This window comes from Cohnella rhizoplanae (genome assembly GCF_948329515.1).
Lineage (GTDB): Bacteria > Bacillota > Bacilli > Paenibacillales > Paenibacillaceae > Cohnella > Cohnella rhizoplanae.
The window spans coordinates 54,735-246,382 of the sequence record NZ_CAOJCN010000009.1; the positions used below are offsets into that span (position 1 = coordinate 54,735).

Here is a 191,648-nt window from a genome sequence, read left to right on the forward strand (position 1 = left end):
GGACCCCCGAATGTGCTTCCCATCGACAGCACTTTGCCGCATGGTCTCGCTCACCGCCGAATGTGCTTCCCATCGACAGCACTTTGCCGCATGGTCTCGCTCACCGCCAATTGTGCTTCCCATCGACAGCACTTTGTCGCTTGGTGCCGCTCACCGCCGAATGTGCTTTTCGTCGACAGACTTTGACTATCACTTTCATCCCGCTTTTGGTTTCTTCGTGCAAAATATTCGGGTCTTATCAACTTTATTAGATGCCCGACAACCTCATGATTCTACCTCCTGGCGAGCGTTCCAACGTAATAAGTCCTTTTTGCTCCAAAGACAGCGTTGACTTGCTTATAGACTGGTAGCTGGCCTGCAACTGTTCGACGAGTTCTCCGATTTTAACGCTATTGCATTGTTCTCTCGCATAGTGAAGAATCGCCCTCTCGTAGACGTTCAGTCTCGGACCGGGCGTCGTCGATAGGAAGCCCCAGGCCGACAAGGCGGCGAGCAGTGTCTGTTGGCAGCGGCGCGGCTTCTCCAGCATGTCGTCGCGCGAGAAGCGGAGCAAATGCCAGCCGTCGATGAGGAGATGGTTCTGCCGCTCCAGGTTGTCGGCGTACTTCCAGCGGCTGACGTCCCGCAGATGGGTGCCGAAGGCATCGGCTTCCATCAGCAACCCCCGCGACCGCCTGACCGGCTGCAGGAAGCCGAAGTCGCTGAAACGCACGCCGTCCTTCAAATCGACGAGCTCCATCTCGGGAATAAGACCGTCCAAGCTCCCCCTCACTTGCCACCAGACGTTATGGGCGAGCAGCTTTTCATTAAAGCGATCCAGCAGCAGCCTGCGCTTCCGCTCGCCCGCGCTCTGCTTGATCGCTCTGTCCATCATGGCGTCATAGGCGCGCTCGAACGCGGCATCCATGGTCATAGGCCGGGCCTCTCCTCCGCCCAAAGTAAACAGGCCGCCCGCCGGATATGTTCCGACGAACGGCCTGTGCTTCAGGACCAATGAAAATCTTATTTATAAAATACACTGTGCCGGCCGATCAGGCAAGCACAAATTTCTAAAGCTCCGTTCGCAGCTTCGCGAGCGCCGCCTCGAAGTCCGCCGGCAGCGGAGCGAGGACCGAGAGCGGCTCGCCGGTCCACGGATGCGGCCAGATCAGCCGTTCGCCGTGCAGCGCCTGCCTGGAGATGACCGTCCGTTTGCCGCCGTATAGGCCGTCTCCCGCAAGCGGATGGCCGATCGCCGCGAGATGAACGCGAATCTGATGCGTACGCCCTGTCTCCAGTCGCAAGCGAACCAGCGTGTAGCCTTCGAAGCGCTCCGCCACTTCATAATGCGTCACAGCGGCATCGCCAGTCTCGCTAACCCTGCGACGCGTGGAGTGGTGCCGATCCTGGCCGATCGGCAGATTGATCGTGCCGCGTTCCTGCGGGAGCCTGCCCTCCGCCAGCGCGAGGTAGATGCGCTCGATCGACTTCTCGCGCATCGCCTTATCGTATTGGTAGTGGGTGAATTCGTTTTTGGCGTACAATACGGGCCCCGTGGTCTCCTTGTCGATGCGGTGAATATGCCGGATCCGGACGTCCTGACCCGACATCTCGTAATATGCGGCGACGCCGTGCGCCAACGTCCCCCGCTGCCCGCGCTCGCTGGGGTGAACCTCGTAGCCGGAGGGCTTGTTCACGACGAGCGTGAAGTCGTCCTCGTACAGCACGTTGAGTTCCATCCAGTCCGGAGGAAAGTCTCTCGTCTCCCGCGGGAACAGCGCCAGCCGCAGCGAGGAACCCTGAAGCATGATCCCGTGCGTCTGCGCGAGCTTCGCTACGAGCTTCGGCGCGAGCGGCGTAAACTTCATGATCTGCTGCAGCGGGGCGCCCGCTAGCTCGCCAGGCAGCCTGAGCTCCATCCACTCGGCTTTGCGACGGCCCAGCTTGAGCAAGGGTTCGGCGATACCGCCGGGCAGGGCCGAGCGCGTCTCGCGACGTTCGCCTCGCCCAGGGCCGGACCTGCCGGTTGCCCCTGGACCGACTCCCCCAGCATTCGTCCTCCTGGGATCCGGCGCGCCGCCTCTGCCGCTGACCGGACGCGACGACCCCGGCGCGCCTCTGCCGCCGGCCGAACGCGGCTGCGCCCTTCCGCCTGCGGATACGCCCGCGCGCCCCTGCTCCGCACCGCCACGCCCCGCTCGGCCGGACTGGCCCTGCCCCGGGACGCCTCGGCCCCGCTGCTGCTTCGGGTCGCCGGCGGAGCGCGAACCCGGACCGCCCCTGCGCTCTCCCTGCTGCTGTCCCTTTTGTTGCTTGGGCTTGCCTTGCCGATTGCGTCCGGCTCCGTTCATGCGCTTCAACTCCGACTCTCTTTGTTCTTCTTCGGTCAATATAAGTGAACGGCCACGTGATGTCAATTTCGGCATCGCCCGCCAATGCTCGGCTTCTCTCGGCAAGTATCCGGCAAGGCCGGGACGGCATGTTTTTGTCGCTTTCGGTCGGAACGGATTACAATTTGATTACAGGCGGCGCATTCGATGGATACGGACAAATAGCGTCAATTTACACCCGTTTCCAGCTTGGGACCTTCGTGGTATTTTTGAATTCGGGGACCTGTCCCCGATATCATCGCCAAGGAGGCGGGGCGCAATGAGCGCGAACGAAGAACTGCAGGACCAAGAGGTATTGGAAGCGCATACGGAAGAGCTTGGCGAGGAGACTTCCGCGGAGAATACCGGGATCGTCGCCGTCGACGAGGAAGCGGACGAGGCCGAAGTCGAAGCGGCTCCCGCTGTCGAAGACGCCGTGCTGGCCGACGACTGGGTCGCTTCTGACGAGGCGCCTGCAGCGCAATCGATCGAGACGGAAGAGGATGCCGATACGGAAGCCGCTGCGCAAGCCGACGACGATGCGGACGAGGACGAACAAGACGCGCCGCAGGCCGAGTTGGCCGACGAAGAGGACGCTGACTAATACGCGATAAAACGACCGCAGCGGGACGTGCGCACACGTCCCGCTGCGTTTTTCCCTAAATGCTCCTCTTCATCGGCTTCGATAATAGGCGAGCAGCGCCCATCTGCGCTCGCGCCGCTTCATATAACGCGGCAGCGTGCGATATACGCCGATGCAATCCCGGTATGCCTGCTTGGAGGCTGCGCGGTCTCCCAGCCTGTCATAGATCCTGCCGAGCAGATAATAAGCCTCGCACGATGAAGAATGCGCGTCCTGAAACTCCCTGAGATAAGCCAGCGCCTTCTCGTCATCCCGGCCGGCCCAGGCATCCCCCAGAAGCAGATACGGCATCCCGAACTTTACCCTTGGATTGATCCCCAGCGCGGTCCGCATATGCCGGTCCCCTTCTTCAAGCCACCCGAGCGCCAGCTCGCACTGCCCCAGCTCGCTCCAATATTCCGCCGAGTTCTCCATCCGCTCTTCCATGCCGGCCAGCAGGCCCCGCGCCTCCTCGTATTTGCGCATCCCGATCAGCTCGTGGGCGAGCTCCGACTTCGAAGGCGTGTCATGCGGATTGACCAGCAATTGCCGCCTGAGCCTGTTCACGCGGCCGCGCCGCCGAAATGGTTTCATCAGGCTTGGCGTTATGCCGAGAAACCGCCGATCGAGCAGATATAAAATAACCAGCAATACGATCAAGGCCAAAAACGGATTGCCGAGCAGCCAGGAAAGCAGCACGAACAAAAAGAATAATTTCAACTGTATCGACCTCCCGACGTTAACCGACCGCTGCCGCTGCCTCCACTGCGGAGGCAGCGGCTCTCTCCGTACGATCATACCATACAGAAGGAAAATAAAGGGAGTGGATGCAGCAGATTACCGTATCTTAAGTCCGGTCTACGCCCGGGGCTTAGTCCTGCTCGTCGCCTGCGCCTGCATCGGATCGTCCGGCCAATAATGCTTAGGGTAGCGGCCCTTCAGGTCCTTGCGGACCTCGAAGTACGCATCCCGCCAGAAGCTGGCCAGGTCCCGCGTTACTTGGACGGGCCGCTGCGCCGGCGACAGCAGATGCAGGGTGAGCGGCGCCCGCCCGCCGCCGATCCGCGGGGTCTCCGGCAAGCCGAACAGCTCCTGCAGTCTCACGTGCAGCGCAGGCGCGGCGGGATCGCCATAGTCTACGGGCAGCCTGGAGCCGCTCGGCACCCCCACGTGCGTCGGCGCGTCCGCGTCCAACCTGCGCCGGCTCTCCCAGTCAAGCATCGAGGCCAGCGCATCCGCCATGTTCAGCCGATGCAGGTCCCCGCGCGTGCGCATGCCGCCCGCGAAGGGGGCCAGCCACTCTTCCAACCCGGCCAGCAGCGCCTCGTCGGACATATCCGGCCAGGATGCCGGGTCGTTAAAATGCAAGAAACGCACTCGCTCGAGCCACTGGCGCGACGCTTTGCTCCACGGGAGCAGCCCCAGCCCCTCGCGCCGAACGCCCTCCAGCAGCGCCGCCGTGACGGCAGCGGGATCCGGGTCGGACCAAGGGCCTTCGCGAAGCGTCAGCGCGCCCAGATATACCGTCCTGCGGGCTCTGACCGCGCCAGCCGCAGCATCCCAAGCGACGACGCGCCGCTCGCCGACCGAGTCGGCGAAGTGCCGCTCGAGATCGTCGGCGCGCAATGGCGCAGCCAGTCGGATCCGGCTCTCGGCGCCTTGATCGTCCAACTCCGCCGCCACGATCCAGGCCTCGCCGGCGAGCGGCTGTCCCTCAGGCACATAGGCGCCTCTGCCGCCCGACAGCGTGAACTTGCCGCCGCCCCGCAGCCGGCCGATGCGGTCCGGGTAGGCGAACGCCAGCAGCAAGCCGCTGTCGTAAGCTGCCTCCTGCGCATGGCGCCCTCCGCCGGCTCCATGCACGAGGGGCGCGGCGCCGCGAACCTCGCCGGCCCCCGCCTTCGTTATCGCGGTGCCCGCTAGCCTCGACTCGCGCCCGATCTCGCCCAGCTGCCGCTCGAGCTGGCGCGCCTCGGCAAGCAGCCGCTCCCTGCGCGCGGCGTCGATGCGCCCGTCTCCGCCTGCCAGCGCGGCGAGCCGCGAAGACAGGTCCGCGTCGCGCGCCGCTTCGCCGCCCTGCAGCGGATCCCGGTCGCCGAGCAGCGCCGCGAGCCTGCACGCATCGGCCGCGAGGCCGAGCGCTTGCGAGCGCAGCATCATATGCGCGAGGCGCGGATGCGCGCCGAACCGGGCCATCGCATGCCCGTGCGGCGTCGGCGCACCGTCGGGTCCCAGCGCGCCGAGCGCCGCGAGCAGCTCGCGCGCTTGCGCGTACGCGGCCGCGGGCGGCGCGTCGAGCCAGTCCAGCTCCGCCGGATCGGATACGCCCCACGCGGCCAGCTCGAGCGCGAGCGGCGCGAGATCCGCCTCGCGGATCTCCGGCGTCCCCGCCGGCGCCAGCCGCCGGTGCTCCTCCTCGGTCCACAGCCGGTAGCATACGCCCGGCGCGACGCGGCCCGCCCGGCCCCGGCGCTGATCGGCCGACGAGACGGGTATGCGCGCCGTCTCGAGCCGCGACATGCCGGTCCGCGGCGAGAAGCGCGGCGTCCGCATGAGTCCCGCGTCCACGACGATGCGCACGCCTTCGACGGTGAGGCTCGACTCGGCCACGGGCGTCGCGAGCACGACCTTGCGGCGTCCCGGGCCTGCCGGCGCCAGCGCCCGGTCCTGCTCCCCTGGCGGCATGCTGCCGTGCAGCGCCGCGATCTCCACGGCGTCCCCCTGCAGCCTCGCGGACAATGCCGCGGCCGTACGCCGAATCTCCGCGTATCCCGGCAGAAAGACGAGCGCGTCTCCCGCATGCCTGTCAAGCGCCGCCGCCGTCGTCTCGGCGGCCAGCCGTTCGATCGGCGCGTCCGAGCGGCGGTCCAGGTAAACCGTCTCCACCGGATACACGATGCCTGCGCTCTCGATGACGGGTGCGCCGCCGAGCAGCGCGGCGACCGGCTCGGCCTCGAGCGTCGCCGACATGACGAGCAGCCGGAGATCGTCGCGGAACAGGTTCTTGGCCTGCAGGCAGAGCGCGAGCCCGAGATCGCCGTTCAGATTACGCTCGTGATATTCGTCGAAAATAACGAGCCCGACCTCCGCGAGCGATGGATCCTGCTGGAGCATACGGGTAAGCACGCCCTCCGTCACGACCTCCACCACCGTGCGAGGTCCCGCCTTCGTGTCCATCCGGACCCGGTAACCGATCGTCTGGCCCGCGCGTTCGCCTAGACCGGACGCCATATATTCGGCGGCGCTGCGGGCGGCGATCCGTCTTGGCTCGAGCATGACGATCTTGCGCCCCGCGAGCCAAGGCTCGTCCATTAAGGCTACCGGCACCCGCGTCGTCTTGCCCGCGCCCGGCGCCGCGACCAGCACGGCGCATCCGCGATCCCGCAGCGCGGCCTTCAGGTCCGGGATCGTCTTGTCCACCGGCAAAGCCGACATGCGCTTATCCTCCTCCGCGCATCGATATGCGCTCCTGCATTCTGTATCCAACAGTATAGCACGACGCATCGCGGCTGCAGGCGAGGAAACGCTGAAAATCGAACCGGAGTTCCACTTATTTCCACTTGCGCAACTTCGCTTGTCCGGGCATCGTCTAATTCTATATCACGTTCCGGAAAGGAGACTCACCATGAAAATCCGATTGACCGCCGTCGCCATGATCCTAACCGCAGCGCTGGCCGCCGCAGGCTGCTCCAATTCCAATAACAACGACGCCTCGCCATCGGCATCCGCGTCTCTGACGCCTGGGGCATCTGCATCTGCGTCTGCATCCGCATCTGCGTCCTCTACCGCCTCCGAGCCGAGCCCGACGGCATCCACGCCGTCTTCCTCCGGCTCCGCCTCCGCGACTTCGGAGCCGTCTTCGTCCGCGCCTGCCGCTAGCGAAGACGCCGATGCGCCCGGCATTCTGATCAGCCTGCCGTCGGGGAACGAATATAAGCCGTTCATGAAGATCGGTAAGGAAAACGCGAAAAAGATCATCGAGTTGCTGGACGGCGCGGACTGGGAAAAGAAAGAAAGCATCCCCATGTCGTCCTCTCCGACGTGCAAGCTGGCCGAGTTGTCGGGCGACAAACAGACGGACGTCTATTATGTCTGGACCGGGAACGCCGACGCTTACGAGCTCGTGAAGGAGACCGGAAGCGGCTACGCCAAGCTCTCCAAGAAAGACAGCGCGGCGCTGGCCAAGCTGCTCCCTCTGCCGGCAGCCTAAGCTGGCAGCACATCTCCAGGATAGGACCTGGCCCGACCCGATTGGTCGGCTTGGTCCTTTTTTTCGTTTGGGGAAAAGCATCTGCCGCGTTACAATAGGAGAAGTCGGAAGGAGGAATGGACATGCGCACGATCGTCAGTCTATTCGGGTTCGATCCCGAGCAGGAACGGCGGATCCGGGAAGCCGCGCCCGGCTGCAACGTCATATTCGGCAGGCCCGGTGAGCTCGACGCCTCCCTGCTCGAGGAAGCGGAGGTGCTCTGCGGATGGTGGAAAGCGGCCTGGAAGGACAACGCCGGCGCCCAGCTGAAGTGGGTGCAGACGGGCTCTGCGGGCGTCGACAATCTGCCGCTGCGCGATCTGGAATCGCGCGGCATCGTCCTCACGACCGCGAGCGGCGTGCATCCGGTGCCCATGACGGAGACGGTGTTCGCGATGCTGCTCGCGTTCACCCGCAACCTGCACCATGCGGTGCGCAATCAACAGAACGCCCGGTGGGAACGGGCGACCGACTACCGCGAGCTTCGCGGCCGCATGCTGACCATCGTGGGCGCAGGCGAGATCGGCACGGAGGTCGCACGCATCGCGCAGGCATTCGGCATGCGCACGGCGGGCGTGCGGCGAAGCGGCCGTCCCGCGCCGCACGTGGACGCCATGTACCCGGCTGACAGACTGGACGAAGCGCTCGCGGAGAGCGACATCGTCGTGAACGTGCTGCCGCACACGCCGGAGACGGTCGGACTGTTCGACGCCGGGCGGTTCGCCGCGATGAGGCCGTCCGCGATCTTCATCAATATCGGCCGCGGCACGGCGGTCGATACGGACGCCCTGACGGACGCCCTCCGCAACGGCGTGATCGCGGGCGCGGGACTCGACGTCTGCGAGCCGGAGCCGCTTCCCTCGGACCATCCGCTGTGGCAAATGGACAACGTCATGATTACGCCGCATATCGGCGGCGCTACGGATCGATACAAGGCGCGCATGACGGACTTGTTCGTCGAAAATTTGCAAGCGTATCTATCGACCGGGAAGCCCGCGCGCAATATCGTGGATTACGAGAAGAGTTATTAACATCGGCTCGCCCGCAAAAAAACGCCCGCCTCTCCGCTTAACGCGGAGGGCGGGCGTTCTCATTTTACGGATCAGGTCAAGGAGAAATCGTCCAGGTAGAACGTGCCGTCCAGTCCCGTGACGTACAGATACACGCGAACCTTGGCCGTATTGGCCGGAGCGGTGTAGGCGCCGCCATGCACGTTGACGAAGCCGCTCGTCGTCGTGTTGTTGTACGTGGCCGCGGTGCTCTCGGAGAGGACGGTGCCGGCGCTGTTCAGGAACTGCACCTTGAAGTCGAGGCGCGTACCCGTGTTGGATGTAATGTTGACGTAACCGTCCAGCGTATAAGCGCTGCCCGCGGTCGCGTTCACGTCTTGGTAAATGGCGAACCATGGACCGGTCGTACCGTCCACGCGCAGCGAGGTGCTGCCGGAGCGCTTGACCGAAGTGTCGCTATAGCAGTAATAATCCTGCTCGCAGGTCCAGGTCGCCGGTTTGCCGCTGCCGTTGCCGGTCTCGAAGCCGGGGTTGACCAGCAGGTTCGAGCCGCCCGCTGCATTGGTCGTCACGCTCAGCGCGCTGCTCGCCGCCGAGACATTGCCCGCCGCGTCCTTGGCTTTGACCGTGAAGCTGTACGCCGTGCTTGCCGAGAGGCCCGTCGCCGTATACGTCGTCGCGCCCGTCGTGGAGCCGGCCAGCGTCGTGCCGCGATAGATGTCGTAGCCCGTCACGGCTACGTTATCGGTGGACGCGGTCCAGGAGAGACTCACGCTCGTCGATGTCTTGGACGGGGAAGTCAGTCCCGTCGGCGCACTCGGCGCCGTCGTGTCGGCCGGGGCGTCGGTGTAATCGCAGTGCTTGGCTGTACCGGAGATCGGGTCGCCGAACACCGCGTTGCTGCAGGCTACGCTGCCGGTAAAGGTGCCGGTGTTGAAGCTCGTGCCGGCGCCGTAGCGTACCAGCTTGGTACCGGTGAAGGTGCAGGTGCCGTTCTCGTTGGCGCAGAAGGTCCAGGTCGGGCCGGCTGCGTCGGTCGTCACGCTCAGCGCGCTGCTCGCCGCGGACACGTTGCCCGCCGCGTCCTTCGCCTTGACCGTGAAGCTGTACGCCGTGCTTGCCGTGAGGCCCGTCGCCGTGTACGTCGTCGCGCCCGTCGTGGAGCCGGCCAGCGTCGTGCCGCGATAGATGTCGTAGCCCGTCACGCCCACGTTATCGGTGGACGCGGTCCAGGAGAGACTCACGCTCGTCGATGTCTTGGACGGGGAAGTCAGTCCCGTCGGCGCGCTCGGCGCCGTCGTGTCCGCTGCGGCGTCGGTCGTCACGCTGAGGGCGCTGCTCGCCGCGGAGACGTTGCCCGCCGCATCCTTCGCCTTGACCGTGAAGCTGTACGCCGTGCTTGCCGTGAGGCCCGTCGCCGTGTACGTCGTCGCGCCCGTCGTGGAGCCGGCCAGCGTCGTGCCGCGATAGATGTCGTAGCCCGTCACGCCCACGTTATCGGTGGACGCGGTCCAGGAGAGGCTCACGCTCGTCGATGTCTTGGACGGGGAAGTCAGTCCCGTCGGCGCGCTCGGCGCCGTCGTGTCCGCGCCGCCGCCCGAGCCGGACGTCAGCGAGAAATCGTCGAAGTACAGCGTGCCGCGATGGTCAGTCAAATAGATGTAAATGCGCGCCTTGGAGGTATTCGCCGGCGCGGTATACGTGCCGTGCATATTCGCGAAGCCGGTCGTCGTAGACCCTGCGGCGTACGAAGCGGCCGTATTGTCGGCCAGAACGGTGTTCGAGCTGTTCAGGAACTGCACCTTCACGCTCGCCGCCGTCGTCGTATTGGACGCGATATTGATATAGCCGTCGAACGTATAGGCGGTGCCCGCCGTCGCGTTCACGTCCTGATAGACGCCATGCCATGGACCGGTCGTGCTGGTTTCCTTGAGCGAGGCGTTGCCGGTCCGCTTCACCGAGGTGTCGCGGGAGGCGTACAGGCTCTGTTCATACGTCCAGCTGGCCGGCTGCCCGCCTCCGTCCGATTCGAAGCCCGGATTCGCCAGCAGGTTCGCAGGAATCGGAGGCAGCGTCGTGACGCTGACGGCCGAGCTCGCCGCAGAGACGTTGCCCTTCGCATCGCGTGCCTTCACCGTATAGGAATAAGCGGTAGAAGCCGTCAGGCCGGTATCGGTAAAGGTCGTGGAGGTCCCGCTCGTGGAGCCTGCCAGCGTGCCGCCCCGATAGACATCATAAGCGGTAACGCCCACGTTGTCGGTGGAGGCCGTCCAAGAGAGCGTGACCGTGATATCCGTCTTGGACGGCGACGTCAGTCCCGTCGGCGCCGTCGGCGCCTGCGTATCAGGCGCGGAGGTCGTCACGCTGAGCGCGCTGCTCGCCGCGGAGACGTTGCCGGCGGCATCCTTCGCCTTGACCGTGAAGCTGTACGCCGTGCTTGCCGTCAGCCCGGTCGCCGTGTAGGAAGTCGCGCCGGCGCCCGTCGTCGAGCCGATCAGCATGCCTCCGCGGTAGACATCGTAGCCCGCTACGCCGACATTGTCGGTCGAGGCGCTCCACGTCAGGTTGACCGTATTCTCCGTCTTGGAAGGCGACGCCAGGTTCGTCGGCGCGCTCGGCGCCGTCGTGTCCGGCGTCGTGCTGCCTTGGCGAACGGCCTTCACCGCGATATCCCGCGTGAACGAAGGAACGCTCAGCGTCACGGTGCCGCCGGAAGCGGCCGCCGTCGTCGTGGAGACGTTCGTACCCGTCACCGTGTTGAAATACGTAATGTCGTAGGTGCCGTTGTTCATGCCCGTCAGGGAGACGGACAGTCCGCTCACCGTGCGCGGGCTGCCGACCGTATAGTTGGACTGGGTATCGTTCACCCAGAGCAGCGCGCGGTCGGCGTTTTTGTAGCCGCCGGCCTTGGTCGAGTTGGCCTGCGCGCCAAGATCCGTGAACGGCATCCCGATCAGGTACTGCTCCTCCGGCTGCACGAAGTTCGCCAGCGCGGTATGCAGCGACTTGATGTTCGCGGGTACGTTGAAGCCGGTGTTGCCCGCGAATTCCCACCACAGGTTGCCGCCGGCCGCGCCTGCCCGGAAGATCGGCGCCCACAGGCCGTCATGCACGTATCGCTGCACCGCGGCGTCGTTCGGATCTTCCCCGCCGCCGTTGATGCCGGCTTCTCCTACGAACGCCGGACGTCCGCCGAAGTCGGCTATGAAGTGCTTGAGCTCCGCTTCCCACTTGTCGATGACGTTGGATGCGCCGTCGTACTGGTGGTAGTTGGTGGCGTTCATCGTCGTCAGCGTCTCCCAGGTCGTCTGGTTGAACTCGTCGTGATCCTTCCAGGCGAAGCTGGTCGTCGTCGGGTGGTTGTAGAAGTCGAGGCTCTTCCAATAGTTGTCCACGGACGCATGCCAATTCGCGCGCGTCGTCGCGTCCGTATCTACGCGGTTGTCCGACTCGTTCCAGTATTCGAGCATGCCGAGCGCGCGGCTGTAGCCCCAGCGGGCGAACACGTAGCGCAGCAGCTTCTTCTGGTAGGCGATCGCGGTCGGATTCGTCCAGAAGTCGGTATTGTTCTCCGACCAGCTGGACGGTCCGCCGTTCGCCGTGTTGTAGGCGTTTTGCGGCCAGTCGTAATAGAAGTCGCCGAAGCTGTTCATCGTGAGCATGACATAGATGCCGTTGGCGGCAGCCGTATCCATCAGCGTGTCCAGCCGCGCCTGATTTTCGAGCTGGTACTTGCCGACGCCGTCATAGGACATCGTGATGCCGTTTTGGGTCGTGACCGTCGGTCCCCATTCCGGCGCGTAGTTGCCCCACCAGACGCTGTACCAGACGCGCATGATGTTCATCTTGGCGTTCTTGTACTCGGGCATGGCGGCCAGAATCTCGCTCGGCGCGCCCCACGCGTAGTTCGTGCCGATCAGCGTGAGCTGCTTGCCGTAGCTGTCGACGAACCGGCTGCCGCTCACGCCCATGAAGCCGCGGTTGGCACCGGGCCCGCCTGCCGTGAACGTATAGGTGGACGATGTGCCCGTGCCGCTGCCGTCCGTGACCTTCAAGTAGACGCTGTAGCTCCCCGTCTGCCGGGGCGCGTAGCGGACCGCCCACTTGGGCGACGAGTTGGAGTTGTAAAATCCGGGTACGACCTCCGTCTGTCCGCCCGGCGTCGTGAAGTAGGCGCGGACGTCCACCTCGTCGGGATTGAACGGATTGGCATAAGACGAACTAAGATCGAATTTGATTTCCAGCTTGTCGTACTGCGCCGGAGTCGTCGTATTCAAGGTTACGTTGGAAAAGGAAGTCGCGGCCGAGGCTTGGCCGGGCGCGAGCGAGATGCCGCCGAAGGTGACGGCCAGCGTCAGAAGCGCGATGAAGCAGACTTTCCAGGCTTTAGCGTAATTCACTTGTCATGTTCCTCCTTAACGTGCGTATGGGTGCCGTGCAAGCTATGCCTGTCTGTTATTCGTTCACGCCTTCAAAAATCTGTAAGCGCTTCCTCCTTTCGCGGCGGCGTTAACGTACGAACGGCGCGTCATGCCGGCGCCCCAGGCTGCCCGGCGCTTCGGCGTCCACCGCCATGGCTCCATTTTTCACTTCGCGGCCGTTTCCGGCAACCCTACGAACTCCATTTTTGACCCGTCAAATCCGTCATTTTAAAGCAATATCCAGGTTTAAAATCGCAGGAAAGGAAAAAAAGAGCCGTCCCTGCGGGACGGCAGCTGCATAGAACCAAATCTTCGGCAGATTCCGGCACGTTTATATCGGCTTGACGCCTTCGACAGCAAGCATGTACATGGTCAGCGATTCGCCCTCTTCCGCGCACCAGCGTCTATATTCCGACTCCGCCGCGCGCCATTCCTCCGCCGTGCCGTAACCGTCCCGCGCCATCTGCGGTCCGCGGCTGGCAGCCGTGTCCGCCCACAGGGCGGCACGGGCGTAGAAGTCATGATCCTCTCGGCGCATAATTTCGTGCTGGTCATGGCTCTTAATGTCTTGAAGGCCCGCGGCGCGCATTAGGGCAGGCAGTCGATCTGCGATCGCATTGTCCAGCCCCGCGTCGCTGCGCCACTTTAGATAGGCCTCGTAGAACCGCTTCATGCCGGCGGGCGGACTTGGCGACCACCGGATCTTCTCGTGATTGTAGTCGGCGATCAGCACCGTGCCTCCCTTTGCGGCGCATCCCGCAAGGCTCCGCAGCGCCCGCTCCGGGTCGGCCAGCCAGACGAGCAAACGCGAAGCGGCGACGATGTCGTACGTCTCTTCGGGGAGGAGCCCATACACGTCCGCGACCTCGAATGTCAGACTTGGCGTACCTCCGTGCCTCGCGCGCGCTTCTTCGATCAGCGAGGCGCTGCTGTCGATGCCTGACGCCAGACCTTCCGGGCCTACGGCCGCGGCGATGCCGCTCGCGATGGCGCCCGTCCCGCATCCGGCGTCGAGCACGCGCAGGCCCGGTCTCAGCATGCCGGCGAGCCTCGGGAAGGAAACGTCTAAAGTGCGGGCGTTCAGTACGTCTTTGAGCTTGCCGTTCAGCTCGGTTTTATTTCCGACGCCGGCGTTCTCGTTTGTCATGGCAACTGCCTCTTTTCCTGGGAAATACGTTTATCTATCTAGTTTAGCAGGGTTATCTTATTGTTAAAAATAGATGATAGTTATGACTTCTATAGTTTTCATATATAGTTAGACAAGAAAATTATTTTCTTATATAATCTTGATGTGAAGTAATTAATTTTCTTGCGAATCCAGGAGGCGCCTCGGCATGGGAATTCTGCAAGCCATCGAAGATCGGCTGGACACGCTGCATCCCAAGGAGCGCGAGCTGGCCGAGAAGCTGCTCGCCCAACCTCAGGAAGCGGTCGGCATGACGATCTCGAAGCTCGCCGAATGGACGGGCGCGAGCTCCGCCACCGTGTCCCGCTTCTGCCGCGCGATGCAGTTCCAGAGTTTCGCCGACTTCAAGATGAAGCTGGCGGCGGAGCTCGCGAGCCAGCCTGCGGCAGGCCAATATCAGGACATCGTAGCCGGCAATTCTCTGTCGGATATCGTGTCGGCGATCACGGCGAATCATGTACGCTCGCTGACGGATACGACCAACCTGCTCGATCTGCAGCAGCTGCGCTCCGCGATCTCGGCGCTTCACGGCGCCGGCCGGATCGATCTATACGGCGTCGCGACGTCCGGGCTCGTAGCGGAAGACTTTTTTCACAAGCTGATCCGGATCGGCAAGGCCGCAGCCGTCTTTTCCGACCACCATATGCAGTTGACCTCCGCAGCCTCGCTCACCGGGCGGGACGTCGCGGTCGGCATCTCGTATTCGGGAGAGACGCTGGAAATTATCGACGCCCTGCGCTATGCGGCGGAGCGGGGCGCCACGACCATATCCATCACGCGCTTCGGCCAATCCACGCTATCCTCGCACGCCTCCATCCGCCTGTTCACCTCCTCCTCGGAGGCGGGCATGCGGCGCGGCGACATGGCGTCCCGGATCGCCCAGCTTCACGTGGTGGACGTGCTGTTCACGGGACTCGTGAGCGAGCACTTCGACGAGTATGTGCCGAGGCTGGAGCGCTCGTTCCAGACCGTGCGCCAATATACAGGCAAAAGGGAGAGGAATCCGTCATGAATCTGTTGGTATTCGAGGATAACCAAAAACTTAACGAAGCAGGCGCGAACATCATCGTCAGTCTGGTGCAGACGAATCCGCGGGCGGTGCTGGGCCTTGCGACCGGCGGGACGCCGGTAGGCATTTACGAGCAGGTCGTCAGCGATTATAAGCAAGGGCTCGTGAGCTTCCGCAACGTCACCAGCTACAATCTGGACGAGTATGTCGGTCTGCCCGAGGACCACCCGGAGAGCTACCATGCTTATATGCGCCAGCATTTGTTCGATCATATCGACCTCCCTTCGGCCAGCGCGCATCTGCCTAACGGCAACGCCGCCGATCCCGCTGCCGAGTGCTCCGCTTACGACGAGATGATCGAGCGCTCGGGACAGATCGATCTGCAGCTGCTCGGAATCGGACATAACGGCCACATCGGCTTCAACGAGCCGGATACGGACCTCGTTCGGGGCACCCATGTCGTGACGCTGGCGGAGGAGACCCTCAAGGCTAACGCCCGCTTTTTCGACTCGATCGACGACGTGCCCAAGCAGGCGATCACGATGGGCATCGGCAGTATCCTGAAGGCGAAGTCGATCCTGCTCGTCGTCCGCGGCGCGGACAAGGCCGAGATCGTGAAGCGGGCGCTCACCGGCCCGATCACGACGGACGTGCCGGCTTCGCTGCTGCAGACGCATCCGCGGCTGACGGTGCTGCTCGACCGCGAGGCCGCGAGGCTGCTGCCATGAGCGGCCGCGAAGGGCAGAGCCGCCGCGGCACGCTAATCGCGGACGCGCGAATCGTCACGCCGGGCGGCGTCCTGGACGGCGGCTGGATCTGGCTCCGCGGCGGCGAGATCGCCGCAATCGGCGGAGCGTCGGATCCGATGCCGTCCGCCGCGTCGGACGCCGAGCGGGTCGACGGCGGGGGCGGCTGGGCGATTCCCGGCTTCGTCGACGTCCACGTGCACGGCGGCGCCGGCCACGACTTCATGGACGCGGACGATTCGCTGGCGGGCATCGCCGAGATCGCGCGGTTCCACGCGCGGCACGGGACGACCGGCATGCTCGCGACCTCGCTTACGGCCTCGCGCGAGGAGCTGACGGCCATGATCGACCGCGCGAGCCGCTATATGGCGGGCGACATGCCATACGCGCAAGTGCTCGGCGTGCATCTCGAAGGTCCGTTCGTCAGCCTCAAGTGGAAAGGCGCGCAAAATCCCGACTACATCGGGCCGCCGCAGCTCGCGTGGCTGGACGAATGGGTCGGCCGCTATCCCGGCGTGCTGAAGCTGCAGACGCTGGCGCCGGAGCTGCCGGGGGCGCTCGATTATATCGAGCGCCTGGCATCGTACGGCATCGTGCCGTCGGCAGGTCACACCGACGCGACCTACGAGCAGATCGTCGCCGCCGCCGACCGCGGCCTGAGGCATGCCGTGCACACGTACAACGCGATGACGCCGCTGCACCACCGCAATCCCGGCACCGTAGGCGCGGTCCTCTCAGACGACCGGATCAGCGCCGAAGTCATCGCGGACGGCCATCATGTCCATCATGCCGCGATCAAGGTACTGACCCGCGCCAAGGGATCGGCCAAGGTCATCCTCGTCACCGACGCGATGGCGGCGGCCGGCATGCCCGACGGCGAAGGCTACGACCTGGGCGGCCTGCCCGTCGTCTTGACCTGCGGCGTCGCCCGTCTCAAGGACGGCGGCAACCTCGCAGGGAGTACGCTGACCATGATCGGCGCGTTCCGCCATATGGTGCGCGAGGTCGGCATCGACGTTCCGTCCGCCAGCGCGATGGCCAGCGGCAATGCCGCACGGCAGCTCGGGCTCGGCGGCGTCACCGGCTCGCTCGAAGCCGGCAAGAGCGCCGACGTGCTCCTGCTGGACGACGCGCTCGAGCTTCGCGGCGTCTGGGCGCGCGGCAGGCTGCAGGATTAATTGCCCGATGTTCCCGAACCCCGCTGCCGCGGGGTTATTTACGTTAAGAAGCAGTCGCTGCCCTCTTTCGTAATCTGGTAGTAGTGATAACGTTCCGTTCCTTTTCCGACAGATTCGATGAGCCTTTTAGCCATAAGCCCACGCAAGTGCTTACGCACGGATGTTTGACCTAGATTGAGATAATCGCAAGCGTCGCTTATGGTAAACGCCTTTGCCAGCCGAAGCGCAAATCGAAGCAATTCGCGCTCCACCACATGAAGAGACTGGAATTGGCTGCGCCCAAGAGGCGTCGCTTGATCGCCAATAATTTCATACAACGATCTTCGACACGCTTCAGGCTTTTTCTCCAGCTCGTCGCGGCTGAACGGTATATAAATTAACTTTTTAGAGGCAAAGGTTCTAATTCGGCTTTGCTCGAAGTCATGTCGCTCCCTTGTGATCAGCTCCACGTGGGGCACGTAACCTTCGCATTCATATACATGCCTCATCGGTTTGTGGAATGCATCGGCGTACAGCTTCACTCCGGTTTGCGACGTAATCTCGTATTCCAGCTCAATTCCTTCGAGAGACTTGAGCACCGGAAGTAGAAGATTAGAGAGTAACAGGCGCGTACCATGCAAATTTCTATCTAGCATCTCGCGCCGCATCCCCCGCGCTTCGCCCCGCTGCTTTTCAATAAATCGATTGATGTGCTCCATACGATCCATTCGTTTACTCTCCTTGTAACCATCGCCTCGTAGGTACGCAAAAACGCCGCCCGCTCCGAAGGAGACGAACGGCGTGTGCTTCACGCTTCATATACCGCAATTGTACGATGGACAACGAGGTTTTGTCCAACTCCTCTTTCGAGCAACGCTTTTCTCGCTTACAACGCGATTTTCAGCCAGTTTGACTGCTACAGCCGCGCTTTTCTCGCTTACAGCAGCAGCCCTCCGTTCCAGCAGCGTTTATCTCGCTTACTGCACAGACATTTCAATTTCACCCTCTGTAGCCGCGCATCTGTCGCTTACAACGAAAAATGTTCGCCGTCAATTCTGGCATGAACAACTTACTTCGGAGGAGTCTCCAGGGGATTAGACAGATCGTTCTTCATCTGGAACGGCGGCACCGGCCGCCGACCGCCGTATCCCGTAAGCCTCCACCCTCCGCCCCACCCACCATGTCGCGGCGACGAAGAGCAGGGCGTAGATCGCTTCTTCCGGATGACGCAGGAAGCGGGCGGGATCGTGTCCGATGAAGGAGATGAGAAATACCATGACGGCCTTGCCCAACAGGATCGCGACCGCGAACGAGCGGAACCGCATGCGCGCCAGCGCGGCGGCGATGTTGATGACGACAAAAGGGCCGACGGGGAACAAGCTCAGCAGAAATACGTAGCTGAACGCATTGCGGCGCACCCAGCGCATCCCCTTGCTCACGCGGGGACGCTCCGCCCATCGCTGCCAATACGGACGGTCCGCGATCTTGCGGATGACGGCGAACGTGACCAGGCATCCGAGCACGATTCCGATCCACGAATAGAGGAAGCCCAGCCATAGTCCGTACACCGCCGCGTTGACGCCCACGATGAGAATGGTCGGCAGCGGGGGGATGAAAGACTTCAAGAAGGTGAGCAAAATGCCCGGCAAAGGGCCGAATGAGCGATATTGGTCGAGAAATGCGAGCAGGTCCTCTTCCTTGAGCTCCTGCAGCTGATGAATGATGTTCAACGATTCCACGCTCCCGTGCATAAGCCCGCCGCGCCGTGCGCGGCGCCTCGCTCCAGCGAACTGCCGCCAACGCATACCGGTCTGCGCTCAGGCGCGACGCAGACTGCCTGTCGTACCCCGCGACGCCCGACCGCTAGCCGGCATCCGCCGCGCCCCGGCATCCCGTCGCACGCTTCAGATCGACGGCATCACGTTGCCGCCGCTGACCGGCACGTAGGCGCCCGTGATGAAGCTCGCGAGATCCGACGCCAGGAACGCGACCACGTTGGCGATCTCCTGATCGGTGCCGCGCCGCTTGAGCGGGACCGTGCTCTCGTAAGACTCGCTGCGCTCCGTACCGTTAATCCGGTCCTGCTCGCTAATCGTCCAGCCCGGCGCGACCTGATTGACGGTGATCTGATGCTCGCCGACCTCTTTGGCCAGCACGCGGTACACGCCGTCCATCCCCCGCTTGCCCGCGACGTACGCGGACTGCGTCGGGAAATTCTGCATCGAGCACTCCGTGTTGATGCCGACCATACGTCCGCCGCGCCGCGCGATCATGTCCGGCACGAACGCCTTGGCCAGATGCACGCTCTGCAGCACGCAGGACTCGAATTGGCCGACGTAGTCCTCGACGGCCTGCTCCAGCACGCTGGTCCATTGATACTGGATTACGGCGTTAGCCACGACGATGTCGACGGCTCCGAGTCCGGCGCTTACCGTCTCCTTCATCGATAGCACCTCGTCCAGCTTGGTCACGTCCGCCTGTACGGTCAGCGCGCGCACGCCCATGCTCTCGAGCTCGGACCTCAGCTCATCCGCCTTGGCGGCGTTGCCCCGGTAGTGAATCGCGACGTTCGCGCCGCACGCCGCCAACGTGCGGGCCATGACCCGGCCCAGCTGGCCGGTTGCGCCGGTGATCAGCGCGGTCTTGCCGGATAGGTCAATTTTCATCGTCCTGCACCTCCTGTACGCCTTTTGCCCGGATAAAGTCGATCTCTAGAAATCGGGTGACCTCGTTCTCCCAACGCTCGGCGACAAAGCCCGCATGCGCGGGATGCGCATTGTAGGCGTCATAATCCGCCTGCGTCGCGAATTCCATAGAGAAGCCGTATGTATAATCGTTTTTGGGACTGACTTGCTCGAATGCCTCGAAGTTTCGCACGACCGGAATGGAGGTAAGTATAGCCCAACCGTCCTTCAGGAACCGATCCGCCTCCGCAGACCCCTTCCCATGCTTGAGATCGAAGATGACCTGATGACGGATGACCGTATCGTTAGGCTGGCTCATCGCAATATCCCCTTCTCGTTATCCAATTTATTAGCGCTAGACAGCCTTTTTATTATAACAAAAATGAGAAGGATCAAAACAGTCCGCACTTTATCCGAAATCCGCAACCGGAACCGTCTTGGAATCGTCAAATAATGTGGAATTTCTTTCTTTACTCTTGGGGCGTTTGCCCTAAAATAGAAAGGGTTGCCCTGATTCTAATTCATTCTAATGCGGAGGATCATATGAACACGCCTGATCAAAAGCGAGCCTGGATGCGCAAAACCCTAAAATATGCGGGGATCGCCCTGTGCGCCCTCGTCGTCATCGTCGGAAGCTACGCCGGATACCTGGTCTACAAAGCCAATCATGCCATCAACCTGATGTCGGGCGACGAGCCTGCCCCTTCTCCGTCCCCCTCCTCGTCGGCCTCCGGAGCATCCGGCGAACAGCAGCCGGACGCGGACTACGCGAGCGACAATACTTTAATGAAAAAGCCGGTGACCTTCCTGCTGGCCGGCATCGACCGACGGGAGGGCAGCGGCGGCACGCTCAACACGGACGTACTGATGCTCGGCAGCCTGAATCCGGTGACGAAGTCAGCGAGTCTCATCTCCCTGCCCCGGGACCTGCAGCTCAAGCCCGAAGACCTAAGCTCGCACAAGGCCAATTATTACTATGCATACTTCTACAATAAAGACAAAGAAACGGCGATGGAGAACACGAAGGAATTCTACAGCGACCTGTTCGACTTCCCCATCGATTATATGATCATGATCAATTTCGACGGCCTTCGCAAGCTCGTCGACGCGGTCGGCGGCGTGGACGTCGACGTAGATATGGATATGCGATACGTCGACAACGCCGACGGCACGAACATCGACCTGAAAAAGGGCTATCAGCATCTCGACGGCGCCAAGGCGCTCGACTTCGTTCGCTACCGCAAGTCCAACCGCGGTACCGGGGAATCCTCGGACATCGCCCGCAACGCGCGCCAGCAGCAAGTGCTCAGCCAGCTGACCGACAAACTCGCCTCGTTCCAGGGCATGCTGCAGTGGGGCAAGATCCTCGACCTGCTCGGCAAAAACGTGCAGACCGACATTCCCGAGTCCTTCCTCCGCGACTACATCTACAACGCGAAGGACATGAAGCCCGACACGCTGAACGTGCTGCCGCTCGAGAGCCGCTGGGAGAGCCCCTACGTCATCGTGAAGGAAGACGATCTCGAGCAAGCGCTCGACGCGCTGCGCGCAGAGGCAGGCATCCATGAGCCTAGCGATCTGAAGTTAGCCGACGTCGTCGGACTCGACCCGTCGCCCGATCCGCAAGACGCCAGATAATCCGGGCGCAAGGCCTCACCGGCCGAACCAGACCATCACCAGCACCGCGTTCAACACGAGCAGCGCAGGAATGCCCGCCGTGAAGGAGCGGTGCTTTGTCTTGTGGCGGAAAAAGCGCATGCCGAGCAGCATGCCCAGCGCGCCGCCGATCGTCGCGATCAGGAACAGCCGCTTCTCCGGCACGCGCCGCTCCTTGTGCATCGCCTTCGTCTTGTCGTAGCCCATGATGATAAAGGCGATCAAATTGACCGCGAGCAGATAATAAAAAACGATCATGTCCAAGTTCCTCCCGCTTGCTACTCTCTGAGCGCGTCCCGCAGCCGGCTCGACATCGTGCCGCCGGATGCCGCCGTCGCCGCGGCCTTGCGGGCGCGAGCCAGCTCTTCCTTGAGCTTGGCATGGTCCGCGCGGAGCGCCTGAAGTTCCGCCTCTGCCGGATCGGCGCCGAACGGCTCTCCGTTCGCGTAGTACTCGGACGGCTTGTACGCGCGGAAAGCGATCTCGACCTCGGCTACGCCTTGACCGCGGATATGCGCGTCGAGACTGCGGGCGACGGCGTCCCGCGTCTCGCGGCCGCGCTCGAACCATGCGACCTCGACGAAAGGATACGAAGGCGCGATCCGGCCTCCGGCCACGCAGGTCGTATGGAGCACCTCCATCATCAGATCGCTCGTCTCGCAGCCGATGATGGCGGACAGCTCTTCTTCCAGGGAAACGCCGATCGCTTGGACCAGTTCGGCCGACAAGCCTCTAAAGTACAAATGGGGCATCGTATGCATCGCTCCTCGCTCTATCCATGATCTCTATTATAGTCCGTAATGCGCATGCAGGGCGAATCGGGCCAGCGGCGTATTGCCGAACGGAGGACGATGCGTTACAATCGGAGCTAATCTCAACCATTGGAGGTGTTCCCGGATGGGAATGTCAGGTTCTAAAAAAACGAGGCGCAAAGCCGTGCGGGAGGGCAAGCTGAATCCCGAGGCGCTGCGAAGCGAATGGATCCGCAAGCCGTATACGCAAGTCAAACCGAACACGAAGGCCGATCAGCGCCGCTCCTTCTGCCGCAAGCCGGGCACAAGCGAGGGCGCTGATCCTTTTTTTATTGCCGCGGCTTCAGGGGCAGATGGGTTCTCGGCGCGGACAGCTTGCGGCCGCCGGCCAGCCGAATCCAGGTCGCGTAGCGCGCGCCTTCTCCTTGCAGCTCGATGACCCTCGCTCCCCGCTTGAATCCTAACCTCCCATACGTATGGTAGCCCGTCGCTCTTCCGTAAGTCAGCCGAATGCCATAAAGGTCGCCTTCGAAGTCGTTGATGTGATCATGCCCGCAAAAGGTGCCGAGCACGCCGCCCGCCTCGGCGAGCGCCGCGAACAGGCCCGAGTTGAGCTTGGGACAGGAGATGCTCTCGAATCTGCGTCCGTCGCAGCGGCGCGTCCGCCAGACTTCCCGGTATTCGGGCAGCGGAATATGGAAAAAGACGAGCGAGGGCGTTGTCGGCCCGTCTTGCGGCTGACGCAAGGCCGCGGCGCGCTCCCTGAACCAGTCGATCTGATCCTCGCGTATCCAGTCGTACCCGGGTATCCGATCCAGCGCCGAATAGCTCCCCGAGTCCAGAAAATAGAGAACGAGCTTGGTCCCGCCGCCTGCCCCTGTCACGGTAAGCGCATAATTGCCGACGCCATGAATCGCTTCCGGCCCCGCGCTGGCCAGACATCCCGGCTGCCCGGCGAGCGTCTCCATGAGCCGGTCCCTCGACACGCCGCCTTCGCTGTCGTGGTTGCCGAAGACCGCCGCCCACGGCGTCCCGCTCCCGGCTACCGCAGATACGGCCTGCGCGGCCGAAGCATAAGCGTCCCGGCAGCCCAGGCTGAAGACGAGATCGCCCGTGAAGACGACCAAGTCCGGCTTTTCTTCGCTGAGGACCCGCTCCATCAGCCGCTGTGTCCTGAGATCCTCCGCTTCGCCGTTCTGCCAGTGCAGATCGGTGAATTGCACGATTTTGAACGTCCCGTCCTTGCGGAATCGAAGCTTGCTGTCCATATCCGGCCGCCTTCCCCTTGCCGATCGCGCTGCCTTCCGTCGCCTAATCGATATATATTCCCCAAGCGCAGGAAAACGACCTCCGCGGCCGCCGGGCGACCGCAAAGATCGTTTTGTCTGTCATACCGTCGCTTGCCTTATTGCTGACTCGCTTCGATCGCCTGGCCGAGATCCGCCAGAATATCGACGATCGATTCCGTGCCGATCGACAGGCGGATCAGGTTCGGATTGACGCCGCTCGCGAACTGCTGCTCTTCGGTCAGCTGCTGATGCGTCGTGCTGGCCGGATGGATGATGAGCGACTTGGAATCGCCGACGTTGGCCAGATGAGACAGGAGCTTGACGCTCGAGATGAGCTTCTTGCCCGCTTCGGCGCCGCCCTTGATGCCGAACGTGAGGATCGCGCCTTGTCCCTTGGGCAGGTACTTCTTGGCGAGCTCGTACGATTCATGGCTCGGCAGGCCGGTATAGCTGACCCACTCGACATGCGGGTGGTTCTCCAGATAACGGGCCACCTCGAGCGCATTGGAGCTGTGGCGTTCCATGCGCAGATGCAGCGTCTCGAGGCCCTGCAGCAGCAGGAACGAGTTGAACGGCGAGATCGCCGCGCCCATGTCGCGCATGAGCTGCACGCGCGCCTTGATGATATAGGCGATCGGTCCGACCGCATCGGCGTAGACCACGCCGTGATAGCTCGGATCGGGCGTCGTGAGCCCCGGGAACTTGCCGCTGGCCGCCCAGTCGAACTTGCCGCCGTCGACGATGACGCCGCCGATCGAAGTGCCGTGGCCGCCGATGAACTTCGTCGCGGAGTGCACGACGATATCCGCGCCCCATTCGATCGGACGCAGCAGATACGGGCTCGGGAACGTATTGTCCACGATGAGCGGGATGCCGTTCTCGTGCGCGATCTTGGCGACCGCTTCGATGTCGAGCACGTCGCCCTTCGGGTTGCCGATCGTCTCGGCGTAGAGCGCCTTGGTCTTGTCCGTGATCGCCGCCCGGAAGTTCTCGGGATCGGAGCCGTCGACGAACTTAACGTTGATGCCCAGCTTGGGCAGCGTCGTGGAGAACAGGTTATAAGTGCCGCCGTAGAGCGTGGAGGCCGATACGACTTCGTCGCCCACGCCCGCGATGTTCAGGATCGAATAAGTAATGGCCGCCTGGCCGGAAGCCGTCGCGAGTGCGGCCGCGCCGCCTTCGAGCGCCGCGATGCGGTTCTCGAACACGTCCGACGTCGGATTCATGAGACGCGTATAGATATTGCCGAATTCCTTCAGCGCGAACAAGTTGGCCGCGTGCTCCGCGTCGCGGAAGCCGTAGGACGAAGTCTGATAGATCGGCACTGCGCGCGATAGGGTCGTCGGATCGATCTGTTGGCCGGCATGGACGGCCAGCGTTTCGGGTTGGTAGTTTTGCTCTGACATCGTGCTTGCTCACGCTCCTCGAGAATTGGTAAGTTTCGACAAACTATCAATTCGAGTTTTGTCGCCCAATTCCTGCAAGCGTCTTATAATTCCTAGTAATTTTATTGGAATCCAATGCGATTGGACGGTCCGCCCCAGTCGGTACCGTTCAGCCAATCCCGCTTGCGTCCCTTGTCGAGATCGCTGCGCAGGCCGAGCACCAGCTGCTCCAGGTCGATGCGATCCTCGTAGCGCTTCTGGAGCGCGGCGGACACGTACAGCTCGTTCAGTTGGGCGAACGAGAACCCTTGGGAGTGCTCCGCCGCATGGATGGCCTGCTCCTCTCCGGCCAACTCCGCCAGCCCCTTGCGACGCAGATATGCCAGGCGCATCGCCTCGTCCGGCAGCTTCACCTCGTAAGCGCGGTCGAACCGGCCGGCCCGGTTGATCAATGCAGGGTCGATCTTCTGCGGATAATTGGTCGTGCCGATGAGGAACACGCCCTCCTTGGCCGTTGCTCCGTCCAGAATGTTCAAGAAGAACGAACGGCACGAATCCGGCATCGAATCGATATCCTCGATGACGAGCACGGCGGGCGCCTGCTTGACGGCGGCGGCGAATACCTCGCGGATCGATTCGCTGTTCGTATATTCGGTAATCTGCCAGTAGGAGACGGGCGACTCCACGCTGCCGGCGATCGACTTGACGAGCGTCGTCTTGCCGTTGCCCGGCTTGCCGTATAGCAGAATACCTCGCTTGTAGGGAATCTGGTATTGTTCAAAAAAGGTCCGGTCCCCGCCGAAAAACTCGTCGACGGAGCGGAAAATCTGCTGCTTGAGCGTCTCGTCCATCATGACCTCTTCCCGGGTCAGCGCCTGGGAGATCGGCTCGCGGCAATGCTGGAGACCCTCGCGCGTGTCGGTGTACACGTGCATCTTGCGTTCCTCCGAGCGCCGCAGCTGCATCGCCTGAAGACAGGCGCTCAACTGCTCGTCGTCGGGCGCGAAGATTAAGTCCTCGGTCGCCAGCAGACCCAAGTGGACGAGCATCGGCATGCGGACCAGCGCCACGCGATATTCCGGATAAGCGAACAGGTTGTTGCGGATCGAGGGCCGCATCCGGTAGTTGGCCTCGCCGAGGCTGGGCTCGAATGATATTTTCCTGGATTCGACCAGATCGAAGACGGAGGCAACATGGATGAGCCCCGGATAATCCGACTCGATGTCCTCGGCCAATCCGTCCCATACATCCCCCTGGTCGGCCTGATCGTAGCGCTTGAACTCGCATCCGAAACGGTCCGAGAGCAGGCCGGAGATTCTCGCGACGGTCCTCGCGTAGTCGAAGTAGCGCTCCGTCCCTTCCTGAGCCCTATAATCGTAAGAAGCGACGAATGCCGGGGTCTTAACGGCGGTCGGTCCTGTCTGCATGCCAAATTCCTCCTTGGAAAGTCCGAATGATCGTTCGCGGCGTCGAAAAGTAGCAAAAAACCGCAGGCGTCCGCCCGCGGCTTTTCAAGGCGCGCATGATCGTAACTTCGATGACCGAAGCGTGCGGGCTGTATACGGCCTTGTAGGTATTCTTTTCATTTCATGCGGCAGCGTTACAGGGGTCTGGGGTTAGACGGCTCGATCGCCGCCAGCTCGCGCATCTCCGCAAGCTTGGCCCAGGGATCGCCTTCGCCCAGATAAGTCAGCGACAGCGGTCCCGCGTAGCCCGCCCGTCTGGCGATTTCTACGCATCTTCTGAAGTCCATCGAGTCCAGCTGTCCGCCGCCGTCCTCTCTCGCCTTGGCATGCACCGTCTCGGCCGATGGCAGGATCTCCTCGAGCTGGCGGTACTTGTCGTCCTTGAAGTTGCCGAAGTCCGCCGTGAGCCCGACTTGGCCGCCCGTCTCTCTCAGCATGCGGAGGACTTGGCCTGCGCTGCCGAGCAGCGAGCCGAGATTCTCCGTGACGACCCGGATGCCCGCGTGCTCGGCATAGGCGGACAGCAGCCTGAGCGTGTCCGCCGCGCGGGCAAAAGCGGCTTCATCGTCCGGGCTTGCCGACCCGGCGCCGATGCGCACCCGCCTGAAGCCCGCCTCAGCCGCCGCGTCGATCCAGTGGCGATACAACTGCATCTCCGCGTCGCGCCGGCGCTCGTCCGCCGTGCCGGGATCGCCGAAGTCGAGCAGCAGCGAATTCAGTTCTACGCCCGCGAGTCCCGCGAGGCGCCTGAGCTCGGCGAGTCCCGCCGCAGATCGATCCTTAAGATGCGGATACGCCAGCTCTATGCCGGCATAACCTTCCGCGCCCAGTTTGCCGATCAGCTCCGCTAGGCCGAGCCGTTCGGGATGATCGTCCGTTTGCGTCGTAAATGCCGAAGCTTCCGAATCCCATTCCACGTACGACAGCGGCCCCATCCATCTTTCGAAAGACCAGCTGTTGACATGATGCTGCAAGGTTATCGCCCCCTCCGCCGAGCATGGATGAACCGCTTACCCCTATTTAAACCAGGCAAATGCATTCCAAACAAAATCGGCGCATGATGCGCGCTCAGTCGGCCTGGCGCCCGGTTGCGAGCGGAACCGCCTCTACGGCCCGGTTCCTGCCGGACTGCTTGGCCTCGTAGAGCGCGCCGTCCGCAAGCGCGACGAGCCGCTGCTCGTCCCAGGCAGCGTCAGGCGACAGACTGGCGAAGCCCAAGCTTAACGTGACGATGCGCTCCGGCGAGTCCATATGCGGAATGCCGAGCCCGCAGACAGCGGCCCGGATCCGCTCGGCCACCTCGCCCGCCTCCTCGGCATCGGCGCCGGGCAGGATCGCCGCGAATTCCTCTCCGCCGTACCGGGCGACGGTATCTCCGTCGTGGCGCAGGCATTCGCCCGCCGCCGCGGCCACACGAATCAGACATTCGTCTCCAGTCTGGTGGCCGTAGGCGTCATTGTACTTTTTAAAATAGTCGATATCGAACAGGATCAGCGCCACCCGCCCACGCTCCGAGGCTGCCGCGGCCCACGCCGACTTCAGCGCCTGATCGAAGCGGCGACGGTTCGCGATGCCCGTCAAGCCGTCGAGCAGAGAGAGCTTGCGAAGCAGGTCGTTGGCCTCCTTCAGCTTCTCCTCGGCGAGCTTGCGCTCGGTGATATCGGTGGAAACGCTCATGTAGCCGATCGCCTCCCCGTCCGAGTCGAGCACGTGGGACACAATGACGCTGGCTACGAAGGCGGTGCCGTCCCGGCGCTGGATCGTCCATTCGTGTTCTTCCGGGCGTCCGTACATCATCCGGTGCACGAACGCGGACATCGCCTCCATGCTACGGTCGCCCTTAGGGGGCGTCGCGGCGCCGCGGGGCTTGTCCGAGGCACGCGCGGCGCCGGCCGGCGCCGGCGGCAAGTGAAGTCCGACGACGTCGTCCGCCTTGTAGCCGAGCAGCTTCTCCGCTCCTCGATTGAACAGCGTGACGCGGCCGGTCAGATCGGCCGCGACGATCGCCACTTCGGAAGCGGACTGAAGGATCGACTGCTGCAGCATATGGAGCTGCCGGTATCGGCGCTCGCTCGATCTGAGCTCCAGCTGCAGGCGGTTGGCGGTCGAGAAATAAGACGTCAAGCCGGCGACGAACGTACCGCCTACGATCATGATCAGAAAAAACGGAGGCAAAACTTCCAGTGCCTGCTCGCCGAGCAGTACAGCGAAAGTAACCGCCGTGCATAGCATGCAGAGCGCGGTCGAGTAGAGCCAGAACCGCGCGCCGTTCCTGGGCAGCGCCCGCGACAGCGCGCCGCTGCCTACGGCGAGGACGAGCGCCGAACCCGCGCCGATCAGCGAAGCGTCGTTGACGCCCCCGAACATGACGAGGCGGCCCAGCATCACGATCGCCGCCGTAATCAGCGAAGCGAGCGGTCCGCCGAAGGCCGCCGAGCATATGATCATGAGCTGCCTGAAGTCGAGCAGCGTGTCTCCGTCCAGCCGCACGCTGAAGTACATCAGCACCAGGGCGAACGCCCCGTAGGAGACGGCCCCGCTTACGACGATCCGTCTAGGGGCGATCCCTTGACCGTCATGCTTGCCGAACAACGCGTTAAAGAAAAATAAAAAGGCGGTCAGCAATGCGAAATTCGCGATGAGTGTGTTAATCATGGCAGCGCTCCTCGCGCGTGATAGCGGTATAAATCGCTTGGCCGGACAATTTCCGGGGAAATATTAGTAAATTCGCAGAACGAACAGGAGAATCGCGAAAAAATGCGCGATCGTACCGCCGAGCACGAACAGGTGCCAGATGGCATGATGGTAAGGAAAGCCGCGCCACACGTAGAATAATGCGCCTACCGTATACAGCAGTCCGCCGCCGATGAGCAGCCGCATGCCGCCTGTCGACAGCGCCTCGGTCAACGGTCCCCATGCGAACACGATCATCCAGCCCATCAGGATATAGACCAGCGTGGACAGATACAGAAACTTTTTCGTAAAGAAAGCCTTGAAAATGACGCCGCCCACGGCCAGCCCCCATACGAGGCCGAAGAGCGTCCAGCCGAGCGGACTGCGGAGCAAGGTCAATAAAATCGGCGTATAGGTGCCGGCGATGAACAAATAGATGCAGGAGTGATCGAAGGTCTCGAACAGATCCTTCAGCTTGCCTTCCTGAAGCGCGTGCACAAGCGTCGACGCGGTATATAGGAGCAGCATCGTCGTGCCGTAGACCGCAAAGGTCGCCACGTGCCACGCCGTGCCGTACAGACTGGCGTATACGATCAGAATCGTGAGCGCGGATACGCTCAGCACGGCGCCCAGGCCATGCGTAATGGCGTTGGCCACTTCTTCTCTGCGGGTGTATACATAGGTGTTTGCCATATTCGAGATCTCCTTCCGAATGCGGACTGGCTCCTATTATTTTAACACCGGCATCTGGAAAAACGAAACCGGCGGCACAACGGAGACGGGACTAAGGCGATAGCGGAGGCTGTACGGTAGGCGGTGCGGAGCCGTAAGCGCTTACTCGCTTCTATCCCCTTCGGTCTGCTATCACCATATGCCGACACGCGCCCAAGGGTGAGCGACGGATGCGGGAAAATGGCGGCGCGCGTGAGTAAACGAAGGGCAACAGGGGTACAAAAAGGGGTAGGTTCAAACGCAGCAAGCTCGATCGAATCGATCAAGAATCGGTCAATGGGAGGGAATCGAATTGGAGACGCGCAGTTTCGGCAAAACGGACATGAAGGTGTCGGTGCTCGGCTTCGGCAGCGCCGAGATCGGCATGGATAGTTCCAAGGCAAGCGAACAAGAGGTCGACACGCTGCTGAATACGCTGCTCGACGAAGGCGTCAACGTGCTCGACTCTGCCATCAGCTACAAGGGCAGCGAGAGCCTCATCGGCAAGTATGTCTCGGGCCGCAGGAGCGAGTATTACGTATTCAGCAAGCTTGGCGAGGGCGAGTCCGTAGGGTTGCCCTACCCCGAATGGGATGCGCGCAACGTGCGGCCAAGCATCGAGCGTACGCTGCGCAATCTGAAGACGGATTATGTCGATCTGATGCTGATCCACAGCTGCTCCGAGGCCGTGCTCCGGCAGGGAGAGCTGATCGAAGCGCTGCGAGAGCTGAAGCGCGAGGGGCTGACGAGGTACATCGGCTATAGTGGCGACAGCACGAATGCGCTCTATGCGGTGAACACGGGCGTATTCGACGCGCTGGAGACGTCGATCAACATCGCCGATCAGGAGGCGCTCCAGCTCACGGTGAGCGAGGCGGCCAAGCGCGACATGGGCATCATCGCCAAGCGTCCGATCGCGAACGCCGTCTGGGTCAGGCAGGGCCTCGAGAACGCGCCGGATCCGTACGTGGAGCGGCTGCAGAAGCTGAATTACCCATTCCTGCAAAACGACTCGGACGCCATCGCCGAGAAGGCGCTGCGCTTCGTCCTCTCGGTCCCTTACATCGATACTGCGATCGTAGGCACGACTAATATCGACCACTTCCGACAGAACATCGGATATGCGGCGAAGGGCAAACTCCCCGACCGCGAGATTCTCGACATCCGCAACCGCTGGCTGGAGGTTCAGGAGCCGGCGTGGGCCGGATTGACGTAACCGAGTTCACAGCGAATATTGAAGTAAGCGCGTGCGTTCCCTATAATTAAAGCATTCGAGACAAAGACGAAGAACGTCCCGCCTGCATGCCCTCCGGGGAGTGCCGACGGGGCGTTTTTTAATGGATGCGGGAGGTCGGGAACGATGGGATTCGAGCGGGCGCACGAGGCTTTTATCGCGGCGCATTTGTCAAAGAGAACGGGCGAGCGGAAAGGAAGGTTGGAACGCGGGCACCGGGAGGCGGAGAAGCTGTTCTGTAAAAACGTATGGTGGAAGCTGCGCGGCAACTTTGAAGGCTTGCATCCTGAGTATGAAGTACGGGATTGGCGCGGCTTGTCCTATTTCTGCGACTTCGTGTGGATCGGGCCGGCAGTGAAGCTCGTCATCGAGATCAAGGGCTTCGGGCCGCACGTCCGCGACATGGACAGGCAGAAGTATTGCAACGAGCTGAATCGCGAGACGTTCCTGACCGCGATGGGTTATCAGGTCGTTTGCTTCGCATACGACGATGTCGTCGCGAGGCCGGAGCTGTGCGTGACGCTGCTGCGTCTGCTGCTCAGCCGCTACCAAGCCGAAGCAAATCCGCATGGACTAACTACGCTGATTGAACGGGAAATCATACGCCTGGCCGCTCTGCTGGCGCGTCCGCTTCGTCCGCTCGATATCGAAAATTACCTTCGCATCAACCATCGTACCGCAGTCCGTGCTATGACGGCTTTATGCGCCCGAGGGCTATTCTCAGCCGAACGGGGACCGGACGGCAATCGCATCGTGCGATACGAACCGAACGAGTCGGCGTGGAGACACCTGTAATGTGCGATGTACCAACATGCATTCTATGATGCCGCTTCGGCACAGGAGGATGAGGAACAAGCGTTGATGAATTTTGTCGGAGAATTTTGTCGGAGAATTTTGTCGGTGAATTTGCGGAGAAATAAGTGTAAAAGTGCAGTTATTTACGTGGGGAGAGGCACGAATGGCGATGTTAGTTGTAAAAGTACAGTTAATATGGTGCGGAAGTAATTAAAAAAGCGTCTCTGGTCGAATTAAATGTATATATGCAGCTAATGGAATCGCACGCACGGTCGCATGAGTAATAAATGTATTTATGCAGTTAATCGCTCACGGCGCCCGGCGCCCGGCGTTCGACATGATGGGCTGCAGGACTTTGTACCGCGACTCGGCGCGGAGGATAAGGCAACGGAATCGCGAGGGCGCAGAGGCTCGCGGATTCGCGAAGGCGCGGGGGGGGGCGCGATGGCGCGGAGGTTCGCGGAATCGTGGGCGCGGTCGCGCGGCGCGGGAGATTGCGAGGCTCGCGGAGGTTCGCGGCACAGAAGGCATGAGCAAAAAAACGCGCCGGAGGCGTATCCTCCGGCGCGCTTCGTTCGATTGATTAATAGAGATGGCAGGCGACGAAGTGGCCCGGCTTGACTTCCTTGAACTCGGGCATCGTCTGGGCGCATACGTCCATCGCGTGCGGGCAGCGCGTGCGGAACGGGCAGCCGCTCGGCGGATTCAGCGGGCTCGGAATCTCGCCCTTCAGAATGATGCGCTCGCGCGACTTCTGCTGCTCGGGATCGGGCAGCGGGATCGCGGACAGCAGCGACTGCGTATACGGGTGCAGCGGGTTGGCGTTGAGCTCGTCGGAGTCGGCGACCTCGACCAGCTTGCCCAGGTACATGACGCCGATGCGGTCCGAGATATGCTTGACCATCGCCAGATCGTGCGCGATGAACAGATACGTCAGGTCGCGCTCGCGCTGCAGCTTCTTGAACAGGTTGACGACCTGGGCCTGCACCGATACGTCGAGCGCGGAGATCGGCTCGTCGGCGACGATGAACTTGGGCTCGATGGCAAGCGCGCGCGCGATGCCGATCCGCTGGCGCTGCCCGCCGGAGAATTCGTGCGGGAACCGGTTGGCATGCTCTTCGTTCAGGCCGACGGCGTCCAGCAGCTCGGCGACGCGTTCGGTCCGCTTGCGGCCGCTGGCTAGGCCGTGGATCTCGAGGCCTTCGCCGATGATCTTGCCGACGGTCATCCGCGGATTGAGCGATGCGTACGGGTCCTGGAATACCATCTGCATTTCCTTGGTGAACTTCATCCGTTCGGACTTCGTGAGCCTGCTCACGTCGCGGCCGTCGAACTTGATGCTGCCCGACGTCGGCTCGTACAGCTGCATGATCGTGCGTCCCGCCGTGGACTTGCCGCAGCCGGACTCGCCGACCAGGCCGAACGTCTCGCCGCGGCGCACGTTGAAGTTCAGGCCGTCGACGGCCTTCAGCACGCGTCCGCCGGACAGATTGAAATGCTTGCGCAGATCCGTCAACTCTAAAATAGGCGCATCAGACATGTGCGGCACCCCCTGTCTCGATCGGCCTGTCTACCTTGGGGGCGTCCGGATGATTCAGCCAGCACTTCGCCGTGTGCGCCGGGCCGTCGATCTCGAACTGAGGCGGGTCGTTTTCCAGGCACAGCTTCATGGCGTACGGGCAGCGGGCCGCGAACGCGCAGCCCTTGGGAGGCGCGTACAGGTCCGGAGGCGTGCCGGGAATCGACGACAGATCGCTGTTCCTGTCGCTGTCGAGTCGAGGCACCGACTTCAGCAGTCCCCAGGTATAAGGATGACGAGGATTATAAAAGATATCGTGCAGGCTGCCTTGCTCGGCTACCTGCCCTGCGTACATGACGATGACGCGCTGCGCGAGCTCGGCCACGACGCCGAGATCGTGCGTAATCAGAATAATGGACGTCCCGGTCTTCTCTTGCACGTCGCGCATGACGTCCATGATCTGCGCCTGGATCGTCACGTCGAGCGCCGTCGTCGGCTCGTCCGCGATCAGCAGCTTCGGATGGCAGGCCAGCGCGATCGCGATCATGACGCGCTGCCGCATGCCGCCCGACAGCTCATGCGGATATTGATGAATGCGGCCTTCCGGATTGGACATGCCGACGAGCTTGAGCAACTCGACCGCGCGGGCGAGCGCCACCTTCTTCGACAGCTTCTCGTGCTTGCGGATCCCCTCGGCGATCTGCATGCCCACGGTCATCGTCGGATTGAGCGAGGTCATGGGATCCTGGAAGATCATGCCCATCTCCGCGCCGCGAACCTTGCGCATCTGCGCTTCGCTCAGCTTAGTGATGTCCGTCTTGCCTTCGTACAGAATGGAGCCTTCCTTGATATAGCTGGGAGGGGTCGGGGTCAGACGCATGAGCGTCTGGGCCGTGACGGACTTGCCGCTGCCCGACTCTCCGACGATCGCGAGCACTTCGCCTTTATCCAGTGTAAAGGAGACGCCGCGAACCGCTTGTACCTCGCCCGCATGCATCTTGAACGATACGCGCAGGTTGTTCACTTCCAATAGAGGCGTGCTCATCGGACTCTCCTCCTTATTTTCTCATCTTAGGATCGAGTGCGTCCCGCAGGCCGTCCCCGAGCAGGTTGAAGCTAAGCAGAATCAAGCTGAATACGATCGTCGGGAACACGAGACGATGCGGATGGTAACGCATATATGCCGCGCCGTCGCTCAGCAGGTTGCCCAGCGAAGCCAGCGGCGGCTTGATGCCGAGGCCGATGAAGCTCAGGAAGGCTTCGGCGAAGATGGCGGTCGGCACGACGAACGTAATCTGAACGACGATAACGCCCAGCGCGTTCGGAATCAGATGCTTCAGGATAATGCGGAACGGCTTGGCGCCCAGCGCTCTGGCTGCCAATACGAATTCTTGCTCCTTGAGCACGAGCATCTGCCCGCGCACGAGTCTGGCCATGGAGACCCAGCCTGTGATCGCATAGGCCAATATGATCGTCGATACGCCCGGCCCGAGCACCATCAGCAGCAGGATGGAGAGCAGCAGGTACGGGATCGAGTAGATAACTTCGATGAAGCGCTGCATGAAGTTGTCGACCTTGCCGCCGAAGTAAGCGGAGATGCCGCCGTACAGCACGCCGATCACGAGGTCGAGCAGCGCGGCCATGATGCCGATGAACAGAGAAATGCGGGCGCCCCACCAAACGCGCGTCCACAAATCGCGGCCGAAATCGTCCGTGCCGAAATAGTGATCGGCCGAAGGGCGAAGATTGACGGCGCTGGCGTTCTGCGTCTCATAGTCGTAGCCGCTGACGAGAGGCACGATGAGGGCGAGCAGCGTGACGACGATCATTACGAAAAGTCCGGCCATGGCCAGCTTGTTTTTCTTAAGACGCCTCCAGGCGTCCTGCCAGTAACTGACGGAAGGGCGAAGGATCGCTTCTCTGTCGCCTGACTTGACCGCCGGCTCGAATTGGCTCTTGGCGATGTTGTCCATTGTCTATCTCCCCTTCCCTAACCGAATCCGCGGATCGACCAGGCCGTACGCGATATCCGTGATGAACATGACGAAGATCAGGATGGCCGCATAGAAAATCGCCAGCCCCGCGATCATCGTATAGTCCGTCGTCAGGATCGACTGCACGAACTGATGGCCGAGTCCCGGCACCGAGAAGATCGTCTCGACGACGAGCGTGCCGGTGACGACGTTGGCCGCGATCGGACCGAGAATGGTGACGACCGGAAGAATGGCGTTGCGGATCATGTGATTCCATACGATGCCGTTGCCGCGGATGCCCTTGGACTTGGCGGTCTTAATATAATCCTGGCTGGCGACGTCCAGCATCGAAGCCCGCATCATGCGCGCGAGGATGGCGATGGTGCCGAACGATAGCGCCAGCGCGGGCAGCACGCGATGCTCGGGACCGTTCCACAGTCCGGGCGGCAGTATCCCCCACTTAACGCCGACAAAGTATGAGAGCAGCGGCCCGATAACGAACGAAGGTACGGAGATTCCGATAATGGCGATAAGCATCGCGGAGTAGTCCCCGGCCTTGTTGTGCTTCAGCGCCGCGAAAATGCCAAGTAATAAGCCGATGATGATGGCGAAAATCAAAGATTCGACACCCAATTCGAGCGATGCCGGGAAGTTGTGCTTGATGATCTCGACGACGTCGCGCGTCGGGTATTGATAGGAGACGCCGAGGTCCCCTTGAACCACTTGGCCCATGTACTTCAGGTACTGCTGCCAGACGGGTTTGTCCAGGCCGTATTGCTCCCGCAAAATCTGCAGATTCTCGGGCGACAGCTTCGATGCGTTCTCGCCGAACGGATTGCCCGGCAACAGCTTCATCAGGAAAAACGTGACGGTAACGACGACCCACAGCGTAATAATCATGTACATGAATCTGCGCAAGGTATACTTCAGCATGGAAAACCCTCCCTTCTCGGAATTTACAAGCGTCAAGCACATGAAGGAAGCCGTCCAAGACGGCCTCCCTCATGGTTTGGCGGTGACTGTACCGGGTGCGTTATTAAAGCTGCAAGCTCGACGCTTGTATTATTCTTCGAAGTGAGCCCACTTCAGTTCGAAATCGGGACCGTAAGGCGGCAGGATCAGATCCTTGAGCTTCGGGTTGATGACGAACGGCGAGGAACGGAAGTAAAGCGGCGTGACGGCTGCTTCGCTGAGCAGAATCTTCTCGGCTTGCGCCATCTCTTCAGCGCGCTTGGCGTTGTCCGTCTCGAGTTGAGCGGCCTTCACCAGCTTGTCGTACTCGGCGTTCGACCAGTCTTGCGTGTTGAACGAGCCGCCGGTCAGGAACATGTCCAGCCAGGTCATCGGATCGTTGTAGTCCGCGCCCCACAGGGAGCTGACGATCTGATAGTTCTTGGACAGCTCGCGGTCCAGACGGTTCGCGTGCGGCAGCGGTTCGGTCGTTACGTCTACGCCCAGGTTCGTTTTCCATTGGGAAACGAGGTACTCGAGCATTTTCTTGCCGGTCTCCGTGTCGTCGCCGATGATGGAGAGCTTAGGCAGCGTAGCGCCGGATTCCTTGAGGCCTTCGGCCAGCAGTTCCTTCGCCTTGGCTGCGTCGAACGCGGCTTCGGTGTCGCCTACGACGGTGCGGAAGTCCTTGCCGTTGCCGTCTTGGTTGCCGGCGGGTACGAAGCCGGTCGAAGGCACGGAGCCGTTCTTCAGCACGAGGTTGGCTACGCCGGCGCGGTCGATCGCCATCGTGAACGCTTGGCGAACCTTGACGTTGGCGAATGCGGGAACCTTCGTCGCTTGGAAGTTCAGGTAACCCGTGACGAGCTCCTTCTTCATTTGCAGGTCGGGCTTGCCGTCGTAAGCGAGCATCTGGTCGCCCTTGACGTCCGCGTAGTCTGTCGCGCCCGTCTCGTACAGGTTCAGGCCGGTCGCCGTATCCTTGACGATGTTCAGGGTAACTTTATTCAGCTTGACGTTGGCGGCATCCCAGTACTTGTCGTTCTTTTCAAGCACGAGCTGCTGCTCGTGGTCCCACTTGGTCAGCTTGAACGGACCGGCGCCGAGCACCTTGTCCGCGTCCGCGCCGCTCTTGTCGCCTTGAGCGGATACGAACTTCTCGTTCTGCGGGTAGAAGTTCAGGAACGCCAGCTGGGCCGTAAAGAACGGAACCGGGTGGTCCAGCGTGATCTCCAGCGTCGTGTCGTCCTTGGCGACGACGCCGAGCTTGTCCTGCGCGGCCTTGACGGCTGCGTCGTCCTTGGCGGTCAGGATGTCGTTGCCGCCCTTGATCCAAGCGAGCATGAACGCATAGGTTGCCTTGGTCTTCGGATCGAGCGTGCGCTTGTAGGAGTATACGAAATCCTTGGCGGTCAGCGGATCGCCGTTCGCCCAGGTCAGACCGGACTTCAGCTTGACCGTGTAGACCAGGCCGTCCTCGGAGATCGTCGGCATGCCGTCGGCGAGCGCCGGCTGCGGCTGCAATTCTTTATCCAAACGGTACAGGCCTTCGCTGATGGCGCCGAGAATCGTGAACGATGCGGCGCTCTCCGCGATCGATACGTCCAGTGCCGGCGGGTCTGCACGGTAATTCATCACGAGTTCGGTCTTGCCGGAGGAGCTGGATGGTGCGCTTGCGCTCGCGGACGAGCTGGCGCCGGAGCTTGCGCTTGGGCTGCTTGCGTTGTTGTTATTGTTGTTGCCGCAAGCAACCAACGAAGCGCCGAGCAGCGTCAACGTAAGAATACCTGACACAATCTTCCTTGTCTTCATGTACTGGCCTCCCCAGATTTTTGATCGAGCAGATTTCGCATGAACTTTTTCCAGTTTTCTAGCGGATGCTCTCTCTCCTAGGCGATTATAAAGCAAGATTCTGAAGAAATCTATGATTATTTGCACATTTTTTAATCAAACGTTGAAATAACTTTTAAACGATTTAGCGTATAAAAGCGGCTATTCTTTAACGCGGTCTTACTTTACCAATGGAAAGCAGTAAATGTAAGCGAGTTCAATTGTTACTTATCCACAAAACAATCGTTTAAAATAATCCTTCGTGTCACACATATGTTAGATTACAAATAATAGATGTAACTGGAAATTAAAAAGGGTCCTCGCGACGGTGAGATTCAATTAAATCCATCTTTAATTTCCATGCCCGCTCGCTCAGATTCACCCGATACAGTTCAGGATTCAGCTTGCGCTTGTATTGCGGCCAGAACAAATCGAGCTGCCGGTCGTGATAGGACCGAATCTCCTCGAGCGACGGCAGTCGTCCCGCCAGTTCCCCGTTCACGATTACGGGCGTCAGCAAAGGCACCGCATCGTAGTTGTCGATGTATTTGCGAATGTACGGGTGCACCGGATCGAACAGCATGATCCGTTTGCCCTGACGAATGTCATCCTCGTCCTTGAGCGCGATGTAATCTCCCTCGGCCTTCCCCGTCTCCCGGCTGACAATGCGGTATACGTCCTTTAGACCCGGCGTTGTCACCTTCTCGGGATTGGCAGAGATCTTGATCACGGGCTGATAGACGCCGCCCCTCGAGATGGCGACCATCTTGTACACGCCGCCGAGCGAGGGCTGATCCGCCGCCGTGATCAGCTTGGTGCCGACGCCCCACACGTCGATGCGCGCGCGCTGGCTCTTCAGGTTGTCGATGATATTCTCGTCCAGATCGTTGGAGGCGGTGATCTTCACATCCATCAAGCCGGCCTCGTCCAGCATCTGTCGCGCCTGCTGCGACAAATACGCAAGGTCCCCGCTATCCAGCCGGATGCCGACCATCCGCTTGCCGGCGGCCGCCAGCGACCGCCCGATCCGGATGGCATTCGGCACGCCGCTCCGCAGCGTATCGTATGTGTCGACGAGCAGCGTCACCTGATCGGGGAGGGCCTCGGCGTATTTGCGGAAGGCCTCCTCCTCGGTATCGAACGCCTGAACCCAGGCATGCGCGTGCGTGCCCTTGGACGGAATGCCGAACATCATGCCGGCGCGCATGTTGGAGGTCGCATGGAAGCCCGCCACGTACGCCGCCCTCGCGCCCCACACGGCGGCGTCCGCTTCCTGCGCGCGGCGCGTGCCGAACTCCAGCAGCAGATCGTCCGGCGCGACCTGCCGGATGCGCGACGCCTTCGTCGCGATCAGCGTCTGATAGTTCAGGAAGTTCAGCATCGCCGTCTCGATCAGGTGGGCTTCGAACAGGCGCGCCTCGATCCGGATGAGCGGCTCGTTAGGGAACACCAGCGTTCCTTCGGGAATCGCATGCAAATGGCCCGTGAAGCGAAAATCGCGGAGCGCCTCGAGAAATCCCGGCGCGTAATTCTCTTCCTGGCTTCGCAAGTAATCGAGCTCGGCGTCGCCGAACCGCAGCGCTTCAATATAATGCACGATCCGCTCCAAGCCTGCGCATACCGCGTATCCGTTGCCGAACGGCAGCTTGCGGAAGTACACCTCGAATACCGCCCGCTCGTTCAGCGTCCCCTGTACCCAGTGAGCGTACATCATATTGATCTGATACTTGTCCGTATGGAGCGTGAGGCCTTCCCCGTACATCGCGCTTCCTCCTTCGGGCAGGGATCGGAGCCGCATGACCGGCGGCTTGCGCCCGGCGTTCCGTCCGATCTGCCTGTATTATGCGTGCTCTCCTGAATGTTCATGCAGCGGAAATGCATGCGTGCCGAATCAACTCGAAAAGCCGGGCGACCGCGCCCGGCTTCACTTTTTTCTAATCGCCTAGCGCGCCCGCCTCTCGGCGGACGATCGATCTAATCATACCCTGAACGTGCCGCATCGAATCTTAAGTCGCCGCTTGGCCGATCGCGAACCGCTCGATCTCAGCCAACCCGCTCCGGTCTCTCGCGCTGTAGAAGACGATAGGCCCGGCATATCGTCCCCCGAGCTCGCGCCGCAGCGCCTCCCGCTCCTCGGGCAGCAGCCCGTCGGCGAAGCTCCGGACGAGCATCGTCCGTTCCGCGAGCCCATTCCTGGCTATGCCAGCCAGCAACCGATCGTCCGCCGCATGCAGCTTATCCTTGAAGACGATGAGGAGACGGTCGAACGACCGGAACGGGAATAGTCGAAAAAACGTCTCCGCCGGATGCGCGGCCGTCCCATAGCCGGGCGAGTCGACGAAGACGGCTTCTCCGCACGCGTGGACCAGCGCGGCGTCCGGATCATGCGCCCAGGAGGTCGCGTCCGTCCGCTGGCCGACGACGGGCCTCGGCACGCAGCCGCGGCCCGTCAGCAGATCGAGCAGGGCCGACTTGCCCGCGCCGGGCTGCCCGAGGATCGCGACCTTGCGCGTGCGCGGGATGACGGCGAGCTCCGACGCGAGCCGCCGCAGATTGCGCTCGAGCACCGAAGGCTCGCCGGCGGCGCCGCTCCTCTCGCGCCGCGCCCGGGCGCTCACGGCTGCTGCCCGATTCCGAGCTCCCGCTCCAGGATTCCCTGCGCCAGCGCGTGACAGTCGTTCAGGTAGGACCTGCCCGCCGCGAGCGTCACGCCGAACCCGGCGGCCGCCGCGATCGCCTGGCCGACGATCGGGACGAACCGGCCGACCGCCGTGGACGCGCTCTTGCCCGCGAACTTCTTCAGGAGCAGCATGATGCCCTCCTTGGTCCCGTAGTCGAGCACCCGCTTGCCGAGCGGCAGCAGTGACGGGATTAGCTTGTTCACCTTCTCGTCCGTGAGCCCGTAGGAGGCCCGGATCTCGGCGAACATCTTGTACATGATCGACATGTCGACCCCGACGTTAACGCCGGGCACGGGGTTGAGGCCGTTGGCCGCGGCGAGTCCTGCATACTTGTACACGGACTTCTCGCAAGCCTCCTTCTTCGCTTCGAGATGCACGAGGCTGAACGCCTTGGCCGACCGCGCATACTTCTCGCGGAGCGCCGGCTCCAACGCTGCCTTGATCCCGTCGACCAGCTCGCTTAAGCCTTCGCGGGTCCGGCAGCTGACGAAGTACACCTGCTCGGGCGCGCCGATCTGGCGCTCCACGTCTGCGACGATCTCCGCCTGAAGCTCCTCCGTCGTGCGGCCGTCCTCCCATAGATCGTCCAGCTTGTTGCGGACGAACAGGCAAATTCTTCCCTTCTCCCGCAACTCCTTGAAGAAGGCGGTGTCCGCCTCGTGGAACTTGCCCGCGAATACGCACAGGAACAGATCCAGCTCCTCCGGCCGGAACCGGTCCATCCATTCGTTCGGCGGAAACCGGGACGTCCCGTACCCGGGCAGATCCACGAGCAGCAGCTCCTCGTGGGCGATGATCTGCGCCTCAACCGTCGTGTCCGTCGTCACTCCCGTACGCGCGACCGGCTGTCCGACGATCTGATTGATGAGCGACGACTTGCCGGAGCCCGGCTGCCCGAATAGGGCGATCCGGAGCTTGGCTTCCTGCTCTTCTTCGATATCCTGCCGCAGCTTGGCCGCGTCCTCTCTAAGTCCCATCGCAGCTCCCCCTCGCCATTTGCGCCTAACGAATATTTTTACCGTAGAAAATCTCGTCCATCTCGACCTTCAGACGCTCCGCGATCTCCTGCTGCTCGGCCTCGCTCAGCTTGTCCTTGGTGTAGCCGAATAGGTAGTTGTTGAGGTCGAACTCGCGCAGCTTGCACTTCGTATGGAAGATATGCTCCTGGTACACGTTGACGTCAATCATATCATACGCTTCGATGACGGCATCGGGAATGTAATTCTGGATCGAATTGATGTCGTGGTCGATGAACAGCTTGTGTCCGTTGATGTCCCGCGTGAACCCGCGCACCCGGTAGTCGATCGTCATGATGTCCGTGTCGAACGAGTGGATGAGGTAATTCAGCGCCTTGAGCGGAGAGATCTCCCCGCAGGTCGAGACGTCGATATCCGCGCGGAACGTGCTCAGTCCCTCGCTCGGATGATATTCCGGGTACGTGTGCACGGTAATGTGGCTCTTGTCGAGCTGCAACGCGACATTGGCCGGCATCGGGCCGGGCGACTCCTCGTACGACTCCGTCGGCACCTCCACGATCGGTCCCTCCGAGACGAGCAGCGTCACGCTCGCGCCCTGCGGCACGTAGTCCTGCTTGGCCGTGTTCAGCACGTGCGCGCCGATGATCTCCGCCACCGCGTTCAGGATCTTGGTCAGCCGCTCGGAGTTGTACTGCTCGTCGATGTAGGCGATGTACGCCTCGCGCTCTTCCTTGGTCTTGGTGTAGCAGATGTCGTACATATTGAAGCTCAGCGTCTTCGTCAGGTTGTTGAACCCGTGAAGCGTGATCCGCTGTTCGTTGGTTAGCGTCGTCATGTCGTCCCCTCGCTTCTGATCGGAATCGTGTCCTTATTATGGCTGAGGCTCGCGGTCCCCAATCCTCTCCTCTCTTTACCCCGAATGCGGCATTGCGGAGCACGGACGACGCAGGGCTTGGTGCACGAGCGGACGAAGACGGTCGAGGGGAATAAAAAAGACCCGCGGTCGGCGGGACTTGGGAGGACCTGTGCGGGACTATTCGCCGGGTCTGTGCTGCGGATTGGACTCCACCACCTGCAGGGAGCGGGTCAGCTCCTGCAGAATATCGGATTGAAGCTGCGTATTCATGTATAGCGCCTTGATATAGGCCTGCCCTGCTTGCGTGGACGTGTATTTGGGCTTCAGATGATTAAGGGTGAGCACGATGATGTCCGTCGTGCACTTCTCGCAGTTGCACTTCAGCGGGTAGTTGGGCAGAATATGTTCCTCGAAGAAGCTCACGACGATCGGTTCCATCGCGTTGAATATAGATGAAGCTTTCGCAAATTCCATCGCGTCCAAAACTCCCCGGGTGCCTTTTTACCTCCCAGCATACCATAGCGCGGCGCACGCGTCATTAAGCCGCAAGTCCAATAGTTGGCGCGGGATCGGCCGTTAAGCGGGACTGTCCCGTGGGTAAAGGACTACAACACCGACTAAAGGAGTGCTGCCCGATGTCCGAATATACAGATTCCGCTGCTGAACTGCCTCAATTCGATCCGGGGACGCCGGAGATCACGCCGCCGACTTCCCCCGAGATCTCGCCGGTCGTGCCGAATCCCGATATCGTGCAGAACCCGCAGCCCGAGGTCAAGCCCGACGCCATCCCGCCGGAGGTCAAACCGGACGCGGTGCCGCCGGAGACCCCGCCGGGTCAGCCCAAGTGACCGATGGGTTGATGCAGCCACGGCGGCGATGCCGAGTTGGAACCGCACAATTTTTGTGCGGTTCTTGCGTATGCGCGCTTGTCCGAAAGCAAGTTTTAAACCCTTGAATTAGTTTGTGATTTATTTCACTTTACCCATTGCATTCTGCGCCGGAGTGGCGTATATTGGATTCAACAAGACATTGTGATTTAAATCACAAGAACATGGCGCGTGGGTTGTATCTTCGAATATGAAGCATCGGATATCGATCCCGTCCATTTCGACCATCATTCCGGTCGTCTATGTGAAATAAATCACAAGTCTCATCCCCAAGGAGGGCTTCTCATGAAAATCATCGTCATCGGATGCACGCACGCCGGCACGGCCGCCACCATTCAAATGGCCAAACGTTACCCTGACGCCGAGATTACCGTATACGAACGCAACGACAACATCTCGTTTCTCTCGTGCGGGATCGCGCTTCATGTAGGCGGCGTCGTGCGGAATGCCGAGGAGTTGTTTTACGCTCACCCCGACACGCTCGCCGAACTAGGCGTCAACACCAAGATGCGCCATGACGTGCTCGCCGTGGATACGGTGTACAAGACGGTTACCGTCCGCAATCTGGAGACCGAGGAGATGCTCGTAGACACGTATGACAAACTCGTCGTCACGACAGGCTCGTGGCCGATTATCCCCAAGATGGAAGGCATCGGGCTGGATCGGGTGTTACTGTGCAAAAACTACGCGCACGCTCAGACGATCATCGAGAAAGCGAAGGATGCCAAACGGATTACCGTCGTAGGCGCAGGGTATATCGGGGTTGAGCTCGTGGAGGCGTTCCATCAGCTGGGCAAACACGTGACGCTTATCGACAATACGCCGCGCGTCATGTTCAAATATCTCGACCAGGCGTTCACCGACGTCGTCGAAGCCGACATGCAGGAACGCGGCGTGCAGCTCGCGCTCGGTCAGGCCGTCACCGCCCTCGAAGGCGAGGAAGGCAAGGTCGCACGGGTCGTCACGACCGCAGGCGCGTACGAATCGGATCTCGTCATCCTTTGCATCGGATTCCGTCCGAATACGGGGCTGCTCCAAGGCCAGGTCATGATGCTCCCGAACGGCGCGATCGTCGTCGACGAGTACATGCGCACGAGCTGCCCGGACGTATATGCGGCGGGCGACAGCTGCGCGATCCGCTACAACCCGACCGGCAAGGCCGCTTATATCCCCCTCGCGACCAACGCCGTCCGCATGGGCACGCTCGTCGCGATGAACATCATGGAACCGCGCGTGAAATATATGGGAACTCAGGGTACTTCGGGCATTCGGCTGTTCGACCTCAACATCGCTTCGACCGGCATGACCGAGCAAGCCGCGATCGATGCCGGACTGCGGGTACGCACGACGACGGTCAGCGACAACTATCGTCCCGAGTTCATGCCGACTTACGAGCGAGCGCTGGTGAAGCTCGTCTACGAAGCCGAGGGCGGACGACTCCTCGGCGCGCAAGTGCTGTCGAAGGCGGATCTCACGCAGTCGGCCAACACGCTGTCGGTATGCATCCAGAACCGGATGACCGTCGAAGAACTCGGCTTCGTCGACTTCTTCTTCCAGCCGCATTACAACAAACCTTGGAACCTGCTGAACCAAGCCGGCCTGCAGGCTGCGGCGGAACTGGAAGCGGCAAAGGCCCAGGCTGGCGAAAAGGCCGGTGCGTAATAGGGACCCCGTAAACGGGTGGAATGGGGGAAACGGGAGACGGCGGAACACGCGCTGGTGGGCTTCGCCCTCTCGTAGTGAAGGCGAGCGCGTCAGACTGCACACTCCAAGGCCCATCGCCTCTCGTATTGAAGGCGATCCCGCCAGACGCATCACTCCAAGGCCCATCGCCACTCGTATTGAAGGCGATCCCGCCCGTCCGCACGCGCCGAGGTCCATCGCCTCTCGTAGTGAAGGCGATCGCGCCCGTCCGCACGCGCCGAGGTCCATCGCCTCTCCTAGTGAAGGCGATCGCGCCCGTCCGCACACGCCGAGGCTCATCGCCTCTCCTAGTGAAGGCGATCGCATCCGACCGCACGCTCCGAGGCTCATCGCCTCTCCTAGTGAAGGCGATTGCGCCCGACTGCACACGCCAGGGCAATCGCCTCTCCTAGTGAAGGCGATCCCGCCCGGATGCACGCGCCCGGCGAGCAAAAAAAGGCTTGGCAAGCGACCGCCGCCCTCTCGGGGCAGCGAATTCGCGAGCCAAGCCTTTTTCTATACGGCGGCCACGCCATTCAGTCGGCGACGGCTCCGCAGCATTTCTTGAACTTCTTGCCGCTGCCGCACGGGCAAGGATCGTTGCGTCCGATCTTGCGCCCGGTCTGGATCGAGATGACGTCCGCGTGGTGCGACCGCTGCGGCATCGCCAGCACGTTGGACGGGATCCCGGCGCCGCTCGCAGCGGCGGACGGGGCCAGCTCGTCCGGACGGTGCCCCTTCAGCACCCACTGCCTCGTGCCGTCGTTCAGCCGCGCGAGCAGGCCGGCGACCTCGTTGACCGTCTGCGCATCCTCGATCGAGAATTCAAATTGCAGAATCTCGAACGCCGCGCTCATCGACTTGCCGTCTTTGAATACATCGGCGCAGATCTCGGTGACGACGTCGGCCTCCTGCTTGTCCACCGCATACTCGCGCGAGAGGTACGCGGCCAGTTCCTGGTGCGCCTGGGACCGCTCGACGAACTCCGGCTCTCCCGCCCGCAGCAGCTCGGCCTTGGTGAACGCGCGATAGTCCAGGTCGTCCCGCGATCGTTGGACGCGGAGCAACGCCTGCGGGTCTTCGACGTCGAGATTCGAGTACAATCCGTCGTCGTCGACGTCGTACATGGCGCCGAAGTCCAACGCGTCGACCAGCACCTCCAAGACGTCGCGCTCGTCTGCCGAAACCGCTCCCGTCAGTGCGGTCAGCCGCGCCTCCAGCTCTTGTTCCGGCAGTACGCCGTAGTAATATAGAAGTCCCTGCGCGAGCTTGATGTTCTCGGTATTGCGCTTGATGCGCGAAGGCGTACCGTCCAGGCCCTCGAGCCCGGCGAACCGCTCGACCAGCTCGGCCGGCATGACGAGCGACTTGTTGCCGTCGACTTGACCGGGAAAGGCGATCCCGCGCTCTCTCAAGTAGTAAGCGACCGGTCCCGAATGCGGCGGATCCGCCAGCAAGCCGCCGCTCTTCACCAGCTTGCGGATCAAGGACCACCGCTCTTCGTCCCACAAGGCGGTGGACGCCGCGGCATAATCGGCCAACACCGGTACGAGCCCGTCGATCAACGCGCTTTTCTTTTTTTCTCGCGTCCAATCGTTTATCTGGAGGAGCGCCGCGATTCTCTGCAGCATCTCCAAGGTCAGCGGCGACAACGCATCCTTGAGCGACAGCGGCCAGACTAGGGCCGGCCATTCGCCTTCGAGGTTCTTGTGATCTGCCATGATCATCCTACTTCCGTTGATCCTTCGTCCTGCGAAGGGCATGCCTTCATTATGCGATCAAACCTGCGCCGCTGACAAGCCTCGCCGGACGCGTATCGGTCCATTTTTTGAAAATAAAGCAAAGCCCGCACGGCTAAGTGCGGGCTCGCGGGCCGGGCGGCAGGAAAAGCGATCAAACGCCCGTGCGCTTCTTCTGGTTGTTCGGCTTTTTCTTGATCTGGCTCTGCATTTGCTTGACGTCGGTCGAAAAGCCGCTGTGCTGTCCGTTACCTTGGGACGCAGCCTGCTTCTTCTGCGCGAGACGCTGCTTCATCGCATCGCCCAGGCTGATTTTCTTCTGCTCCGGCTTGTCCGCGGCCGCGGACGGGCTTGGTTCGTTCGGTTGTGTCACTCTTATCGCACCCCACTTCGCAATCGCGCTCCAGCTGGTACCATTATAACCCCGCCGCGCAAAAAGGACCACGCCCCAATCGAGGCGCGGCCGCTTTTTTCCAGACTAAAACCGTTGGCCCGTCGGCGGCGGCGCCCCGTCTTCCGCGATGATGCGCGGAAGCTCGCGGTCGATCGCCTGATTGCGGATCGCGCTGTCCGCGACGCTGTCCGTCGCCGGCGAACTGGCCACGACGTCGTCGGTCAGTCCGTTGTCGTGACCGATCAACAGCAGGAATCGCCCCTTGTCGACCTCGGGCGCGTACTCCATCGCCTCGCCGTTCGACAGCCCGATCTCCTCGAGGCGTCCCGACAATGCGCTATCCCCGCCAGCCTTGAAGATCCGTTTGACCTTGCCCATGAGCGAATCCGAGCCGGTTCCCGCGCCCTCCACCTCGATCAGGTCCGCCGCCTGTCCCAGGTTGCCGAGGCTCCAGGACTCCTCTCGGTCCGCGACGACCGTCAGATCGTGGTCGGAATGCCCTCTTATTTTCAGAGACTGAATCGCATCGATCACTTCCTTGCTCGTGTCGAATACGCCGTATACGGTCATCGCCATCGCCCATACCTCCGTTTGCTATCGTTGGATATTCAACTTTACCCCTCGCGGGCCGGGATTAATCCTGATGGAGTTCGTCATCCTACGGGTACTTAATAATGATCCGACAGCATAGAAGATCGAGGAGGAATGACGTACATGAGAGCGGTAACCTTCCAAGGCAGCAAAGACATCCAGGTCAAAGAAGTCGAGGATCCGAGGCTCCAGCGCAAAGACGACATCATCGTGCGAATCACTTCCACGGCGATCTGCGGCTCCGATCTCCATATCTATCTCGGCGGCATGCCGACGCATAAGGACTTCGTCATCGGCCATGAACCGATGGGCATCGTGGAGGAAGTCGGCCCCGAAGTGACCCGCGTCAAAAAAGGCGATCGCGTCGTCATCCCCTTCAACGTATCGTGCGGCAAATGCTACTTCTGCGAGCACGACATGGAGAGCCAGTGCGACAACTCCAATCCCCATCCGCCGCTCAAAGAAATCGACTCGGGCGGCTATCTCGGCTATACCGAACGCTATGGCAATTACCCCGGCGGCCAGGCCGAATATCTGCATGTTCCCTACGGCAACTTCATGCCGCTCGTCATTCCGGAGTCGTGCGAGATGCCGGACGAGGCGCTGCTCTTCTTGTCCGACGTCCTGCCGACCGCCTATTGGAGCGTCGAGAATGCGGGCGTGAAGCCCGGCGATACCGTGACCGTGCTCGGATGCGGACCCGTCGGCCTGATGGTCCAGAAGTTTGCCGCCATGAAGGGGGCCATGCGCATCATCGCGGTCGACAATGTCCCCTACCGCCTCGAGCACGCGCGCAGGATGAACAACGTCGAGACGATCAACTTCGAGGACCATGACGAGGTCGCCCTGCATATCCGGGAGATCACGGGTGGCGGCACGGACATCGTCATCGACTGCGTCGGCATGGACGGCAAGAAAAACGCGTTCGAGAAAATCGGCCAGAAGCTGAAGCTGCAAGGCGGCACGCTGAGCGCTATCGATATCGCGATGGACGCGGTCCGCAAGTTCGGCACGATCCAGCTGACGGGCGTGTACGGCGCGTTGTATAACATGTTCCCGCTGGGCCACATGTTCGAGCGGAACCTCACGGTGAAAATGGGACAGGCGCCGGCCATCCACTACATGCCGAAGCTGTTCGACATGATCGTGAACGGCGAGTTCGATCCTACCGAGATCGTCACTCACCGGCTGCCGCTTGACCGGGCGAGCGACGCGTACAAGATCTTCAACGACAAGGAAGACGGATGCATTAAGGTCGTGCTGAAGCCTTAAAAACTGAATCGGAGTTGCGCCAGCCCTTCGCCTTCGCGGCGGAGGGCTGTTCCGCGTCACGTAACGTCACCTTGTGCACCGAGTTACCTCGAATTCCAAGGTAGCTCTGCACAGAACCCATCTTCCGCCTCGCGTTACCTCGAATTCCAGCGTATCACCGCTTATGGAGACGACGGCGCTACGGCGTCGCAACGGTCGCCGCTCTGCTATAATAGTTCGAATAAGATTGATTAGAGCAGAGCGTTATCGAAAGGAGCCGCATTCGCCATGTCTATCGCCACGCAACGCGAGGCCGAGGATCTCGTCTATCGCTCGTACCTGCGCGCCGCGCCGCATCTGCCGGCCGCGGGCGACGAGCAAGTCCGCAGTCCGCATCTCACACGCCGATTGCTCGACCTAATGGGCGCGCCGGACCGGGAGCAACGCTGCATACTCGTGACGGGCAGCAAAGGCAAAGGCTCGACCTCCCGCATGATCTCCTCGCTGCTTAGCCATTTGGGGTACAAGGTCGGCCTGTTCACTTCCCCCCATCTGGTCGATTACCGGGAGCGGATCCGCGTCGACGGACGCGCGATCGGCGAAGCGGACTTCGTGCGGCTGGCGCGGCGGGTAGAGCCCGCGTGGGCGGAGATCGAGTGCGGACTGGGCGCGTCGACGTACCAGGGGCCGGTCGGCGTGTCGCTCGCGATCGCGGTCGGTTGGTTCGCGGAGCAAGGCACCGACATCAATGTCGTGGAATGCGGCCGGGGCGGCCGGTACGACGATACGAACGCGCTCGCGAACGACTGGGCCGTCGTCACGCCTGTGCTGGAGGAGCATGTGCGGGAGCTTGGGCCGGGCATCGGCGATATCGTGCGGCACAAGCTGGGCATCGTGAAGTCGGCGTCGACGCGTGTCTATGTGGGCAAGCAGCGGGACGACGTGCGCGAGATCGTAAAGGCAGAGCTGGAGTCGATAGGCGCCAAATGGCGCGATTCAGCCGGCGACTCGCGTCATCCCGCACGCTTCGAGGACGAGACGTTCGCCGCCGAGCGCGTCGCGATGACCGCGCGCGGCACGGCGTTCGACGTCCGCACGGCGCATACGCGGTATGCGGATCTGAACTTGCCGCTGCTCGGCGAGTTTCAGGCCGACAACGCCGCTCTCGCGGTTCAGGCGTGCGAGGACATCGCGGGCGCGGCGCTCGATCCGGCGACGGTTGCCGGATGCTTCGCTCGCCTCCAGTGGCCGGGCCGCTGCGAGATCGTGAGCCGCGCCCCGCTCACCGTCGTCGACGGCGCGATCCATCGCGACTCGGCGGCTTATCTGGTGCGCGTCGTCGGGTCGCTCGGACTCGGCGCGGACGCGCGGATCGCCGCCATCGTCGGCGTGCCGAAGGACAAGGATTACGCCGGCGTCATCGAGACGCTCGCCGCCGTCGCCAGCCGCGTGCTCGTCACGCGCCCCGACGTGAGCCATCTCGCATTCCCGGATGACGCGCTTGAGATTGCGCGGAGATACTGCCCGGCCGGGAGCGCCGCCTTCCCGCTGCTCGCGGACGCGCTGGACGCCCTGCATGCCGCCGGCCCCTCCCCCGACTGTATCCTCATCGTCGGCACGCAGACGCTGATCGGCAATGCCAAGCGGCTGTACGGGCAGGGGCTGGAGGATATCGGCAAGTAGATTATCATTCCCCTGCATAATCCCCCCTCCCTAACGCCATGATAATCCACGGTCCACAAATATACGTTCGGGAGGAACACCCTACATGAACAGCTTCAATCTTTCCAGCCAAATCAACCAATGCGAACACTTGATCCAGCAGCTTGTGAGCCAAACGCAGCAAGCGAGCCAAATGTACCAACAAATGCAGCAGCAAGAACAGCAAAACGCGGCGCGCCTCGAAGAGCTGGCGCAGCGCGAGCACAAGGCTGTGCAAATGATCCAACAAGCGCTGCACGGCCACCAAACGGCGATTCAGCAGCTCCAACAAGTCGGCCAAATCTGCCGCCAGCTGGAGCAAACGGTCAACATGCAGCTTTCGCAAAACGCGATTCAATCGCAGCAATCGAACTCGCAATTCGGCGGCGGATTCAATTCCTTCCCGCAGCAGCAACAGCACATCTCGCCGATGAACGGCATGAACAGAAACTTCCAATAAAGAACGGTCGCCATTTACGAAAAAGGCCGCCCGACGCCGGTGATTTCACCGGTCGACGGACGGCCTTTTTCGCAGTTACGCAGTGAGGTCAAATCAGGTTATACCCGCTCGAACCGCAGCCCGATCGCGTCCCGGTACAGCGCGGCCAGCTCGGCTTCGCTCTCCGGATGCTGCCTGTAGTGGTCGCCGAGCATCACCTTGTGATTCAGCTCGATGACGAGCGGGCCGTGCTGCGCGGTATCCAGGATGTCCACGGAGCAGAAGACCATGTCGAGCGCCGCCGCCGCCCGCACGGCGAGCGGCGACAGACGCTCGCGAACCGCAGGCGCCACCTCGACGGACCGCGCGCCCTCCGCGAGGTTGTGCTTCCAAGAGCCGGCGCGCCGCTTGCCCACCCAGACGCGCGCCTCTCCGGCGAGCACGACGATCCGGTACTCGAGCTCCGCCTCGAGATAGGGAGAGATTGCCGCATGCCGCTCGACCGCATAGATCGCGTCGAGCGCCTGCTGGAGCTCTTCCGGACTGCGCGCGCGATAGACGTGCCTGCCCTGCGCGCCGTCGTCGGGCTTCGCGACGGCATCGCCGCCGAAACGGCTCAGCGCGTCCATCGCGCGGGCCATCGCGGCGTCGGCGCCGCTGCCGAACCGGTAGCCGGGATGCGCGAGGAACGCATGCTCGACGCACGGCACGCCCGCGGCGCGGAGCGCGTCCGAGGCCGCGGACTTGCTGAGCGCCAGCGCCGACGCGGAGCTCGGATTAAGCCCGAGCTCCGCGTCGGTCATCAGGAAGCTCGCGCGCCCCTTGCGCGCGCGGTAGGTCAGATCCGGCGTGATCGTCTCGAACGAGACGCCGTCCGCCGCGGCCGCGCGCTGGATCAGCTTGAGGTAGGGGCGGGTCGTAATTGCCGTCTCCGCAGCTCTCGGCAGATCCCCCCGCTCGTTAGCGGCGACCCTGTCGCCCAGCACGCCGGCCGCCTCTCCTTTCAGGGCAGCCAACCATGGATGCCCTTCCGGGAACTGCGCCTCCAGCGCCTGCCGCAGCCATGTGCGCTCCACGCCGTTCATACGGGGCAGTAGCGCTTCAAAATCCCGCCGGTCTTTGTCGCGAATCGCCGCACTGCCGCCCTTGTACAACAGCTGAATCTCAGGCCTTAGATACGGAACCCCGTCCGCGCCGCGCAAGTACATTTCCGCCGCCGGCCTTCGGACGGAACGCTCCCTCCGGTATATCCATTCCCCATGGGCGACGTCGATTAACATCAGTTGAAACGCCCATGGCGAACCGGCGTCGCGGCGAACCCAAATGTCGGTCTCGGACGTCAGCACATCCCCAGGTCGCAGCCGGGTCAGCGCGCCCTTTTCAGCCAGATGTAACTCCCATTCTCCTGCCAACCGTTCGTATAGCATCGCTTGATCCTGCAACCGCAGCAGCACGTCGATATCGTCATGCGCCCGCGTCTGCTGACCGAGATGCAAATCCAACGCCCACCCTCCGGCGATCCCCCAGTCACCGGGCCAATCCGCGAAAATCCGATGCATCTCCTCAACGCCCAGCGGCGCCCACCAATATCCCTCTCCCGCCATCTGCCCTTCACCTGTCCGTTTTCATGATTCTTCTATTGTAACGAATGCCTTAGAGGATGCGAAGCTGAACCTGCGTATGACACGCAGCCACGAGCACCCCGCTCCACATTCAGCCAACTTTCAGTCGGGCTTAAATGGCGCTTAAGGTTGCAGGCGCATAATGAACCTTATCCTCCGGAGCATACCTAGCGATTCTAATAAATGGAGGAGCGTGCGCAAATGGCTCAGCAGAAGTGGATCAAATGGGTCGTCGGCCTGTCGGGAGTCGCCCTGTTCACTGGATTCGTCGGGCTGATCTCGGCCCAGGGAGAGACGCCGCCGGAGGCGCCCGCCGATACGACGACCGGTTCGTTCGCCCAAAACGACGACCAGGTCACGAATCAATGGCAAAGTCAGACGGACGCCGGTCAACCAGGGGGCTTCGGTAGACGTGGCGCTATCAGATCGGGCGATACGGGCAGCGACAGCGGAACGAGCGGTCAGAGCGAGACCGGCGGGCAAGGCAGCATGAGAACGCATGCATCATAATCGCGAGGAGGCGGCAGCCATGGCGTACGACAGCTTTCTGGCGATGAATACGACGATCGTCACGCAGGGCCTGCCCGAGCGGTGGAGCAAGCAGGCGAGAAGCTGGTTCGCGTTCGCCGAGGCGCAGCTGAGCCGTTTCCTGCCGGACAGCGAGCTGTCGCGGCTGAACCGCGCGGACGGCGGGACGTTCCTCGCGACGCCGCTGCTCTATCAAGCGCTCGAGGAAGCGGACCGCTATTATAGGGAGACGGGCGGACTCTTTAGCCCGTATCTGGGACGCGTGCTGGAACGGCTGGGATACGACGTCAGCTTCGAGCAGATGATGGAGCGGGCGGTAAATGGGGAGAGAGACCGGAGTGCTGCGGGCCGGAAAAGGAGTCGAGGTGCGGGTGGCGGTGCGGATGGCGATGTGGATGGCGGTGCAGGTGACAGTTCAGGGGCAGCTGTCGGCGATCCCAGGGTCCACGGCCTGAACGGCCACCCCGCGTACGCGGACGGCAGCCCCGCAGCCGAGTTCGATCCGCGAACTCGCGCGATCCGCCTCAATCCCGGGCTGTCGGTGGATCTGGGCGGCATCGCCAAGGGCTGGACGGCCCGGCATCTTGCGAAGTTGGCCCGGCAGGACGGCGTACGCACCGGAGCCGTCAGCGCGGGAGGCGACCTCGTTGTCTGGGGCTGCCCGACGGACGGTTGGCGGATCGGCATCGCGGATCCCTGGCGCCCCGAGCGGGACCTCGCTGCGCTGACGCTCCGCAAGGGAGCGGGCATCGCGACGAGCAGCGCGGTGAAGCGCGGCTGGACGAGCCGCGACGGCGTCGCCAGGCATCACATCGTCGATCCGCGCACGGGCATCCCCGCGCAGGCCGATCTGGCGCAGGCGACCGTGATCGCGCCGGACGCGGTCATGGCCGAAGCCTATGCCAAGTGCGTGCTCGTGCTCGGTTCCGATCAGGGTCCGGCCTGGCTCGAGCGCGCCAATCCCCGATGCGCGACGATCGGCGTCCGATACGACGGCTCTCTCGTCTACGGCGGAGAACTGGAACCGTACTTGATGGAGGAGCGTGTTTTGCATGAACGAATGGGCTGATTGGCTATCCGTATGGACGACGACCCGCGCGGCCGGCATTACCTGTTATCTGCTGCTGTTCGTCTCGACGGCCGCAGGCATACTAACCAGTCTGAAGCGATTCGGCCCCCGGCTTCGGGCGGCGGTGCTCATTACCCACCAATCGTGCGGCTGGTTCGGCTTCTTGTTCGCGGCGCTGCACGGCAGCGTGTTGCTGTTCGACCAATACGTCGTGTACACCCCGACCGAGCTTCTGATCCCTTTTACCGCTCGCTCGCATCCCGTGCTGACGGGACTCGGCACGCTGAGTTTTTATATAACGCTCGCCCTGCTCGCCTCGTCCGACATGATGAAGCGTCTTGGCAAAAAGACATGGCGCGCCATCCATTTCCTAGCGTTTCCGGGCTTCGCCATGGGGCTGGTCCACGGACTGTTGCTCGGCACCGATGCGCAGGAGACATGGATGATGTGGATGTACCTGGCCACCGCCGGCGCGATCGTCGCGCTCACCGCGTACAGGATCGCCACGCCCAGCCGGACCGACGCCTCAAAAGCGAGGGCTAACGCTGCGGCTTAAACGTCAAAAAGGCATGCTGCCGTTCCTCTTTATCGGCAGCACCCGGCTCGCATGAACGGCTCGGGCTGGCCGTCCCGTTTTGCTAATAATTGCAGCGCAACTGTCCGCCTATTGACCGCGTGTCGCATGTGCTGTCGTACGACAGTACATCGTTTACCATGGGGGTTGTCGGCTCGCATGTGCTGCCGTATGACAGTACATCGGTTACCCCGGGGCATGTCGGCTCGCATGTGCTGTCGTAAAACAGTACATCGGTTACCAAGGAGGTTGCCGGCTTGCATGTGCTGTCGTACGACAGTACATCGGTTGCTTGAGGGTTATCGCTCGTATGTTTGCGGGTGTCGAATCGCACCCGCTTGCTCGCAAAAAAAGGAATGTCCCGCTTCGGCCGCAGGCCGCGCAAGACATTCCTTTTTTCATTTTCCTATCCGCGGCTCCGCGATATTACGGACGACGCGTATCCGTCGGCTGCGTCTTCAGCGAGAACGGACGCGGCCCTTGGTGCTGCCTGGGCTGCTGCCCGGATGGCTGGCGTCCGCCGCCGGCAGGCGCCTGGCTTGAGCGGCCCTGCGCGGCAGCGCCGCCGCGCCCGGACGGCGCTTGGCTCCGGCTAGGGCTGCTGCCCGGACGGCTCTCGCCCCGCGTCGCGTCGGAACGTCCGCCGCGGCTCGCCTCCGTACGGACGCCGCCTGGCCCGCGGCCCGCGTCCTGCCCGCGACCCGCGCCGCCGGCATCCTGCCTGCCGCCCGCCGGACGGCCGCCGCCTTGGCGTCCGCGTCCGCCGCCGCGCTGCTGCTCGGCTTCGTCCTTGGGCTCGGCCGGCGCGGAGCCCATCGGATACGGATGCCCCTTGATCTCGGGAATCTTCTTGCCGATGAGCTTCTGGATATCCCGCAGGTACGGGAGCTCCTCTTCCTCGCAGAGCGAGATCGCGATGCCGCTCAAGCCTGCGCGGCCGGTACGGCCGATCCGGTGAACGTACGTCTCCGGCTCGTTGGGCAGATTGAAGTTGATGACATACGGCAGCTCGTCGATGTCGATGCCCCGCGCCGCGATATCGGTCGCGACCAGTATGCGGGTCGTGCCGTTCTTGAAGCCGGCGAGCGCGCTCTGCCGGGCGTTCTGCGACTTGTTGCCGTGGATGGCGGCAGACGAGATGCCGGACTTCGCCAGATGGCGGACGACGCGGTCGGCCCCGTGCTTGGTGCGGGTGAACACGAGAGCGGACGTGATCTTCTTGTCCAGCAGCAGATCGTGAAGCAGGTTCTGCTTGTTCGCCTTGTCCACCAGGTAGACGCACTGCTCGATCCGCTCGGCAGTGGAAGATACCGGCGTGACCTCGACCTTGGCGGGGTTGACGAGAATCGTCTGCACCATCTTGGTGATCTCCGTCGGCATCGTCGCCGAGAATAGCAGCGTCTGGCGCTTCTGCGGCACCTTGGCGATGATGCGCTTCACGTCGTGCACGAAGCCCATGTCGAGCATCCGGTCCGCCTCGTCGAGCACGAGGATCTGGACGTGGGACAGATCGATGAACCCCTGATTCATCAGATCGATGAGTCGTCCCGGCGTGGCGATGACGATATCCGTGCCGCGCGCGAGCGATTCCTCCTGGGGCTTCTGGGAGACGCCGCCGAAGATGACGAGGGCGCGCAGGTCGACATGCCGCCCGTAAGCGCGCACGTTGTCGTAGATCTGGATCGCCAGCTCGCGCGTCGGCGTCAGCACGAGACTGCGGATCGGCCGGCGCTTGCCCGGCGGCTTCTGCTGGTCGCTGAGCAGCTGGATCATCGGCAGCGAGAACGCAGCCGTCTTGCCGGTGCCCGTCTGCGCGCAGCCGAACAGGTCTCTGCCGGCGAGCACGACTGGAATGGCTTGCTCTTGGATCGGCGTCGGACTCGTATAGTTCTCTTCGCTCAGCGCTTTGAGGAGCGCCGGCTTAAGCTTAAGGTCGGTAAAGTTCATGTATTCTCCTTTATGTTAGAGCGTACTTGCGATGGCCATATCCAATCATTATACCCTATGGCGGACGCCGATTGAAAGGCGAAAGGCCGCTACAGGCGTAATAATTCGCAAAAAAAGGCAATTCTTGCGTAAGCGAACATTGCTTCTGCTACTATTAAAGGCAGGTACGATGCAAGCGTCGGAAGGAGATGCGAATATGGAAAACGAATGGCGGGATCCGGCAACCGGAAGATTCAAGGTCGTGACGCTCTGCGGGTCCACGCGCTTTAAAACCGAATTCGAGAGTCTCAATGCGGAGCTGACCCTTCAGGGTCATGTCGTGATCTCGGTCGGCGTCTTCGTCCACGCGGGCGGCGAAGCGATTACCGACGACCAGAAGAGACAACTGGACCGCATTCATTTGCAAAAAATCGACATGTGCGACGAGGTATTCGTCGTCAATCCCGGCGGGTACATCGGCTCGAGCACCGCCGGCGAGATCGCTTACGCGCGCCAGAGAGGCACCCCGATTCGCTATCTGGAGCCGCCTGCATCCGCCTGACCGCCGAATCGTCCGAAGGAGGAGTCAAGAATGAATTGGATCGTGAATGCGGAAACGCCCGAAGGTCTCTATCTCCGGCAAGCGGACCCCGTACTGGCCAAACTCATCGAGCGAATCGGAGAAATCCGGCTGACGGCGAGCGACAGTCCTTATGAATCGCTCATCGGCTCGATCGTCTCGCAGATGCTCTCCGCCAAAGTCGCGGCCGTGATCAGGCAGCGCCTGTCGACGCTGAACGGCGGACCGCTCACGCCGGCTGCGGCGCTAGCGCTGGACGACGACGCCATGCGGGGCGCCGGCCTGTCCTACGCCAAGATCCGCTCGATCAAGGACGTGTCCGCGCGCACGCTGTCCGGCGAACTGGACTACGAGGCGCTCTCCGTCATGCCCGAGCCGGAGGCGGTCGCACACCTCGCGAAGGCGAAGGGGATCGGCAGATGGACCGCCGAGATGTTCCTGATCTTCTCGCTGGGCAGACCGGACGTGCTCTCGTTAGGAGACGCGGGCCTGCAGCGCGCAGCCCAGTGGCTGTACAGCCTCGCGGATCCGAGCGAAGCGCCCGGCTGCCTGGAGCGGCACGCGGTCAAGTGGCGTCCGTACCGCAGCATCGCGTGTCTCTATTTGTGGAGAGCGATCGACGACGGTTACGTCGACGGCCGGACGAGGCTCTAACGCGGAGGATCGGGTAATGGAATAGAGCAGCGTTGACGGACAAGGAGGCTGCGGCCATGAAACCGTTCGATTACTCGCTCGACTACGCCAATCTCGATCTGCGCGCCCATCCCGAATGGTATGCGGTCGGCCGCGGCGAGCAAGGCGTGCTGCTCGTCGAACCGTACAAAAGCGAAATTTTGCCCCATTGGCGGTTCAAGACGCCGGAGATCGCCGCGGCCTCCGCGGAGCGGATCTACGCCATGTTCTTAGACTACAAGACCGATGACGACTTCGTCGGGATGGACATGGCCCGCAAGTTTCTGCAGATGGGCTTCACCCGGGCCCGCCGCTATGCCAACCACAGCAACGGCCGCAAATACGGGACCGAAGACCGGAACCCGCTGCCCGACCGGCCCGACGCGATTAAGGCGGAGTCTGCCGCCGTATTCAAACGCATGTGGGACAAGGCGCGGCAGGATCCCGATTATCTTGCGCTGAGACAGCGCCACCGCGAGCGGTACGAGTCTGCATCCGACTAACGCTCCGCCAGCGGATCGATGTCGGCACGCCAGTACGATTGCCCGCCCGGCCGGCCCGCTTCCAGGATTGTCGACCCGGAGGTAAACGTGGCACACCTTATCGCCCGTTCCGGTTCGCCCGCAGCCACCGTTCCGCAGCGTCCGCAGCTTGCCTGACCCCGAACAGCCTGCATTCGGCCTCGCCGATCCTGCCGGATGCGACATGCCCGCTCTTGTCGAAAGGAATCCCGATCCGAGCGAAGTCATCCGCGTCGTACGCAAAGTCTTCGAACCAGCGCCACTCCCGCACTCCGTTCATCAGGACCGCGGTACCCATGCGCTTCCTCGGCATGCCCGGCAGTCGTGTCTCGGCCAGATGCATGCACGTACACGAATCGTAGCCAGCCCCGATCAGCAGCACCTTCGCATCCAGCGCGTAAAGCCTGCCGAGCGGCGACGATTCTCCGAATTGCGGCGTGAGCGGATGTTCTCCTACGATATAGGCTGCCTGCCTGCCGTGCGCCGCGAACGACACCTGCGGATGTGCGGACCGCAGACTGCCAGGCCACGAACGGAACAGCTCCGCGATCCGCCCCATGCCTCTTGTAGGCGTCAGCGCGGGGTCGAATGCCGGCATCTCGCGATAGATCGTCTCTACCCACGACGCCGGCACGGCCGGATTCTGCCATTCGGAGGGGTCGCTCCAATCGCCGCTCTGCGCGGGCATGACGATCGTGCCCTCCGCGCCGACGGCGGAGAGCAGCGCTTGAATGACCGCTTGGGGGCCGCCGCACACCCACCCCATCCTCGATAGCGAGGAATGGACGAGCAGGATGTCGCCTTCGCGCACGCCCAGTTCTTGCATTTGAATCTGCATGGAAGAGACCGTATTCGGCCGCCTCGTCCGCTCGACAATATCTTTTTCACTCATGGCTTGCACCGCCTGTTCATTTAGAGATTGGGTTACCGTCCGGCGCCCGGACATGTTATATGTGTATATAGAACGACGCTCTATGCGATGGATGGAGGACAACGCCCGATGGGGATGGATGTGAGCACGCTGGTCAAGTACATATTGACTAAAAAAGGGGCATATAAGGACTATCCGTTCGGCGAAGCGCCGCTGGTGCTGAAGGTGGCCGGGAAAATGTTCGCGTTGATAGACGAGCGCGGCGACCCGCCGAGCGTCAGCCTGAAGTGCGATCCGGTGCTCGCCGAGAGCCTACGGCAGCAGTACGAAGCCGTCGTTCCCGGGTACCACCTGAACAAGACGCACTGGAACACCGTACGGCTCGACGGCACCGTGCCCGATGCGGATCTGAAGGCCATGGTCGGCCACTCTTACGATGCGGTGGTGAGCAAGCTGCGCAAGGCCGAGCGTGAAGCGCTCGGCATGCAGCTCGCACCATTTCGCGAGCAGGGCGATGCAGGGAGATAGGTTGGTTATATAGCGCGCTATCTGCGCCGGCCGGCGGTCCGCGGTGGTAGTTAAGCGCTTTTGGGCGCTATCTCCGCAGTCCCCCTTCATATGACAGCGGACCGCCTCCCGAATCGGGGACGGTCCGCCTTCGCCTATCGGCTCTCCACGAACAGATCGCGGTATCGCTCGTAGTCCGCCGCCTTGCAGCTCAGCACGAGTCGCGTCCCCTCTTCCTCGTACGCAGTCGACCGGACGTCGGCATGTTCGTTGAAATAAGCGACGAGCCGCCCTTGGTCGTACGGGATCAGCACCTCGCCCTCGACGTAATCGCCGAAGACGCGGTCCCGAATCATTTTCACGAGCTCCTCGATCCCCTGCCCGCCCGCTGCGGACAAATAAACGTCATCGCCGTCGACGCTGGGGTAAGCGCTATCCGGCAGGAGGTCCGCCTTGTTGTAGGCGTAGATGGCCGGTATCCCGTCCGCGCCGAGATCCTTAAGCGTCTCCCGGGTCACGGCGATATGCTGCGCATGCTCCGGATTGGCCGCATCGACGACATGGACGAGCAGGTCGGCCTCGGACACCTCCTCGAGCGTGGAGCGGAACGCCTTGACCAAGTGATGCGGCAGCTGGCTGACGAAGCCGACCGTGTCCGCTAGCAGGAACGACTTGCGGTCCGGCAGCGAGATACTGCGCACGGCGGTCTCCAGCGTGGCGAACAGCATATCCTTGGCGAGCACCCGCTTGCCCGACTCGGGCTCGTAAGCTGCCAGCACGGCGTTCATCAAGCTCGATTTGCCCGCATTGGTGTAGCCGACGAGCGCGACGACGGGAATCTGGTTTTTCTGGCGCTGCTTGCGCTGAACCTGACGACGCGCGACCAGCTTCTCCAGCTCCTGCTGCATGTGCGAGATCCGCTCTTCGATCCGCCGGCGGTCCAGCTCCAGCTTGGTCTCGCCGGCGCCGCGGTTCTTGAGGCCGGATCCGCCGCCTTGGCGTCCGAGCGATTCGCGCAGTCCCACGAGCCGCGGCAGCATGTACTGCAGCTTCGCCACCTCGACCTGCAGCTGCGCTTCCTTGGTCTGCGCCCGCTGTGCGAAGATGTCGAGAATCAGGATCGTGCGGTCGATGACCCGCCGCTCGAGCGCGGACTCCAGGTTGCGAATCTGCGAGGGCGACAGCTCGTCGTTGAAAATGACCGTCGAGGCGTCCAGCTCCGCGGCGATCGCCTTCAACTCTTCTACCTTGCCGCTGCCGATATAATGGGCGGAATTCACGCGTTCCGCCTTTTGCGTCAGCTTGCCGACCGTCACGATGCCGCATGCGTCGGCGAGGTTGCGCAGCTCTTCCATGCCGTATTCGAAACCGGGCGCATGGTTCAGGTGAACGCCGACGACGATCGCGCGCGCCAGGTTGTTCGGTTCGATATCTACTCGTTCCATATTCTCATCATCCTCTCGTGATCGAAAAAAACAAAAAACACAGGCATCGTTCCGCCTGCGTTCAGGGTGATCAGATCGAGGAAGCGCGATACGCCCGACGAGGCGAAATCGCGCGTCAAAATCGTGTCTATCCAAAGGCCGGCCGCCGGCGGACGAAAATCATCCGCGAACAAGCGAACCGGCGCAGCTCCCGCACGGGTTGCCTTCGAATGTAGACAGACTTCATCTGAGTCCCCTGCCGACAGGCAGAGCTTGGGCGCTAATCATTAGCCGACCAAAGTGCGAACTCGGATGTAATCTATCACACGGCAACCCTCCGTTCCGTAAAAGTAACTCGATTCTAACACACGGCGACGCGAAATGGCAAACCCTGTTAGGCGTTTATGATGTCCTTCTTAAGGCGTAATGTGGATCACATTGCTGAAAATTTCGTTGCCGGCTGCGTCTATCGCCCGCACTTTGAAATTATAACGGGTGCCGGTCGTCAGTGCAGGCGACGTATATTGGGTTGCGGACGACGCCGTCAAAACGACGGTGGAAGGTTCAGCCGTGCCCGTCGACCTCAACACCTCATATTGCGGCGCCGCGGAATTGTCGTTATCCGCGGATTTGGTCCACATGAGCTTAAACACGTTGTCCGACTTTGAATACGACAAATTAGGCTGCGCAGGCGGCCTTGAATCCATCGGCTTGAGCGCAGTGCCGCCGATGCCTGTCGGCGTGGCCGTCTGGGTGGATATGGCGATTTTGTCCACATCCAATCCGCTTCTGCTTGGCAGCAAGCGCACCGTGTGCGTGCCAGCCGGGATCGAGAAGAACGATCCTGTGCGAAGCCAGCTCCATGCCGTGGACGTCAAAGCGATCGTCTGCTCCGTGGCGGCGTTATTATCGATCCGTAAGGTCATATGGTTCGGCAGCGCGCTGCCGCCTTTGCCCAGAAGGCTAATGTAATAATTGCCGGCTGTCGCCACGTTTAGCTTAAATTCCAAATAATCTTGATCGTTCGGATTGTCGTCGGCCGAGCGAACGTATATACCTTCAGATGGCGTCGAATCGCTCCTCAAACCCCATTGCCCGCTCAATGCACGATATTTTTCGGCTTCGATATAGGCGGTATTGGCGCTGTTGATGAGATACTCCCCGCTCGTGGCCCAGACATCGATCGAGCTGTCTTTTTGCGTCCAGACTCCGCCTGCGAATGTCGTCCGTGCGGACGATCGATTCCCGGCAGCGTCCTTGGCGACGACCGTAAACCGGTAGAGCCGGTCCGGTTCTATTGCAAGCTGCGAGGTTGGATAAAGGATCCAACTCGTCCCCGTAACCCCTGGAAACACAAGCGCGTCTCTTTCATAAATGTCGTACCCCGTGACGCCTACGTTATCGGTAGACGCGTCCCATTTAAGTTCGACGAACTTCCCGCCCGCATTGGCCCGAACGTTGCCCGGCACGGTCGGTCGCACCGTATCGACGGGCGTTGCCTTGACCTCCGCGCTGAAGTTCGAGGCCAGGTTTTTCAGGTCGACCGCTTTAACCTTGAACGTGTATTCGACCCCTGACGACAAGCCCGTCACCTCCATAGAGGTGTCCGTAGGGGTACCGACCGACACGCCGTCGCGGAACACTTCATAGTGATCGATGCCCACGTTATCCGAGGATTTCGACCACTCGAGCGTCACCGAATCCTTCGTTACGGACTTCACCTGGACACCGCCTGGCGGAGTCGGCGCCGCAATGTCCGAGGCCATGCCGTAATTGGTAATCGTATATTCGCCCGGCGCGCCTTCAAATTCGATGAACCCGCCCTCCTTCGTCGAACGAACCAGAAAACCCGTTTCGCCGGTCCGCTTCACTTGCCAAAAGCCTGCCGCCATGTCGGTAATCAGAAACTTCAAGGTGCCGTAGGAAGCGTTCGTCACGGTAAATTTCAACGTATCCGAGTTTCGTTCCCCGCTATAGGCGAAGTAGACGACCCGATCCCTAATCATGACGCCGTCATGCCGCTTCGTATTCACCGGCGTCCGCGTTTCCACGTAGACGGGCGATTCGGGGGTCGTCCCGGTATCCATCACCTGCATCACGTTTAATAACCGATCCGTCTCGGCTTCTGCCTTGGGGGATACTTCCACACGGTAAGTGCCGCCTTCAACGGTGTTGGGGTCGTATTTGTCAGACATTGGATAATTCGCTCCATCGACGAAATATTCGTTGCCGACTCCGCCCACGGACGTGACGTCCACGGATGCCGCAGCCGGGAGGAGCGTGTCGTTGACGAGCTTGCCGTCGTAGTCGCCCTCTTCCCGTTTGATCACGGTGCGATTCCCGTTCACGGCGGGGGTCTCCTCGCTGTGGAGGAGCCATTTCTTCTGATAGGAGGAAGATGCGGCCGTAATTTTGTCATAGGTGATCAGTGCAGCCGGAATCGTCGAATTTTTCAAGTTAAGAAAAACGAACGATCGTTTCACTTCCGATACTTTGTCCGAGTAGGCATCCGCGATGTCGCCTTTTAAATAACTGAAGTCTGGCGCATCGAGGGGCCCCCCGTTGCCGTCGGCCTGAATGCCATAGGAAAGCACCTCGCCGGTCCGGTATCCCTTGGCCGGGTCCTTCAAATCGGTCAAATTATGAGGCTGGAAGCCGTCATTGGCGATCCGCTGGCCCCCGTCGTTCGACCGGGTCGTGCCGCGATACGCAAACGCCTCCGCCGGATCCTCGATCAACAGCGTGTTCGCTGAAATGGAGCGCTTGTGATAATTCAAATCGTGATCGCTTCCATAGCCTACTAATTTTCCGTTCGCGTCCAAGCCTTCATATACGCCCGACTTGATCGCCAATGCGCCTTTATAATACAGCTGGAAGCTGCCCGCGTCCCAGTGCGCATGGTCGTTTACACTCCACTCCTGGATTTTCATCTCCGCAACGACATCCGGCGCAGCGTTTGGCGACGTGCAATTCGGCGTATTGCCGAGATAAGTACACCACCCCGTCCTGGCGATCATCGATCCGATCGGGCTGCCGAAATACCGCGTCAACGAAAGATCGGTCATTTCCGATACAGGCTTGGGCGCTAGCGTCAAATCCCGCAGCAGCAGAGCGAACAACGCAGAGTTGAAGCTATCGTTAGGGTTAATGCTTGGCCTGATATGGTTCGCTTCCGTCAGAATTAATCCATTCTGGTACAGGTATTCGGGATAAGCAGTATCGCCTATATTGTCCCAATACTCTCCGGGATCCGCGTAGGTGGAAATATAATTGTCGCCGCTCCGCAGAAGTTGACCGTCAGGCCTTCTCTCGTACAGCCAGCGATAGGGGACGTCCTTCATGCTCTCATTCCGGTACGGGTCGTCCAGTCCCATCTTCCCATACAGCCAAGAGGGCCACAAATCAAACATGTACTTGCCGGGACCGTAAGCGACGCCGTTGTACGGCATCCCCGACTTGTACAAGAAATCGCGCGCGGGGAAAACGTGTTCATATAGAAAATCGGAAACGATGTTATACATCTCCGGCTTCTCGTCATAGATCGCGATGCCGGCGGCGAGCAGATCAAGCAGCCACACCTCGGAGCTTCCCGGGCTGGTGACGGCGCTCTGCTTGAAGGTCGGATATCCGATCTCGGTAAACTGCGAGGCCATTCGTTCGATCCGTTCGATGAAGAAGCGTTTGTCCTCGTCCGTCAGCAAAGCGTAGCACCAATCGTAAACGAACGCGGCGGTCAACAAGTTTCTGCCGATCACGTGGTGATTCCCCCCTGCGGCCGGCAGTACGAGCGATCCGAGGTATTGTTTCGCTCCCGCTACAGCGGCTTGACCCGAAGCCTGATTGGCGACGGGATCCATCAAATACTTGAATGCAAGCGCATCCAACTTTTCCCTTGCCTGCCGGCTTTCGTTCGTCGTGGGCGAGTTTTCATTGACGTACTGTAGATTCGGCAGCTGGAAGGACACCGGGGAGTTGGCATCCGCTTGGAGCGCATCCGCCGCCTGCTTGGCCCAGCCGGTCGTTTCATCCCACTTATCCGCCAATTTTATTCTGTCGCTTGCCGTTGCGAATACCCGCGGATGACTCTCGATCGGTTCCGGGATCGCCGCCGCAGAGGCGGTATTCGAACGACTCGCCAAGGGAAATAACAGGAGCCAGCCTAAAACCAATACGAATACAGGGACCGCGATGAATTTTCCGCGCAAGAAGTTCATTTCGGAATCACTCCTTCTCATATTTGGTTCTCCGTCAGCCAAAAAACGCAACAAGGCCGGACTTCTTGTGCCGCGGCCTTGTTGGGTCAACGTATTCGGTTAAATCAATCCCGCGCTACGGGACGAAGCGTCATTGCACGGTGACCGTGATTTCCTGGCTCTCGGTCATGCCGGCTGCGTTGATCAATTCGGCTTTGTAGCGGTAAGCGCCTGCGGCCTTGCCCGAGATCGGCGTGACGGCCGATTGGGCCGAAGGTGTATTCGCGGTCAGCTGCTTCGTATCGATCAGCGCATCGTTCTCGTACAGCTTGTAGGTCGTCCCGTTGACGCCCCACCACAGATTCATCGTCACCATATATTCGCCGTTCTTATCCCAGTTGTCATGGGACAGCACCGGGATGCCGGGATTCGCGTCCTTCACGGTGACCGTCACGGGCGCGCAGGCGGTGGCGCCTCGCCCGTTGCGAAGCTCGCACGTATATACGTACGTGCCGTTCGGCTTGCCCGACACGTTCGTCACCGCGCTCTGCGCCCCCGGCGATCCGTCCGTCAGCCGCTTCGCGTCGATGGCCGCGCCGTTCTCGTACAGCGTGTAGCTCGTGCCGTTCTGGCCGTACCACAGGTTCATCGTGATCTTGTAATGGCCTTCGTGCAGCCCGCTGGCGTATCCGCTGTTGCTGGACAGCATGCCTTTTCCGGGTACCGCGGCTGCCTTCGGCACGAGCGTTTCTTGGGCGGCTTGCAAGCTAGCTGCGGCCGTGTCCACCTGCGCTTGCGTCGCATTCGCATCGTCGTTCGCCGCGATCGCTTGCGTCAATGCCGCGTGCAGAGTCGTCCAAGATGCCGCGGTATAATCTTCCTCGAACAGAGACTGAGCGGCAGAGATGCCGGCCGCAAGCGCGGCTTTGCCGGCGACCTGCACCAACGCGTGAATGGCCGACGTTAAAGCGGCTGCGGCCCCGTCGACTTCCGATTGGCTCGCACCTGGATTCTGACTAATCGAATTCGCCATCTCCAGCGCGCTTTGCAGCGCAGTCCACGTATCCGGCGTGTAAAGCTGTTCGTCCTTCGACTCGGCTTCCGCGATCGCGGCGAGCAGTTCGCCCTTGCCCGCCGGCGCCACTGCGAGCGTGATCGTCGGAAGCGCCGTCAGCGCGTTTACGTTGGAGGCCGATGTTCCATACTGCGCGCTGCCGACGCCGATCTTGCCCGTCCCCGGCGATTTGGCCCGGAAGGACACGCGGTAAAGCTCGCTCGATCCGCTTATCGGCGACGCGCTCGCAGAAGCGATGCTTACGAGTCCGTTCGCCTCGTCGTTCGAGACATCGCCGAGCTCGAGACCTTCGATCGCGCTCTCGGCGGACACATACTCGAACCGGTCGGCGTCATATTTCAAGACGGCTGTCCGGTAGACGGCGTCCGTGACGCTGGTCATCCCGACGATTACCGGGAACTGCTCGCCCGCGCTCAGATTCCGCTTGGCCGAGATTTGAACGCTCGGAGCCGGTTCCGTTTGATAAGCCGTCAAATAGTCCAACGTGTATTTCCCCGTATAGGAGGCGGCTCTGAACTGGAAATGATCGAGCTGCGCGACGTTGGCCGTGCCTGCCATAAAGGGGACGTCTTCCACGCGGTAAATGCCCGCAGTCCGATCCAACGTCCCCTTGCTGTCCGGAATGCCCGCGTACGTCTTCAGCCCGTCAGCCTGCACGGTCAGGTCGAAAGTCTTGGCGGCCAAATCGACGTCGAAGCGGATGGTCATCCATTGGCCGGCTGGCTGCTGGTAGGTGCCGTACGGCGTAATGCGGACAAACGTATTCGCCCCGTTTACCGCCGTCTGATAGCCGATGCCGCCGTCGGAGAAGCCGACGAACTTGCCGAAAATCGTGCCGTTGCCGAACAGAACCGCTTCGTAATTGCCCACGCTGTGGTTCAGTTTGTCGAACGACAGCTTCGTCTCCAACGTCGCTTTCCCCGTGAGCGGCGTAAATTTGCGAAGCATGCTCGGCGTGACCGCCGAAGGATTCGAATTGTCGTGGTACGTATCTACCGCCTGCAAGCCTTGGCCGCCGAAATCCGCAAGCGGCGCGATGACCACGGACGTTCCGTTGTTTTTCGTAAACGTCCAGCCGTTGCCGTTAATCGCTTCTCCCGTCTGCCAATCGTCGAACGAATCGTAGAACGCGGCGCCCGTCAAGGGCAGCGTCACGGTCACCTCGGGTCCGTCGACGGATCGGTTGCCATGCTCATCCACGGCCTCCACCTTGAAGTCGTAAGTCCCGCCCGGCTGTAATCCCGTCACGTCGTAGGTGACGCCCGCAACCGACACGTCCGTCAGGACGGGCGAGCCGTCCTTGCTCGCGCGCAGCACATAAGAGGTTACCGGCCCGATGTCGGTCGCTTGGGTCCAAGCGAGCCGAACCGCATTCGGGAAAATCAGGATCGGACTGATCGACGGGGCGTCTCCCCATGTCGGAGCGACGGTATCTATGATCGTGACCGCAAGCTCGTTCGACGCCTTGGACAGATTGTCGCTCGTATCGACCGCCCTGACGGTGAATGCATAGGCACTCCCCATGGACAGCCCCTCGATCTTCGCGGTAAGAGTGCCTGCCGGAACGACCGCTTTCCGGACGCCGTTCGCGAATACGTGGTACGCCTTCACCGCTACGTTATCCGTCGAAGCATCCCAGCTTAAGTCCACCGAATCCGACGTCTGGGACACCAGATGCAAATTGCCCGGCGCCGTCGGGATGATCTCGTCGTCCTTGACTTCGACGAGCGCGATCCAATCCAGATTCATCCCGCCGCGTTGATGCCACATCGTCAGGTCCACCGGACCGGCCGGCAGCGACTGATCCAACTTTACGCGAAGGCCTCTCCATTGTTTAGGATCGGAGAAGTCGTTAATCGTTTTCGGCGCTTTGAAGTAGTTCATCTTGTCGCCGAGCTTGACGAAGCGGATCGAGGTCGATTCCTCCACCGGTTCGCTCGGCAGATCCCATCCCGCCAAGTACTTGACGACCAGATCGTACTTACCGGCCTTAGGAACGTTGAAGCGCCATTGGATCGATTGGCCGATCTGGTTCCACTCGGACACGCCCGTTCCTCCGGACAGGAACGGACGGGTCGTGTACCGGGTCGGCGCCTTGCCGCCGTATCCCGTGAACGACTCGGCTTCCTGCCAAAGCATGTTCGTGACCGCTCTCGTCGCTTCCGGGTCGACCCAGGTTTCCGCAACCGCGGGATCGCCCGCCCCGACGGACTTCAGCTTCAGGACGCCGGTATCTCCCTTCACGAGGACGGCCGCATTCGCATCCAGCAGCACGCTCCGAGAACGCCCGAATTTCTCGAAGGTGAACCCGGCGGGCGCCTCCAGCACTTCATAGAAGCCGGCTGCGTTCGACAAGTTGCCCCAGGATACCTTAACCCCGTCGATGTCGCTGTAAGACTGAAGGGCAACGTCAGCGCTCGCGCCGTCGATCTCCACCTGCATCGTCGAGGGAGGCAGAGCGCCCGGCATCGGCGCGTCGTTCAGCTTGAAGGCCTTCTCGCCCTTCTCGACGTTCAGCGTCAGAACGTCGTCCGTAAGCGTCCAGTGGACGCCGCGCGTATCCATCGCCGACTGCACGGAACCGCCGGCGGGGATCGGCTCGCCGCTCGCTTCGTCACGGAGCTCGGTGACGCCTGGCGCGCGAATCGCGATTTGGGCGTCTGCCTGCGGGGAGACGGAGAGCCGGTCGTCGCCGGATACGATCGTCGCCTGCTGGCTGCTCTCGATCAGCGCGACGCCGTTTTTTACGACCCGCTTGCCGTCAACGAGCAGTACCGTGCCGTCTTTGACCGCGAGCGCGGCGCCGTCGAATTGGAATCCGTCGTCGCCCGTGTCGACGAGTCCGCCGGACGTCATCCGGACATAGACGGTCGATCCGTCTTTGAATGCCAGCTTCGTGAAGTCCCCATGGTCGGTCGCGACGGCGCCATTCGGCTCGCTGCCGTGCTTAAAAGGCTCCAGCGTCGATACCATCTTGACGGCCCCGGTCTTCGGCGTCACGAACGCCGCATGAACCTGCTCTTCGGAGGCGTAGCTCCCCGTCGGTTTGACCTCTTTGCCGTTAACGCCGATAAACTTCGTATCGATCGTCGATTGCAGCTGTCCCGGCGCGTAGAACCGGAGCTTCAGCGCGGCTTCGCCTTTGTAGATCGTCGCGCCGGCTCCGTCCGTGTCCAGCTCCATCTGATCCTCTGCGTGCATGCGCCACTCGAAGTTCGAACCGCCCGGAATCGTCGTCGCGAGGTCGTCGATCACGACGAACATGTCGGGCCGCAAGTAAATGACGTGCCTTAGCGCCTTGCTAAGCGCGCCGCCGTAGGCAGCCGACGCATCCCCGCTGGTCGCGTCGAAGTCGGGGCTGGTGACGAAGCCGAGGATTCGGCCGTCCGCGTCGATGTTGTTGATTGGCTGGCCCTTGCCGCCGTCGATCGTAATGGCATTGGTCGCCAGCGTTTGCCTGGTGAAATCCCGATGGTGTTCGCTGTTGTAAAAATCGTAAAATCCGGTCTCTACGGCCAGCGATTCCCCGTATGCCTGGATGATGAAGCCGTTCTGATCCGCATGGTTGTGGTTATAGCTTCCGTACGGACTCGAGCGGAAATAGAACGAAACGCGGTCGGGATCGTACAGCTCGGAGTGCATGGCGACGAGTCCCGTCGTCGGAAACCACTTCGCCTTCGGCAGATCCACGGGCGGACGAACGGGAAGATCGGCGTCCCCGTAGTAATAATCGGACAAGCCCATTGCAGGTATCGCGCCGATCGCCTGCGCGCCCCATTTCAACCGGGGATCGCCGTACATTTGGGCTAACCGGTTCAAGATGGACACGCTGGTTCCTCCGGGCACGTATTGGTTGTCGTCTCCGAAAACGCCTTTTCTCGAGTTATGCGGAAACGCATAAAGCGGGTACAGGCCCTCATTTCGCGAAAATGCCTTGTCGTATAAATTGAATCCGCTCGAGGTCAACAAGATGTCCATGAATTCCTTGTTCGCCGCGGAAGACCACTGCCAGTAGCCCGTGCCTTGGGACCAGGATCCGTCTTCTCCGCCCCAGGGCGGCAGTAGGTTGATATAGGAAGGGACGACTTGCCGATACCAGTCCGACGCTTCGGGCACGTCGTGAAGCAGAGCCGTCGCGATGACGCCCACGAAGCCGAAGTTGGTCCAGCCGTGCGAATCGTACGGATATTGCTGCATGGGCTGATCGACCACAAGGTCGTGCATCATCCGCTCGGTCCGGTAGCTGATCATCTCCTGAACCTGTTCCCTCTCCTCCGGGGACAGCCGGTCATAGATCCAGTCGTACACGTAAGCGGAGCGATACGAGATGGCGCGGTCCACTTGATCGTTGATCGAGTACTTCGTCGCCCCGTCCGGATCCCAGGAAGCGAGGTTCAGCAATTGCCGCTTGGCATCGTCTCCGATGGCCGTATCTCCGGTAATCAGGTACACGAACGCGGCGTCCATGATCCTTGAGATTGCCGGATCGACATAGCGTTTAAGCACTCTGATCGCGTCGACGTATTCGGGCGCGTTCTTGTTGTAGTCGTCGGGGTAGGGAAAGGTCGGTTCAGTGAGCAGCGGCGCGTTCTTGGATTGATTGTACGCATCCAACGTAGCGTCGAATACAGCCTTTCCGCTCGTCTGCGCAAGCGCCCTGAACGCCGCTAAATCCTCGGGCCGCGTCAAGATCCGGGGATGCTGCTGCGTGACGTTCCCGATCAGCGTGTCGATCTCGGGAACTTCGAACGGAACGGCATCCTCGGCGATCCGGAACTTCCGGACCGTGCTCCAGCCCGACCAGCCCGTACTCGGTTTGTGGTACTTGACGCGCCAATACCAGGTACCGGTCTCGAACGCGTCGGGAAAGTTGTACAGGTTCGAGGTCAGCGACTGTTGCTGGTGAACGACCTCGGACATGTCCGCCTTGCGGCTTACTTCCAAGGCGTACTGATCGGCGCCGGGAACGTACGGCCATCCGAAATCGGGCGGATTTTGCGTGGTTACAAGCGCTTCCTCCGGTTTGAACTGCACGTTCGTGCCGGTCCTGACCGATGCCGGCCAATCTGCGTCGCTCGCGTGAGCGGCTGGAATAAGGGTAGAGGGCAATAATGGAATCGAACCGAACAAAAGCGTGAAGACCAACGCAACGGTTAACTTCCCTTTGAATTTTCTCAAGACCATGAGGGCGCCTCCGGATCATTGTCGTTCTGGTGAAATCGCAGACTATTTGGCACCGCTTTCATTTCACGGAAAAATCGATGTCGTACACATCTATCGTTGAATATGGATATGATAAAACCCAGATACCAACCAGTTAAAGCCTTATTACGTCACTTCTCTCCTTTGTCACCGCAGCCACTTTCGATTATAATAAGATTGCTATTGGGTCATATCGATCGCCGACCCTCGCTTCCGATTCGACACGTCCCGAAAGGTGCTGCAATATGACCGAAAGACAAAAACGCACGACTTTCAAAACCCGTATGGACGATATGACCTCCGTTCTGAAGAACGATATCTTGACGGGAAAATATATGCCCGACGATCTGCTGCCGTCCGAAATCGCGCTTGGCGAGAAGTTCCGGCTAAGCAAACAATCCGTCCGCAAGGTGCTGGACACGCTGGTGAACGAAGGCTACATCGAGAAGCTCCCCCGCATCGGCGCCCGCGTCCTGAACGCGCAGCCCGGAGATCGGGTCATCGTGAAGTTCGGCTATTATCCTACGCTTATACAGGAAGCGAACCTGTTGTCCCTGATCGACGCGTTCCACAAGCGATACCCGCACATTAGCGTTCAGATGATTCCGATGCCGATTAGCTGGGGCTCGCCGACCGTACGGGAAAGCATGGAGCGGGAATCGATCGATCTGGTCACCGTAAATACGATGAGCTACGAGCTGTTTCTGGATAAGGGTCCCCATCCCGAATCGCTAGAGCCTTTGGAGCGCAACGACGGGATTTACCCTTTCTTGACGAAGCCGTTCACGGCCGGCGATTCGACGTACGTGCAGCCTTTCGTTTTTTCGCCTATCGTCTTGTGCTACAACAAAAAGCATTTTCGGGAAGCGGGCGTGCCCGAGCCGGATAGCGGCTGGAGTTGGACCGACGTGCGCCGGGCCAGCGAAGCGCTGTCGCGCGGAAGCGACCGTTTGGGATTTTTGTTTAATCTGGTCTCGACCAATCGCTGGCCTCTTTTCTTGCTGCAAAACGATTATTCGTTCCGGCCGGGCAAGGAGGGGCGAACGGTCTACCGCGACCCGGTTCTCCGGCAATGTCTGGAGGAAGCCTCAAGCATCGTGGACGACTCGTCCATCTCCTTGTTATTGCCGGACGAAGACGTATCGGGACCTTTGTTCCTTCGCGAGAAGGTTTCGATGATTATAACGAGTTATTTTCATATGAACGCTTTCCGGGAGTCCGGACTCGACTTCGACATCTCGCCGCTCCCTTATACGAAGGAAGCCAGGACGCTGCTGCTTGTCATCGGGCTCGCCATCAATAAGAACGGCACCGCCAAGCAGGCTGCCCGGACGTTGATGGAGTTCCTGCTGTCTCCCGAATCGCAGCTTGCCATCCGGAAGCATACGCTCAGCATTCCAAGCCTCCGTTCGGCGGCGGATCAAAGTCCCGGCAAGGAATATCGTCCGCTTCACTATCCGATGTACCGGGATATCATCCCGACGTTCCGATTTCACAGCGACTTAGGCCTTCCCTTCCGCAGCCTGCTCGTGCTCAATCACGAACTGTTGTACTACTGGGCGAAACTGGAGGATGCGGACACGATTCTGCAGAGAGTCCAAGAGTCGGATCTCGCCGCGCTGCGCTGACCGCCTGGTGAAGACCTCCACCCTTTGCGGCGTCTCTCTCGAGCCGTAACGTTCGACCCCGATAACATCCCCCCTATGCGGTGCAGCCATCTTTACCGGCTACCGCTTTTTGGTTTGTTTCAGTGTCATTATATATTCAATAATTGATAAGGTCAATTCATTTACGTACTAGATACATACCAGATGGAGAGGGTTTTAAACTGCAGCCGGGTCTGTTACTATATAAGGCAATAGAACCGCATGCAACTGGCGAGATCAGTGGAATCGACCACGAGGGAGCATGCGGCGGGACCCTTCCGTTCGCCTGGGAGAAAAGGATCCGCAAACAGGACGCGTATGCGAATACGAGCCTGTCGCGGATCCTTTTTCGCGTTTAAAACCGGCATCCCCATACAAGGAGGTATACGGCATGACGACGATCATGAAAGCCAAAGAAGCGGCGGAACGCGTCTACGACGACGTCCGCTCGCGCGTACAGACGCTCAAGGAAAACGGAACGCAGCCGCAGCTGGCCGTTATTCTAGTCGAAGGAGATCCGGCATCCGCGTATTACGCGCGGGCCAAACGAAAAATCGCGGACCGGCTCGGCATCGCCTACCGCCTTCATGAGCTCCCTGCCAGCGCGACCGAAGCTTCATTGCTGCAGCTGATCGCCGAAAGCAATGCGGACCCCGCCGTCCACGGCATCCTGCTGGAGCTGCCGCTGCCCGCGCACTTGTCCGCGCGCCGCATCGAGCGGGCGATCGCGCCGGCCAAGGACGTGGACGGCGTCACGCCCGCGAACAAGCTCGCCGTCGTCACGGGCGAAGCCGGTCTCTACCCGGCCACGCCGCAGGCGTGCATCGCGCTCGTCAAGCATTACGGCTACGCGCTCGAAGGCGCGGACGTCGCGCTGGTCGGACGCGGCCAGACCGTCGGGCTGCCGCTCTTCCATCTGCTGCAGCGCGAGCAGGCGACCGTCACCGTCTGCCATTCCCGCACGCGGGATCTCGCGTCCCATCTGAAGCGCGCGATGTTCGCCTTCGTCGCCGTCGGCCGTCCGGATACAGTGTCGGCCGACATGGTCCATCCCGGCCTCGTCCTCGTGGACGCGGGCATCAACGAGCTTGCGGACGGCAGCATCCGCGGCGACGTCGCCGCGGATGCGTGCGATCGCGCCGCAGCCTGCTCGCCCGTGCCCGGCGGCGTCGGCACGCTGACGACCGCGATCGTATTTAGGAACTTGATGGACGCAATCGCTTGGCAGCAAAAGGAGGTGATCGGCGTATGAGCGACATCTCGTGGGATCGATCGATTCGGAGCTTCATCGGTCAAGCGGGCAGCGCAGACCCGACGCCCGGTGGCGGCAGCGTGGCCGCGGTGGTCGCCGCGCTCGGGGCGGCCATGTCGTCGATGGTCGGCCGGCTGTCGCAGGGCGACAAGTTCGCCGCCATCCGGCCGCAGATCGAAGAGACGCTCGAGCGGATGAACCGCTTGAGCGTCGAGTGCGAGACGTTGATGCATGCGGACATCGCTTCGTTCGATCGTTACATGGAGGCGCTGCGGCTGCCGAAGGCGACGGACGAGGAAAAAGCGCAGCGTCGTGCGGCGCTGCGCGAGGCCGCCGTGCAAGCGGCCGAAGCGCCCCTCCAGCTCATGGAGAAATGCCGGGAAGGTTTGGCGTTTACGCTCCGAATCGCGGAGGGCGCCAACAAAAACGTCTTGTCCGACTTGGCCATCGCCGCGATTCTGCTGGAGGCCGCGGCGCGGTCCGCCCTGCTGACCGCGGAGATCAACTTCGGTTCCTTTCAGGACGCGCAGCTTGAAGCGGCTTATGCCGAGCAGGCGGGCGAGCGGATGCGCGTCATCGCGGATTCCGCGCGGGACACGCTGGACATCGCCCGCCGCCGGATGCGCGAATAACTGGAGCGCGCGGTCATGGCCTTACTTTCGCCCCAACGGTCATGGTCCCGCGCGTTCCCGCGCCCGTTCGAACGCCTGCCGGTACACGTCCAGCAGCTTGGGCAGTCCGAGCTGGCCAAGCCCGTCTATGAAGGCGTCCCACTCGGTCATCGGCTTGTAGCCCAGGATGAACTTGGCGATATTCGCCCTGTAGTATTGATCCAGCTGATCCAGCGCCGGTCCGACCCAGGCGATCTCGCTAGCGGTCAGCATCGGCGGCTCCCCCGAGACGGGGGACGCGTACTTGGCTGCTTCGCGATAGGCGAACTGCTCGTTGGCGCTGCTGAGCGACATGATCGAGCCGTAGTCGAACCTTCCGTACGCGCCCGCCGTCATGATGCCGGCTTCCTTGCGCAGATCGTTGGGCTCCTTGAATAGAGGCAGAAGCCGCCGCTTGCCCTCCTGTACCTCGTACGTCTCGCCTTCCTTGCCCCAGCTCATCAGCTCCATGCCCTCGTCCGAATACAAAAAGTCAAGGTAGCGCAAGGCCGTATCCAGATGGTCGGTTTTGGCGGATATCGCGAAGCCCAGCGATTCGTAGTCGTTTCTCGGGAGATACGCGAGGCCGTCTATGCCGCTTGGCGGCGGCATGAACGTCAGGTGCGCGCCTACGTCCAGCTGCGCGTTCATAATCTCGATCTGGCCGATGTATTGGACGCTCATAAACGATTGGTTCATCGTCATGAACTGCGTCCACGCCTTGTAGTCCATCGAGAGCCAATCCGGAGGCATAAGCCCATCTTTGTAGAACTTCCTCAAATATTCGATCATCTTCTTAAAATTCGGCTCGATCGCGCCATACTTGGCCTCGCCGGTGCCGGGATCCTGATAAAACGCGGGATAGAGGCCGAACGCCGGACCAAACGTTCGAAGCGTTCCCAGCCCATGCCGAAAGACAAACGGGTAGCTGTCGGGATAGAGACGCTTCAGCGCCTTGGCGGTCTCATAGAGCTCGTCCCAGGTGGCGGGTGGCTTAAGTCCGTGCTTGTCGAAAATATCGTCCCTGTAAAACCACACCATCTGGTTGCCCGCGCCGGCGCCGGCGGTCAGCAGCTGGTACATCTCGCCGCCGGAAGACGTCATGCGCGCTGCAATATCGGGCCTCGAGGTCAGGAACGCCTGGACGTGAGGCATTCGGTCCAAGTATCCAGACAGGTCCAAAAAAGCGCCCCTCGGACCGTACTTCTGCGCGTCGATCGGGTACAACGTGAATAAATCCGGCATATCGCCCGACGCGATCGCAAGCGCCATCGATTCCGGGCCCGTCTGCGTCTCCTGCTCGACCGCGATGTTCGTCGCCTCCCGGACCCACTGCCATACGGGCCAATCCGGCCTAGCCGGCCAGGCTTGCGATTCCTCCGTCAGCATCGTCAGCGGCTCTGCACCGGATGCAGGCGCAGTCTGCCTTCCTGCCTCTGAAGCCAGTACGGACGGGGCGGACGCATCGCCGCCGTCGCCTTCCCAACAGCCGGCCAGCCCGGCACAGGCGGCCATCGCGCCGAGGACAGCGAGCGCCTTCCGCGCGGCAGCCGCCGATTTTCGTTTTCTATTCTCGAACAAGCCGGATCCCCCTTTTCGCCCGCGGCTTTTTCTTATGGGATATCCTGCCGTTTCCGGAACTCGCTTGGCGTCATGCCCGTGAATTTCTTGAACATGCGATTGAAGGACGTAATGTTCCGGTAGCCGACCGACGTCGCTACGTCGTTGATCTTGGCGCGATGGTCGGACAGCAGCTCCTTCGCCCGCGCGATGCGCGTCTCGTTAATATAGTCGACGATGTTGACGCCCGTCTTTCCCTTGAAATACGAGGACAGGTAGCTGCTGTTCATCTTCAGCTTCTCCGCGAGCGCGTCCAGATAAATGACCTCCGACAGATGCGCGTTCACGTACTCGATGACGAAGTCCGTGACCGGATGCTTCTCTTCCTTCTTCGCCTTGAAGGCTTCAGCCGCGTCCCTCACCAGGTCCAGCAGCAGCCGCTCCAGCTCGGCCGCGGTCTCGCACCGCGCGATACGCTCCTCCGCACGCGCGAGGACGGGCGACAGCCGATCCGGGTCGGTCGGGAACTGGATCGCGGAGACGCGGATCTTGCTCACCGTCGATTCGGCGAACCGCAGCAGCGCCGACGCCGGCATCGTCCCGCTTTCCCATCGGTCGTACAAACGCTGCATGATGTCCGCGGCGCGTTGCCCGTTGCCTTCCTTGAGTTGAACGAGGAACTCCTTTTCCTGATCCGGCGGCAAACCGACGATCGCCGGCGCCGGCACGGGTTCGACGATAATCTGCGTCTCGTCGGTCAGCCGCCGATCCCTGGCAAGCAGCTGCGCTTCTTCGTAGGCGGATGTCAGCTCGTCCGACGACCGATGGACCGGCGTCATGACGATCGTCACGATGCCGTACGCCGTGTCATGATCGAACACCTCCTTCATGCGCTCCAGCAATCCGGTCAGATCGGCCGTCCGGTCGGTCGGCACAAGGCTCAAGATCTGGTTGCGCTCGATCTGGAACGTCTGCGAGTCGGGGAATTCCGGCTGAAGGTTGGCGTCGATATAAGCCTTTATATAATAAAGCCATTTGTCGATCGGCTCGGGCTCGCCCGATTCGCGGTGCCGGGGCTGGACCTGGCACAAGATAAAGACGAAGGGCTTGTCCGCGAACGCAAGGCCTGCGCCCTCGGCCTCGCGGCTGCGAATCGCCTTCAGCCGGTTGACGAAGCCGACCTGCCGGCGAAGCTCTCTGCTCCCGCGCAGCTCGTCGTCGATCAGGTTAAACTCCCGGATGTTGGAGCGGTTCGGCATGGCTTCGTTCATCGATCGCAGCGATTCGATCACGCGCTTCAGCGGATTGTTGATCCGGACGGCGAACATGACCGCGATCAGGATACTGAGCAGCACGGCGGCGGAAAGGATCGCGATCAAGGTGGCGCTCAGACGCGACTGATAGGCGATCTGGCGGGCCGGTACCCGGTACGCATAGCTGTAACCGGTTCCAGTTCCCTTTCGGATAAAATAATAGTCGTCGCCGCGAACGAATCGGTCCTTTCCCGGCTTCGTCAGTTCGGCATAGCTCAAGAACGGCTTCTCGCCTTCCCTGCGGTAGAGGACGCGCCCGTCTTCGTCGTAGACGACGAAATCGTCGTATTTGCTTTGCTGGAACGCGTCGTACATTTTCCCTGCATGGAGGAATACGACCATGAAAAAATCGGCGTTGCCGTCGTACTTGAACACGACGGGAATCAAGTCTCCGATCGGCTCGGAGCTGCCCCGGAAGATAGAATTATAGAAAGGGGCCGAAGGAAACACCCGGTAGGTATACGAATCCGAGAACTGCGCGCTCCAGAAATCCGGCGGGTACGCCTCGCTCGCGTAAAACTTTCCGAACATCGCCCGGGCGGTCGTGCTCGTGTTTTTTTCCAGCACCGCATTGCCTTGCGCGAGGACAAAGGCGATATTATCGATAAACAGATACGGATTGGCAACCCATGTCGAGATGTCGCTGATGACCTGCGGGAACTCGTCGTAACGGGGAGGCGCCCCAAGCCGCTGCACTTCTTCGCTGAAGAACAGGTACATCTGCTTTTTAACGAGGTCCAGATGCTTCTCGTAGCCGTTCATCGCGTTGTCCAGCATAAGCGTGTTGTAATTGACGATCTCTTGCTTGACGCTCCGTTTGGATACCGAGATGGCATAGACCGTGAGGGAGACGAGCAGCACGATAATGCATAGAAATCCGGCGATAAGCCGCATGAACAGCGAATAGGATCTGCGTCTGAAAAAGAGCATGGGCTGAAGTTGTCTCATGCGACCCCCAAGCTTGTACGATTATGTGCTGTCGTCAGGCATCTCAATCTTATCAAGCCTGCAGTGGCGTGTAAATTGCAACTTCGATCGCGCTGCGCGAAAAAACGATCCCCGAATCCGCTTGGATCCGGGGATCGTCCTCATTGAGGACTCGCCTATCGCGAGATTAAAAGATAAACGGCACCGTCGGACTCGAGGCGATGTCGGCGACCGCCTGCTTGGAGGCGCCGCCGTAGGCGACGTTGAACGTATAGGAGACGGGCAGCAGCTCCTTGCGCGCGAAGCCGCCCGAGAACGTGCCGAACGTCCGCCAGCCGCTCGCGTAATAGGAGGCCTCGGCCCCGTCGATCGGGTTGCCCTGGCCGTCCTTCAGCTCCAGCGCGACGTTCGCCGTCTGGAATACGACGATCGGGTCGATGCTCGTATCCTGGGCTTTCTGAAGGATGGCGCCCTCGTACGTCACGGCATACGTATAGTTGCCGGACAGCAACTCCTTAGATGTCTCTCCGGAGACGGTCGTGCCCAGCGTACGCCAGCCCGTCGCGTAGTATGACACCTCGCCGCCGTCCAGCGGCGCGCCTTGGCTGTCCTTCAATTTTACCTTAACCTTCACCGTCTGGAAGTCGACGTTCGCATTGTCGCCCGTATTCTGGCTCTTCTGCTGGGCGGTGCCCTCGTACGTCATGGCAAACGTATAGTTGCCGGGCAGAAGTTCCTTGGAAACTTCGCCGCCGGTCGCCGGGCCGAACGTGCGCCAGCTGTCGGAGTAGAAGGAGACGCCCCCTCCGCCAAGCGCATTGCCCTGGCTGTCCTTCAGCCGAACCTTGACCTTGACGGTCTGGAAATCGATGACGTTGCTGCTGCCCGTGTTCTGCGACTTCTGCGTCGTTCCGCCTTCGTACGTCATCGCGAACGTGTAGTTGCCGTCAGGCAGCGTCTTGCTAGCCGTCCCCGTCGCATCGGTGGTGCCGAACGTCTTCCAGTTGCCGTCGTAATAGCTGACCGCGGCGCCCGTGATCGGGTTGCCCGCGCTGTCCTTCAGCTTCGCGCGAACGGTCGTCGCGGAGAGCGAGAAGCCTACGGTATGCGCAGTCTCGACGTTGCCCGCCTTGTCCGCGGACCGATACCGCACGCTGTAAGTACCCTGGCGGTCGAACGTGACCGGCCCCGCATAAGGCAGCCAGGAGGTGCCGTTGTTCAGGCTGTACTCGGTCTTGTCGATGCCCGAGCCGCCGTTGTCCGTCGCGCCCAGCGCGAGCGTGACCGGGCTTGCGTAAGCGCCGCCCGTGCCGTCGGGCTGCGCGGGCGACAGCGTCGCGGTCGTCGCAGGCGCGGTCGTGTCCGCCGCGGCGGGCGTCGTGTCCTTATACATCGCGACGTAGTCGAATAGGAACTGCGTCGTGAACCGGCTGCCCGCGAAGCGGAACGTGTCGACGGCATTCACATTTGCGCCGTTCATGAATTTGATGCCGGTTATCTTGTAAACGCCGTTCACGATCGTCCCCGGCGCGTCGACGGGGCCCGTGTAGGTCTTGAAAGCGTCCGCCTCCACGGACAGGTCGTACGTTTTGCTCGTCGTGTCGATGTCGATCCGAAGCTTGATCCACTGATTTTGCGGCATCTTGAAGAGCGGACTCAGGTTGTTCGCGGGAATCTTGTAGTCCCCGTACTCATTGGTGGCGGGATTCTTCAGGTTGTAGTAGCCGAAGTTCCCCTCCGAGAAGCCGCCGATCTTCACGATGTCGCTGTTCTGGCCGCGAATCTTGAGTTCGAAGGTGCCCAACTCCGTGTTCATGAACCGCGTCTCGAACGCGACCTTCCCGCTCAAGGGCGCCGTCGCTCGGATAATGGCAGGGCTCTGCGTATAATCCGAAGCGTTAGGCGAGTAGGCGTCCTTTAACAGCAGCGACTGTCCTGCGCCGCCGGGGGTTGCCTCGACGGTGACGGAGGAGACGATGTCGGCTGCAGGCTTGGCGACCGTCCAGCCGCCGGTCTCGACGAACGCGCCGGCGGGACGCTCGTCGAACGAATCGTAGTAATCGCCGCTGCTGCCTGCGGCGGGCGTCGTGACCGCCACGCTTGGCCCGCTCTCGGTCTCCTGGCCCGACGCGCCGATCGCGCGGATCTGGAACGTATACGCCTGGCCCGGCTGGAGCGCGGTCGCATCGTATGCGAGCGCGCTGCCGGCTACCGTCGCAATTTTCGTATAGGCCTGCGTGCCCTGCTTGCGATAGACGGCATACGAGGCGATGGCGCTGCCGTCGCTCATCGTCGCCGGATCCCACGCCAGTCTGGCTGCGGTCGGGAACAGGTGCGTCTGCGTCGCTTCGGCTCCCGAATCCCACGTCGGTAGGCCGGTCGTGTCCTTGTACATGGTCACATAGTCGAACAGGAACTGGCTCTTATAGCGGTTGCCGCTGAACCGGAACGTATCGACGGTGTTCACATTCTGATTGTTCAAGAAAGGAATGCCGCGTACGGTGTACGTGCCCTTCTCCTTGTCCAGCGCGCCGGCAGGGACGCTGATGCCGCCGTAGGACTTAAGCGCGTCCGCTTGCAACGTCAAATCGTACTTGTCGGTCTCCGTGTCGAGATCGATGCGCAGCGTGATCCACTGATCCTTGGGCAGCTTAAAGTCAAGGGCATTGCCCGGAATCTTGACGTTCGTAAAGGTACCGTTCCCGGCGTCTACATAATAGCCGAAGGTTCCTCCCGTAAAGCCGGTCAATCGGACGATATTCGCGCCATTCCCCCGCAAATACAGCTCGTAGTTGCCGTGCTCGTAGCCCGTCGCGGTGTCCTTGAACAGGCTGTTGAACATGAAGCGGGTCTCGAACTTGACCTTCCCCGCGATCGGCGTCGTCGTCCTCGTCGCGATCGGGCTCTCGGTATAGCTGTCGTTGCTCGGAGAAAAATCGTCCTTGACCTGCAGCGATCGTCCTGCGCCGCCCGGCGTGGCTTCGACCGTGACGGCGGACGCATTGTCGCCGCTGTTCTTCCCGACGGTCCAGCCTGGCATCGTCGGCAGCGTACCTGCCGAATATTCGTCGAACGAATCGTAGTAATCCCCGCCGCCGGCGGAAGGCAGCGTCACGGTCAAGCTCGGCCCGTCTTCCGACCGGTTGCCGTCTTCGTCGACCGCCTCGATCTTGAACGTATACGCGCCGCCGGGCTGCAAGCCGGTCGCATCGTAACCGTACACGCTGCCGGCCACCGTGGCGACTGTCTCGAACGAAGTTTGCGACGCTTCTTTGCGAGAGATCTCGTACGTCGCCACGGTCCCCGAATCGTCCGTTGCGGCATCCCATGCCAGTCTGGCTGCGTTCGTGAAAAGGCGGCTTGCTTTAAGCGCAGCGCTCCCCCATTCGGGCGGCTCCGTATCGCTCGCCGGCAGCTCGATCGGCACGCTGTCCAGCGAAGGATTGTCGCTCGTATCGATCGCGCGGACGACGATGGCATAAGCCGTACCGGGTACGAGATCCGTGACCGTCGCGGTCGTCTGACCGTTCGGCACGACCGTCTTCTGCACGCCGTTCGCGAAGATCGCGTATTCCTTGACCGCGACGTTGTCCGTAGAAGCCGTCCAGGAGACCGTCGCGGACGTATTCGTGCGGGAAACGAGCTGTACGCCGCCCGGCATGCTCGGACGAACCTCGTCGTCCTTGTTCTCGATTAAGGCGATCCAGTCCAGGTTCATGGCGCCCTGCGCGTTCCACATCGTGATGTCGACTGGCCCGGCTGGCAGCTGCTGGTTGGTGTGGATGCGAAAGCCTTTCCAGACTTCAGGCGTTTGGCCAAAGTCCGGCTGGCCGTTCGCTCCCATGGTCGCAGGCGCTTCGACGTAGTACGGCTTGTCACCAATCATTGCAAGACGTCCCGTCATCGTACCGACGGGGTTGAACCCGGCGACGTACTTGAGGACAAGGTCGTACTTGCCCGATTTGGGGACGTTCATCGTCCACTTGACCGATTGTCCGGTCTTCGTCCACTCCCCGAGTCCGATGCCGCCGGACAGGAACGGACGCGTCGCATACTTATTAGGGCCGTCGACGGCGACGTACGCCTCCGCTTCCTTCCACTGGAGATTTAACGTAGACCGTTTAACGTCGGGATTCGTCCACACTTCGGCGGGCGTCGGATGGCTGGTGCCGATCCGCGCCAGCTTCAGCGTTCCTGTCGCTCCACGTACAAGAATCGAGGCTCCCGCTTCCAGATAGACCGTGCTCGGCCGTCCGTGCTTTTCGAACACGAAACCCGCCGGCGCCTCATGGACCTCGTACAGGCCCGCTTGATTGCTCAACTTGCCCCACGCGACAGGTACGCCATCTATACTGCCGTACACCTGCATCGTCACGCTGCTCGCCGAGCCGTCGATCTCGACCGGCATCGTGATATTGGGCTGCGCCCCAGGCATCGGCGCATTATTGAGCTTAAAGGCATGCTGCCCTTTTTCGACGCGCAGCGTCAGCTTGCTGCCGGACACCGCCCAATGCACGCCCCGATTGGCGAGGCCTTCCGCGACGGATCCCCCGCTCGGGAAATCGGTCCCGGTGTCGAGGTCGCGAACGCGCTGTACGCCCGGCGCTTCGACGGACACCTGCGTCGGGTCCGCCTGGCCCGATACGGAGAGCCGCGCTCCGTCGTAGGCGATCGTCGCGGGCTGGTCGCTTTCGATCAGCGTAACGCCGTCTTTGACAACCTTTTTCCCGTCGACGAGCAGCGCCGAATTGCCCTTCAGCGCGACTGCCGAGCCGTCGAAGCGGATGCTGCCGGCATCGATCTCGCCGGTCGAAGCCAGGCGGACATACACGACCGTACCGTCGGCGAACGTCAGCTTGGTATAATCGGCATGTTTTTCCGACACGACGTTCTGCGCGGCGGAATCCCGCTTGTACGCTTCCAAGGTCGACACGAAGGTCGTCGACGTCGTCTTGGACGTGCTGAAGACGGCATGCACTTGCTCGTTCGCGGCGAAGCTGCCGCCCGGTTTCACTTCGGCACCCGTGACGCCGATGTATTGATTCGTTTTGGAGACACTCAGATTGTCCGGCGTGTAAAAGCGAACCTTAAGCGCCGCGTCTCCTTTGAGGATCGTCGCGCCGGCATTGTCGCCGTCGAGATCGAGCTGATCCTGGGCATGCAGTCGCCATTCGAACTTATTGCCCTGCGGATCCGCGGACTTCAGCCTGTCGATCATGACGAACATGCCAGGACGCAAGTAGATGACGTCGCGATCCGACTGGCTGAGCGCGCTGCCGTAAGCGACCTTCGCGTCGGCGCTGACCGCGTCGAAGTCGGGCGTCGTCACGAAGCTTTTCACCTTGCCGTCCGCCTCGATATCGTTGGCCCTCTGACCTACGCCGCCGTCGTACGTAATCGCGTTGGCTGCCAACGTCTGTCTCGTATATTGCTCTCTGTGCGCAGTATTGTACCCGTCGTAATGACCGGCCTCGATCGCCAGCGATTCGCCGAAGGCATTAATGATGAAGCCGTTCTGATCGGCATAGCTGTGGTTGTAGCTGCCGAACGGGCTCGACCTGAAATACATCGAGACGCGATCGGGGTCGTACAGCTCGGAATGCATGGCCACGACGCCGACGTCCTCGAACCATCTGGCTTTCGGCAGATCGACCGGCGGGCGTGAAGCCAGATTGTCGTCCCCGTAGAAGTAATTGTTGTTAAGCGTGAGAGACGGCCCCGTGCCGATCGCCTCTGCCGCCCATTTCAGGCGTCCGTCTCCGCTCAATTGGGACAAGCGATTGTAAATGGTCACGCTCGTACCGGATGGCAGGTACTGGCTGTCGTCCCCCAAAACGCCCTTCGGGATGCCGTGCGGGAAAACGTACAGCGGATACAGCCCCGCGTTGCGGGAATAACCTTTTTCGTACAGATTGAGTCCGGTCGACGCCAGGAGCACGTCCTCGAACTCTTGCGCGATGGTGCTGGACCACTGCCAATAGCCCGTTCCCTGCGCCCAGCCGCCGTCCTCCCCGCCCCATGGCGGCAGGATGTTGATGTAAGCGGGTACGATCTTGGCGTACCACTGCTCGGCTCTGCCGTCCGGATATTCGCCCAGCATGGCGGTGGCGATAATGCCGAGATAGCCGAACGCCGACCAGCCGTGGGAGTTGTAGGGACGATTCTTAATGTTGGTATCCGGATTGTCGACGAGCGCCGATACCATCGATCCGGCATGCAGGGCGATCAGGTCACGGAGCGTCGTACGCTCCTGCTCCGTCAGCGCATCGTACAGCCAGTCGTAAGTCATCGCCGAAGCCAGCGCGACCGAGCGCTGGATCTGGTCTTGCTGGCCGGACGGACCGGTCGGGTCCCAGCCGGCGATGCCGGCTACGCTGTTGCCGCCGAACAGCCGGATCTTCGTGTCTGTCAAGTATTTTGGATCTTCCGTAACGAGATATAGGAAAGCGGTGTCGACCATTTTGTTGATCAAATCTTTGGCCTTCCCCGCATATAGGTCCAAAATTTCTTGTTCCGTGAGCTTGGGATCGGTACTAAGCGGCGGCTCCACCGGGGGCGCCTGACCGGCCGTCAGCAAGGAGAGACCTTTGATCTTCTCGTCTATGAATGCCTTCCCGCTGCCCGACAACGCGAGGTCCCTGAATGCCTCCAACGTGTCCGGCGTCGTCCAGATGCGCGGATGGCCTTCCGGCACCTTGCCCATCAACTCGCCCACCGGCGGAACTTCGAACTTCACGAACTGCTCTTCGATGCGGAATTTGCGCACGTCGCTCCATACCGAAGTCCCTTCCGCCTTGTGGAAGCGAACACGCCAGTACCATGTGCCGCTTTCGAACGCTTCCGGGAAGTTGTATATGTTTTCTTTCAGGTCGCTTGTCCCGTACGTGGCGTTCGATACCGACGCATCGCGGCCGACCTCCAGATCGTAGCCCGTCGCGTTCGGTACCGCAGGCCATCTGAAGTCCGGCGGATTCTGCGTCGTGACCAAACCTTCTGCCGGCGCGAACGGCATATTGTAGCCGCCGAACACCGACGCCGGCCAGGCTAAGCCCGTCTCTTCCGCCTGCGCGCTCCTGAAGGCGATGCCGACGTTCAGCAGGCTCGCGAACATCGCGAGGACCATGCTCATCGCCACCGTTTTTCTCATCGTCCAACCCCTCATCGTCCCAGCTCCTTTTCAACCTTAGAAATAGTGAATCTCGATCAAGACTGCTTCCTGCGGGTCCGGCTCGCATATTGGAAACGCTTTCGATCAAGCCTCCCTTCCGTACACGCTTATGGTAGCCCAGCGGCCAGCCCGCCGTATATGAACGGAAATCGAGATAGGTGCAACTATTCCGCTATTTCAAAAAAAGAGATTAGCTTCAAAAAAACAGATTAGGTTCCGAGCTAATTTGATGCGCTTTTCGGCTCGACATCGGATTCCCTGTCCGCTCGCGCTCGCGCACGTATTCGCACCGGATTCGTAATCATGTCCGTCATGCAAAGAAACCGCCCTTTGCGTAACGGCTGCGCGTCGCAGCCGCTCCCACAATGGAACGGTTTCATTTACGTCAGATTTCCTTTACGTCCGTTTACTTTACTTCGTCACCTGCACGACAAGCGCATCGCTTGTCGTCGCGCCTGACGCATTGGCGAGCTCCGCCCGGTACTCATGGCTGCCCGGCGCCCGTCCGGACACGACCGTCTTCGCCGCTTGCGCGGACGGCGTGCCCGCAGTCAGCTGCTGCGTATCGATCAGCGCGCCGTTTTCGTACAGGCGGTACGTCCCGCCGTTCGTGCCCCACCACATGTTCATCGACACGTCGTAGCTGCCGTCGCCGTCCCAGTTGTTCGCGGACAGCACCGGCTTGCCCGGCTTCGCGTCCTTGACGGCGACGGTCAAGGTCTCGCTCGTCGTCCTGCCCTTGGCATTGATCAGCTCGGCCCGGTAGCGGTGCGTGCCGTCGGTCCGCCCCGAGATCGCCGTGACGGCCGATTGCGCCGCCGGCGACGCGCTCGAGAGCGACTGCGTATCGATGAGCGCGTCGTTCTCGTACAGCTTGTAGATGGTTCCGTTCTCCCCGTACCAGAGGTTCATCGTAATCTTGTAGTCGCCGTCGAGGAGGCCCGTGTCGTACCCATTGTCGCTCGACAGCGCCGGTTTGCCGGGCAGCCCCGGCCCTTCGGTCGACTCTTCGCCCTTGATCTTCTCCGCGGTCGGCGTCACCGTGCCGTACGCCGCGATCTTGCCTGCGACGTCCAGCCCGTAGACGGCGACTGCGTTGCCTTCGGCGACGGCGAGATCGCTGCCCGCCGCATAGTCGGCCGCGCCGGGCGGAGCCGCGCCGCCCAGAACCGGCGCCGCCGGCAGCTCCGCCGCCGTCGCATAGACGGCCGCCTTGAGCGCATGGCCCGCCGGCAGCGCGCCTACGGAGAGCCGCGTCGTGCCCGCGGCCGTTCCCGGCGCCGCCGTCACGCTCAGCGCGGCCGCCGGGACAGGCTCCTGCGGCACGACCGAGAAGCGGACGTCGTCGAACAGCAGATAGCTGAACCCGCTGGCGTAGAAGCCGACCTTGCCCGACGGGCGGTAGCCCGGGTCGGTGCCGTCGAGCCGAAGCGCCCCGTTGACGTACACCTTGAGATGCCCGCCTTCGGCAACGACTCTCACGTCGTACGTCGTATCGGCCGCGAGATCCCAGCCGGCTTGAGGCGCCGTTTTCAGCACGGCCCAGCTGCCGTTGTACAGCACCCAATCCGACGTGCCGTCCGCCTTCATCTTGTAGCCAATCCGGGTCGAAGCGTTCGCGTCCTGCCGGTCGAAAATGTACAGCGTGCCCCCGCCCGTCGGCAGCGCAGCCGGCGTACGGAGCTTGAACTCGAGCATATAATCCAAGAATGTTTTATCCAGCAGCCCGGTCGCGCCGTTCAAAATCTTGTACCAGCGGTTCCCGTTCGCGTCCAGATAGATGCTGCGGTTCGGGTCGACGGGCCAGCCGTTGCCGCCCGACTCGAAGTTCGTGAAGTGCATGACGTTCGACACGATGACCTGAACGGCCGCCTTCGCATTCGCGTTTTCGACCGAGGTCGCCGTGATCGTCGCTTCGCCCTCGCTCACGGCCGTAACGACGCCGCTTGCGTTCACGGTCGCCACCGACGAATCGCTGGACGACCAGGTCAATCCCCGGTTCGCCGCGTTCACCGGATCGAAAGTCACGGTCAGCTGCTTCGTATGTCCGGCGGTCACGCGCACCGGATTTTCCGTGGGGATCACGCCGGACACGTCGGTCGTCGACGCCTTGAACTGGATGTCGTCGAACATCATGTTACTCACGTTGTTGACGTAGAAGCCGACCTTGCCGGTCGCGTTGTGCCCCGGGTCCGTGCCTTTGAGCCGGAACGCGCCGTTCACGTAGACGCTGTAGTCCGCGCCCTTGACGAGCGCCTTGATGTCGTACGCCGTATTGGGCAGCAGGTCCTGGCCGGGCCGCTTCACTTCCTTGAGCACCGCCCAGGCCGAGTTGTACAGGAGCCAGGATGACGTCCCGTCCTCCCGCACCTTGTAGCCGATCCGGGTAGAGCCGGCGCCCGCTTGCTTGTCGAAAATGTACAGCGTCGCATTGGCCGGCATCGCATCCGGCGTTTTTAACTTGAAGGTCAGCTCGTAGTCGGTAAAATCCTTGTTGATGAGCGTCGACGCATTGTTCAGCAGCTTATACCACCGGTTGTCGTCGACCTTGACGATCGAGCGGTTCGCATCCTGCGGCCACAGGCCCGAACCGTTCTCGAAGTCCGTCCGGTCCATGACGCCGTCGCCGGTCTCGACGTGAACCGACGCGACCGCCGTCAGGTTCGGATAGACGGCCGACGCGACCGTAATCGTCGTATCGCCGACGGACTGCCCCGTGACGACGCCTGCCGCGCTCACCGTGGCGACCGACGGGTCGGCCGAGACGAACGTAAGCGCCGGATGGCTGGCGTTCCACGGCAGGACCGCCGTCTGCAGCTTCGCCGACTTGAAGCGGTCGACGGTGATGTCGTCGTTGTACACCGCGACGCCGGTCACCGGAAATTCGTGCGGTCCCGCCGTCGTTCCCGGCGTTCCTGACGTTCCGATGTCGCCAAACGGAATTTGCGGGAATCCCTGAATCTGCGTATACGCCGGCGCGTTCGCCGCAAGCGTCAGATCGCCGCCCGCCAGGTTGACGAAGCCGGGATCCGTCGTCGTCACCCAGTTGTCCGCATACTGGACCAGATTGAATTTGTCGTAAGCCCCGTACACGTTGGTCGTCACGCTCCGGGTCACCGTCGGATTGAAGACGATGTTGCCCTGAAACGTATTGGAGTCCGGGTAGTAGCGGTTCTCGTCGAAGAAGGTCGCGAGCTCCGGATACTTGGTCAGATACGGCGTGCCGACGAAGTCGTTGTTCGCGTCGAAAAGCGCCTGCCACTTCGGCATGTAGTTCTTCGGGATCTGATCGTCCGGCTCGTCGCCGAGGAACAGGTCCGCGTAGTCGTACGGCACCTTCGCGTCGACGAAGATGTTGTTGCGGGAAAGGATGTAAGAGCCCCCGTTGTTCTTGATGGCGGAGTTGCCCATCCGGTAGAAGACGTTCTCCTCGATCTTGAGCCCCATCGTGAAGTTGTCGGGGTAGATGCCCTCCACGCCGGCCTTGCTCATCCCGATGTCGTGGAAGTAGTTGCGCCGGATGACGGTGCCCCGCTGCTGCGGCGTCTCTCCCGCGTTCATGTAGATCGCGCCGAGGTCCGAGAAGCTTTTGCACACGTCATAGATCTCGTTGTACGCGATCAGATGGTCGTTGCCGAAGACGAGCACGCCCGGGTGCGGGGCGTCGTGCAGCTCGTTGTGCGACATCCGGTTGCCGACGCCCGACAGGATGACCCCGGGATTGTACGCCTTGTGATAATAGGCGAAGTCGTGAATATGCGAGTTCTCCACGTAGTTGTTGCCCGGCGCGAGCGTCGTCTTGCTGCCGCCGCTCAGCGTGACCGCGGTGCCGCCGATGTGGTGGATATGCGACCCTACGACGCCGAGGTCGGTGCCCGGCGCGCCGTCGAAAATATTGTAGAAAAACCGGCTCTGCGTATTGATCAGCACGCCGCTGTTCGTGAAGTTGCGGATCTCGCTGTTCACGATGCGCACGTGGCTGCCGCCGACGATGACGGCCGCCGAGTCCCGCCCGTTCTCGAGGATCAGCTCCTTGAAGTCGATGTAGGACGCATCGATCGAGTTGATCATCGGCGTCTTCAGCATCGTCACCGTAATCTCGGGATTCGCGGTGGCAAACTCGGCATTCGGCAGGTAATAAAGCTTGCCGGCCTGACGGTCGATGTAGTACTCGCCCGGCACGTCGATCTCCTCGAGCAGGTTTTGCGCGAAGTGGAAATCCGGATACCAGTTCTTGAATAAGCCGCTCATCTCGCCGTAGCGCAGCGTGATCGTCTTGTTCGCGGTGTCGATCGCGGCGATCTTGTTATACGACCATTCCCAGCTGTAGCCGAAAATGCCGTCCAGCCAAATATCGTCCGCCTGCGTCCAATACTGCGGCCGGTCGTACGTATACGTGAACGTGCCGCCTCGCGCCTGCAGGTCCGCGTCCTTGCGCGTCGGTCCGGGATCGATGATGTCGCCCATCTGGACCGTGCCTTCGTTCGGCCAGCGGGCGAGCGTCATGCCCTGACCGTTCACGTACAGCTCCATCGGCGGCACCAGGCTCAGGTCGTTCGCCAGGTAATAGCCGTGACGGCTTATTTCCCCGTAATCGGTAATGCCGAGCGCGGCGAGATCGATCTCCAGCACCTTAGGTCTCGCGTCCTCGCTGATGATCCGGCTCAGCACGGCGCTGTCGGTCACCGGTACGAACCCGCTCTTCGGGATGTCGCGACCGCCTGACAGGCGGACCGTCTCTCCGGGATAGGCCATGTACGCGATCGTCTTGCCGGCCTCGCCCGAGTCGTCCGCGCCGAGCTCGAAGCTCGTCGTTCGCTCGTACAGCCCTTCTCTGAGATAAACGGTGACGCCGCCGTCCGGCAGGCCGCCGTCGTCCTTCATGTCGCGAATCGCGTCGCGCGCCCGCTCCAGCGACTTGAAGGGCGCGGCGATCGTGCCGGCATTGGCGTCGCTGCCGTCCTTCGCGACGTACAGCACGGCTCCGGCAGGCGCCTCGCCGGTCTCGGCGGATACTTGCGCCAGCGGAATAGCACAGAATAATACCATCAAGCCTGCGAGCCATGCCGTCATCCGTCTTTTCATGAGCATGCGATTCCATCTCTCCTCTAGGTATGAGTCTGGAACACCGCGCCCGGCTTCGGCGCCTTACTCGTTGCCGCGACAGCCTATTATTTTTTCAGACCCGACTTCGCCAGGTATTCTTCGAATTGCTTGGTGACCTCGGCCACGTACTTTTCTTCCCCGGCTTCCTTCAGCTTGTCGTACAGGCCGGGCCACGTCTTGTCGTAATCGAGCGTGCCGGTCACGAGTCCGCGCTTGTACTCGCCCCATACCGCGTTTAGATTGGCGATCTCGGTGACGACCGGCTCGGAGTTGAACTTGAAGCCGCCGACCGGGTTGATCTCCGCGGTCTGGTTGATCTTCTTCGTTTCCTCCCAGACGTCCTTCGGCTGGCCTTCCTTGAGGTACGAGTTGAACACGCTGCCAAACACCCAGTCCATGTTCGGCTTATACTTCGAATCGGCGAGCGGCACGATATAGCCTTCCGGCTTCTTCTCGTAGTGGACGCCTTCGATGCCGTTGCAGAGCAGGTTGTACAGCGCCGGGTCGGTGTTGACCAGGTTCAGGAACATCATGGCGCGGTCCGGATTGGCGGACGTGCGGCTGATCGATTGGTTCGTCGTGGCGGAGTACCCGTTGGTGTACCAGTCGCTGATCGGCACGATGACGACGTCGTTGCCGCCGTTCTTCGCCTTGACCTCGGCCTCGACGCCCGGCTTCAGGACGTTGTTGAATTGAACCGCGATCTGGCCCTTCGCCTCGTAGTCGGCCATCTTGGACGTCGCCGCGTCCTTGAAGATATAACCGGCCTTGTACCATTTGCTCGCGAGCTTGAAGTTGTCGAGCTCTTCCTCCGGATACCGGTACAGCTTGTAGGTCGGATCGCCGATCTTCACGTAGAAGTGATCGTCGAGCCCCGGCACGCCCCAGTACGTCTCGTCGCGCGATTCCGGGTTGAGGAACGCGGTGCCGAACTGACCGAACGGGATAATGTCCCGCTCGCCCTGCTTGACCTTCTCGAGGAACGGCTCGATGTCCTCGACCTTCTTGATGGACGCCGTGTCCAGCTGATACTTGTCGGCGAACCGCTTCTGGATGATAAAGCCGTAGCGGGTGCCGTTGATCTGCTGGTTCGGAATGCCGTAGACCTGGTCGTCGACCTTGAGGCCGTCCCACATCACCTGCGGCACGTCGGACTTAAGCTCCGGCGCGTACTGGTCCAGCAGCGCGTCGATCGGCTGGATCGCGCCCTTGCGGACGAGCTCCTCCGGCTTCAGCATGTAGCCGGTCCACAGAATGTCGAACTTCTCGCCGGCGGCCATGACGGTATTCATCTTCTGCACGTAGTCGGCGAGGACGACCGGCATCAGCTTCACGGTCGCGTTCAGCTTTTCCTTGACGATCTTGTTGACCTCGTCCTGCACCTTCTGCTGGTCCGGCTGCAGCTGGCTGGTCGGATAATACCAGGTGAGCTCGACCGGCTTGAGCCCGGATGCGCCCGATGACGCGGGTGCCGCGCTCGATGCGGCGGCGGACGAACCGCTCGCGCTTGGCGAAGCGTTCCCTTCATTGTTGTTGCTGCACGCGGCGAGCGCGGTGGCGGTCAGCAGCGCCAGCGCTGCCGTCGTTCCCAATTTCTTTTTCAACATGCCCGTGACCTCCTAGATACGCTCTGATTGAAATATGTTAACCCTTGAGGGAGCCAACCGTAAGTCCTTTGACGAAAAAACGCTGGAAAAACGGGAAGACGACGAGCATCGGACCGCCTGCGAGCACGGCGATGGCCATCCGCGCCGAATTGTTGGGGAAGTCCGCCAGATCGATGCCGACCTGCTGGGAAAACTCCGAATTGGAGGTCAGGAACTCGATGCTGTTCAGCGTACGGACCAGCAGCAGCTGCAGCGGCACCTTGTTCGGATCGTCGATGTACAGCATGGCGTTGAACCATTCGTTCCAATAGGCGAACGAGATGAGCAGGCCCAGCGTAGCGAGCGCCGGCGTCGACAGCGGCAGGATGATGCGGAAAAATATGTTGAATTCCCTCGCGCCGTCGATCTTGGCGGACTCGACGATCTCGAACGGCAGCTTGGAAAGGAACCCCTTCATGACGATGACGTTAAACGGCGACAGCAGCACGGGCAGGATCAGCGCCAGCAGGCTGTCCTTGAGATGCAGGTACTGCGTAATCAGGATGTAAGACGGCACGAGCCCGCCGCTGAACAGCATCGTGAAAAACACGTAGAACGTCGTAAGCCGGTTGTACCGGTAATCCTGCCGCGAGACGACGTAAGCGGTCATGGCGGTCACGAGCAGGCCGGACAGCGTCCCGGCGACGGTCACGAGCAAAGTCACGCCGTACGCGCGCAGCAGAACTTCCGGCGATTCGAACATGTACCGGTAGGCGTCCGCGCTGAACACGCGAGGGATGAATTGATAACCGTATGCCGTCAGCGTCTTCTCGTCCGTGAGCGATACCGCGATGACGAGCAAGAACGGCAGCACGACGACGATCGATAGGACGATGAACAGAATATGAATGGACGATTGCTGCAGCTTGCTGCTTTTTCCCATGGCCGCGGCCTCCTTTACCACATCGAGTGATCCGGGTTTATTCTTCTGACGATGCCGTTGGCGAGCAGCACGAGGACGAAGCCGACTACGGACTGGTATAGTCCCGTGGCGGCGGACATGCTGACGTTGCCGACTTCGCGAAGCGCCCGGTATACGTACGTGTCGATGACGTCCGTGGAGGAGAAGAGGAAGCCCGAGTTGTTCGGAATGAAGTAATGCAGGCCGAAGTCTCCGCGGAACATGTTGCCGATGGACAGGATGAGCATGATGACGATCAGCGGCGACAGCAGCGGGACGGTAATCTTCATCGCCATCTGGCGCTTGGTCGCGCCGTCGATGCGGGCGGCCTCGTAATAGTCGCCGCTGATGCCCATGATGCCCGCGAAGTAGATCAGCGTCGTGAATCCGACGGCCTTCCACAGGTGAACCAGTATAAGGATGAACGGCCACGGATCCGAATCCTGGTACCAGCTGACCGGCGCCATGCCGAGCGCTTCGAGCGTCCGGTTGATGAAGCCGTCCGCATGGTTCAGGAAGGCGTAGGCGATGTAGCCGACGAGCACCCATGACAGGAAGTGCGGCAGGAACAGCGCCGTCTGGTAGAAGCGGGTCCACTTGGCCTTGATCTCGTTCAGCAGCACGGCCAGCAGAAGCGCGGCTATGGTGGTGATTAGCATATAGCCGAGGTTGTACAGCACCGTGTTCCGCGTGATCCGCCACGCCGCGTCCGTGGAGAACAAGTATTTGAAGTTGTCGAGGCCGACCCACTTGCTCCCGAACATGCCGAGGTCGTACCTGTAATTCTTGAAGGCGATGATCAACCCGACCATCGGCAAGTAGGCGAAAATCAGCTGGTACAAAATCCCCGGCGCCGACAGCAGCATGAGCTCCCGGTTGCGCTTCATATGACCGAGTTCTTTTCGGACGAGCGACTTGGACTTGCGTCCGGCCGCCGGCCTACCGGCGTCCGACGTCCGGATCTCGGAGCCGCTTCCGTCTTCCAATGCGAGCGTCGATGACTTCTTCATTGCGATTGCCCCTTCCCTATCCGCCTAGCGATCGGCGCCTTGCCAATTACGATTCGCGGCGCCGTCTTGCAGGTCTAACGATAGCGCAGGGCGCGCCGGCGTCGGTACTGTACATATGCAGGATTCCTGTAAACGGCGGCTGTACGTATGCCAGAATGCTGTAATGCCGCGGCTCGCGGCCTCTGTACAGCTCCTGCCGACTACTGGACATGACAAAAAGGCAGCCGGAAAATCCGGCTGACCCGATGAACGAAAAAGAGGAGGCTGCGGCTGCAGCCCCCCCTGTGTGTGTGAATAAAGTAGTCTCCGTGAGCGTCTCTTTCCCCGCCAACGGGTCCGCGTGCCGAAAGTAGTCTCCGTCAGCGTTACTTTCCTCCGCCAACCGGTCCGCGTGCCGAAAGTAGTCTCCGTCAGCGTTACTTTCCTCCGCCAACCCGTCCGCGCGCCGAAAGTAGTCTCCGTCAGCGTTACTTCCGTCCGCCAACCGGTCCGCGCGCCGAAAGAGTCTCCGTCAGCGTTACTTTCCCCCGCCAACCGGTCCGCGTGCCGAAAGTAGTCTCCGTCAGCGCTTCTTCCCCCCGCTAACCGGTCCGAGTGCCGAAAGTAGTCTCCGTCAGCGTTACATCCCCCCGCCAACCGTCCCTTACGCCGCCAACAACGCCTAGTCCAGGCTGCGGTCGTCGAGGCCGAGCGGCAGCGGCGCGGGTCTCTCGCACGAACTCTGCATGACGTAATGCTTGCCCTCCGCGGCGGCGTCGTGAATGCCGTGCATCGCCTCCAGCACATGGTAGGCGAGCTCGCCGCTCGCGCGGTGCCGGCGGCCGGCGAGGATCGCCTTGGCCATGTCCGCGGCCCCGATGCCGCGGGCGTTCTCGTCCTTGCCGTGGGTCAGCGGGATCTGCGACCACGCCTCCGCGCCCGCGCGCCTGACGGAGACGGGGCCGCCGAACGTATTCGGATCCGGCACCAGCAGCGTACCATGGCTGCCGTAGACTTCGATGCGGGGCAGCACGGTGCCGCCTTTAACGTCAAACGAAGTGAGCAGCGTCGCGATCGGCCCGGACGCGAAGTCGAGCACGCCCGCCAGATGCGTCGGCGTCTCGACCTTGATGACGTGGCCGTAGTTTGCCGGATTCGTCACGACCCGCTCCGGATACGAGATTCTGGCGGAGCCCGTCACGCGCGCGATGGGGCCCAGCATGGCTACCAGGGCCGTCAGATAGTACGGGCCCATGTCGAACATCGGTCCGCCGCCGGTCTGGAAGAAGAAGTCCGGATTCGGATGCCAGCTCTCCGGTCCGCCGCCGAGCATGAAGGCGGTCGCGCCGATCGGCGTGCCGATCCAGCCGTCGTCGATCAGCTTGACGCAGGTCTGGATGCCGCCTCCGAGGAACGTATCCGGCGCGCAGCCGACCAACAGTCCTTTGCGATCCGCCAGCTCGAGCAGCTTGAGGCCTTCCTCCCGCGTGACGGACAACGGCTTTTCTACGAAGACGTGCTTCCCTGCCTCCAGCGCCTGCATGCAGACGGGCGCGTGAGCTTGCGGAACCGTGAGGTTGATGACCATCTGAATGTCCGGATCGGCGAGCAGCTCTTCGACGGAGCAGCCGCGTACGCCGTGCTCTTCGGCCTTGGCCTTGGCGCGCGCGACGTCCAGATCGGCGCAGGCGACGACCTCCATCGATTCGAACCGTTTGCCGTTCTGAAAATAAATCCCGCTGATGTTGCCCGTTCCGATAATGCCGACCTTCAACCTTTCCATGTTCTAACCCGCCCCCTCATCTAAATCAAACGATCCGCTTCGTACAGCTTGACCACGGTCAGCGCCAGAATCCCGGCTCCGATCTCCAGCGCGTCCAGATCGAAACGCATGTGCGGATGATGCAGTCCGGGCAGCAGGCCGCAGCCGAGGCCGACCATCGTGGCTCGAAGCTCGGGTCTATGCAGCGAGTAGAAGTGAAAGTCCTCTCCGCCCGGCGTCACCGGAGGCTGAGCGCGAGCGGCATCCCCGAGCAGCTCCGTGACGACTTCCCCCACCAGCGTCTCGAGACCGGGATCCGGTCGCGCGGCCACCGTGCGGGACTTCAGGCGCAGCGCCACGGGGCTGCCCCAGGACAGGCCGACCGCCTGCACGGCTCCCTCCAGATCGGCAAGCAAGGCATCCATCGCTTTGTTCGTCTGCGCGCGTACGTCGATGGCGAAGCTGCCGAAGTCGGGAATAATATTGCTGCTCTCGTTCGGAACCTGGAGCTTGGTCACCTTGCAGGAAGCCGGCACGGCCGAATAACCGGCCGAGACGCCCCGGACCGCCTGGATGATGTCGGCCATGACCTCGATCGCGCTTAATCCGTCGCCCGGACGCGCGGCATGCGCTTGGCGGCCCTGGACTTCCCCCTCCAGCACGGCGCATGCCCCGTGGTAGATCGCGCCGGACACCTTGCCGTACGGCAGCTCCTTGTCCGGCCGCAGATGAATGCCGAGCAAGCAGTCCACCCCGTCTAGAATGCCGGCTTCGAGCAGCCTGAGGGCGCCTTCCCCGACCTCCTCCGCAGGCTGGAACAGCACCCGCAGCTCGCCGGCCGGCTGGAACCCGACCGCACGCAGCGCCTTCACCGCGAACAGCGCCATCGTCATGTGCGCGTCATGGCCGCAAGAATGATTCGCCCGGTTCTCGCCGTCCACCTGCTGCCAGAGCGCGTCGATATCCGCACGCAGCGCGACGCATAAGCCTTTCCCGGCCCCGTCGTCATCCCCCGCGTCCGGGCGGCCATGCCAATGACCGACGAGTCCCGTATGCGCGGGGAATGTCTCGCAAGCGATCTCCATGCCGTCCAACGCCCGCCGCAGATATGCAGTCGTCCGATGCTCCTGCCAGCTCGCTTCCGCGAGCGCATGCAGCTCCGCGTAGGTCGACCTCAGCTCCGCCCGGTGCGCGGCGAGCCATGTCGCGATCGCCGCTCTCATGACTGCCTCACCAGCACGTAGTCTTGGACTTCGGGCTCCGACTTGCTGCAGGATACGGCCCGGTAGCCATGCGCGAAGGCGGCCGTCGCCAGATCGCGGAGCTGCTGCTGCCACACCTTGAACGCGTCGGGCTGGGCCTGCTTCAGCTGGCCCGCGGCCCGCGGGATCGGCAGCCTCAGGCCGTCCGACCGGCCGATCAGCTCCTTGCGCGACTGGTGCCCGAGCGCCGTCACCCTGCCGTCCGTGTACTCCACCGCCAGCAGCCGCGGATAATCGGCCGCGTCGTCGATCGCCGCCAGCCGACCTCCGGCGGCGCCGACCGCGCGCTCCGAGGACAGCGCCCACTCTACCAGGAAGCGGTCCGATGGATGCCCCGCGGCATCGGGCCCATAGAAATCGTTAATGTAGCGGGACACCGTCCCGCCCAGCTTGCATAGATTCAGATAGGCGTTCCGCGACTCGAAGGGATCGAAGGTCCAGACGATCTTGTCGTAACCGGCCTCCATCGCCCACAGCCGCTGCTCCAGCTTAAGGCGCATGCCGATGCCCCGATCGCGATAGGCAGGATCGATCGCCATCATGTGTGAACCCACGTACGGGCGATTGCCGTCATAGCCGATGAACCCGTAGCAGAAACCCACGAGCTTGCCCTCGCAGAACGCACCGTTCACCGCTCCCCCGTGAAGGATCGCCGCGCGCATCTGCTGCATGGACGAGATCGAATCCTGCGCCCATACCCTTTTCTGCAGATCTACGGCCTCCACGAGTTCTTTTACATCCGTCACGTTACGATACTGAATACTGCCGATGCCATGCTCGACGTTCATGCAGCCGTCCTCCTGTCCAAGCCTGTCCTTACGCCTCCAGATGCCCCGGTATGGAACGATCCGCCCGGCACCTGGCCCAATAATCGTCCAGCAATTCCAGATCGAACTCCCGGATGATATCCTGAATCGTGAATTCGTCCGTCTCGCTCGAGATCACGAACGCGTTCAGCCGGGTCGGATCGCTGATCCGCAGCTTATAGCCGTACTTGCGCTTCGCCGCTTCGAGCTTCTCCCAGTTGAAGTCATAATGAACGACAGCGCGGTCCATGTTCACGGTCTCGGTCACGTGCGGATAGAAGAGCGTGCTCTCCGCGACCACTTCGCCGACGGGGTTTAATATGGAACAAATCCCTGGACGCCAGATGGAGCCTGCGAAGTAAGCCCTGCAGGTATATGCCCAATAAGACGTCATCATGCCCCCGTGATATGCCGAAGAAAAGACGATCAGGTCGGGCTTTTGCCGCAAATATTGCTCCCGAAGTTCATCGAAATTAATATCGAAGCAGATGATGCAGGCGACGCGGCCGAAGTCGGTCTCGATCACCTGCGCTTCTTTGCCGTACAGCGTGTCCGAATTCGACTTTTGCCGGATCGTAATAAAATTTTTGTTGTAAGTGCCGCAGACCTCGCCGGCCCGATCGAGCACGTGCGTGGCGTTGCGGAAGCTGCCGTCCGGCATCTCCACGTTCGCCGAATAAGCGATATAGCACCGATGGGCGCGCGCGACCCCGGCGAAGTAGTCGCGGATCCGGTTCCCGCGATGGCGGTAGTAATCGTACAGCCATTCGATCGACATGTCTTTGAAGTGCGGATCGTCGCAGCACTCCGGCAGTACGATGAAGTCTGGCTGCTCCGGCAGCACCTGCCGCAGCTGCGCTTCCCACTTGGCGATCATTTGCGCGACGACATCCTCGAATCCCTGCCCGGGATCGACCTCTTTAAGCGGCGGCGCCATACAGCTGATTTTGACGTATTTGGACATGCGTTCGTCCTCCCTATCTCGCGCGGCGCCTTAGGCGCCCTGCGTCAGCTTATTGACGGTCCAGCCGTCGAGCGTGCGCTCGCACACCGCGTGACCGATGCCTGCGCCTGTCGGCACGGCCAGGACGCCCGGACGAACCAAGTCGATGGCCGGCTCGACGACGTCCTGCTCCCAGAACCGACTGGATGCCGAGACATCTCCGGGTATCGTAAAATTGGATAGCGAAGAAAGCGCGACATTGTGAAGACGGCCGATTCCGAGTTCGAGCATCCCCCCGCACCACACCGGTATGCCGCGTTCCAGGCATAGATCGTGAATCTTCCTGGCGTTCGTCAATCCGCCGACCCGGCCGACCTTAATATTGATGATGCGGCAGCTGCCGAGCTCGATGGCATGACGCGCATCCGCGAGCGTGTGGATGCTCTCGTCCAGGCAGATCGGCGTCCGCAGCTCGCGCTGCAAGGCGGCGTGATCGATGATATCGTCATGCGCGAGCGGCTGCTCGATCATCATCAGACCGTATGGGTCCAGCTCCTTTAGAAGCGGAATATCCGCCATCGTATAGGCGGAATTCGCGTCGACCATCAGCGGCAGGCCGTCGCCGAACCGCTTGCGGATCGCCTCGACCAGCCGGATATCGAAGCCCGGCTTGATCTTTACCTTGATTCGCTTGTAGCCCTGCTCCACGAATCGCTCGACGTTGGCGACGACATGCTCGACCGTCGGCTCGATGCCGATGCTCACGCCTACGTCGATTTCCTGCTTGGTGCCGCCCAGCGCATGGGACAGCGAGATGCCCTGTCGTTTCGCATACAAATCCCACACGGCCGTCTCGATCGCGGCGATCGCCATATGGTGGCGGCGGATCGGCGCGAACAGCGCCGATACTTCGTCCGGATGCGACACTACCCTGCCGGTCAACGCGGGGACGAGATAGTGCTCGAGCATATGCCAGACCGTATCCGTCGTTTCTTCATTGTAATAAGGAGCGGAAAATGCCGTGCTTTCCCCGTATCCGATCATGCCGTCGCTATAGACGCTGACGATGACGCAATCCTTCTTGTCCATCCGTATGAAGCTGGTCTCGAACGGCGCCTTCAAGGGCGCTTGAAGGCGCCTTAACGTAATTTGATCGATTCTCATCCGCCGACCTGCCTTTCCTCGTATATCCCCTTCATTATAGGGGAGGCAACTCTCTGATAGGACCCCTCTAATCTTATGACTTCATGTCGAAAATTAAGATCGCCCGGGAAGCGATTCTGCATATCCGGTTTACGGATGGCTTAGGACGAAGGCATCGATCTGCTTCTGCATCTCGGCCTGAACCTTGTCGATGCCCGCCTGCTCCAGCTTCTCCCGGGCGATGGCGATGCCTTCCTCCGGCTTCACCAGGCCATGGTAGATCGGCAGCAGATAGGTCTTCTGGACGTTCGCGAGCGCGGCCAGCTCGTTCTTGATCGGCGTGTCGTCAAGCGTGAACGTGGCTAACTTGGTGTCGACGATATTTTCCGCTATCCACTTGTCGTAGTAGAACTTAATCAGATCGCCGGCCGCGCCTTCGGGCTGCCGGTACATCTTGGGCGTCCTCCAGCCCCACGGGCATGCTCCGTCCGGCGGATACCCGGCCGAACCCGGCAGGCTCTTGTACTTGGCGTCGCCTACGGGCTCCCAGTGCTTGCCCATGATGCCGTAGGTCGTCAGATCGAACAGCTCTTGATCGTAGCGAAGCAGGTCCAGCGCCATGAGCGCGCGCTCGGGATGCTTGGAGGTCGCGTGGATGCCGATCCCGTTGCTGATCAGCGGCGACCGGTACCGCTTGGCGTCCGGCGTGAGATCGACGACCTCCGGCTTCCACTCGGGATGCACCAGGTTGATGGCTTCCATCATGCTGGCCACGGTGAGGAGGTTGCCGTAGTGGGCCGCCGTCTTGCCCCCCTTGAATGCCGCGACCCAATCCGTCTTGGACACGATCGATTCCCTCGGCCATAGACCCTGCCGGGCCATCTCATAGAGCGTGTTGAACTTCTCGATATACTTCGGATTGTCGAGGTAGTTGGAGAGCTGCGGGTGCTCGCTGTCCATCTCATACACGAGCGGGACGCTGCCATGCACGAAGAGGCGCTCCAGATCGGCGAACATGACGGGCAGCGCGACGCCGTTCAGGTCCGTACTCGGTCCGCCGATGGGGGTCATGCCCTTCTCGTTCCTGGCGATCGTCGACAGGAAGTCGATGAAGCCGGCTTGCGAATTTACGGCGGGCAAATGATACTTCTCTCTCAGGTCGCCGCGGATAATCGCCATTGTATACCCCGATTCGAAGTAATCGTTGGGGATCATGTAGCGCTTGCCGTCTACGCTCGCTTGTTCCCAGCCAAGCGGATCCTGCCGGGTCCAGGTTTCCGGCGCGTATGTCTTGATCATGTCTTCCGTCAATTCCAGGAAGCCGCCCTTGCGCGCCGTCTGATTGTAGAACGACCAGCCGCTGGCGAAGATCATGTCGAAGTCTTCGTTCGCCGCGAACAGCAGCGGGTACTTCTGCGCGTGCTCGTTCCAATCCAGGAACCGCGGCTCGATCGTAGCGTTGATCTTTTCCTTCAGGATCTCGTTGACTTCCGCATACACCTCGTCCGTATCGGCAGGCTTCGGACCGAGCAGCACCAGCTTGAGCGCGACCGGCTCGGACGTATCGACCGCACCGTACGATGCGCTGCCGGAAGGCGCCTGCGAGGACGCGCTTCCTCCGTCGCCGTTGCTGCACGCGCTGGCCAGCAGGCTCGTCATAAGGAGCATTACCATTCCGAGCCATACGTTTTTTCTCGTATTCGGTCTTCTCTCCATCCCGTCCCCCCCTATAGCTATTATAAATCGGAAAAGCAGCCGGGCCCATGCGCCCGGCTGCCATCCTATTCAAAAGGGCATTTATTTCTTCACGAAAAACTTCATCTCGGAGAATGATACCCACTCCGGATTCAGCAGCGCGTCCGTCGATCCGAATACCGCCACTCTGAAGTATCTCGCATCGATCGAAGGGAAGTTGAACGGCATGAAGTCGCTGGTATCGCCGACCGTATCGCCGCCGTACACGTTCGTCCAGTTCACGCCGTCGTCCGAGACGGAGAACATGATCCGGCTCGACCGGGTGTGGCCGTTGTAGATAGCGAGGTCGAATCGTTCCAGTTGAATCGTCTCCCCGAAGTCGAAGTCGATATGCGTCCCGATATTGCCTGACCACCGCGAGGTATTGGACTGGATATTATCGAACAATTTCGGCACGTTTTCCGGAGCGATGGTCGCGGTATAGCTCGCATACATTTTTTCCTTGAGATTCGCGATCGGGATCGGGGTCACCGGCGCAAGCGGCACTCGCTCCCATTGAAGCACTTCCGGAGGCGGCAGGGTCACGATGTTGGCCACTCGCGCATCGCTGTCCCAAGTCACGTCGTGATCCAGGCTCTCCCCGATAAAGTTCACCGGGATCAACAGCTGGCCGCCTTCAAGCGCAGCCGGTTCGTCCATCGTCACGCTCGCGCCATTGACCGTCGCAGCCGCGCTGCCCGCCGTCACGACGATCGTCATGCTGTCTTTGGTCGCCGTCACGGTCTGGGCGGCTTCGTTCCACGCCGCGTCCATGCCGAGCGCTTCGAGGACCTCCTCCGCCGGTACCATCACGCTGTCGCCCGCCAGCTGCGGCAAGGCGTCAAGATCCAGGCCCTGTCCGTCGATGCGGACGCGGATCTTCCGCTCCATCGGCTCGGACGGCACCTCGTCGGCGTACGGAAGCGCGCTTGCGTTCGTCTTTTGCAGCGTATAAGTTCCCGGCGTCCCTTGGAAGTAAAGCGTATTGCCGTCTTTGACGACTTTATACTTCACAGATGCCGTACTGCCTTCCTTCACGGCGGTCCAATCGCCCTCGGCAAGGTCTGTTACCAGAACCTTATAAGTCTGGCCTGCCTCGCCGTCGAAGGCGATCGTCGCTTCCTGATCGATCAGATCGAAGTCCTTGGCGAAAAAGACGACGCGATCGTAGATTCTGGCGCCCGCATAATCGTCCGTCTCGGAGTAGTGCACATCCTGCGGCGCTGGACCGTCTACGGCGTCCATCACCTGCATGACGTTCAGGAACCGCGTCTGGTTCGCAGGCGCTTCGTTCGAGAGCTCGATTCGCCAGTCGCCCGCTTCGAGACTTTGGATGTTGGTGGTACTTCCGGGCTTTCTCGGGTAGTTAACGCCGTCTACCTCGTATTCGCGTCCGGGTCCGCCGATTTTCTCAACCTTCAGATCGTCGGCCTTCGGCAGCAGCGCGTCGGTGACCATCTTGCCTTCATAACCGCGCTCCGTCACCGTATTCGTGAATCGGCTGCCTTCGCGGACCGGCTCATTGATCGTGTGAAGCAGCCATCTTTTTTTGGCGTTCGCGTTCGGCGTGTCGATATTGTCGTACACGATCATCGCCGCAGGATGCTCGTCGTCCTTGAAGTTCAGGAACGCCATGCTCCTCGTATAATTATCGGTCCTCGTCTTTCCGTACGCCTCCGTGAGTTCGCCCTTCAAGTACGAGTAATCCGGATACATCTCGTCGTCGCCGATGGCGTGGGACAAGATCGTTCCCCTCTGGTAGCCGGGATCGGTATTCCACTGCTCAACCGTCCTTGGAATCTCAGTCACGGAGCGTTGATTCGACTTCGAAAACCTTCCCTGATCAGCCGCATTCGCAAGCGGGTCTTCGATCAGCACGACGTTGTGCGCGACCGACTGCTTGTTGTAGTTCAGGTCGTGCGGCTGGCCGTATTCGTCGGGAGTCCCGTTGGGGAAGGGCTCGCCGTTGTAAATGCCGGAGTCGATCGCCAGGTAACCCTTGTAGTACATCGAGAACGCGCCGGCGTCGACATGCTGGTGGTTGGTCTGGGTCCGTTCCCCGATATTCATCACCGCGACGACCGATTTGGAATCCGGACCGTCATCCCAGCCCGTACGGGCCACGATCGAGCCGTACGGCGCCGGGAAGTACTTGGACAGCGGCGTATCGTAGGTGGACTGCGCTGGCGCTTCCGGATCGAAGAACAGCATGTAATATAGTTCGTCCTGATAAGTGTTCTGCTTCAGGAACTCGTTCTGCGCTCTCGGATTGCCGTAGACGCTGCCTGCGATCATGTTGGTAATGTTGCCATGCACGAAACGTTGCCATGGCGCCTGGTAGAAGGTGTTGAAGTCGTCGCCTTCCGTCATGATGAAGCCGTCCGGCCGGCGGGTGTACACCTGCCTGTCGAGCGCCAGCCCGACCTTGCTCGTGAGCGGCTCGATGCCGATCGCCTTCCACAGCTGGTTGCCCATCATGATGTACTTCAGCCGATTGTCTCCATAAGCGGGGCCTTCAAAGGGCATCTCCGCGTCGAGCATGACGTTGAAGCCGGGCATCGTGACATTCAGGAGATAGTCCGCGATGTCGTTGTAGTACTCGGGATTCGTCTCGTACAGCGCGATGCCCATCGCCAGCTTGAACTGATGGTGCACTTCGCCGTTGGCATGCCCCGCCAGAATCACCTTGTCGTTCTGCTTCATCGGATACGGGTACTCGAGGCCGGTCCTGACCCATATGCCCAGCGCCTGGCGAATAGCTGCCCGCTGTGCTTCGGTCATGAGATCGTAGCACCAGTCGTAGACGACGGATTCCAGGAACATCAGGTTGCCCACTTGTCTGGCGACATCGAAGATGACGCCCGGGTCGGGGTTCAACTGCGTCGTATTCGCCATATTCACGGCGATCGAGACCGCTTTTTGACCCGCAGCTTCATCGCCATGGATCAGGTAGAGCAGCGCATTCGATTTCATGACCTCGATCGTTCTCGGGTCGATGTTGGTATATGCGGTGCCTGTCCGGGCCGGGAAGTTGCCCGTCAGTTGACGTTGGGCCTTGGTGTTAATGCTGTCCCACACGCCGTCGAAAGCAGGGTTACTTAATCTCGCCTTCAGCGCGGGAAGCGTATCCTTGTTCACGAGCACGCGCGGTCGCTCCGCCGGCGGGATCGGCAGCGGATTGTACTGGCCCGATTGCTTGGGCGCGACAGGGAACAAGATCGGCGCCTGCGCCTGGAACAAAATGATCGGGTTGGTCGTCAAATCGCCGACCTTCTCGGTGACTTTACCTTGATAGGTCATGGCAAACGTGTAGGTGCCCGGCAGCAGCTCCTTGCTCGCCGTGCCGCCTACCGTCGTCCCGAACGTCCGCCAGCCGGTCGCATAGTACGATGCCGCGCCGCCGCTAAGCGGGTAGCCTTGCTCGTTTTTCAGCTGTACGGTCGCCTTGACCGTCCGAAAGACGATGACCGGATCGGCGCCGATCTGCTGCGCCTTGTCCATCCGGGTACCTTCGTAATCCACATGGAACGTGTAGTTGCCCGGCAGCAGCTCCTTGCTCGCTTCGCCGCCCGTGACGTCGCCGAACGTTTTCCAGCCTGCGGAGCCGTAATAGGACGCCGTCCCGCCGCTTAGCGGATTGCCCTGGCTGTCCTTCAACTGCACCTTCGCCTTTACCGTCTGAAAGACGACGACCGGATCGGCGCCGGTGTTCTGCGCTTTGCTCGTTCGCGTGCCTTCATAATCCACGTTATACGTATATGTGCCTGGCAGCAGCTCCTTGCTGACTTCGCCGTCGGCAATCGTGCCGAACGTCTTCCAGCCCGAAGCGTAATAGGAGACGACACCGCCGCTTAGCGGAGCGCCCTGACTGTCCTTCAGCTGCACTTTGACGTTCACCGTCTGGAACGAGACGAGCGGGTCAGCGCCCGTGTCCTGCGCTTTTTCCACATAAGTCCCTTCGTAAGCGATATGGAACGTGTACGACTTATCCGGCAGCGCCTTGCTGGCGATGCCCGACGCGTCGGTCGTGCCGAACGTTTTCCAGCCCGCGTCGTAATAGTCGACGGTCGCGCCCGCGAGCGGATTGCCGCCGCTGTCCTTTAATTGGACTTTGACGGTATCCGGATCTCCGTATACAGTCTCGGACACCGACGTTTGCGGCTCGACCGCCGCCGCCCGCTGCGGCGCCAGCCCAAATAAAAATCCTCCGATCATAGTCAAACTTAGCAGCATGGAAAGCCATGTTTTGTTTGTTCCAGTTAACCAACTGGCCATTTTGTTCACCCTTTCGCTGAATGCCACGCGGCAAGTGTACGAGTCGACTTCATTGTAATGGAAACGCTGTCAAGATCGTCCCCTTCAAACTTTCGATTTTATGGAGGAAATTAAGACGGGCTCCCGTACCGAACGATTCGGCGGCTTCGCGGGTTTGAGGCCGAGTTATGCGGCAATACCGCACAACTCGCCGGTTTGTTCCTGTTGAGAAGTTCTGCGCCATGCGAGTCGTGCATGACACGGGTTTGATTCTGGTTGAGACTTCTCATGGCCCGAGGAGCAGCGCGGTGGATCGTTTGTTTCTGGTTGGGACCTCATCGCGGTCCGGGGAGCGGCGCTAGCCCCCCTGACCAAAAGCCGGGCGCACGCGCCCGGCTTCCCGCAAATCACGCCTACGCCGGGGCCTCCGACCGTATCGCCTCCGTACAGATTCTCCACCGGTTTCGACGGGACCTTGGCAGCGAGCGGAAGCGCGCTGGCATCCGCCTTTGCAGCGTATAGGTGCCCGGCGCCCCCTCGAAGTAGATCGTGTTATAAATCGGAAAACAGCCGAGCCCCACTCCGCTCGGCTGTTGACCTATTCGATAAATGCTTCTATTTCTTCACGAAAAACTTCATCTCGGAGATCGATACCCACTCCGGACTCAGGATCGCGTCCGTCGATCCGAACACCGCCACCCTAAAGTATCTCGCTTGGATCGACGGGAAGTTGAACGGAATGAAATTGCTGGTGTCGCCGACCGTATCGCCGCCGTATACGTTCGTCCAGTTCTCGCCGTCGTCCGAGACGGAGAACATGATTCTGCTCGATCTCGTATGACCGTTGTAGAACGCGGCATCGAATCTCTCCAGTTGAATCGTCTCCCCGAAGTCGAAGTCGATATGGGATCCGATATTTCCCGCCCACCGAGAGGTATTGGACTGAACATTATCGAACATTTTCGGCACGTTTTCCGGACCGTAGGTCGCGGTAAAGCTCGCGTACATTTTTTCTTTGAGGTCCGCGATTGGGATCGGGGTCACCGGCGCAAGCGGCACTCTCTCCCACTGAAGCATTTCAGGCGGCGGCAGAGTCACGATATTGGCCACCAGCGCATCGCTGTCCCACGTCACGTCGTGATCCAGGCTTTCCCCGATAAAGCCGACCGGGATCAGCAGTTGGTTATCGACCAAGGATGCCGGTTCGTCCATCGTCACGCTTGCTCCGTTCACCGTCGCCGTATCGCTGTCCGCCGTCACCACGATCGTCGTGCCGTCTTTGGTGGCCGTCACGGTTTGAGCGGCTTCGTTCCACGCCGCGTCCATGCCGAGCGCTTCGAGAACATCCGCAGCCGGCACCATCACGCTGTCGCCCGCCAGCTGCGGCTCTACATCAAGATCCACGCCTTGTCCGTCGATGCGGACGCGGATCTTTCGCTCCACCGGCTCCGACGGAACCTCATCGGCATACGGAAGCGCGCTTGCATTCGTCTTTTGCAGCGTATACGTGCCCGGCGTACCCTCGAAGTAGAGCGTATTGCCGTCTTTAACGACTTTATGCTTCGCCGACGCCGACTCGCCTGCCTTCGCAGCAGTCCAGTCGCCTTCCGCAAGGTCGGCCACTAGGATCTTATAAGTCTGGCCTGCCTCGCCGTCGAAGGCGATCGTCGCTTCCTGATCGGTCAGACCGAAGTCCTTGGCGAAAAAGACGACGCGATCGTAGATTCTGGCGCCCGCATAATCATCCGTCTCGGAGTAGTGCACATCCTGCGGCGCTGGACCGTCTACGGCGTCCATCACCTGCATGACGTTCAGGAACCGCGTCTGGTTCGCAGGCGCTTGGTTCGAGAGCTCGATCCGCCAGTCTCCCGCCTCGAGGCTCTGGATGTTGGCCGGATTGCCGGGAGCTCTCGGGAAATTAACGCCGTCCACTTCAAATTCGTGTCCGGGACCGCCGATCTTTTCGACCTTCAGATCATTCGCCTTAGGCAGCAGCGCATCGGTGACCATCTTGCCTTCATAGCCCCGCTCCGTCACCGTATTCGTGAATCGGCTGCCTTCCCGAACCGGCTCGTTGATCGTGTGAAGCAGCCATCTCTTCTTGGCGTTCGCGTTCGGCGTGTCGATATTGTCGTACACGATCATCGCCGCCGGATGCTCGTCGTCCTTGAAGTTCAGGAACGCCATGCTTCTCGTATAATTGTCGGTCCTCGTCTTGCCGTACGCCTCCGAGAGCTCGCCCTTCAGGTACGAGTAATCCGGATACATCTCGTCGTCGCCGATGGCGTGGGACAAGATCGTTCCTCTCTGGTAGTCCGGATTGGTATTCCATTGCTCGACCGTCCTTGGGATCTCCGTCACGGAGCGTTGGTTCGACGGAGAGAACTTTCCCTGATCATTCGCAGAAGCAAGCGGGTCTTCGATCAGCACGACATTGTGCGCGACCGACTGCTTGTTGTAGTTCAGGTCGTGCGGATTGCCGTATTCGTCGAAGGATCCGTTCGGGAAGACGCCGTTGTAAATACCGGAGTCGATCGCCAGATAACCCTTGTAGTACATGGAGAATGCGCCGGCGTCTACATGCTGGTGGTTGGTCTGGGTCCGTTCCCCGATATTCATAACCGCGACGACCGATTTGGAATCCGGTCCCTCATCCCAGCCCGTGCGGGCCACAATCGAGCCGTACGGCGCCGGGAAGTACTTGGACAGCGGCGTATCGTAGGTGGACTGCGCGGGTGCTTCCGGATCGAAGAACAACATGTAATACAGTTCGTCCTGATAAGTGTTCTGCTTCAGGAACTCGTTCTGCGCCCTCGGATTCCGGTATACGCTGCCTGCGATCATGCTGGTAATATTGCCAAGTAGGAATCTGCTCCACGGCACTTGATAGTAGGTATTGAAGTCGTCGCCTTCCGTCATGATGAAGCCGTCCGGCCGGCGGGTATATACCTGCCTGTCGAGCGCCAGTCCGATCTTGCTCGTGAGCGGCTCGATGCCGATCGCCTTCCACAGCTGGTTGCCCATCATGATGTACTTGAGCCGATTGTCTCCGTAAGCGGGGCCTTCGAAGGGCATCTCCGCGTCGAGCATGACATTGTAGCCTGGCAGGCTCACATTCAAGAGGAAGTCCGCAATGTCGTTGTAATACTCTGGATTCGTATCGTACACCGCGATGCCCATGGCCAGCTTGAACTGATGGTGCACGTCGCCGTTGGCGTGCCCGGCCAGAATATACTTGTCGTTCTGCTTCATCGGATACGGATACTCGAGACCGGTCCTAACCCATACGCCCAGCGCCTGGCGGACGGCCGCCCGCTGCCCCTCGTCCATCAGATCGTAGCACCAGTCGTAGACGACGGATTCAAGGAACATCAGGTTGCCCACTTCTCTGCCGACATCGAAAATGACGCCCTTGTCGGGGTTCAACTGTGTCGTATTCGCCATGTTAACGGCGATCGAGACCGCCTTTTCACCCGCCGCCTCATCGCCATAGATCAGGTAGAGAAGCGCGTTGGACTTCATGACCTCGACCGTTCTCGGGTCGATGTTGGTATATGCGGTTCCCGTTCTGGGAGGGAAGTTGCCGGTCAGTTGTCGTTGGGCCTTGGTGTTGATGCTCGCCCACACACCGTCAAAAGCAGGGTTGCTTAATCTCGCCTTCAGCGCGGGAAGCGTATCCTTGTTCACGAGCACGCGCGGGCGCTCCGCCGGCGGGATCGGCAGCGGATTGTACTGACCCGATTGCTTGGGCGCTACAGGGAAGATAATCGGCGCGGCCGCCTTGAACAGGATGATCGGATTCGCGGTCAGGTCGCCGACCTTCTCGGTCACCTTACCCCCATAGGTCATGGCGAACGTATAGGTGCCCGGCAGCAGCTCCTTGCTCGCCGTGCCGCCTACCGTCGTGCCGAACGTCCGCCAGCCGGTCGCATAATACGACGCCGCGCCGCCGCTCAGCGGGTAGCCTTGCTCGTTTTTCAGCTGCACGGTCGCCTTGACCGTCCGGAAGACGATGACCGGATCGGTGCCGATCTGCTGCGCCTTGTCCATCCGGGTGCCTTCGTAGTCCACATGGAACGTATAGTTGCCCGGCAGCAGCTCCTTGCTCGCTTCGCCGCCCGTTACGCTGCCGAACGTTTTCCAGCCTTCGGAGCCGTAGTAGGACGCCGTGCCTCCGCTCAGCGGGTTGCCTTGGCTGTCCTTCAGCTGGACCTTGGCTTTCACCGTCTGGAAGACGACGACCGGATCGGCGGCGGTGTTCTGCGCTTTGCTCGTCCGCGTGCCTTCATAATCCACGTTGTACGTATAAGAGCCTGGTAGCAGCTCCTTGCTGACTTCGCCGTCGGTGATGGTGCCGAACGTCTTCCAGCCGGAAGCGTAATACGAGACGACACCGCCGCTGAGCGGAGTGCCTTGGCTGTCCTTCAACTGCACCTTGACGTTCACCGTCTGGAACGAGACGAGCGGGTCGGCGCCCGTGTTCTGCGCTTTTTCCACATACGTCCCTTCGTAAGCGATATGGAACGTGTACGACTTGTCAGGCAGCGCCTTGCTGGCGATGCCCGACGCGTCGGTCGTACCGAACGTTTTCCAGCCCGCGTCGTAATAGTCGACGGTCGCGCCCGCGAGCGGATTGCCGCCGCTGTCCTTCAATTGGACTTTGACGGTATCCGGATCTCCGTATACACTCTCGGACACCGACGTTTGCGGCTCGACCGCCGCCGCCCGCTGCGGCGCTAGCCCAAATAAAAATCCTCCGATCATAGTCAAACATAACAGCATGGAAAGCCATTTTTTGTTTGTTCCAGTTAACCAACTGGCCATTTCCTCCACCCTTTCGTGTGTGCCTGACGGCATGTTTAAGGATCGTTTAAATTTTAGTGGAAACGCTATCAATTGGGTCCCCCTCAATCTTTCGATTTCATGGAGTAAATTAAGGAGCGTGGGAGGCAGGAGGGCTGGAGACCGGAGGGCGGTAGGAGGGCGGGGGACCAGAGGGCGACCGAGCCGGGAGTTATGCGACTGTTCCGCACAACTCTCCGTTTACACTGACCAAAAGCCGGAGTTATGCGGCAGTGTCGCACAACTCACCATTTTCCAGAATCCAGCGCAGCGTTTAGTGCTTCTAGTTGAGACTTCCTTCGGTCGAGCGACAGCGCGACAACCTGATTCGTTTCTAGTTGAGACTTCCTTCGGTCGAGCCACAGCGCGACAATCTGATTCGTTTCTGGTTGAGACTTCTTTCGGTCGAGCGACAGCGCGACAACCCGATTTGTTTCTAGTTGAGACTTCTTTCGGTCGAGCGACAGCGCGACAACCTGATTCGTTTCTAGTTGAGACTTCTTTCGGTCGAGCGACAGCGCGACAAGAAGCCGAGCGAACGCCGCTCGGCTTCTTCTATATCGATTTACTTCTCTACGTAGAACTTCATCTCGGAGAAGGATACGAAGGTCGGATTCGCCGCGGAAGGGGTGATCGTACCGAACACGGCGACTCTGAGGTATCTGCAGTTCAGCGACGGCAGGTTGAACGGGATGAAGGCGCCCGCGTCTCCGACCGTATCTCCGCCGTACACATTCGTCCAATTCTCGCCGTCCTGCGAGACGGACAGCATGAACCGGTTCGTACGCGTCTGCGCATAGTTGTGAGGCGCGATGTCGACCCGTTCCAGGTCGATCGATGTGCCGAAGTCGAAGACGATTTGCGATCCGCTATCCCCCGACCAGCGAGAAATATTGGCGAAGTCGTCGTCGAACAATTTCCAAATATTCGTCGGGACGTAAGACGTCCTGAAGCGCTTGTACTTGATCTCCTTCAAGTCCGCCATCGGGATCGGCGTCACAGGCGCAAGCGCGACTTGCTGATATTGCGGCGGATTGGCCGGCGCTTTCGACACGATCTCGACGACTTGATCGGGGCTCTTCCACGTCACCGTAAAATTCAGGATGTTCGCGATAAAGGCGGCCGGAATCAGCATCTGCTCGTTCGTGCCGGTCGCCGCCGCGGTCATCGTCGCATTTTGACCGTTGATCTTCGCGGTCGTGCTGCCCGTCACGAACTGAACCGTCTTGGTGCCTTGGGTCGCAGTAGCGGTATTGGTGGTCGAATTCCAGGCGAACGTCATGCCCAATTCCTCAAGAACGCCCTTCGCCGGCACCATCGGGGTTCCGTTGACCAGTTGAGGCGATACGGCCAGATTCAGCCCCTGCGCATCGACTCTGACGCGCACCTTGCGCTCCACCGGTACCGACGGAACCTTGGCGGCGAGCGGAAGCGCGCTGGCATCCGCCTTCTGGAGCGTATACGTGCCCGGCGTCCCCTCGAAGTAGATCGTGTTGCCTTCCTGAACGGCTTGATACTTCGCGGTCGCAGCCGGGCCTCCCTGCTTCACGACCGTCCAATAGCCGGCCTCGAGGTCGGCAACCAGGATCTTATAGGTCTGGCCCGTTGAGCCATCGAAGGCAATCGTCGCTTGTTGACCGACGAGGTCGAAGTCCTTAGCGAAAAAGACGACCCGATCCTGAATCCGGGCGCCCGCATAATCGGCCGTCTCGGAATAATGCACGTCCAGCGGCGCAGGGCCGTCTACCGCATCCATCACCTGCATGACATTCAGAAATTGCGTTTGATTCGCTGCCGTCTCGCTGGAAATCTCGAGCCGCCATTTTCCTGCATCGACGGTGGCGATGTCGGACGCATCGGTAGGGACGATCGCCTTGTTCACGCCGTCCACGTCGAATTCGTGTCCGGGACCGCCGACTTTTTCCACTTGCAGGTCGTCGCTCTTGGGCAGCAGCGTATCCGTCACCAGCTTGCCGTTGTAGCTCCGCTGCGTCACCTCGTTCGTGTACCTGCCGCCTGCGATCACGGGCTCGCCGACCGTATGGAGCAGCCACTTTTTCTCGGCGTTCGCGTTCGGCGTGTCGATGTTGTCGTATACGATCATCGCGGCAGGATGCTTATCGTCCTTGAGGTTCAGGAACGCCATGCTTCGCGTATAATGGTCGGTCCTCGTGCCGTAAGCCTCGCCGAGCTCGCCCTTGACGTACGAGTAGTCGGGATGCATCGCGTCGTCTCCGATGGCGTGCGAGAGGATATCGCCTCTCTGATACTTGGGATCGGTGTTCCATTGCTCGACCGAGCTTGGAATTTGCGTTACAAAGAGCTGATTGGAAGGCGAGAAGGTCCCTTGCGTCGTCGCAAGCGGATCTTTGATCTGCACGACATTATGGGCCATGGACTGCCTGAAATATTGCTGGCTATGGTCGCTGCCGTACTCCAAGGCGGCGTTGGTGACCGGATCTTTGCCTGAATAGATGCCGGAATCGACCGCCAGGTAGCCTTTGTAATACATAGAGAACGCGCCGGCGTCGGTATGCTGGTGATTGGTCTGTGTCCGTTCCCCGATATTCATGACCGCGACGACCGCCTTGGAATCCTGTCCTTCGTCCCAGCCGGTCCGGGCCACGATGGAGCCGTACGGCGCGGGGAAATACCGCGACAGCGGCGTGTCGTAGACGGATTGGGACGCAGCGGCGGGGTTAAAAAACAGCAGATAATAGAAATCGTCCTCGATCGTCTGCCTCAAATACTCGTTCTGCGCTCTCGGATTGTTGTAAACGCTGCCTGCGATCAGGCTGGTGAGATTGCCTTGATTAAACCGGTTCCACGCATACTGGTAATCCGTGTTGAAGTCGTCGCCCTCCGTCATGATGTAGCCGTCCGAGCGGCGCGTGTACACCCATCTGTCGAGCGCGAGCCCGACCTTGTCCGTGAGCGGATGGACGCCGATCGCCTTCCACAGCTCGTTGCCCATCATGACGTACCGGATCCGGTTGTCGCCGTAGGCGGGTCCTTCGAAAGCCATCTCCGCGTCGAACATGACATTGAAGCCGGGCAGCGTCACGTTGAGCAGGAAGTCCGCGATATCGTCGTAGTATTCCGGATTCGTATCGTACAGCGCGATCGCCATGGCCAGCTTGTATTGATGATGCACGTCGCCGTTGGCGTGTCCGGCGATGATCCTCTTGTCGGCGGGATTGAGCGGATAATTGTACTCCAGTCCGTTCCTGACCCATGCGTCAAGCGCTTCGCGGACGTCCTCTCTCTCGCCCGCGCTCATCAGGTCGTAGCACCAGTCGTAGACGAGCGATTCGAAAAACATCAGGTTCCCGATGACTCTGCCTACGTTGAACACCATCGTGCCGTTCGTTCGATCCGGGTTCCATTGCGCCGTATTCGCCATATTCACGGCCAGATCGACCGCTTTCTCGCCGGCAGCCTGGTCGTCGAAAATCAAGTAGCGAATGGCATTGGCCTTCATGACCTCCACCGTCTCGGCATCGATGTTGCTGACGGCGGTTCCGGTTCGGGCGGGGAAGCTGCCCGTCTTCGAGATTTGCGCCTTCGCGTTTACGCGCGTCCAAGCCGCATTAAACGCCGTGCCCTGCAGCCTCGTCTTCAGCGCAGGCAGCGTCTGGTCGTTGACGAGCACGCGCGGACGGTCCGCAGGCGGCACCGGGATCGGATCGTACTGCCCCGACTGCTTGGGCGCCACGGCTAAGTTAAACAATGCTTGCACCTGGAACGGCACGGTTGGATTTGCCGCCAGATCGCTTGTCTGCTGACTGCTCGCGCCGCCGTAATTCATCGCGAACGTGTAGGAGCCGGGCAGCAGCTGCTTGCTCGCCGTGCCGCCGACCGTCGTACCGAACGTCTGCCAGCTGTTCGCGCCATAATAAGACACGACGCCTCCGCTCAGCGGATAGCCCTGCTGGTTTTTCAGCTGCACGACTGCCTTCACCGTCTGAAAGACGACGACCGGATCCGTACCGATCTGCTGCGTCTTGTCGCTCTTGGTGCCTTCATAATCCACATGGAACGTATAGGAGCCGGGAAGCAGCTCCTTGCTCGCCTCGCCGCCGGTTACGCTGCCGAAGGACTTCCAGCCTTCGGAGCCGTAATAAGACGCCGTAGCGTCGCTCAGCGGATTGCCCTGACTATCTTTCAGCTGCACCTTCGCCTTCACCGTCTGAAAGGCGACGACCGGATCGGTACCGGTATTTTGCGCCTTGCTCGCGCTCGTGCCTTCGTAGCTTACGCTATACGTATAGTTGCCGGGAAGCAGCTCTTTGGCGACTTCGCCGCCGGCGATGCTGCCGAACGGCTTCCAGCCGCCCGTGCCATAATACGAAGCCGTACCGCCGCTCAGCGGATTCCCCAGACTGTCCTTTAATCGCACCTTGGCGTTTACCGTCTGGAAGGCGACGAGCGGATCCGTGCCCGTATGCTGCGTCTTGTCCTGCGCGGTTCCTTCGTATTCGATATGGAACGTATACGACTTGTCCGGCAGCGTCTTGGTGGCGACGCCCGCCGCGTCGGTCGTGCCGAACGTATGCCAACCGGCATCGTAATAACTGACGGCGGCGCCCGCAAGCGGATCTCCGCCGCTGCTTTTCAGCTCGACGGTGACGGTATCGGGATCTGCGAGAAGCTCCTCGTTCCCGGTAACCTCCGTCTCCACCGCTGCCGCCCGCTGCGGCGCCCATCCGAATAATAGCCCTCCTGCCATGGCCAAACAAAGCATAATCGAGATCCATTTTCTGCTCATTCCGGTCAGTGAACCTATCATTATCATTTTCACCCTTTCTTTGGTGAGCCCGGACGCGCTCGACGCCCGCTTCGCTCGTTTTCTTGCGCTCGGTTCCCTATCTGCCTCCCGTTTCTTTGTCTTATTCCATTCCTTTCACCTCCTTTCGAAGAGATGGATGAAACCTATCGGCAACAAAAAAAGCGGGATACTACGGCATCCTGGAGTCTGTGCCGCGGCATCCCGCTTTGTCGTTCATTCTTGCTATTTGCGATGCGGTTTACGGATTGCTCGCGATAAACGCGTCGATCTGCTTCTGCATCTCGGCCTGGACCTTATCGATGCCCGCCTGCTTCAGCTTTTCCTGGGCCACGGGAATGCCTTCCTCCGGCTTCACGAGACCATGGTAAATCGGGAGCAGGTAAGTCTTTTGAACGTTACCAAGCGCAGCCAGCTCGTTTTTGATATTCGTGTCGTCCAGCACGAACGTCGCCAGCTTGGTATCGACGATTTTATTCGCCTTCCAGTCGGCATAGGTCGAGGTCAACAGATCACCCGCCGCGCCTTCGAGTTGACGGTACAGATCCGGCGTTCTCCAGCCCCACGGGCAAGCGCCGTCGGGCGGATATCCGGTAGAACCCGGGAGACTCTTGTACTTGTCGTCGCCGACGGGCTCCCAGTGCTTGCCTTTGATGCCGTAGGTCGTCAGATCGAACAGCTCCTTGTCGTAACGGAGCAGGTCCAGCGCCATCAGCGCGCGCTCGGGATGCTTGGAGGTCGCGTGGATGCCGATCCCGCCGCCGTTCAGCGGCGCGCGGTAACGCTTGGCATCCGGCGTGAGATCGACGACCTCCGGCTTCCACTCAGGATGGGCCAGATTGATGGCGTCCATCGTGCCTGCCAGCGTCAGCAGGTTGCCGGTATGGGCCGCCGTCTTGCCTTCCTTGAACGCCGCGAGCCAATCCGTCTTGGACACGATCGCATCCTTCGGCCATGCGCCCTTCTGGGCCATGTCGTAGAGCACATTCAGCTTCTCTACGTACTTCGGATCCTCCAGGTAGTTGGTAAGCGTCGGGCGTTCGCTCTGCATATCGTAGACGAGCGGGACGCTGCCATGCACGAAGAGACGCTGCAGATCGGCGAACATGATCGGCATGGCCGAACCGTTCAGGTTCGTGCTGGGCCCGCCGAAAGGCGTGATGCCCTTCTCGTTCTGGGCGATCGTCGTCAGGAAGTTGGCGAAGTCGACTTGCGACTTCACTTCGGGCAGTTTGTACTTCTCCCTCAGGTCCCCGCGGATGATCGCCATCGCATAGCCGGATTCGAAGTAATCGTACGGAACCATGTAGAGTTTGCCGTCCACACTGGCTTGTTCCCAACCGAGCGGATCCTCTTTTTCCCAGGAGGTCGGCGCATACTTCTTCAGCATGTCTTCCGTCAGCTCCAGGAATCCGCCCTTGCGGGCCGTCGGTTGATAGAACGACCAGGAGCTTGTAAAGGCCATGTCGAAGTCTTCGTTCGCCGCGAACATGAGCGGATACTTCTGGGCATGCTCGTTCCAGTCGATGAACCGCAGCTCGATCGTGGCGTTGATCTTTTCCTTCAGAATCTTATTGACCTCGCCGTACACCTCGTCCGTGTCGGCAGGCTTCGGTCCGAGGAGCACCATCTTCAACGTGACCGGATCGGACGTATCGATCGCTTCCGGCGATGCGCTCCCGGAGGGCGCTGCAGTCGTAGATGCAGGCGCGGAAGATGCAGGCGCAGAAGAGGAAGCGCTTTCGTTATTGCCGCCGTTGCTGCACGCGCTCGCCAGCATGCCGAGCGTGAGGACCAGCGGTATACCCAACCAAGACTTTTTCTTTCTCAAGCTTTTCCCGCCTTTCATTCCCGTTCCCCCTCGTGAATAATGACGAACCTACTGCGAAAACCAGACTTGCTAGTGACGGCGCCAACCGCATTCTACTTTCGCCGGCGTCGATTGACCTCATTATACGAGTTCGCGCGCCGGGAATGTCCCCCTCAAACTTCAGACTTTCTGTGCGAATTTAAGATGCGCCGATAAAAAAAAAACCGCGCCGGCGTACCGGACGGGCGAAGGTTAAGTATGACGTTCGATGGCGGACTTCAGCCTGTATTCCTTGGGCGTGACGCTGTAACGGCGCTTGAACAGCCGGTAAAAATAGCTCTCGTTGCCGAAGCCCACCCTCTCCATGATGTCGGACACGGTCAGGTCCTGCTGCTCGAGCAGCAGCCTCGCCTGCGCGAGCCGCGCCGTGTTGATCCGGTCGACCACCGTCTCTCCGGATTGCGCCTTGTATACCTGGCCCAGATAGACTGGATTCATCTTCAGCATATCGGCGATCTTCTGCACGTTGAGATCCGGGTCGGCATAATGCTTGTCCACGATCTCCCCGATCGTATCGGCGATCAGCCGGCTCTTGTCTTCCTTGCCGCTCTGCCGCTGCTCGAACATCTCCCGCGCCGCGGACAGCAGCACGTCGCGGGCCTCGCCCAGCGTCTCCGTGCCCACCAGCCGCCGATTGACCGCGTGCAGGTCGACGGATACCGGGTTCAGGTTGAACTGGTTGATATCGCCCAGCGTGTTGCTCAGCGTCATCCCCATCTGCAGCAGCGCGGCGTACATATTCTCCAAGCTGAACGCGCCGATCGCCCGCTGCCAGCCGTCGATGGCTTCCGTAGTCTGCGCCAGGTCCCCGCTCTTGAGCCCTTCGATGAGCTGCTTCTCCAGTTCGGGCGGCAGCCGGTACTGCGGGTTGCGTTCGTTGGCCTCGATCGACTCCGGCTCGATGATCGCGCCGTGGCCCGCAACCATGCGGTAATCGGACAGCCTCAGCGTCACGGCGCAATGGCGCGAGAGCTCGCGGTAATGGCCGAAGACCCGGCTGAGCGCGACGGTGAACGAGACGCGGTAGTACGACATGATCGTCCCCTGCAGCTCCCGGAACCGCTCGCCGAGTTCTTCCAGGCCCCCCTGATCCTTGGCGCTGACGATAAACGTCAGATGGCCGTCTTTGACGTCGACGTATTCGCAGCCGTAATCGCGCCTCAGCAACTCTTCGCCGATATTGGCGATCGCGAAGGCGAACAGCGACTCGGAGCCGTCGCCCGATGCCGCGGCCAACGCTTCCCGGCGATCCAGCCGGACGACCGCGACCCGCATCGCGCCGGTCTCCGCGATGTCGATGCCGTACTGCTCCCGGTTCTGCCGGAATTCGGCTTCGGACACCGCGTCGCTGCCGCTCAGCAGACTGCGCAGATGATACACCTTGGCGATATTGCGCTTGGACGCCTGATCCCGCTCCAGTCCCTTGAGCTTGTCCATCATGCCCATGTAGTTGGCCGCGATCAGCGTCAGCTCGTCCTTGTCCGAGGGGGCTCCCCGCGGGTCCCCGGGAATCAGGCTGAGCAGCCGGCCGACCGGCCGATACAGCCGCAGGGACAAGAACACGGACAGCAGCACCGCGAACAGGACGACGGACAGCATGACGCCGATCTCCGTCCACTTCATCCGGTTGACGTTGCCGAGCACCGAGTCGTAGTCGCGCAAGCTGACGATGCGCCAGTTGTTCAGCCCTTTGCCCAAGTAGGCGACCTTGTACTTCTTCCCGGCATCGCGGTAGACGAAGTCGTCCAGCGTGCTGGCGGAGGACGCGATCCGCGGCATCACCTTGTCCTTCAGCGCCAGCTGGGCAGGGGACATCGGTTCGCTCGACATCAGGACATGGCCGTCGCCGTCGGTCACGAGGAGCTGGTCCTTTTCCCGGTCGGCCAGCTTGTTAAGCGCCTTCACGTTGTCCAGCAGCCAGCCCGGCTTCACGGTCAGGATCAGCACGCTGCCGTTCACGGAACCGAGCGACGGGCCGTCGTAGAGGAAACAGGCGAACACGTCGATGCCGTTCCCGCCGTCCAGATCGAGCGGCATCAGCTGCAGCTTCGGCACGTCGGGATGCTCCTTGAGGTATAGGCTCAACACGTCGTACAAGCGGTTGTTGTCGATGCCGTGATTCAGAGAGGAGAAGAATCGCTGCTGCCCGGGATTGTAAAAAGCGACGGCGTGGAGGTAAGGCGACTCGGCGACCGTCCGGTCGAGCCGGTCGATCTTGAGGACGCTCTGCCGGTAATCCGCCCCCGCCTTGAGCGAGATGAGCTCGTCGTCATTGTAAAGAGACACCGCCAGATCCTTGACGATGCCGTTCATGTTCTCGATATTATAGTTGATCTGGGTGAGCAGCTTGCGGTCCGCGTCGTTCTGCAGACTCAGAACCTTGCCGCGGGCGTTCACGTTGAGGAGATAAGCGGTCACCGCGACGATGACGACGACGAACATGAAGCTGAGGAGAATCCGCTGCAGGAACTTGCGCGCGCGCAGCGTTCGGAACACGTTCATAAGGCTTCTCTCCCGGATCGCTGTTGGTGCACTAACTATAATCGCTCTCTCTTTTCGTTGTCAACGGATGCCGACGGAGGCTGATAGGCAGCGCAAAAAGCCCGGCACGCATGCGTGCCGGACTTCCCCTATTTCCGCGCGCCCCAAGCGACCTCGGGGCACGCCGAGCAGGCTCAGGCGAACTTGTACGTCCAGAACCGCTCCGTGCCGAAGCGCTCCTGCACCTCGCGGTTTTTGTGCGGGTTTTTCTCGAACAGCTGCGGGACGTAGAACTGCGATCGGTGCGACAGGATCGACGCGATCTTCTGCTTCAGGAAGCCGCTGACGTCCACGAAGACGTCCGGTTCGCCGATCGACTCGCGGTGATTGTGCGAGAAGGCGAGGCAGTGCACGGGCGGACGCGCCGCCGGCTGCAGCTTGCCGATCGTGCGGACGACGGCGGCGCCGGTCGCGTCGTGGTCCGGATGGACCGCGAAGCCCGGGAAAAAGGTGATGACGAGCGACGGGTCGAGCTCCGCCAGCAGCTCGCCGATCTTGAGGTCCAGCAGGTCCTGGTCCTCGAACTCCAGCGTCTTGTCGTGGAAGCCCATCAGACGAAGATCCTGGATGCCGATCGCCTGGCAGGATTGCTCCAGCTCGCCCCGGCGGATCTGCGGGAGCGTGATGCGGTTCGCGAACGGCGGATTGCCCATATTGCGCGCCCGCTCGCCAAGCGTCAGGCACGCGTACGTCACCTGGGTCCCGGCCGCGATGTGCTTGGCCAGCGTGCCCGAGATGCCGAAGCACTCATCGTCGGGATGCGGCAGCACGACCAGTATGCGTTGGTATTCCATGTGTGGTTTCCCCCTCTGTCACTCAGAATGGCTCGCGGCTCAACTGCAGGGCGACGACCAGCTTGCCCGAGCTGTCGTGGCCTGCCATGATCAGGCGCTCCGCATCGGTCTCGTCGTAGTGCGTCAGCCCCTCCGCGTAGATCCAGCCCTTGTCCATTTTTAAGCCGACCCGGTACGGCCCGTTGCCCGAGATCGAGCCGATCCCGTAGCGCACGAGCGCGTTGGTGATAAAGTTCGCCGCCGGATGCTTGGTGCTATCGTTGTGGGCCGCGTAGGCGCCCGTCGTCAATTCCAAGTGAATGTACAGGTCCTGATCCTTGAGCGAATCGAGCCTGTTCTGTATCTCTACGGTCTGAATCGGTAGCATGCCGGCGCCTCCTTCTTTATTTATGATTCAATATACCACAGTCAAGAAGAGCGCGCATATTCGGTCTCCGGTTCACGGATACTGTTTCCATATATAAGAACGATCGAAAGCGGTGAGTGCGATATCCGTGCATGACGACCGGCTGATCGGCCTGAGATTCGAGGACGGACTGGACCGTTCCGTGAAGGCCGCTTCCCCGCCCATTTTCGAGACGGCGCCTTTTCTGTTCGATACGTACGAAGATTATGCGGATGCGGCCGCGCGGGAAAAAGAGCATTTTGTTTACTCGCGGGGGACCAATCCGACCGTACGGGCCGCGGAGACGGTGATCGCCGCGCTCGAGCGGGGAGAAGCCTGCAAGTGCTTCGCTTCCGGCATGGCCGCCGTCGCCGCCGCCTTGCTCGGCAGCCTGTCGGCCGGGGACCATCTGATTCTCGTGGGCCGCGTCTACGAGACTTCCGTCTCGCTCGTCCGATATTTATCCAAGTTCGGCATTACCAATACGATCGTGCAAGCGACGGATGCGGAATCCGTCGCTCAAGCCATCACCGCCCGGACCCGCGCGATCCTCATGGAATCCCCCGCCTCCTACACGTTCGAGGTGACCGACCTCGCAGCGCTGACCGCGCTCGCCCGGTCGCGGGGGATCCGCACGATCGTCGACAATTCCTGGGCGACGCCGCTCTACCTCAAGCCGCTGGAGCTAGGGGCGGACATCGTCGTCCACTCCGCTTCCAAATACCTGGGCGGCCACAACGATCTCGTGGCCGGAGCCGTCATCGCCTCCCAAGCCATCATCGACCGCATGCATACCGAAGAGTACGCGCTCATCGGCGGTTCGCTCGCCCCCTTCGAGGCCTGGCTGCTCATCCGGGGACTGCGCACGCTGAACATCCGCATGGAGGTCCATCATCGCAACGGGCTGGAAGTCGCCAAGTACCTGTCCGAGCACCGGGAGGTCGCCCGCGTGAATCATCCGGGTCTGCCCTCGCACCCGCAGCACGAGCTGGCCCGCCGGCTGTTCAAGGGGTATGCCGGCTTGTTCAGCTTCGAGTTAAAGAACGGGACGTACGAGGACATCCGACGGACGCTGAACCGGCTGAAGCTGATTCGCATCGGCGTATCGTGGGGCGCCATGGAGAGCCAGATCATCTCGCCCAACTACGGCAGCAACCTGGAACAGCTCCGCAGCGAGCATATGCCCGAGTCGCTCGTGCGCATCGCGGTCGGCCACGAGCCGCCCGAACTGCTCATCGCGGATCTGGAGGCGGCCTTGGGCGAAGCATGAACGCAGCGATTGGCGCGCGTGCCTGTTTATCTCTAGGCGGAGTTGGGGTAGTGACATGGTGGCAACCCATTACGGGTTGGCAACACATGTACGGGAGGAGCGATGACGATGGCAAAGGAACTGGCGCTGCACGAGAAGCTGGAGGTGCATGAGCTGCTGACGCTGAAAACGTCGTGCGCCACCAAAGCCCGGGCGATGGTGGAATTCGCGCAGGACGAGAAGCTCAGGGCGCTGATCGAGCAAGATCTGGTCAATTCGTCCAAGGCGATCGAAGAATTGAAGTCCATTCTACAATAACGAGGTGATCGACATGGCATCGACGATGAAAAAGGAAGAGCTGGTAAAAGCGACCGCGCCGCTGGACGATCTGGCGATCGCGACGGACATGCTGCTGTCGGCCAAGGCCGCCGTACGGTCCTATGCGATCGCGCTGACGGAGACCGCGACGCCCCAGGTTCACAAGATTCTGCGGGCGCAGCTCGACACGGCCATCGAGACGCACCAGAAGATCGCGGCTTATATGATCGAGAACGAGATGTATCATCCGTACAACGTGGACAAGCAGGTCGAGAGCGACGTGCTGAAGGCCGACAACGCGTTGTCGCTGATCAAGGGATAGCATTGGAGGGGCGCCTGCGGGCGCTTTTTTTTATGGGCGCAGTTATGCTACGGTATAGGAAAGGCTAATCGAAAACGGTAATCGGAAAGGAAATGTGCGGGAATGAAGTTAGGAATTCTGGACCAGGCCCCTATCGTCAAAGGCAGCAGCGCGCCGGAAGCGCTCCGCAACGCCGAGGAGATCGCCGTGCTCGCCGACGAACTCGGCTACCACCGGATGTGGATGGCCGAGCATCACAATACGCGCCACTTCGCGAGCACCGCGCCCGAGATCATCGCGGCGCGGCTCGCTGCGCTCACGAAGCGCATCCGGATCGGCACCGGCGGCGTCATGATGATGCACTATTCGCCGCTCAAGCTGGCCGAGGTGTTTAAGACGCTCAGCGCCTTTTCACCGGGACGCATCGACTTCGGCGCGGGACGCGCCCCTGGCGGCGATCACTTCTCCACGCGCGCGCTCGCCGAAGGCCGGCCGCATCACCCAGGCGACCTGTACGACAAATTGCAGACGACGATGCAGCTGATCCGTGACCGGGCGCCGCAGGACCCGCTGTACGAGGGGCTGCTGGCCTCTCCGTACGACGTGCCGCTGCCCGAAGCCTGGCTGCTCGGCTCCACGGGCAACAGCGCCGTCCGGGCGGGACGCCTCGGCGTCGGCTATTCGTTCGCGCAGTTCTTCAACGGTCAGATGTCGCGCGAGATCTTCGACGCCTACAGGGACCACTTCGAGCCGTCGTACTTCATGCCGGCTCCGCTGATCCTCGTGACTTTTTCGGCCACGGTCGCGGAGACGCGGGAAGAAGCGGAGTACATCGCGAAGCCGATCGACCTGCTGCGGCTGTCTCTGACGCGCGGTTCGCTGCAGCCGGTCATGACGCCGGACGAAGCGCGCGATCATCCGCTGTCCGAGACGGACCAGGCCATCATCCGCGAGAACCGCAAGCTCCACTTGGTCGGCACGCCCCGCGAGGTCGCCGACATGCTCCTCCGCGATCGGGAGCTGTACGGCTTCGACGAGGTCATGATCAACAGCACGCCGCACAGCCAGGCTTCGCGTCTGAACGTGTTTCGCCTGTTGGCGCGCGAGCTGCTGTAGCCTCACGGCAGACTTGGGGCGGCGCGGGTTGAGGCTGCACTTTTACGAACCCCGCTCGCCGCTCCCGCTCCGCGTCACACCTTCGTCCATAGCTCCCGCGGATTTAACTCGTACACCTCGTTTTCCCTGAACATGAACTGATGCATGATGAACTCCCTGCGAATCGTCGCATAGTCCTCGTGGTAGCCTTGGATGAACGCGTTGATTTCCTTTTCCTCATACTTGCGTCCTGCCTCCAGCTTCGAGACGAGGTGCTCCAGCACGATCAGCTTCTTCTTGAGCTGTGCGGGCAGGCTCTTCAGTCTGCCGTCGGCCGCGAAGAAGTTCTTGACGACCGTATCCTGAAGCTGCCGCTTCTCCGCCTGATGCTCCACTTCCCCATCCTCCCCTTCTTTACTTCTGTAAATGAGCGCAATGGCCGCCTCCGCGTTATTTTTGATAAAATAGTCGTTCAGCGAGAAAAATATCGTATTCTTCTCCCTTCGCTCATGAATCAGGCTGGCTTCCCGCAGCTTGGCCGCATGGTGCGTAATGGTGGCCGGCGTCAGATGCAGCCGCTCCGCCAGCACTTGCCCGTTAAGCTCCCCGCCGGCGAGCAAGATCAGCATCCGCAGCCGCGTCGGATCCGCCAGCGCTTTGTGATAAGCGACGACCTTGTCGAGTTGCATGGGGGTCCCTCCTTCAGAGTAAAATAGTGGCCGCAAGCAATTAGATTATAGTCTAATTAGATATTAATCTAATTTAAGGGCAGCGTCAATTCGCGGAGGGAAATTTGCGCGATTTCCTTGGATGCTGGTGGCTGCAGGGGTTGTTAGGCAGGGCAGGATTAATCAGGCTCCGCAGATAAGCCGGTCAGCGGGGTAATACGGCGAATTAGTCTCGGATAGGAACAATGGGCATGTCACAGCGGGGCGATGCGGCGAAGTAGTCTCGGATAGGAACAATGGGCATGTCACAGCGGGGCGATACGGCGAAGTAGTCTCGGATAGGAACAATGGGCATGTCACAGCGGGGCGATACGGCAAAGTAGTCTCGGATAGGAACAACGGGCATGTCACAGCGGGGCGATACGGCAAAGTAGTCTCGGATAGGAACAACGGGCATGTCACAGCGAGGAGATATGGCGAAGTAGTCTCAGATGGGAACAACGAGCATGTCACAGCGGTGCGATGCGGCGAAGTTGTCTCGGATAGGAACAACGGGCATGTCACAGCGAGGAGATATGGCGAAGTAGTCTCAGATGGGAACAACGAGCATGTCACAGCGGTGCGATGCGGCGAAGTTGTCTCGGATAGAACGTTTCCGTCCAGTGGTAACGCTAACGCCCCACTGCGCACACAGCAAAGAACCGCCCCAACCCCCGCTCACTGCGCGGCTGGCCGGGACGGCTCCCACTAACTCGTTCCTACGCTCTCTTCCTAATCTCTTCTTACGCTCTCTTCTTGCGCGTCATAACGTCGAAGATAACGGCCGCGGCCAGGACGCCGCCGCGAATCATGTACTGGTACGAGATGCCGACGCCGAGCAGGTTCATGCCGCTCGTCAGCGAGGCCATGACGATCGCGCCGATGATGGAGCCGGTGACCTTGCCGACGCCGCCGGCCGCGGACACGCCGCCGACATAGGCGGCCGCGATCGCGTCGAGCTCGAACAGCGTACCCGCGGTCGTCGTCGCCGACTGGAGACGGGCCGTATACAAGATGCCGGACAACGCGGACAGCATGCCCATGGAGCCGAAGACGATGTACGTGATCTTTTTGACGCTGATGCCGCTCAGATGCGCGGCTTCCGGGTTGCTGCCGACCGCGTAGATGTGGCGGCCGAGCACCGTCTTGGTCGTCAGGAAGTGGTAGATCAATACGACGGCCAGCATGATGACGACGGTCCAGGAGAAGCCGTTGTAACCGGCGATGATCCACGTGATATATGCGATGATGGCGGATACGAATACGAGCTTAACCGCGAAGATGCCGCCCGAGACGACCTCGAACTCGTACTTCAGCTTGTTGCGGCGGTTCGCGAATTCAAAGTAAACGTACAGCGCGATGACGACGACGCCCAGGATCAGCGACAACACGCTGAGGCCGCCGACTTCGCCCAAGGACGGGATAAACCCATTGCCGAGAGCGTTAAAGTGCTCGTTTTTGACGATGATCGTACCGCTCTTCTCGGTGACCATAAGCAGCGCACCGCGGAAGATGAGCATCGCCGCGAGCGACGATACGAACGCCGGGATGCCGACCGAGGCGACCAGCACGCCGTTGAACATGCCGATCACGACGCCGAGCACGAGGATGACGGGAATCGTAATATAGACGGGCACGCCCCAGTCCGACAGCATGATCGCGGCGATCGCGCCCATGAAGCCGGCGGCGAATCCGACCGACAGGTCGATGTGCCGGATGACGATGACGAGCGTCATGCCGACGGCGAGCACGGCGGTATAGCCGGTCATGTCGAGCAGGTTGCTGATGTTGCGCGAGGACATGAACAAGCCGTCCGTCATGATGGAGAACGTCAGCATGATCACGAACAGCGCGATGTACATGCCGTATTCGCGGATGTTGACTTTGATGAGCGACTTGGCTTCGTTGAAGAAATTCATCGATGATACCTCCTATTGCGTGGCAAGCTCCATGATTTTTTCTTGGCTGGCCTGCTCGATCGGCAGTTCGCCCTTGATCTTGCCTTCGGCCATGACGTAGACGCGGTCGCTCATGCCGAGCACCTCGCCGAGCTCCGAGGAGATCATGATGATGCTCATGCCTTCGGCGATCAGCTTGTTCATGATCGTGTAAATCTCGAATTTCGCGCCGACGTCGATGCCGCGGGTCGGCTCGTCGAGGATCAGCAGCTTGGGACCGACGAACAGCCACTTGCCGAGCGATACCTTCTGCTGGTTGCCGCCGCTTAAGTTGCCGACGATCTGCTCGACGGAAGGCGCCTTCACGTTCATGGACTTTTTGTACTCGCTCGCGACCTTGACCTCTTCGTTCTGATTGATGACGCCGCCTCTGGCGATGCCGTGCAGATTCGCGGCGGTGACGTTGCTCTTGATGTCCTGGAGCAGGAAGAGTCCGTCTCCCTTGCGGTCTTCCGTGACATAGGCGATACCCGCCTCGATCGCGTCGCTCGTATGCTTAAACGAACGGCGCTTGCCCTCCACGAGCAGCTCGCCTTGCAGTTTATAAGACTTCGGATTGCCGAAGATGCTGAGTGCCAGCTCCGTCCGCCCCGAGCCCATCAAGCCGGCAATCCCGACGATTTCTCCTTTTTTAACGTGCACATTGGCATTCTTTACGACGTTTCTGCCCGTTGGCGCGTCGTAAGCGGTCCAGTCCCGGATCTCGAGAATCGTGTCGCCGATCTTCTTGTTCGCGCGCTTCGGATAGATATCCTCGATCTCGCGCCCGACCATGTTTTTGATGATGACGCCTTCCGAGATCTCGCCCTTGGCTGCGTCGAGCGTGCAGATCGTGCGTCCGTCCCGGATGACGGTGGCCTTGTCGGCGATGGAGATGACTTCTTTGAGCTTGTGGGAAATCATAATGCAGGTAATGCCCTGGTCCTTCAGTTCGCGAAGCAATTCGAGTAGGTTCTCGCTGTCGTTCTCGTTGAGCGCGGCCGTCGGTTCGTCCAGGATGAGCAGCTTGACGTCTTTCGTGAGCGCCTTGGCGATCTCGACGAGCTGCTGCTTGCCCACGCCCAGATCCTTGATCGGCGTCTCGGGATTGACGTTCAATTTCACCTTTTTGAGCATACGCTTGGCTTCTACGATTGTCCGATTCCAATCGACGACCGCGCCTCGCTTCACTTCATTGCCGGCAAAAATATTCTCGTAGACGGTGAGATCGGGGAATAGCGCGAGCTCCTGATAAATAATGGCAATGCCGGTCTTGACGCTGTCGCTGATCTTGGAAAACGCCTGCACCTGGCCGTCGAACACGATGTCGCCCGAATACGTGCCATGCGGATAAACGCCGCTCAGCACCTTCATCAGCGTGGACTTGCCCGCTCCGTTTTCTCCGATGAGGCAGTGGATCTCGCCCCGTTCAACCTTGAAGCTGACGTCCGTGAGCGCCTTGACGCCCGGGAATTCCTTGGTGATGCTCTTCATCTCTAGAATATAGTCGCTCATTCTCTTCACTCCTTAGGCGCAGCGACATTCGATAACGGCGGAATCGCGATAGACGCATCTATCACGATCCCGCGCTTTAAGCTATAGGCCGGCCGGGATTAGAGTCCCGTGAAGTCGCCCGCTTTGTAGTAGTCCGAATCGATGAGTTCTTTCTTGACGTTGTCCTTGTCGACGACGATGACGTCCGTCTGCTTCGCCTTCACGTCCACCTTGCCGTTGTTGTAGGAGCCGGTCGTCTCGGGCGTCTTGCCGTCGAGGATGTCGACCGCCATGCCCATCGCGTCCTTGACCAGCGTGCGGACGTCCTTGAACACCGTCATCGATTGCTTGCCGTCGATGATGTACTGAGCGGATGCCTTCTCCGCGTCCTGCCCGGTGACGACGTAGCTCGTGATCGCCTTGTCGGAGCCGAATACGTCGGCGATCGAGCGGGCCGTGCCGTCGTTCGGCGCGAGGATGGCGACGTCGCCCTTCATGTCCGCGGCCGCGGAGGTCAGATGCGTCTGCGCTTTGTTCTTGGCTTCGTTGGGATCCCAGTTGGTGGTGACTTGGCCGATGATCTTGCTCATCTGCTCGCGGGACAGCTCCTTCGTGTCCTTGAGCGCGATCGCTTCGCTGGAGTTGGCGATTTTAAACGTGCCGTCCGCGATCTTCGGCTGGAGCGTTTGCCATGCGCCCTGGAAGAACAGGAACGCGTTGTTGTCCGTGGCGGCGCCGGCGTACAGGTACAGCGGCTCGCCGCTTCCCTTGGCGTGGTCGATCAGGTACTGCGCCTGCGCGGCGCCGACCGCTACGCTGTCGAACGTGACGTAGTAGTCGACCGCGTCGGTGTTCGTGATCAGGCGGTCATAGGAGATGACCTTGATGCCTTCTTTCTTGGCGGCTTCGATGGCCGCTGCCGCCGCATCGCCGTCTTGCGGACAGATGATGAGGACCTGGATGCCTTTGTTGATCAGCGTCTCGACGTTTTCCTTTTCCTTGGCGGAGGAGCCTTGGCTGAACAGAATTTCCGTCGTATATTTGCTGTCGGACAGCGCTTCCTTGAACCGCTGCTCGTCCTGCACCCATCTCGTCTCATCCTTCGTCGGGAGCACGATGCCCACGCTCACCTTGCTGCCCGCTCCGTCCTTGCCGCAAGCCGCGGCGACCGCCGCGAACATCATGACGACCAGGAGCAGCGCGATCGTTTTGAATCCTTTTTTCATCTTGTTATATCCCCTTTCGAGCTCGTCGGTTTTTCTGGCAAGACCAACTATAGCACCGGACAAGCGACGTGAAAGCGCTTATCGCTAGCACTCTTTTACGACCGCCTGCAAATTTTTATCCTGGGGGAAAACGAAAAACCGCACGTTGCTCGTGCGGTTGGGTGCGGCGCGGGGCGAAAGAGAAACTTAGCGGGATATGGTCGGCGGAGGTACGGCGAGGCGATGTGCGCGACCGCACAAGTATGGTGCGATTCGCGGGTGGCGCGGGATGCGTGAGGCGAAATGAAGCCTGTGCGGCACCGGCAGGCGCGGGGGCGGGCGAGAACCGCACGTTTTATGTGTCCCCGACCAAGACTCACCCAGAGAATAGCGCAAATCTGTGCTATTCGGTCGCCGCCTCATCGCGTAACCGCCGCAGCCGCCAACTTCCACTCCGAGAATAGCGCAATTTTGCGCTATTCTGTCGTCGTCGGCACCATGCGTTCGCCCGAAGCCAACTTCACCCCTGAGAATAGCGCAATCTTGCGCTATTCTGTCGTCGTCAGCACCATGCGTCCTCCCGAAGCCAACTTCAACCCAGAGAATAGCGCAATTTTGCGCTATTCTGTTATCGTCGGCACCTTGCGTCTGCCCGAAGCCAACTTCATCCCAGAGAATAGCGCAATTTTGCGCTATCTTCCGACCTCCAGTCCCGCGCCAGCAGCAGCCTCAGACTTCCCCACCGCGCATAGCCCCATTTCGGGCTATCTTCTCAACCATTCAACCAAGACGCATGCGCAGAAAGGCGCCAGGGCATCGCCCCGGCGCCTTTCTGCGCGCAATCTCTCCAAGACCGCTAGCGGTCCGCCTGCTTCGCGTTCTTGTACACATCCTCCCGCGAGTGGAAGCCCTCGGCGATGATCGTCTCGTCGATGTTGGACTTGTCGACGGCGATCGGCGAGAGCAGCACGGACGGCACCTCGATCTTGCCGTTGTTGACCTTGCGGTCCGCGCCGGGGTCCTCCCCGCGCGCGAGCTTAAATGCGAGCTCCGCCGCCTTCTCGGCGAGCAATTGGATCGGCTTGTAGACGGTCATCGTCTGCGTTCCTTCGACGATCCGCTGCGCGGCGGCCAAGTCCGCGTCCTGGCCGGCCACGGGGATACGCCCCGCCAGCCCCTTCTCCGCCAGCGCCTGGACGACGCCGCCCGCCGTCGCGTCGTTGGCCGCGATGACCGCGTCGACGCGGCCGCCGTTGGCCTCGAGCGCCGCCCGCATGTTGGCCAGCGCGCTCGCCGGCAGCCAGTCCTTGCTCCACTGGTCGTAGACGACCCGGATCCGGCCGCTGTCGATTAGGGGCTGGATCACATTGAACACGCCCTGCTTGAACATATGCGCGTTGTTGTCCGTATCGGCCCCGCCGATATACACGAACTTGCCGCGCGGTACCTGCTTCAGGATCGCCTCGGCCTGAAGCTCGCCGACCTTCTCGTTGTCAAACGATACGTACAGGTCGATATCCGCGTTGTTGACCAGCCGGTCGTAGGCGAGCACCTTGATGCCCGACGAGTGCGCGCGCTTGACGATGGCCGCCGTGGCCGCCGCGTTGTGCGGCACGATGACGAGGATGTCCACCCCCTCGCCGATCATCGTCTCCGCCTGCGAGATCTGCTTGGCGTCGTCCCCGTTCGCCGCCGCGATGACGACCTCGGCGCCGAGCGCCTCCGCCGCGGCCTTGAACAAGTCGCGGTCGCGAAGCCAGCGCTCCTCGAGCAGCGTGTCCATCGCGAAGCCGATCTTGATCGGTCCGCTCCGGTCCGGGGACGCGCCCGCACCGCCGCCCGCTCCCTGCGAGGCGGATGACGCCGGTCCGTTCCCTGCCTCGCCGCCCCCGCTGCATCCCGCCAGCAGGCACGACAGCGACAGCACGATCGCCGACAGTATCGCCAGCGCCGCATGCTTCGCCATTCCCCTTTTGACCGCCATCTTCAAGATCCCCTTTTGCCAAGCAGCGTCTTGCGGTATTCGGTCGGCGACACGTCGCACATCTTTTTGAACACCTTGCTGAAGTAATTCGGATCGTGGTACCCGACCTCGAACGTGATCTCCTTCAGGCTGCGCTCCGGATCGCCCATGAGCTTCTTCGCCTTCTCGATGCGACATTCGGTGAGGTAGTCGATGTAGTTCACGCCGAGCTGTTCCTTAAAGAGCTTGCTGATGTAAAAAGGACTGAGCCCCACCCGCTTGCCGATGGCCTCCAGGGAGATATCCTCGTGAGAGTGCTCGTAGATGTATTGCTTGATCTGCTGGATCGCATCCGGCTTGATCCGCTCCTGGTGCGCCTCGAAGGCCTGCCGCATCCGGCCGAGGAGCAGCGCGGACTCGGCGCGCAGCTGCCGGTAATCCCGCGCTTGATAAGCGAAGAGCGGCGTCTCGGTCTCCACGCCCATCTCGAGCAACACGCGGGAGGCCAGCCAGAGCAGCTCCAGGGCACGCTGCTGTCCGAGCAGCAGATCCGTCCCCTCGCTCTCGCACCGTCCCAGCATCTCCTGGACGTCCGTCTCGATCTGCGCCCACTGCCCCAGCCGGACGCGATCGAAAAACTGCCGCTCCCATTGCTTGGCGGACAGTCCCTCGCGCGCCATGCCGAGCGCGGGCGTATCCGCGTAGAAGCGGTACTTGACCGGCACCGTCGGGTCAGAGGAAGCGATGAGCGCTTCCTGATAGGATTGCCGGATCTGGTCCAGAGATGCGCACACGCCGCCGATGCCGACGAACCAGCCGCCGACGCCGTGCGGCCCCGCGTCCGCCACCGACAGGAGATCGCGCGCGACGGCGAGCGCCTGCGAGCGGTAGGAGCGCGCCGGGTCCCTGAACGCGATGACCGGGATATGCCGTCCGTACATCGCGCCGACCCAGCCGCCGCCCGCCTGCCTCGCTTTTTCCCGGATCGCGGCGTACAAGCTCTCCGCGCCCTGCGGCAGCAGCACCGTCATCGCGAACGGCTCGCTCCCAGCGCTCGCGCCGAGCCATCCGAGCAGCTCGTCCAGATGCACCTCGTGCACGTGATCGAACAGCAGCTGCGTCACGATGTCGGCCTCGATGACCGGCAGCACCTTCCGCAGCGCGTCCTCCTGCCGTTTGCTCGCCTCGGCCGACCTCCGCGCCTCCTCGATCTGCTCCAGCACCTTGCCCACCGTCGCCACGATCTCGCTTGCTTTGCTCGGCTTGAGCAGGTAATCCTTGACGCCCAGCTTGATCGCCTGGCGCGCGTAGTCGAACGTATCGTAAGCCGTGACCATCACGAACTTGGCGTCGGGCAGCAGCTCGGCGATCCGCTCGATCGCCTCGATGCCGTTCATGCCGGGCATCTTGATGTCCATCAGGATAAGATCGGGTCGCAGCTCCGCGGCCATCTCCACGGCGACTTTCCCGTTTTTCGCCTGCGCGATGTCGAGCTCAGGATACCCTTTTTGCAGGATCGCCTGCAGGCCCTCCCGCTCGATCTGCTCGTCGTCCACGATCAAGAGCCTAGTCATCGCTATCGAATCTCCTTGTTTTCGGTATTAGAAGGACGACCGTCGTGCCCTCGGGACCGCTCGCGATCTCCATGACGTCGTCCACGCCGTAGAAAAGGCGGAGCCGCGTGACGACGTTGCTGAAGCCGATGCCCGTCGAATGCCCCTCGGTCTCCACCGGATGCGCCTCGAGGATCTGCCTGACCTTGAGCTCGGTCATGCCCGGCCCGTCGTCCGAGATCTCGATCCTCACGCGCTGCTCCCCATCAATGATGCGGAAACGGATCGTACCGCCCTCCTCGCTCGGCTCGACCGCATGGATGACCGCGTTTTCCACGATCGGCTGCAGCGTGAGGCCCGGAATCTGGACGTGCAGGCAGGTCTCGTCGATATCCGCCTCGAACCGCAGCCGGTCGGTGAACCGCGCCTTCTGGATCTCCATGTACTGGCGCAGCACCTTGACTTCCTCGTACAGCGTGACGGAGCGGTCGAGCCGCTTGAGGTTGTAGCGCAGCAGGCCGGCCACGCTCGCGAGCAGGTCGCTCGTCTCCTCGGAGCCCTCGAGATAAGCCTTCTTGGACAGCGTGTCGAGCGTGTTGAACAGGAAGTGCGGATTGATCTGGCTCTGCAGGCTGCGCAGCTGGCTCTCCTGCAGCAGCAGCTTGTTCTGCTGAAGCTCGCGCTCGAGCTGCGCCTTCTGCTGGATCTCGGAGATCAGGTTGTTGATGTTGATGCGCATGCGCTCGAACATCTTGGCCAGGAAGGAGATCTCGTCGTTGGACTTGACCTCCACCTTCAGGTCGAACCGCCCCCGCGACAGCTCCTTTGCCGCCTGCGTTAGCTTCTGGATCGGCCGCGTGATGCTCAGGGAAAAGCCGTAGGTGAACAGCAGCATGAGCAGCGTGATCGTGAGAAGAAGCCAGACGCCCAGCTTCTTGAGCTCCGCGGATTGCTCGATGATGCCGCGATAGAACCGGTCGTACGTCTTGAGCTCCGTATCGATGAGCGTGAGCGTCATCTCGGAGATGTATTTGGAGACGCGCGTCGCCTCGGAGAACGCCTTTTCCGAATCCTCGGACTCCTTTTCCGTCTGAAACAGCAGCGAGCGGTCCGTCGTCTCGAGGAGGCTGTCGATCAGGTTCATGTAGTTGGCGATCGCGAAGTCGTTGTCCGCGTTCCGGAGAGTCATCACGTCCATCCGCGCCTTGCGCAGCTGCTCCTTGCTCCGGTCGAGCAGCCCGAGGTTGGCCGCCGTCGGCTTGAGCCGGTAGTTGTTGAGCGCGGTGATCGTCTGCTGGCTCGCATTCGTCACCTCGTTCATGCGCAAGTATCGCTGTAAAATGTCGTTGTACTGATCCTGCGTCTTCTGGTTGTAATAGGTCAGCGTCGTCCAGATCGCGACCATGATGAACAAGACGATGGCGGCGAGCGTCCAGATCTTGCGCTGGATGCTGGTCATGGCGCCTCCTTCAGCTTGAGCATCTTGATCTCGGTCGGATAACCGTCCGTATTGAGCGGCATGACCTCTCCGCTCAGCCATTTGACCATGAGGTTCACGCCGGCCCTCCCCATCTTGTCGGGCGACTGCTCGAGCACGCCGTCGAGCTTGCCCTGCTCGAGGAGCGGCAGGCTGTCCGGGCTGTCGTCGAACGAATAGATATCATAAGGCTCGACCTGCGAGCGCCTGCCGATCTCATGAATCATCGCGGCCGCGATGTTGGCGTTCACTGCGACAAAAGCATCGACGTCCGGCAGGCGGTTCATCATATCCTGCGTCGTGGCGATGACCTGCTCGCGCGTATCCGCGGTCTCGGCATACGCGGTCTTAACGCCGGGATATGCCTTCAAGATGTCATAGATGCCTTTAAGCCGCTGCTGCTGATAATATTCCTCGCGGCTATCGCCTAGAAGGATCACCGTGCCGGATTTGCCCATGTCGGCGATGAGCTGCTTGGCGATCAGCCCGCCCGCGGCGTATTGATCGGAGCCGACGTAGGTGCGCCTAAGGCTGTCGACCATCGGCACGTCGCTCCCGACCGTAATGACGGGGATGCCGTAGAAGGCCGCCTTCACCTTCGTCAGGTTTTTGAACGCATCCGAATCCAGTCCCTGCACGATGATGCCGTCCACCTTGGCGTCGATGGCAATCTCGAGCTTCTTGAGAAAGTCTTCCTGGTCCTTCCCGTAGCTGCCCCACACCTCGATCGCCGCGCCGCTCGCAAGCGCTTCCGCTTTGGCGCCGGCTGCGACCTTGTCCCAGAACGGGGTCTCCAGTTCCTGCGTGATGAGGACGAGACGATACCGGGCCTGCTGCTCGACCGGCGTCCGCGGCAGCTGCCGCTCGGAGCGGAATACGCGGTCCGCGGACTGGGCCGTAAAGTACAATAAGACGGCGCACAGCGCGCCGATCAGGATCAATAACGATTTGCGCAAGCGAATGACTCCGTTTCCAATGGACTAGCTACATCATAGCAGAGGCGAACGGAAGATCAAGCGGCAACGCGCGGCGGACGCAAAAAAGCCCGGCCGTCTATGGTCGATAGACGAGGCCGGGCGCTTGGTATTCGATTATAACCCCAGCTTGTTGCCTCGCTCGAGATGCTGGATCTGCTTCTCCCCGGTATCCGCCAGCTCGCGGAACTGGTTGATCGTATCGCGCATCCGCGGCAGCGCCTCTTGCTTGTAGACGCTGATCGAATCGAGCGCCGACAGCACGTCCGTGAATGCCTGCTTCATCGTATCGACGGAGATGTTGGCCTCGAGCGACTGCTTGTGGATCGCCGCGCCCTGGTCCTTGAGCATCCGGGAGGTGCCGGCGATCAGCTCGCTCGTCGTCTGGTTGAGAAGCTCGATCTTCTTGAGCACGATCTTCTGGTTGTAGAGGGCGCTCGCGACGGTGACCGCGATCTTGAGCGCGGATACGGTCACGTTCTTGGCGCGATCGACGCCGCGGATGAGCTCCTTGTTGTTGCGGACGACGACCTCGATCGCCATGATGCCCTGCTGGTTGACGACCTGCATCTGCTGCAGGTCCATCAGTCGCTGGCGCAGCGGGAACATGACCTCTTCGGTGATGAAGCGGATCTTCTCGGGATCCTCGCCCCGCGTCTTGGCCGCTTCGACCTGCTGCTCGATCGACGCGTCCATGAGCGTGCCGAGTTCGATCTCCTTCTGCAGCTTCTTGGTCAGGTCGCGCAGCGTCTGCTGCTCGATCTCGAGCGTGGTGTTGTCGTTTTTCAGCGTCGTCTTGCCTTTGTCCAAGGAGACGATGATATCGGCGATGACGGCGTCCGCCTTCTCGTAGCGCATGAAGTAGGCTCGCAGCGGGTTGAACAGCTTGCCGAGCAGCCCGCGCTTGGCGAAGTCGACGGCGCTCGGATCGAGGTCCTTGAGCTGGATGTTAAGCTCGGAGAGTCCCTTGGCGACCTGGCCGCCGTCATCGCCCGTCTTGGACAGGTTGCCGACGGAGATCTGCAGCAGCTGGTTCTTTTCCGAGGAGGAACGCATCGTACCCATGCCGAAGGAATCGATCGACTGCAGAATATCCTTGCGCTTGTCGAGCGAGTCGATATCCAGCGACATGATCGCGTTCACGTTGCTGTCGGCGATCTCCTTGAGCTTGGCGACTTCCTCGGGGACCGGCTTCACTTCCTCTTCGATCGCGACCTTGATCTGTTCCTGGCTCGGGACTTCCATCGTAAATGACATCTCGCGCTCACTCTCCCCTGACGATGTGGCTTACATTTGTACGTTGAACAGATTGCCGAGCTTGTAGACGACGTCGTCCGTATCGGCGTTGATGCTCGCGGCCTCGTTGATGCTCGAGATGCTCTGCAGCGCCTTGATGTCGGCGTTGTAGCCTACCGTATAGATCGGGATCTTGTAGCTCTCGATGAGGCCCTGTATCTCCTTGAGCTTAAGGCCCACGTTGGTCTCGCCGTCGCTGAGCACGAAGATGAGCGGCTTGACGTTCGGCGTCGTCGCCATGTAATCCTGCAGCAGCTTGAGTCCCACGACGACGCCGTCGAAGGTCGCGGTGCTGCCGCCCGCCTGCAGGCTGTCGACCGCGCCGACGAACATCGACTGCTGGTTCGTGTCGTACTTGCCAATTGGCAGGTTGATCTTGACGTCGCTGGAGTAAGAGACGAGTCCGATGCTGTTGTCCCGGCCGAGATACTTCTGCCCCTTGAGCAGGGATTCCTTGAGCCGGTTCAGCGGCTCGCCGTCCATGCTGCCGGAGACGTCCGCGACGAACACCGCAGCGATCGGCTTGTTGACGTTTTTCTTTTCCTTCCATACCTTCTGCGCGGCGATCAGGAGACTGCCGTCCACGGCGCCGAGCGTCGGTTTGTAATCTTCGAGACCGTTGAAGCCCTTGTTCTTGGCGGCGTCCTGATACTTGGCCTGCGCCGCGAACTCCGCGAATTTCTTGACGATCTCGAGCTTGGCCGCGGGGATATTGCCGAGTGCGTAGAGCGGGCTGTCATGCCTCGCGCCGAACGGGGTGAACGCATAGCCGCCCTTCAGGTCCGCGGCGTTGACGTAGGTCTGGTACTCGAGCACGAAGCCGTCGAGCGCGCCGGACTTGGCGGCGTCCCGCATCTGCAGCGTCGTGGAAGCGATGAACGGCACGTTGGCCTGGAAGCTCTCGAAGCCCTGGACCGCCTTGTCGCTGAGCAAGTTCGAGCCGTCGAACGTCTGCAGCGCGGTCACGAGGAAGTTCAGGCCGGTCGAGCTGGCGAAGGGATCGGTATAGCCCATCGAGAATTCGCCCGCTTCGATCGCCTGGGTGACGGTCTTGACGCTCACCGAGCCGTACTTCTGCACGAGCGCGTCCTGCTTCGCCTTCGAGATGACGATGCCGGGCACGTTGCCGACGAGGCGCTTGGCGATCAGCTGGGTCTTGACCCCGCTTGCCTTGACCATCTCGCCCCACAGCTCGTTGGACGGCGTGAACGCATCCGGCACGTATTTGCCCGAACGAATGTAATCCGCCGCCGTGCCGGAAGCGATATTGCGCAGCTTGACCGAGACCGTCTTGCCGTTCACGCTGATGTTCGCCTTGTTAAAGTCGCTCGCGACGTCCGTGAGCCAGCCGTCATTGCCCGTGCCCGACTTCTCCGTGGAGGAGAAGATCTCCGCGAAGTCGGCGGTCGTGCTGTCCACCGCGATTGGAAACTTGGCAATATCGGGAAGGGAGGAGGCCAGGTCCACCGGATCGAGGTCGATCTGTCCCTTGACCGGCGTCTCCGTCGTGACGTAGATATTGTTGTAGAGCTTGTTCAGGCGTTTGCCCGCGTCCTCCGTGGCTACCTGCTTGTCGGACTTGCCCCAGTTGGAGGATACGCTGACGCCGATGTAGACGATCGCGAACACGACGACCAGGATAATGCCCGTTACGATCATGAACTTTTTGCCGCTCCTCAATGCATCGCACCCCTTATCATTTATAGTATTTGGTCTGCTTGATCAGCGAATCGATCTCCACCATGGCAGGCATGCGCTCGATGTCGCCCGGCTCGATGCTGTCCAGGCGGGAGATCTCGAGCAGCAGCTTATCCAGCTGGAGCAGCATCTCTTCGTTCGTACCGATCGCGTGCTTGATATAAGACATGTACGCGTTGTAAAAATCGGTCTTCTCCTGCAGCAGCTTGGGCGAGTAGCGGGCCGACTTGCGCGTCATCACCCGCTCGTACTCGGCCTCGTCGAACACGCCGAGCCGGTTCAGCACGCTCTTGATATTCAAGTAGAATAGATTCTCGACCTCGTCGGCCACGGAGGAAAACTTCGAGAAGCTCATCTCGGTCGGGTCGAAGCGCTGATGGAGCACCTTAAGCAGGGTTGCCTTTTTCTTGTCCATCCGGTCCATCTGCTCCAGCGCCGCCGAGATATCCTCCGCGAGGACGCGGCTGCGTCCGAATGGGGCCAGCGCGCTCGCGAAGTCTTCGCGGGTCTTGATCGGTCTCGTCGTCAGCACGATGGGCGTTTTGTAAAGCCAGTTGTAGCTGCCGTATATCAATGCGATCGCGCTAGCGATGAGCAGCGTCACGCCCAGCGCGGTCTCGAACGCGCTACCGCCGATCGTCACGCCCCCGAAGGCGGGCGAGAGCGCGAGGATATTCACTGCCGCAGCGCCGGCCACGACCCCAAGCATTTTCAAATAATTCTTTGCGGCCAACGCTTGTAGCCCCTTTCCCGCGATGTTCGTCCGGTCCGTTCGATCAGCTCTATGCTATGAATATGCGATCGATCGGGCGATGAGTTCATATAATTAAATACTACCATAATGTGCTAGGTTTCGAGGATAGAAAACAAAATAAACCCATGATTCGTGCGGTCCCGACAACAGGGAAGAAGACCGGGGGGGCGGTGCGTGAACGGCAAGCGTGAACGGCAAACGTGAACGGCAAACGTGAACGGCAAGCGTGAACGACAAACTTAGCGTCGAACACGGATTGTGCAGTGTCCAAGAAAGCATTCGGCATTAGCAAACGGCATTCGTATAGGGGAATACGCGCGGCGGCGGGATGCGTTACCTTTATTTTGGGGGGCTCGTACTTCGGATCTGGGGAAAGCGCCGCGTGGCCGGAGCGCGCGCGGCGAGACGGTGGAGCAGGCTCTGTCGAGGCACGCCTGTGGCGCGCGGTAACGGCCTTCTCGAGTCCGCGCGGGAGTGCGATGATGTCTCTTCTTTTCTCAACGCTTGAGGATGCCCAAGTATTCTGCCCACGGGCCGACGTCCGTCTTGTAGCGAAGCGCCATCACCCGGACGATCTGGGCGATATGCGTCAGGTCGTGCACGACCCATGCAGAGATTAGCTCCCTGGCCTTGACCGTGCCGAACGCGGGATGCGCGCCGGTCCGCTCCAGCAGCGCATCGTCGTCGATGAGCGCCCGCAGGCGTTCGATGCTGCGCGCTCTGAGCTCGGCGAACTCCGCCAGCTTGAGCTCGGTCGTCCGGCGCTCGGCGGCCAGGTGCGCAAAGCGGTCGAACGCCGGAAACGGTTTGCCCTCGCTTTCGCTCAGCATAAACGCCAGGCGCGGCATCCAGTTCGTCTTCTCCCCTTCGATCAGGTGGCCGACGACTTCATCCGCGTTCCAGGTACCCTCTCCCTCGTCGCAGCCCAGCCAGCCTTCGGGCAAGCCGGACAGGAGCGAAGCGAGCGTCTGCGGCGTCCGGCTCAAGATGGCGACGGCATCTTCCATGTTAAAATTCACGCGGAGTTCCTCCTAGGGTCGAAAGTGTGGATTTGGAACGTAGATCGGCGGAGCGATCCGGGCGTTCGCCTTCAGTACGAGAGGCGATGCGCCAATCGGCGGAGCGATCAGGGCGATCGCCTTCACTTCGAGAGGCGATGAGCCAATCGGCGGAGCGACCCCGGCGATCGCCTTCACTACGAGAGGCGTTGCGCCGATCGGCGGAGCGATCCGAGCGATCGCCTTCACTACGAGAGGCGATGCGCCAATCGGCGGAGCGGTCCGCAGGGATCGCCTTCACTACGAGAGGCGATGCGCCGATCGGCGGAGCGATCAGGGCGATCGCCTTCACTACGAGAGGCGATGCGCCGACCGGAGGAGCGTTCCGGGCGATCGCCTTCACTACGAGAGGCGATGCGCCAATCGCAGTGCGATCATGGCGATCGGCGCGCCTAAGCGTCCGTTTTCCGTTTGCCAGGCTTCATGTCGGCGCGCGACTTGTTCTGGGCTGCTCTGTAGACAACGATGCGTCCGATCAGCTCGTGCGGCAGCGGCTTGTCCAGCGGAAACTGCACCGAGCCCTTCGCCCCCTTGTACGCCGACAGCTCGTCCTTAAACGCCGCAATGCCGTCCGCTCCCGGGTAAAATCCGATGTGCTGCTTAAAAGCGGCAAAATGGACGAGGTTGCCGTGCAGATCGAACGTCGGCATTTGGTAGCTGATCTTCTCCTTCGCTTCCGGCGCAGCGGAGCGGATCGTTTCTCTGACCGCTTGCAGTAACAGCTGGATCTCCGGAGGAAAGGTCTCGATATAATCTTCTATGGATGCATACGTGATACGTTTACTATCCATGAGAGCTGCCTCATTTCGAATAGGTAATAGATGCTCCCATTAGTATACTCGAGAAAGAACGCTGGCCGGTAATAGAATAGGCCACCAAGACTGGATAGTCTCGAATGGAAACAAATTCGCACAATCGAAGCGCCGATGAACCACGGTAGTCTCGAATAGAAACAAATCCGCACGGTCGAAGCGCCGATGAACCACGGTAGTCTCGAATGGAAACAAATCCGCACGGTCGAAGCGCCGATGAACCACGGTAGTCTCGAATGGAAACAAATCAGCACGGTCGAAGCTCTGATGAACCACGGTCGTCTCGAATAGAAACAATGGCGCTAGGCGTATGTCAGATAGCACCATCGGTTTGCTATCCGCACAGCAAAAAGGCAGCACCCGGGGTAATCCCCCGAGCGCTGCCTCTCTATGCGGCGCCCGCCGACTTACGGCGTCGGCGTGCCTCCGTTGGCGTTCAGCGTCTCGCCGCTGACGTAGCTGGATTCCTGGCTCGCCAGGAACACGTACGCCGGCGCCATCTCCGCCGGCTGGCCGGGACGGCCGAGCGGCGTCGTCTCGCCGAACTTCGCCAGCTTCTCGGTCGGCTGTCCGCCGGCGACCTGGAGCGGCGTCCAGACCGGCCCCGGCGCGACGACGTTGACGCGGATGCCCTTGCTCGCGACCTGTTGGGCCAGCGCCTTGCTAAATACGTTGATCGCGCCCTTGGTCGTGGCGTAGTCGAGCAGGATCGGCGCGGGCTTGTACGCTTGGATGGACGACGTGTTGATGATCGCGCTGCCCGGTTCCATATGCTTGATCGCCGCCTTGCACAGCCAGAACAAGCCGTACACGTTGGTCTTGAACGTCGCGTCGAACTGTTCCGTCGTGAGCTCGGCGATGTCCGGCACGAACTGCTGCATGCCCGCCACGTTCGCCAAAATATCGACGCCTCCAAGCTGCTCAACCGCCGCGGCCACCAACTGCTCGCAGTAGGCCTCGTCCTTCTGGTCGCCCGGCACCGCGATTGCCGTGCGGCCCGCCTCCTGCACGAGCTTGACGACCTGCTGCGCGTCCGTCTCTTCCTCGGGCAGATACGACAGCACGACGTCGGCGCCCTCGCGCGCGAAGGCGATGGCCACGGCGCGTCCGATGCCGCTGTCGGCGCCGGTAACGATCGCCTTGCGGCCCGCGAGCCGTCCGGTGCCGCGGTACGTTTGCTCCCCGCAATCGGGAATCGGATTCATCTCGACCTGCAGCCCCGGCGGTTCCTGCCGCTGCTGATACTCGGGTCCCGCCTTGGGGTACTGCTTCGTCGGATCCTGCATCGTATACTGGTCAGCCATCGTAATCCCTCCATTGCGTTTCGCATTTTTAGCCTATAGGCTCGAACTCCTTTCTATATAACCTTCATGGCCCCCGTTTAAACGAGGATATCGTCCCAATCGATCTCCACCGTACGTCCGGTCTCCATGGAGACATCCGCCCGGAAGCCGGCCACATGACCGACGACCGAATGGGCGAGCGAGGTCGAGTACCCTGCGCCGGGATCGCCTCCTACGACAAGCAAGAAGTCCTCGACCAGCCGATGGTCGCCGCCCCCGTGCATCTCGCCGGAAACTTCGAGCATCACTTTGCGCTCCGTATAGACGCCCTCTTCTTGCCACGGGTCGGGGTACCGGACGACGAACGAGCCTTCCTCCAGCTCGCCGTAGATCTCGCCCTTGGTCCCCGTGATATGCACGGTCCTGCAGGCTTTGGCTGCTCCCCCGACCAGGCTGTGCGACGCCGTACTGCCGTCCTCGAAGTCGAACTGGACGACCTGATGATCCACGATGTCGTTGTCGCACCGCCACACACAGCGGCCGAACCGATTGTCTCCGACCAGGCTTGCCAGCTTCTCTTCGTCGCTCAGCCGCACGCCGTCCAGGTAACCGGGCCATACGTAGACGGGCCACAACTGCCGGTCCACGTACAACGTCTTGGCCGAGTAAGGGCATCGCGATTCGATCGGGCAATCCGCGACGCACCGGGTCCCTGCCCCCTCCGGCGCGCGGTCCTCGCGGAACTGCGAGAGCCGGCCGAAGCTGCTGACGCGAACCGGCTTGATGCCGGTCTTGAACCAGGAGATCAGGTCCAGGTCGTGACAGCATTTGGCCATCAGGAAGGAAGACCCGTCCCGCTCCCGGCTGGCGAACTTGCCCCGCACGAACGCCGTCGCCATATGATGATAATCGACGTTCTCCTCCGTCTGGACATGGATGACGTCGCCGATCTCGCCCTCCCGGATGATCCGGTTCAGCTCCTGATAAAAAGGCGCATAACGAAGCACGTGGCAAATCATGACCTTGCGGCCCAGCGCCTCGGCGACGCGATAGAGCTCCAGCACCTCGTCTTCCGAGACGCCTACCGGCTTCTCCAGCAGCACGTCGTAGCCCGCATGGAGCAGCGGCAGCGTCGTCTGCACGTGAAGCGCGTCCAGCGTCCCGTTGATGACGGCGTCGGCCAGCTTCGGACGCGCCGCGAAGTCCGCCAGATCGGCGAAGCACCGGTCCGCGGGCAGATCGTACAGGCTGGCCGTATGCGCCCGCCGCACCGGGTTGGGCTCGACGACGCCGACGACCCGCATCGCCTCCGGATGCTTAAGCGCGTAGGAGGCATAGTTCATGGCCCGGCTGCCTGCGCCGACGATGACCACGGTGACCGGATCGCGAGACGCGCCTGCCGTGTCGGGGTTTACGTTCACTTTCATTCACTCCTTAGCGGATGACGGCGCAGGACAATTGTCCTGCGCCGCTTTTTCTATTTACCGATATGAGCCTTGATCGCCGCATTGACCGTCTCTCTCAATCCCAGCAGCCAAGCGTCGCCACGCGGATAAGCGCTGAACGTGAGCGGCTCCTCGAGCCCTTCCTCGATCATCGCGAGCACGCGCTCCCGCCCGATCAGCCGCTCGAGCAGCTGCAGCGCACGCAGGTCCTGGAGACCTTCGTGGAAGACCTCCATGCGGATCGATTCGACGGGCGAGCCGTCCGCCCCGGGATACACGAGGAACGCGTCGCCCGAAGGAAACGTGCAGCCGGCGTCGGTCACGCGGTACGGATCGATCGGTTCGATCGAATATTGCGAATTCCAGAAGTTATAGCCCCAGTGCAGAAATCCGGCGATCTGGAACTTGTAAAGCTGGACGCCGATCACGCGATTGCGGGCCGACGGCATGTTGAAGAACCGGTTGGACACCTGCTTGTATTGCGCGCAGCAGTAGTAGGTCCACAGCTCCGGAACCCCGCCTTCCAAAAAAGGACCGATATGATCGTTGGAAGGAATGGGCCTCGGCACCAGCCCCTGTTCGTAATAAGCGAACTCGGAGAGAGCGTCGATAATCGGCATATCCCCGACATGCGCATGCATCAGCTCGCTCGCGCTCCGATACCAGGGCATATGCCCTTCCAGCGGTTCGTCGGAAATGTGGAAATAACTGCGCTCCTGCAGTCCGCGCCGGCGGATGAAGGTGACCAGACAGGGGAGGAATGCGCCGAGGAAGCCCTTGTAGGCTTCGCCGGTCGCATCGGTATCCCATCCGAATATCCGCCGGTACGTCCCGTTGTCGTCGGCCATAATCTTAGGCGCGTGCTTGGCGCCCCATTGGGTGAACAGATGCGAAAACTCGAAGTATCGGATGCCGACGCGGTCGCACATCGCGATCCAGCGCTCGAGACGTTCGAAGCCAAAGACATAGGCGTCCCCGTCTATAGTCACGTCCACCAGTTGGACCGTCGGGCGCTCTCCGCCGACCTGGGTGTCGAGCGGAGGCGTGAACAGCGGCGTCAACGCCATGTTCATCCCGTGCCGTACGGCCGTATCCAGGTAGCGCTCGATCAGGGACCAGTGCGCGTCGCTGAACACCTCCACGCCGTAGTAGGTCGCCAGACAATCGCCATGGAACCATTCGGTATGGACGAGCGTCTGCGGAGGCAGCTCCGCGTCCACGATCTCCAGCTCGAAGCGCTCCTCCCCCAACGGTCCGCCATCCTCGCTCGCGAACCGGACGACGACGGGATGAATGCCCGCCGGCGAATCCGCGTCGGTCTCTACCGTAACCCACACCGACCGCCACTGATGGCGAAAGCCTGTCACGCCCTTAGCTTCCTCTATCGGGTACAGCGGATCGGGATACAGACCCGGCGTCGACCGAAGGATGTAGTCGTCGTGGTCATACTGGCTGGGCAGCTCCGCCGGCGACAATCCGACGGCTCTTATAGAGACTCGGTCTCCGAGCGGGGATTGCGCGCTTACGGCGATCTGCTTGGTCAGCCTCGGCGCGCGGTAAGCGACCTGAAAGGCGTAGGTCTCTCCCTTGAGCGCAGAGCCGCGCGCATAGGGGACTGCGCGAAGCGGTTCGTCCGCGAACACCTTCTCCAAGGAATTCAGGCACCGGGTTTCAAACGGCGCGTCGGGGTGGGTCATGGCGATTCTCCTTCTCTAACTGAGCTGTTTAAAATCTAGAATATTGTGAGTTGAACGATATTATTTGTCCTTTCCCGACTGGTCATGGGGAACGGAGAGGATCGCCGTAGCGACCGTGCTGTTGCCCGCCTTGTCGGTCGCCGTGTAAGTGACGGTATAGACTCTGCCTTTTTCCGCGCGGACCTGGAACGACCTCGCGTCCGTGCCGAACGCCGCGCTAATGTCGTTGCCGGCGCTCGCCGGCACGTTGCTCGTCACGGACGTCAGGATGACCGAATCCAAGCCGGATCCTTCGTCGGCCGCGGTCACAGTTGCGTTGATCGTGACCATTTTGTGGTTCGGCGGCCAGACGGACGACTTGTCAAGCTGGATGGCCAGCGTCGGATTCGTCGTGTCCGGCGGCGGCGCGTCGCCTTCGATCTTGACGTCGAGGCTCGAGATGACGGCCTTGACCGGGAGCTTGCCCGCGCCGGAGTACATACCGATGCCCGCCAGGAAGTCGCCGCCCTGGAACTCGACCGTCGTGCTGCCGATCGACACCCATGCATTATCCTTCATATAGAAACCTTCGACGTTGTTGCCCGTCTTCACCAGCTTCATCTGGAACGGCGCTGCGATGCTCTTGCCTTGGAAGTCGAGCAGCAGGCCGGTTTGGGAACCCCAATACTTCTGTTCGGCTACGGGCTTCTGCGCATCGAGGATACTCTCCTCGTTGCGGAATACGTAGCGCAGCACCTTGCCGGTGCCGTCCGTGCGGAAGTGCACGTGCTTAGAATCGGCGGTATCCTGCGCCCGGAACATCAACCCGACCGAAGCCGGATCTCCGGCGCCGAGCGAATCGATCGTCGCCGTCAGCGTGACCGTCGCATTCGGATCGTTAACGTGAACGGGCTTGCTGAAATAGATGAAGTCGTCGGACACGTTCCACACATTGTCGCCCTGGCCGATCAAGTTATAAGTCGTGCCGGTCACCGTGGCGAACCCGCGGCTGTTCGCGCCGTACGTCCGCACCGACCAGTCGCCGATCGGCGCCAGCGGACCGTCCGGGAACACCGTGATCACCTTCGTGGCGGCCTTCGTGATGCCATCCTTGAGGGCGATCGCCTCGACCGTGACCTGTCCCGGCGCCAGCGCCGTGTAAGACGCATTCCCGCCGGTCACGCCATCGATACGAAGGACGCTGCTATCGCTGGACGTAAATTGTACGTCGGCCGTCGAAAGGTCCGCGGCCTGGTCGTCCTGCTGCTTGCCGACAAGCGGAATCGTGCCCGTATCGCCCGCCGTGAAGATCGGATTCGGCAGGTTGACGCTGACTTCCTTCAACAGCGAATCGCTTACGCCGGAGTCGAACGGCGTCGTCTCGAACAGCCCGAGATCGTCGGCATAGGAGATGCCCGTCGTCGCGTTCGACTTGAAGATGCGAACCCGCGCGCTGGTATTTTCCGGTCCCGTTCGGAACGTGACTTCTTTGCGGATATACGTCGTATCCTGGGAGGAGACGTCTTTGGCCGTGCCTGTGCCGGCAAAGTTGGTCACGCCGACATTGATCGTCTCGCCCGGCTCGTTATAAACCCACGCGACAAACTTATATTCCGTGTCCGGCTTGAGGCCGGTGACCAGTTGCTCTACGCCGCCGCCCTTGCCCAGCTTGAGGACGACCTGATATCCCCTCTTCTTCCAGGCCGTCGTGCCGGCGACGTTGGACACTTGCTCCAGCGTCGTCGTCGCGGGCGTCCATACGAGCCAGTTGTCCAGCGTACCGAAGCTGCTATTCTTGACCAGGTTCATATACGGCGTGACGATCTGCGTATAAGCCGGGCTAGGCGGATTGGCCAAGTTCTGTCCGACGGTCCAGTCGGCGCCGCCAAACTCATAGGCGCCCGCATCCGGCGCAGCTCCTGCGTATCCGTTCGTGATCCCCTCGATGACAGCGCCCGTATTGATGGCCGTGGAGCCTGCGTTCAAGCGGAAATCGCGATTCGCAGGATCGACGAAATTCACGCCGCTGGCCGACAACGTATTGAACCCGCTGGCCGTATCTGCCGTAAGTCCGACCTTGTTGGTGAAGATGTTGTTGTAGACGCGCGAGCCGTACAGCTCCTGGTCGTAAGGCGCGGAGCCCCAGTAACCGATGCTGCTTACGTCGTTGTTCACGACGGTATTGTTGTAGATCAGCCGGTAGTTGCCCGGCGTGTTGAGCTGAATGCCGACATTGTTGTTGAAGATCACGTTGTGATGGGCGACGACATTGGAAGCGAAGTTATCAAAGTACAGACCGACGCTCATGTCCGTACCCTTGCTGTCGTGAATCAGGTTATGGTGAATCTCGCTGTTGCCCATGTCCGTGCCCCAGCTGTAAATGAGGGCGCCGTCGCGAGACAGCCACATGCCGTCGTGGATGTCGTTGTATTGAATCTCCGCGCTTCCCCGGTTCCAGTAGAGGATGTAGCGTCCGGAATTATACATGTCGTTGTGGCTGATCAGGTTCTGGGAGCCCGTCGACAGCTTGACTACCGGATCGTAGGCCGCAAAGTAGCTGCCGTCGTGAATGGAGTTGTTCACGATGCGGTTATTGCTGCCGTCGATGTTGATCAGCGTGCCGGTCGAGTAGGCGATCGTGCTGTTTTTGACTTCGTTGTTGCTGCCGCCGATATTGATGCCGCCCGTGAGCTGGTGGGCGACGGACGTGCCGTGCGATTCGGTCGAGAAGTACATATACTCGGCCGTGATGCCGTCGAGCACGTTGTAGCTCGCGCCGCCGTCCATCGGGATGCTGCCGGCGAAGGTCTGCAGCCCTTTCACATGGATATAGGAGCGCCCGCTCAAATCGAACGTCTTGAGGCGCTGCTTGATCTCGACGTTCTCAGGCTGGCCGCCGTCCGGCGCCCAGAGATAGACCTTGCGCGCAGCCGAGTCGACGTACCATTCGTGCGGCGCGTCCAGCTCGCTGCGCAAACCGGACAGGTAGAAGGTGGAGCCGAGCTCCGGCCACATATAGTCGAAGTTTTGGATGATCGTCGGGTAAGTCAGCGTATGCGTCGCCGCGTCAAAGCCGGTGATCTTGGTCGATACCGGGTTATACGCGTCGCCGCCCCGAATCCACATCGTCGCGCCGACCCAGTAACCGTCGGCCTGCGTCAGCTGATCGCTGGACAGCGTCATTGCCGAGCCGCCCGTCGCGATGCCTACGTGCTGCTTCAGCTCGGGCAGCGTATAATCGTCGATATTCGGCCATCTGGCCTCCCACAGCTGCGTGACGCTCCCTTCATCCCGAATGAAGAGCTGATTCTGATCGCCCAGGCTGTTAATGCCTGCAGGCAAATCAGCGACGTAAACGTTTCCCGAATCAAGCGTCCAACCGCCGATCTCCTCGGCGCCGCTGACGACGACCGTCGCCCCCGGCTCCGCCGCGTACGTGATCGGCAGTCCGCTCGTCCCGCTGACGGCCGGTTTGACCGTCTCGCGGTACGTCCCCGAGCCGATCAGGCATGTATCTCCCGGCTGCATGACCGTCGCGCACTTGCCGATGGTCAGAAAAGGGTCCGCGGACGAACCGCTCCCTGCGTCGCTTCCCGCCTGCGAGACGTGATAAGTGGTTGCAGCCGCCTGCGCGCCCGGAGCGGGAGCAAGCGCAAAAATCATTAATGCAATCATAAGTGCCGCCATGCTGGGAACAAGCTTCGATTTCTGTTTCTTGTACAAGAACCATTCCTCCTCTTGTCAGATGGCAGATTGGTGGATCCGCACTTCATACAGTAGCAGGACCAGTAAGAAAAAAAAGTGCAAAATCTGCACTTTTCCCCCTTGTCGCGCTCCTCGATATGGTTTTTAGTGAACCTTGTTCTACAAGCCCATCGATTTCTTGATCCGGTAGTCCTTCGGGGTCGTGCCGTAGCGCTTTTTGAACAATTTGAAGAAATAGCTTTGCGAGCTGAAGCCGACTTTTTCGGAAATTTCGTTCACCTGCCAGTTGTTTTTCTCCAGCAGGACGACCGCGTTTTGCAATCGGACTTCGTTGATATAATCGGCGACCGACACGGTCTCGTACTTCTTGAAGATCCGGCCCACGTATGCCGGCGACATCTTGAGCAGGTCCGAAATCTCCTGCAGGCTAAGGTTGGCATTGGCGTAGTTCGCCTGAATGACGTCCTTGATCGTATCGACGATGACCTGGACCTTGTTCTCCACGACGGCCTTGTGATCGACGAAGATCGCGTCCAGGATCTGGACGAACGCCTCGAAGATTTCGTCCAGGGTCTCCTTTTCGAACACGAGGCCGTCGATGGAGCGAAGGTCGAGCGTCAGCGGCGACACCTTGTTCTGGTTGATCTCCCGGATCGTCTGCTTGATGATAATGCCCAAATGAACGACGGACTGGATGACCGCGTCCGAGCTCATGCCGGAGATGACGCCGCGGATGCGGTCCAGCTCCAGATGAACCTGCTCCTGCCGGCTCGACTTGATCCCCTCGATCAGCTTTCGCTCGAGCTCCGGCGGGATCTGGGCGTCGTGGTTGTCCTGCTTCTCCCGGACGATCTGCGGCGTGATCACCGCGTTCGCGCCGACGTTCATCCTGTACTGCAGGTAATCGAGCGTCCGCTCGTAATAATACGTCAACTCGCCGTAAGCCGGGACGATGTCGCTAAGCGCGACCGTGAACGTGATGTGATAGAGATCGTTAACGATCGTCTGCGCCTTGCGCATCGATGCCGATATCCGCTCGTACGTCTCCTCGTCCGGCTGACCGATATCGAACAGCAGCACGAAGTGCTCCTCCCGCAGGTCCACCGCGTCCACGGGGAGCACCTCGGATACGACCTCCTGCACGATGTTGGAGATCGCGAATTGCAGCAGCTTGAGGTCCAGCCCTCGGGTCGCCTTAAGTTTCTTGTAATCGTCGACCTTAAGGACGCCGAGCACGAACGGCCATTCCAGGTCGGTCTTGAGGTAGCCCCGCTCCCGGTACGACTTCAGCTCGTCCGGCGCGATCGTCGTGCTGTCGGTCACGAGCTTGCGCAGATGATAGGAGCAGATGATATTCTCGTTGCCGGCTTGCCTGGATTGCTCGGAAGCGAGCTTCTCGACCAGCCGGTCATAGATGTCCGTGACGTAGCTGAATTCGTCCTTGCCCTGCGGTCGGCCGATCCCCACGCCGGGCATGCGCTCGGTCTGCTTCAGCAGCACGCTGACCGGCGTGTACAGCTTGTTGGACACGAACAGAGAGGCCAAGAGCGCGAGGCCGAAGGAGATGGCGGCCACCGTGATGAACACTTTCTTCAGCTGCACGATCGACGCCAGCGCGCCGGTATACGGCTCGATGTTGACGATGATCCAATTGGTCGAAGCGTTCGCCATATAGTTCACGATCTGCTTCCGGCCGTCCAGCGTATAGGTGAATTGGGATACCTCGTGATTCGAAGCGTTAATCCTTCTGTAGATCTCGTCTTTGAGCTCTGCGAGTCCTTCATCGGCAGGCGCGACGGGACTGTAGATCTCTTTGTTCTGGTCGAGGATGAAGATACGGTTGGACGGATCGTCCGACCTGGCGTTCATCAGCTCGAGCTTCTGGAACAGCCACTCCGGTTTGATGTTAATAATGAGAGCGCTATCAGTTTTGTTGTAGGCTTCGAGCGAGTCGTACATATATAGGGAGAAAATTTCCTGCGCATTGTCCGGGCGTTCGGTATTCGGCATGTAGGCGATCGGCATCAGCTGCATTTTGTACAAGGACTTGGTGCCCGCCAGAAAGCTCTTGGTGATGTCCAACAGATTGCTCTTGGGATTCGAGATGGCGTCGTCGCCGCTCGTAAAATAGGTATCGCGCTTGCTGTTGTAAAAAACGATGGAATGAATAAACGAGTTGTACGCGATCGTCTTGTTGAGCTTGTTGATCCGCAGCGTGTCCTCGAAGCGGTCCGGCTCCCGGCTGAACAGCAGATGCGCCATGTCGTTGTCATAGTAAAGAGAGATGGCGAAGTTCTTGACCGTCTCGTTCATGTAGGAAATATTGTAGTTGATCTGCGAGAGCACCTTCTCGTTGGCCTCTTGCTGGGAGTCGAGACTGATCTTTTTCGAATACATGTACGCGGACAGCAAAGAAGCCAGCATGGATGCCACGATCAGCAGATTGATCGAGAGCATGATGCGCATCAGGTATTTGCGTTCTCTGTATTTTCGCAGGTATGTCATGGCTGAATCCCCCTCCATCTCTACCTTAACAGGAATACAAACAAAGAGAAAAGTGCAAAATCCGCACTTTTCTCCTATATAGACAATCGGGTAAACTTCATTTTTACAGCGATTGAAAAGATTGCTAGTGCAAACCGCACAGCCTATCGTAATACTCGCTGCTGCCGAGTGCTCCCCCGCTGCGCGCATAAAATTCCGGCGCGAGCCGGAACATGCCGGATGCCGCTTCGATCCAGGCGCCGTCCGGCAGCGGATGGCGGCGCTTCATCTCGTCCCAATGCAGATAATTCTGTCCCCCGTTCGATTCGATCAGGCCCATGGACAATCCGGGCAGCGGCGGAAGGCGAGCTGCCAGGTTCTTGTTCCAATCGACCATGACGGGGCTTGCCGTCAGGTCCGCGCAGAAGCACGGGATCCCGTAGGCGGCGGCCGTGCGGGCGATCCGAAGACTCATGCTCATCGTCTTGGCGACGGGCTTGAGCGCGAACGCCCCGTAGCCCATCTGGATGCGCGCCAGCGCGTCCCGCTCGTCGTGTACGCTCTCATCGCCAGCCACCCGGACCGGCAGATCGGCCACGCTCGCATGGACATGTTCGGGAAAAGGCTCCTCCACGACCAGGATGCGGCCCAGCGCGCCCATTCGCTCCGCCGCGTCGATCAGCCGCAGAAGCGGCTCCATGCCGCCGTAACGCCCGTTGATGTCCAGGTAATAAGCGATCCGGCCGTTCCCGGTATGCGGGCAGTCGCGGCGCTCCGCGATCCGGTGGATTTGCTCGAGACGCTCGACGTCCCATGCCAGCATCTTGTCCGGATCCCCGTCGCCGTCCGGATCCGAGCCGAGCTTGATCTTCAGGACGAAATAGCCATCGTCCAGCAGCTGCTCGACGTCCGCCGCCGTCATCCCGTAGGAGACGACCGGCGTACACGCCAGGCGGTCGTGGCGGGCCGTCAGGGCGGAGCGGTAGTCCTCGGGGATCAGCTCGAAAAAGGATGCGTCCGGATGGCGCCGGCCGAGCAGCCCCCAGGCTGCATGATCCACGGGCACGAGCGCGTTCAGCGCGAAGGTCGCGCGCAGCCGGCCTTGGCCCCATTCGCGGTCCGCGTACGCCCGCGCCTCTCCGGCCAGACCGTCCAGCAGGTCGAGGGGCGTTCCGAAGGAAGCGCCGGAAGACGATGCGAGCGCATGCGCGGTGATCGCCTGCATGAACGCGTTGCCCCGTTCGTGGCCCCAGCGCGCATGCACGTCCGGGTCGGACCACAGGACGCTCTGGACGCCCAGACCGGTCCCGCGGTTGCCGATGTCGTCCTGCAGGCAGACGACGGACTGCCACAGCTCGTTCACGTACCCGCCCTTAAAGCCGAACGGCGCCGCGAGCGGCTCGCGTATATGGCGAAGACTCGTTTTGTCGATCGTGATCATCGCGCTTGCCCTCTTGCTTTCTTCCGGTATTGGACGGCGAACTCCGCCCCGTCGTAGCCCGGCTCGGTTGCCGCGGATACTTCCTCGAGGGCAACCGTGCGTCCGCCTTCAAGCAGGGAGCGTCTCGCGGCGAGCGCCGCCAGCTCCGCCTCGAGCAGCTCGCCCAGGGGCGGGATCTCCGCGCGCTCGCCCGCCAGATAAGGCAGCGTGGCTGCGAGGAGGGAACGGTACAGCCTGTCCGGATCGACCTGGATATGACGGACTTCACGCTCCGAGACGATCGTCGCATAGAAAGGCAGGTAGCCGGCAGTCTCGCCCACGCTGAGGAATCCCTTGCGGCCGTCCCGCCAGACGAGCTCCACCTGGTGCTGAATATGGACGCCTGCGGATCTTACGCTCGCCAGTCCCGGTCCCATGATCGCGAGCATCAGGCCGTACGCGTGAATGCCGTAGTTAAAGTCGTCCACGGAGCAGCCGGCCAGCGCGGCGACGACGCGGTCCTCCGGGTCGCGCGCCAGGCGCCATGCCTCGGCCTCCTCGCAGAACCGCAGCGCCGAGCCGCCGACGATCCGAACGCCGTCTCGCGCCCAGGCGAGCAGCTGCCGGACGTCCTGCGCATTGCCCGCCATCGGCTTGTCGATCAGGATCGCCTTGCCAGCCTCGGCGAACGGGCGCGCCCGCTCGACATGCAGATCCCAATTCACGCTGTGGATGATCGCCGCGTCCACCAGCTCCGGCATGTCCGACAGTCTGTCGCAGACGATCGGGATGCCGTGCTTCGCGGCGAATTCGCTTGCCTTCCCCGCGTCATGCACCGTGCCTCCGTCGTAGACGGCCGCTACCTCGTGCCCCATTTCCTGCAGGATCGGCACCCAGGCGTTCGGGTGAGACGTATCCAGATCGACGATTCCGATTTTCAATGCGTGTGCCTCCTCTTGTCCGCAGCTCCCTGTGCCTGTCGCATCATGTCGCCATTCGTCCCGGCTCCTGCCTGGACCGCTCCGATCGGGCGAAGTAATCGTCCAGCAGCTCCAGCTCGAACTCCGCCACGATATCGTCCGCCGTAAAGTCCTCGGACTCGCTCGTCATGAGCACGCACCCGAGATAGCCGGGATCGTGAATGACGACATCGCGGCCGTACTTGCGCTTGATGTCCGCGAACTTGGCGCCGTTCTCGTCGATATGAAGGACGACATAATCGAGATTGACGCGGCTCGTGATAAAAGAATAATAGTTCGTGCTGCTGGCCGCAACCTCGCCGAGCGGCGTCACGATCGTGCAGGGCGCCCCTGCTACCGCGCCCGCGAAGTAGGAACGGCAGGCATACGCCCAGTAACCCTGCATCAGCCCGCCGTGATACATCGACGGGAACAAGATGAGATCCGGCTTCGCGGCGGCGTAGCGCCGCAGCAGCTCATCGAAGTTCAGATCGAAGCAGATCGCGCCCGCCACCCGACCGAAGTCGCATTCGAAGATCGGCGCTTCGCCGCCGTACAGGATGTTCGTCTTCGCGTACTCGTCGGGCGTCAGATGGTTCTTGATATAGGCGCCCGCCACGCCGCCCGAGCGGTCGATCAGCTGCATATGATTAAGCCACATGCCGTCCTCGGTCTCGGCATGCGTCGGATAAGCGATGTAGCAGCCGTGCCGCCGGGCGACGTCCGCGAAGAAGTCGCGGATCCGGTCCTTGCGCGCGCGGTAATAGTCGAGGCGGCGCGCCAGCGGGAAGCCGAGCGGATCCGGCCTGTCGCAGGCTTCCGGCAGGACGATCAGATCCGGCCGGTCCGGCAGCACCTGGTCGAGCTGCGACTCCCAATGCCGGATCATGCGCGCGATCGCCTCTTCGTCCGAGACGTCCGCCGGCACCGCCAGCGGCCGGGGACCCAGACAGCTGATTGTTACGTAATTCGCCACCTTGCCTCACGCTCCCTTCCGGTTTACGCCAATAGATGCAGCTGGTCGGCCCGCACCTCGCCGGCGAGTTCCTCGCCGTCCATGAACGCCTCCACGTCCAGGACGACAGCCTGGGCGAGCCGCTGCAGTCCGTTGTTGACGGCGCCCGCGATATGGGGCGTGAGCACGACGTTAGGCAGGTCGCGGAAGGGATGGTCCGCCCGCGGCGGCTCGGGATCGGTCACGTCGAGGCAGGCGAAAAACCGGCCTTTGCGAAGCTCCTCCGCCAGCGCTTCCTCGTCGATGACCGAGCCGCGGGCCGTATTGATGATGACGCAGTCGTCCTTCATGAGCGCCAGCCGCTCCCGGTTGAACATGCGATACGTCTCGGGGAGCGACGGCAGGTGGATCGAGATGACGTCGCTCTGCGCGAGCAGCTCCTCGAGCTCCGCCTTGCGCGCGCCCATCCGCTGCGCCTGCTCTTCGCTGACGAACGGATCGTACACCAGGATGTTTACGTCGAACTGGCGCAGGAGCTTGACATAGTGGGAGCCTGCCTTGCCTGCGCCCACGACGCCGATCGTGACGTCGTACACCTCGCGGACATTCGCGCCGTCGCCCCAGCCGCCGTCCCGGGTCTCGCGGACGAGCCGCCACATATCCTTGAGCGACACGATCGTGAAGCCGAGGGCCGTCTCGGCCACGCCCTTGCCCAGCGCCGCCGTCGCATTGGTCACGCGGATGCCCCGCTCCCACAGCTCGGGCGTGACGATCGGCTTCACGGTGCCCGCGGCGTGCAGCACCAGCTTGAGATTCGGCGCTGCGTCCAGCACGCGCGCGGTCAACGGGCCGCAGCCCCAGGACGTGATCGCGATATCGGCGCCGCGGATGACCTCCGCGAGCTGCGCTTCCGACGGATCGCCGGCAACCTCGTTCACGACGACTTCGCCCAGCTTGCGCAGCCGGTCGAGATGCTGCGGCTTGAATACCTTCTCCCGCTGTTCTTTGCTTTGCAGCAGCGCGATCTTCATGAAGTCTAACCTCCCATACCGCGAAGAAAATAGACGGGGACGAGCCCCGGTCTATTTTCCGCGTCGGCCATTCGATTCGATTTGACGGTCGATTACTTGCCGTTGGCGGCCAACCATTCGTTCAGCTGCTTCTGCTTCTCGGCGCGGATTTTCTCGGCGCCCGCCTTGTTCAGCTTCTCCTCGTAGATCGGCAGGTACTTCGCCGGGTCGAGCGTGCCGGTTCCCAGAGATGCCGCATACTCTTCGTTCACCGCGTTCACGTTGGCGATCTCCGTCTTGACCGGCTCGGAGTTGAATACGAAGCCGTTATACTTGGATACGCGCGCTTCGTTGTTCATCTTGATCGTCTGCTCGATCTTGTCTGCCGGAGATCCTTCAGGCAGGTACTCGTTGGTGATGTTGCCGAAGATCCAGTCCGTGTTCGTGAAGTAGCCGGCATCCTGGTTGATCTTGATGAAGTTGCCGGTCGTCTTCTCGTAGTGCTTGCCCTCGATGCCGTAGACGAGCGTGTTGTACAGCTCCTTGTCGGTGTTGACGAGCTCGAGGAACATCATCGCGCGCTCCGGATTTTTGGACGTGCGGCTGATCGCGTTCAGCGTGCTGGCAGCACCCGTGAAGACGGCTTCGCCCATCGGTACGAGTTCGACGTCGTAGCCGCCATCTGCGGCCTTGTACTCGACTTCGGAGCCCGGTTTGCCCGTCCAGTCGAACCAGACGGCGGTCGTGCCTTTGTTGTAAACGTCGTTCGCTGCTTTGAGCGTCGCTGCGTCCGGGTTAATATAACCCTTGGTGTACCAGGAGTGAGCGAGCGCATAGTTCTCTTTTCTCTCCTTGGTTATTTCAGGAAGGACAGTGTTCGTCTCATCGGTGTAGTAGACCGGCACCTTGGTATCGATGCCGTACAGCAGCGCCGTGTAGAAGCCCTTCTGCGTGCCGAATGGCGTGATGCCCGGTTCGCCATCCTTGATCTGCTTCAGGAACGGCTCGAGATCTTCCATCTTCTTGATCGTGCTGGTGTCCAGGTTGTACTTGTCGATGAACCGCTTCTGAATGACGAGGCTCGCGCGCTGGGCGGAGAATTGGAAGTTCGGAACGGCATAGATCTTGCCCTGCAGCGTGGCGTCGTCCCAGAACTTCTTCTCGAGCGAGTCGTACAGCTGCTGGCCATGCGTCTTCAGCAGGTCGTCAAGCGGCAGGAATGCGCCCTTGAGCTGGTTTTGATCGAACTTGAACAGCCAGCTGGACGTCCAGATGATGTCCATCTTCTCGCCGGAAGCGGTCATCGTGTTCATTTTCTGCTCGTAGGTGCCGAAGTCGATCGGACTCAGCTTGATCGTGGCGTTGATCTTTTCCTTGGTGATCTTGTTGACCGCTTCGTTCACGAGCGCCAGGTCGGCGTTCGCCGCGTTCTGCGGGTAGTACCAGGTCAGCTCGACGGGCTCGAGCTCGCTGCTTGCCGATGGGGAGGCGCTAGCGGATGCGGAAGCCGAGGCCGTGGAACTTGCGGACGGCGCAGCGGACGCGCTCGGCGATGCGTTGCCGTTGTTGTTAGAGTTGCCGCAGCCCGCCGCCGTGAGCGCGGCTGCCAGCGAGATGGACGTGAGAAGCGTGGTACGAAATCCGAATTTGCCGCTGTTTGTTTTTTTCAACGTAAACCCTCCCGAGAAATGTGGATGAATGATGACTATCTAAAAACTAAAGGCCGCCTCAATTCGTACCGCCTTCACCGCCCTTCCCGCGCGCCTTTAATCGAACATCCGGATCGTCCTGCCTTGCTTATCCCTTGATGGCCCCTACCGTCAGCCCCTTGACGAAAAAGCGCTGGAAGAACGGGAAGACGATCAGCATCGGTCCCGCCGACAAGATGGCGATCGCGAACTTGGCCGCGGTCTTCGGAAAATTCGCCAAGTTGAAGTTGGACATGACGAGCGCGAATTCAGGCCGCGAAGTGATGAAGTCGAGCGAGTTCATCGTCCGTACGAGGAGCAGCTGCAGGGGGACCAGCCGTTCGTTGTCGATAAAGAGCAGTGCGTTGAACCATTCGTTCCAGTAGTTGAACATGATGAACAGACCCAGCGTCGCGAGCGACGGCTTAGACAGCGGCAGGATCAGCTGCACGAAGATGCGCCACTCCCGCGCGCCCTCCACCTTGGCGGATTCGACGATCTCGAACGGAATCTTGGACATGAAGCCCTTCATGATGAGCACGTAAAACGGACTGAGCATCCCCGGCACGATCAGCGCCCAGATCGTATCCTTCAAGTGCAGGTACTGGGTGACGAGGATGTAGAACGGGACAAGCCCGCCGCCGAACAGCATCGTGAAGAATACGTAGAAAGAGGTGGGCCTTACCAGGCCGTAGTCTCTTCTCGACAGCGTGTAGCCCAGGCTGGCCGTCAGGATCAGGCTGAGCGCCGTGCCGACGACGGCGACGAAGATCGTCACGCCGTAAGCGCGGAGGATGGCATCCGGCGACTTGAAGAAATATTCGTAGGCGGAGAAGGAAATCTTGTCCGGAATCATGCGGTAGCCGTGGTGCAGAATCGAGTTCTCGTCCGTGAGCGATACGATGATAACGAGCGCCAGAGGCACGAGCATGCTGAGCGTGATCATGATAAAGATCAGATGAATGATTAAGGTCGACCACTTGAAAGAAGACTTGGTGGCGGGCTTGGCGTGTATGGTCTTGGCCGTTATGGTCTTGGCGGTCATGGAACTGCCCTCCTTAGAACAGGGAATTTTCTTCGTTGATTTTGCGGACCGTGTAATTCGCGGCTACGACGAGCACGAGGCCGACGACGGATTGATAGAGACCGACGGCGGAGGCCATGCTAACGTCTCCCAGCTCGCTGAGCGCCCGGTAAATATAGGTATCGATAATGTCCGTCGTGGCGTACGTCATGCCGTTGTTGTTCGGAATGAAGTAATGAAGGCCGAAGTCGCCGCGGAACATATTGCCGATGCTCATGATCAGAAGAATGATGATAAGCGGAGTCAACTGGGGAATCGTGACGTTCGTAATCATTTGCCAGCGCTTGGCGCCGTCGATCTTGGCCGCCTCGTACAGCTCCGCGTCGATGCCGAGGATGCCCGCGAAGTAGACGAGCGCCGAGAAGCCGATCGCCTTCCATAGATGGACCGCATTCAGAATGTAGGGCCAGACGTTGGCCTTGAAGTACCACTGTACGCGCTCGAAGCCGAGTCCCTCCAGCCATCCGTTGAGAAAGCCGTTCTGGTGATCGAGGAAGGCCATCGTGATGTAGCTGACGACGACCCACGACAGGAAGAAAGGCAGAATCATCGCCGTCTGGTAAATCTTCAGCCACTTTTTGGCCACCTCGTGCAGCAATATGGCCACCGCCAGCGAGAAGACGGTCGTCATGAACATGTAGCCCAGGTTGTAGAGCACCGTGTTCCGCGTAATTCGAAATGCGTTATCGCTCGTGAAAAGGAACTTGAAATTTTTGAATCCGACCCATTCGCTGCCCAGGATGCCCTTGTCGTACACGTAATTTTTAAAGGCGATGATTACGCCGAACATCGGGACGTACGACATGATGAAGATGTAGATGATCGCGGGTAGCGAGAAAATAAACAATTCGCCGTTCCTGCTCACGAACTTTAAAAATTTGCCGCGTTTCATATCGCCGGCGTCCTCCTTGCTGCTTGGATTTGCGTCTTGCGACGAGCTCTGACTTGACGATATCTCCGATTCGGGGCCGAGAAAAGTGAAGAAATCGTACTTTCCTCTCCGGTCGAGTGCGCGATTTGTTTTTTACTGCCCGATTCCGCATGCGGGGCGGAAAAACGAAAAAAGCCGCGAACCGGACGGGAGAATCCCGCCGTTCACGGCTGCGGCCGAGGGTATGTAGTTGTTCGTTTCGCTACTTCTTGACGCGCGCCTTCAGCCATTCGTCCAGCTGCCTTTGTTTCTCCTGCACGATAACGCCGCTGCCGGCCTTCGCCAGTTTGTCCTCGTATTCCGGCAGGAAGCGCGCCGGGTCGATCGTGCCCGTGGCCAGGGCGGGATAGTATTCATCGTTGACGGCCCGCACGTTCGCGATCTCCGTCTTGACCCGTTCCGGATCGAACTCGAACCCATCGAAGGCCGATACGGCCGCTTCGTCGTTTGCCCGTATCGTCTGCTCGATCTTGTCCGGCGGGGAGCCCTCGGGCAAGTACTCGTTCCGGATGTCGCCGAACACCCAGTCCGTATTCGTGAAGTAGCCGCCGTCCGTGTGCACCTGGACGAAGTTGCCGGTCGTTTTCGTATAATGCTTGCCTTCGATGCCATACACGAGCAGATTGTACAGCTCCTTGTCCGTACTGACGAGCTCAAGCAGCATAAGCGCGCGCTCCGGATGCGCCGATGTCCGGCCGATGGCGTTCATCGAGCTGCCCGCGCCGACGAAGACCGAACCGGCGAGCGGCACGAGCTGCACGTCGTATCCGCCGTCCGAGGCTTTGAACTCGACCTCCGAGCCCGGCTTGCCCGTGATATCGAACCATACGGCCGCGTTTCCTTTATTATAGGCGTCCGCCGCATCCTTGAGCGTAGCTGCGTCTTCATTAATATAGCCCTTCGTGTACCAGTCGTGCATCAGCGCGAAGTTGGTCCGCATCTCGGCCGTCACGTCCGGGAGCACGGTCGGCGTCGGATCGTTCCGGTAGACCGGGACGCGCCAGTCGATGCCGTAGAGCAGGTTCGTATAGAGGCCTCTCGTCGTGCCGAAGGGGACGATATTCGGCTCCCCTTCCTTAATCTGCCTTAGGAAAGGCTCGATGTCCTCGATCCGCTTGATCTTGGAGACGTCCAGCCTGTATTTATCGATGAACCGCTTCTGGATTACGAGGCTTGGCCGCATCGCGGCGATCTGGTAGTTCGGGACGGCGTACAGGCGTCCGCCCAGCTTGCCGCCGTTCCAATACTTTTCGTCCATGGACGCGAGCAGCTGCCCGCCATAATTGCCGAGCAGATCGTCGAGGGGCCGGAAGACGCCTTTCTTGGCGTTCGTGGCCCACGGGAACAGCCAGTTGGACGTCCAGATGACGTCCATCTGCTCGCTGGAGGCGACGATGGTATTCATCTTCTGCTCGTAACTGGCGAAATCGATCGGTCGCAGGTCCACGGTGGCATTCAGCTTCGTCCGGGTAATCGCGTTGACCGCGTCGTTCACGAGCCGTTGATCGGGATGGGCCCCGTACTGCGGGTAATACCACACAAGGTCGACCGGCTCCAGCTTGGTATCGGCGGCTCCGGCCTCCGTTCCCCTCGAACCGCCGGCTCCCGTGCAGCCGCCCAAAATAGCGGCGCACAACGAGCAGACGACGAGCGCCCACGCCATACGGCGCCATGTCTCCCGTTGATTCGCTTTGAACAAGGTCAATCGCTCCCCTCGATGCCGCTCTGTCCCTACGTATGTTGCGATCGTTCACTTATTTATAAATATAGCAATTCGACCGTTCTCTTGAACATACAAAAGTGCAATATGGCGTGCTTCGGCGAGAAGCGCGATCTGCTAAGCTAGCTTCGTACGACCCGGTCTTGCTCCGGGATCTACGCGTATCGACAAGGAGGATTCACATGATATTCGAACTGCCGTCCCTGCGCGCGGCAACCGTCACCGCCGTCGTATCCGACCGTAGTCTGCAAGGCGAATTCGTGGCGTCCGCGGCCGATGAGGTTCCGGCGTTCCGAACGGACGTCCTCGGCGTATCGCTGACGACTGAAGCGGACGCTCGTACGCAAGCGGTATCCGTCCGCAACGAAGGGCCCTACCCGCTCGCGCTGCGGGAGATCCGGCTGGAGTGGTCCGCCTCCCGGCTCGGCAACCGGCTAGACTCGCGGGATTATGTCCAACTCCATCATACCCGCGATTTCTCCGGAACATCCGGCGTCCGTCCCGTCCATCGGCCTGTCGCTTGGTCGCCTGCCGACGAGCCCTCCGGCATGGTGAGCGTATTCCGCCACCGCCGGACGGGCGCCAGCATCTTGCTTGGCGCGCTGCCCCCCTACGGCGACTGCTTCGTCGATATCGCCGTCCTGCATGCGCAGCCGCATCGCGACGGCGCGTTCGGGCTTGGCTTTCATCTCCGCTCCCCGCGAAATGTGGGTCCGGGAGAACGCGTCGAGCTGGCGCATCTGATCGTGCTGCAGGGAGACGACGGCAACGCGCTGCTGTCCGAATATGCGGACCTGATCCGGCAGCGCCTCGCCGCGATACGGTTCGTGCCGCCCGCCGCGCGGATCAACGGCTGGAACAGCTGGGATTACTATTCCGGGGCCGTACGGTCCGAGGACGTGCTGGCCAACGCGGCCGCGGCGAACGAGCGCTTCGGCGATGCCTTGCGGTACGTCGTGATCGACGAAGGGTACGAGAGCCAGTGGGGCGTCTGGGAGGCCGGCTGGAAGTTCCCGCAGGGGCTCGAGACCCTCTGCGCGCAGATCCGCGCCGAAGGCTGCGAGCCCGGCATCTGGACGGCGCCGCTGATGGTCAGCGTCTATACGCCGCTCTACCGCGATCATCCGGACTGGTTCGTCGGCGACGAGAAAGGCAATCCCTTCGTGGAAAACGCCGGCTACGGCAGCATGGTCCAGCTGGATATCACGCACCCCGGCGTCGAGGCGCACATCCGCGATACGTTCATTCGGCTGCGGGCCGCCGGGTTCTCTTACTTCAAATGCGACTTCGCGCAGCTGCTGCTCGGCGCCTCGACCTTCCATGACCCGCGGATGTCGCATGCCGGCATGATCCGCCGGTTATTCGAGGTCATCCGGGAGGCCATCGGGGCCGACGCTTATCTGCTCGCCTGCGGCGCGCCCTACGAGTCCGTCATCGGCATTGCGGACGCGCACCGCACGACGGGGGACGTCCACAATTATTGGAGCCATATCCGCCACAACCTCCGTTCGATGCTGGCTAGGTGGTGGATGCAGGGCGCGATCGGCAATACGGATCCGGACACCGTCAACGTACGCTGCCCGGAGACGACGGACGACCGCCAGCTCAACCGCCGACTGGCGCTCAATCCATGGGGGTTGAACGGCGGTTGGGCGGCCGGCAGAGAGATGAACCTGGAGGAAGCCAGGACGCTGCTCCTCGCCTGCTACGCGAGCGGGGGCGACCTGCTCGTCGGGGATTCGATCGTCAAGCTGAAAAGCACCGGCACCGACATGCTCGCCCACTTGCTGCGCCAGCCGCCCGTTCGGCGGGGCGTCACGCTCAACCTGTTCGAGCCGGACGGCGACGAGCTGCCGATCGTCGCGGCGGAGAGCGGCGAACCCGATAGGAATCGTACGCTGCTCGTGCTGTTCAACCTCGGCGACGACTACCGGACGCAGAAGATTCCGGCAGCCTATCTGGAGCCGGCCTTCGCGTGGACCGCGTTCTGGTCCGGCGAGGCCGTGCCGGCCCCGCTCTCCGGAGAGGCGGAGCTGGCGCCGAGAAGCGCGACGGCCTGGTGGATCGAGCGGAAGTGAAGCACCGGGCGCGCTGCCTGCGGCATTGTCGTAGTTATTGGGGTAACCGGCCTGCGGCCATCTCGGCCAGCAGCTCCGACACGATGCCGTCGTAGTCCCGCTCGTCGAGCGAGATCAGCTCCTCGACGCGTCGCCGGGCGTCCCGGTGCAGGTCTGCGGGCGTCTCCCACCGGAGGACGCTCCGCAGCCGCGTCTCCAGACGCTCGGCGTCCCCGCCCTCGCGGACGTATCGCGCGAGGATCTCGTAGTCGCGTATTCCCTTCTGCAGCAGCTTGTACCGCAGGCTCAGCAGCGGACGGCCGTCCCGCCCCGGATAGACGAAGTTCGTGTCGCCCGCCGGGAAAAACGGATTGTGGTACGAGATCTTCCGGAGCGGATCGGTCGGCCATACCGTATAGTTCCAGCGAAGGAAGCCGTCCAGCTTGAGCTGCCAGACGATCCAGGGAATGGCGCGCGCCTCCAGCAGATGCGACGTGATGAACGTGTTCGGATGCTTGACGTCGCAAGCGACGTAATAAAGCGTCCGCCCGTTCTTGCCTTCTCTCATCTCCAGGATCTGCTCGTGCTCTTGTCCCGCGCAGTCCAGGATCGGCACGTGATCCTCGATCCCCTCCTCCGCCATGAACGACGCGTGAGCGATCGCGGCCTTGTAGCGGAAGGCAGGGGCCATCCGGCGCAGGGCGCCGAGCCGCTCGCGAAACAGCGGCAGATCCGACGGTTCGTCGGCCAGCACCCGCACGCGGTCGATCCAGCCCCGCTCGATGAAGTGACGCTCGAGCGCGACGACGTACGCCTCGAATTCGGTGCGCCGGCGGATGAAGCGGTACGTGCCTGCGGCTTCGTCGTAGTACCGGACGCGCACTGCATCCGGATGATCCGGGATGACGCCTCCGTAGCCGGCATCCTCGTACACCCAGATATTGAGCAGGCCGAACACCTCGATCTCGTCCTGGATGCCGTACCGCTCGCACAGCTCCACGTACCGGTCGAGCGCGCGGAAGTCATAGGCCCACGTCCCGTCCGCGCGCCTGGCGACGCCGACGATGCTGTATTCGAACAGATTGGCCGGATCGATCCGGTCGTAGACGGAGGCCTGGCCCGACCACGGGATCTCGGAGACGACCAGCGAGACGGCTTTCTGCCCGAGCGCAGCCAGCGAGGCGACGTAGGGCTCCAGGATCTCGAAGTGCAGGTCGCTCCATAGCGGCGCGTCGTACTTGCGCGCGATGTTGGCGTTGTGCTGCCATAGATCGAGGTAAAACGCATTGTCCGAAGGTGCGCCCAGCGTCACGTCGTGTACGACGAGCTCGAACTTCAAGACGGCCTCTATCCGCTCGTCCTCGAACATCCGGCGGCGATAGACGGTGATCTCCGGATGATAGACGCCCGGCGCGGCATCCGCGCCGATCTCCGCCTCGATCCAGACCGGCTGTACCCGCCGCTTCTCTACGCGGATCGAGGACTGTCGCAGGACGATGTCGGACTTGAGCTGACGGTCGTCGTCCTCGACGAGGCCGACCAGACTCGCGGAGACGCTCCCGTCCGCAAGACCGGGTATCCGGACGCTCGCGCGCAGGACGTCGATCGGACCGCGTTCGTCGAACGCGGCTTCGTCGCCGACGCATACCAGCAGCTCGTCGTCCGCGTAGATGAGAAGCTGCGCCGCCGCCCGGTCGCGCCGTCCGCAAGCCAGGGAGACGGCGCGGTCCGGATCGAACGGCGCGTCCCACTTGTGGAAGACGCCGAATACGTATTTGTAGCTGTCGGGGGCGAGCCCCATCGTGATTTTCATGTTCAGTCATTCCTCCGATACATGCATGCAGACGGCGCGTCGACGCGCCGTCTGCATGTTCTTGTTGTTTAATGAAATATGGTTGCTTCGGACAGCCGGTCAGGCGCCCGCCGGCTCAAGATTGAGCGTGACCTGCTCTTCGCTCTGTTGCATCTCGTCGCCGTATACGGCGCCCGGAATCGACAGTCCGTCCTCGCCCGCCGGCTCCGCCGCCTCGGCCGATGCCGCGTACGAGAGCGCGTCGTTCGTGTTGTACAGGACGAACTTGTCCAGCGTGTACTTGCCCGTGAACCGCTGCGCGCTGAACTTGAACAGATCCAGGCCCTTCACGACGTTGCTCGGATCCATGAACGGAATGCTGGTCACGCGATAAACGCCTGTTGCGGCGTCCAGCGTGCCCCCCGCCGCGATCGACCCGCCGTAAGTCTTGAGCGAATCCGCTTGTATGGTCAGCGTGTAGGTCTTGGCCGTAAAGTTGAAGTCGAAGCGCAGCGTCACCCACTCGTCGGCCGGCTGCTTGTAGACGTTGTAGTCCGTCAGACGGACGAACGTCGGCGTCCCGTTGACGAGCTTTTGATAGCCGAGCCCGCCGTCGGAGAAGCCTACGAACTCGCCGAAAACCTTACCGTTGCCGGCCAGGTCGATCAGGTAGTGGCCGACGTCGCTGTCGATCTTAGAAAACTTTGTGCGAGTCTCCAGCGTGACCAGTCCGCCGATGTTGCTCGTCGTGCGCTGCATGATCGGCGACGAAGCGTAGGCGTCCGTAGACGGGTTGTAATTGTCGATCGCCTGCAGGCCCTTGCCGCCCAGATCCGCCAGCGGTACGGCTTGAACCGAGGTGCCGCCCGTCTTGATGTAGGTCCAGCCTGCGGCGTTCGATACCTCGCCGGTCGGCCAGGCGTCGAACGAATCGTACACCATCTTGCCTGTCGCCGGCAGCGTGACGGTCAGCGTCGGTCCGTCTCCGGATTCTCCGCCGGCCGCATTCTTTGCCTGGACGCTGAACGTGTACGTCGCGCCGGGCGTCAGGTCGGCTACATCTAGCATAGTGCCTGTCACGGTGCCCGCCGGCACGGCGGCCGACGATCCTTCCGCCCGGTACACCGTATAGGAGGCGACTTGACCGGAGCCTGCCGTCGCCGGGCTCCATGTCAGCCGCACCGCGTTCGTGAACGTCAGGTCCGCGCTCAGCGCAGCGGACCCGCTCCAGGTCGGAGCGCCAGCCAGCGTCACGGACAGACTACGAGACTCAGCCGAGGTCTTGTCGCTCTGATCGACGGCACGGATCGAGAACGTATAGGCGGAGCCGACCGTAAGGCCCGTCAGCGTCGCGGTATTCGCGCTCGCGGGTACCGTCGTTTTCAGCGCGCCGTTCTGGTAGATCGCGTAGCTCTTCACCGCCGGATCCGCCGAAGCGTCCCAGGCGAGCGTCGCCGAAGTGTTGGATTGTGACGCGAGACGCAGCTTTGGCGCCGGGAGGCTGTCCTTGATCGATTCCGTCGGATAGACGGCCAGATGATCGAACGAATACTTGCCCGTATACCGCTGGGCGGAGAAGCGGAACATCTCGAAGCCGACGAGCGCTGCGCTCGTGTCCAGGAACGGAATGTCGTCGACCCGGTATACGCCGGCATCGCGATCCAACTGGCCGCCCGGGACGAGAATGCCTTTGTAATCTCTGAGGCCGTCCTCCTGTACGATCAGGTCGTAGGTCTTCGCGCCGAAGTCGATGTCCCAGCGGATCGTCATCCACTGATCCTTGGGCTGCTTGTAGCCTTCCGCCAGGCGGATGTTCGTGGAGACGCCGTTCACCATCTTCTGGAAGCCGATGCCGCCGTCCGAGAAGCCGACGAAGCCGGCGAAAACCTTGCCGTTGCCGCTCAGATCGATCAGATAATTGCCGGCGTCATGGTTCACCTTGGAGAACATCGTCCGCGTCTCGACGGTGAGCTTGCCGCCGGTATTCGAGATGACCTTGCGCATCACCGGAGACGAAGCATACTCGTCGGTGGACGGATAATAGTTGTCGAGCCCGACCAGCGCCTTGCCGCCTTCGGGCAGACTGAAGGTCTGCACCGACGTGCCGCCGGTCCTCGTGAAGGACCAGCCGCTGATATCGGAGACTTCCCCACCGCCCGTCCAGTTGTCGAACGTATCGTATACCGGCAGGACGACGGACGAAGGCAGCGTCGCGGTCACGTCCGGACCGTCGGTCGTGGCGTTGTTCTGATTATCCTTGGCCTCGACCTTGTACGTGTAGGTGCCGCCCGCCTGCGGAGCGGTCACATCGAGCGTCGTGCCCTTCGCCGTGCCCACCGGCAGCAGCGACGAGCCGCTCACGCGATAAATCTGATATTCGCTGACCTGGCCTGCATTATCTACCGCCGGCGTCCAGGACAGACGGACCATCTTGTTGGAAAGGAACCGGGTGTGCAAGGCCGCGTTCCCGCCCCATACCGGCGGCGTCGTATCCGTCATCAGGACGGAGAGCGGCACCGAGCCGGGAGCCCTGAACGAGCGATTGCCGCTCGTATCGACGGCCGTCACGCGGAAGGCGTACGACACGCCGGAGGACAATCCCGTGATCGTGGCCGCGTTCGTGCCGAACGGCACCGTCAGCTTTTTGACGCCGTCCATCTCGATCTCGTATTCCTTGACGGCCGCGTTGTCCGTAGACGGATCCCAGCCGAGCGTGACCTGTCCGTCCGCCTGGGCCACTTCGTGGAGATTGGCAGGCGCGGATGGACGTATCTCGTCGCTGCCGACCTTGACGAGCCCGATCCAGTCCAGGTTCACCCCCCCGAGCGAATGGAACATCGTCAGGTCGACGACGCCCGCGGACAGCTGCACGCCGGTCTTGACGCGAAGTCCGCGCCACTGCTCGGCCGTGGTGCCGTAGCTCTCGGTCTTGGGCAGCTTAAAGTATTTGATCTCGTCGCCAAGCTTCACGTAACGGACCGAATCCGTATCCGCGGTCGTGACGTCCCAGCCTGCCACGTACTTTAAGACGAGGTCGTAGGTTCCGTCCTGCGGCACGTTCAGCTTCCACTTGAGAGACACGCCGAACTGATCCCAGTTGCTGACGCCCTTGCCGTTCGAGAGGAACGGACGGGTATCGTAAACGGTCGGCTGCTTGGTGCCGTTCCATTGCGTGAACGACTCGGCCTCCTGCCATTCGATGCCGAGCGACGTACGCGTCTGTTCGGGGTCCACGTACTGCTGCGTTTGCAGCGGGGCGCCCGATCCGAGATTCTTCAGCTTCAGCACGCCCGTGGCGCCCTTCAGCAGGACGGATGCGTTGGCGTCGATCAGGCCGCTCGCGATCTTGCCGTACTTCTGGAAGGAGAAGCCCGCCGGCGCCCCCAGCACTTCATAGAAACCCTGCGCGTTGGACAACTGTCCCCAGGCGACGCTGTCGCCGTTCACGTCGCGGTAAGCCTGCAGCGTGACCGAACCGGCGACGCCGTCGATCTCGGTCTGCAGCGTGACCGGCGCGAGCGGGCCCGGCATCGGAGCGGCGTTCAGCTTGAACGCGCGCTGACCCTTCTCGATATGCATCGTCAGCTTGTTGCTGGCGAACGACCATTGGACGCCGCGATTGTTAAGGCCGTCGGCTACCGTGCCGCCCGACGGGATCGCGTTGCCGGTGTCCGCGTCGCGTACCGCGGTCAGCCCCGTCGCGGCAAGCGTCACTTGAACGTCTGCCTGTGCGGATACGGACAACTGGTTGCCGCCGTACGAGACGGTTGCGGCCGAATCGCTCTCGATGAGCGTAACGCCGTTTTTGACGAGCTTGGTTCCGACCACGAGCAGCGCCGAATCGCCCTTGACCGCGGCGGCCGCACCTTCGAACTGCACGCCGTCCGCGCCGGTGTCGATCAGCCCGCTGTCGGTTTTGCGGACGTAGACCGTCGTCCCGTCTTCAAAAGCAAGCTTCACGTAGTTCGCGTATTCGGTCGGCGCGACGTTCGCAGGCGTGTCGCCGCGCTTGTACGGCGCGAGCGTCGCGATCATTTTGGCCTGGTTCTCGCGAGGCGTGATGAAGGCCGCGTGAATCTGCGACTTGCCCGCGAAGTTCCCCGTCGGCGGATAGGAAACCCCGTCCGGTCCGAGGTACTGCGTCTCGTAGGTCGTGCGGTAGCTCTGCGCCTCCTGGCCGTAGAACTGCACCTTCAGGTTCGCGTCGCCCTTGGCGATCGTCGCGCCCTTGCCGGCTTGGTCGAGGACCAGATTGTCGTCGGCATGCAGGTTCCATTCGAACTCGGAGCCGCCGTCCTTGGTCGTCGCCAGGTCGTCGATGACGACATAGGCGTCCGGACGCACATAGATAATATGGCGAACGGCCTTGGACAAGCCGCCCTGGTAAGCCGGGGTTGCGTCGCCGCTCGTCGCGTCGAAGTCCGGGCTCGAGACGAAGCCTAGCACTTTGCCGTCGGCCGAGATGTTGTCGTTGGCTTGACCTTTGCGTCCGTCGAACGTGATCGCGTTGGCGGAGTAAGTCTGACGGGTGAAGTTGGAATGATGCTTGCTGCCGTAGAAATCGTAGTAGCCGGCCTTGACGGCCAGAGACTCGCCGAAGGCGTTCACGACAAAGGAATTCTGGTCCGACATCGTGTGGTTGTAAGTGCCGTAAGGACTCGACCGGAAATACAGCGAGGTGCGGTCGGTCTCGTACAGCTCCGAATGCATCGCGACGGCGCCGGTATCCGGGAACCAGATGCCCTTCGGCAGGTCGACCGGCGGCTGGCTGCCTACGTCGTCGGCCCGGTAGAAATAATCCGTCAGGCCGGTCGATTTGGCGCCGATCGCCTCCGCTTCCCATTTCAACCGGGAATCGTCGTAGATCTGGGCCATGCGCGTCAGCAGACTGGTGCTGGCCGCGCCCGGCGTATATTGCGAGTCGTCGCCGAAGACGCCGATCGGACTGCCGTGAGGGAACATATACAGCGGGTACAGGCCCTCGTTGCGCGAGAAGGCTTTGTCGTACAGGTTGATCGCGCCCGAGCTCAGCAGCACGTCCATCAGCTCCTTGTTGGAGCCGGACGACCACTGCCAGTACCCGGTGCCCTGCGACCAGGAGCCGTCTTCGCCGCCCCACGGCGGCAGCACGTTGATGAACAGCGGCACGGACAGCTTGTACCAATTCGTAGCTTCCGGCATGTCGTTCAGCATCGCGGTCGCGATAATGCCGATGTAGCCGACGATCGTCCACCCGTGCGAATCGTACGGGAATTTGTAGAAATTTTGACCCGCCGCGCTGCTGTCCAGGTATTTTTGGACCAGCGTATCGGTGCGGGCCTTGATCATTGTGCGGAGCGCCGTCTTGTCGCCCTCCGTCAGCAGCGGGAAGAGCCAGTCGTACGCGATCGCCGAGCGATAGGCGATGGCGCGGTGCACCTGGTCGTGTATGCGGTAGCTCGTCGCGCCGTTCGGGTCCCAGCTCGCGAGGTTGAGCAGCAGCGTCTTGGCGCGGTTGCCGTAAGTCGTGTTGCCTGTCACGAGGTAAAGGAACGACGCGTTCATCATATCGGTCAACGCCGTTTCGGCGTATCCTTTGAGCACGCCTTGGGCAGCCACGTACGCGTCGCTGTTGGTCGGCACTTCATTGTTCATATAAGGAAAGGTCGGATCGGCAGGCGGCTGATTTCTTTTGGTTAAGCCGTCGTTATACGCGGTCACCGTCTGGTCGAAAACGGTCTTGGAGTTGCCCGTCAGCCGCAGATTGCGGAAGGCGTTCAGCTCGGCCGGCGTCGTCCAAACGCGCGGATGCGCGGTGGAGACCTGGCTCATAAGCGTCTCGACCGAAGGCACGGCGAACGGCACGTTGTCCTGGTCGATGCGGAACTTGCGCGTCGTGCTCCACCCGGACCAGGTGCCGTCCGTCTTGTGATAGCGGACGTGCCAATACCAGGTGCCGGCATCGAAGGTCACGGGAAAGTTGTAGAAGTTGTACGGGATCGCGTTGTTCGTATGCGCGACGGACGCGAACGACGGGTCTTGGGTGACCTGGAGCTCGTACTTGTCCGCTCCGCTCACGAACGGCCAGCTGAAATCCGGGGGATTCTGCGTGGTGACGAGGGAGTCCGCGGGCCTAAACGGCATGTTCGTGCCGCCGAGCACACTCGCAGGCCAGTCGGAATCGGCGGCTTGCGCCTTCGGCGCCGAGCTTGCCGGCCACAGGTTTATCAAGCCAAGCAGCATCGTTAAAGCCAATACAATTGCGGTTTGCTTTTTTAACTTCCCGAACATCGTCACTACACTTCATCCCCTTCGATTCATATGTCGGCGCTTTCCTTGAACTCGCCCGGACAGACGTCGCCGCGGGAGCGACGCCGTTCGGTCGGGATTGCGAAGCGCCCTCGCCTGTATCGGGCGAGAACGCTCCTATGCGTGAGGATCGGCCCTTGACGGAACCGATCAGCGAGCCTTGTTCGAAGTACTTCCGGATAATACGGACGCGATGCCTTCTACAATTGCTTAAAGATGCGGTACAGCATCGCCGCGGTCTCGGCTCTCGTCGCGGCGGAATCCGGCTTCAGCTGTCCGCCGCTGCCCTGGATGATGCCGGCGCCGACCATCGCGCCTACGGCATCCTTCGCATAGCCGGATACGTTGCCGCCGTCCTTGAACGTAGCCAGATCCGCCGGAGCGCCGGTCAATTCAAGCTTGCCGGTCAGCTGCAGCGCTCTCGCGATCAGCACCATCATATCCTCGCGAGAAATCTCTTCTCTTGGATTAAAGTTGGTGCCGTCCACGCCGTTGGCGATGCCCAGCTTTTTCACGACCGCGAGCGTATTGTAGAAATAATCGTTCGGCGAAACGTCCGCAAAGTTGTCGGCGCCGTCCACGTCCGCCTCGATATTCAGCATCCGCACGAGCAGCGTCATGAAGTCCGCGCGCGTAATCGGCTTGGCCGGATCGAATGTCGCTTCGCCAGTACCTTGAATAATGCCTGCGGCTGCGAGCGTGCCGATCGCCTCGTCCGCCCAGCCGAACTTCTCGCCGACGTCCTTAAAGATCGCGGCGCCCGACTGAGGGGCCGGTGTCGGTGTCGGTGTCGGTGTCGGTGTCGGTGTTGGCGTTGGTGTTGGCGTTGGTGTTGGCGTTGGTGTTGGTGTTGGTGTCGGCGTCGACTCCGAACCCGGATCCGGCGATGGATCCGGCCCCTCATCCGGAGACGACGACGGAGCTGGAGACGTCGATGGCTCAGGCGATGTAGATGGTTCAGGCGACGTCGATGGCTCAGGCGACGTCGATGGATCTGGGGACGTCGATGGCTCAGGCGACGTCGATGGTTCAGGCGACGTCGTTGGCTCGGGCTCCACCGTGCCGCCCTCGAACAGGACGCTCAGGCTTCGCGATTCCGGCGATATTTTATCGTTCTGATCTACCGCCCGGATGGCGAAGGCATAAGTCGTGCCGACCGCAAGATCCGTAATCTCCGCCGTGTTCGTACCGGCCGGGATCGTCGTCTTGAACGTGCCGTCCTGATAGATCGCGTATCCCTTCACCGCAGGGTCCGCAGCGCCGTCCCAGGCGAGCGTCGCCGAGTCGTCCGTCTGCGACGTTACGCGCAGCTTCGGCGCAGGCAGGCTCGCCTTGACCGCATCCGTCGGATAAACGGCCAGATAATCGAACGAGTACTTGCCCGTATATCGCTGAGCGGAGAAGCGGAACATCTCGAAGCCCTTGAGCGTCGCGCTTGCGTCCAGGAACGGGATGTCGTCGACGCGGTACACGCCGGTGGCGCGGTCTACCTGACCGCCGGCGACAGGCAAGCCGCCGTAGTTTTTAAGCCCTTCTTCCTGAACGGTCAGATCGTACGTCTTGGCGTCGAAGTCGATGTCCCAGCGGATCGTCATCCACTGATCCTTCGGCTGCTGGTAGCCTTCTGCCAAGCGGACGTTCGTGTTGACGCCATTCACCATCTTCTGGAAGCCGATGCCGCCGTCCGAGAAGCCCACGAAGCCGGCGAAGACCTTGCCGTTGCCGCTGATGTCGATGAGATAATTGCCGACGTCATGGTCCACCTTGGAGAACATCGTGCGCGTCTCTATGGTGAGCTTGCCGCCTCCGGTGTTCGCGATGATCTTCCGCAGGACCGGCGACGAGGCGTACTGGTCCGCATTCGGGAAATAATTATCCAGGGCAACCAAGGCGTTGCCGCCTTCCGGCAGTGGGGCGACGCTCACGGACGTGCCGCCCGTCTTCAAGTTATCCCAGCCCCTGCCGTTCTCGACCTCTGCAACCGGCCAGTTGTCGAACGTATCGTACACCGGTATGCTTACGGATTCGGGCAGCGTGACCGTGACGTCCGGTCCGTCGGTCGTGGCATTATCCTGATTGTCCTTGGCTTCGACCTTGAACGTATAGGTGCCGCCCGCTTGCAGGCCCCCTATGTCGACGGTCGTGCTCTTCGTCGCATACACGGACGTCAGCACCGAGCCATCGACGCGGTACACCTGGTACCCGCTTGTCTTGCCTGCATTGTCGACCGCAGGCTCCCAGGTCAGCCGGACCATGTCGCTAGACAGGAACTGCGTGTGCACGGCCGCAGTCTCGCCCCAAACCGGAGGCGTGGTGTCTTTCTTCAAGACTAGGAGCGGCGCAGTTCCCGGCGCGACATAGGAGCGGTTGCCGCTCGTATCGACGGCGGTGATGCGGAAGGCGTACTCCATGCCCGACGCCAAGCCCTTGATCGTGCCCTTGTTCGTGCCGAACGGCACCGTCAGCTTTTTGACGCCGTCCATCTCGATCTCGTATTCCTTGACGGCCACATTGTCCGTGGACGGCTCCCAGGCGAGGGTAATCTCCCCGTCCGCTTGCGAGTCTTCCTTCAGACCGGTCGGCGCGCTCGGACGGATCTCGTCTTCTCCGACCTTGACGAGGCCGATCCAGTCCAGATTCATCCCGCCCAGCGCGTGGTACATCGTCAGGTCGACGACGCCCGCGGACAGCTGCACGCCGGTCTTGACGCGCAGACCGCGCCATTGCTCGGGCAGCGAGCCGAAGCTCTCGGTTTTCGGAATCTTGAAATAGTCGATTTCGTTGCCGAGCTTCACATACCGGATCGAGCTCGTATCCGGCGTCGTCACGTCCCAGCCCGCCACGTATTTAACGACCAGGTCGTAAACGCCGTCTTCCGGCACGTTGAGCTTCCACTTGAGCGACACGCCGAGCGCGTCCCAGTTGCTCACGCCCTTGCCGCCCGAGAGGAATTTTCGCGTATCGTAAATCGTCGGCTGCTTGGTGCCGTTCCACTGGGTGAACAACTCCGCTTCCTGCCATTCGATGCCGAGCGACTGACGGGCCTGATCCGGATCCGGGTACTGCTCCGCCTGCAGCGGGTCGCCCGAACCAAGGTTTTTCAGCTTCAGCACGCCCGTGGCGCCCTTCAACAACACGGAAGCGTTGGCGTCGATCAGGCCGCTTGAGATCTTGCCGTATTTCTGGAACGAGAACCCTGCCGGCGCCTCGACCACTTCGTAGAAGCCCTGCGCGTTGGAGAGCTGGCCCCACGCTACGCTGTCTCCGTTGACGTCGCGGTAGGCCTGCAGTGTGACCTCTCCTGGAACGCCGTCGATCTCGGTCTGCAGCGTGACCGGCGCGAGCGGACCCGGCATCGTGACGTCGTTCAGCTTGAACGCGCGCTGGCCCTTCTCGACGTGCATCGTGAGCTTGTCGCCTGCGAGGCTCCACTGCACGCCGCGGTTGTCGAGGCCATCCTGAACCGCGCCGCCCGACGGAATCGCGATGCCGGTATCCGCGTCGCTCACCTGGGTCAACCCTGCCGCGGCCAGCTCCACTTGAACGTCTGCCTGCGCGGATACGGACAGCCGATCGCCGCCGTACGAGATCGTAGCCGCCGAATTGCTCTCGATCAGCGTTACGCCATCCTTGACGAGCTGGGTGCCGACGACGAGCAGCGCCGTATCGCCCTTGATCGCTGCGGCCGCGCCGTCGAACTGCACGCCGTCGGCGCCCGTGTCGATCAGACCGCTGTCGGTTTTGCGGACATAGACCGTCGTTCCGTCCTCGAACGCGAGCTTCAGGTAGTCTGCGTACTCCGTCGAGGTAACGTTGGCCGGCGCTGCGCCGCGCTTGTACGGCGCCAGCGTGGCGACCATCTTGGCCTGGTTTTCCCTCGGCGTGATGAAGGCCGCGTGGATCTGCGACTTGCCCGCGAACGAGCCGGTCGGCGGATAAGCCACGCCGTCCAGACCCAGGTACTTGGTCTCGTAGGTCGTGCGGTAGTTCTGCGCTTCTTGACCGTAGAATTGCACCTTCAGGTTGGCGTCGCCCTTGGCGATCGTGGCGCCCGTGCCGCTGGGATCGATCGCGAGATTGTCGTCGGCGTGCAGGTTCCACTCAAATTGGGAGCCGCCGTCCTTGGTCGTCGCCAGGTCGTCGATGACGACATAGACCGACGGACGCACGTAGATGATGTGGCGTACCGCCTTCGACAAGCCGCCCTTGTACGCCGCTGTGGCGTCGCCGCTCGTCGCGTCGAATTCCGGGCTCGTGACGAAGCCGAGAACCTTGCCGTCCGCCGAGATGTCGTCGTTCCCCTGTCCCTTGCGGCCGTCGAACGTAATCGCGTTAGCCGAATTGGTCTGACGGGTGAAGTTGGAGTGATGCTTGCTGCCGTAGAAATCATAGTAGCCGGCCTTGACGGCCAGGGATTCGCCGAACGCGTTCACGACGAAGGAATTCTGATCCGACATCGTGTGGTTGTAGGTGCCGTAAGGACTCGACCGGAAATACAGCGAGGTGCGGTCGGTCTCGTAGAGCTCCGAATGCATGGCGACGGCGCCGGTATCCGGGAACCAGATGCCCTTGGGCAGATCGACCGGCGGCTTGCTCTCCACGTCGTCGGCCCGGTAGAAATAGTCCGTCAGGCCGGTAGACTTGGCGCCGATCGCCTCCGCTTCCCATTTAAGCCGCGAATCGTCGTAAACCTCGGCAAGCCGCGTTAGCAGGCTGGTGCTCGGCGCGCCGGGCGTATACTGGGAGTCGTCGCCGAAGACGCCGATCGGACTGCCGTGCGGGAACATATACAGCGGGTACAGGCCCTCGTTGCGCGAGAAGGCTTTTTTGTACAGATCGATCGCGCCGGAGCTCAGCAGCACGTCCATCAGCTCCTTGTTGGAGCCGGACGACCATTGCCAATACCCCGTGCCCTGCGACCAGGAGCCGTCTTCGCCGCCCCACGGCGGGAGCACGTTGATGAACAGCGGCACGGACAGCTTGTACCAATCGGAGGCTTCCGGAATTTCGTTCAGCATCGCGGTCGCGATGATCCCGATATAGCCGACGATCGTCCATCCGTGAGAGTCGTAAGGGAACTTATAGAAGCCTTGGTTGCTCAGGTAGTTCTGGACAAGCGTCTCGGTACGGGCCTTGATCATATTGCGGACCGACGTCTTGTCGCTCTCCGTCAGCAGCGGGAAGAGCCAGTCGTACGCGATCGCCGAGCGATACGCGATAGAGCGGTGGACCTGGTCGTGAATCCGGTAGCTCGTGGCGCCGTTCGGATTCCAGGTCGCGAGATTCAGCAGCAGCGCCTTGGCGCGGTTGCCGTAAGCGGCGTTACCCGTTACCAGGTAGAGGAACGCGGCGTTCTGCATATCGTTTACCGCGTTCTCCGAATAGTTTTTGAGCACCAACTGCGCAGCCACATAGACGTCGCTGTTCGTCGGCACCTCGTTGTTCATGTAGGGAAAGGTCGGCTCGGCAGGCAGCGGCTTGCTCGCGCTGGCGTTATACGCGGTCACTGTCTGGTCGAACACCGTCTTGGAGTTGCCCGTCAGCCGAAGGTCCCGGAAGGCGGCGAGCTCCGCCGGCGTCGTCCAGATGCGCGGATGCGCAGTGGAGACGTTGCTGATGAGCGTATCGACCGCAGGTACGGCGAACGGCACATTGTCCTCGTCGATCCGGAACTTGCGCGTCGTGCTCCAGTCGGACCAGGTGCCGTCCGCCTTGTGGTAGCGGACATGCCAGTACCAGGTGCCGTCGTCGAAGGTGACCGGGAAGTTGTAAAAGTTGACCGAAATAGCGTCATTCTCGTGCTCGACCGCCGAGAATGAGGAGTTGCGGCTGACCTCGAGCTCGTACTTGTCCGCTCCGGTCACGTACGGCCAGCTGAAGTCGGGCGGGTTCTGCGTCGTGACGAGGGAGTCCGTCGGCCGGAACGGCATGTTCGTGCCGCCCAGCACATTGGCCGGCCAACCGGCGTCGGCTGCCGCTGCCTGCGGCATCGAGCTTGCGGGCCACAGATTCAATAAACCGAGCAGCATCGTTAAAGCTAATACAAGAGCGGTTTGCTTTTTTAACTTCCCGTACATCGTCACTACACTTCATCCCTTTCGATCCCGTGTTGGACTTCCACATACTGTAAGCGTTTTCTTTATATCGCAACGAATGGGCGCCCTAATAGAGCGCGCCATTCGGTATTACAAGACCGACGCCATCAGAGCCCGGATCGGGACCGCCTGCCGCTCCAGCCTGGACTTCTCGGCCGCGAACGCCATCATGTGGCTCTGGACCGAGACGGCGGCCGAGGACAAGCTGTCCCCGCTCCCCTCTCCTCGCACGAGCCTGGCGAAGTCGCGCATGATGCCCCGGTCCCCGCCGCCGTGGTTCAGCCCGGTGGATTCGAGATCGATCGTCTCCACGCGACCCGTCTTGAAGTCGGAGATCTCGATGGTATTTTTGGCCATATGCGCCCGCAGTTGCCCGCGCGTCCCCATGATCTTGAGCGTGCGACCTCCGTCCGTCGTGAAGGCGGTCATCGTGAACGTCGCCGTGACGCCGTTCGCGAACTCCATCGCGACCACCTGATGATCGACGACGTCGTTGTCGCAGCGGTATACGCATCTTCCGTAAGGTCCGGTACGCAGCGCCTCCAGCACCCCCTCCGTGCTCGTGTCGTGACTGATCGCACCGCGAAGAATCCGCTCCGAGACCTTATCCACGTTGTTCAGGTAGATATCCGGCGCGTAGTAAGGGCACTCGTCGCTCACCGGGCACCCGTCCAGACATCGGTAGGGGGCGCCGACCGGGGCGTTCTCCTCCCGGAAATGGCGCAATCCGCCATAGGACGACAGGCTGGCGCAGTCCGCGCCGGCCAGCCAGACCAGAATGTCGAGATCGTGGCAGCTCTTGGCCAAGATCATCGGATTGGACTCGTCGGCTCTCCGCCAGTTGCCTCGTACGAAGCTGTGCGCCTGATGCCAGTAGCCGACGTTCTCGATCAGGTCGATCGTCACCGGATCGCCGATCCGGCCTTCGCCGAGCAGCCGCTTGATGGTCGAAAAGAAAGGCGTGTAGCGGAGGACATGACAGATGGCGAACACCTGGCCCGTGCGTTCGGCGTATTCGCCTAACCTTACGCATTCGCCGGGATCGTTCGACATCGGTTTTTCCAGCAATACGTGATAGCCGAGCTCGAGAGCCTTGACGGCCGGCTCGTAGTGCATGCGGTCTTGCGTGCAGATGAGGACGGCGTCCGAGACGCGCGGCCCGGCGAGCAGCGCCTCCCAGCTGTCGAAGCGCATCGACGCGTCGATCCCGTGAAGGTCGGCGAAGGCTTCGCGCCTGGTCGCGTCGGGCTCCGCGACGGCTGCGATGCGCAGCTCGCCGGGATAATCGAGCGCGTACTGGGCGTACTCTCGGCCTCTCCCTCCGGCGCCGAGGACGGCGGCCGTGATGGTTTTCATGTTGTCCGGCTCCTTTAGCGTATGGAGAATGGGCGATCGGATCAGCCCTTGACGGAGCCGATCATGGCGCCTTGCTCAAAGTGCTTCTGAATGAACGGATAGATGATCAGGATCGGCAAGCAGCCGAGCAGGATGACCCCGTATTTCAACGATTCGAGAATGACCTTTTGTCCGTCCTTGGTCGTCGCCTCAAGCACGTCGCCAGCCTGGCCGACGACGACCAGATTGCGGATTACGAGCTGCAGCGGGAACAGGTTCGGCTCGCGGAGCAGCAGCAGCGCAGCTTGAAAGTCGTTCCAGATCGCGACGGTGTAGAACATGCCGATCGTCAGCAGCACCGGCTTGGACAGCGGCATCACGATGCGCGTGAGCACCGTGAAGTCCGACAGGCCGTCGATACGTCCCGACTCCTCGACCTCGACAGGCAACCCGGAGAAAAACGTCCGCATGACGATAAGCCAGACGGTAACGATCGCGTTGGGCAGCACCATCGCCCAGATCGTGTCTATGAGTCCGTAGGAGCGCGCGACCAGGTAGAACGGAATCATGCCCCCGTGAAACATCATCGTGAACACGATGTACAGCATGATCGGCTTGTAGAAAACGAGGCCCCGGCGCGAGAGCGCATAGGCGCTAGTAATCGTCAGAGCCATCGATATAAAGAGGCCCAGTATGACATAGCCGATCGTATTGCGGTAGCCGATCCACAGCCGCTTGTCTTCGAACACAGCCTGCAGGGCGTTGAACTGCAGCCCCTTCGGGAAAAAGCTGATCTCGTTGCGGACGACGTGTTCCGGCGTGCTGATCGCGACGGAAGCCATATGCAGAAACGGGAATACCATGGTGATCGCGACCAGCAGCAGCAGCACGAAATTGACGACGTCGAATGCGCCGATTTTCCCTTTCCTTACCATAGACTGGTCTCCCCCACTTTGCGGCTGGTGACATTCGTAAGATAGACGAGCAGGAAGGTGACGACGCCCAGGGACAAATTAATCGCCGTCGCATAGCTCATGCTGCCCCCGAGAATGCCGATCCGGTAGACGTAGGTCGAGAGGATGTCCGCGGTGTCCATATTGCCCGCGTTGCCGATCAAAAACGCCTTGTCGAACGGAATATTGATAATGCCGCTGATGCTCATGATGAACATGATGACGATGGCCGGGACGATACCGGGGAGCGTCACGTGGAGCGTCTGCTTCCAACGGTTCGCGCCATCCATCCTCGCCGCCTCGTACAGCTGGGGATCGATGGCCGCCAGCGCCGCGAGGAAGATGATCGTGCCGTAGCCGGTCGACTGCCAGATGTCCGACGCGATATAGATCGTCCGGAACCATTCGGGCCGCTGCAGGAAGTTGATCGGCTCGTAGCCGAGAGACTGAATGGCTTTGTTGATCCACCCGGTGCTCGGAGACAGCAGCATGATCATGATGCTGGACAAGACGACGCTGGAAAGGAAGAACGGTAGATAACTGACGGACTGCACGAACCGCCTGAACTTCTTCCAACGCATCTCGTAGAACAAAATCGCCAGCACGATCGGCGCCGGGAAGCCGAAAATAAACTTATATAAACCCAACAAGAGCGTATTGCGGACAATCAGCCAGGCGTCGGGGTTGCTGAAAAACATCCGGTAATGCTTGAGCCCGACCCATGGGCTATGCCATATGCCCTTGAACAGGTTGTAGTCCATGAAAGAGACTACGATCCCGAACATCGGGATGTAGTGGAACAAAAGATAGTAAAGCAGCGCGGGTAACAAAAGCAGCAAATAGACTTTATTTCGCTTGATGCGGTAAAAAACCGATTGCTTCATGACGCTACTCCTTTCCGGAAAAGCACGGGGCCGTGCACTGCTGTCAACGCACGGCCCCGCGGCTTGCTATCGTTGCTTACTTCGTATTGGCGAGCTGACGATCGAGCGCCGTCTGATACGTCGTGCGGACCTTCTCGAGATCATGCTTGCCGAGCTCCTTGAGGAAGGCGTCCCACTCGCTCATCGGACGGTCGCCGTTGATGAACTTCGTGACTTCGCCCGTCCAGAACTTCCACAGCTGGTCATTCGACGTCGAGAGCGCGGCCGCTTCGTCGGCGGTCAGGTTCGGACGGCTGTAGGCGACGGGGAACCGGTACTTCGGCGCCTCGACGTAAGCGTATTGCTCTTCCGGCTTGACCAGCGAGAGCCAGGCGTTGAAGTCGAACCAGCCGTAGGTCGCGGCGGTCTGGATGCCGGAGAGTACGCGCAGGTCGTTCGCTTCTTTGTAGTTGTCGTTGAACTTGCGCTTGCCGTCAACGACCGTGTACGTCTCGCCTTCCTTGCCCCAGCTTTGGATGTCCTTGCCCTTCTCGGAGAAGATGTAGTCCAGATAGCGGAAGGCCGCGTCCTTGTTCTTGGACGTGGAGGCGACGGCCAGTCCGTAGCCCTCTTGGCCGCCCTTCGGCAGGTAAGGCTTGTCGCCGGCGCCGATCGGAGGCGCCATGAACTGCAGGTGGCCATCGGTCAGCTGGCTGTTCATGATCTCGATCTGACCGATGAACTGTACGGTGACGAATGCCTTGTTGGTCGACATGAACTGCGTCCAAGCTTTGTAATCCATCGTCAGCCAGTCCGGCGGGATGAGCTTTTCCTTGACGAATTTGTTGAGCCATTCGACCATCGTCTTGGCGTTCGGGTCTTCGAGACCGAACTTCATCTTGGTCGGATCGGCCGGATCCTGATAGAACTCCGGATAGACATCGAAGGACGGACCGAACGTATCGAGCGTGCTCAGGCCGTGGCGGAACAGGAACGGATAGCTGTCCGGATAGATTTCCTTGAGCTTCTTGGATACCGTGTACAGCTCATCCCAGGTCTTCGGCGGCTGCAGGTTGTTCTTCTGGAAAATGTCGTCGCGGTAGAACCAGACCATCTGGCTGCCTTCGCCCGCTCCGTCGTTGAAGATGCTGTAGATCTCGCCGTTCGGCGACACCGCGCGGGACAGAACGTCCGGGTGGCTGTCGAGGAATGCCTTGACGTTAGGCATCTGGTCCATATGCTTGGACAGATCCTCGAAGGCGCCTTGGGAACCGAACTTCGCCACATCGTTCGGGAAGACGGACAGGACGTCCGGCATGTCCCCGGAGGAGACGGCCAGCGCGAGCGATTCCGGACCGGTCGCGAGCACCTGCTCGACGTCGATGTTGGTCTCTTCCTTAACCCACTTCCATACGCCCCAATCCGCCTTGGGCGGCCACGCCGTGTTGTTTTCCGTAAAGATCCGGATCTTGGCCGGTTCCGGCAGCGCGGCGGACGCGCTCGCCGATCCGCTTGCCGTCGCACTGGCAGTGGAGCTTGCTCCCGCAGAGCTCGCGGAGCTCGCGGCTGGTTCATTGTTATTGTTGCCGCAAGCGCTTGCGGTCAGCGCGACTGCGATGGCCGCAGCCGCCCATTTCCAATTAGAATTTAACGCTTTCATTTCGACACCCTTCCTTTTTCGAATGTAGTCAGCAGGCTGCCTTGCGCGTTTCGTCTCTTGCCTTCGAACCGCCGCGGCGACGCCCCGGCCGTCCTTCGGCTTGCTCCCATCGTAGGCCGCCAAGGCCCGCCCGGTAAATAATCGGTTGTCTTTAAAAATTGTACTTTTTTCGAGGCGTATTAAAAAAGTATTAGCTTTTCGTAAAACAGGCAAAGAATCGAGCGATAATCGGGCAAAAAGGCGGCAGGCGCGGGGCTTGTCCCCGCGTCCTGCCGCCCGCTCTTACTCTTCGGAAGCCACTTGCATGCTCTTGCGGTACTCGCTAGGTTTGAGTCCCGTGTACTTCTTGAACATCCGGTTGAAGGAAGCGATGTTGCGGTAGCCGACCGCCTCTGCCACTTCCTGGATCTTCGACCGTCCGTTTACCAGCAAGCTCATCGCCCGCTCGATCCTCGTCTCGTTTACGTATTCGACGAAGTTCTTGCCGGTCTTGTCCTTGAAGTAGGTCGACAGGTAGCCGCTGCTCAGATTCAGCTTGGCGGCGAGCGCGTCCAGATAGATCTCTTCCGACAGATGCTCATTGACGTAGTTCATGACGAACGTAGCGATCGTATCCTTGCGGTCCTTTTTCTCCTCGATGGCCTCCGCCGTCCGCCTCGCCCATTCGCGCAGCAGACGCTCCAGCGCTTCGACCGTGACGCAGCCGGCGATGCGCTGCTCCGCGTTCTCCAGGATGGCTTCGGCAGCCGGCGCTCCGAGCTGATCGGAGGCCGCGCCCCGGATTCTCTCCGTAACGTACTCCGCGAAGCGGAGCCAGGCAGCCGCCGACAGCTCCTGGCCGCGCTGTCTCTCGAAGAAGCGATCCATCAGCCGCTCTAGGACCTCGGCATTGCCTTCCCTGAGGTTGGCCCTGAACTCCGCCTCTTCCTCCTGCGCGAAGGCGATGACCGTCTGCCGGCGCGGGGAGGAGGCGATGATCTGCGTCTCGTCGATCAGTCCGCGCTCGTCGATCCGGTCCCGCACCTCCCTGTAGGCCACGCTGATCTGATCCGAGCGATCGTAGATCGAAGTGACGGCGATCGTGATGGTGCCGCTGTCCCGGTCCTGATCGAACACCGCCTTCATCTCCCGGAGCAGCTTGTGCAGCGTCTCCTGCCCGTCGATGAAGACCAGGCTCAGAATCTGGTTGTACTCGACCTGGTTCGTCAGCGCGTCCGGGAACTCGCGGTTCAGCTTGTCCTCGATAAATACCTTCATATAGTAAAGCCAGCTGCTAAAGGTCCCGCCGTCCCAGCTCGCGTTCTTCTTCTCGACGACCTGGAACAGGACGAACACGAACGGCTTGTCCGAGAATTCAAGCTTCGCGGCGTCTCGGTCGCTTCCCCGGATATCCTTCAGCAGATGGATGAACGCCCATTGCTTCATCAGCTTGTTCTTGTCCTGCAGTTGGTTGCTGATCAGGTCGAATTCCTTGATGCTCGAACGGTACGGCGCCGGCTCGCTCGTACCCCGGATCGAATCGACCAGCTGCTTGAACGGATTGTTGATACGGGCGGCCATGAGCAGCGCGATGATGACGCTGAACAGCACGACCGCGACCACCAGCACGACGAGCGTGAGATTGAGACGCGTCTGCGAGACGATCTCCGCGACGGGCAGACGGTGCATGTAGGTCATGCCGCTGGCGCCCTTCTTATAAAAGTGATAGCGGTTGTCCACCACGAATGCTTCTCCGTCGCGCTCGTTCAGCGAACTTAACGAAGGGAAATCGCCGGTCGCGGTGCGTTCGAAAATTATATCGCCTTCGCGGTCGTAGATGACGAAGTCGTCGTTCAGCGATTGATGGAACGCTTCGTACATCCTTCTCGCGTCGAGGAACACCGCCATATAGAAGTCTCTATTGTCCGAGCGCTTGAAAATGATCGGAATGAAATCGCCGACGACCTCCTCCCGCGCGGTGAATACGTGCGAGTAGAAGCGGTCGGCGGGAAAGGTCCGGTTCGTATACGTCTCTTCGAACTGGCCGTCCCAGAACGATTTTGGATATTTCTCGCCGGCCATGAACACGGAGAACAAATTATCGGGCGTCGTGCTCGTCGACTTGTCGATTACGAAGTTGTGAGACTTGGAATAGAACACGATATCGGCGATATACAGGTTCGAGTTGGACACTTGGGACAGAATGTCGCCCACGATCGGTCCGAAATCCGAGTAACTCGGCTCCCGCTGGAGCTTCTGAACGCGGTCGCTGAACATAAAAAGATACATCTGCTTGCGAATAATGTCGAAATGCTTTTCGTAATTCTCCATCGTGGTGTCCAGCATCAGCGTGTTGTACTTCACGATCTCTTGGCGGACGTTGTTCTTGGAGACGGACAGCGCGTACGCGGTCAGGGACACGAGGAGTATAATAATGCACAAGAAGCCTGCCATCAGGCGAAGGAAGAGCGTGGTCGAGAAATTGCGAAAATAACGCAGCGGCTGGAGCTTCATGATGATCATCCTGTCTGTGTGGTCGGGCCTCCGGGCGTCTCGAAAGCGCTGCCGCGGGATGCCGGGGATTGTGAGCCATCGTTCCGGATTAAGCTGCGAAGCGTCAACTGGGGCGCTTGCTGATGCAAACGACCTATGTCCATCATAATAGCCGGAGCATAGAGAGACAAATCTTTTTTGCGTCTTTAAATTTTTTTGTCATGAAAACGCAACAAAAAAGCCGCCTCCCCGCACCTTCGGCGCAAGCGACGCCTTCCTCCCGTCAAACGACAAAAAAACGATTGCGGCATGGCCGCTCTCGCCGGGTTTCGATACGTAGAAATAAAGAAGCCGACTGAATAGTAGAAACAGGAGGGAAGGCATTCCCTGCGCTTGGGAGTTCCCGCTTGACGAAACGTACGGGGGAACTCCGCGGCGCTAAGCTCGGCTGCGCGGGGCGTTAGGCTTTTTTGCCGGTGTACTCGGCGTTCGCCGTATCGAGCATCGTCTTCCAATCGGCGAAGTTCGTCTCTCGGGCTACGTGCCGTTCCCAGAGCTCTTCATGGATGTTCTTAATATCCTCATGGGAATAGACCTGGAAGTTGCCCTTCTCGAGAAACGCGAGGAACGAACTGAAATTCGTATGCTTGCTCATAAACGCTTCGTTGAATAATTTATCCAACGAGATGTGGTTCGGGTCTTCCTGGAACGTACGCTGACCTTGCAAATCCTTCAACAACTCATCCATGGACATCGGCTTCTGCTTTTTCAAACGACCACTCCTAATTTTCTTCGATATTACATTATTGCCGCAAACGCCCTAAAGTTTCAAGTAAGGGGTAACGAAAGAAATGGTCAATCCGGCGAACCTCACGAACAATATTTACCCTGCAGGCCGGGAAATGACTATCGTTCTGGCCGTAAGAGCCGAATTTTCTTCGAAATGAGGGGCTGTACGTTTCGTTTGAACCCGACGGAACGGGATCAAGCCTCGCTGCGATGCGATCTGGGGGATTGGCCGAAGGCGGCCTTGAACGCGCGCTCGAAGTGAGGCAGCGTATTGAAGCCGGAGGCGAAGCAGATCTCGGTGACGGGCAGCCGGGATACCTTGAGCAGGGCGCTCGCGAATTGAAGCCGCAGTTGCTGGAGGAAGCGCTGGTAGGTCATGCCCGTCAGCTCCCTGAAGCGCCTGCTGAAGTAATTGGGGGACAAATGGGCCTGCGCGGCGGTTGCCTCGAGCGTGAGCGGCTCGCGGAAGTGAATCTGCATGTAGGCGATGGCCTGCCGGACGGCCTGGTCGCTGCCAGGGTCCTGCGGCGGCCTGTCGGCCGGTGCGGCCGGGACGCGCCTTATCAGCTCGATCAGGATCCGCTCGATCGTCCCTTGGACGATCAGGCTGGCGCCCGGGCGCTGCCCTTGGCGCAGTTCCGCGGCGATGCGCGCGAATTCGGCCTCGATGCGCGCGATCTCTTCGTCCGCGCATTGGACGACGAGGCTCTCCCTCCGGGGGACGAACAGCAGCGCCCGCAATTCCTCGCGCAGCGCCTCGTCGGAGAAGATCAGATTGTAATGAACGCATACGGCGTCCGCGGGAACGCGCAGCGCATGGAAGTCCGCCGGCGTCAGCAGGAACAGCGTGCCGCGGCGCAGCGGCGACGACCGCCCGTTCAGCACGTGCTCGCCCTCGCCCGAGACGACGAAGCCCAGCTCGAAAAACTCGTGCCAGTGCACGTCGACGTCGCCCGTCAGCTCGTGCACGTACAGGCGAAAGGGAAGCGCCCGGTGCATGTATTCGCGATTCGTGAGTCGGTCCGGCTCGCGCAGTCGAATGCCTTTCACGCCGATTGTCCCCCTCTGCCCGCGAACGGACGGGCGTCTGCCTCGCCCTCGTCGCTGCCTTATACGTTGACGAACGGATTGCCTGCGATATCCCGGCCGCGGGCCAGCCAGATCTTGAAGCCCGGATTGCGCTCCGGATAGACGCGCGCCTCGGTCGAGAAGTACCGCATCGTGTAGCCGCACCGCCGGTGCGGGCTCGTATTGGGCTCGGCGCCGTGAATGATGCGCGAGTCGTGGAGCGAACACTCGCCGGGCTCGAGCTCGAAGTAGACGGCCTTGCGCTCGTCCGCTCCGCCTTTGATCTGCGTGGCGAACAGATTGCGGCCTGCATCCGCCTCCTCGTACTCGGAGAACCCGCCCCGGTGCGTGCCCGGAATGACCCGCATGCAGCCGTTCTCCCGGTTGCTCCGGTCCAGCGCGAGCCATACGGTCACGATCTTGTCGAAGGCGCTAAGGCGTCCGTTCCAGTAGGCGGAGTCCTCATGCCAGGGCGTCGCCCGGCCGACGTAAGGGTCTTTGCAGATGAAGTGGCTCGACCAGAGGCCGATATGGGGACCGATAATCGGCTCGACCAGGTCCAGCACCTCGTCGCTCAGCAGAAACGAGAGCAAGCGCTCGTCGCGAAAATGCGGCGTGTCGAGCTCGTCGGACAGCTTCGCGCCCTTCTGGGCGAGCTGCTCCTCGAAGATCGCCGTCAGCTCTGCCATTCGGGACGCGCCGAACAACGGCTTTTTATGCAAATAATAACCTTCGCTGCGGTAAAACTCCACCTCGGTCTCGGTCAATGCGGGCTGCGTCATCGTTAAATCTCCTCCTCGGTTCTGGTGGTTGCAGTACCGATTATAGAGCGGCTCGTCACGCCCGTACTCGTCAAAATATAAGCAAAAGTATGCTTATCTTATCCTGCTTGTCGCGCAGGCAGCCCTAAGGCTTCAGCAGCTGCTCCGCCCACAGGCGCATCCTGGCCGCATAGGGCGAGAGCTCGTGCTCCGTCGCCAACTCGTTCAGCAGCGCCGTCACGAGGAAGCGCCTCGGCTCGCTCTTCTCCCCCTCTTCCCGGAGCAGCTCCAATATCTGCTCCAGCTCCCGCTTGCGCGCGTTGGGCACGCTCAGCTCGCGGATCGTGGAGGCCGCTTGCTCCAGCACGGCGCCGGCGCATCGCTCGATCGATTCCCGCAGCGTCTCCGGCTTCTCGGACTCGAACTCCATCATGAGGCCGGCCGGCAGCATCGGCTCCGTCTTCCGCGCGAGCAAGCCCGCCACCAGATCGTCCATCCGGTCGGCGATGTATGCCGCCAGCGCAGGCACCGATAGCGGCTTGGCGGAAGTCTTCATCAAGTGGAGATACTCTTTCCCCATGGCGTTCAGGATCATGACCGCGTCCCAGATATGCGGCTCCAGCGCTTCGCCGTAGCGGCGCTGCAGCACCCCGCGATTAAAGTTGAGCAGCCGGGCGCGCTTGCGGAAGAGCAGCGGGCCGAGCTTGTCGCCGGGGATCGCGGGCTTCTCCTTCAGCGAATTCGCCACGAACAAGCCGTGATTGAGGAAATAGTCGAGCTGATGGCGCATCTCCTCGACGAAGAGCTCGCGCGGGGACAGCTCGGTCCGCTCCCGGATCCGTTCGGAATCCTCCATGATCCGCGCAAAGTGCACCTCCATGATCTCGATGTACAGGTCCTCCTTCGAAGGGAAAAACTTGTACAGCGAGCCTTTGGCAATGCTGCAGTCGTCCGCGATATCCTGAATGGACGTCGCTTCATAGCCCTTTTCCGCGAACATCCGCTCGGCCGACTCTACGATTTTATTCTTAAGGATGCTCATGGGCCCTCCCGGAAAAATAAAGATTGACAAAGATTATCCAAAGCGATACAAATAGGCCTGTAGCCTTTTGTGACTGTGCGGTTTTTGTTAAAACTGTATAGTCAGAACGTTAACGGAAAATCAAGCTTCCGTCAAGGCTCACGCCCTTATCTGGAAAGGATTGAGTTCACATGGCAAACTCGCGCACGGCCTCGCCGGCCCAAGCAGAGCCCTTCTCGCTGCTCAAGCTGCTGCCGCCGCTCCTCGCCGTTATCATCGGCATGTTCATGGTTATCCTGGACACCACGGTCGTCAACGTCGCGATCCCGACGCTGGTCGACGACTTCGGCACCACCCTTCACCATCTGCAGTGGGCCGTCACCGGCTATACGCTCGCGCTGTCCGCCGTCATCCCCCTCGCCGGATGGATGACCGACAAGTTCGGCGCGAGGCGCGTCTTCATCGCGACGATCGTGCTATTCTCGCTCGGCTCCGCGCTCTGCGCGCTCGCGACGACGACGGATCAGCTCGTCGCCTTCCGCGTCATCCAGGGCATCGGCGGCGGCATGGTCGCGCCGATCGGCATGGCGCTCGTCTTCCGCATCTCTCCGCCCGACAAGCGCGGCGTCGTTATGGGCGTACTCGGCATCCCGATTCTACTCGCTCCTGCGCTCGGGCCTGTACTGTCCGGTTACTTTGTCGAATATGTCTCGTGGCACTGGATCTTCCTGATCAACCTGCCGATCGGCGTCGCCGCGGTGTTCGTCGCTTGGCGCTACCTGCCCGTCTTCGAACGCGGCAAGCCGCCGGCGCTCGACATCCTCGGCATGATCCTCGGCCCGATCGCGTTCGCCATGCTGGCGTTCGGCGTCAGCGAAGGCGGCTCGGATTGGGGCTCCGCCCGTACGTTGACCGGCCTCATCGTAGGCGGCGTGTCGCTGCTGCTGTTCATCGTCGTCGAGTTGAGGCATCGGCAGCCGCTGCTGGAGCTGCGCGTATTCCGCAGCTTCGCGTTCACGCAGGGCATTATCCTGTCCTGGATCCTGTACGCGGCGCTGTTCGGCTCCATTATCCTCTTTCCTCTCATGCTGCAGCAAGTGAAGGGTTATACGCCGCTCGAGACCGGCCTCATCCTGCTGCCGCAGGCGCTCGGCTCCATGCTCTGCATGCCGATCGGCGGCCGTCTGTTCGACCGTATCGGCGCGCGTCCGATCGTGATCACCGGCACGCTGTTCATCTCGGCCGCGCTGCTCTTTATGTCGCAGATCACCCTGGACCGTCCGACTTACCTCATCATGCTGAACCTGTTCCTGCTCGGCTGCGGCATGGGTCTGTCGATGATGACGATGAACACCTACATCCTCAATACGGCGCCCAAGGACCTGGTCAGCCGCGTCACGCCGCTCACCAACTCGGCCCAGCAGGTCATCGTTTCCTTCGCGGTCGCCGGTCTGACGGGTTACCTGTCCACCCACAGCGACAAGGTCTTGGCGGCCTACAAGGGCCCCAATCCGCTCGAAGCGGCCGTCGGCGCGTTCGGCGACACCTTCCTGCTGACCTCCGGCTTCGCGATCGTCGGCTTCGCGCTCAGCCTGTTCATCCGCCGCGTCAAGCCGGCCTCGCAGAAGAGCGGCTCAAGCGACGTTCGGGCGGAGGAGAGCGTGCTGGCAGGACATTGATGTTAGCGGTGGAGGCGTTGGGGCTTGGGGCGATTGCGCTTGGGGCGATTGCGCCGGGCTGATCGCCTTCACTACGGGAGGCGATTGGTCTTGGTGCGCCCGCGCCGGGCTGATCGCCTTCACTACGGGAGGCGATTGGTCTTGGTGCGCCCGCGCCGGGCTGATCGCCTTCACTACGGGAGGCGATTGGCCTTGGTGCGCCCGCGCCGGGCCGATCGCCTTCACTACAGGAGGCGATTGGTCTTGGTGCGTTTGCGCCGGGCTGATCGCCTTCACTACAGGAGGCGATTGGTCTTGGTGCGACTGCGCCAGGCCGATCGCCTTCACTACAGGAGGCGATTGGTCTTGGTGCGACTGCGCCAGGCCGATCGCCTTCACTACGGGAGGCGATTGGTCTTGGTGCGCCCGCGCCGGGCTGATCGCCTTCACTACGGGAGGCGATTGGTCTTGGTGCGCTTGCGCCAAGCTGATCCTGGTCTCTTGGCGTGTGCGCCGCGGCACCCGATGCGCAACAGCACCATTTTGGTGCGATCGCGCGCACATCGGAGCGGGTTACCTATTTAGCCCCCTAATCCCTTTGGACACTTTCTCCGACTCGAATTAAACTATAAAGAGCGGAGGAAATGTCGGTGAAAAGACGTTTTTACGGAACGGA

The 191,648-nt window shown here is 61.0% G+C and carries 127 protein-coding genes and 1 riboswitch; of the genes, 31 read left to right on the top strand and 96 right to left on the bottom strand.

The window, feature by feature from the left end:
• Nucleotides 1-247: 247 nt before the first annotated feature.
• Nucleotides 248-913 (bottom strand): hypothetical protein, encoded by a 666-nt coding sequence (locus tag PQG80_RS14960; RefSeq protein ID WP_271752186.1) that lies wholly within the window; start codon nucleotides 911-913, stop codon nucleotides 248-250.
• A gap of 136 nt (nucleotides 914-1,049) precedes the next feature.
• Nucleotides 1,050-2,330: an RluA family pseudouridine synthase gene (locus PQG80_RS14965; RefSeq protein ID WP_271752187.1), complete on the bottom strand. Its 1,281-nt coding sequence runs from the start codon at nucleotides 2,328-2,330 to the stop codon at nucleotides 1,050-1,052.
• 298 nt (nucleotides 2,331-2,628) lie between these two features.
• Between PQG80_RS14965 and PQG80_RS14970 the strand changes: the two genes are divergently transcribed.
• Nucleotides 2,629-2,952 (top strand): hypothetical protein, encoded by a 324-nt coding sequence (locus PQG80_RS14970; protein WP_271752188.1) that lies wholly within the window; start codon nucleotides 2,629-2,631, stop codon nucleotides 2,950-2,952.
• A gap of 69 nt (nucleotides 2,953-3,021) precedes the next feature.
• On the opposite strand, the gene PQG80_RS14975 is transcribed toward PQG80_RS14970, so the two are convergent.
• Together PQG80_RS14975 and hrpB are read right to left on the bottom strand one after the other, a co-directional pair.
• On the bottom strand, nucleotides 3,022-3,690 hold the full coding sequence (locus tag PQG80_RS14975) for a tetratricopeptide repeat protein (RefSeq protein WP_271752189.1): 669 nt from the start codon (nucleotides 3,688-3,690) through the stop codon (nucleotides 3,022-3,024).
• A gap of 138 nt (nucleotides 3,691-3,828) precedes the next feature.
• Nucleotides 3,829-6,405 (bottom strand): ATP-dependent helicase HrpB, encoded by a 2,577-nt coding sequence (gene hrpB, locus PQG80_RS14980; protein ID WP_271752190.1) that lies wholly within the window; start codon nucleotides 6,403-6,405, stop codon nucleotides 3,829-3,831.
• 190 nt (nucleotides 6,406-6,595) lie between these two features.
• On the opposite strand from hrpB, the gene PQG80_RS14985 reads away from it, so the two are divergent.
• Together PQG80_RS14985 and PQG80_RS14990 are read left to right on the top strand one after the other, a co-directional pair.
• Complete coding sequence (locus PQG80_RS14985) at nucleotides 6,596-7,180, top strand: hypothetical protein (protein ID WP_271752191.1); 585 nt, start codon at nucleotides 6,596-6,598, stop codon at nucleotides 7,178-7,180.
• A gap of 122 nt (nucleotides 7,181-7,302) precedes the next feature.
• Nucleotides 7,303-8,250 carry a D-2-hydroxyacid dehydrogenase gene (locus PQG80_RS14990; RefSeq protein ID WP_271752192.1) on the top strand — a complete coding sequence of 316 codons (948 nt, stop codon included), beginning with the start codon at nucleotides 7,303-7,305 and terminating at the stop codon, nucleotides 8,248-8,250.
• A gap of 71 nt (nucleotides 8,251-8,321) precedes the next feature.
• On the opposite strand, the gene PQG80_RS14995 is transcribed toward PQG80_RS14990, so the two are convergent.
• Nucleotides 8,322-12,629, bottom strand: coding sequence for a fibronectin type III domain-containing protein (locus PQG80_RS14995; RefSeq protein WP_271752193.1), 4,308 nt, complete (start codon nucleotides 12,627-12,629; stop codon nucleotides 8,322-8,324).
• A 352-nt stretch (nucleotides 12,630-12,981) separates the two neighbouring features.
• The gene (locus PQG80_RS15000) at nucleotides 12,982-13,797 is read right to left on the bottom strand and encodes a methyltransferase domain-containing protein (protein ID WP_271752194.1); all 816 of its coding nucleotides are present in this window, start codon (nucleotides 13,795-13,797) and stop codon (nucleotides 12,982-12,984) included.
• A 187-nt stretch (nucleotides 13,798-13,984) separates the two neighbouring features.
• On the opposite strand from PQG80_RS15000, the gene PQG80_RS15005 reads away from it, so the two are divergent.
• From PQG80_RS15005 to nagA, 3 genes are read left to right on the top strand one after another with little or no spacing between them, the layout of a single operon-like run.
• Nucleotides 13,985-14,848 carry a MurR/RpiR family transcriptional regulator gene (locus PQG80_RS15005; RefSeq protein WP_271752195.1) on the top strand — a complete coding sequence of 288 codons (864 nt, stop codon included), beginning with the start codon at nucleotides 13,985-13,987 and terminating at the stop codon, nucleotides 14,846-14,848.
• Nucleotides 14,845-15,573, top strand: coding sequence for a glucosamine-6-phosphate deaminase (gene nagB, locus PQG80_RS15010; RefSeq protein ID WP_271752197.1), 729 nt, complete (start codon nucleotides 14,845-14,847; stop codon nucleotides 15,571-15,573). The genes PQG80_RS15005 and nagB overlap by 4 nt, the downstream gene beginning before the upstream one ends.
• A complete protein-coding gene (gene nagA / locus PQG80_RS15015; protein WP_271752198.1) occupies nucleotides 15,570-16,769 on the top strand; it encodes an N-acetylglucosamine-6-phosphate deacetylase in 1,200 nt (399 codons plus the stop codon). Before nagB ends, nagA begins: the two co-directional genes overlap by 4 nt.
• Nucleotides 16,770-16,807: 38 nt before the next feature.
• On the opposite strand, the gene PQG80_RS15020 is transcribed toward nagA, so the two are convergent.
• The 4 genes from PQG80_RS15020 to PQG80_RS15035 form a co-directional block, all read right to left on the bottom strand.
• Nucleotides 16,808-17,476 (bottom strand): helix-turn-helix domain-containing protein, encoded by a 669-nt coding sequence (locus PQG80_RS15020; protein ID WP_271752199.1) that lies wholly within the window; start codon nucleotides 17,474-17,476, stop codon nucleotides 16,808-16,810.
• A gap of 366 nt (nucleotides 17,477-17,842) precedes the next feature.
• Complete coding sequence (locus PQG80_RS15025) at nucleotides 17,843-18,478, bottom strand: TVP38/TMEM64 family protein (RefSeq protein WP_271752200.1); 636 nt, start codon at nucleotides 18,476-18,478, stop codon at nucleotides 17,843-17,845.
• 174 nt (nucleotides 18,479-18,652) lie between these two features.
• A complete protein-coding gene (locus PQG80_RS15030) occupies nucleotides 18,653-19,414 on the bottom strand; it encodes an SDR family NAD(P)-dependent oxidoreductase (protein WP_271752201.1) in 762 nt (253 codons plus the stop codon).
• A complete protein-coding gene (locus tag PQG80_RS15035; RefSeq protein ID WP_271752202.1) occupies nucleotides 19,404-19,751 on the bottom strand; it encodes a Dabb family protein in 348 nt (115 codons plus the stop codon). The genes PQG80_RS15030 and PQG80_RS15035 overlap by 11 nt, the downstream gene beginning before the upstream one ends.
• Before the next feature lie 254 nt (nucleotides 19,752-20,005).
• On the opposite strand from PQG80_RS15035, the gene PQG80_RS15040 reads away from it, so the two are divergent.
• Nucleotides 20,006-21,070: an LCP family protein gene (locus tag PQG80_RS15040; protein ID WP_271752203.1), complete on the top strand. Its 1,065-nt coding sequence runs from the start codon at nucleotides 20,006-20,008 to the stop codon at nucleotides 21,068-21,070.
• Nucleotides 21,071-21,085: 15 nt separating this feature from the next.
• Here the strand turns inward: PQG80_RS15040 and PQG80_RS15045 are convergent, their stop codons facing one another.
• Nucleotides 21,086-21,346 carry a DUF1294 domain-containing protein gene (locus tag PQG80_RS15045; RefSeq protein WP_090108560.1) on the bottom strand — a complete coding sequence of 87 codons (261 nt, stop codon included), beginning with the start codon at nucleotides 21,344-21,346 and terminating at the stop codon, nucleotides 21,086-21,088.
• 20 nt (nucleotides 21,347-21,366) lie between these two features.
• Nucleotides 21,367-21,840, bottom strand: a complete 474-nt coding sequence (locus tag PQG80_RS15050) for a DUF1904 family protein (protein WP_271752204.1) — start codon at nucleotides 21,838-21,840, stop codon at nucleotides 21,367-21,369.
• A gap of 151 nt (nucleotides 21,841-21,991) precedes the next feature.
• Between PQG80_RS15050 and PQG80_RS28960 the strand changes: the two genes are divergently transcribed.
• Nucleotides 21,992-22,279 carry a hypothetical protein gene (locus PQG80_RS28960; protein ID WP_490036333.1) on the top strand — a complete coding sequence of 96 codons (288 nt, stop codon included), beginning with the start codon at nucleotides 21,992-21,994 and terminating at the stop codon, nucleotides 22,277-22,279.
• On the opposite strand, the gene PQG80_RS15055 is transcribed toward PQG80_RS28960, so the two are convergent.
• From PQG80_RS15055 to trhA, 6 genes are all read right to left on the bottom strand, one after another.
• Nucleotides 22,170-23,108, bottom strand: a complete 939-nt coding sequence (locus tag PQG80_RS15055) for a metallophosphoesterase family protein (RefSeq protein WP_271752205.1) — start codon at nucleotides 23,106-23,108, stop codon at nucleotides 22,170-22,172. The two genes, PQG80_RS28960 and PQG80_RS15055, sit on opposite strands and share 110 nt — an antisense overlap.
• 137 nt (nucleotides 23,109-23,245) lie before the next feature.
• Nucleotides 23,246-24,535: a homocysteine synthase gene (locus PQG80_RS15060; protein WP_271752206.1), complete on the bottom strand. Its 1,290-nt coding sequence runs from the start codon at nucleotides 24,533-24,535 to the stop codon at nucleotides 23,246-23,248.
• Between the two features lie 101 nt (nucleotides 24,536-24,636).
• Nucleotides 24,637-25,941, bottom strand: coding sequence for an AAA family ATPase (locus PQG80_RS15065; RefSeq protein WP_271752207.1), 1,305 nt, complete (start codon nucleotides 25,939-25,941; stop codon nucleotides 24,637-24,639).
• 173 nt (nucleotides 25,942-26,114) lie between these two features.
• Nucleotides 26,115-26,954, bottom strand: coding sequence for a sugar phosphate isomerase/epimerase family protein (locus PQG80_RS15070; RefSeq protein ID WP_271752208.1), 840 nt, complete (start codon nucleotides 26,952-26,954; stop codon nucleotides 26,115-26,117).
• A gap of 94 nt (nucleotides 26,955-27,048) precedes the next feature.
• Nucleotides 27,049-28,635 carry a GGDEF domain-containing protein gene (locus tag PQG80_RS15075; RefSeq protein WP_271752209.1) on the bottom strand — a complete coding sequence of 529 codons (1,587 nt, stop codon included), beginning with the start codon at nucleotides 28,633-28,635 and terminating at the stop codon, nucleotides 27,049-27,051.
• Between the two features lie 63 nt (nucleotides 28,636-28,698).
• Complete coding sequence (gene trhA / locus PQG80_RS15080) at nucleotides 28,699-29,346, bottom strand: PAQR family membrane homeostasis protein TrhA (RefSeq protein WP_271752210.1); 648 nt, start codon at nucleotides 29,344-29,346, stop codon at nucleotides 28,699-28,701.
• A 331-nt stretch (nucleotides 29,347-29,677) separates the two neighbouring features.
• On the opposite strand from trhA, the gene PQG80_RS15085 reads away from it, so the two are divergent.
• Together PQG80_RS15085 and PQG80_RS15090 are read left to right on the top strand one after the other, a co-directional pair.
• Nucleotides 29,678-30,580, top strand: a complete 903-nt coding sequence (locus tag PQG80_RS15085; protein WP_271752211.1) for an aldo/keto reductase — start codon at nucleotides 29,678-29,680, stop codon at nucleotides 30,578-30,580.
• A gap of 144 nt (nucleotides 30,581-30,724) precedes the next feature.
• On the top strand, nucleotides 30,725-31,393 hold the full coding sequence (locus PQG80_RS15090) for a DUF559 domain-containing protein (RefSeq protein ID WP_271752212.1): 669 nt from the start codon (nucleotides 30,725-30,727) through the stop codon (nucleotides 31,391-31,393).
• Between the two features lie 583 nt (nucleotides 31,394-31,976).
• Here PQG80_RS15090 and PQG80_RS15095 read toward each other — a convergent pair.
• The 10 genes from PQG80_RS15095 to PQG80_RS15140 all read right to left on the bottom strand — a co-directional run bounded on the left by PQG80_RS15095 (nucleotide 31,977) and on the right by PQG80_RS15140 (nucleotide 42,654).
• Nucleotides 31,977-32,933, bottom strand: a complete 957-nt coding sequence (locus PQG80_RS15095) for an ABC transporter ATP-binding protein (RefSeq protein WP_271752213.1) — start codon at nucleotides 32,931-32,933, stop codon at nucleotides 31,977-31,979.
• Nucleotides 32,926-33,957: an ABC transporter ATP-binding protein gene (locus PQG80_RS15100; RefSeq protein ID WP_271752214.1), complete on the bottom strand. Its 1,032-nt coding sequence runs from the start codon at nucleotides 33,955-33,957 to the stop codon at nucleotides 32,926-32,928. Before PQG80_RS15100 ends, PQG80_RS15095 begins: the two co-directional genes overlap by 8 nt.
• 13 nt (nucleotides 33,958-33,970) lie before the next feature.
• Nucleotides 33,971-34,885: an ABC transporter permease gene (locus PQG80_RS15105; RefSeq protein ID WP_271752215.1), complete on the bottom strand. Its 915-nt coding sequence runs from the start codon at nucleotides 34,883-34,885 to the stop codon at nucleotides 33,971-33,973.
• A 3-nt stretch (nucleotides 34,886-34,888) separates the two neighbouring features.
• Nucleotides 34,889-35,818 carry an ABC transporter permease gene (locus PQG80_RS15110; RefSeq protein WP_271752216.1) on the bottom strand — a complete coding sequence of 310 codons (930 nt, stop codon included), beginning with the start codon at nucleotides 35,816-35,818 and terminating at the stop codon, nucleotides 34,889-34,891.
• A gap of 129 nt (nucleotides 35,819-35,947) precedes the next feature.
• Complete coding sequence (locus PQG80_RS15115; protein ID WP_271752217.1) at nucleotides 35,948-37,648, bottom strand: peptide ABC transporter substrate-binding protein; 1,701 nt, start codon at nucleotides 37,646-37,648, stop codon at nucleotides 35,948-35,950.
• 325 nt (nucleotides 37,649-37,973) lie between these two features.
• Nucleotides 37,974-39,428, bottom strand: a complete 1,455-nt coding sequence (locus PQG80_RS15120) for a nicotinate phosphoribosyltransferase (protein WP_271752218.1) — start codon at nucleotides 39,426-39,428, stop codon at nucleotides 37,974-37,976.
• Nucleotides 39,429-39,672: 244 nt separating this feature from the next.
• On the bottom strand, nucleotides 39,673-40,284 hold the full coding sequence (locus PQG80_RS15125; protein ID WP_271752219.1) for a GTPase domain-containing protein: 612 nt from the start codon (nucleotides 40,282-40,284) through the stop codon (nucleotides 39,673-39,675).
• Nucleotides 40,281-41,324 carry a GTPase gene (locus PQG80_RS15130; RefSeq protein ID WP_271752222.1) on the bottom strand — a complete coding sequence of 348 codons (1,044 nt, stop codon included), beginning with the start codon at nucleotides 41,322-41,324 and terminating at the stop codon, nucleotides 40,281-40,283. The genes PQG80_RS15125 and PQG80_RS15130 overlap by 4 nt, the downstream gene beginning before the upstream one ends.
• A gap of 25 nt (nucleotides 41,325-41,349) precedes the next feature.
• The gene (gene speD, locus PQG80_RS15135; RefSeq protein ID WP_271752223.1) at nucleotides 41,350-42,159 is read right to left on the bottom strand and encodes an adenosylmethionine decarboxylase; all 810 of its coding nucleotides are present in this window, start codon (nucleotides 42,157-42,159) and stop codon (nucleotides 41,350-41,352) included.
• A 198-nt stretch (nucleotides 42,160-42,357) separates the two neighbouring features.
• Complete coding sequence (locus tag PQG80_RS15140) at nucleotides 42,358-42,654, bottom strand: late competence development ComFB family protein (RefSeq protein WP_271752224.1); 297 nt, start codon at nucleotides 42,652-42,654, stop codon at nucleotides 42,358-42,360.
• Between the two features lie 161 nt (nucleotides 42,655-42,815).
• Between PQG80_RS15140 and PQG80_RS15145 the strand changes: the two genes are divergently transcribed.
• Both PQG80_RS15145 and PQG80_RS15150 read left to right on the top strand, forming a co-directional pair.
• On the top strand, nucleotides 42,816-43,028 hold the full coding sequence (locus tag PQG80_RS15145; RefSeq protein ID WP_271752225.1) for a hypothetical protein: 213 nt from the start codon (nucleotides 42,816-42,818) through the stop codon (nucleotides 43,026-43,028).
• Nucleotides 43,029-43,352: 324 nt separating this feature from the next.
• Nucleotides 43,353-44,729: an FAD-dependent oxidoreductase gene (locus tag PQG80_RS15150; RefSeq protein WP_271752226.1), complete on the top strand. Its 1,377-nt coding sequence runs from the start codon at nucleotides 43,353-43,355 to the stop codon at nucleotides 44,727-44,729.
• A 557-nt stretch (nucleotides 44,730-45,286) separates the two neighbouring features.
• Here PQG80_RS15150 and PQG80_RS15155 read toward each other — a convergent pair.
• The 3 genes from PQG80_RS15155 to PQG80_RS15165 form a co-directional block, all read right to left on the bottom strand.
• A complete protein-coding gene (locus tag PQG80_RS15155) occupies nucleotides 45,287-46,471 on the bottom strand; it encodes a YecA family protein (RefSeq protein ID WP_271752227.1) in 1,185 nt (394 codons plus the stop codon).
• A 172-nt stretch (nucleotides 46,472-46,643) separates the two neighbouring features.
• A complete protein-coding gene (locus tag PQG80_RS15160) occupies nucleotides 46,644-46,862 on the bottom strand; it encodes a hypothetical protein (RefSeq protein ID WP_271752228.1) in 219 nt (72 codons plus the stop codon).
• A gap of 105 nt (nucleotides 46,863-46,967) precedes the next feature.
• Nucleotides 46,968-47,459, bottom strand: coding sequence for a general stress protein (locus PQG80_RS15165; protein WP_271752229.1), 492 nt, complete (start codon nucleotides 47,457-47,459; stop codon nucleotides 46,968-46,970).
• A gap of 138 nt (nucleotides 47,460-47,597) precedes the next feature.
• Here PQG80_RS15165 and PQG80_RS15170 point away from each other — a divergent pair, with 138 nt between their 5' ends.
• The 3 genes from PQG80_RS15170 to PQG80_RS15180 all read left to right on the top strand — a co-directional run bounded on the left by PQG80_RS15170 (nucleotide 47,598) and on the right by PQG80_RS15180 (nucleotide 50,886).
• Nucleotides 47,598-48,746, top strand: coding sequence for a zinc-dependent alcohol dehydrogenase (locus PQG80_RS15170; RefSeq protein WP_271752230.1), 1,149 nt, complete (start codon nucleotides 47,598-47,600; stop codon nucleotides 48,744-48,746).
• A 267-nt stretch (nucleotides 48,747-49,013) separates the two neighbouring features.
• On the top strand, nucleotides 49,014-50,408 hold the full coding sequence (locus tag PQG80_RS15175; RefSeq protein ID WP_271752231.1) for a bifunctional folylpolyglutamate synthase/dihydrofolate synthase: 1,395 nt from the start codon (nucleotides 49,014-49,016) through the stop codon (nucleotides 50,406-50,408).
• Nucleotides 50,409-50,493: 85 nt separating this feature from the next.
• The gene (locus PQG80_RS15180; protein ID WP_271752232.1) at nucleotides 50,494-50,886 is read left to right on the top strand and encodes an AMP-dependent synthetase and ligase; all 393 of its coding nucleotides are present in this window, start codon (nucleotides 50,494-50,496) and stop codon (nucleotides 50,884-50,886) included.
• 98 nt (nucleotides 50,887-50,984) lie between these two features.
• Here the strand turns inward: PQG80_RS15180 and PQG80_RS15185 are convergent, their stop codons facing one another.
• Nucleotides 50,985-52,469 carry an ATP-grasp domain-containing protein gene (locus PQG80_RS15185; protein ID WP_271752233.1) on the bottom strand — a complete coding sequence of 495 codons (1,485 nt, stop codon included), beginning with the start codon at nucleotides 52,467-52,469 and terminating at the stop codon, nucleotides 50,985-50,987.
• A 219-nt stretch (nucleotides 52,470-52,688) separates the two neighbouring features.
• Between PQG80_RS15185 and PQG80_RS15190 the strand changes: the two genes are divergently transcribed.
• From PQG80_RS15190 to PQG80_RS15200, 3 genes are read left to right on the top strand one after another with little or no spacing between them, the layout of a single operon-like run.
• Nucleotides 52,689-52,997 (top strand): hypothetical protein, encoded by a 309-nt coding sequence (locus PQG80_RS15190; protein WP_271752234.1) that lies wholly within the window; start codon nucleotides 52,689-52,691, stop codon nucleotides 52,995-52,997.
• 19 nt (nucleotides 52,998-53,016) lie between these two features.
• Nucleotides 53,017-54,084, top strand: coding sequence for an FAD:protein FMN transferase (locus PQG80_RS15195; RefSeq protein ID WP_271752235.1), 1,068 nt, complete (start codon nucleotides 53,017-53,019; stop codon nucleotides 54,082-54,084).
• Entirely contained in the window at nucleotides 54,068-54,640 is a 573-nt protein-coding gene (locus tag PQG80_RS15200; protein WP_271752236.1) for a DUF8596 domain-containing protein, read from the top strand. Before PQG80_RS15195 ends, PQG80_RS15200 begins: the two co-directional genes overlap by 17 nt.
• Nucleotides 54,641-55,084: 444 nt before the next feature.
• Here the strand turns inward: PQG80_RS15200 and PQG80_RS15205 are convergent, their stop codons facing one another.
• A complete protein-coding gene (locus PQG80_RS15205; protein ID WP_271752237.1) occupies nucleotides 55,085-56,605 on the bottom strand; it encodes a DEAD/DEAH box helicase in 1,521 nt (506 codons plus the stop codon).
• A 196-nt stretch (nucleotides 56,606-56,801) separates the two neighbouring features.
• Between PQG80_RS15205 and PQG80_RS15210 the strand changes: the two genes are divergently transcribed.
• From PQG80_RS15210 to PQG80_RS15220, 3 genes are read left to right on the top strand one after another with little or no spacing between them, the layout of a single operon-like run.
• A complete protein-coding gene (locus tag PQG80_RS15210; protein WP_271752238.1) occupies nucleotides 56,802-57,146 on the top strand; it encodes a hypothetical protein in 345 nt (114 codons plus the stop codon).
• Nucleotides 57,147-57,176: 30 nt separating this feature from the next.
• Nucleotides 57,177-57,818, top strand: a complete 642-nt coding sequence (locus PQG80_RS15215; protein WP_271752239.1) for a DNA-3-methyladenine glycosylase family protein — start codon at nucleotides 57,177-57,179, stop codon at nucleotides 57,816-57,818.
• A gap of 56 nt (nucleotides 57,819-57,874) precedes the next feature.
• Complete coding sequence (locus PQG80_RS15220) at nucleotides 57,875-58,339, top strand: DUF4385 domain-containing protein (protein ID WP_271752240.1); 465 nt, start codon at nucleotides 57,875-57,877, stop codon at nucleotides 58,337-58,339.
• Nucleotides 58,340-58,436: 97 nt separating this feature from the next.
• Here PQG80_RS15220 and PQG80_RS15225 read toward each other — a convergent pair whose 3' ends face one another.
• Complete coding sequence (locus tag PQG80_RS15225; RefSeq protein ID WP_271752242.1) at nucleotides 58,437-59,249, bottom strand: AAC(3) family N-acetyltransferase; 813 nt, start codon at nucleotides 59,247-59,249, stop codon at nucleotides 58,437-58,439.
• Between the two features lie 108 nt (nucleotides 59,250-59,357).
• On the opposite strand from PQG80_RS15225, the gene PQG80_RS15230 reads away from it, so the two are divergent.
• Nucleotides 59,358-59,756: an MmcQ/YjbR family DNA-binding protein gene (locus PQG80_RS15230; RefSeq protein ID WP_271752243.1), complete on the top strand. Its 399-nt coding sequence runs from the start codon at nucleotides 59,358-59,360 to the stop codon at nucleotides 59,754-59,756.
• 134 nt (nucleotides 59,757-59,890) lie between these two features.
• On the opposite strand, the gene hflX is transcribed toward PQG80_RS15230, so the two are convergent.
• From hflX to PQG80_RS15245, 3 genes are all read right to left on the bottom strand, one after another.
• A complete protein-coding gene (gene hflX, locus PQG80_RS15235; protein ID WP_271752244.1) occupies nucleotides 59,891-61,180 on the bottom strand; it encodes a GTPase HflX in 1,290 nt (429 codons plus the stop codon).
• 395 nt (nucleotides 61,181-61,575) lie between these two features.
• Entirely contained in the window at nucleotides 61,576-65,373 is a 3,798-nt protein-coding gene (locus PQG80_RS15240; RefSeq protein WP_271752245.1) for a fibronectin type III domain-containing protein, read from the bottom strand.
• 130 nt (nucleotides 65,374-65,503) lie between these two features.
• The gene (locus PQG80_RS15245; protein ID WP_271752246.1) at nucleotides 65,504-71,611 is read right to left on the bottom strand and encodes a DUF4962 domain-containing protein; all 6,108 of its coding nucleotides are present in this window, start codon (nucleotides 71,609-71,611) and stop codon (nucleotides 65,504-65,506) included.
• A gap of 263 nt (nucleotides 71,612-71,874) precedes the next feature.
• Here PQG80_RS15245 and PQG80_RS15250 point away from each other — a divergent pair, with 263 nt between their 5' ends.
• From PQG80_RS15250 to PQG80_RS15260, 3 genes are all read left to right on the top strand, one after another.
• On the top strand, nucleotides 71,875-73,257 hold the full coding sequence (locus PQG80_RS15250; RefSeq protein ID WP_271752247.1) for an extracellular solute-binding protein: 1,383 nt from the start codon (nucleotides 71,875-71,877) through the stop codon (nucleotides 73,255-73,257).
• Nucleotides 73,258-73,489: 232 nt separating this feature from the next.
• Nucleotides 73,490-73,574, top strand: a riboswitch (ZMP/ZTP riboswitch).
• Between the two features lie 92 nt (nucleotides 73,575-73,666).
• Nucleotides 73,667-74,527 carry a bifunctional 5,10-methylenetetrahydrofolate dehydrogenase/5,10-methenyltetrahydrofolate cyclohydrolase gene (locus tag PQG80_RS15255; RefSeq protein ID WP_271752248.1) on the top strand — a complete coding sequence of 287 codons (861 nt, stop codon included), beginning with the start codon at nucleotides 73,667-73,669 and terminating at the stop codon, nucleotides 74,525-74,527.
• Nucleotides 74,524-75,159, top strand: a complete 636-nt coding sequence (locus PQG80_RS15260) for a cyclodeaminase/cyclohydrolase family protein (RefSeq protein WP_271752249.1) — start codon at nucleotides 74,524-74,526, stop codon at nucleotides 75,157-75,159. Before PQG80_RS15255 ends, PQG80_RS15260 begins: the two co-directional genes overlap by 4 nt.
• A 39-nt stretch (nucleotides 75,160-75,198) precedes the next feature.
• On the opposite strand, the gene PQG80_RS15265 is transcribed toward PQG80_RS15260, so the two are convergent.
• The 20 genes from PQG80_RS15265 to PQG80_RS15360 all read right to left on the bottom strand — a co-directional run bounded on the left by PQG80_RS15265 (nucleotide 75,199) and on the right by PQG80_RS15360 (nucleotide 121,891).
• Complete coding sequence (locus PQG80_RS15265) at nucleotides 75,199-76,758, bottom strand: extracellular solute-binding protein (RefSeq protein ID WP_271752250.1); 1,560 nt, start codon at nucleotides 76,756-76,758, stop codon at nucleotides 75,199-75,201.
• Between the two features lie 32 nt (nucleotides 76,759-76,790).
• Nucleotides 76,791-78,998: a helix-turn-helix domain-containing protein gene (locus PQG80_RS15270; protein WP_271752251.1), complete on the bottom strand. Its 2,208-nt coding sequence runs from the start codon at nucleotides 78,996-78,998 to the stop codon at nucleotides 76,791-76,793.
• A 166-nt stretch (nucleotides 78,999-79,164) separates the two neighbouring features.
• Nucleotides 79,165-86,124 carry a fibronectin type III domain-containing protein gene (locus PQG80_RS15275; RefSeq protein ID WP_271752252.1) on the bottom strand — a complete coding sequence of 2,320 codons (6,960 nt, stop codon included), beginning with the start codon at nucleotides 86,122-86,124 and terminating at the stop codon, nucleotides 79,165-79,167.
• 432 nt (nucleotides 86,125-86,556) lie between these two features.
• Nucleotides 86,557-91,230 (bottom strand): Ig-like domain-containing protein, encoded by a 4,674-nt coding sequence (locus PQG80_RS15280; RefSeq protein WP_271752316.1) that lies wholly within the window; start codon nucleotides 91,228-91,230, stop codon nucleotides 86,557-86,559.
• A gap of 86 nt (nucleotides 91,231-91,316) precedes the next feature.
• Nucleotides 91,317-92,858, bottom strand: a complete 1,542-nt coding sequence (locus PQG80_RS15285) for an ABC transporter substrate-binding protein (RefSeq protein WP_271752253.1) — start codon at nucleotides 92,856-92,858, stop codon at nucleotides 91,317-91,319.
• Nucleotides 92,859-92,895: 37 nt separating this feature from the next.
• Nucleotides 92,896-93,780, bottom strand: coding sequence for a carbohydrate ABC transporter permease (locus PQG80_RS15290; protein ID WP_271752254.1), 885 nt, complete (start codon nucleotides 93,778-93,780; stop codon nucleotides 92,896-92,898).
• Between the two features lie 14 nt (nucleotides 93,781-93,794).
• Nucleotides 93,795-94,685: an ABC transporter permease gene (locus tag PQG80_RS15295; RefSeq protein ID WP_271752318.1), complete on the bottom strand. Its 891-nt coding sequence runs from the start codon at nucleotides 94,683-94,685 to the stop codon at nucleotides 93,795-93,797.
• Between the two features lie 784 nt (nucleotides 94,686-95,469).
• Entirely contained in the window at nucleotides 95,470-96,570 is a 1,101-nt protein-coding gene (locus PQG80_RS15300; protein ID WP_271752255.1) for a Gfo/Idh/MocA family protein, read from the bottom strand.
• 20 nt (nucleotides 96,571-96,590) lie between these two features.
• Nucleotides 96,591-97,772, bottom strand: a complete 1,182-nt coding sequence (locus PQG80_RS15305) for an amidohydrolase (RefSeq protein ID WP_271752256.1) — start codon at nucleotides 97,770-97,772, stop codon at nucleotides 96,591-96,593.
• Entirely contained in the window at nucleotides 97,769-98,599 is an 831-nt protein-coding gene (locus tag PQG80_RS15310) for a GNAT family N-acetyltransferase (RefSeq protein ID WP_271752257.1), read from the bottom strand. Before PQG80_RS15310 ends, PQG80_RS15305 begins: the two co-directional genes overlap by 4 nt.
• Nucleotides 98,600-98,627: 28 nt before the next feature.
• Entirely contained in the window at nucleotides 98,628-99,581 is a 954-nt protein-coding gene (locus tag PQG80_RS15315; RefSeq protein WP_271752258.1) for a carbon-nitrogen hydrolase family protein, read from the bottom strand.
• A gap of 30 nt (nucleotides 99,582-99,611) precedes the next feature.
• Complete coding sequence (menC, locus tag PQG80_RS15320; RefSeq protein WP_271752259.1) at nucleotides 99,612-100,724, bottom strand: o-succinylbenzoate synthase; 1,113 nt, start codon at nucleotides 100,722-100,724, stop codon at nucleotides 99,612-99,614.
• Nucleotides 100,725-100,853: 129 nt separating this feature from the next.
• Complete coding sequence (locus PQG80_RS15325; RefSeq protein WP_271752260.1) at nucleotides 100,854-102,419, bottom strand: ABC transporter substrate-binding protein; 1,566 nt, start codon at nucleotides 102,417-102,419, stop codon at nucleotides 100,854-100,856.
• An 81-nt stretch (nucleotides 102,420-102,500) separates the two neighbouring features.
• A complete protein-coding gene (locus tag PQG80_RS15330) occupies nucleotides 102,501-106,670 on the bottom strand; it encodes a stalk domain-containing protein (protein ID WP_271752261.1) in 4,170 nt (1,389 codons plus the stop codon).
• Between the two features lie 636 nt (nucleotides 106,671-107,306).
• Nucleotides 107,307-111,389 carry a stalk domain-containing protein gene (locus tag PQG80_RS15335; RefSeq protein WP_271752262.1) on the bottom strand — a complete coding sequence of 1,361 codons (4,083 nt, stop codon included), beginning with the start codon at nucleotides 111,387-111,389 and terminating at the stop codon, nucleotides 107,307-107,309.
• 709 nt (nucleotides 111,390-112,098) lie between these two features.
• Complete coding sequence (locus PQG80_RS15340; protein ID WP_271752263.1) at nucleotides 112,099-116,301, bottom strand: stalk domain-containing protein; 4,203 nt, start codon at nucleotides 116,299-116,301, stop codon at nucleotides 112,099-112,101.
• Nucleotides 116,302-116,560: 259 nt separating this feature from the next.
• Nucleotides 116,561-118,150 (bottom strand): ABC transporter substrate-binding protein, encoded by a 1,590-nt coding sequence (locus tag PQG80_RS15345; RefSeq protein ID WP_271752264.1) that lies wholly within the window; start codon nucleotides 118,148-118,150, stop codon nucleotides 116,561-116,563.
• Nucleotides 118,151-118,381: 231 nt separating this feature from the next.
• On the bottom strand, nucleotides 118,382-120,691 hold the full coding sequence (locus PQG80_RS15350) for a helix-turn-helix domain-containing protein (RefSeq protein ID WP_271752265.1): 2,310 nt from the start codon (nucleotides 120,689-120,691) through the stop codon (nucleotides 118,382-118,384).
• A 173-nt stretch (nucleotides 120,692-120,864) separates the two neighbouring features.
• Nucleotides 120,865-121,524, bottom strand: coding sequence for a bacillithiol biosynthesis deacetylase BshB2 (gene bshB2 / locus PQG80_RS15355; protein ID WP_271752266.1), 660 nt, complete (start codon nucleotides 121,522-121,524; stop codon nucleotides 120,865-120,867).
• Nucleotides 121,525-121,546: 22 nt separating this feature from the next.
• Nucleotides 121,547-121,891, bottom strand: coding sequence for a YojF family protein (locus PQG80_RS15360; RefSeq protein WP_271752267.1), 345 nt, complete (start codon nucleotides 121,889-121,891; stop codon nucleotides 121,547-121,549).
• A 112-nt stretch (nucleotides 121,892-122,003) separates the two neighbouring features.
• On the opposite strand from PQG80_RS15360, the gene PQG80_RS15365 reads away from it, so the two are divergent.
• The 4 genes from PQG80_RS15365 (at nucleotide 122,004) to PQG80_RS15380 (ending at nucleotide 124,893) form a co-directional block, all read left to right on the top strand.
• Nucleotides 122,004-123,179, top strand: coding sequence for a trans-sulfuration enzyme family protein (locus PQG80_RS15365; protein ID WP_271752268.1), 1,176 nt, complete (start codon nucleotides 122,004-122,006; stop codon nucleotides 123,177-123,179).
• 108 nt (nucleotides 123,180-123,287) lie between these two features.
• Nucleotides 123,288-123,476 (top strand): spore coat protein, encoded by a 189-nt coding sequence (locus tag PQG80_RS15370; protein WP_271752269.1) that lies wholly within the window; start codon nucleotides 123,288-123,290, stop codon nucleotides 123,474-123,476.
• Between the two features lie 13 nt (nucleotides 123,477-123,489).
• Entirely contained in the window at nucleotides 123,490-123,798 is a 309-nt protein-coding gene (locus tag PQG80_RS15375) for a spore coat protein (RefSeq protein WP_271752270.1), read from the top strand.
• A 102-nt stretch (nucleotides 123,799-123,900) separates the two neighbouring features.
• On the top strand, nucleotides 123,901-124,893 hold the full coding sequence (locus PQG80_RS15380) for an LLM class flavin-dependent oxidoreductase (protein WP_271752271.1): 993 nt from the start codon (nucleotides 123,901-123,903) through the stop codon (nucleotides 124,891-124,893).
• Nucleotides 124,894-124,967: 74 nt separating this feature from the next.
• On the opposite strand, the gene PQG80_RS15385 is transcribed toward PQG80_RS15380, so the two are convergent.
• The 26 genes from PQG80_RS15385 to PQG80_RS15510 form a co-directional block, all read right to left on the bottom strand.
• Nucleotides 124,968-125,561 (bottom strand): DUF2087 domain-containing protein, encoded by a 594-nt coding sequence (locus tag PQG80_RS15385; protein ID WP_271752272.1) that lies wholly within the window; start codon nucleotides 125,559-125,561, stop codon nucleotides 124,968-124,970.
• A 761-nt stretch (nucleotides 125,562-126,322) separates the two neighbouring features.
• Complete coding sequence (locus tag PQG80_RS15390; RefSeq protein WP_271752273.1) at nucleotides 126,323-127,498, bottom strand: sugar ABC transporter permease; 1,176 nt, start codon at nucleotides 127,496-127,498, stop codon at nucleotides 126,323-126,325.
• 12 nt (nucleotides 127,499-127,510) lie between these two features.
• Entirely contained in the window at nucleotides 127,511-129,031 is a 1,521-nt protein-coding gene (locus tag PQG80_RS15395) for an ATP-binding cassette domain-containing protein (protein ID WP_271752274.1), read from the bottom strand.
• Nucleotides 129,032-129,129: 98 nt separating this feature from the next.
• Nucleotides 129,130-130,236, bottom strand: coding sequence for a sugar ABC transporter substrate-binding protein (locus tag PQG80_RS15400; protein WP_271752275.1), 1,107 nt, complete (start codon nucleotides 130,234-130,236; stop codon nucleotides 129,130-129,132).
• 835 nt (nucleotides 130,237-131,071) lie between these two features.
• On the bottom strand, nucleotides 131,072-132,199 hold the full coding sequence (gene xylF, locus PQG80_RS15405; RefSeq protein ID WP_271752277.1) for a D-xylose ABC transporter substrate-binding protein: 1,128 nt from the start codon (nucleotides 132,197-132,199) through the stop codon (nucleotides 131,072-131,074).
• A 2-nt stretch (nucleotides 132,200-132,201) separates the two neighbouring features.
• Nucleotides 132,202-133,752 (bottom strand): response regulator, encoded by a 1,551-nt coding sequence (locus tag PQG80_RS15410; protein ID WP_271752278.1) that lies wholly within the window; start codon nucleotides 133,750-133,752, stop codon nucleotides 132,202-132,204.
• Nucleotides 133,745-135,190 carry a sensor histidine kinase gene (locus PQG80_RS15415; protein WP_271752279.1) on the bottom strand — a complete coding sequence of 482 codons (1,446 nt, stop codon included), beginning with the start codon at nucleotides 135,188-135,190 and terminating at the stop codon, nucleotides 133,745-133,747. The genes PQG80_RS15410 and PQG80_RS15415 overlap by 8 nt, the downstream gene beginning before the upstream one ends.
• Nucleotides 135,187-136,164, bottom strand: a complete 978-nt coding sequence (locus tag PQG80_RS15420) for a sugar ABC transporter substrate-binding protein (RefSeq protein WP_271752280.1) — start codon at nucleotides 136,162-136,164, stop codon at nucleotides 135,187-135,189. Before PQG80_RS15420 ends, PQG80_RS15415 begins: the two co-directional genes overlap by 4 nt.
• Before the next feature lie 135 nt (nucleotides 136,165-136,299).
• Nucleotides 136,300-137,439 carry a toxic anion resistance protein gene (locus PQG80_RS15425; protein WP_271752281.1) on the bottom strand — a complete coding sequence of 380 codons (1,140 nt, stop codon included), beginning with the start codon at nucleotides 137,437-137,439 and terminating at the stop codon, nucleotides 136,300-136,302.
• Nucleotides 137,440-137,469: 30 nt separating this feature from the next.
• Entirely contained in the window at nucleotides 137,470-139,137 is a 1,668-nt protein-coding gene (locus PQG80_RS15430; protein ID WP_271752319.1) for a VWA domain-containing protein, read from the bottom strand.
• A gap of 37 nt (nucleotides 139,138-139,174) precedes the next feature.
• Entirely contained in the window at nucleotides 139,175-139,909 is a 735-nt protein-coding gene (locus PQG80_RS15435; RefSeq protein WP_271752282.1) for a hypothetical protein, read from the bottom strand.
• A 518-nt stretch (nucleotides 139,910-140,427) separates the two neighbouring features.
• On the bottom strand, nucleotides 140,428-140,949 hold the full coding sequence (locus PQG80_RS15440; protein ID WP_271752283.1) for a DinB family protein: 522 nt from the start codon (nucleotides 140,947-140,949) through the stop codon (nucleotides 140,428-140,430).
• A gap of 431 nt (nucleotides 140,950-141,380) precedes the next feature.
• Nucleotides 141,381-141,779: an iron chaperone gene (locus PQG80_RS15445; RefSeq protein WP_271752284.1), complete on the bottom strand. Its 399-nt coding sequence runs from the start codon at nucleotides 141,777-141,779 to the stop codon at nucleotides 141,381-141,383.
• Nucleotides 141,780-142,207: 428 nt separating this feature from the next.
• Entirely contained in the window at nucleotides 142,208-143,104 is an 897-nt protein-coding gene (locus PQG80_RS15450; protein ID WP_271752285.1) for an SDR family oxidoreductase, read from the bottom strand.
• Between the two features lie 77 nt (nucleotides 143,105-143,181).
• Nucleotides 143,182-144,504, bottom strand: coding sequence for a Gfo/Idh/MocA family protein (locus PQG80_RS15455; RefSeq protein WP_271752286.1), 1,323 nt, complete (start codon nucleotides 144,502-144,504; stop codon nucleotides 143,182-143,184).
• A 56-nt stretch (nucleotides 144,505-144,560) separates the two neighbouring features.
• Nucleotides 144,561-146,225: a DUF4091 domain-containing protein gene (locus PQG80_RS15460; RefSeq protein WP_271752287.1), complete on the bottom strand. Its 1,665-nt coding sequence runs from the start codon at nucleotides 146,223-146,225 to the stop codon at nucleotides 144,561-144,563.
• A gap of 60 nt (nucleotides 146,226-146,285) precedes the next feature.
• The gene (locus PQG80_RS15465) at nucleotides 146,286-149,927 is read right to left on the bottom strand and encodes a right-handed parallel beta-helix repeat-containing protein (RefSeq protein ID WP_271752288.1); all 3,642 of its coding nucleotides are present in this window, start codon (nucleotides 149,925-149,927) and stop codon (nucleotides 146,286-146,288) included.
• 141 nt (nucleotides 149,928-150,068) lie between these two features.
• Nucleotides 150,069-152,414, bottom strand: coding sequence for an AraC family transcriptional regulator (locus PQG80_RS15470; RefSeq protein ID WP_271752289.1), 2,346 nt, complete (start codon nucleotides 152,412-152,414; stop codon nucleotides 150,069-150,071).
• 124 nt (nucleotides 152,415-152,538) lie between these two features.
• Entirely contained in the window at nucleotides 152,539-153,834 is a 1,296-nt protein-coding gene (locus PQG80_RS15475) for an enolase C-terminal domain-like protein (RefSeq protein ID WP_271752290.1), read from the bottom strand.
• Complete coding sequence (locus PQG80_RS15480) at nucleotides 153,831-154,754, bottom strand: Gfo/Idh/MocA family oxidoreductase (protein WP_271752291.1); 924 nt, start codon at nucleotides 154,752-154,754, stop codon at nucleotides 153,831-153,833. Before PQG80_RS15480 ends, PQG80_RS15475 begins: the two co-directional genes overlap by 4 nt.
• Before the next feature lie 43 nt (nucleotides 154,755-154,797).
• Nucleotides 154,798-155,748 (bottom strand): carbon-nitrogen hydrolase family protein, encoded by a 951-nt coding sequence (locus PQG80_RS15485; RefSeq protein WP_271752292.1) that lies wholly within the window; start codon nucleotides 155,746-155,748, stop codon nucleotides 154,798-154,800.
• A 23-nt stretch (nucleotides 155,749-155,771) separates the two neighbouring features.
• Nucleotides 155,772-156,758, bottom strand: coding sequence for a hydroxyacid dehydrogenase (locus PQG80_RS15490; protein WP_271752293.1), 987 nt, complete (start codon nucleotides 156,756-156,758; stop codon nucleotides 155,772-155,774).
• 92 nt (nucleotides 156,759-156,850) lie between these two features.
• Complete coding sequence (locus PQG80_RS15495) at nucleotides 156,851-158,407, bottom strand: ABC transporter substrate-binding protein (protein ID WP_271752294.1); 1,557 nt, start codon at nucleotides 158,405-158,407, stop codon at nucleotides 156,851-156,853.
• Between the two features lie 127 nt (nucleotides 158,408-158,534).
• On the bottom strand, nucleotides 158,535-159,470 hold the full coding sequence (locus PQG80_RS15500) for a carbohydrate ABC transporter permease (RefSeq protein WP_271752295.1): 936 nt from the start codon (nucleotides 159,468-159,470) through the stop codon (nucleotides 158,535-158,537).
• A 13-nt stretch (nucleotides 159,471-159,483) separates the two neighbouring features.
• The gene (locus tag PQG80_RS15505; RefSeq protein ID WP_271752297.1) at nucleotides 159,484-160,401 is read right to left on the bottom strand and encodes an ABC transporter permease; all 918 of its coding nucleotides are present in this window, start codon (nucleotides 160,399-160,401) and stop codon (nucleotides 159,484-159,486) included.
• Nucleotides 160,402-160,642: 241 nt separating this feature from the next.
• Nucleotides 160,643-162,139, bottom strand: a complete 1,497-nt coding sequence (locus PQG80_RS15510; protein ID WP_271752299.1) for an ABC transporter substrate-binding protein — start codon at nucleotides 162,137-162,139, stop codon at nucleotides 160,643-160,645.
• Nucleotides 162,140-162,342: 203 nt separating this feature from the next.
• Between PQG80_RS15510 and PQG80_RS15515 the strand changes: the two genes are divergently transcribed.
• A complete protein-coding gene (locus tag PQG80_RS15515; RefSeq protein ID WP_271752300.1) occupies nucleotides 162,343-164,238 on the top strand; it encodes a glycoside hydrolase family 36 protein in 1,896 nt (631 codons plus the stop codon).
• A 34-nt stretch (nucleotides 164,239-164,272) separates the two neighbouring features.
• Here PQG80_RS15515 and PQG80_RS15520 read toward each other — a convergent pair whose 3' ends face one another.
• From PQG80_RS15520 to PQG80_RS15575, 12 genes are all read right to left on the bottom strand, one after another.
• On the bottom strand, nucleotides 164,273-166,030 hold the full coding sequence (locus PQG80_RS15520) for a DUF4091 domain-containing protein (protein ID WP_271752301.1): 1,758 nt from the start codon (nucleotides 166,028-166,030) through the stop codon (nucleotides 164,273-164,275).
• A 99-nt stretch (nucleotides 166,031-166,129) separates the two neighbouring features.
• Entirely contained in the window at nucleotides 166,130-172,219 is a 6,090-nt protein-coding gene (locus PQG80_RS15525) for a fibronectin type III domain-containing protein (RefSeq protein WP_271752302.1), read from the bottom strand.
• 278 nt (nucleotides 172,220-172,497) lie between these two features.
• Nucleotides 172,498-178,374 carry an S-layer homology domain-containing protein gene (locus PQG80_RS15530; RefSeq protein WP_271752320.1) on the bottom strand — a complete coding sequence of 1,959 codons (5,877 nt, stop codon included), beginning with the start codon at nucleotides 178,372-178,374 and terminating at the stop codon, nucleotides 172,498-172,500.
• Between the two features lie 108 nt (nucleotides 178,375-178,482).
• Nucleotides 178,483-179,748 (bottom strand): Gfo/Idh/MocA family protein, encoded by a 1,266-nt coding sequence (locus tag PQG80_RS15535; RefSeq protein ID WP_271752303.1) that lies wholly within the window; start codon nucleotides 179,746-179,748, stop codon nucleotides 178,483-178,485.
• Nucleotides 179,749-179,789: 41 nt separating this feature from the next.
• Nucleotides 179,790-180,662: a carbohydrate ABC transporter permease gene (locus PQG80_RS15540; RefSeq protein ID WP_271752304.1), complete on the bottom strand. Its 873-nt coding sequence runs from the start codon at nucleotides 180,660-180,662 to the stop codon at nucleotides 179,790-179,792.
• The gene (locus PQG80_RS15545) at nucleotides 180,656-181,564 is read right to left on the bottom strand and encodes an ABC transporter permease (protein WP_271752305.1); all 909 of its coding nucleotides are present in this window, start codon (nucleotides 181,562-181,564) and stop codon (nucleotides 180,656-180,658) included. The genes PQG80_RS15540 and PQG80_RS15545 overlap by 7 nt, the downstream gene beginning before the upstream one ends.
• A 76-nt stretch (nucleotides 181,565-181,640) precedes the next feature.
• Entirely contained in the window at nucleotides 181,641-183,203 is a 1,563-nt protein-coding gene (locus tag PQG80_RS15550) for an extracellular solute-binding protein (protein ID WP_271752306.1), read from the bottom strand.
• Nucleotides 183,204-183,485: 282 nt separating this feature from the next.
• On the bottom strand, nucleotides 183,486-185,696 hold the full coding sequence (locus PQG80_RS15555) for a helix-turn-helix domain-containing protein (RefSeq protein WP_271752307.1): 2,211 nt from the start codon (nucleotides 185,694-185,696) through the stop codon (nucleotides 183,486-183,488).
• 439 nt (nucleotides 185,697-186,135) lie between these two features.
• Nucleotides 186,136-186,429, bottom strand: coding sequence for a hypothetical protein (locus tag PQG80_RS15560; RefSeq protein WP_271752321.1), 294 nt, complete (start codon nucleotides 186,427-186,429; stop codon nucleotides 186,136-186,138).
• Nucleotides 186,430-186,659: 230 nt separating this feature from the next.
• Nucleotides 186,660-187,514 carry an AraC family transcriptional regulator gene (locus tag PQG80_RS15565; RefSeq protein ID WP_271752308.1) on the bottom strand — a complete coding sequence of 285 codons (855 nt, stop codon included), beginning with the start codon at nucleotides 187,512-187,514 and terminating at the stop codon, nucleotides 186,660-186,662.
• A gap of 59 nt (nucleotides 187,515-187,573) precedes the next feature.
• Nucleotides 187,574-188,314, bottom strand: a complete 741-nt coding sequence (locus PQG80_RS15570; RefSeq protein WP_271752309.1) for a phytanoyl-CoA dioxygenase family protein — start codon at nucleotides 188,312-188,314, stop codon at nucleotides 187,574-187,576.
• A 124-nt stretch (nucleotides 188,315-188,438) separates the two neighbouring features.
• The gene (locus tag PQG80_RS15575; protein WP_271752310.1) at nucleotides 188,439-189,335 is read right to left on the bottom strand and encodes a TetR/AcrR family transcriptional regulator; all 897 of its coding nucleotides are present in this window, start codon (nucleotides 189,333-189,335) and stop codon (nucleotides 188,439-188,441) included.
• A gap of 170 nt (nucleotides 189,336-189,505) precedes the next feature.
• Between PQG80_RS15575 and PQG80_RS15580 the strand changes: the two genes are divergently transcribed.
• Nucleotides 189,506-190,993 (top strand): MDR family MFS transporter, encoded by a 1,488-nt coding sequence (locus PQG80_RS15580; protein ID WP_271752311.1) that lies wholly within the window; start codon nucleotides 189,506-189,508, stop codon nucleotides 190,991-190,993.
• Here PQG80_RS15580 and PQG80_RS15585 read toward each other — a convergent pair.
• A complete protein-coding gene (locus PQG80_RS15585; protein ID WP_271752312.1) occupies nucleotides 190,949-191,458 on the bottom strand; it encodes a hypothetical protein in 510 nt (169 codons plus the stop codon). The two genes, PQG80_RS15580 and PQG80_RS15585, sit on opposite strands and share 45 nt — an antisense overlap.
• Between the last annotated feature and the right edge of the window lie 190 nt (nucleotides 191,459-191,648).

Excerpts from the sequence above, each read along its gene's own strand:
- PQG80_RS15550 (WP_271752306.1), bottom strand. The coding sequence starts at position 183,203 with ATGAAAGCGTTAAATTCTAATTGGAAATGGGCGGCTGCGGCCATCGCA.
- PQG80_RS15090 (WP_271752212.1), top strand. The coding sequence starts at position 30,725 with ATGGGATTCGAGCGGGCGCACGAGGCTTTTATCGCGGCGCATTTGTCA.
- speD (WP_271752223.1), bottom strand. The coding sequence starts at position 42,159 with ATGACGACGCTAACCAACGAACAGCGGATCACGCTTCACGGGTTCAAC.
- PQG80_RS15155 (WP_271752227.1), bottom strand. The coding sequence starts at position 46,471 with ATGGCAGATCACAAGAACCTCGAAGGCGAATGGCCGGCCCTAGTCTGG.
- PQG80_RS15450 (WP_271752285.1), bottom strand. The coding sequence starts at position 143,104 with ATGGCTGACCAGTATACGATGCAGGATCCGACGAAGCAGTACCCCAAG.
- PQG80_RS14965 (WP_271752187.1), bottom strand. The coding sequence starts at position 2,330 with ATGAACGGAGCCGGACGCAATCGGCAAGGCAAGCCCAAGCAACAAAAG.
- menC (WP_271752259.1), bottom strand. The coding sequence starts at position 100,724 with ATGAGAATCGATCAAATTACGTTAAGGCGCCTTCAAGCGCCCTTGAAG.
- trhA (WP_271752210.1), bottom strand. The coding sequence starts at position 29,346 with ATGGCAAACACCTATGTATACACCCGCAGAGAAGAAGTGGCCAACGCC.
- PQG80_RS15140 (WP_271752224.1), bottom strand. The coding sequence starts at position 42,654 with ATGGAATTTGCGAAAGCTTCATCTATATTCAACGCGATGGAACCGATC.
- hflX (WP_271752244.1), bottom strand. The coding sequence starts at position 61,180 with ATGGAACGAGTAGATATCGAACCGAACAACCTGGCGCGCGCGATCGTC.
- PQG80_RS15540 (WP_271752304.1), bottom strand. The coding sequence starts at position 180,662 with ATGGTAAGGAAAGGGAAAATCGGCGCATTCGACGTCGTCAATTTCGTG.
- PQG80_RS15055 (WP_271752205.1), bottom strand. The coding sequence starts at position 23,108 with ATGGACAGCAAGCTTCGATTCCGCAAGGACGGGACGTTCAAAATCGTG.
- PQG80_RS15020 (WP_271752199.1), bottom strand. The coding sequence starts at position 17,476 with ATGGATCGTATGGAGCACATCAATCGATTTATTGAAAAGCAGCGGGGC.
- PQG80_RS15250 (WP_271752247.1), top strand. The coding sequence starts at position 71,875 with ATGACCGAAAGACAAAAACGCACGACTTTCAAAACCCGTATGGACGAT.
- bshB2 (WP_271752266.1), bottom strand. The coding sequence starts at position 121,524 with ATGGAATACCAACGCATACTGGTCGTGCTGCCGCATCCCGACGATGAG.
- PQG80_RS15100 (WP_271752214.1), bottom strand. The coding sequence starts at position 33,957 with ATGAGCACGCCTCTATTGGAAGTGAACAACCTGCGCGTATCGTTCAAG.
- PQG80_RS15035 (WP_271752202.1), bottom strand. The coding sequence starts at position 19,751 with ATGAGCCAGCCTAACGATACGGTCATCCGTCATCAGGTCATCTTCGAT.
- PQG80_RS15325 (WP_271752260.1), bottom strand. The coding sequence starts at position 102,419 with ATGGAGAGAAGACCGAATACGAGAAAAAACGTATGGCTCGGAATGGTA.
- PQG80_RS15530 (WP_271752320.1), bottom strand. The coding sequence starts at position 178,374 with ATGTACGGGAAGTTAAAAAAGCAAACCGCTCTTGTATTAGCTTTAACG.
- PQG80_RS15065 (WP_271752207.1), bottom strand. The coding sequence starts at position 25,941 with ATGCAGACAGGACCGACCGCCGTTAAGACCCCGGCATTCGTCGCTTCT.
- PQG80_RS15050 (WP_271752204.1), bottom strand. The coding sequence starts at position 21,840 with ATGCCCCATTTGTACTTTAGAGGCTTGTCGGCCGAACTGGTCCAAGCG.
- PQG80_RS15145 (WP_271752225.1), top strand. The coding sequence starts at position 42,816 with ATGTCCGAATATACAGATTCCGCTGCTGAACTGCCTCAATTCGATCCG.
- PQG80_RS15220 (WP_271752240.1), top strand. The coding sequence starts at position 57,875 with ATGAAACCGTTCGATTACTCGCTCGACTACGCCAATCTCGATCTGCGC.
- PQG80_RS15395 (WP_271752274.1), bottom strand. The coding sequence starts at position 129,031 with ATGAGCGACTATATTCTAGAGATGAAGAGCATCACCAAGGAATTCCCG.
- PQG80_RS15505 (WP_271752297.1), bottom strand. The coding sequence starts at position 160,401 with ATGAAACGCGGCAAATTTTTAAAGTTCGTGAGCAGGAACGGCGAATTG.
- PQG80_RS15120 (WP_271752218.1), bottom strand. The coding sequence starts at position 39,428 with ATGTACGGGGAAGGCCTCACGCTCCATACGGACAAGTATCAGATCAAT.
- PQG80_RS15190 (WP_271752234.1), top strand. The coding sequence starts at position 52,689 with ATGGCTCAGCAGAAGTGGATCAAATGGGTCGTCGGCCTGTCGGGAGTC.
- PQG80_RS15350 (WP_271752265.1), bottom strand. The coding sequence starts at position 120,691 with ATGAACGTGTTCCGAACGCTGCGCGCGCGCAAGTTCCTGCAGCGGATT.
- PQG80_RS15030 (WP_271752201.1), bottom strand. The coding sequence starts at position 19,414 with ATGAAAATTGACCTATCCGGCAAGACCGCGCTGATCACCGGCGCAACC.
- PQG80_RS15110 (WP_271752216.1), bottom strand. The coding sequence starts at position 35,818 with ATGCTGAAGTATACCTTGCGCAGATTCATGTACATGATTATTACGCTG.
- PQG80_RS15295 (WP_271752318.1), bottom strand. The coding sequence starts at position 94,685 with ATGAAGCGCAACCGGGAGCTCATGCTGCTGTCGGCGCCGGGGATTTTG.
- PQG80_RS15305 (WP_271752256.1), bottom strand. The coding sequence starts at position 97,772 with ATGAGAGCGGCGATCGCGACATGGCTCGCCGCGCACCGGGCGGAGCTG.
- PQG80_RS15410 (WP_271752278.1), bottom strand. The coding sequence starts at position 133,752 with ATGACTAGGCTCTTGATCGTGGACGACGAGCAGATCGAGCGGGAGGGC.
- hrpB (WP_271752190.1), bottom strand. The coding sequence starts at position 6,405 with ATGTCGGCTTTGCCGGTGGACAAGACGATCCCGGACCTGAAGGCCGCG.
- nagA (WP_271752198.1), top strand. The coding sequence starts at position 15,570 with ATGAGCGGCCGCGAAGGGCAGAGCCGCCGCGGCACGCTAATCGCGGAC.
- PQG80_RS15210 (WP_271752238.1), top strand. The coding sequence starts at position 56,802 with ATGGAAAACGAATGGCGGGATCCGGCAACCGGAAGATTCAAGGTCGTG.
- PQG80_RS15075 (WP_271752209.1), bottom strand. The coding sequence starts at position 28,635 with ATGATTAACACACTCATCGCGAATTTCGCATTGCTGACCGCCTTTTTA.
- PQG80_RS14990 (WP_271752192.1), top strand. The coding sequence starts at position 7,303 with ATGCGCACGATCGTCAGTCTATTCGGGTTCGATCCCGAGCAGGAACGG.
- PQG80_RS15105 (WP_271752215.1), bottom strand. The coding sequence starts at position 34,885 with ATGGACAACATCGCCAAGAGCCAATTCGAGCCGGCGGTCAAGTCAGGC.
- xylF (WP_271752277.1), bottom strand. The coding sequence starts at position 132,199 with ATGGCGGTCAAAAGGGGAATGGCGAAGCATGCGGCGCTGGCGATACTG.
- PQG80_RS15245 (WP_271752246.1), bottom strand. The coding sequence starts at position 71,611 with ATGGTCTTGAGAAAATTCAAAGGGAAGTTAACCGTTGCGTTGGTCTTC.
- PQG80_RS15460 (WP_271752287.1), bottom strand. The coding sequence starts at position 146,225 with ATGACCCACCCCGACGCGCCGTTTGAAACCCGGTGCCTGAATTCCTTG.
- PQG80_RS15270 (WP_271752251.1), bottom strand. The coding sequence starts at position 78,998 with ATGAGACAACTTCAGCCCATGCTCTTTTTCAGACGCAGATCCTATTCG.
- PQG80_RS15290 (WP_271752254.1), bottom strand. The coding sequence starts at position 93,780 with ATGGGAAAAAGCAGCAAGCTGCAGCAATCGTCCATTCATATTCTGTTC.
- PQG80_RS14960 (WP_271752186.1), bottom strand. The coding sequence starts at position 913 with ATGACCATGGATGCCGCGTTCGAGCGCGCCTATGACGCCATGATGGAC.
- PQG80_RS15415 (WP_271752279.1), bottom strand. The coding sequence starts at position 135,190 with ATGACCAGCATCCAGCGCAAGATCTGGACGCTCGCCGCCATCGTCTTG.
- PQG80_RS15095 (WP_271752213.1), bottom strand. The coding sequence starts at position 32,933 with ATGTCTGATGCGCCTATTTTAGAGTTGACGGATCTGCGCAAGCATTTC.
- PQG80_RS15275 (WP_271752252.1), bottom strand. The coding sequence starts at position 86,124 with ATGAGAAAAACGGTGGCGATGAGCATGGTCCTCGCGATGTTCGCGAGC.
- PQG80_RS15300 (WP_271752255.1), bottom strand. The coding sequence starts at position 96,570 with ATGGAAAGGTTGAAGGTCGGCATTATCGGAACGGGCAACATCAGCGGG.
- PQG80_RS15490 (WP_271752293.1), bottom strand. The coding sequence starts at position 156,758 with ATGAAGATCGCGCTGCTGCAAAGCAAAGAACAGCGGGAGAAGGTATTC.
- PQG80_RS28960 (WP_490036333.1), top strand. The coding sequence starts at position 21,992 with ATGTCAGGTTCTAAAAAAACGAGGCGCAAAGCCGTGCGGGAGGGCAAG.
- PQG80_RS15230 (WP_271752243.1), top strand. The coding sequence starts at position 59,358 with ATGGGGATGGATGTGAGCACGCTGGTCAAGTACATATTGACTAAAAAA.
- PQG80_RS15575 (WP_271752310.1), bottom strand. The coding sequence starts at position 189,335 with ATGAGCATCCTTAAGAATAAAATCGTAGAGTCGGCCGAGCGGATGTTC.
- PQG80_RS15520 (WP_271752301.1), bottom strand. The coding sequence starts at position 166,030 with ATGAAAATCACGATGGGGCTCGCCCCCGACAGCTACAAATACGTATTC.
- PQG80_RS15150 (WP_271752226.1), top strand. The coding sequence starts at position 43,353 with ATGAAAATCATCGTCATCGGATGCACGCACGCCGGCACGGCCGCCACC.
- PQG80_RS15310 (WP_271752257.1), bottom strand. The coding sequence starts at position 98,599 with ATGAACGTCGAGCATGGCATCGGCAGTATTCAGTATCGTAACGTGACG.
- PQG80_RS15180 (WP_271752232.1), top strand. The coding sequence starts at position 50,494 with ATGAACAGCTTCAATCTTTCCAGCCAAATCAACCAATGCGAACACTTG.
- PQG80_RS15330 (WP_271752261.1), bottom strand. The coding sequence starts at position 106,670 with ATGCTGCTAAGTTTGACTATGATCGGAGGATTTTTATTTGGGCTGGCG.
- PQG80_RS15260 (WP_271752249.1), top strand. The coding sequence starts at position 74,524 with ATGAGCGACATCTCGTGGGATCGATCGATTCGGAGCTTCATCGGTCAA.
- PQG80_RS15240 (WP_271752245.1), bottom strand. The coding sequence starts at position 65,373 with ATGAACTTCTTGCGCGGAAAATTCATCGCGGTCCCTGTATTCGTATTG.
- PQG80_RS15185 (WP_271752233.1), bottom strand. The coding sequence starts at position 52,469 with ATGGCGGGAGAGGGATATTGGTGGGCGCCGCTGGGCGTTGAGGAGATG.
- PQG80_RS14985 (WP_271752191.1), top strand. The coding sequence starts at position 6,596 with ATGAAAATCCGATTGACCGCCGTCGCCATGATCCTAACCGCAGCGCTG.
- PQG80_RS15315 (WP_271752258.1), bottom strand. The coding sequence starts at position 99,581 with ATGTCCAAATACGTCAAAATCAGCTGTATGGCGCCGCCGCTTAAAGAG.
- PQG80_RS15195 (WP_271752235.1), top strand. The coding sequence starts at position 53,017 with ATGGCGTACGACAGCTTTCTGGCGATGAATACGACGATCGTCACGCAG.
- PQG80_RS15285 (WP_271752253.1), bottom strand. The coding sequence starts at position 92,858 with ATGTTGAAAAAGAAATTGGGAACGACGGCAGCGCTGGCGCTGCTGACC.
- PQG80_RS15560 (WP_271752321.1), bottom strand. The coding sequence starts at position 186,429 with ATGTCCATGGATGAGTTGTTGAAGGATTTGCAAGGTCAGCGTACGTTC.
- PQG80_RS15470 (WP_271752289.1), bottom strand. The coding sequence starts at position 152,414 with ATGACATACCTGCGAAAATACAGAGAACGCAAATACCTGATGCGCATC.
- PQG80_RS15200 (WP_271752236.1), top strand. The coding sequence starts at position 54,068 with ATGAACGAATGGGCTGATTGGCTATCCGTATGGACGACGACCCGCGCG.
- PQG80_RS15255 (WP_271752248.1), top strand. The coding sequence starts at position 73,667 with ATGACGACGATCATGAAAGCCAAAGAAGCGGCGGAACGCGTCTACGAC.
- PQG80_RS15380 (WP_271752271.1), top strand. The coding sequence starts at position 123,901 with ATGAAGTTAGGAATTCTGGACCAGGCCCCTATCGTCAAAGGCAGCAGC.
- PQG80_RS15475 (WP_271752290.1), bottom strand. The coding sequence starts at position 153,834 with ATGATCACGATCGACAAAACGAGTCTTCGCCATATACGCGAGCCGCTC.
- PQG80_RS15225 (WP_271752242.1), bottom strand. The coding sequence starts at position 59,249 with ATGAGTGAAAAAGATATTGTCGAGCGGACGAGGCGGCCGAATACGGTC.
- PQG80_RS15445 (WP_271752284.1), bottom strand. The coding sequence starts at position 141,779 with ATGGATAGTAAACGTATCACGTATGCATCCATAGAAGATTATATCGAG.
- PQG80_RS15515 (WP_271752300.1), top strand. The coding sequence starts at position 162,343 with ATGATATTCGAACTGCCGTCCCTGCGCGCGGCAACCGTCACCGCCGTC.
- PQG80_RS15130 (WP_271752222.1), bottom strand. The coding sequence starts at position 41,324 with ATGGGACTTAGAGAGGACGCGGCCAAGCTGCGGCAGGATATCGAAGAA.
- PQG80_RS15570 (WP_271752309.1), bottom strand. The coding sequence starts at position 188,314 with ATGACGCAGCCCGCATTGACCGAGACCGAGGTGGAGTTTTACCGCAGC.
- PQG80_RS15535 (WP_271752303.1), bottom strand. The coding sequence starts at position 179,748 with ATGAAAACCATCACGGCCGCCGTCCTCGGCGCCGGAGGGAGAGGCCGA.
- PQG80_RS14970 (WP_271752188.1), top strand. The coding sequence starts at position 2,629 with ATGAGCGCGAACGAAGAACTGCAGGACCAAGAGGTATTGGAAGCGCAT.
- PQG80_RS15500 (WP_271752295.1), bottom strand. The coding sequence starts at position 159,470 with ATGACCGCCAAGACCATAACGGCCAAGACCATACACGCCAAGCCCGCC.
- PQG80_RS15370 (WP_271752269.1), top strand. The coding sequence starts at position 123,288 with ATGGCAAAGGAACTGGCGCTGCACGAGAAGCTGGAGGTGCATGAGCTG.
- PQG80_RS15425 (WP_271752281.1), bottom strand. The coding sequence starts at position 137,439 with ATGTCATTTACGATGGAAGTCCCGAGCCAGGAACAGATCAAGGTCGCG.
- PQG80_RS15000 (WP_271752194.1), bottom strand. The coding sequence starts at position 13,797 with ATGACAAACGAGAACGCCGGCGTCGGAAATAAAACCGAGCTGAACGGC.
- PQG80_RS15385 (WP_271752272.1), bottom strand. The coding sequence starts at position 125,561 with ATGCAACTCGACAAGGTCGTCGCTTATCACAAAGCGCTGGCGGATCCG.
- PQG80_RS15400 (WP_271752275.1), bottom strand. The coding sequence starts at position 130,236 with ATGAAAAAAGGATTCAAAACGATCGCGCTGCTCCTGGTCGTCATGATG.
- PQG80_RS15045 (WP_090108560.1), bottom strand. The coding sequence starts at position 21,346 with ATGATCGTTTTTTATTATCTGCTCGCGGTCAATTTGATCGCCTTTATC.
- PQG80_RS15555 (WP_271752307.1), bottom strand. The coding sequence starts at position 185,696 with ATGAAGCTCCAGCCGCTGCGTTATTTTCGCAATTTCTCGACCACGCTC.
- PQG80_RS15430 (WP_271752319.1), bottom strand. The coding sequence starts at position 139,137 with ATGATCGTAACGGGCATTATCCTGGTCGTCGTGTTCGCGATCGTCTAC.
- PQG80_RS15175 (WP_271752231.1), top strand. The coding sequence starts at position 49,014 with ATGTCTATCGCCACGCAACGCGAGGCCGAGGATCTCGTCTATCGCTCG.
- nagB (WP_271752197.1), top strand. The coding sequence starts at position 14,845 with ATGAATCTGTTGGTATTCGAGGATAACCAAAAACTTAACGAAGCAGGC.
- PQG80_RS15170 (WP_271752230.1), top strand. The coding sequence starts at position 47,598 with ATGAGAGCGGTAACCTTCCAAGGCAGCAAAGACATCCAGGTCAAAGAA.
- PQG80_RS15060 (WP_271752206.1), bottom strand. The coding sequence starts at position 24,535 with ATGTCAGAGCAAAACTACCAACCCGAAACGCTGGCCGTCCATGCCGGC.
- PQG80_RS15280 (WP_271752316.1), bottom strand. The coding sequence starts at position 91,230 with ATGAAAAGACGGATGACGGCATGGCTCGCAGGCTTGATGGTATTATTC.
- PQG80_RS15580 (WP_271752311.1), top strand. The coding sequence starts at position 189,506 with ATGGCAAACTCGCGCACGGCCTCGCCGGCCCAAGCAGAGCCCTTCTCG.
- PQG80_RS15115 (WP_271752217.1), bottom strand. The coding sequence starts at position 37,648 with ATGAAGACAAGGAAGATTGTGTCAGGTATTCTTACGTTGACGCTGCTC.
- PQG80_RS15545 (WP_271752305.1), bottom strand. The coding sequence starts at position 181,564 with ATGAAGCAATCGGTTTTTTACCGCATCAAGCGAAATAAAGTCTATTTG.
- PQG80_RS15390 (WP_271752273.1), bottom strand. The coding sequence starts at position 127,498 with ATGAATTTCTTCAACGAAGCCAAGTCGCTCATCAAAGTCAACATCCGC.
- PQG80_RS15040 (WP_271752203.1), top strand. The coding sequence starts at position 20,006 with ATGCGCAAAACCCTAAAATATGCGGGGATCGCCCTGTGCGCCCTCGTC.
- PQG80_RS15215 (WP_271752239.1), top strand. The coding sequence starts at position 57,177 with ATGAATTGGATCGTGAATGCGGAAACGCCCGAAGGTCTCTATCTCCGG.
- PQG80_RS15005 (WP_271752195.1), top strand. The coding sequence starts at position 13,985 with ATGGGAATTCTGCAAGCCATCGAAGATCGGCTGGACACGCTGCATCCC.
- PQG80_RS15360 (WP_271752267.1), bottom strand. The coding sequence starts at position 121,891 with ATGCTACCGATTCAGACCGTAGAGATACAGAACAGGCTCGATTCGCTC.
- PQG80_RS15205 (WP_271752237.1), bottom strand. The coding sequence starts at position 56,605 with ATGAACTTTACCGACCTTAAGCTTAAGCCGGCGCTCCTCAAAGCGCTG.
- PQG80_RS15340 (WP_271752263.1), bottom strand. The coding sequence starts at position 116,301 with ATGAGCAGAAAATGGATCTCGATTATGCTTTGTTTGGCCATGGCAGGA.
- PQG80_RS15165 (WP_271752229.1), bottom strand. The coding sequence starts at position 47,459 with ATGGCGATGACCGTATACGGCGTATTCGACACGAGCAAGGAAGTGATC.
- PQG80_RS15375 (WP_271752270.1), top strand. The coding sequence starts at position 123,490 with ATGGCATCGACGATGAAAAAGGAAGAGCTGGTAAAAGCGACCGCGCCG.